The 230,686-nt window shown below is 55.1% G+C and carries 205 protein-coding genes, 5 tRNA genes and 1 rRNA gene (2 of these 211 running past the window's edge); 80 read left to right on the top strand and 131 right to left on the bottom strand.

What is annotated here, in order from left to right:
• On the top strand, window positions 1-177 hold the end of the coding sequence (locus tag PSR63_RS14585; protein ID WP_274334181.1) for a PVC-type heme-binding CxxCH protein. The gene continues 2,427 nt to the left of window position 1, outside the view; the window shows 177 of its 2,604 coding nt (coding positions 2,428-2,604); its start codon lies off the left edge, out of view; it ends in the stop codon at window positions 175-177.
• Between the two features lie 106 nt (window positions 178-283).
• A complete protein-coding gene (locus PSR63_RS14580; protein WP_274334180.1) occupies window positions 284-2,053 on the top strand; it encodes a c-type cytochrome in 1,770 nt (589 codons plus the stop codon).
• 261 nt (window positions 2,054-2,314) lie between these two features.
• On the opposite strand, the gene PSR63_RS14575 is transcribed toward PSR63_RS14580, so the two are convergent.
• The 3 genes from PSR63_RS14575 to PSR63_RS14565 all read right to left on the bottom strand — a co-directional run bounded on the left by PSR63_RS14575 (window position 2,315) and on the right by PSR63_RS14565 (window position 5,603).
• The gene (locus tag PSR63_RS14575; RefSeq protein ID WP_274334179.1) at window positions 2,315-3,040 is read right to left on the bottom strand and encodes a hypothetical protein; all 726 of its coding nucleotides are present in this window, start codon (window positions 3,038-3,040) and stop codon (window positions 2,315-2,317) included.
• Between the two features lie 276 nt (window positions 3,041-3,316).
• Window positions 3,317-4,975, bottom strand: coding sequence for a serine/threonine-protein kinase (locus tag PSR63_RS14570; RefSeq protein WP_274334178.1), 1,659 nt, complete (start codon window positions 4,973-4,975; stop codon window positions 3,317-3,319).
• 55 nt (window positions 4,976-5,030) lie between these two features.
• Window positions 5,031-5,603 (bottom strand): sigma-70 family RNA polymerase sigma factor, encoded by a 573-nt coding sequence (locus PSR63_RS14565; protein WP_274334177.1) that lies wholly within the window; start codon window positions 5,601-5,603, stop codon window positions 5,031-5,033.
• Between the two features lie 140 nt (window positions 5,604-5,743).
• Between PSR63_RS14565 and PSR63_RS14560 the strand changes: the two genes are divergently transcribed.
• From PSR63_RS14560 to PSR63_RS14540, 5 genes are all read left to right on the top strand, one after another.
• Window positions 5,744-7,315 (top strand): hypothetical protein, encoded by a 1,572-nt coding sequence (locus PSR63_RS14560; protein ID WP_274334176.1) that lies wholly within the window; start codon window positions 5,744-5,746, stop codon window positions 7,313-7,315.
• A complete protein-coding gene (locus PSR63_RS14555; protein WP_274334175.1) occupies window positions 7,312-8,193 on the top strand; it encodes an HAD family hydrolase in 882 nt (293 codons plus the stop codon). The genes PSR63_RS14560 and PSR63_RS14555 overlap by 4 nt, the downstream gene beginning before the upstream one ends.
• A gap of 6 nt (window positions 8,194-8,199) precedes the next feature.
• Entirely contained in the window at window positions 8,200-9,480 is a 1,281-nt protein-coding gene (locus PSR63_RS14550) for a glycosyltransferase family 4 protein (protein ID WP_274334174.1), read from the top strand.
• 50 nt (window positions 9,481-9,530) lie between these two features.
• On the top strand, window positions 9,531-11,261 hold the full coding sequence (locus PSR63_RS14545; RefSeq protein WP_274334173.1) for an alpha-amylase family glycosyl hydrolase: 1,731 nt from the start codon (window positions 9,531-9,533) through the stop codon (window positions 11,259-11,261).
• Between the two features lie 66 nt (window positions 11,262-11,327).
• Window positions 11,328-12,548: a glycosyl transferase gene (locus PSR63_RS14540; protein WP_274334172.1), complete on the top strand. Its 1,221-nt coding sequence runs from the start codon at window positions 11,328-11,330 to the stop codon at window positions 12,546-12,548.
• Window positions 12,549-12,579: 31 nt separating this feature from the next.
• On the opposite strand, the gene PSR63_RS14535 is transcribed toward PSR63_RS14540, so the two are convergent.
• The gene (locus PSR63_RS14535) at window positions 12,580-13,053 is read right to left on the bottom strand and encodes a hypothetical protein (RefSeq protein WP_274334171.1); all 474 of its coding nucleotides are present in this window, start codon (window positions 13,051-13,053) and stop codon (window positions 12,580-12,582) included.
• A gap of 171 nt (window positions 13,054-13,224) precedes the next feature.
• On the bottom strand, window positions 13,225-13,854 hold the full coding sequence (locus PSR63_RS14530) for a 3-keto-disaccharide hydrolase (RefSeq protein WP_274334170.1): 630 nt from the start codon (window positions 13,852-13,854) through the stop codon (window positions 13,225-13,227).
• 286 nt (window positions 13,855-14,140) lie between these two features.
• Between PSR63_RS14530 and PSR63_RS14525 the strand changes: the two genes are divergently transcribed.
• A complete protein-coding gene (locus tag PSR63_RS14525; RefSeq protein WP_274334169.1) occupies window positions 14,141-14,929 on the top strand; it encodes a hypothetical protein in 789 nt (262 codons plus the stop codon).
• Here PSR63_RS14525 and PSR63_RS14520 read toward each other — a convergent pair.
• Window positions 14,926-15,867, bottom strand: coding sequence for a ZIP family metal transporter (locus tag PSR63_RS14520; protein WP_274334168.1), 942 nt, complete (start codon window positions 15,865-15,867; stop codon window positions 14,926-14,928). The two genes, PSR63_RS14525 and PSR63_RS14520, sit on opposite strands and share 4 nt — an antisense overlap.
• A gap of 186 nt (window positions 15,868-16,053) precedes the next feature.
• Here PSR63_RS14520 and PSR63_RS14515 point away from each other — a divergent pair, with 186 nt between their 5' ends.
• The 5 genes from PSR63_RS14515 to PSR63_RS14495 all read left to right on the top strand — a co-directional run bounded on the left by PSR63_RS14515 (window position 16,054) and on the right by PSR63_RS14495 (window position 24,245).
• Window positions 16,054-18,255, top strand: a complete 2,202-nt coding sequence (locus PSR63_RS14515) for a heavy metal translocating P-type ATPase (protein WP_274334167.1) — start codon at window positions 16,054-16,056, stop codon at window positions 18,253-18,255.
• Between the two features lie 104 nt (window positions 18,256-18,359).
• Window positions 18,360-19,544 carry a phosphoglycerate kinase gene (locus tag PSR63_RS14510; protein ID WP_274334166.1) on the top strand — a complete coding sequence of 395 codons (1,185 nt, stop codon included), beginning with the start codon at window positions 18,360-18,362 and terminating at the stop codon, window positions 19,542-19,544.
• Between the two features lie 189 nt (window positions 19,545-19,733).
• Window positions 19,734-20,147, top strand: a complete 414-nt coding sequence (locus PSR63_RS14505; RefSeq protein WP_274334165.1) for a fluoride efflux transporter FluC — start codon at window positions 19,734-19,736, stop codon at window positions 20,145-20,147.
• Between the two features lie 262 nt (window positions 20,148-20,409).
• Window positions 20,410-22,476, top strand: a complete 2,067-nt coding sequence (locus PSR63_RS14500) for a DUF1559 family PulG-like putative transporter (protein WP_274334164.1) — start codon at window positions 20,410-20,412, stop codon at window positions 22,474-22,476.
• 143 nt (window positions 22,477-22,619) lie between these two features.
• Window positions 22,620-24,245: a phytoene desaturase family protein gene (locus tag PSR63_RS14495; RefSeq protein WP_274334163.1), complete on the top strand. Its 1,626-nt coding sequence runs from the start codon at window positions 22,620-22,622 to the stop codon at window positions 24,243-24,245.
• On the opposite strand, the gene PSR63_RS14490 is transcribed toward PSR63_RS14495, so the two are convergent.
• The 9 genes from PSR63_RS14490 to PSR63_RS14450 all read right to left on the bottom strand — a co-directional run bounded on the left by PSR63_RS14490 (window position 24,242) and on the right by PSR63_RS14450 (window position 35,024).
• On the bottom strand, window positions 24,242-24,895 hold the full coding sequence (locus PSR63_RS14490; RefSeq protein ID WP_274334162.1) for a hypothetical protein: 654 nt from the start codon (window positions 24,893-24,895) through the stop codon (window positions 24,242-24,244). The two genes, PSR63_RS14495 and PSR63_RS14490, sit on opposite strands and share 4 nt — an antisense overlap.
• A 58-nt stretch (window positions 24,896-24,953) precedes the next feature.
• Window positions 24,954-25,688 (bottom strand): class I SAM-dependent methyltransferase, encoded by a 735-nt coding sequence (locus PSR63_RS14485; RefSeq protein ID WP_274334161.1) that lies wholly within the window; start codon window positions 25,686-25,688, stop codon window positions 24,954-24,956.
• Window positions 25,689-25,715: 27 nt separating this feature from the next.
• Window positions 25,716-26,915, bottom strand: a complete 1,200-nt coding sequence (locus PSR63_RS14480) for a DUF3419 family protein (protein ID WP_274334160.1) — start codon at window positions 26,913-26,915, stop codon at window positions 25,716-25,718.
• A 255-nt stretch (window positions 26,916-27,170) separates the two neighbouring features.
• Entirely contained in the window at window positions 27,171-28,073 is a 903-nt protein-coding gene (locus tag PSR63_RS14475; RefSeq protein WP_274334159.1) for an HvfC/BufC N-terminal domain-containing protein, read from the bottom strand.
• Between the two features lie 4 nt (window positions 28,074-28,077).
• On the bottom strand, window positions 28,078-28,989 hold the full coding sequence (bufB, locus tag PSR63_RS14470) for an MNIO family bufferin maturase (RefSeq protein ID WP_274334158.1): 912 nt from the start codon (window positions 28,987-28,989) through the stop codon (window positions 28,078-28,080).
• A 33-nt stretch (window positions 28,990-29,022) separates the two neighbouring features.
• Window positions 29,023-29,475, bottom strand: coding sequence for a twin-arginine translocation signal domain-containing protein (locus PSR63_RS14465; RefSeq protein ID WP_274334157.1), 453 nt, complete (start codon window positions 29,473-29,475; stop codon window positions 29,023-29,025).
• Between the two features lie 99 nt (window positions 29,476-29,574).
• Entirely contained in the window at window positions 29,575-30,822 is a 1,248-nt protein-coding gene (locus tag PSR63_RS14460; RefSeq protein WP_274334156.1) for an aminotransferase class V-fold PLP-dependent enzyme, read from the bottom strand.
• 114 nt (window positions 30,823-30,936) lie between these two features.
• Window positions 30,937-31,905 carry a hypothetical protein gene (locus PSR63_RS14455; protein WP_274334155.1) on the bottom strand — a complete coding sequence of 323 codons (969 nt, stop codon included), beginning with the start codon at window positions 31,903-31,905 and terminating at the stop codon, window positions 30,937-30,939.
• A 59-nt stretch (window positions 31,906-31,964) separates the two neighbouring features.
• Window positions 31,965-35,024: a YCF48-related protein gene (locus tag PSR63_RS14450; RefSeq protein ID WP_274334154.1), complete on the bottom strand. Its 3,060-nt coding sequence runs from the start codon at window positions 35,022-35,024 to the stop codon at window positions 31,965-31,967.
• A gap of 177 nt (window positions 35,025-35,201) precedes the next feature.
• On the opposite strand from PSR63_RS14450, the gene PSR63_RS14445 reads away from it, so the two are divergent.
• From PSR63_RS14445 to PSR63_RS14435, 3 genes are all read left to right on the top strand, one after another.
• Window positions 35,202-35,978, top strand: coding sequence for a hypothetical protein (locus tag PSR63_RS14445; protein ID WP_274334153.1), 777 nt, complete (start codon window positions 35,202-35,204; stop codon window positions 35,976-35,978).
• A gap of 71 nt (window positions 35,979-36,049) precedes the next feature.
• Window positions 36,050-37,213, top strand: a complete 1,164-nt coding sequence (bioF, locus tag PSR63_RS14440) for an 8-amino-7-oxononanoate synthase (protein ID WP_274334152.1) — start codon at window positions 36,050-36,052, stop codon at window positions 37,211-37,213.
• A 51-nt stretch (window positions 37,214-37,264) separates the two neighbouring features.
• Window positions 37,265-37,783, top strand: coding sequence for an FxsA family protein (locus tag PSR63_RS14435; RefSeq protein WP_274334151.1), 519 nt, complete (start codon window positions 37,265-37,267; stop codon window positions 37,781-37,783).
• Between the two features lie 73 nt (window positions 37,784-37,856).
• On the opposite strand, the gene PSR63_RS14430 is transcribed toward PSR63_RS14435, so the two are convergent.
• A complete protein-coding gene (locus tag PSR63_RS14430) occupies window positions 37,857-39,371 on the bottom strand; it encodes an FHIPEP family type III secretion protein (protein ID WP_274334150.1) in 1,515 nt (504 codons plus the stop codon).
• 505 nt (window positions 39,372-39,876) lie between these two features.
• Between PSR63_RS14430 and PSR63_RS14425 the strand changes: the two genes are divergently transcribed.
• The gene (locus PSR63_RS14425; protein ID WP_274334149.1) at window positions 39,877-41,220 is read left to right on the top strand and encodes a PhoH family protein; all 1,344 of its coding nucleotides are present in this window, start codon (window positions 39,877-39,879) and stop codon (window positions 41,218-41,220) included.
• A gap of 154 nt (window positions 41,221-41,374) precedes the next feature.
• On the top strand, window positions 41,375-42,475 hold the full coding sequence (locus PSR63_RS14420; RefSeq protein ID WP_274334148.1) for an alpha/beta hydrolase family protein: 1,101 nt from the start codon (window positions 41,375-41,377) through the stop codon (window positions 42,473-42,475).
• Window position 42,476: 1 nt separating this feature from the next.
• Here the strand turns inward: PSR63_RS14420 and PSR63_RS14415 are convergent, their stop codons facing one another.
• Window positions 42,477-43,775: a rhamnogalacturonan acetylesterase gene (locus PSR63_RS14415; RefSeq protein WP_274334147.1), complete on the bottom strand. Its 1,299-nt coding sequence runs from the start codon at window positions 43,773-43,775 to the stop codon at window positions 42,477-42,479.
• Between the two features lie 425 nt (window positions 43,776-44,200).
• Here PSR63_RS14415 and PSR63_RS14410 point away from each other — a divergent pair, with 425 nt between their 5' ends.
• From PSR63_RS14410 to PSR63_RS14395, 4 genes are all read left to right on the top strand, one after another.
• Window positions 44,201-45,064 (top strand): hypothetical protein, encoded by an 864-nt coding sequence (locus PSR63_RS14410; protein WP_274334146.1) that lies wholly within the window; start codon window positions 44,201-44,203, stop codon window positions 45,062-45,064.
• Between the two features lie 213 nt (window positions 45,065-45,277).
• Complete coding sequence (locus tag PSR63_RS14405) at window positions 45,278-45,913, top strand: adenylate kinase family protein (protein ID WP_274334145.1); 636 nt, start codon at window positions 45,278-45,280, stop codon at window positions 45,911-45,913.
• A gap of 206 nt (window positions 45,914-46,119) precedes the next feature.
• A complete protein-coding gene (gene ilvE / locus PSR63_RS14400; RefSeq protein WP_274334144.1) occupies window positions 46,120-46,977 on the top strand; it encodes a branched-chain-amino-acid transaminase in 858 nt (285 codons plus the stop codon).
• Between the two features lie 79 nt (window positions 46,978-47,056).
• A complete protein-coding gene (locus PSR63_RS14395; protein ID WP_274334143.1) occupies window positions 47,057-47,749 on the top strand; it encodes a 3-keto-disaccharide hydrolase in 693 nt (230 codons plus the stop codon).
• Window positions 47,750-47,802: 53 nt separating this feature from the next.
• Here the strand turns inward: PSR63_RS14395 and PSR63_RS14390 are convergent, their stop codons facing one another.
• Complete coding sequence (locus tag PSR63_RS14390; RefSeq protein ID WP_274334142.1) at window positions 47,803-48,711, bottom strand: hypothetical protein; 909 nt, start codon at window positions 48,709-48,711, stop codon at window positions 47,803-47,805.
• Window positions 48,712-48,913: 202 nt separating this feature from the next.
• Between PSR63_RS14390 and PSR63_RS14385 the strand changes: the two genes are divergently transcribed.
• A complete protein-coding gene (locus tag PSR63_RS14385) occupies window positions 48,914-49,369 on the top strand; it encodes an EVE domain-containing protein (RefSeq protein WP_274334141.1) in 456 nt (151 codons plus the stop codon).
• Window positions 49,370-49,380: 11 nt separating this feature from the next.
• Here the strand turns inward: PSR63_RS14385 and PSR63_RS14380 are convergent, their stop codons facing one another.
• The gene (locus PSR63_RS14380) at window positions 49,381-50,376 is read right to left on the bottom strand and encodes a 2-hydroxyacid dehydrogenase (protein ID WP_274334140.1); all 996 of its coding nucleotides are present in this window, start codon (window positions 50,374-50,376) and stop codon (window positions 49,381-49,383) included.
• 87 nt (window positions 50,377-50,463) lie between these two features.
• On the opposite strand from PSR63_RS14380, the gene PSR63_RS14375 reads away from it, so the two are divergent.
• The 8 genes from PSR63_RS14375 to PSR63_RS14340 all read left to right on the top strand — a co-directional run bounded on the left by PSR63_RS14375 (window position 50,464) and on the right by PSR63_RS14340 (window position 58,613).
• Window positions 50,464-51,081 carry an HAD family hydrolase gene (locus tag PSR63_RS14375; RefSeq protein ID WP_274334139.1) on the top strand — a complete coding sequence of 206 codons (618 nt, stop codon included), beginning with the start codon at window positions 50,464-50,466 and terminating at the stop codon, window positions 51,079-51,081.
• Window positions 51,082-51,177: 96 nt separating this feature from the next.
• On the top strand, window positions 51,178-52,230 hold the full coding sequence (locus PSR63_RS14370) for a TIGR03009 domain-containing protein (RefSeq protein WP_274334138.1): 1,053 nt from the start codon (window positions 51,178-51,180) through the stop codon (window positions 52,228-52,230).
• A 172-nt stretch (window positions 52,231-52,402) separates the two neighbouring features.
• Window positions 52,403-54,598 (top strand): NfeD family protein, encoded by a 2,196-nt coding sequence (locus PSR63_RS14365; protein ID WP_274334137.1) that lies wholly within the window; start codon window positions 52,403-52,405, stop codon window positions 54,596-54,598.
• A 32-nt stretch (window positions 54,599-54,630) separates the two neighbouring features.
• Window positions 54,631-55,212: an NfeD family protein gene (locus PSR63_RS14360; RefSeq protein WP_274334136.1), complete on the top strand. Its 582-nt coding sequence runs from the start codon at window positions 54,631-54,633 to the stop codon at window positions 55,210-55,212.
• 70 nt (window positions 55,213-55,282) lie between these two features.
• The gene (gene floA, locus PSR63_RS14355) at window positions 55,283-56,344 is read left to right on the top strand and encodes a flotillin-like protein FloA (RefSeq protein ID WP_274334135.1); all 1,062 of its coding nucleotides are present in this window, start codon (window positions 55,283-55,285) and stop codon (window positions 56,342-56,344) included.
• Window positions 56,345-56,368: 24 nt separating this feature from the next.
• Window positions 56,369-56,944 (top strand): hypothetical protein, encoded by a 576-nt coding sequence (locus PSR63_RS14350; protein ID WP_274334134.1) that lies wholly within the window; start codon window positions 56,369-56,371, stop codon window positions 56,942-56,944.
• A 173-nt stretch (window positions 56,945-57,117) separates the two neighbouring features.
• Window positions 57,118-58,035 (top strand): NAD(P)-dependent oxidoreductase, encoded by a 918-nt coding sequence (locus PSR63_RS14345; RefSeq protein WP_274334133.1) that lies wholly within the window; start codon window positions 57,118-57,120, stop codon window positions 58,033-58,035.
• Between the two features lie 149 nt (window positions 58,036-58,184).
• Window positions 58,185-58,613, top strand: a complete 429-nt coding sequence (locus PSR63_RS14340) for a response regulator transcription factor (protein ID WP_274334132.1) — start codon at window positions 58,185-58,187, stop codon at window positions 58,611-58,613.
• A 5-nt stretch (window positions 58,614-58,618) separates the two neighbouring features.
• Here the strand turns inward: PSR63_RS14340 and PSR63_RS14335 are convergent, their stop codons facing one another.
• Both PSR63_RS14335 and PSR63_RS14330 read right to left on the bottom strand, forming a co-directional pair.
• Complete coding sequence (locus tag PSR63_RS14335) at window positions 58,619-59,905, bottom strand: PQQ-binding-like beta-propeller repeat protein (protein ID WP_274334131.1); 1,287 nt, start codon at window positions 59,903-59,905, stop codon at window positions 58,619-58,621.
• Between the two features lie 66 nt (window positions 59,906-59,971).
• Entirely contained in the window at window positions 59,972-60,625 is a 654-nt protein-coding gene (locus PSR63_RS14330; protein ID WP_274334130.1) for a CerR family C-terminal domain-containing protein, read from the bottom strand.
• A 125-nt stretch (window positions 60,626-60,750) separates the two neighbouring features.
• On the opposite strand from PSR63_RS14330, the gene PSR63_RS14325 reads away from it, so the two are divergent.
• The 4 genes from PSR63_RS14325 (at window position 60,751) to PSR63_RS14310 (ending at window position 67,575) form a co-directional block, all read left to right on the top strand.
• On the top strand, window positions 60,751-62,103 hold the full coding sequence (locus tag PSR63_RS14325) for an efflux RND transporter periplasmic adaptor subunit (protein WP_274334129.1): 1,353 nt from the start codon (window positions 60,751-60,753) through the stop codon (window positions 62,101-62,103).
• A gap of 2 nt (window positions 62,104-62,105) precedes the next feature.
• A complete protein-coding gene (locus tag PSR63_RS14320; RefSeq protein WP_274334128.1) occupies window positions 62,106-65,387 on the top strand; it encodes an efflux RND transporter permease subunit in 3,282 nt (1,093 codons plus the stop codon).
• A 362-nt stretch (window positions 65,388-65,749) separates the two neighbouring features.
• Window positions 65,750-66,526, top strand: a complete 777-nt coding sequence (locus tag PSR63_RS14315; RefSeq protein ID WP_274334127.1) for an SDR family NAD(P)-dependent oxidoreductase — start codon at window positions 65,750-65,752, stop codon at window positions 66,524-66,526.
• A gap of 74 nt (window positions 66,527-66,600) precedes the next feature.
• The gene (locus PSR63_RS14310) at window positions 66,601-67,575 is read left to right on the top strand and encodes an alpha/beta hydrolase family esterase (RefSeq protein ID WP_274334126.1); all 975 of its coding nucleotides are present in this window, start codon (window positions 66,601-66,603) and stop codon (window positions 67,573-67,575) included.
• On the opposite strand, the gene PSR63_RS14305 is transcribed toward PSR63_RS14310, so the two are convergent.
• The gene (locus PSR63_RS14305) at window positions 67,576-70,932 is read right to left on the bottom strand and encodes a PVC-type heme-binding CxxCH protein (protein ID WP_274334125.1); all 3,357 of its coding nucleotides are present in this window, start codon (window positions 70,930-70,932) and stop codon (window positions 67,576-67,578) included.
• A gap of 227 nt (window positions 70,933-71,159) precedes the next feature.
• On the opposite strand from PSR63_RS14305, the gene PSR63_RS14300 reads away from it, so the two are divergent.
• Together PSR63_RS14300 and PSR63_RS14295 are read left to right on the top strand one after the other, a co-directional pair.
• Entirely contained in the window at window positions 71,160-71,738 is a 579-nt protein-coding gene (locus tag PSR63_RS14300) for a hypothetical protein (protein ID WP_274334124.1), read from the top strand.
• Window positions 71,739-71,759: 21 nt separating this feature from the next.
• Complete coding sequence (locus PSR63_RS14295) at window positions 71,760-72,344, top strand: 5-formyltetrahydrofolate cyclo-ligase (protein WP_274334123.1); 585 nt, start codon at window positions 71,760-71,762, stop codon at window positions 72,342-72,344.
• Here PSR63_RS14295 and PSR63_RS14290 read toward each other — a convergent pair.
• Entirely contained in the window at window positions 72,341-73,252 is a 912-nt protein-coding gene (locus PSR63_RS14290; RefSeq protein ID WP_274334122.1) for a cysteine peptidase family C39 domain-containing protein, read from the bottom strand. The two genes, PSR63_RS14295 and PSR63_RS14290, sit on opposite strands and share 4 nt — an antisense overlap.
• Window positions 73,253-73,615: 363 nt before the next feature.
• On the bottom strand, window positions 73,616-74,041 hold the full coding sequence (aroH, locus tag PSR63_RS14285; RefSeq protein ID WP_443111096.1) for a chorismate mutase: 426 nt from the start codon (window positions 74,039-74,041) through the stop codon (window positions 73,616-73,618).
• Between the two features lie 512 nt (window positions 74,042-74,553).
• On the opposite strand from aroH, the gene PSR63_RS14280 reads away from it, so the two are divergent.
• From PSR63_RS14280 to PSR63_RS14265, 4 genes are all read left to right on the top strand, one after another.
• Window positions 74,554-76,061: ribosomal RNA gene (locus PSR63_RS14280) — 16S ribosomal RNA — on the top strand.
• 409 nt (window positions 76,062-76,470) lie between these two features.
• A complete protein-coding gene (locus tag PSR63_RS14275; RefSeq protein ID WP_274334120.1) occupies window positions 76,471-77,745 on the top strand; it encodes a hypothetical protein in 1,275 nt (424 codons plus the stop codon).
• 70 nt (window positions 77,746-77,815) lie between these two features.
• The gene (locus tag PSR63_RS14270) at window positions 77,816-78,685 is read left to right on the top strand and encodes a PhnD/SsuA/transferrin family substrate-binding protein (RefSeq protein ID WP_274334119.1); all 870 of its coding nucleotides are present in this window, start codon (window positions 77,816-77,818) and stop codon (window positions 78,683-78,685) included.
• Window positions 78,686-78,750: 65 nt separating this feature from the next.
• Complete coding sequence (locus tag PSR63_RS14265; RefSeq protein WP_338000675.1) at window positions 78,751-79,854, top strand: outer membrane protein assembly factor BamB family protein; 1,104 nt, start codon at window positions 78,751-78,753, stop codon at window positions 79,852-79,854.
• 24 nt (window positions 79,855-79,878) lie between these two features.
• On the opposite strand, the gene PSR63_RS14260 is transcribed toward PSR63_RS14265, so the two are convergent.
• The 5 genes from PSR63_RS14260 to PSR63_RS14240 all read right to left on the bottom strand — a co-directional run bounded on the left by PSR63_RS14260 (window position 79,879) and on the right by PSR63_RS14240 (window position 87,468).
• Complete coding sequence (locus PSR63_RS14260) at window positions 79,879-80,001, bottom strand: hypothetical protein (protein ID WP_274334118.1); 123 nt, start codon at window positions 79,999-80,001, stop codon at window positions 79,879-79,881.
• A gap of 9 nt (window positions 80,002-80,010) precedes the next feature.
• Window positions 80,011-81,534, bottom strand: a complete 1,524-nt coding sequence (locus PSR63_RS14255) for a sulfatase family protein (RefSeq protein WP_274334117.1) — start codon at window positions 81,532-81,534, stop codon at window positions 80,011-80,013.
• Window positions 81,535-81,622: 88 nt separating this feature from the next.
• Window positions 81,623-82,669, bottom strand: a complete 1,047-nt coding sequence (locus PSR63_RS14250) for an HD-GYP domain-containing protein (protein ID WP_274334116.1) — start codon at window positions 82,667-82,669, stop codon at window positions 81,623-81,625.
• 2 nt (window positions 82,670-82,671) lie between these two features.
• The gene (amt, locus tag PSR63_RS14245; RefSeq protein ID WP_274334115.1) at window positions 82,672-86,448 is read right to left on the bottom strand and encodes an ammonium transporter; all 3,777 of its coding nucleotides are present in this window, start codon (window positions 86,446-86,448) and stop codon (window positions 82,672-82,674) included.
• 291 nt (window positions 86,449-86,739) lie between these two features.
• Complete coding sequence (locus tag PSR63_RS14240; RefSeq protein WP_274334114.1) at window positions 86,740-87,468, bottom strand: YqjF family protein; 729 nt, start codon at window positions 87,466-87,468, stop codon at window positions 86,740-86,742.
• A gap of 128 nt (window positions 87,469-87,596) precedes the next feature.
• Here PSR63_RS14240 and PSR63_RS14235 point away from each other — a divergent pair, with 128 nt between their 5' ends.
• Together PSR63_RS14235 and PSR63_RS14230 are read left to right on the top strand one after the other, a co-directional pair.
• Entirely contained in the window at window positions 87,597-87,875 is a 279-nt protein-coding gene (locus tag PSR63_RS14235) for a hypothetical protein (RefSeq protein ID WP_274334113.1), read from the top strand.
• 76 nt (window positions 87,876-87,951) lie between these two features.
• Window positions 87,952-89,574 carry a HEAT repeat domain-containing protein gene (locus tag PSR63_RS14230; protein WP_274334112.1) on the top strand — a complete coding sequence of 541 codons (1,623 nt, stop codon included), beginning with the start codon at window positions 87,952-87,954 and terminating at the stop codon, window positions 89,572-89,574.
• Window positions 89,575-89,638: 64 nt separating this feature from the next.
• On the opposite strand, the gene PSR63_RS14225 is transcribed toward PSR63_RS14230, so the two are convergent.
• The 49 genes from PSR63_RS14225 to PSR63_RS13985 all read right to left on the bottom strand — a co-directional run bounded on the left by PSR63_RS14225 (window position 89,639) and on the right by PSR63_RS13985 (window position 128,778).
• Window positions 89,639-90,337 carry a putative metallopeptidase gene (locus tag PSR63_RS14225; RefSeq protein WP_274334111.1) on the bottom strand — a complete coding sequence of 233 codons (699 nt, stop codon included), beginning with the start codon at window positions 90,335-90,337 and terminating at the stop codon, window positions 89,639-89,641.
• 87 nt (window positions 90,338-90,424) lie between these two features.
• Window positions 90,425-91,153 carry a bL17 family ribosomal protein gene (locus PSR63_RS14220; protein ID WP_274334110.1) on the bottom strand — a complete coding sequence of 243 codons (729 nt, stop codon included), beginning with the start codon at window positions 91,151-91,153 and terminating at the stop codon, window positions 90,425-90,427.
• 63 nt (window positions 91,154-91,216) lie between these two features.
• Window positions 91,217-92,212, bottom strand: a complete 996-nt coding sequence (locus tag PSR63_RS14215; RefSeq protein ID WP_274334109.1) for a DNA-directed RNA polymerase subunit alpha — start codon at window positions 92,210-92,212, stop codon at window positions 91,217-91,219.
• A 76-nt stretch (window positions 92,213-92,288) separates the two neighbouring features.
• Window positions 92,289-92,669 carry a 30S ribosomal protein S11 gene (gene rpsK / locus PSR63_RS14210; protein ID WP_144976803.1) on the bottom strand — a complete coding sequence of 127 codons (381 nt, stop codon included), beginning with the start codon at window positions 92,667-92,669 and terminating at the stop codon, window positions 92,289-92,291.
• Window positions 92,670-92,793: 124 nt separating this feature from the next.
• A complete protein-coding gene (gene rpsM, locus PSR63_RS14205) occupies window positions 92,794-93,177 on the bottom strand; it encodes a 30S ribosomal protein S13 (protein ID WP_105351891.1) in 384 nt (127 codons plus the stop codon).
• A 140-nt stretch (window positions 93,178-93,317) separates the two neighbouring features.
• A complete protein-coding gene (rpmJ, locus tag PSR63_RS14200; RefSeq protein WP_105330843.1) occupies window positions 93,318-93,431 on the bottom strand; it encodes a 50S ribosomal protein L36 in 114 nt (37 codons plus the stop codon).
• Between the two features lie 171 nt (window positions 93,432-93,602).
• Entirely contained in the window at window positions 93,603-94,340 is a 738-nt protein-coding gene (locus PSR63_RS14195; protein WP_274334108.1) for an NAD(P)-dependent oxidoreductase, read from the bottom strand.
• Between the two features lie 9 nt (window positions 94,341-94,349).
• Window positions 94,350-95,120, bottom strand: a complete 771-nt coding sequence (gene map, locus PSR63_RS14190) for a type I methionyl aminopeptidase (protein WP_274334107.1) — start codon at window positions 95,118-95,120, stop codon at window positions 94,350-94,352.
• Entirely contained in the window at window positions 95,117-95,701 is a 585-nt protein-coding gene (locus PSR63_RS14185; RefSeq protein WP_274334106.1) for an adenylate kinase, read from the bottom strand. The genes map and PSR63_RS14185 overlap by 4 nt, the downstream gene beginning before the upstream one ends.
• 129 nt (window positions 95,702-95,830) lie before the next feature.
• Window positions 95,831-97,216 carry a preprotein translocase subunit SecY gene (secY, locus tag PSR63_RS14180; protein ID WP_274334105.1) on the bottom strand — a complete coding sequence of 462 codons (1,386 nt, stop codon included), beginning with the start codon at window positions 97,214-97,216 and terminating at the stop codon, window positions 95,831-95,833.
• Window positions 97,217-97,463: 247 nt separating this feature from the next.
• Window positions 97,464-97,961, bottom strand: coding sequence for a 50S ribosomal protein L15 (gene rplO / locus PSR63_RS14175; protein ID WP_274334104.1), 498 nt, complete (start codon window positions 97,959-97,961; stop codon window positions 97,464-97,466).
• Entirely contained in the window at window positions 97,961-98,443 is a 483-nt protein-coding gene (gene rpsE, locus PSR63_RS14170) for a 30S ribosomal protein S5 (protein ID WP_274334103.1), read from the bottom strand. Before rpsE ends, rplO begins: the two co-directional genes overlap by 1 nt.
• A gap of 77 nt (window positions 98,444-98,520) precedes the next feature.
• The gene (gene rplR, locus PSR63_RS14165; protein ID WP_274334102.1) at window positions 98,521-98,886 is read right to left on the bottom strand and encodes a 50S ribosomal protein L18; all 366 of its coding nucleotides are present in this window, start codon (window positions 98,884-98,886) and stop codon (window positions 98,521-98,523) included.
• Window positions 98,887-98,960: 74 nt separating this feature from the next.
• Window positions 98,961-99,506 (bottom strand): 50S ribosomal protein L6, encoded by a 546-nt coding sequence (rplF, locus tag PSR63_RS14160; RefSeq protein ID WP_274334101.1) that lies wholly within the window; start codon window positions 99,504-99,506, stop codon window positions 98,961-98,963.
• A 77-nt stretch (window positions 99,507-99,583) separates the two neighbouring features.
• Entirely contained in the window at window positions 99,584-99,979 is a 396-nt protein-coding gene (rpsH, locus tag PSR63_RS14155; protein ID WP_144976812.1) for a 30S ribosomal protein S8, read from the bottom strand.
• A 16-nt stretch (window positions 99,980-99,995) separates the two neighbouring features.
• The gene (locus PSR63_RS14150; RefSeq protein ID WP_105351913.1) at window positions 99,996-100,181 is read right to left on the bottom strand and encodes a type Z 30S ribosomal protein S14; all 186 of its coding nucleotides are present in this window, start codon (window positions 100,179-100,181) and stop codon (window positions 99,996-99,998) included.
• 72 nt (window positions 100,182-100,253) lie between these two features.
• Complete coding sequence (gene rplE, locus PSR63_RS14145) at window positions 100,254-100,823, bottom strand: 50S ribosomal protein L5 (protein ID WP_274334100.1); 570 nt, start codon at window positions 100,821-100,823, stop codon at window positions 100,254-100,256.
• Window positions 100,824-100,884: 61 nt separating this feature from the next.
• On the bottom strand, window positions 100,885-101,220 hold the full coding sequence (gene rplX / locus PSR63_RS14140) for a 50S ribosomal protein L24 (RefSeq protein ID WP_274334099.1): 336 nt from the start codon (window positions 101,218-101,220) through the stop codon (window positions 100,885-100,887).
• Window positions 101,220-101,588 carry a 50S ribosomal protein L14 gene (gene rplN / locus PSR63_RS14135; protein WP_274334098.1) on the bottom strand — a complete coding sequence of 123 codons (369 nt, stop codon included), beginning with the start codon at window positions 101,586-101,588 and terminating at the stop codon, window positions 101,220-101,222. Before rplN ends, rplX begins: the two co-directional genes overlap by 1 nt.
• A gap of 60 nt (window positions 101,589-101,648) precedes the next feature.
• Window positions 101,649-101,963, bottom strand: a complete 315-nt coding sequence (gene rpsQ, locus PSR63_RS14130; protein WP_144976816.1) for a 30S ribosomal protein S17 — start codon at window positions 101,961-101,963, stop codon at window positions 101,649-101,651.
• A gap of 30 nt (window positions 101,964-101,993) precedes the next feature.
• The gene (rpmC, locus tag PSR63_RS14125) at window positions 101,994-102,197 is read right to left on the bottom strand and encodes a 50S ribosomal protein L29 (RefSeq protein WP_274334097.1); all 204 of its coding nucleotides are present in this window, start codon (window positions 102,195-102,197) and stop codon (window positions 101,994-101,996) included.
• Between the two features lie 74 nt (window positions 102,198-102,271).
• Window positions 102,272-102,685, bottom strand: coding sequence for a 50S ribosomal protein L16 (gene rplP / locus PSR63_RS14120; protein WP_274334096.1), 414 nt, complete (start codon window positions 102,683-102,685; stop codon window positions 102,272-102,274).
• Window positions 102,645-103,367, bottom strand: coding sequence for a 30S ribosomal protein S3 (gene rpsC / locus PSR63_RS14115; RefSeq protein ID WP_105351923.1), 723 nt, complete (start codon window positions 103,365-103,367; stop codon window positions 102,645-102,647). The genes rplP and rpsC overlap by 41 nt, the downstream gene beginning before the upstream one ends.
• Before the next feature lie 42 nt (window positions 103,368-103,409).
• Window positions 103,410-103,760: a 50S ribosomal protein L22 gene (rplV, locus tag PSR63_RS14110; RefSeq protein ID WP_274334095.1), complete on the bottom strand. Its 351-nt coding sequence runs from the start codon at window positions 103,758-103,760 to the stop codon at window positions 103,410-103,412.
• Window positions 103,761-103,846: 86 nt separating this feature from the next.
• Entirely contained in the window at window positions 103,847-104,119 is a 273-nt protein-coding gene (gene rpsS, locus PSR63_RS14105) for a 30S ribosomal protein S19 (RefSeq protein WP_105351927.1), read from the bottom strand.
• A 60-nt stretch (window positions 104,120-104,179) separates the two neighbouring features.
• Entirely contained in the window at window positions 104,180-105,040 is an 861-nt protein-coding gene (rplB, locus tag PSR63_RS14100) for a 50S ribosomal protein L2 (protein ID WP_274334094.1), read from the bottom strand.
• A 55-nt stretch (window positions 105,041-105,095) separates the two neighbouring features.
• On the bottom strand, window positions 105,096-105,422 hold the full coding sequence (rplW, locus tag PSR63_RS14095; protein ID WP_274334093.1) for a 50S ribosomal protein L23: 327 nt from the start codon (window positions 105,420-105,422) through the stop codon (window positions 105,096-105,098).
• Between the two features lie 65 nt (window positions 105,423-105,487).
• Entirely contained in the window at window positions 105,488-106,120 is a 633-nt protein-coding gene (gene rplD / locus PSR63_RS14090; protein WP_274334092.1) for a 50S ribosomal protein L4, read from the bottom strand.
• A gap of 49 nt (window positions 106,121-106,169) precedes the next feature.
• Window positions 106,170-106,826, bottom strand: coding sequence for a 50S ribosomal protein L3 (gene rplC, locus PSR63_RS14085; protein WP_338000674.1), 657 nt, complete (start codon window positions 106,824-106,826; stop codon window positions 106,170-106,172).
• 146 nt (window positions 106,827-106,972) lie between these two features.
• Entirely contained in the window at window positions 106,973-107,290 is a 318-nt protein-coding gene (rpsJ, locus tag PSR63_RS14080; RefSeq protein ID WP_105351940.1) for a 30S ribosomal protein S10, read from the bottom strand.
• A 442-nt stretch (window positions 107,291-107,732) separates the two neighbouring features.
• Window positions 107,733-109,811 (bottom strand): elongation factor G, encoded by a 2,079-nt coding sequence (gene fusA / locus PSR63_RS14075; RefSeq protein WP_274334090.1) that lies wholly within the window; start codon window positions 109,809-109,811, stop codon window positions 107,733-107,735.
• A gap of 179 nt (window positions 109,812-109,990) precedes the next feature.
• Window positions 109,991-110,461: a 30S ribosomal protein S7 gene (gene rpsG / locus PSR63_RS14070; protein WP_274334089.1), complete on the bottom strand. Its 471-nt coding sequence runs from the start codon at window positions 110,459-110,461 to the stop codon at window positions 109,991-109,993.
• A gap of 89 nt (window positions 110,462-110,550) precedes the next feature.
• Window positions 110,551-110,919 (bottom strand): 30S ribosomal protein S12, encoded by a 369-nt coding sequence (gene rpsL / locus PSR63_RS14065; RefSeq protein WP_144976831.1) that lies wholly within the window; start codon window positions 110,917-110,919, stop codon window positions 110,551-110,553.
• A gap of 290 nt (window positions 110,920-111,209) precedes the next feature.
• Window positions 111,210-115,658, bottom strand: a complete 4,449-nt coding sequence (rpoC, locus tag PSR63_RS14060; protein WP_274334088.1) for a DNA-directed RNA polymerase subunit beta' — start codon at window positions 115,656-115,658, stop codon at window positions 111,210-111,212.
• Window positions 115,659-115,796: 138 nt separating this feature from the next.
• The gene (rpoB, locus tag PSR63_RS14055; protein ID WP_274334087.1) at window positions 115,797-119,546 is read right to left on the bottom strand and encodes a DNA-directed RNA polymerase subunit beta; all 3,750 of its coding nucleotides are present in this window, start codon (window positions 119,544-119,546) and stop codon (window positions 115,797-115,799) included.
• A 358-nt stretch (window positions 119,547-119,904) separates the two neighbouring features.
• Window positions 119,905-120,318 (bottom strand): 50S ribosomal protein L7/L12, encoded by a 414-nt coding sequence (rplL, locus tag PSR63_RS14050; RefSeq protein ID WP_274334086.1) that lies wholly within the window; start codon window positions 120,316-120,318, stop codon window positions 119,905-119,907.
• A gap of 130 nt (window positions 120,319-120,448) precedes the next feature.
• The gene (gene rplJ, locus PSR63_RS14045; protein ID WP_274334085.1) at window positions 120,449-120,973 is read right to left on the bottom strand and encodes a 50S ribosomal protein L10; all 525 of its coding nucleotides are present in this window, start codon (window positions 120,971-120,973) and stop codon (window positions 120,449-120,451) included.
• A 58-nt stretch (window positions 120,974-121,031) separates the two neighbouring features.
• On the bottom strand, window positions 121,032-121,709 hold the full coding sequence (gene rplA, locus PSR63_RS14040; RefSeq protein WP_274334084.1) for a 50S ribosomal protein L1: 678 nt from the start codon (window positions 121,707-121,709) through the stop codon (window positions 121,032-121,034).
• A gap of 49 nt (window positions 121,710-121,758) precedes the next feature.
• Window positions 121,759-122,184, bottom strand: coding sequence for a 50S ribosomal protein L11 (rplK, locus tag PSR63_RS14035; protein WP_274334083.1), 426 nt, complete (start codon window positions 122,182-122,184; stop codon window positions 121,759-121,761).
• 161 nt (window positions 122,185-122,345) lie between these two features.
• On the bottom strand, window positions 122,346-123,194 hold the full coding sequence (gene nusG, locus PSR63_RS14030) for a transcription termination/antitermination protein NusG (RefSeq protein ID WP_274334082.1): 849 nt from the start codon (window positions 123,192-123,194) through the stop codon (window positions 122,346-122,348).
• Window positions 123,195-123,273: 79 nt separating this feature from the next.
• Entirely contained in the window at window positions 123,274-123,741 is a 468-nt protein-coding gene (gene secE / locus PSR63_RS14025) for a preprotein translocase subunit SecE (RefSeq protein ID WP_274334081.1), read from the bottom strand.
• Window positions 123,742-123,851: 110 nt separating this feature from the next.
• Window positions 123,852-123,924, bottom strand: a tRNA-Trp gene (locus PSR63_RS14020).
• A 58-nt stretch (window positions 123,925-123,982) separates the two neighbouring features.
• On the bottom strand, window positions 123,983-125,179 hold the full coding sequence (gene tuf, locus PSR63_RS14015; RefSeq protein ID WP_274334080.1) for an elongation factor Tu: 1,197 nt from the start codon (window positions 125,177-125,179) through the stop codon (window positions 123,983-123,985).
• Window positions 125,180-125,256: 77 nt separating this feature from the next.
• Window positions 125,257-125,328, bottom strand: a tRNA-Thr gene (locus tag PSR63_RS14010).
• 166 nt (window positions 125,329-125,494) lie between these two features.
• Window positions 125,495-125,565: transfer RNA gene (locus tag PSR63_RS14005), tRNA-Gly, on the bottom strand.
• Window positions 125,566-125,619: 54 nt separating this feature from the next.
• Window positions 125,620-125,701: transfer RNA gene (locus tag PSR63_RS14000), tRNA-Tyr, on the bottom strand.
• Between the two features lie 100 nt (window positions 125,702-125,801).
• Window positions 125,802-125,874: transfer RNA gene (locus PSR63_RS13995), tRNA-Thr, on the bottom strand.
• A gap of 309 nt (window positions 125,875-126,183) precedes the next feature.
• Window positions 126,184-126,879 carry a hypothetical protein gene (locus PSR63_RS13990; protein WP_274334079.1) on the bottom strand — a complete coding sequence of 232 codons (696 nt, stop codon included), beginning with the start codon at window positions 126,877-126,879 and terminating at the stop codon, window positions 126,184-126,186.
• 225 nt (window positions 126,880-127,104) lie between these two features.
• Window positions 127,105-128,778 (bottom strand): sigma-70 family RNA polymerase sigma factor, encoded by a 1,674-nt coding sequence (locus tag PSR63_RS13985; protein ID WP_274334078.1) that lies wholly within the window; start codon window positions 128,776-128,778, stop codon window positions 127,105-127,107.
• Window positions 128,779-129,372: 594 nt separating this feature from the next.
• On the opposite strand from PSR63_RS13985, the gene PSR63_RS13980 reads away from it, so the two are divergent.
• A complete protein-coding gene (locus tag PSR63_RS13980) occupies window positions 129,373-130,824 on the top strand; it encodes a hypothetical protein (RefSeq protein ID WP_274334077.1) in 1,452 nt (483 codons plus the stop codon).
• Between the two features lie 97 nt (window positions 130,825-130,921).
• Window positions 130,922-131,683: a DUF3891 family protein gene (locus PSR63_RS13975; protein WP_274334076.1), complete on the top strand. Its 762-nt coding sequence runs from the start codon at window positions 130,922-130,924 to the stop codon at window positions 131,681-131,683.
• Between the two features lie 74 nt (window positions 131,684-131,757).
• On the opposite strand, the gene PSR63_RS13970 is transcribed toward PSR63_RS13975, so the two are convergent.
• The 11 genes from PSR63_RS13970 to PSR63_RS13920 all read right to left on the bottom strand — a co-directional run bounded on the left by PSR63_RS13970 (window position 131,758) and on the right by PSR63_RS13920 (window position 140,902).
• Entirely contained in the window at window positions 131,758-131,964 is a 207-nt protein-coding gene (locus PSR63_RS13970) for a small basic protein (RefSeq protein ID WP_274334075.1), read from the bottom strand.
• A 157-nt stretch (window positions 131,965-132,121) separates the two neighbouring features.
• Window positions 132,122-133,000 (bottom strand): serine/threonine-protein kinase, encoded by an 879-nt coding sequence (locus PSR63_RS13965; RefSeq protein ID WP_274334074.1) that lies wholly within the window; start codon window positions 132,998-133,000, stop codon window positions 132,122-132,124.
• Between the two features lie 236 nt (window positions 133,001-133,236).
• The gene (gene accD / locus PSR63_RS13960; protein ID WP_274334196.1) at window positions 133,237-134,091 is read right to left on the bottom strand and encodes an acetyl-CoA carboxylase, carboxyltransferase subunit beta; all 855 of its coding nucleotides are present in this window, start codon (window positions 134,089-134,091) and stop codon (window positions 133,237-133,239) included.
• A gap of 73 nt (window positions 134,092-134,164) precedes the next feature.
• Complete coding sequence (locus PSR63_RS13955; RefSeq protein WP_274334073.1) at window positions 134,165-134,752, bottom strand: histidine phosphatase family protein; 588 nt, start codon at window positions 134,750-134,752, stop codon at window positions 134,165-134,167.
• Window positions 134,753-134,769: 17 nt separating this feature from the next.
• Window positions 134,770-135,465 carry a ribulose-phosphate 3-epimerase gene (rpe, locus tag PSR63_RS13950; RefSeq protein WP_274334072.1) on the bottom strand — a complete coding sequence of 232 codons (696 nt, stop codon included), beginning with the start codon at window positions 135,463-135,465 and terminating at the stop codon, window positions 134,770-134,772.
• 269 nt (window positions 135,466-135,734) lie between these two features.
• Entirely contained in the window at window positions 135,735-135,983 is a 249-nt protein-coding gene (locus PSR63_RS13945; RefSeq protein ID WP_274334071.1) for a hypothetical protein, read from the bottom strand.
• An 11-nt stretch (window positions 135,984-135,994) separates the two neighbouring features.
• Entirely contained in the window at window positions 135,995-136,750 is a 756-nt protein-coding gene (gene scpB / locus PSR63_RS13940) for an SMC-Scp complex subunit ScpB (protein WP_274334070.1), read from the bottom strand.
• Window positions 136,751-137,028: 278 nt separating this feature from the next.
• On the bottom strand, window positions 137,029-137,877 hold the full coding sequence (locus PSR63_RS13935) for a sugar phosphate isomerase/epimerase family protein (protein WP_274334069.1): 849 nt from the start codon (window positions 137,875-137,877) through the stop codon (window positions 137,029-137,031).
• A 42-nt stretch (window positions 137,878-137,919) separates the two neighbouring features.
• Window positions 137,920-138,573, bottom strand: coding sequence for a hypothetical protein (locus tag PSR63_RS13930; RefSeq protein ID WP_274334068.1), 654 nt, complete (start codon window positions 138,571-138,573; stop codon window positions 137,920-137,922).
• An 82-nt stretch (window positions 138,574-138,655) separates the two neighbouring features.
• Complete coding sequence (locus PSR63_RS13925) at window positions 138,656-139,795, bottom strand: Gfo/Idh/MocA family protein (protein ID WP_274334067.1); 1,140 nt, start codon at window positions 139,793-139,795, stop codon at window positions 138,656-138,658.
• Window positions 139,796-139,867: 72 nt separating this feature from the next.
• Window positions 139,868-140,902 (bottom strand): sugar phosphate isomerase/epimerase family protein, encoded by a 1,035-nt coding sequence (locus PSR63_RS13920; RefSeq protein WP_274334066.1) that lies wholly within the window; start codon window positions 140,900-140,902, stop codon window positions 139,868-139,870.
• Between the two features lie 410 nt (window positions 140,903-141,312).
• On the opposite strand from PSR63_RS13920, the gene PSR63_RS13915 reads away from it, so the two are divergent.
• Window positions 141,313-142,467 carry an aldose 1-epimerase family protein gene (locus PSR63_RS13915; RefSeq protein WP_274334065.1) on the top strand — a complete coding sequence of 385 codons (1,155 nt, stop codon included), beginning with the start codon at window positions 141,313-141,315 and terminating at the stop codon, window positions 142,465-142,467.
• Between the two features lie 19 nt (window positions 142,468-142,486).
• On the opposite strand, the gene PSR63_RS13910 is transcribed toward PSR63_RS13915, so the two are convergent.
• The gene (locus tag PSR63_RS13910) at window positions 142,487-143,203 is read right to left on the bottom strand and encodes a class I SAM-dependent methyltransferase (protein ID WP_274334064.1); all 717 of its coding nucleotides are present in this window, start codon (window positions 143,201-143,203) and stop codon (window positions 142,487-142,489) included.
• Between the two features lie 256 nt (window positions 143,204-143,459).
• On the opposite strand from PSR63_RS13910, the gene glgC reads away from it, so the two are divergent.
• Complete coding sequence (gene glgC, locus PSR63_RS13905) at window positions 143,460-144,719, top strand: glucose-1-phosphate adenylyltransferase (protein ID WP_274334063.1); 1,260 nt, start codon at window positions 143,460-143,462, stop codon at window positions 144,717-144,719.
• A 107-nt stretch (window positions 144,720-144,826) separates the two neighbouring features.
• Window positions 144,827-146,251, top strand: a complete 1,425-nt coding sequence (locus PSR63_RS13900) for a hypothetical protein (RefSeq protein ID WP_274334062.1) — start codon at window positions 144,827-144,829, stop codon at window positions 146,249-146,251.
• Here PSR63_RS13900 and PSR63_RS13895 read toward each other — a convergent pair.
• Window positions 146,248-147,327: a site-2 protease family protein gene (locus tag PSR63_RS13895; RefSeq protein ID WP_274334061.1), complete on the bottom strand. Its 1,080-nt coding sequence runs from the start codon at window positions 147,325-147,327 to the stop codon at window positions 146,248-146,250. The genes PSR63_RS13900 and PSR63_RS13895 overlap by 4 nt on opposite strands.
• Before the next feature lie 220 nt (window positions 147,328-147,547).
• On the bottom strand, window positions 147,548-149,209 hold the full coding sequence (locus PSR63_RS13890; RefSeq protein ID WP_274334060.1) for an HDOD domain-containing protein: 1,662 nt from the start codon (window positions 149,207-149,209) through the stop codon (window positions 147,548-147,550).
• Window positions 149,210-149,423: 214 nt separating this feature from the next.
• On the opposite strand from PSR63_RS13890, the gene PSR63_RS13885 reads away from it, so the two are divergent.
• The 3 genes from PSR63_RS13885 to PSR63_RS13875 are packed head-to-tail and all read left to right on the top strand — an operon-like array spanning window position 149,424 to window position 151,100.
• Window positions 149,424-150,428 carry a DUF1559 domain-containing protein gene (locus PSR63_RS13885; RefSeq protein WP_274334059.1) on the top strand — a complete coding sequence of 335 codons (1,005 nt, stop codon included), beginning with the start codon at window positions 149,424-149,426 and terminating at the stop codon, window positions 150,426-150,428.
• A gap of 48 nt (window positions 150,429-150,476) precedes the next feature.
• Window positions 150,477-150,701 (top strand): hypothetical protein, encoded by a 225-nt coding sequence (locus tag PSR63_RS13880; RefSeq protein WP_274334058.1) that lies wholly within the window; start codon window positions 150,477-150,479, stop codon window positions 150,699-150,701.
• Window positions 150,702-151,100 carry a type II toxin-antitoxin system death-on-curing family toxin gene (locus PSR63_RS13875; protein ID WP_274334057.1) on the top strand — a complete coding sequence of 133 codons (399 nt, stop codon included), beginning with the start codon at window positions 150,702-150,704 and terminating at the stop codon, window positions 151,098-151,100. It abuts the gene before it with no gap.
• Here PSR63_RS13875 and PSR63_RS13870 read toward each other — a convergent pair.
• Window positions 151,097-152,332: an LL-diaminopimelate aminotransferase gene (locus PSR63_RS13870; protein WP_274334056.1), complete on the bottom strand. Its 1,236-nt coding sequence runs from the start codon at window positions 152,330-152,332 to the stop codon at window positions 151,097-151,099. The two genes, PSR63_RS13875 and PSR63_RS13870, sit on opposite strands and share 4 nt — an antisense overlap.
• A 194-nt stretch (window positions 152,333-152,526) precedes the next feature.
• Between PSR63_RS13870 and PSR63_RS13865 the strand changes: the two genes are divergently transcribed.
• Window positions 152,527-152,985, top strand: a complete 459-nt coding sequence (locus tag PSR63_RS13865) for a hypothetical protein (RefSeq protein ID WP_274334055.1) — start codon at window positions 152,527-152,529, stop codon at window positions 152,983-152,985.
• A gap of 14 nt (window positions 152,986-152,999) precedes the next feature.
• Here the strand turns inward: PSR63_RS13865 and PSR63_RS13860 are convergent, their stop codons facing one another.
• Together PSR63_RS13860 and PSR63_RS13855 are read right to left on the bottom strand one after the other, a co-directional pair.
• A complete protein-coding gene (locus PSR63_RS13860) occupies window positions 153,000-154,094 on the bottom strand; it encodes a glycosyltransferase (protein WP_274334054.1) in 1,095 nt (364 codons plus the stop codon).
• A 32-nt stretch (window positions 154,095-154,126) separates the two neighbouring features.
• Complete coding sequence (locus tag PSR63_RS13855; RefSeq protein WP_274334053.1) at window positions 154,127-154,888, bottom strand: alpha/beta hydrolase-fold protein; 762 nt, start codon at window positions 154,886-154,888, stop codon at window positions 154,127-154,129.
• 250 nt (window positions 154,889-155,138) lie between these two features.
• On the opposite strand from PSR63_RS13855, the gene PSR63_RS13850 reads away from it, so the two are divergent.
• Complete coding sequence (locus tag PSR63_RS13850) at window positions 155,139-155,411, top strand: hypothetical protein (protein WP_274334052.1); 273 nt, start codon at window positions 155,139-155,141, stop codon at window positions 155,409-155,411.
• Window positions 155,412-155,420: 9 nt separating this feature from the next.
• On the opposite strand, the gene PSR63_RS13845 is transcribed toward PSR63_RS13850, so the two are convergent.
• On the bottom strand, window positions 155,421-156,338 hold the full coding sequence (locus PSR63_RS13845; RefSeq protein ID WP_274334051.1) for a metallophosphoesterase: 918 nt from the start codon (window positions 156,336-156,338) through the stop codon (window positions 155,421-155,423).
• 165 nt (window positions 156,339-156,503) lie between these two features.
• On the opposite strand from PSR63_RS13845, the gene hpt reads away from it, so the two are divergent.
• From hpt to PSR63_RS13830, 3 genes are all read left to right on the top strand, one after another.
• On the top strand, window positions 156,504-157,043 hold the full coding sequence (gene hpt, locus PSR63_RS13840; RefSeq protein ID WP_338000672.1) for a hypoxanthine phosphoribosyltransferase: 540 nt from the start codon (window positions 156,504-156,506) through the stop codon (window positions 157,041-157,043).
• Window positions 157,040-158,221, top strand: a complete 1,182-nt coding sequence (locus tag PSR63_RS13835) for a glycosyltransferase family 4 protein (RefSeq protein WP_274334049.1) — start codon at window positions 157,040-157,042, stop codon at window positions 158,219-158,221. The genes hpt and PSR63_RS13835 overlap by 4 nt, the downstream gene beginning before the upstream one ends.
• Window positions 158,222-158,283: 62 nt before the next feature.
• Window positions 158,284-158,919, top strand: a complete 636-nt coding sequence (locus PSR63_RS13830; protein WP_274334048.1) for an exopolysaccharide biosynthesis protein — start codon at window positions 158,284-158,286, stop codon at window positions 158,917-158,919.
• A 22-nt stretch (window positions 158,920-158,941) separates the two neighbouring features.
• On the opposite strand, the gene PSR63_RS13825 is transcribed toward PSR63_RS13830, so the two are convergent.
• The 8 genes from PSR63_RS13825 to PSR63_RS13790 form a co-directional block, all read right to left on the bottom strand.
• Window positions 158,942-159,895, bottom strand: coding sequence for an SGNH/GDSL hydrolase family protein (locus tag PSR63_RS13825; RefSeq protein ID WP_274334047.1), 954 nt, complete (start codon window positions 159,893-159,895; stop codon window positions 158,942-158,944).
• 7 nt (window positions 159,896-159,902) lie between these two features.
• Window positions 159,903-160,247 carry a YciI family protein gene (locus PSR63_RS13820; RefSeq protein ID WP_274334046.1) on the bottom strand — a complete coding sequence of 115 codons (345 nt, stop codon included), beginning with the start codon at window positions 160,245-160,247 and terminating at the stop codon, window positions 159,903-159,905.
• 408 nt (window positions 160,248-160,655) lie between these two features.
• On the bottom strand, window positions 160,656-161,204 hold the full coding sequence (locus tag PSR63_RS13815; RefSeq protein WP_274334045.1) for a rhodanese-like domain-containing protein: 549 nt from the start codon (window positions 161,202-161,204) through the stop codon (window positions 160,656-160,658).
• A gap of 208 nt (window positions 161,205-161,412) precedes the next feature.
• Entirely contained in the window at window positions 161,413-161,745 is a 333-nt protein-coding gene (locus tag PSR63_RS13810) for a hypothetical protein (RefSeq protein WP_274334044.1), read from the bottom strand.
• Window positions 161,746-161,877: 132 nt separating this feature from the next.
• Entirely contained in the window at window positions 161,878-162,837 is a 960-nt protein-coding gene (locus tag PSR63_RS13805) for a DUF1559 domain-containing protein (protein WP_274334043.1), read from the bottom strand.
• Between the two features lie 690 nt (window positions 162,838-163,527).
• Complete coding sequence (locus tag PSR63_RS13800) at window positions 163,528-163,917, bottom strand: hypothetical protein (RefSeq protein ID WP_274334042.1); 390 nt, start codon at window positions 163,915-163,917, stop codon at window positions 163,528-163,530.
• Window positions 163,918-163,954: 37 nt separating this feature from the next.
• Window positions 163,955-164,947, bottom strand: coding sequence for a DUF1559 domain-containing protein (locus PSR63_RS13795; protein WP_274334041.1), 993 nt, complete (start codon window positions 164,945-164,947; stop codon window positions 163,955-163,957).
• Between the two features lie 425 nt (window positions 164,948-165,372).
• A complete protein-coding gene (locus PSR63_RS13790; RefSeq protein ID WP_274334040.1) occupies window positions 165,373-165,804 on the bottom strand; it encodes a hypothetical protein in 432 nt (143 codons plus the stop codon).
• Window positions 165,805-165,951: 147 nt separating this feature from the next.
• Here PSR63_RS13790 and PSR63_RS13785 point away from each other — a divergent pair, with 147 nt between their 5' ends.
• From PSR63_RS13785 to PSR63_RS13775, 3 genes are all read left to right on the top strand, one after another.
• On the top strand, window positions 165,952-167,400 hold the full coding sequence (locus PSR63_RS13785; protein ID WP_274334039.1) for a sulfatase family protein: 1,449 nt from the start codon (window positions 165,952-165,954) through the stop codon (window positions 167,398-167,400).
• 23 nt (window positions 167,401-167,423) lie between these two features.
• Window positions 167,424-168,155, top strand: coding sequence for a metallopeptidase (locus tag PSR63_RS13780; RefSeq protein ID WP_274334038.1), 732 nt, complete (start codon window positions 167,424-167,426; stop codon window positions 168,153-168,155).
• A 191-nt stretch (window positions 168,156-168,346) separates the two neighbouring features.
• Window positions 168,347-169,720, top strand: a complete 1,374-nt coding sequence (locus PSR63_RS13775; protein WP_274334037.1) for a Gfo/Idh/MocA family protein — start codon at window positions 168,347-168,349, stop codon at window positions 169,718-169,720.
• Window positions 169,721-169,809: 89 nt separating this feature from the next.
• Here the strand turns inward: PSR63_RS13775 and PSR63_RS13770 are convergent, their stop codons facing one another.
• The 3 genes from PSR63_RS13770 to PSR63_RS13760 form a co-directional block, all read right to left on the bottom strand.
• Window positions 169,810-171,318, bottom strand: coding sequence for an arylsulfatase (locus tag PSR63_RS13770; RefSeq protein ID WP_274334036.1), 1,509 nt, complete (start codon window positions 171,316-171,318; stop codon window positions 169,810-169,812).
• A gap of 50 nt (window positions 171,319-171,368) precedes the next feature.
• A complete protein-coding gene (locus PSR63_RS13765) occupies window positions 171,369-171,935 on the bottom strand; it encodes a hypothetical protein (protein ID WP_274334035.1) in 567 nt (188 codons plus the stop codon).
• Between the two features lie 199 nt (window positions 171,936-172,134).
• A complete protein-coding gene (locus PSR63_RS13760) occupies window positions 172,135-172,956 on the bottom strand; it encodes a hypothetical protein (RefSeq protein WP_274334034.1) in 822 nt (273 codons plus the stop codon).
• 290 nt (window positions 172,957-173,246) lie between these two features.
• On the opposite strand from PSR63_RS13760, the gene panB reads away from it, so the two are divergent.
• The 5 genes from panB to PSR63_RS13735 all read left to right on the top strand — a co-directional run bounded on the left by panB (window position 173,247) and on the right by PSR63_RS13735 (window position 178,915).
• The gene (panB, locus tag PSR63_RS13755) at window positions 173,247-174,056 is read left to right on the top strand and encodes a 3-methyl-2-oxobutanoate hydroxymethyltransferase (RefSeq protein ID WP_274334033.1); all 810 of its coding nucleotides are present in this window, start codon (window positions 173,247-173,249) and stop codon (window positions 174,054-174,056) included.
• 53 nt (window positions 174,057-174,109) lie between these two features.
• Window positions 174,110-176,149, top strand: coding sequence for a thioredoxin domain-containing protein (locus PSR63_RS13750; RefSeq protein WP_274334032.1), 2,040 nt, complete (start codon window positions 174,110-174,112; stop codon window positions 176,147-176,149).
• A 140-nt stretch (window positions 176,150-176,289) separates the two neighbouring features.
• Entirely contained in the window at window positions 176,290-177,324 is a 1,035-nt protein-coding gene (locus tag PSR63_RS13745; protein ID WP_274334031.1) for a YceI family protein, read from the top strand.
• Window positions 177,325-177,330: 6 nt separating this feature from the next.
• Window positions 177,331-178,242: a hypothetical protein gene (locus PSR63_RS13740; protein WP_274334030.1), complete on the top strand. Its 912-nt coding sequence runs from the start codon at window positions 177,331-177,333 to the stop codon at window positions 178,240-178,242.
• A gap of 211 nt (window positions 178,243-178,453) precedes the next feature.
• Window positions 178,454-178,915, top strand: a complete 462-nt coding sequence (locus tag PSR63_RS13735) for a DUF4112 domain-containing protein (RefSeq protein ID WP_274334029.1) — start codon at window positions 178,454-178,456, stop codon at window positions 178,913-178,915.
• On the opposite strand, the gene PSR63_RS13730 is transcribed toward PSR63_RS13735, so the two are convergent.
• From PSR63_RS13730 to PSR63_RS13715, 4 genes are all read right to left on the bottom strand, one after another.
• Window positions 178,912-180,045: a DUF6268 family outer membrane beta-barrel protein gene (locus PSR63_RS13730; protein WP_274334028.1), complete on the bottom strand. Its 1,134-nt coding sequence runs from the start codon at window positions 180,043-180,045 to the stop codon at window positions 178,912-178,914. The genes PSR63_RS13735 and PSR63_RS13730 overlap by 4 nt on opposite strands.
• A gap of 9 nt (window positions 180,046-180,054) precedes the next feature.
• Complete coding sequence (locus PSR63_RS13725; protein WP_274334027.1) at window positions 180,055-181,248, bottom strand: hypothetical protein; 1,194 nt, start codon at window positions 181,246-181,248, stop codon at window positions 180,055-180,057.
• A 122-nt stretch (window positions 181,249-181,370) separates the two neighbouring features.
• Complete coding sequence (locus PSR63_RS13720; protein WP_274334026.1) at window positions 181,371-184,838, bottom strand: PVC-type heme-binding CxxCH protein; 3,468 nt, start codon at window positions 184,836-184,838, stop codon at window positions 181,371-181,373.
• Window positions 184,839-184,892: 54 nt separating this feature from the next.
• Window positions 184,893-186,050, bottom strand: a complete 1,158-nt coding sequence (locus PSR63_RS13715) for an SGNH/GDSL hydrolase family protein (RefSeq protein WP_274334025.1) — start codon at window positions 186,048-186,050, stop codon at window positions 184,893-184,895.
• A gap of 328 nt (window positions 186,051-186,378) precedes the next feature.
• On the opposite strand from PSR63_RS13715, the gene PSR63_RS13710 reads away from it, so the two are divergent.
• Complete coding sequence (locus PSR63_RS13710; RefSeq protein ID WP_274334024.1) at window positions 186,379-187,443, top strand: hypothetical protein; 1,065 nt, start codon at window positions 186,379-186,381, stop codon at window positions 187,441-187,443.
• On the opposite strand, the gene gmhB is transcribed toward PSR63_RS13710, so the two are convergent.
• Window positions 187,394-188,098, bottom strand: a complete 705-nt coding sequence (gene gmhB, locus PSR63_RS13705) for a D-glycero-beta-D-manno-heptose 1,7-bisphosphate 7-phosphatase (RefSeq protein WP_274334023.1) — start codon at window positions 188,096-188,098, stop codon at window positions 187,394-187,396. The genes PSR63_RS13710 and gmhB overlap by 50 nt on opposite strands.
• A 210-nt stretch (window positions 188,099-188,308) precedes the next feature.
• On the opposite strand from gmhB, the gene ppk1 reads away from it, so the two are divergent.
• Together ppk1 and PSR63_RS13695 are read left to right on the top strand one after the other, a co-directional pair.
• Entirely contained in the window at window positions 188,309-190,480 is a 2,172-nt protein-coding gene (ppk1, locus tag PSR63_RS13700) for a polyphosphate kinase 1 (protein ID WP_274334022.1), read from the top strand.
• Between the two features lie 116 nt (window positions 190,481-190,596).
• Complete coding sequence (locus tag PSR63_RS13695) at window positions 190,597-191,718, top strand: S1C family serine protease (protein WP_274334021.1); 1,122 nt, start codon at window positions 190,597-190,599, stop codon at window positions 191,716-191,718.
• 2 nt (window positions 191,719-191,720) lie between these two features.
• Here PSR63_RS13695 and PSR63_RS13690 read toward each other — a convergent pair whose 3' ends face one another.
• A complete protein-coding gene (locus tag PSR63_RS13690; protein ID WP_274334020.1) occupies window positions 191,721-193,442 on the bottom strand; it encodes an arylsulfatase in 1,722 nt (573 codons plus the stop codon).
• Window positions 193,443-193,580: 138 nt separating this feature from the next.
• Here PSR63_RS13690 and PSR63_RS13685 point away from each other — a divergent pair, with 138 nt between their 5' ends.
• A complete protein-coding gene (locus tag PSR63_RS13685) occupies window positions 193,581-194,732 on the top strand; it encodes a YcxB family protein (protein WP_274334019.1) in 1,152 nt (383 codons plus the stop codon).
• Here the strand turns inward: PSR63_RS13685 and PSR63_RS13680 are convergent.
• From PSR63_RS13680 to PSR63_RS13670, 3 genes are all read right to left on the bottom strand, one after another.
• Window positions 194,729-195,820: a hypothetical protein gene (locus tag PSR63_RS13680; protein ID WP_274334018.1), complete on the bottom strand. Its 1,092-nt coding sequence runs from the start codon at window positions 195,818-195,820 to the stop codon at window positions 194,729-194,731. The two genes, PSR63_RS13685 and PSR63_RS13680, sit on opposite strands and share 4 nt — an antisense overlap.
• 30 nt (window positions 195,821-195,850) lie before the next feature.
• Window positions 195,851-198,082 carry a peroxidase family protein gene (locus tag PSR63_RS13675; RefSeq protein ID WP_274334017.1) on the bottom strand — a complete coding sequence of 744 codons (2,232 nt, stop codon included), beginning with the start codon at window positions 198,080-198,082 and terminating at the stop codon, window positions 195,851-195,853.
• Between the two features lie 235 nt (window positions 198,083-198,317).
• Window positions 198,318-198,779, bottom strand: coding sequence for a hypothetical protein (locus PSR63_RS13670; RefSeq protein WP_274334016.1), 462 nt, complete (start codon window positions 198,777-198,779; stop codon window positions 198,318-198,320).
• Between the two features lie 328 nt (window positions 198,780-199,107).
• Between PSR63_RS13670 and PSR63_RS13665 the strand changes: the two genes are divergently transcribed.
• Entirely contained in the window at window positions 199,108-199,362 is a 255-nt protein-coding gene (locus PSR63_RS13665) for a lipoyl domain-containing protein (RefSeq protein WP_274334015.1), read from the top strand.
• A 24-nt stretch (window positions 199,363-199,386) separates the two neighbouring features.
• Here the strand turns inward: PSR63_RS13665 and PSR63_RS13660 are convergent, their stop codons facing one another.
• The 6 genes from PSR63_RS13660 to PSR63_RS13635 all read right to left on the bottom strand — a co-directional run bounded on the left by PSR63_RS13660 (window position 199,387) and on the right by PSR63_RS13635 (window position 207,627).
• The gene (locus tag PSR63_RS13660; protein ID WP_274334014.1) at window positions 199,387-199,827 is read right to left on the bottom strand and encodes a ribose-5-phosphate isomerase; all 441 of its coding nucleotides are present in this window, start codon (window positions 199,825-199,827) and stop codon (window positions 199,387-199,389) included.
• A 168-nt stretch (window positions 199,828-199,995) separates the two neighbouring features.
• Window positions 199,996-201,363, bottom strand: coding sequence for a hypothetical protein (locus PSR63_RS13655; protein ID WP_274334013.1), 1,368 nt, complete (start codon window positions 201,361-201,363; stop codon window positions 199,996-199,998).
• 59 nt (window positions 201,364-201,422) lie between these two features.
• Complete coding sequence (locus PSR63_RS13650) at window positions 201,423-203,036, bottom strand: hypothetical protein (protein WP_274334012.1); 1,614 nt, start codon at window positions 203,034-203,036, stop codon at window positions 201,423-201,425.
• 25 nt (window positions 203,037-203,061) lie between these two features.
• Complete coding sequence (locus tag PSR63_RS13645) at window positions 203,062-203,802, bottom strand: glycosyltransferase family 2 protein (RefSeq protein ID WP_274334011.1); 741 nt, start codon at window positions 203,800-203,802, stop codon at window positions 203,062-203,064.
• A 293-nt stretch (window positions 203,803-204,095) separates the two neighbouring features.
• Entirely contained in the window at window positions 204,096-204,914 is an 819-nt protein-coding gene (locus PSR63_RS13640) for a Nif3-like dinuclear metal center hexameric protein (RefSeq protein ID WP_274334010.1), read from the bottom strand.
• A 46-nt stretch (window positions 204,915-204,960) separates the two neighbouring features.
• The gene (locus PSR63_RS13635; protein WP_274334009.1) at window positions 204,961-207,627 is read right to left on the bottom strand and encodes a hypothetical protein; all 2,667 of its coding nucleotides are present in this window, start codon (window positions 207,625-207,627) and stop codon (window positions 204,961-204,963) included.
• 204 nt (window positions 207,628-207,831) lie between these two features.
• On the opposite strand from PSR63_RS13635, the gene PSR63_RS13630 reads away from it, so the two are divergent.
• Together PSR63_RS13630 and PSR63_RS13625 are read left to right on the top strand one after the other, a co-directional pair.
• Window positions 207,832-208,617, top strand: coding sequence for a sugar phosphate isomerase/epimerase family protein (locus tag PSR63_RS13630; RefSeq protein ID WP_274334008.1), 786 nt, complete (start codon window positions 207,832-207,834; stop codon window positions 208,615-208,617).
• Between the two features lie 78 nt (window positions 208,618-208,695).
• The gene (locus PSR63_RS13625; RefSeq protein WP_274334007.1) at window positions 208,696-209,214 is read left to right on the top strand and encodes a hypothetical protein; all 519 of its coding nucleotides are present in this window, start codon (window positions 208,696-208,698) and stop codon (window positions 209,212-209,214) included.
• Here the strand turns inward: PSR63_RS13625 and PSR63_RS13620 are convergent.
• Window positions 209,183-209,887: an RsmE family RNA methyltransferase gene (locus PSR63_RS13620; RefSeq protein WP_274334006.1), complete on the bottom strand. Its 705-nt coding sequence runs from the start codon at window positions 209,885-209,887 to the stop codon at window positions 209,183-209,185. The two genes, PSR63_RS13625 and PSR63_RS13620, sit on opposite strands and share 32 nt — an antisense overlap.
• A gap of 143 nt (window positions 209,888-210,030) precedes the next feature.
• On the opposite strand from PSR63_RS13620, the gene PSR63_RS13615 reads away from it, so the two are divergent.
• The 3 genes from PSR63_RS13615 (at window position 210,031) to PSR63_RS13605 (ending at window position 211,795) form a co-directional block, all read left to right on the top strand.
• Window positions 210,031-210,768 carry an ATP-binding protein gene (locus PSR63_RS13615; protein WP_274334005.1) on the top strand — a complete coding sequence of 246 codons (738 nt, stop codon included), beginning with the start codon at window positions 210,031-210,033 and terminating at the stop codon, window positions 210,766-210,768.
• A 166-nt stretch (window positions 210,769-210,934) separates the two neighbouring features.
• Entirely contained in the window at window positions 210,935-211,555 is a 621-nt protein-coding gene (locus PSR63_RS13610; RefSeq protein WP_274334004.1) for a DUF6677 family protein, read from the top strand.
• Between the two features lie 27 nt (window positions 211,556-211,582).
• Window positions 211,583-211,795: a hypothetical protein gene (locus PSR63_RS13605; RefSeq protein ID WP_274334003.1), complete on the top strand. Its 213-nt coding sequence runs from the start codon at window positions 211,583-211,585 to the stop codon at window positions 211,793-211,795.
• On the opposite strand, the gene PSR63_RS13600 is transcribed toward PSR63_RS13605, so the two are convergent.
• Complete coding sequence (locus PSR63_RS13600) at window positions 211,746-213,977, bottom strand: penicillin acylase family protein (RefSeq protein WP_274334002.1); 2,232 nt, start codon at window positions 213,975-213,977, stop codon at window positions 211,746-211,748. The genes PSR63_RS13605 and PSR63_RS13600 overlap by 50 nt on opposite strands.
• Window positions 213,978-214,212: 235 nt before the next feature.
• Here PSR63_RS13600 and PSR63_RS13595 point away from each other — a divergent pair, with 235 nt between their 5' ends.
• The 3 genes from PSR63_RS13595 to PSR63_RS13585 are packed head-to-tail and all read left to right on the top strand — an operon-like array spanning window position 214,213 to window position 217,414.
• The gene (locus PSR63_RS13595; protein WP_274334001.1) at window positions 214,213-215,220 is read left to right on the top strand and encodes a carbohydrate ABC transporter permease; all 1,008 of its coding nucleotides are present in this window, start codon (window positions 214,213-214,215) and stop codon (window positions 215,218-215,220) included.
• The gene (locus PSR63_RS13590; protein ID WP_274334000.1) at window positions 215,220-216,596 is read left to right on the top strand and encodes an extracellular solute-binding protein; all 1,377 of its coding nucleotides are present in this window, start codon (window positions 215,220-215,222) and stop codon (window positions 216,594-216,596) included. Before PSR63_RS13595 ends, PSR63_RS13590 begins: the two co-directional genes overlap by 1 nt.
• Window positions 216,593-217,414: a carbohydrate ABC transporter permease gene (locus PSR63_RS13585; RefSeq protein ID WP_274333999.1), complete on the top strand. Its 822-nt coding sequence runs from the start codon at window positions 216,593-216,595 to the stop codon at window positions 217,412-217,414. The genes PSR63_RS13590 and PSR63_RS13585 overlap by 4 nt, the downstream gene beginning before the upstream one ends.
• Before the next feature lie 395 nt (window positions 217,415-217,809).
• Here the strand turns inward: PSR63_RS13585 and PSR63_RS13580 are convergent, their stop codons facing one another.
• Window positions 217,810-220,095: an efflux RND transporter permease subunit gene (locus PSR63_RS13580; protein ID WP_274333998.1), complete on the bottom strand. Its 2,286-nt coding sequence runs from the start codon at window positions 220,093-220,095 to the stop codon at window positions 217,810-217,812.
• A gap of 107 nt (window positions 220,096-220,202) precedes the next feature.
• On the opposite strand from PSR63_RS13580, the gene PSR63_RS13575 reads away from it, so the two are divergent.
• From PSR63_RS13575 to PSR63_RS13565, 3 genes are all read left to right on the top strand, one after another.
• Window positions 220,203-221,522: a hypothetical protein gene (locus tag PSR63_RS13575; RefSeq protein ID WP_274333997.1), complete on the top strand. Its 1,320-nt coding sequence runs from the start codon at window positions 220,203-220,205 to the stop codon at window positions 221,520-221,522.
• A gap of 226 nt (window positions 221,523-221,748) precedes the next feature.
• The gene (locus PSR63_RS13570) at window positions 221,749-224,754 is read left to right on the top strand and encodes an organic solvent tolerance protein OstA (protein ID WP_274333996.1); all 3,006 of its coding nucleotides are present in this window, start codon (window positions 221,749-221,751) and stop codon (window positions 224,752-224,754) included.
• Between the two features lie 26 nt (window positions 224,755-224,780).
• Window positions 224,781-225,173 (top strand): diacylglycerol kinase, encoded by a 393-nt coding sequence (locus tag PSR63_RS13565; protein ID WP_274333995.1) that lies wholly within the window; start codon window positions 224,781-224,783, stop codon window positions 225,171-225,173.
• A 101-nt stretch (window positions 225,174-225,274) separates the two neighbouring features.
• On the opposite strand, the gene PSR63_RS13560 is transcribed toward PSR63_RS13565, so the two are convergent.
• From PSR63_RS13560 to PSR63_RS13535, 6 genes are all read right to left on the bottom strand, one after another.
• Window positions 225,275-225,397 (bottom strand): hypothetical protein, encoded by a 123-nt coding sequence (locus tag PSR63_RS13560; RefSeq protein ID WP_274333994.1) that lies wholly within the window; start codon window positions 225,395-225,397, stop codon window positions 225,275-225,277.
• A 217-nt stretch (window positions 225,398-225,614) separates the two neighbouring features.
• Window positions 225,615-225,929, bottom strand: coding sequence for a 50S ribosomal protein L21 (gene rplU, locus PSR63_RS13555; protein WP_274333993.1), 315 nt, complete (start codon window positions 225,927-225,929; stop codon window positions 225,615-225,617).
• A 224-nt stretch (window positions 225,930-226,153) separates the two neighbouring features.
• A complete protein-coding gene (locus PSR63_RS13550; RefSeq protein ID WP_274333992.1) occupies window positions 226,154-227,851 on the bottom strand; it encodes an Rne/Rng family ribonuclease in 1,698 nt (565 codons plus the stop codon).
• A 630-nt stretch (window positions 227,852-228,481) separates the two neighbouring features.
• Window positions 228,482-230,218 carry a phosphoenolpyruvate--protein phosphotransferase gene (gene ptsP / locus PSR63_RS13545; RefSeq protein WP_274333991.1) on the bottom strand — a complete coding sequence of 579 codons (1,737 nt, stop codon included), beginning with the start codon at window positions 230,216-230,218 and terminating at the stop codon, window positions 228,482-228,484.
• A gap of 52 nt (window positions 230,219-230,270) precedes the next feature.
• Window positions 230,271-230,567 (bottom strand): HPr family phosphocarrier protein, encoded by a 297-nt coding sequence (locus PSR63_RS13540; protein WP_274333990.1) that lies wholly within the window; start codon window positions 230,565-230,567, stop codon window positions 230,271-230,273.
• A 99-nt stretch (window positions 230,568-230,666) separates the two neighbouring features.
• Window positions 230,667-230,686: the 3' end of a PTS sugar transporter subunit IIA gene (locus PSR63_RS13535; protein WP_274333989.1), read on the bottom strand. Its footprint extends 457 nt past the window's final position; the window shows 20 of its 477 coding nt (coding positions 458-477); the start codon falls outside the window, past its right edge; its stop codon occupies window positions 230,667-230,669.

The following is a 230,686-nucleotide window of genomic DNA, read 5'->3' as shown; positions in this document are numbered from 1 at the left end:
GAAAACCCACGCGTCCGCCTGGAAGCCATCCGAGCGCTCAGCTTCTTCGATGGCACAGACGTGGAACGTGCTCAGGAAATCGCCCTGCAATCGCTCCTTCACGACCAGGACTACTACCTGGAATACACGCTGAAGGAAACGTTGGAAACACTCGAAAAGCGAGCCAAGCAAGGCTAGTTTTTTGAATTACAATGAATGATGACTAAGGAAGAGTCATCCTCGACTTGGGGGATGACTCTTTTTTTAGACAGACCGCCTGCCTAACTTTCGGAACAGACCCACGATGTACCATCGACCTTTTGTCCTCTGTTGTTTGTTGCTTGCGAGTATGCTGCTCGCCGCGCCGCAATCCGCTCATGCTCAAGGCGCGACCGACGCCATGGTTCGCTTGTTGCAAAGTGGCAAGTTGCCGGAGTCCCGTGTCGGAACGGTCGTCGGCATGATTGCCGAACGCGGGAATGCCGAGAACCTGGGGATCCTCTTTCAGGAAGCGACCAAAGCCGACGGCTTCAGCCCCGAACTCAAACTCGAGTCGCTGCAAGCCTTGAAGAAGGCCAGCGAAAGCCGGAACTTGATTCCCGCTGGCGATCTCTCGGCGATCGGCGATCTGATTGCCAGCGACGACCAAGGCATGAAAACCCTGGGCATCCAACTGGCCGGTCTCTGGAAAGTGGAAGCCACCGCCGGCACGCTGGCCGGGCTGGCCCTTGATAACGAACAACCTTTGAAACTGCGTCGCCTGGCGATCGACTCGCTGATTGCAACCGGCAGTGACCAAACGGCCGAAACGGTCGCCAAGCTGACCAGCGACGACCAGCCTCTTTCGATCCGCTACTTGGGCGTCTCGGCCCTGACCAACATCGACATCCAAAAGGCCGCCGCGGCTGCCGCGAAGGTGCTTACCGGGGCCGATACGTCGACCGATCCGGCCGACATGATCGATGCCTTCCTGGCCGATACCAAGGGGCCTGATGCACTTGCCGCGGCCCTGGACGGCAAAGAGCTTGACGGCGACGTGGCGAAGATGTGTCTTCGCCAGATGTACTCGGTCGGTCGTTCGGACGCTTCGCTGGTGAACGTCCTGAGCGCTGCCGCTGGGATTGACAACAATCCCGATCCCCTCACCGAAGAGCAGCTGCAAACGCTTGTCGCCCAGGTTTTGAAAAAGGGGGACCCGGCTCGCGGTGAAGAGATCTTCCGCCGCAAGGAACTCAGCTGTCTGAAGTGCCACGCGATCAGTGGTGCTGGCGGGCAGATCGGTCCGGACCTGAGCCCTGTCGGCGCGACCAGCCCGGTCGACTACGTGATCAACTCGATCCTCTTCCCCGAGATGGCCGTCAAGGAAGCGTACATCATGAAGTCGATCGTCGACTTCGACGGCAAGATGCACCAAGGCATCGTCGCCGACGTAAACGAAGACCGCACGATCCTGAAAGATGCCAACGGCAACGAAATCATCATTCCGGCCGACGACATCGACCTGGAAAAGGAAGGGGGCTCGCTCATGCCCAAAGGCCTGGCCAACTTCCTGACCGAAGACGAGTTCCTCGACCTGGTCGCCTACGTCGCCGAACTGGGCAAGCCTGGCCCTTACGGCATTCGCAGCGAACCGACCGTGCAGCGGTGGCGCGTGCTGAAGCAGGTGCCTGAAGCCCTTCAAGGCGAAGCGAATCCTTCGACCGGCGAGTTCGAATCGCAGATCCTGGGCCTCGATGCCGATGCCTGGCTGCCGGTGTACGGTAAGGTCAATGGCGAACTGCCCCTGGCCGATCTGAGCGAAGTCGAAAGTCCCGTGCTGTTCCTGCAGGCCGAAATCGAAGTCGTCGATGGCGGCGAAATCGGTGTCGAAATGAACCATAAGCAAGGCGTTACCGTCTGGATCATCGACGACGAATTCCCCGGTGCGGAAGCGATTCAAGCCGATGTTCTGCCTGGCCGTCACAAGATCACCTTCCGCTTGGACAGCCGCAAGTTCGAGGGCGACACGTTTCGCGTCGTCGTCACCAAGCCAGCCGGCTCCACGGCCCAGTACACGGTGGTTGGTGGCAGCTAGTCGGCTGACGACGTCTGATTAACATCAGCGCAGGCACACGCCGCGACTGCACGCCCAAGAAGACTTGGGCGTGGCACCCGGACGATTTGAGAAAGCATGCGCGCCCACACTCTCGTCCCCTCTCCACCGTCTGCGGGGGAGAGGGTTAGGGTGAGGGGGCTTCATGCTGGTTAGAAGCGCATGCGCGAGCGGTGTTCACGATCGACTCGGAACATTCATCTGGCGATGCGGGGTGAGGATCGTACAAGAAAGCCCCTCACCCTAGCCCTCTCCCCGCAGGGGCGAGGGGACAAGATGTGGTTCGTCAGGCGGGCCGCGTTCTTGGAGTTGGTTCGCGCCGGGCAACCCGTTCTCGGGTGCCACGCCCAAGTCTGCTTGGGCGTGCGTTTGCTTCGCCCTGCATGCGCGGCTTGGTGTTGAATGTGTGGCGTCTGACTTCGAAGGGGCACCAGGTGGTGGGCAGGGCACCCTTTGTTTCTTGAGCAGCTTCTTCAGCCGATGGATTTCACTCCCTTGCCGATCGAGTACCTTAAGGTGAAACGACACCCAGGCCAGCGCGCGGTCTAGCTCTTTCGCGGACGGCACGCGCAGTCCGTCGATGAGCTGGTCGGTGAAAGACGTCCGCTTCGGTTGCCGCGGGCGGTTCGGCTTCGGTGGTCGGTGTTTCTGCGGAATAGATCGCGGCGGCGGGTCTTCTACCGCCACCAGATGGGTCCGCGTTGTCAGATGAGCACGCGACTCATAAGCGTTGTTTTTCTGTGGCGTTTGCGGTGAAGCGGTCTCCTGAGCAGGCGACGGTTCGACGTGCGAGACCTCCGTTGGAGGATCCACCGCAAGCACCAGTTGCCCCACGACATCTTCTGGAATCTCCACCAACGTACCGCAAGCCGAGCACACGTAGGTTTTGCCTGCGCGCACGACCACCTGCGGCTTGCGCTCGGTCGAGCGCTGGCCGCTTGGTTCAGGTTGTGCGTGGGCTGCAGACATGGTGATACTCGTTGCAGAAGGTGTTCGTGGCTAATTCATAGCAAGGACTTAAATGGTTCTTTCGTGTGCCACAGGCCTCGGGCCAGCGTGAAGTAGGTACCAGGGAGCCAGGCTCAGTTTGGTTTCTAAGACACTGGGCAGAGGCCCGTGGCACATTGAGAGTTTCGTTCGTTTTGGGGAAGAGTCCCCGTGCGATGATTAGGTATACCAGCCAGGGTGTGCCTGAAGATAGTGCGCGCAGAATTTTTTTCGCAGGGCATCCATCCCACGGCGATTCTACTCTTCTTCCATCGTCCGTCGAATGCGCCGGACGACGAAGTACTGGATCATGCCCAGAATGAAAATCGACATCATCATGACGGTGGCGTCGAAGAAATCGACATAACCAACCGGGCGAAGTGTGGCTCCGACAACGACGTGCGTAAAGTAGCCGATCGCGGCCAAGGTCATCGTGTACCCGACCAGCCCTTTCTCGTAGAGCGTCGCGCTGGCCGCGACCAGCAGCAGGTAAATGAGTGCCAACGGACTCGCCGCGCCGTGAACCAGAAACAATAGGCCAGTCAGCAGCACGAAGTTCCAGGTCATCCACGCATAGATGGCCACGTTGCGCGTGCTGGGCTTCTCGTACATCCGCTGAAAGAACCAAGCCGCTACAGAAAAGGCAATCGCGAACAGCACCGACGCCACCCGAAACCACGGCCTCGACGATATAGGATCGTGCAGGATGTCTGCACTGATCACGTGATAGATGTAGAAGAGCAGGACAGCCGCCAGGGTGCTGGCCAGGCCAGGCTTTCGCCGAGCCCAATAGATGATCCGCTCGCCGATGCCTAGCGGCTTGGCCCGGATCGGCTCGTGCTGTAGGTATGACTGAAGGTCGGCGGCTAGTTCTTTCATGCTGCGATACCGAGCCGCCGGTGTCTTATGCATACACTTCAGGCAGATCGTTTCGAGCGACCGGGGTACGCTCCAGTTAAGTTTCCGCGGAGGGATCGGATTCACGGTACAGATCTGGTCGATGGCATCCAGCATATTGCTGGCAGCAAACGGCGGCTTGCCGGTCAGCAGGGCATACAGGATCGCCCCCAGGCCGTAAATGTCGGTCGCGTGGTCGATTTGTTGATTCTTGCCGGCGGCCTGCTCTGGGGCCATGTAGCCCGGCGAACCGAGAATCTGCCCCGAGTAAGTCATGTCGGAATTGCCATCCATTCGCTTCGCCAGACCGAAGTCGGTTACCCGAGGGTGGCCGTCGGCGTCGATCAAGATGTTCGACGGCTTCAAGTCACGATGCACGATCCCCATCGAGTGGGCATGGGCCATGGCCTGGGCGATCTCGAGAACCAGCTCCGCAATTCGCTCCGGCGTGAGTCCTCCTTCGCGAATCACATCGGCCAGGCTGCGTCCTTCGACGTACCCCATCGAGAAGAAGTGTCGACCTTGATGGTGCCCTACTTCGTAAATCGGCACGATCCCGGCGTGCGACAAGTTGGCGGCTGCTTCCGCTTCCGCCCGGAAGCGTTGAATCTCCTGGGCCGATGCAAACTGGCCGGAGAGAATCATCTTCACGGCCACCACGCGTTCGGGCGCCAGCTGTCGTGCCTTGAAGACGACCCCCATGCCGCCGCGGCCGAGTTCATCGATCAGTTCATACCCTGGCACCGATTCGACCTTGTCGGCTTTCCTGGTGGAAGAGACCGTCCTCTCGGGATCGAGATCGACCGTCACCTCCGTCAGATCATCGTCGGCCAGATGCACGTGCAGGGGAGAATTATCGAGCGAAGAGTTGTCGTCGTTGGCCAACATGCGGCGGACTTCATCATGCAGGTCCGCGCGATCGGCGAAGCACTCGGCCAGCCAAGCGTCGCGCTGTTCAGGCGGCAGTTGAACCGCTTTCTCGAAGGCTTCGCAAAGTCGCTGATAATCGTCTGGCGTCATGTTCGATCGACTGATACTTTAGGCCCGTGTGTCCTCAGTGGCAAATCCTATCAGGCTAAGTGGCTGAGGAGTTATCTTCCAGTCTGGCAGTGAGCCATGCTTTGGCCATGCGCCAATCTCCCTTCACCGTCGATACCGAAACATCGAGCGCCGCGGCGGTCTCTTCCACAGTCATCCCGGCGAAGTAGCGCATTTCGATGATCTTGGCGTGCCGCGGATTGAGTTCGGCCAGTTCGGTCAATAGCTCGTCGAGCTCGACCAGGTCGACGTTGTTTTGGGGATCGCCGGCGACGAGTCCTTCTTCCAGCGTGATCCGCTGAGCGCCTTTCCCACGTTTGGCGGCGTTCTTCGTCCGGGCATGATCGACCAGGATCCGCCGCATGATATTCGAAGCGACCGCGCAGAAGTGGGCTTTGCCTTTCCACTCGACTCGGTTTTGATCGACAAGCTTCAGGAATGCTTCATGCACCAGGGCCGTTGCCTGCAGCGTATGATCGGCCCGCTCGTTACGCATGTGCTGATTGGCAATCCCCTTCAGTTCCTGATAAAGGACCGGTAACAGCTTGTCAGCTGCGTCCCGATTGCCTTCGGAAAGGGAAGCCAACAAACTTTCGACGTCATCGCTCATGAAGATAAGATTCCTGAATAGGGAGGGCAGGGGGGTCGACTTGATTCTCCTTGCTTCCACGTCTAGCTTAACAGTCGACAGGGCGGGGGAGAATGCGCTCTTGCGTTTTGTGGGCAAGCAGGAAACTTGAAAGGATCTCGATGAACCTGGTAATCGTGCATCATCACCTGAATCGCGGCGGCGTGACGCAGGTGATCTTAAATCACCTACGTTCACTGCACGAAGCCGGGGCGAAGGAGATTTTCGATCGAATCGTGATCCTTTACGGTGGCCGGGCCACGGGTTGGCCCGATCAACCGGAGCCTGCTTTGGAAGGGATCGAACTGGCCGTGATCCCCAGCATCGACTACGACACGGTCACCGCCGTGGGCGAAGAAGCCCCCTACCGGGCAACGTCCGAGATGCTCGAGCAGTTGGGACTCGCTCCGGAAGAGACGCTGCTACATGTCCACAATCACACGCTGGGCAAGAATGTCGCCTGGCCCAATGCCCTGGCTCGCCTGGCCGAAGCGGGCTTTCGGATGCTGCTTCAGCTGCACGACTTCGCGGAAGACTTTCGCCCCGACAACTATCGCCGCCAGGTCGAATACTATGGCGAACGGGGAACAGGCATGGCCGAAGTTTACTTTCAGGCCCCCCACGTCGACTACGCGGTCCTCAACTCGCGCGACCGGGGGATTCTCGAGAAGGCTGGTTTCGCGAGCGAAAAGCTGGCCTGGCTTCCCAACCCGGTGCAGCCGTTTCCGGCGCTGCCCCATCGAGCCGATGCACGACACACGCTAAAGGAGAAGTTAGGCGTCGGCCCCAGCGAGCCGTATATCTTGTATCCCGTGCGGGGCATTCGTCGGAAGAACGTGGGCGAACTGGTCCTGTGGTCGGCGCTGGCCCTCAAGCCGGCCAGCTTTGCAATCACGCTGGCCCCGGTTAATCCCGTCGAACTGAAGCCGTACCAGGCATGGGAAGCGCTGGCCGCCGAGCTGGGGCTTCCGTGCAAGTTCGATGTCGGTGGCGATGCGGGTCTTTCCTTTCACGAGAACTTGGCCGCGGCCGATGCGATCATCAATACGAGTGTGGCCGAAGGATTTGGGCTCGTGTTTCTCGAAGCGTGGGTCGCCGGCAAGCTGCTGATCGGGCGCGACCTGCCGGAGATCTCGGCCGACTTCAAAGAAGCCGGACTGCGGCTAGATAGCCTGGCGGCGTGTCTCTACATTCCGAAGCGCTGCCCGATCACCGGACGCGAAGTCTTTTCGGAACAAGCGTATCGCGAGCGAATGACCGAGTTATTCACGCAGGTGCAACGCGACTTTGGTCATGACGAATTGGAAGCCGAAGACCTGGAGAAACAACTCGACGAGCGGCTAAGCGACGAGTGGATCGACTTCGCGCTTTTAACGGTTGAGGCCCAGCGAGAAGTCGTGCAAGCCGTTGCCGGAAACCAAGAGCTTGCCGAAGCGATTGTCGAAGAGAACGCCCAGGTGATGCGTCCCCTCACGCAGGACGATGCCAACTTCGATTCCACCATTCAAATCAATTCACAAATTGTCCTGACTCGGTTCGGCTTGAAGGGAACCGGAGAGCGACTTCGCGAACGATACGAGCGGTTGGCCAAACTGCAACCGGGGCCCGTTTCGTCGTTCAACGGAGCCAATCGTATCTTGCGACAATTTGTCGAACTGTCCCGCTTTCATCCTGTTCGCCTGGAAGACGCATGAACTCTTTTTCGGAAATCTTGAAGCACAACAGTCAGCCACTCGAACCCATCCCCACAGATCAGCAGGCAGACCTGAAAGAATTGCCAGGGATCCGCGCGGTATTGTTTGATATCTACGGAACGCTTCTGGTGAGCGGCAGCGGCGATGTCGGCACCGCCATGGAAATGACCAAGGGAGATGCCCTGGAAGCGGCCTGGGTGGCCAGTGGCGTGCAGTGCGAAGTGCCTGCGGATGAGATGATTGCCCAATTTTACGACGTGATTAAGGATGATCACAAAATTGCCACTAAAAGAGGCACTTCTTATCCGGAGGTGGTGATCGAAGAAATTTGGGAAAAAGTTTTTGACGGTCCGATGCGTCGTGGGCAGGTCGAACTGCCGTGTGATTTCGATATGAAATTGTTCGCTCTGGAGTTCGAAACGAGGGTCAATCCGGTGTGGCCGATGCCCGACTTGCGGGAGGTGCTCGCCTGGCTAAACGAGCGAGAATACACGCTCGGCATCATCAGCAATGCCCAGTACTTTACGCCGAAAATAGTGGAAACGTTCCTCGAATCGCCACTTGAGGAAAATGGTTTCCGGCCGGAGAACTGTTTTTTCTCGTACGAGCATCGTGTTGCCAAGCCTGGGACAGAGCTTTATGAGGCCGCTGCGAAAAGTTTAGCCGACCAGGAAATCGACGCGTGTCATATTTTATATGTTGGCAATGACATGCTGAACGATATTCAGCCCGCATCGCAAATTGGCATGAAAACTGCTCTCTTTGCAGGTGACCGTCGTAGTCTCCGACTACGGAAGGACGATGCTCGAATGTTGCCAATACACCCTGACGTGACACTCACTAGACTTTCCGACATTTTGGCTTGCCTTCCGAGATAATCCAGCATGAACGTAACTGATACCGCAGGGCACAACATTGGTTTCGTAGGAACACGTTTCGCCGGGACCGACGGCGTTTCGTTAGAGGCGGCCAAGTGGGCCAAGGTCCTCTGGGACTATAAGCACGTCAGCTACTGGTACGGCGGGAAGATGGATACCGATCCCGACATTACCAGTTTGGTTCCCCATGCCTATTTTGGTCATCCAGACATACAATGGATTAACCGGCGTATCTTCGGGACGACGACTCGTGACCCGGAAGTTACGCGGCGGATATTCGCGCTTGCCGAGTATCTTAAACACACGCTGTACGAATTCACTCGTCGCTTCAACATCGAGGTGATGATCGTGCAAAATGCGCTCTGCATTCCGATGAACGTTCCTCTGGGCGTGGCCATCACCATGTTCATCGCCGAAACGGGATTCCCCACGATCGCCCACCATCACGACTTCTACTGGGAACGCGATCGCTTCTCGGTCAACGGCATCAACGACATCCTCAGCATGGCCTTCCCGCCAACGCTGCCGTCGATTCAGCACGTTACGATCAACTTGCCAGGTCAGGCCGACCTGTCGCACCGTAAGGGGCAATCGTCGATCCTGGTTCCGAACGTTCTCGATTTCGAGGACCCACCGATCAACGACGACTACCCGCTGAGCTTCAAGGAAGACATTGGCCTTACGGACGATGATATCGTCATCTTGCAGCCAACTCGCGTGGTGCCGCGTAAGGGGATTGAGCATGCGATTTCCCTGGTCAATTCGCTCAACAACCCTAAGTACAAGCTGGTGATCACGCACGAGTCTGGCGACGAAGGGGATGAGTATATGCATGCCCTGCGCGAGATGGCCGAACGACAAAACGTCGACCTTCGTTTTGTTGCCGATCGCGTGGGGGAAGAGCGAGGCACCGACCGCGAAGGTCGCAAGATTTACACCCTCGGCGATTGCTACGCAGCTGCCGACTTTATCAGTTACCCAAGCCTGTACGAAGGGTTTGGAAATGCATTGATCGAAGCGTTCTACTTCAAGAAGCCAGTCCTGGTGAATCGCTACTCGATCTTCGTCACCGACATTGAACCCAAAGGCTTCAAGGTCGTGACGATGGATGGGTATCTGACCAAGGACGTCGTCACTCAGGTCCGTAACCTGATGGAAGACGAAGCTTATCGTCAAGAAGTGGTCGAGCACAACTTTGAGCTCGGCAAACGCTTTTTCAGCTATTCCGTACTCAAGCGAAAACTGCGAGCCCTGGTGACCAATTTCACGGGTATGGATGATTTATAAGACGTGTCGCGCTCGCAGCCCGAGGCGCGACAGTCGGATAGGGAGGTTCAATGATCGGCACGACACAACAACACGATACGCTCCAGCAGCACCTCACCCGCATGTATGGCGAATCTGTTGCCACCGATGTTCTGCCGCGTTTGGTTGCCTTGCTCGAGTCGTATACCTCTAAGATCCCTGAACCTAAACGAACCGGCTGGGACGAAACTGACGTCGTCCTGATCACTTATGCCGACCAGGTTTATGGCCCCGAGAAGTCGCCCCTGGGCATCTTGAAGGACTTTCTGGTTCACCACGGCTACCAGAACCTGCTCAACACGGTTCACCTGCTTCCCTTCTTCCCGTATACCTCCGACGACGGTTTCTCGGTGGTCGACTACTACCAGGTCGATCCCAACTCCGGAACGTGGGACGACCTGCATTCGCTGGCCGAAGAGTTCAACCTGGCCTTCGACATGGTCGCCAATCACTGCTCGCAGAAGAGTGAGTGGTTCCAGAAGTACCTGCAAGGCGAGAAGCCTTACGACGAGTACTTCATCGACGTCGACCCGAGTACCGACCTGAGTCAGGTCGTCCGGCCGCGCGCGTTGCCGCTGCTTTCTCCTTATGAATCCTCGACTGGCGAAAAGCATGTCTGGACTACCTTCAGCGCCGATCAGGTCGACCTGAACTACGGCAGCCCGGAAGTCCTGTTGGCGATGACCGACGTGCTGCTGTTTTACGTGCAGAATGGGGCCCGCGTCATCCGCTTGGATGCAATCGCATTTCTGTGGAAGACGATCGGCACGAGTTGCTTGCACCTGGACGAGACCCACGAGGCTGTCAAGCTGTGGCGTACGGTTACCGAGATTGTCGCCCCGCACGTGCTACTGCTGACCGAAACCAACGTACCGCACGCCGAGAACATCAGCTACTTCGGCCTGGCGGACGAAGCTCACATGGTCTACCAGTTCAGCCTGCCACCGCTGCTGTTCGATGCGTACCTCAACGAAGATGCCACGACACTCAACCAGTGGATGGACACGCTGTACGACATCCCGGCGGGCACCACCTACTTCAACTTCACCGCATCGCATGATGGGATTGGCGTGCGGCCTCTGGAAGGGCTCGTTTCGCAGGAACGTCTCGACAAGCTGGTGCATGCCACGCGTGAACGAGGCGGGCTGGTCGGCATGCGGACCATGGCCGATGGTTCGCAGAAGCCCTACGAATTGAACATCACCTATGTCGATGCCCTCGGCGAGCCGGAAGGCTTCGGCCCCGAGCATCACGCCGTGCGGTTCCTTGCGACGCAGGCCATCATGTTGGCCATGAAGGGAATCCCCGGCATCTACTTCCATAGCCTGGTTGGTACGCAGAACCACGTTTCCGGCGTGGAAGAAAGTGGGATTCCACGGCGGATCAATCGTCGCAAGTTCGAGCGACTGGAACTAGAAAACCAGATCAGCTCACACGAAACGCTGCAGAATCGCATCTTCCATGGCTATCAGAATCTGATTGCCAAACGGATTGAACAGTCGGCCTTTCATCCCGATGGACCGAGCGAAGTGTTCCACACCGGCCATCCCGCCATCTTCGGATTCAAACGGACTTCGCCTGATCACGATCAGACGATTCTCGTTCTGGCGAATCTCACCGATAAACTCCAGGGGCTTCCCCTGAGCGACCCCAAATTACAGCCGCTAACATTCGACTTGATCAGCGACGAGTACGTGGTCGAGTCGCACGGCATCACACTCGATCCGTATCAAATCGTTTGGCTCACCGAGCCGGAAGACTAGCGATCTTGCATCGAGTTCACCGCGATCCCTCTCCCCAGCAATCGCCCCCGGCAAGGAGACACAGACTTGTCCGACTTTATCCAACAAGGCCCTATCTCGACACTGCATGACTTCGGAACGCTCGGTTCCGAACAGCTGGAACGTACGCTCGAAGACGCCACCACCGAATACCCGATGGGGCTTATCCTGCCAGTTACTGCCAGCGATATGCGGGCACCTGCGTTCTCTGCCATCATGGATGAACTCGAAGGGACGAAGTTCCTCAAGACGGTCGTCGTGGTGCTCAACCGGGCACCGGATGTCGAGGATTATCGCGAATGTCGCGCGCTTACTTCCAAGCTCGGCAACATGTGCCGCGTGCTTTGGAACGATGGTCCACGAGGCCAGGCCGCGTTTCAGCAACTGACCGACGCCGGGTTCAACGTCTCAGTCCCAGGCAAGGGCAGGGCCGTCTGGACGGCGTTTGGCTATCTTCTGGCCGATCCCGACATCAAAGCGATGGCCCTGCATGACTGCGATATCGTCAACTACCACCGCGACATGCTGATGCGGCTCTGCTTGCCGATGGCTCACCCAGGCTTCGACTTCGACTTTTGCAAAGCCTACTATGCCCGCGTCACCGACCGCATGCACGGCCGCGTGGTGCGTTTGTTGGTAACGCCGCTGTTGCGTTCGCTGATTCGCGTGCTGGGCAACGATGACTTCCTGGTCTTCTTGAATAGCTTCCGCTATCCACTTTCGGGCGAATTCGCCGTGACCTCGACCCTGGTTCGTGCCAATCGCATCCCGAGCGACTGGGGTCTGGAAGTGGGAACGCTGGCGGAAGTCTTCCGGAATACGGCCCCTAAGCGAATTTGCCAGATCGACCTGGGGCATCCCTACGAACACAAGCACCAGCCGATCTCTCTGGAAGATGCCAATCGCGGTTTGATGAAGATGACCGCGGACATCCTGCACAGCATTTACCGAACGCTCTCGAGCCGCGGGATTGTGTTTAGCATGGGGATGTTCAATACGCTGGAATCGGCCTACCTGCGAGATGCCCAGGACGCCATTCGTCAGTACCATGCCGATGCCGTGATCAACGGTCTGAACTTTGATCGTCACACCGAAGAGCATAGCGTTGAAGGCTTTGCCCGCATGATCACGCAGTGCGGACAAGAGTTCTTCGAGAACCCCGTGATGGCCCACGAGATGCCGACCTGGACGCGTGTGCGAAGCGCGATCCCCGACTTCCCCCACACGCTACGGCGTTCGGTCGAAGCGGACTCGGCGGAATATACTTAATTGCCATCTCAGAATTTCGCCAGGCAGGCAACTACTTGTCGGTAACTTCTCTCAAAATGGCAACACCGTCTTTATCGACGCCAATGAATTCCATTCGGGGAATGTCTTTCGCATCGTAATGCTTCGGGCGGTACTGAAACGCAGGGTTCTGCCGCTTCTTCTCGATGATTGCCGAGAGTTCCTGCTGAAGCTTGGTGGCGGTTGCCAGATCCATCTGCGCCGTCAATGCGGTGAAGTTATGCTCCGGGTCGTAGAGCCTGAGCATGATGCGGGTATCGGGGAGTTCGTTCCCACCGGCATCAATGCCCCGCCAGCTGGTTTCTACGCTCCACTGATAGCGAGACGGAACAGGCACGACTCCGGAATCTTTTATGTCGAGTGCCCCCGTATAGAGATAGTACGAGTTGGAGAGTGAATCGACCGCTGGGGGCGCGGCGTAAGTGAACGTCAACAATCCAAACGCGATCACCGGTACCAACAGCAGCAACTTACGAGCGGACTTCATGGCCAAACCTCCTGGGCGAAAAGATACGACCCGATTCTAGCGAGACGGCTTGGCATTGTCTTCGTGAATCGGAGATTACCTTAGGTGGCATGTCTTGCTTTCGTCTTCAAGAAACAAAAACGACCGCGATGTTGATCGCGGCCGTTCTCGTTTTGTCTTCACTAGTGAAAACTAGTCGTCCAGACGACGAACCTGGATGTCCTTGAACCAGACGGTGCTGCCTGGGTCGTGGGCTTGCAGGGCGAAGGTGCCCTTGTCCAGGACTCGGGTGAAGTCCTTGCCTGGCTTGGCGTCTGCTGGTTCGGTGTAGTCGGCAGCAACTTCACCATTGATCTTGGTGATGATGTGCTTGCCATCGACCTTGATGTAGTAGTCGAACCATTCGCCGTCTTTCGCTGGCGAGTTGTTCATGACGTCTTTGACCGAGTAGATACCGCCGGTCTTCTTAGGGTCGCGATGGGTGTTGTTCACCTGGGCTTCGAAGCCGTACTTTGGCCAGCCAGTGTCTTGGAACTTGGTGTGGAAGTAGATCCCACCGTTGCTGTTCTTGTCGGTCTTGACCTTGGCCTTGAATTCAAAGTTCTTGAACGGCTTGTCTTCGCCGACATAGAACAAGTGACTGCGATCACCCTTGGCGACGAACGCGCCATCTTCGATCTTCCACGACTCTGGGTTTTCACTGATCTTCCAACCTTCGAAGGACTTGCCATCCATCAGCGACTTCCACTCGCCTTCAGCGGCGGTAACGACAGCGGACAACATCAAACAAACCAGGGCACCTGCGGCCAAACGCTTCAACATGAGCTTTCCTTTACGAAGTACGATTGTCTTCTTTTTCGGGGATGGAATCGTGTCAGTGGGGGGACCGACGAATCATAGAGAATTGCGCAACGTCGGCGGACACGAAATTTATGCATTTGATTTTGGTTGAAACAAACGAGCGTGGCAAGATTCCACACGTTTCAGACGAAGTTTTTATGGATTCGCGACGAATTTTCGCTATTTTTTGAGATCTATAGCGAAGCGCCATTTGCATAAAGCCCCATGCGTTTTTGCATTTCGATCCAAGCGAGAAAGCAAGCATACGATGAGCACCGCATCACCCCTGCCGATGAGTTGGGAAGTGCCCCAGGTTTTTCACGAGCGACTCGGCGATGGCCCCGGCCGCCAACGTGTCATGGAAGCCGAAGGACACATCCTGATTGTGACCCACCGTCCACCGCGGCATGGCGAGGCCGTCCGCAGCGGGCGATACTTCTGGCGCAACCCCAGCGGCGTCCTACAAAGCAGTGACCTGGGCCAAGGGCCTTCGTCGATGCTCAAGCACCTGGAAGAGTACAACGTGGCGATTGGCAAGCTTGAAAAAGCGGAATCCGATGCCCAGTCGAGCGAAGAGTACTTTCGCGTCATCAGCGAACTGGGGCCACTACTGCGAGCAACCCGAAACCTGCACAGTACACTGCAAGCGGCTCGCGAGCTTTCTGGCAACGATCGGACGATGATCAACTTCCGCGATCGAAGTTACGAATTAGAACGTTCGGCGGACCTGCTTTATAACGAGTCGAAGAATGAACTCGACTTTCTGATTGCTCAGCGTACCGAACAGCAAGCGGCCAGCAGCCATCGCATGGCGGTCTCGGCACATCGGTTGAACATCCTCGCGGCGATGTTCTTTCCTATGGTCACGCTGGCCACCATCTTTGGATCGTCACTGCAGCATGGCTGGGAAACGGCCAGCGCACCGATTCCATTTTTCACGATGCTGATCGTCGGCTTCGTCTTGGGACTTCTGCTCAACTGGTTCATCAACGTACCGGTCGAGCCCAAACCTAGAAAGCGACACGGAGCCGATGCCCGGATTCCCCGCTCGCCCTAAGAATCGGGCTCGGCAACTTCCACCGCTTGCTCTTGCGGCGGCTTGCTATGGTCGTGCAGTCCGCCTGGTTCGGCAAAACCAATCAGGTAGGCGGCACCGACCCCTAGCAGCATGACCAGCGAAAGCTTGACCTTGTCGTGCGAGTGGAACTGTACTTCCGGCAGAATGTCAGCCAGCGAGATACACAGAAAGACGCCAGCCGAAAAGCAAAGGGCCAGGCCGACCATGAACTGCTTGTCCGCATCGAACCCGTTGTAACCGGCGAAGAACAACGCGACGCCCAAAGGGCACATCAGGGCGTAACCAAGGTTAACCACGTTGATGGTGCTCACCGGCCATTTACTTTGCCGCATGATGAAGGTGATCGATAGTGCATCGAGCGGCTTGTGCAAGAAGATCCCCAGGAAGACGCCCAGGCCCAAGAGTCCCATGAAAGCGGAATCGTGATGGGCGGCTGCCGAAACGCCTGCCGCTAACGCGATACCATCCAATAGCGTGTGCAGCGACAAGCCCATGAAGACCCCCAGCCAACGCATCTTGGAATCGGGGGCATCGTGCGAGTGGTTATGCGTGTGCGTATGCCCTGGTTGCTCGTGCTCGTGGTCGCAATGCAGGTGGCCGCCGTGCTTGTGGTCGCCGGCCGCGGTGCCTGGGTATTCATTTTCGATGGGGGCATGCTCATGAAAATGAAACAGCCGCATCAGGAAGAAGGTGGTAATCAGCCCCACCAACAGAGCGCCCATTGCCCAATCCATCGAATTGCACTCGGCAATGCCGTGCGGAAGCATGTGCAAAATTCCCACCCCCAGCATGAGCCCGCCAACGGCGCTCATCATCATCTGCATACGGGTATGCGTCAGACGAATAACTACTGGCAGCCACCCTCCCAGCAGGGAAGCAGCGATGATCAGTAGGCAATAAATCGCCAGCAGCAGCATGGATTTAGGTTCCACAACAAAGAGGGTTGTCCCCGGCATGCATACACACGTTCGGGGGAAACGATTCAGCTTAGACGCCAACTGCTTAGATGCCAAGTGGTTACAAGGGCTTTGACCGCTGGCTTTTCGACGCTACCATTCGGATACATCCGTTTTCCTAAATCCCTATCCCTGAAGTAGATCCGGATGACACACCACCCCCAGGAAGACACAACTGACGGCAGCATTTCGGTCAGCCTTCAGGTTGCCGAACTCGATTGCGCGGAAGAAGTTCGGATCCTCAAGGATGGCCTGGCAGAAAAACCGGGCATCGAGAAACTCGACTTCGACGTCATGCGGGGACGGATGGATGTCCATTACGACGCCCAGCAGTGGAACGTCAAACGCTTGCTGGAGGCCGTCAGTTCGCTGGGCATGACCGCTCAGGAAGTGGTCGAGACACCCAATACGGCTTCTCCGGAAGGGCCTGTCCGCCAGAACATCAATCGCGAACGAGCGTTGGTCCGCAGCGGTGCGTTTCTGTTGGTCGCGGTCGTGATCCAGATCTGGGACTCCGGCGGAATCGCCGCACTCTTTGGTCACGGTGATGGCGCCCATACCATTTCGGTGTTGGCGATCCTGCTTTATCTGATTTCGACCGGACTGGGAATCCGCTGGATCTTTCCCAAAGCGGTCAAATCGGTCCTGCGGTTCTCGGCCGACATGAACCTATTGATGACGGTCGCCGTGATCGGGGCGATCATCCTGGGGGACTTTTTCGAAGCGGCAATGGTCACCTTTTTATTCACGCTGTCGGAAGTTCTCGAACAGCGTAGCGTGACCAAGGCTCGTCGTTCGATCCAATCGCTGATGTCGCTGGCCCCCGATTTGGCACGTGTCAAAACGAAAGAGGGGATCGAAGAAGTCGCGACCGACGAGATTGATGACGGCCAGATTTGTCTCGTTCGACCAGGGGAACGCATTCCCTTGGACGGCACCATCGTGCAAGGCGTGTCCGCGATCGACCAGGCCCCGATTACCGGCGAGTCGGTTCCGGTCGAAAAGGAACCTGGCGATCCCATTTACGCTGGTACGATCAACGGAAGCGGTAGCATCGAGTTCCGTGTCGAAGGCACTTCTGGTTCAACGCTGCTCAACCGAATCGTACGGCTAATCGATCAGGCCTATCAGCGACGTGCCCCTAGCGAACAGTGGGTCGACCAGTTTGCTCGCTATTACACGCCGACCATGATGCTGCTGGCAGTTGCCGTGATGGTGATTCCCCCGACATTCATCGGATGGTCCGTCGAGTCCGCGACTAACTGGTTCTACAACGGACTCGTCCTTCTGGTCATTGCTTGCCCTTGTGCGCTGGTGATTTCGACGCCGGTCAGTATTGTCTCCGCGCTAACGGCGGCGGCACGCAATGGAGTGCTGGTCAAAGGGGGCCTTTCGCTCGAGACGTTGGCCAATGTCAAAGCGGTGGTGCTCGACAAGACTGGCACCCTGACCACCGGCATGCCGACCGTCACAAAGGTGGAGTGCTTGGGAGACATGACGGAAGATCAAGCACTGGCTTTGGCTGTCGGTTTGCAGAACCATAGCACGCACCCAATCGCCAAAGCCATTCTGAACTATGCGGATCAACACGATGTGACCCCAGCCGATGTCGTCAGTGTCGAAGAAATCCCCGGGCGCGGCATTTCCGGGCAAGTCGACGGTCAGCAAATTTGGCTGGGGAGTACGCGCCTGGCAGATGAGCAAGGCACCCTAGTCGCCGGCATCGAAGACGGGGCGGCCAATACAGGAGCCAACGTCATCGTCCTGGGTCAAGCCAATCAGATCCTGGCGACGTTCCAGCTACAAGATCAGTTACGCGATACGGCTGCCCATGCGGTCGAGTCGCTGCATCGGCTTGGCGTCGCCCAGGTCGAGCTGATTTCCGGTGATCGCACCAACGTTGTCCAAGACGTGGCGGAAAAAGTCGGGGTCGATGCCTGGAAGGCAGAGCAACTGCCGGAGGACAAGATCGACGCCGTCACGCGTCTGCGTCACGAGTACAAGCTGGTCGCCATGGTCGGCGATGGTATCAACGATGGCCCCGCCTTGGCGGCAGCCGACGTGGGAATCGCCATGGGAGCGATGGGTAGCGATACGGCAATTGAAACGGCCGATGTCGCGCTGATGTCTGACGAGATCGAAAAGCTCCCCTGGTTGATCGGTCATGGCCGCAAAACGCTGAGTCTGATCCGGCAAAATATCTTCGCAGCCCTGGCGATCAAGGTGATCTTCATCATTCTGACGATGATCGGGTACTCCAATTTATGGCTGGCCATTCTGGCCGACACAGGCGTTTCGCTGGCCGTGATTGCCAATAGCCTGCGATTACTGCGGACGAAAACGTCGTAAACGCCTGTCCCCGGGGCGGCACCTTTTGCGAGGCCCTTTCAGGCGTTACATTGGCGGTTTCAACGCACAAACTTAGAGATCCTCACTCGGAGCTTGAATCGCAAATGGCAAAGCTATCGATCGCCGACGTAGACGTTAGTGGCAAGAAAGTCTTGATGCGGGTCGACTTTAATGTCCCGCTCGACGGTGGCAAGATCACGGACGATCGTCGCATCGAAATGGCCCTTCCTTCGATCAAATCGGTCGTCGATCGTGGCGGCCAGCTGATCCTGATGAGCCACCTTGGCCGTCCCACACCTGGCGAAGACAACTCGGCCTACAGCCTGAAGCCAGCTGCGGTTCGTTTGGGTGAACTGCTGAGCAAAGACGTTGCATTCGCTTCCGACACGGTCGGTGAAGATGCCGCTGCCAAGGTCGCCGCACTGACCGATGGCGGTGTCGTGGTGCTGGAAAACCTTCGCTTTGAAAAGGGCGAAAAGAAGGGTGACGCCGAGTTCGCTGGCAAGCTGGCCGCATTCGCCGACATCTACTGCAACGACGCATTTGGTACCTGTCACCGTACCGACGCTTCAATGCTCGCCGTTCCCGAAGCCATGGGCGACAAGCCAAAGGTTGTCGGTTTCCTGGTCGAAAAGGAAATCACCTACCTTTCCGATGCCATCGGCAACCCCAAGCGTCCTTTCGTCGCCATCCTGGGTGGTGCCAAAGTTTCCGACAAGATCATGGTCATCAAGAACCTGCTGGGCATCTGCGACAAGGTGCTGATCGGCGGGGCCATGGCCTACACGTTCTCGCTCGCTGAAGGCGGCAAGGTCGGCAAGAGCCTGGTCGAAAAGGATAAGGTTGAGTTGGCCAAGGAACTGATCGCCGCTGGTGGCGATAAGTTGGTTCTGCCCGTCGACACGCACTGCGGCGACGACTTCAGTGGTGACTGCAATAAGATGGTCGTTAAGTCGGGCGAAATTCCGGACGACTACGAAGGTCTCGATGTCGGTCCAGAAACCGCCAAGCTATACGCTGAACTGGTGAAGGATGCTCAAACAGTTGTTTGGAACGGCCCGATGGGCGTGTTCGAGATGCCTCCATTCGATGCCGGTACCAAGGCCGTTGCCGATGCAATTGCCGAATCGGACGCCATCAGCATCATCGGTGGTGGTGATAGTGCCGCAGCGATTGGCCAGTTTGGTCTGGACGACAAGGTGACCCACGTTTCGACCGGTGGCGGTGCCAGCCTGTCGATGCTGGAAGGTCAAGCTTTCAAGGCCGTCGACGCCCTCGACGACAAATAACGTCGAACAAATTGCATCGATCGAATATCTTAAAGCGGTCCTGGCTTCCAGGGCCGCTTTTTTCATCGCTAGGAGTTCTTCATGAATGCCTTCACTCCGAGGCCACCCTTGATGCTGATCACTCTGGCCCGCAGCCAGGCTGTCGCCTAAGCTGAAGTCCAATCGCCGAAAGCTGTTGGGAAGAAACTCATGACCAAAGTAATCCTCATTCTGACTATCGCCGGGTTCGGAGCACTGGGTGCACTGGGCCGCGTCTACGTAGGCTCGTTCATCCAAGGGTTTTCTCCTGAGTTCGATGCGGTGAGATTTCCGATCGGCACGCTCACGGTGAACGTGCTCGGGTGCCTGGTGTTTGGCTTTCTGGGGTACCTGGGGCATCACCACGAAGTGCTCCCGGCGTTTTGGCGCACGGTACTTCTCTCGGGCTTCCTGGGTTCTTTCACTACGTTCTCGACGTTTGGCTTTGAGACCGTACTGCTTTACCAAGATGCACCGTACGGCAAGATTTACCTGGCAGCCGCCAATGTTCTTCTAAACGTCACCTTAGGGGTTGGTGCCATCTTGCTGGGGCTTCAACTGGGACGATTTTGGACCGGAAACTAAGGGTCAGCGCGACCATTTGCGAGGGGTTTGTTGCGACCAGATTAAGAATGCGCTAATTGCATTTGAGCCACAATTGGCAACACGGGAAGTCGTCTACAATGCACGCCTGATGCATTTGTCCCGTCCGACAGTATATGCCGGACGGTTCTAGAAACCCGTTGATGGGTAGACGGACCCATCAACCTGACTCCCACGGTTCGCGATGACTTTTGGCTCTATGATTTGGGCAAATTCGAGGCGTCTGGTCTCGTTCGTTTTCGTAGTGTTTCTGTGCTTTACCGTATCCGGCTGCGGCGGTTGCGGGGGTGATTCGCCATCGAGCAAGCTCGCCAGATTCAATCTGTCTCGGGGAGGTGACGACGAAGAAGAGAAGAAACCGGCAACTCCGGCGAAGAAGCCAGCTCCTGCCGAGAAAAAGCCGACGGCCAAGCCAACTGCGACCGAGAAACCTGCTGAGACTAAACCGGCATCGGCAAAACCGGCTCCGGAAAGCAAACCAGTCGAAAAGCCTGCCACAAAGCCAACCCCAAAGCCATCGGCTGAGCCCGCTGCTCCGATGACGCCAGAGGCTACTCCTGCCGTGGCTACAATCACTCCTACGGAGTCTACCGGAGATCAAATCGCTGGTGCGCGCGATCGCTTCGCGATCCTGGAAGGCTTTAAGCTTCAACCGGTTCATGGTGATCGTGCACAGACGAAAGCTCGTTCGCGGGCCGTGCTACACCTGCTCGGCCAGGCTTTGGCCCAGAAGATTGCCGACGACCAAACGATTCCCGCTGCGTCCCCAGCCGACGCGAAAGGACGTCAACTCTTAAGTTGGCGAGTGCACTTGCTTCCCTATCTCGGATACACCGACCTCTACAATAAGTTCAACCTTGAAGAGCCATGGGACAGTCCGCACAACATTAAGCTCGCGGCAGAAAAGCCATACGCATTTATGACGCCTGACACGCCGGACGACCGTACGAATTTTGTATTTGTGACCGGACCTACGTGTGCCGCAAATGGGCGTCGAGCGACTCCGGTTAGTTCGCTCATTCCGCGCGGTCTCCACAATTCGGTTGTTCTGGTAGAAGTCGCCGATCCGGCCAGTCGCGTCGTTTGGACCAAACCCGAAGATTTGCCGTTTGATCCTGCGGACCCTGCCAAGGGAATTACCGGCTGGCCCGATAGTCGATTCTTCGCGGTCACGGGGGATGGCGTCGTTCATGAGTTTCCCGTGATCAGTGAAGACCACCTCAATCGCCTTTTTGTGGTCAGCAACCCGATCAGCTTGAGTGAAGTCGCTTCGATTGCCCCCCAACCTCAGAACCAAGACGCTCTCGCAAATGGTTCTCAGCCGTCCACTTCGATGACGTCCGCCGAGCCCCTTGCGGATCCCCTGTCACGAAACGATTTAGACCCGTCGAAGCTGCCGCTTCCATCACGAGCGGAAATTGACAACGCGACGGTCGAACTGCGACGCCTGTTCCAAAACGAAGCACGCAATGCCGATCAAGACAAGAAGAAAGAAGAGATCGCCGAAAAGCTTCTGCAACACGCAGAGTACCTGCAGGACGATCCCGCCAAGCAGTGCGCGGCACTGCAGATTTCCTATCGCTTTGCCATCCTGGCCAAGAACCCAGTTTTGCTGAAAGACGCGTTTGACAAGCTGCAAGAGCGGTTCCAAGTCGACAGCTTCAGCTCGGACTTGTACACCGTACGCTTCGGAGCCGAACATCTAGTAAAGATTCCAGCCCACGAGCTTCCCGAGTTCCGCGAACTTGCCAAATCGATCCTGGAACGTGCGCGAGACGAAGACAACTACGAAGCGATGGAAGAACTGATACAGATAGGTACCCGTTACGCGGCCAGTCAGAACGACCAGAAACGCATCGCTGAGTTGGAAGCCTTTAATGCGGGACTCAAAGCGGCACGCAAAGATTACGATGCCATTCAAGCACGCTTCCTGTCGCTTCATGTTCCTTCGCTTGACGAAGAAGGAAACCTGATGGTCGGCAAGTATTGGTGCGTTCATCGCAACAACTGGGAAAAGGGCTTCGAGTTTCTGCTGCACAGCAATGACGATCGCTTTGAGTACCTCGCAGAGCTTGAACGCACATCGACGATCGATCCTCGCATTCAATTCCGGATCGCCGAAGGCTGGTGGGACATCGGTATCTCCAGCCCCCCAGGTGCGGAGCGTAATAAGTTCCTGGGACGTGCGGCCCAGTGGTACAAGAAGGCAGACGACAACATGAAAGACTCGATCGAAAAGGTCACGTCTCAGCAGCGTCTGCAAGAGTTCACACGGCTGACCGGTGTTAAGGACATTCCATCCCTGAAATAGGGTTGGGATCACTCTCTCGCTTATCGCGGTTGTACCGATCGATTCGATTCCCAGCGCCAAGGTAAACTTTCCTGCCTGCTTCTGGCGAAGTCTAGATTGATATCCCTCAGTCGCAGACTTCCCTCAGCAAGGATTGGTTTCGTATGGCATCTGGTGGCGGGCACTATGATTGCGTCGTAATCGGCGCTGGACACAACGGCTTAATTACCGCTGCGTATCTGGCCAAATCCGGTAAGAGAGTCGCCGTACTCGAACGTCGGCACGTGCTCGGGGGCTGCTCGACTAGTGAAGAACTTTGGCCCGGCTTCAAGGTCTCGACCGCCTCGTACGTCGTCAGCCTGCTGCTGCCGGAGATCATTCGTGACCTGAAGCTGAAACAAAACGGCCTGAAGATCCTGCCGCGTGACCCGGCTTCGTTCACCCCTACCGACGACGGTCGCTATTTGCTGCTGGGGCACGACGTCGCCAGTAACACGAAGGAAATCGCCAAGTTCAGCCAGCAAGACGCCCAGCAGTATCCGAAGTACAACGAGCTGCTGGAACGTATTGCCGCGGTCGTCGAACCGATCCTGATGAAGACGGCACCTGATCCGCTACCGATGCCCAAAGATTGGCGCAGCATTCCGCTTACCAAGCGACTTCGCGATACATCGCGACTGTGGAGCTTCTATCAAACGTTCGGCAAACTCGGCGGAGAAATCCCGGAAGCAATCGAGCTTCTCTCAGGCGCTGCCCGACCGATTCTGGAACGGTGGTTTGAAAGCGAACCGCTTCGAGCAACCCTGGCAACCGACGCCATCATCGGCGCGTTCGCATCGATCTCGGCACCCGGGACCGCTTACGTGCTGCTGCATCACGTGATGGGAGAAGCTGGCGGCAAACGGGGCGTGTGGGGGTTCGTCGAAGGAGGCATGGGCGGCATCGCCGCGTCGTTGGCCAAGACGTGCGAAGAGATGGGCGTGACGATCGTCCGCGAGGCACCGGTCGCGAAGATCCACACCAGCGACAGCAAGATCCAAGGGGTTGAGCTCGAAGATGGCACGACCTACGAATCCAAGGTGGTGGCTTCGAGCGTGGACGCGAACCTGACGTTCCGCAAGTTCCTTTCGCCGGATCAACTGCCGGCCGACTTCCTGCGGGCCATCTCGAATATCGACTATGCTTCCGCCTCCGCCAAGATCAACCTGGCACTAGCCGAGCCGCCGCAGTTTACGGCTTATCCAGAATCGGGTCTCAGTCCCATTCATCGCGGGACGATGCACATCTCGCCGACGATGGACTACATCGAACGCGCCTACGACGACGCCAAGTATGGTCGTGCGAGTGAAGAACCGATTCTGGAAATGACGATGCCCACATCGGTCGATAAAACCATTGCCCCGGAAGGGAAGCACATTCTGTCGATCTTCGTCCAGTACGCTCCTTATAACCTGCGCGACGCCAACTGGGACGACATCAAAGAATCGTTTGCCGATCGCTGCATCGCCAAAATTGGACAGTACGCCCCAAACGTGCCCGGCGCGGTCATGCATCGCCAAGTCCTTTCGCCACTGGATCTCGAACGCGTCTACGGGCTGACCGGCGGGAACATCATGCAAGGGGCAATGAACTTCAACCAGCTCTTCGCTATGCGGCCGATTCCAGGCTGGGCCGATCATCGCACGCCGGTGAAGGGGCTTTACCTTTGCGGAGCTGCCAGCCATCCCGGTGGTGGCGTGATGGGAGCATGCGGCAAGAACGCCGCCGTTGAGATCCTGCGTGACTACTAACGAACCAGCTCGAGCGTCGTCCAGATGCTGGGATCTTCGTCGATGGGAAACTGCGTGTTGACGCTCTGCGTCTGCCATCCCAGTTCGCGATCCATAACGGCGTAAAAGAAACCGAGCTTGTCGTATTCGCTCGGATCATACCCGGTCAGGCTAGTCGCCGGCACGCAGCACTCCAGCAGGTAGCCATCTTTGGTCAACGTTCCGCGGACCCGCAAATCACCAGGGCGGACCGGATTCGCATTCTCTCGTGCCCGATTGATTAGCAGCTGATCGCCAACCGGGTCGCGGTAGCTTGGGCCGGCACCGATGGGCAGGAAGGCAAACCGATGGCAGAACCGCGTCGCGCGGTGCACGTTGTGCGTTGCCCGAGTATCAATCCAGAGTTGAAAGCCATCACTCTCGTCAACGCGACTCTCGCGGCACCATACCGGCTGACGTTTCCCAGAGACCAGCACTGAGAAAGAAACGCCTCGCTCGTTCCACCCACCACGGACATCGGCAAACTGCTTCCGGCTGTCGAGTTCTCCGAACCCGCGCAGCTTGTAGTCGTCGGAGTAGGCCAGCGGCTTTTGCTGCCAGATCTTCTCGCGATAGTTCAGCGGGACCGAATACTGAAACAGGAAGGATGGTGAGAGAACCGATTTCGCCACGGGCTTACCTATTTCGCTAGTGGAAGTTCCATTGGGCTAACAAAGGCCACATGCGGACCTACGACTCGCGTTTCGTACCAGTGAAGATGTAGTACGGCGTCTTGAACCACAACAAGTAAGGAACCTTGGCGCGATTCTCTTCTAGTTTGGTGGTTTCAAAGTGTCGCTGCAAATAGGGGACGTGATCCCGCGAAGGAAAGACGTTATCTGACGCGAACCAGACCGGCCAGAAACTTCGCGTGAACCACGAATGTCGCTTGAGAGCCTCATCCGGGAACTTGCGCGAAACGTAGAAATCGACTACACCGATCGTTCCGCCTGGCTTCAAGATCCGCAGCGCGTTGTCGATTGCCGCGAACCAATCCGGAATCATCGTCAGCGAGTAGGAAAACGTCACGACGTCGGCGTACCCTTCGTCAGGCGTCCAGGTCGTGGCGTCCGCTTCGACCGTCTTCACATTGTTCCAACCGCGTTCCTGGATGCGGTCATCACAGACTTTCAAGAGAGACGATGCCAGATCGACCACATAGCCCTGCTTCAGCTGGCCAATGCGATCGGAAATGAACTCGAGATTCGAGCCAGTTCCACCTCCCATGTCGACCCACACGGCATCTTGTGGCGGATCGATCGAGCGGTACATCTCTTCCCGCCCTTTGAGCAGGCGTTTGCGAAAGTCGTCGTACGCGCCTGCCTGACCGCTGTAAAAGCTGTCCAGTCGCTCGGCGTGGTTGTCACCCTTCACCGGCTTCACGGCAAGGTGATACAAGACTTTCAGGTCCGAAGCCAGACTCATCCGATGCTCCTCAAAGATTGGCGTGACTTAGGCAGCGATGTCCGCGATTCGGAACGCCCCGTAGGTATGCACGCGATCCTTGACGTGAAGCTCGTCGGCCAGTGGCTGGTTGTAGGTCAACAGTTCGCCAACCTGCTTCTTTTGACCGTTATGAGTGATCTCGACTTCGTCGATGAAGTCCGTGTTCAAGCCGCCGGTGCGCCAGATGATGCGGGCATCTTCTTCCCCTTCCATCCGGTTGGCGATGGCCTGCCATTCGTTTTCCAAGGCAAAGTAGAGCTTGTCGGTCAGCCAGTCTTGATGATCCAACAGCACCAGGCGATGAATTGGATGCCCGTCGTGCTTCTCGAGGAAGTGCTGTACCGAGTCGGTATGCGTGCTGACCTTATGTACCAATCCGTCCTTCAACTTCTGGAAGTTTTCAGGCTTGAGGTACTCGGGGCAACACTGTTCGGTGTACTGGCCGGTGACGTAGACGCGCCAGAAGTAGTTGTCCTGGATTGGCAACTCGGCGAAGACGGCTCGCATGTTGTCCTGCACGAAGTCGACGATGCCGTTGGAGTATTGCTTCTCCAAGTGCTCGCGCTGGGCTCGTGGCACACCGACCAGGCTCCAGGTCGTGTCGCGGCTCATGGCAAACTTGAGCGGCCCGGTCCACAACTTTCGGTCGATGACCTCAAAGATCTCTTTCTGCTCGTCCAGGTTCTTCGCATCGAGCAAGTCGAGAACCAGCGGTCGCATCCGCAAGACGTTCTCGACGTACATGTTCACCACCTTGGCGAACGCACCGGACGTACCGCGAAAATAGAAGCTGCGTTTCTTGCGAGGGCGGAAGTACTTGATCTTCCGATCCCAATAGCTGCGAGACCATTCCGGCAGCGAGCCACGCAGCTGCGACTTGTACGTATCCTTGAAGTCGAGCAGCTGCCCTTTGCCGAACATGGAGAAGAAGTCTTCATACTCCAGGTTCTGGATGGCCGCCTTCTTGAGATCCAACAGGGCGTTTTGCCGTGGATTCATGTCGACGGCATAAACGTGGTTTGCGCCGGCCAGAACGTAGTCTAGCGCGTTGCAACCTGCCGACGTGATGACCATCACATTGTGGTGAGGTTGAATCTCCAGGGCGACCCGGTCCAAACGGGGGTCTTCCCAGCACGTGTTGTACACTAAGTTGTTACGGTGAACGAAGTTAAAAACACGACCTCGAACCCAGCTAACCAATGCCATTGCGGCCCTCAAAGAACTAGATCAGGCAAGGATGGGGGAAACCGGATGGGTAACCCTGCCAATTCACGGAGCTCTAGAATCAGAACCCCAAAGTAACTCATTGATTGTAGGGGCTCTTGGGCCGATCACAAGCCACAGTGCACCCCATTCCCCCTCCATTTCCTCGCTTCTTACATAAGATTTACCCATTCTCGGGATCCGGGAGGGGAACGTTTATGCGTTGGTGAAGATCACTGGCAAAGGGCAATGAATCGCCTATCCATCTCTTCGCTCCGAAGGGACTTCAATTGCCAGAAAGAACTGCTCGCTGGTGAATTTCTGGAAAGCAGCCGCTAGCAATTCCGTAATATCTTCTGACGGAACGACTTCGACGACCGCTCCTGCGATCGCCTGGGAAACACTCTGCCCCTCGGCAAGCCGCACCAGCAGATGATACTGCCAGCGCGAAAGTGGCACCCTCCGTACGACGTAGTCCCTCCGCGTTAAAGCCAACCAACTGGGTGAAGCTTCTGGCATATCAGCTTGGGGATCTTGCTTGATCGCGGTGATGAAGTCACTCACCGGGAAAGCAAACGAGTGCAGCCGCAGACAGGGCACCATCTGGAACGTAGCCTCGGCAAACTGATCGGGCGAGATGCCTTCCAACTCCGACGGCGAGAGCACGTCCGTCTGCTCGACACCAGGCCCGTCGAAGATCGCATCAATGGTGCGTTCCGCAACGGCCAACTCGACCAGGAAGTCCTCGAATCCCAGCTGATCGGTTCCGCGGGTCGGGCTCGTCTCTTCCAGGAAATCGGGAAACTGATCTCCCAGCCGATTCAGCGTGTAAGATCGTGACGGATGCTGTTGCAAGTAGGCAATCGCGAACTGATCGAATAGTTCATCCCCAACCGTCTTGGCAAACAGGGGATAGATCGACTTCAAACATTCGACCAACCTGGCATAGTAAGCGTGGGCGTACACTTCCAGTCGCTCGGTGCTGGTGCGTCGCTGACTGGGCGTGACGACCGACTCGATCTGGGACGCGTCTACCGGGATCTGCTGCTGGGCCTCCGGCGAATGGATTCCTTCCACCACGCCGTCCACATGAGTGATCACCGACTGCATCCACTTTTGAAGCACCGGCAAGTCGTGCAAATTCTGTTTACTGTCGGTCATCGATCTAGCTCACTTCGTGCTCGATACGATGCGCCGGGTGCGGAACAGCCGTGTGGCCGTTGCCGACAGGTTCATCGACGGTAATCGTTTCCCCTTGGATAAACCGCTTCGCCTTGAGAACCTCGGCATGCAGCGTCGGAAAGTCGGGAATGTTGGCATCCCATTCCAACAACGTCGATACGCCTCCAGTTCGCTCGTGAGTCAGGCGATACAGCTTCCACACGGGATCGATCACGTGGCCGTCGTGTGTGTCGATGCAGTAGTCACCCATGTTGGTATGCCCCGCCAGGTGAAACTGAACGATGCTCTCCGACGGAAGATTCTCGATGTACTCGACCGGATCAAAGTCGTGATTCACGGCCGAAACATAAACGTTATTCACATCGAGCAGCAGCCCGCAGCCAGTCTCTTCGGTCAAAGCCGTTAAGAATTCCCACTCGCTCATCGTTGACGCGGCGAAGGTGACATAGCTGCTGGGATCTTCCAGGATCAGCGGACGCTCAAGGAACTCTTGCACCTGGCGTACCCGCTGGGCAACGTGCTTGAGCGACTCTTCGTTGTACGGAATTGGTAACAGATCGTGCGTATTCTGCCCGGACACGCCGGTCCAACAGACATGATCCGAGATCCATCGGGCACCAATCGCCTGCGATAGCGACTTCAGTTTGGCAAGATAATCGAAGTCGAGCGGATCGGTGCTGCCGATCGAGAGCGATACGCCGTGCATCACCACCGGATAACGTTCGGCGATTTGATCAAGGACATACCGAGGGCGTCCCTGCGAGTCGATGTAATTCTCCGAGATGATCTCGAACCAGTCGACCTTCGGCCAGTGCTCAAGTATGTAAGAGAAATGAGGGGCGCGCAGTCCGACCCCCAGTCCCAGGTTTTCGTGGCCAAGCCGTGGCTGAGGCATAATCGCTACTCAGAGTCTTGGGCGAGCGGTGTCTTAGGCAGCCGGTTCCGGAGCAGGCTTCAGTTCGAGGCCCTTTTCTTTCATCTGCTCTTCGAACAGCTCGCGGGCCTTGGTCCACATGCCGCCGCTCATCGGGACATGGCAGCCACCTTGCCCTTTGCAATCATTGGCCCCCGGCGTCTTACCGCAGCCGCCTTGGCCTTTGCACTCGTTGTGGCCACCACATACGTGATGTTCGACGGTCGCACACGCTCCGGCACCAGCACATTCGTTGGTGCCCTTGGCGCCTTGGCCTTTGCATTCGTTCAATCCGCGACAAGCATGCTTGGCGACGGTGGAAGTGCCTTCGCCTTCGGGCGAAGCATCGCCGTTACCGGTAGCATCGGGCTTCGCACCACAACCGATCGTGCCGGCCGCCATCATCCCACTCAGGGCAGCAGCGGAAAGCTTGTGAAAGTCGCGTCGGGTGTAATCTTTTTGAGACATTTGCCTGAATTCCTGTCCGAAAAGAAGCGAGATGTTGAACGTGCCTAACGACCAGTCTAGCGAATTTAGGATGCCGCGTCTGGTAATCTTCGATCCGGTTTAACCGAAAAACTCGACCGTCGTCCGTACAGCATCCGCCAGCTTTTCGACCTCTTCCCGCGTGTTGTACAGATAGAAACTGGCTCGCACGCTCGCGCTGATTCCCAGCTTCTTATGCAGCGGCAGGGTGCAATGATGCCCCTCGCGAACGGCAATCCCGCGTCCATCCAGAAACGTCGCGATGTCACTCGCGGCCAGGCCATCGATGACAAAGCTGACAATGCCGGCCTTCTTACTGACATCCGGGCCTAAGATCTTCAGGCCCGGCACATCGGCCAATAGCTCGTGAGCGTATGCGGCCAGCGATTGTTCGTGTTGCAGGATACGAGCCAAACAAACTTGTTCCAGGTATTCGATCGCCGGTTTCATGGCAATCGCATCGGCGATTGGGGGCGTACCGGCTTCAAACTTGGCTGGCAACATCGCAGGCGTGAAGCGATCAATCTCGACCACATCGATCATGCTGCCGCCACCCAAAAACGGTGGCATCTCTTCCAATAGCGACTGTTTGCCGTAAAGTACCCCCACGCCAGATGGCCCTAACATTTTGTGACCGCTGAAAGCCACGAAATCGGCATCCCAGCCAACGACATCGATCGCTTCGTGCGGCACCGACTGGGCCGCGTCGACCAATACCTTGGCCCCCACCGCATGGGCTGCCTCGGTAATCTCGCGCACCGGGTTGATCGTCCCCAGCACATTGGAAACGGCCGCAAAGGCGACAATCTTGGTTCGCTCAGAGAGACGGGCGGGAAGTGCATTGAGATCCAACTGCCCATCCACGGTGACCGGAATCGCACGAATCGTGGCCCCGGTTCGCTCCGCAAGTTGATGCCACGGCACGAGATTGGAGTGATGTTCCATCTCGGTCAGCAGAATCTCGTCGCCAGCGGTGACGTTGGCGTCCCCCCAGCTGCGCGCCACCAGGTTGATGCCCATGGTGGTTCCGCTGGTGAAGATCACCTCATTCTCGGAAGACGCACCGATGAACCGCTGAACGGCACGCCGGGCCTCTTCAAATAGATCGGTCGACTCGCCACTAAGTCGATGGGCACCACGATGCACATTGGCGTAATGCTTTTCGTAGACGTTACTTAGGCAATCGATCACCGACTTCGGGCGCTGGCTACTCGCACCATTGTCGAGGTAAACAAGGGGATTCTGTTCTTCGTCAACCTGGTGGAGAATGGGGAAATCGGCCCGGATGCGTTCGACATCCAATTGCGATTCCACGTCGAAAGTAGCCATAAACTTGTGATTCTGTTGGGGGGAAAACGACGAATTCGCTCGCCGCCTATTTTTCACATACTTTGGTTATTTTATTCCCCTGGCCCCAGATCGACAACGAGCGGTTCGCGACCATTATTTGAGTCGCCAGAATGTTTCCCACGGAATATTCAGTTCCTTACGGCTTGCTTCGGTCTCGTCGGCAAAGCGAGCCGCGTCGACCGGATACCCGGCGGTCTCGGCGATTCCTGGAATCTGTTTCGCCCAGTAGGCATTGATGGCCCGCATCGCGACCTCGCGGTGGAACTTGGCGTAGATCGACGCCAGCGCGGTGGGGAGAAAGCCTTCCCCTTTCGAGCGAAACTCGATCGACACTTCCAACGGGCCGAACTCGCCGAAATAACGGCTGACACTGCGCGACTCCTCTTGAATCTGCCACCACGTTTCGGGGAAGAAGTGCTGCAAGAGCCCGGCGTAGTAGTCTCGCCCGCCATGCTTGTCACACACGATGCGTACGGCCTGGGGAGTCGGGGACTCGATCTCTTCGAGCAGCCGCCGCACCAAACCGAGCGATGCGTGCGAGAGCACGGTGCTCTTGTTACCGATTCTAGCGAGACGCTCGTTGTACGATTTCTCCGTCAGAAAGACGCTTCGCACCTGGCTCAGCGACACGCCACATGCCTGACAGGCACTGGCGAACTGCGTCGTTCGCTCGGCGACCGTGTCGCTCGCGGCGTGCAGCGGGCACACATGCTGCCACCCCAAATACCATGGGGCCAGGTCCTGTGGTGCGGCGTCCCCCAGGTCGGGCTCACAGCATCCATCCCAGATCGGATGGACATGGGCCAGATGATCGCCGGTTGCGAGCACGGCTTCTTCCAGCAGCGAGAGATCGTCTCGCTTACCGTACACGACCTTTGAATCCGCAATCGCCAAATGCTTACGACTTGGCTTACGCGCGATGGCTTCTTTCAACAGGTCGTACAGTTCGATACCGTCGAGATCGTCGTGGCGGTCGTCGAGGTGCCATACGGTTCCACCGATGACCAACGGTCCCAGGTTGGGGCCGTATCCAGCTTCATCGATTCCGATCAGATATGCCACGCTTAATGCCGTTTGCGAGAGAACTCTACTGGTTTCATCTCGCACCGTTCTAAGCAGATTTATTGAAATTGCAAGAGACCGAACTCACTCGGTCCCATTTCATAGAGGGCACTGGAAGGCCACGCCTCGGTTCCTTCGCTGACCATCACGCGTTGGACGGCCATTCCCCAGGTATCGCCCGGCTGAAGCATCTGGCCTGACAGTTCCTTGAAAGGAATGGCCGCTTCGATGGTCCAAGTCGTTGCATCCTGATCCGCGGCGACATACCAGTTGGGGTTCCATGCCAGGTTGCCCACCAGCGAATCGGCGGTCCTACCGCGATAGTCGACCGACAAGCAATACGAGGTCGCGTAGTCGCGATCGAGATCGAGATAGATATGAACGCGATCACTTGTCTGAAGATCGGCATCGCGTTCGCGTGCGCGTTGCCCTGGGGCTTCGTAGCGGAAGTTCTTCGACTTCATGCACCGAATTGCCAGGTAGAGATAGTCCTCGTCAAAGCCCACGATCATTGCGGCTGGGGGCGCGCCCGATTCCGGTGACAAGGTACCTGCCTGGAAGTCGACCGGCTTGCCCGTTTGCCAGATCCGGTCATTCAATCGGCCATCGAGTACTGGCTTCGACTCTTCATAGTTGGCCGCCACGACCGGGGCATCGACGCGGCTGTTGCCTCGCCCGAGGACAAGTTCCCATTGGGCGCGACGGCACCAGGGGTTTTCCTGTCCCAAGTTCAATAAACGTCGGATGTACGATTCGCCTTGACGCGAGTGTCCTTGCTCGGAATGCAAACGCTCCAACAGGAACGCTAAGGATGGGTCAGCCAATACTTGAGGCATCGTCTGGTTCAACTGGGCAATCAACTTGGCAGCACGCTCAGGCGACTTGGTTGGACGCCGGTAGTTGTTGGGATCATCGAACGATACCGTTGCGACCCCACTCTGCTCGTCCGTCTCTTCTTCTGGCGTTTCCGTGGGTGCGGTGGGAGTGGCGAATTCCACCGAGCTGCGATTCAGAAACTGCATCTCGCTACTTGCGTAGTACGCCAATAGCCAAGCGGCGGAACGCTCGGCCAGGACGTGCGATGGATAGGTGCTGACAATCTGGTGATGCATGTCAGCCGCTAGAGACAGGTTACCGCTTTCATTGGCCTTCTCGGCCAGGTGCGAAAGGACTTCGACGCTACGTGCCGGCGGCAAGTCTTCCGATAGCTTGAGCATCTGCCCCAAGAGCAACGCGCCGCGCTGCTCATCTTGGACGGCGTGATTGATCATCTCGAACATGTTGCGGCGTTTCTGTGCTGCTCGCTGTAGCTGAGCCAGATCGACCAGCGACATTTGCTGCGGTGGTCGCCGTGCTCCTTTGCCAGCTGGCACGGAAAGGCCGGTGAAGATATCGCTCAAGCGACCTTCGATCAGCCCCGACGAACGCAAGACTTTCATTTCTAATGTCGAAGGCGTTTCGATCAATTGGCCTGTAGCGATCCCCCGCGAGACGCCAGCGTGCTCGGACAGAGACATCGCCAGCTGCGGAGAGATCTGCGTCGCGTTCAACGTGATCGAGCCGTTCTGGCCTTCCGGTACGACGCTACACACCCTGGCAACTGTCCACGGAGCGAGTCCCAGTTCGGACTGGTGCTGCGGGAAACTATCGGCATCGCCCGCTTTCTCGACGGCGCGAAGCACCAACTGGTTCACCATGTAGGCCAGCGGATCTTTGCCGGTTGGATCGGCGTAGTCGGTCAAAACGACGGTGGGCTTCCATTGTCGAATGCGTTGGACCAGGTAGCTTTCGGCAGCAGCAAGACCCTGACCGTCGTTGGCGGCGTCCCAGGTCTTGGCCATTTGATCACCGGTCAGCTTGAGCTTGGCGTCGTAGGCTGGGAACTGCCAGGCCGTGTGCCCGACATTTGCTCCGCTATGCAGCAGGGCATCGTCCAGTGGTAGCCGAGGCTTACCGGTTTGCGGCATCGGTCGGTTGATCACTTCCATGCCGGTGAGATATCCCTGGGAACCAGCGTGGTAACTCACCAGTTCGTATGGAATGATCGAGGCATCATGAAAGATTCCCAGCAGTGCCAGGCGTTGGCCACCTTGTCGCTGTACCTTCCACGTCTGCCCACTATCTTGCGTATGCAAAATCGTTCCCAGCGAGCCAACAGCCCAGCCAGTCGTTTCACTGCGAAAGAAGATGGCTCGAATAGTCGCTGTGGTGGGTAACTTTTGTGTTTGGAATGATTGCCCGCCGTCGGCCGAGTGCAGCACGAAACTACCAGGGTCGCCGGCAATCCAGACGTGCTTGCCCAGACGTTCGACCGCGTAGAAGTCGACCTGTCGATCGGTTTGCTGGAGTTGTCCCGGCGCGATGACTTCCCAGGAAGTCCCGGCGTTGGTCGAATTGAGGATGAGGCCACCTTCACCGACAGCCGTCGCGTCCTTGGCACCGGCCACGACGATATCCTGCATGTCCCTGAGTGGGTCGACGAGAATCGTCGGCTTGCGAATTCCGCCGCGATCGGCCAGTGAAAGATTACCCTTCACACCGGCCAATAACAGTTCGCCACCGGTTAGTACTGCAAACTTTTGAAAGCGTGTGTTCTGGGTGCCTGGCAAGCTTCGCCAACTGCGACCGCCATCGGTCGTTTCAAACAGTCCGGTTGGAAACATGTGCGAACCATGCCCCACGGCCCAGCCGTGCCGGGTATCTTCAAAGCGTACACCGGTCAGTTTCGGCAGCGACTGCTCCGGCATCGTCTTCCAGGTCATCCCGCCATCGCTGGTCGCCAGAACAACACCACGCGTTTGAGTGCTGTAGGGTTGCTGATGACCACCAACCGCCCAGCCGTGCTGAGCGTCGGTGAAATAGACGCTCGCGAGATGCGCATCGGTGCCCGAGGGAATCTGTCGCCACTCGCGTCCGCCGTCATCGGTTTGCCAGATGGCACCATGATCGCCCACCGCGATGCCATGCCGGTCATCCACGAAGGTCACGTCGTTCAGCTGCGCATCCAAATACCAGGTGCCTGGCACCTCGGCCTGGACCGACGACGCTAGCATCGTCAGAGAGGTCCACAGCAGCGCGCACGTGAGAAATCGACCGGCGTTTGGAATGAGTCCGTTCATTCGTGAAACCACGATGGGTGAGAGAGGGGGAATCGTACGAGAATCGGGACGGAATCTTAGAAGAATTCGCACAACCGTGCCAATCCGGTTCGTCCGACTTTAGAGAAATCGTGCGAACCAAATCGAGAAAATTGCGATAAACACTCTTAGTGTCCACACCTTCTTGGGGAGAAGCTCATGCCGCTGCGAATCTGGAGAACGTTGCCGCTGCTCGTTATGGGCATCTGCTTGCTCGTTCCGTCGATGCTAGCAGCAGCCCCCAAGGCCGACTTCGAGAAGATTCTCTCCCCCATTTTGGAAGACGCCGTCCGGCGGTCGCTTCCGTCCTCGTTCAAAGACGAATCGGACTGGGGACGCACACACGACTTCACCAAGCGGCTGAAAGTCCGCGGCAAGTGGAATAGCTTGAAGCTGGAACGCGTGAAGGAAGCCAAGAACCACGGAGACTGGGTTCGTTACCTGGGGCACATCGAAGACCCGAATCAGCATGTCCGGATTTGGATCGAGGATCTCAACGTCGGCCCCATGCGTTCGACGTGCCAGATCCATGCCCGGGTCGAGTTCCAAGGCGAGGCCGAATTCCAACAATGGGTCCGCGGAGTGCGCCTGCTCGGTGTGAGCGTAGTCGCCGAGGCGACGGTCAAGATTCGTCTGGATGTCCAGCTTGAAAGTAAATGGGACATGTCCACGTTGGTTTCCACGGCCGAACTGACGCCCAAAGTGACCGGCGGCCAGATCGAACTCGAGCGATTCTATGTTCATCGTATCGGCAAGGCCCATGGCGAAGTAGCCGAGCAAATCGGCGAACAGCTCGAAGGCACGCTCGCCAAGAAACTCTCAAGCAAAGAGGAAAAGCTCGTTCGTGAAGCGAACAAGGCAATCGCCAAAGAGCTGGAAAACGGCACGGTCAAGCTCGACCTGGTCGACTATCTCAAAAAGCAGCTGCTGAAGTAGGGTCAAGCCCGTTTGAGCGATCGGCGTGCTTGCGAAATAATAAGAGTAGACCTCTATTTCGCGAGTAACCCATGTTTGATTCTCTGGCTTGGATTCCCGAACAACTTGATCTGCTCCATGCGATGGAGCGCCGGCGCGCGATCCACGTGCGCTCCACCCAGCAGGGAGCCACCGTCTCGTGGAAAGAGAACCACCTGATCAACTTCGGCAGCAATGATTATCTTGATCTGGCCGCTGACCCTCGTCTTCAAGATGCGGCACAAAAGGCCATCGTCGCCGAAGGGTGGGGCAGTGGTGCCAGTCCGCTGATCACCGGCCGGGGCAGCGAGCACGCCCGGCTTGAAGCAGAGCTGGCTCGCTTTGAAGACACCCAGGCCGCGTTGACGTTTTCCAGCGGCTTTGCCGCCAACGCCGGCACAATCGACGCGCTGACCGATCGGGGCGATGTGATCCTCAGCGACGAGAAGAACCACGCCAGCATCATCGACGGCACGCGGCTTTCTAAAGCGACCGTTCGCGTTTATCCTCACCGTGACGTCGACTACCTGGAAAACCTACTGAAGCAGTGCGGCTCGTTTCGGCGGCGCTTGATCGTGACCGATACGCTCTTCAGCATGGACGGCACGATTGCTCCTCTGACCGAACTGGTCGATCTAGCCGAACAGTACGAAGCAATGCTGATGGTCGACGAAGCCCACGCGACCGGCGTGTTCGGTCAGCATGGTCACGGCCTGTGCGAACACTTCGGCGTGGAAGATCGGGTGCCAGTGCGAGTCGGGACGTTCAGCAAGGCGCTGGGTGGACATGGCGGCTTTGTCGTTGGCAGCCAGATGCTGATCGATTACCTGGTGAATCGCTCGCGGCCTTATGTCTTTTCGACAGCCGCCCCGGCGGCCAATTCGGCGGCCATGGTTGCCGCGCTGCAGATCGTGCAGCACGAGCCTGAGCGTCGACAAAAATTGATGGCCAGTGCCGAGTTTCTGCGAAACGAACTGCGAGGGCAAGGCTGGAGCCTGGGAGACTGTCACAGCCAGATCATTCCGGTGATCGTCGGAACAGAAGCCTTGGTGATGGAGCTTTCTGCCAAGTTGTTTGAACGCGGCATGCTGGTCCCCGGCATTCGGCCTCCTTCGGTGCCTGACGGAGAGTGTCTCTTGCGAATCAGCCTTTCCTCGGGGCACACGCAGCAGCACCTGGACACGTTGGTGGAGGCCCTCGGGCAACTTCGTTTCTAAGCTTCCGCGATTGGCGACGAATAACTGCGTGTTATCATTCCCGTAGGCGATTTGCTCCTTTCAACACGGATTAGAACCATTCAAGTTTTTGCTATACTACTCGCTCTCTTCGTCACCGTTCCCTTGCTGGAACTCACCTTGCTGCTGTGGCTGGCCCAGTACGAAGGGTGGTTGGTGACGCTGGGCATCGTGCTGTTCACTGGCATCCTGGGAACGCTTCTGGCACGCAGCCAAGGTTTTTCGACCTGGCAGAAGATTCAATCGCAGCTAGCGACCGGACAGATGCCCGGCAGCGCGATGGCTGACGCCGCGATGATCTTCGCGGCCGGTGCTCTCTTGATGACGCCAGGACTGCTGACCGACGGGCTGGGTTTCGCTTTGCTCATTCCGCCCTGCCGCGAATGGATGAAGAAACGCTTCCTGAACTGGGCCAAGTCGAAGTTCCACATCCAGGCCACGACCACCGTGGATGGCGAAACGCACACCTACACTAGCTCGCCGGGCAGATCGGAAATCGTCGACTCGTACGTCGTACCTGACCCGAAGGAACGTAAGGCACTGGAAGACTAGCGGGCGTCAAGAAACGAAAGATGGCCACCGCCGAAGCCGGCGGTAGCCATCTCTTGAAGTTTACTTCGCTGCGTTAACGTGGCCGACGCGGGGGCAATTCTTCCGCCATGTGCTCGGACATCTTGCTCTTGCTCGGACGATAGGTGGTGTCCTTCGCGACCGCCGGGTGCTGTGGGCGTTTGACGGCCGTTTCCAAGGCTCCGACCTCTTCCGGCGAAATGATCACCTGCCAGTAGATGTCGGTCCCCCGCGGAATCTCCGCCAGGCTCAGGACAGTAACCTGCGGGAAGTGAGGCGAAAGGATTTGCCACAAGCGATTCCGCAGATCGGACGAAACGATAACCGCGACCGGTCGCTGTTGTTCGTCGAGCCGATTGAACGCTTCACGCAATACGTCGACAAGACGTTCCATCCAGCCGCGTACGTGCCGACCAGCGTCTTCGTCGCTCATCTGCAGTAGGGGAGCTTCCAACTCTCGGTCGAGACCGATCGCATGGACTTTCCCATCCGAATCGATATAGCGCTGGACTAACTGTCGTCCGAGTCGGACGCGGACCATCGCGACCAGCGATTCAATGTCTTGATTGCGGTGTCCGTGCAGGGCCAGAATCTCGACGATTCGCGAGAAGTTCTTGATCGACTCCCCTTCTTCTAATAATCGCCGTAAAACTGCGTGCAACATGGACACTGTCATCGGGCTCGAGCGAATCTCGTCGAACTCGCCCGGCGAGCGATCCCGCAGCCGTTCGAGCATTTCACGAACGTCGCCCAGCGTCAGAATCTCGTGGGCATGTCGCCGCAAGGTTTCCTGCAGATGCGTAATCACCAGCATCGAAGGATCGATAACCAGATAGCCAAGTTGCTCGGCCTCTTGCTGCTGATCGGACTTGATCCAGATACCTGGTCCACCAAACGTAGGATCGATCCCGCGGACGCCTTGCAACGTTCCGCTGGAGGTTCCCATGTCGAGGGCCAGATACTGTCCAGGGCCCAGTCGGCCGCGAGCGACCTCGTATTGATCGATGAGGATTCGGTATTCCTGATCCCCTAAATCAAGCGAATCACGCAGGCGCAATCTCGGAATCACCATCCCCAACGAATCGGCCAAATGACAGCGAATCGCAGAGGTCCGCTGCATGATGTCCGTTGACTCGGGATGCACGAGTTTGACCAGTTTTTGCCCCAATTCCAGGGTTAAACGATCCACTTCGAGGAACGCTTCCCAAGGTTCCTGCGTGCTCCCTTGGGCTGTGGTGGTGTCATTCTCGACCATCGGTTCAGACGACTCTGCACTGAATTCCGGCAGCACCGGAACATCTAGCAATTCGTCATCCGCACAGCGGATCGCGACAATGTGATGAAAGTGGACCAGGGCTTCCGAGCCGTCCGTTTGGGGTCCATCATCACCAAAGTCCGTCACCGAACTAGACCAAGGGGCATCCTCAGACTCTTGCGAAGTCGAGGCATTAATTAGACGGACGCAGTCTTCGTAAACTGCGACCAATTCTCCACGTAAGCGAACGTGGCCAAATGTCGATACATAAACTTCCCTGCCGATGTAACGAGCCAGAATCGACGCATAATCCATTGAGAACCTTTCGTCTCAAAAGGTGCACGACTTGGATCTCGCAACCATCCGCGAAACCGCTTCCATGTATTGCTCGATTGTAGGCATTGCCCCCAATAGGCGGCAACTCAAAGACCGGAGTTTTTCGATCTTTGCGCTGTCCACCTGGGTAGACTTTCCGGAGAGGCAAAATTCTGGCGAAGGTTCCGCAAAGTTTCTCGTAAGTAGACGTTACGTCACTGGTGCAAAAGGTCTAAGTGCTAAAACGAGACGAACCTGAGAAACAGGGATATGTCCGATACGGTATAATCAATTAACGCACGGAAGATACTCAGAGGGGCCATTTCCTGCAGTTCGCCTATTTTCCTGAAAATGTTACGACATGGAAAAAGCGGGCTTTTCCCAGGATGGCACCTCGGTCACAATCCAGCTAAGCAATGGATTGTGACCACAAGGGACGCACAGTTGCCCTTCGACTCGGCATTTCACTCTCGCGTGCCCATGGTCCCGTGCAAACGGAGAACGCATGATTAGTCAGTCGGTGCAGACGCAGTTGAAGCTTTTCGTTCTCGACACCAACGTTATCTTGCACGATGCAAGATCGTTCCAAAATTTTGAGGAGCACGATGTGGCCTTGCCCATCACCGTCCTCGAGGAGTTGGATCGCTTCAAAAAAGGCAACGAGGACATCAATTTCCAGGCCCGCGAGTTTCTTCGCCAGATCGACCAAATGACCGGCGATCTACTCTCTGAAGAAGGGGCCACATTAGGCGAAGAACAAGGCCGCCTCCGAGTCATCATCACCAACGAATTAGACGCTCGCCTCCATCAGGTTTTTCTCCACGACTCGCCTGATAATCGTATTCTGAACACGGCCCTCCATCTGCAACGTTACGTCAACGATCGGCGTGTGATCCTGATCACCAAGGACGTGAATCTGCGGATGAAAGCTAAGAGCCTTGGCCTTCAGGCACAAGACTATATCAACGACAAGATCGAGAGTTTCGACAGCCTCTACTCGGGTCGCCGAACCCTCGAGAACATCACGACCGAACAAATCGATCGTTTCTACCAGGACTCTGGCAACGTTCACCTGGAAGATTTTCCCGAAGTGAGCGATCCGATCGCTAACGAAAACTTCGTCCTGCGAAACGGATCGAAGTCGGTTCTGGCGACCTTCAACCACGAAGAACAAGTCCTGCGGCGAATCGAGAAGTACAGCCCGTACGGCATCAAGCCGCGCAACGCTGAGCAGGTGTTCGCCATCAAGGCATTGATGGATGACAACATCAAGCTGGTCACCCTGGCCGGCAAGGCCGGTACCGGTAAGACACTGCTCGCGCTTTCGTCGGCCTTGGCTTGCTCATCGGCGTATCGCCAGATCTTGTTGGCTCGGCCGGTCGTTCCTCTTTCCAACCGAGACCTGGGTTATTTGCCTGGCGATATTTCGGCGAAGATGGATCCGTACATGCAGCCGCTGTTCGACAACCTCTCAGTGATCCGGCATCAGTTCAACGATACCGACAAAGAAGCCCAGCGTATCAACCGTATGCTGGAGCAGGAAAAGCTGGTCATTACGCCGCTGGCCTACATTCGCGGACGTAGCTTGCAGCGGATGTACATGATTGTCGACGAAGCCCAGAACCTGACCCCACACGAGGTGAAGACCATCATCACCCGGGCAGGCGAGGGGACCAAGATCGTCTTCACCGGCGACATCAACCAGATCGACCATCCATACCTGGATAGTTTGTCCAACGGTTTGTCGTACATGATCAACCGCATGAAAGGGCAAGACCTGTACGCTCACATCTCGCTTGAGAAAGGCGAACGTTCGGAACTGGCAGACATCGCCAGCGAACTGCTGTAGTGCGGTCTACGAATCACGAAGTTCACTCGAATGCCCACGTCTAGCGCGTGGGCATTTTTTTGTTGGTGCAATTGAATAACACTTTCAATCACCAGCGAAGTCTGGCAAGTTAGTATCGAACGATCCCTCCCTGTTCCCGCCAGAGATCCTACCTATGAACGCGTTTCGCATCGCCACGCTCCTCTGTGCAATTGCGCTTTCTTCCTCAATCGCTACAGCCCAGGAATTTCCTAAAGACAACAACGTTTCCCACAGCTTCGAGCTTCTCGGCCACCAGGTAATTCCCGCCCAGCTATATAACGCGACGACTCCCGAGCAGCATGAAGCGTGGAGGAAGAAGATGCACGCCACCGTGGTTGACCTCTTAGGCGAGATGCCGGAAGCCGTTCCGCTGGAAGTAAAATGGACCGAAGAGGAGAAGTTCGAGAAGTTCACGCGGCATAAGATTTACGTGCATACCGAGCGGAACTATTGGGCACCGGTCTATTACTTCGTCCCGCACGAGCTTCAGGGAAAAACGCCGGCGATTGTCTGCCTGCATGGACATAGTGGTATCGATCCGTACATCCGCCTGAACGAAACGCCGGCTCAAAAGAAGAAGACTGACGACAGTGCCCTCGACTATGCGGTTTACATGGCCGAGCACGGCTACATCACGGCGGCGATCGTCGTACGCGGTTGGAATGAAACGGTGGGGCGACAAGACCCAGGCGTGAAGTCTCCGCCGCGAAGTTGCTACGAAACCTCGATGAATGCCTTTCTGATGGGCATGACGCCACAAGGCATTCGCTGCTGGGATGCGATGCGAGTGATCGACTTCCTGCAGACGCAAGACGAAGTCGATGCCGAGCGAATCGGAGCGTGTGGCCTGTCTGGCGGTGGCACGTTGACCATGTACCTGCCGATTCTGGACGAGCGAGTGAAACTGGTCATGATCGCGGGAGCCTTCTCTGAATACCGCCAGTCCATCTATGCCATTCATCACTGCATCTGCAACACCCTGCCAGGAATCATGCGAGAAGGAGAGATGGCGGATGTGGTCGGGCTATACGCGCCGCGACCGGTCTTGCTGATCAATGGTATCGACGATCCCATCTTCCCGATCGACGGTGCGCGGAAGGAATACGCACGTCTTAAGAAGGTTTACGAGGTCCTCGGGCAGCCGGAAAACGTCGACACCGATTTCTTCGAGGGAGGTCATGTGTGGTCGAACAACAAAACACTGACGTTTCTCAAGCAGCACTTTGGCCGGTAGGCTAACTGCCGTCCGGCTTCGTTAGATCAACGCTTGGACTCGCCGGCACATCGAAGGCCTCCGGCGACATCGGCTTGCTCGGGTCGAACGGCGTGGCATCTGCTCGCAGATGCTTGGCCAACTCAGGGACATTCTCGCGAATTCCTTCCGCCACGCAGTTGGCCAGCAGATAGCTGCCAAACGCGTTGTGATGGCTTCCGTCTTGAAAAGCCGCGTCGAGCTGGTCCCCGAGAGCTTTATAAAGCGTGACACTCATCATGTTCAGATCGATCAATGGAACGTCCTTCTCTTGGGCAATCGCCCGGACGGTATCGGGGTAATCTTTCAGGGTGGGGCGCTCGACGCCGGCCTTGCGTGCCATCGAAGTTATGAGCACCGGATGGGCCCCCTTGGCCCGAACATCGTCGATCAACTGCTGGAAGTTTGCTTTGTACTTGGCCAAGGCATCCGGATCTTTGTCCTTCATGTCGTTGTGCCCGAACTGCACCAGGACGTAGTCCCCTTCCTTAAGCGAGGTGAGGACCTTTTTGACGCGTCGCGCTCCGAGAGAACTTTTAATCGACTCGCCAGATTCGGCGTGGTTGGCCACTGCCACCCCTGGCCCCAAGAACCGTGTGAGCATCTGCCCCCAGCTGTTCCACGGCTCTTGGGGCTGGTCGGCGACTGTTGAATCCCCCAGAACAAAGACCGTCACCGCTTCCGTGTTCGGGGTTATTTCAATGGCACACACCGCAGGACGCTTGCCACTGAACTCGAGCGTCAGCTTGTCGTCCCAGTGCAGTACGCCATGCTCGCGCGACTTCAGACGGACGTGGTCGTCGCCGAGGATCATGGGTGTACGCGTATTCACCGTGAACGTTGCCTGCACGAAGTCACCCGGCTTGGTTTCCACTTTCGGGAGCATCAGCCTCCGCGACTCTGCTTTCACGTAGGTCGATGTCGCTTCCTCGGGATCACCAAGCGTAAGCGTCACCTGGTAGTTACCTTCCGGTAGCTTCATCGAGAAAAAGAAAGGTTGGTCGCTCGTTACCAAATCGCCACGAAGAAGATCGCTCGTCGAACGCTTAAGTCCGCGAGGCTTTGAATCGAGGTCGAAGCCAAAGTCATGTTCTTCATCCAGGCGCTGTGACGCAGGTACCTGCACGTATCCTGGCGCTGCCGGCCCTTTACCAAGATCAAACCGCCAACCCTGCGTAGTATCCATTGGCTCGGCCTGAGTGACCGATCCGACGGCCATCAGGCATCCCAAGACAACGAAAGCAGAAAGAGAATTGGCAGTGCGAACGGTTGCTGTGCTCATGGGCCGGATACTCGCTTGGCGAACGGGGATGTGCCTTCAGAGTGTTAGGTTAGTCTATCTCCCGCGTGAATTCCTCTTTCACATGTCGCAAAACAAGTATCATAAAAACTGTCATTATTCCATGCCCCAGTTCAATGCCCCATTTTCTGAACGATTCTCAGTAATCCAGTTCATAAAGCACGGCACAAATATGACGCAAAACAAGCATTGCGAACTAGAAACAGGTATCGTTATTTGCCGCCAGGCAGGTCCTCGTTTGAGCAGCGGAGACAACCTCACAACGAATTTCCCCGATTCCCAAAAAATCTGGGCAACCAAACACTGATTCGTTCGTTAATGATCGATAGCTCCTGATATGATGGGTAATAGAGAAGAGCAAACTTCACCCTTTTCTCCACAATTGAAACTCCCGAGGAACTCTAGCGATGGCTCCTACGATTCCTACGGTCCCGAACAAAGATGGGGAGGTCAACAAGTACAACTTGTTGAACATCCCGGTGAATACGCCTCGGCTGTATTACGTCAACGGAATTCGCAACAGTGCCAAAGACCATGCCTTGACGGCGTCGCTTCTGTCGATTGTTTGCGAACACCCGGTCTACGGTGTTTACAACTTGTCCAACGGAGCAATCTTGGACATGGGGCAATGCGTACTCGATTACACGCAAAATGCCACGGCTCGAATGTTTGGCAACCGGAAACTCGTCCCAGGGAAGACGCTTCGAAACGACGAAGTCCAAAAGATTGTCGAAGAAACGATCAAAGGTGCGTTTGTCTGGAATCAGGCTACGGTCACCTTGTTTCGCGAAGTCGCGAATAACTATGGGCGCAATACGCTGATCGTCGCCCACAGCCAAGGGAACCTGATCACCTCGAACGCGTTGTTCTTTATCGAACGTGTCTTTGGTTCGGCAGCGCTGAAATACGTACGGGTTTACTCCTTGGCTTCTCCATCGCCAGCATGGCCGTTGGGACTTCGCCATACCAACGGTGGCGGTGGACGTCAGGAGAACGCGTTCATGAATGACCTGGTCTCCTTGCTTCGGCCCCACAACCTGGCCGCCAAGGTAGGCATAACTCGCTTTCAAAATGAAGGCGATTTCCGTACACATGCCGGTGGCGGCGCGGTCGGCCTTGTTCCGCACGCCGTAAACGAAAACATCGCCCTGAACTTCCTTCGATCGATCCGGTCTGACCTGGGCAAATCGAAAGACTTCGCTCCCGACTTCCTCGAAAAGTCGGCTAAAAAGGCGGAAGATGCGATGAAGATGATTGGCGTGAACAAGTAGCGCAAGCCTGGGTGCAATCCACGGATTGGTGCCCAGGAATCTTGTCTGAGCTATGCCTATTTGACGATGCGTTCTTCGCGACTGGCCACGCTTCGCACGTCTGCCCCATATTTCCCGCGTTTGCCAATTCCGCTGAGACTCTGAAAGCACTACAATCTACGGCTTGCTATAAAAAATTCCCCACGACTTGATTGATTTCGCAAGGACGTCGCCATGCACAAATATGTGTTCATGGGCGTACAGGGTTCCGGCAAAGGAACTCAGGCCAAACTATTAGAACAGCACCTCGACCTGACTCACATTGGTGTCGGGGATATCTTGCGATGGAACATCAAGAACCACACCAAGTTAGCGGCAAAGATTAAGCGTATTCTCAACGCCGGCAAGTTGGTCGATGACGAAATCGTCGAGGAGATCGTCCAGCGTCGTCTGCAGGAACACGACTGGAACTTTGGCTTCATCCTGGACGGCTTTCCCCGCAACGCCAATCAGGCCGCGTTTTTCCTGGAAAGCTACGACATCGATGCCGTCGTCCACATCGTGGTTCCGGACGATGTGATCAAGAAGCGGGTCCTCGCGCGGCGACTGTGCGAAGACTGCGGCGTCGACTTCAACGTGATCGATCACCGTCCGAAGATCGAAGGTCGCTGCGATATCTGTGGCGGAAAGCTGATCCGCCGGGCAGACGATACCGAAGAAGTTCTGGCCAATCGCCTGGCCGAATACCACGAGAAGACCAAGCCGGTGCTGGAAATCTTCCGCCGCAAGGAATTGGTCGTCGAGGTCGACGGAACCCAGGCCGTAGATATCGTTCAGGCCGAGATCCGCAAGTCGATCAACATCATCTAGCCACCCCCCCCCTATTGGGCCACGGCAGCTCTTTCTATCAAAACTCTGGCAGGTCCTGAACCTCGCCCTAATTCGACTGTCTGCTGGAAGTATGAAGTTTAATACTCCCGGCTGGGAGACCCTCAGGGGGCTCTAGGGCAACATCATAGGATTAGGGTATAATGCGAGTTTCCACCCCACACCCCGAATCTCCCAGTAAGATACCCATGTCCGCGAAAGTCTATATCAACGGGAAGTTTTTCGCCCCCAACGAAGCCATGGTCAGTGTTTTTGATCATGGCCTGTTGTACGGGGACGGGGTATTTGAAGGTCTGCGGATCTACAACGGCAAGATCTTTCGCCTAGAACAGCATATCGATCGGCTTTACGACTCGGCGAAGGCCATCTGTCTGAAAATCCCGATGACGACGGCTGAAATCACCGAGGCCTGCCTGGAAACGGTCAAGCAAAGCGAATTCACCGATGGGTACATTCGATTGGTCGTCACGCGTGGTGCCGGTACGCTGGGGCTCGGTCCTGAACGAACCGAAAACCCCCAGGTGATCATCATCGTCGACAAGATCAAGCTCTACCCCCAAGAGTTCTACGACAACGGATTGGCCATCATCACGGCCGCGACCATCCGCAACCATCCAGCAGCCCTCTCGCCGCGGATCAAGTCGCTGAACTACTTAAACAACATCATGGCCAAGATCGAAGCCAGCAACGCAGGTTGCCTGGAAGCCTTGATGCTGAATCACAAGGGTGAAGTTTCCGAGTGCACAGCGGATAACATCTTCATCGTCCGTGACGGCAACCTACTGACGCCACCGACCGACGCCGGCATTCTGGAAGGCGTCACCCGCGATGTCGTCCTGGAATTGGCCCAAGCAGCCGGTATTCCGACCTTCGAGAAGACGCTCACCCGTCACGACATCTACGTTGCTGACGAGTGCTTCATGACCGGTACGGCCGCGGAAGTGATTGGTGTGGTGAAGGTCGACGACCGTGAAATCGGCGACGGCAAGCCTGGCCCGATTACCAGAAAGTTGAAAGCGCTTTTCGTGGAACATACCATGAGCTAATGCATTTGGGATCTTCGTGAGGTTTTGCGAGTCGTCCCAAGTGACGCCTACTCCTACTCACTTCAAGAAGGTCCCACCCATGCATCGACTTAGCTTGTGTCTTTCCCTGATCCTTACCGCTGCCTCCACGGCACTGCTGTGCGCCGAGGAAGCCAACCACCTAACTCCCGATGAGAAAGCTCAAGGCTTCGAGCTACTCTTCAACGGAGCAGACCTCGAAGGCTGGAAGCAGAACGGCAATTGGAAGGCCACCGACGGCGTTATCGAACGAACGGGCCGCGGCGGCGATATCATCTACGACGTGAAGCCCATCCCAGACGACTTCGAACTTCGCTTCGAGTGGAAAGTCGCTCCAGGCAGCAATAGCGGGGTTTACTATCGACCTGGTCAGTACGAGTACCAGATTCTCGACAACCAGAAGCATCGTGACGGCAAGACGCCTGACACGTCCGCCGCATCTCTCTACTACTGCATCGCGCCTTCGCATGATGCCACCAAAGAGCCGGGCCAGTGGAACACCGGGCGAATCGTCTGCCAGGGTACCGTCATCCAGCATTGGCTCAACGGCGAGAAAGTCGTCGACATCGACTACACCAATCCCGAGCTTGCCCAACAGGTGGAAAAGCTGAGAAAGCGTGGCGCCAAGCTTGCTGATCGTGGAGCGAAGCTAAAGCTTCAAGATCACGGCGACCCAGTCTGGTACCGTAGCATTCGTCTGCGTGAGCTGGACGGCAAGGAAGAACTCGACAAGTCGCCGCTCAAAGAAAAGTAACAGGCGAAGCAGCCGCGGATGCGCGTGGTTGCTATTGCTTCGATTGAAAACCCCTAGGCCGCTTCCCCCTCGCGGATTTCCTGAGCGGCCTCGTCCTCAGGCTTCGGCTGGATCTGCGTTTCCAGATCGGTGATCTCCTCTTCGAGGTCTTCGATCTCGCGTTCCTTCTCCTGGATCATCTTCTTCAGCGTTTCGATCTTCGCCTCGGGCGTCATACGCGCCAGGCGACTGATCACGTCCATCGCCAAGAGTCCTCGCCACACACGCAGCGCCAGGCCACGCATCCGGTAGACACGCGTCGCTCGAGTTACCTGCTGCAGACGCACAAGTTGGGTAACGCGGAAGGCCCGGAGAAAGGCGATCAGCGGCAGACAGATAATGAGCAAGTCGACCCAATGGGTCTTCAAGTAAAGCATCTTCTTGTCGACGATCGAGAACATCACGATGAATTCCATCGTGAATGCCAGCCAAGTGATGCTGTAGCCTGTCTCGACCACGATTTGCAATTCACGCGAACGCTCGAGCTGCGCGGTCCATACGAAATCCATTGCCAGCAGCGGAAGGATCATGACAGCCACGATAATCATCGGCACGCTCAGGTCTCGTTCGACCTCTTCGTGCAGGTCTTCATCGATGTGTCGCCATCCCAAAATGGGCAGCCACATCCGAGAGCCATCCTCCATGTCTCGCCGGGCCAATCGCAGTGGTGGCAGGACACATGCGTAGAGCGTTTTCCATTTGCGAGGACTATCGATCGCAAAGTGCCAGAGTGATTCCGCCCAAAAAATCGGGTACATGGCCAGCGTCAGCCAGAAGAAGGCCATCAGCCGCGGGACATAGAAATGCTCTTCCCGCGTCATGAACTCCTGGACGGTGAGCGCAAAGAACGAAAGGATCGCCACCGTCGCCACAAACATGGGGATGGCTAAGACTTCGTCGCTTTTTTGCGTCCTGCTTTTCAACGGGGATAGCTCTTAAGGGGACCACGAAGGGAGTGGGAGCGACGTTTTCCCGAATTGTCGAGCGTGAGTCAACCTCGGCTTGCGCCCCATGACAAACAATGGTCGAGTCGTTTATTCTATCGGTTCCGGATAAAACATGAAAACTGCCGGCATTCGCGGCCCAATCTCCAAGTGATAGCACCAAACGATGAATTACTGGTTAATGAAAACGGAGCCAGAATCGTACTCGATCGATGATCTGGCCAAGGAAAAGAAGAAGACCACCTTCTGGTCCGGTGTACGCAATTACCAGGCCCGGAATTTCATGCGAGACGACATGAAGAAGGGGGACCTGGTGCTCTTCTACCACTCCAATGCCAACCCACCGGCGATTGTCGGCGTGGCGGAAGTGGTGAAGGAAAGCTATCCCGACTTCACCTCTTGGGACGAAAACGACCACCACTACGACCCAAAGAGCACCCCAGAGAAGCCGCGGTGGTTCATGGTCGATATCAAGCTTAAAAAGAAGTTCCCCGAACCGCTGGGGCGTAATGAACTTACCGGCGTGAAGGCACTTTCCGACATGGAGCTCATGCGCAAAGGCTCGCGCCTTTCGGTTCAGCCGGTGAAGAAGAAAGAGTTCGATGCGATACTGAAGCTGGCCAGCGTGATCCTCTGAATGCCGCGTAACTAGCTCACCTTCACCTGATTGGCCAGGTTTTCGCCGGCGGAGAACTGCTTCAAATTTTCGACCGTCACATTGGCGATCGCCTCCAAAGCGTTTTGCGTGAAGAAGCCCTGGTGACCGGTCACAAGGACATTGGGAAACGTCACCAGCCGGGCAAAAACGTCGTCTTGAATAACCGACTCCGACATGTCCTCGAAGAACAGGTCGGCTTCTTCTTCGTAGACGTCGATACCCAGCGAGCCAATCTGACCAGACTTCAGACCACCGATCGCGGCTTTGGTATCGATCAGGCCGCCGCGACTGGTGTTGATGATCATGGCCCCTGGTTTCAGCTTGGCAATCGCCTGGTCGTCGATCAAATGCTTGGTCGCCGGCAGCAGCGGACAGTGCAGCGAGATAATATCGCTTTGGGCAAGCACCTCTTCCAGGGCTTCATACTTCACACCGAGCTTCTGACATTCCTCTGCCGGATGGACATCGTAAGCGAGCAGTTCACACCCGAATCCGTGCATGATCCGGGCGAAAATCTGGCCAATCTTGCCGGTACCAATCACGCCGACCGTTTTGCCATGTAGATCAAAGCCCAGCAGACCGCCCAGCGAGAAATCCCCTTCACGAACTCGGTTGTACGCCTTGTGGTATTTACGGTTGAGCGTCAGGATTAAACCAGCGGCATGTTCAGCGACAGCGTAAGGGCTGTATGCCGGGACTCGAGCAACTTGGATCCCCAGCTGCTGAGCCACGGGCAGGTCAATGTTGTTGTAGCCGGCACAGCGCATCGCGATTAGTTTGGTTTTCCCGTCGGCCAACTTTTGCAGCACACCTGCGGAGATCTCGTCGTTGACGAAACAGCAGATCGCCTCGAAAGGGGAGGCCAAGGGTGCCGTGGTCTCCGTCAGACGAGGCTCAATAAAACTCCACTCGATATCGGTCCCATGGGCCGCTGCCTGGAGAAACTGACGGTCGTACGATTTCGTTCCAAAGACAGCAACTTCCACAGAGTTTCCTTTCAAGTCTTATGGCCTTGTCCCTAGCGGGCGAGGGAACATGATTCTTTACATACACTCGCAGTACAGCAACTCACCATGACGGCACTTTCCCATCTCAAAGGCATCATCTTCGATATGGACGGGACCCTGGTCGATTCGGGTCTCGACTTTTCCGCAATGAAGGCCGATATGGGGCTGCAGCCTGGCATTCCTATCTTAGAGCAGTTGGACGAACTGTCCCAAGACGAGCGAGCAGCGAAAGAAGTGATTCTTCATCGCCATGAGATGGAGGGTGCAAACCGGGCCTCGATAATCGATGGAGCCGATCGCTTGCTGAAAGCTTTAGCTCGAGAGGGTCGACCGATGGCGATCGTAACACGCAACAGTACGGCGACCACTCGGCACACATTAAAGTTTCTAAATATTGGACACTACTTCGACATCGTCATCTGCCGGGAAGATGGCCCCCACAAACCTGACCCGTGGGCGATCCTCGAGATTTGTCGCCGCTGGAAGTTCACCGTCGACGAGGTCGTGATGGTGGGAGACTACGATCTCGACATTCAATCGGCCATTAACGCCGGCTGTCCGAGCGTTCTCTTTACCGAAGGAAAAGACCCCGCGAGCGTAGACGGCAGCGAGCTTGCCACGCACGTTGCGACCCATTTCGACGAGCTTTATCACCTGCTAGCTCCGCGGGAAGATTCGATCTAGGTCGCATGCAGGCAATGTGATACGATCCAGGCTCGTTTCCCCATCGGCTGGGGCATCCCAGTCGTGTTTGGTCCCCCTCAAAAGCGGAAATCCTCGATGAAGAATGGAATCTTCCTCGCGGCGTGCATGGCCATGGTTGGCCTCGTCAGCAGCAACAGCTTTGCCCAGGTTCAATCTGGCACCGGCCAACCTCTGGGACTGGCCCAGAATGGGCAGCAGGTCAATCCGCAGCAACAGAATCTTCAGCCAGGCATGGTTGGCGGTCAGGCCCAAGCCGGCCAAGGCCAGATGATTCCGGCTCCGTTCCAGGTCACTCCGCAGGAACAGAAGTACATCGACGACATCCTGCAGTTCTGGGAATTCCGCAGTAAGAAGGTCAATCACTACGAAGCTAACTTTGAACGTTGGGAGTATGATTCGGTCTTCGGCCCTGCCAATACACACAAGACCTACAGCAAAGGCACCATCAAGTACGAGCAGCCTGACAAAGGCTTGTTCAAAGTCGAATCGATCCAGCATTTCACGCCGGCCAAAGAAGCTGGCAAGCCGGCGACCTACGAGTTCCGTCCCAGCGAAGTCCTGGAACACTGGGTTTGTGATGGTGCTTCGATCTTCGAGTTTGATGTCGCTGCCAAGCAGCTGAAAATCTGGCCGCTACCGCCAGAACAACAAGGTCAGGCGATCACCAATGGCCCTCTGCCATTTTTGTTTGGTGCCAAAAAGGAAGAGATCAAAGAACGCTTTCATCTACGTGTCTCCCCTTACCAAACAAACAACCCCAACGAATACTGGCTGGAAGCATGGCCAAAGCGTCCTCAAGATGCCGCCGAGTACCGCTACATCGATATCCTGATCGATCGGGAAGAATTCCTGCCGTTTGCCATCTCGGTGTTTGACCGGAACTACAATCCGAATGCCACGCCACCGAACATGCCGAACTACTCGCGAACGGTCTACCAGTTTTCGGATCGTAAGACGTACGAAGAAGGAGGCCTGACGGCCAGCCTGCAGGCGATGTTCAAACGCTCGTTCTACCAGCCGCAACTGCCCAGCGGTTGGCAGCGAGTCGTTCAGCAGACGCCTGGGGCTCAGCAACAGCCGCAAGGACCCGCCAACGCGGTTCGTCCCAATCAGGCGATTCCTCGCTAAAGTGTATTCCGCCTAAATCGCCTTAATTCGCACAAAATCCACCTTCTCGATTACTTCATGAATCGGAAAGGTGGATTTTCTTTTGCCCTGTTTCGTCACGCGCTATAATTCAGTTATCTAAGAATAGGAACGCTAGTTCTAGCGCTCATTTCCTGCGTAGATAGGTCCCCGGATGTTGAAAGCTCGCGGCACCTGGATCTGGTGGGCAGAAGCTTTTCTGCTCCTGGCTCTAGTCATAGTGTCCCCCTCGGCAGTGCTGTCCCAACAGGACGAACTTGCCGCTGAGAAGAAGGACCAGGCCAATCAAGGGGCGGCCCCGAAGCTAAAGGGTGTCCGCCTGAAGATTCCGTTGCCGATCAGCGGCACCGTGGATACCGATGTTAAGAAGAGCCTTCAGAAGCTCGTCTCTCGGCTCACGGACAAGGATGAGCGCCCGGTCGTGATTCTCGAACTGGAAGCCGACCCGGATGGTCAGTCGCGCGGCAGCGAATTTGAACGCAGCCTGGCGATCGCGCGCTTTCTGACTTCCAAAGAGGCGACCCGGCTCAAGACGGTTGCTTATCTGAAGGGGCCGATCGAGGGGCATGCCGTTCTCGTTCCGTTGGCATGCGAACAGATCGTAATGCATCCGGATGCGGAACTCGGCAACGCCGGAATCGACGAAGCCGCGATTTCCAACACGATGCGACATGCCTACGAAGAGATCGCCGGGTTCCGCAATGTCCTGCCCTCGCAACTGGCGTTGGGGATGCTCGACCCAAGCTTGGAACTCTACCGCGTGAACGATCGTCGCTTCGTCAGTGGTGAAGAGTACACCCAGCTGAAAGATGATGGTCAGGTCGCAACTTCCGAGAAACTCGTTCCTCGGGGTAAGATGGCACTCTTCACTGCCAATCAGCTGCGGCAAGACCTGCAACTGATTAGCCACGTCAGTGAAAACTATCGTCAACTGGCAGACCTGCTAGAAATCCCTGAAAACCAGATCACGCAAGACCTGGGACTCAACCGAGACTGGAAAGCGGCTCGCTTCGTCATGGATGGCGAGATCTCCAATCGGATGGTTCAGCGAACCTCTCTTTCCATGCAGGATTCTGTCACGCGCGGCGTGAACTTCGTCCTGATCGAGCTCAAGTCGCGCGGAGGCGATCCGGTCGCTTGCGAGAACATGGTCAACTTCCTTCTCGGTTTGCCGGATACCGTGCATACGGTCGTTTTGATCACCGAAGAGGCCTCCTCCAATGCTTCGCTGATTGCGATGGCCTGCGACGAGATTGCAATTGCCCCGAATTCCAGACTCGGTGGAGAGGGGACCTATCGCTATACCGAGCAAGGCCGAGCTGATCTGGAGAATTACCTGTCCAAGATCTCGGTCGAAGCCAGTCGCTCGTGGTCGGTCTGGGGCGCGATGAATGATCCCGACCTGAAGGTCTTCCGCTACCAACGTCCCGGCACCACGCTCACCAAATACCTTAGCGAGCGCGAAGCGGCGGAACTTCCCGATGCCGATCAGTGGAAGCAAGGCCCTGAGATCACCCAGCCCGACGTACCGCTGCAATTGACCGGTACTCAGGCACTCGATTGGGGCGTCGCCGACGCAGATGCAAGCAGCGTTTCCGATGTTACCCGGCGATACGGCCTGCCTGATGAGTTAGAGATCCCCAAGCAGAATTGGGCTCACCAGTTTATTGAAATCCTGGCCAGACCAGGCTTGGCCATGTTCTGCTTGTTCATCGGCGTGATCGCGTTGATCAGCGAGTTTAAAGCGCCTGGTGTGGGCATTCCTGGGTTTGTGGCGGTGATGTGCTTTGGGCTCTTCTTCTGGAGTCGATTCCTCAACGGGACAGCCGGCTGGCTGGAAGCCATGCTGATTATCGGTGGCCTCTTCTTCATCTTGCTGGAACTTCTCGTACTGCCAGGCTTCGGGATATTTGGCTTGGGAGGAGGCGCGATGTTCATTGCCGGGATCGTCCTGGCCATGCAGACATTCATCTGGCCGACGACCGACTACGAACTGGACCAGGTACCATACTCGTTGGGTACGATCCTGGTTTTATTTGCTGGAATGATAGCCGCGGCTTTCTTTGCGAAGCACGTTCTACCGAAGACGCCGTTCTTGAATCAGACGATGCTCGATGCTCCGGATGACGAGGCAATGGAAGAAATTCGCCGCCGCGAAACGATCGTCGACCTGAGTCACCTGGTCGGCAACACAGGCCTGGCTCTCACACCGCTGCGTCCCAGTGGCAAAGCGAAAATCGGACACGAAATCGTGAGTGTCACATCCGATGGTGATATGATTGAGCAAGGGGAAAAGGTTGTCGTTGTTCAAGTACGCGGCAACTATGCCATCGTTCGCTCGGAATCGTAATCCTTCATCCGAGTTCCTTCGAGGGATTGTTTATGTCACCAATAACCATCGCCCTGATCCTGCTCCTCTCAGGACTGGCGTTCATCGTTCTCGAGATGTTCCTTCCCTCAGGAGGTGTCTTGGGATTTATCGCGGCCGTGCTGCTGGTGTCATCGGTCGTTTATGCCTACCTAAAGTGTGACATCGCCGTAGGGACGGCGTTCCTCGCGGCTGCCGTCGTCACGGTTCCCGTGATGATTGGAATAGCGATTCGCGTTTGGCCCCATACTCCGATGGGTCGCATGATATTGCTCGATTCGGCCACGGAAGAGTACGTCGATTCGCGCGAAAGCTCTGGCCATACCGAACTGGTCGGCCGCCAAGGGATCGCGCGCAGCAATCTCCTGCCGAGCGGCGTCGCTGAAATCGATGGCAATCGCTGGGATGTGATCATCGTGGGTCCAGCAGCGGATCGCGGAGATTTAATCGAAGTCGTGGAAGTGGAAGGGAATCGAATCCTGGTCGCTCGGGTCGACGAAACCGAAGATGCTCCGGAACCAGCCCCTGAGCCCAAAACTACCGAATCGCTGACAACTCGCAACGACGAAATATTCGAAGACGACCCCTTTGCTTGACTTTCGCGGTCAGAATGGCATAACTGGTGGCTGAATCAACACCTACGCCCTCGCGGTAGAAATACACCTCATGCAAAACTTTGTTGAAATCGCTCTGCTTGCCGACTGGTGGACGAATCTGATGATCATTGGCATGCTGGCTGTCACGCTGGTGATGCTGATCATTATCGGGATCTTTGCGTTTTACTTCCGCCTCTGGATTCAATCGATCTGGACCGGGGCCGGAATCACGATCTTCGACCTGCTGGGCATGTCGTTTCGAAACGTGAACGCCAAGATGATCGTCCGGGGCAAAATCATGGCCGTCCAGGCCGGCCTTGGTGATTCGTCCGGGATCACGACCAAAGCACTCGAAGCTCACTACCTGGCCGGCGGCAATGTGCCCCAGGTCATCAAAGCGATGATCGCGGCCAACAAAGCGAAGACCATACAGTTGACCTTCCGCGAAGCGACCGCCATCGACCTGGCAGGACGCGATGTCCTGGAAGCCGTGCAGACGAGCGTCTATCCGAAAGTGATCGACTGCCCGCCGCGCAATGCCAAACGAACGTCGCTCGATGCGATGGCCAAGAACGGTATCCAGCTGAAAGTGAAAGCACGTGTGACCGTGCGGGCCAACCTGCAGCGTCTGATTGGTGGTGCCACCGAAGAAACGATCATCGGTCGCGTGGGTGAAGGTATCGTCAGTGCGATCGGTTCAGCCGAAACGCATTCCGACGTGCTGGAAAACCCAGACCTGATCTCCAAAGCGGTGTTATCGCGTCGCCTGGACGCCAACACGGCATTCGAAATTGTCTCGATCGATATCGCCGACATCGACGTGGGCGAGAACATCGGTGCCCGCCTGCAAGCCGATCAAGCGGAAGCCGACACTCAGGTTGCTCGGGCACGTGCGGAAGGCCGCCGAGCGATGGCTGTGGCAGAAGAACGAGAAAACCTGGCCGAGATCGAGAATGCTCGCTCGGCTGTTGTGGATGCCGAATCGGAAGTCCCCAAAGCCATTTCGGAAGCCTTTCGTAGTGGCCGCCTGAGCATCATGGATTACTACTCGCTGCGAAATGTGCAGGCCGATACCGATATGCGTAAATCGATCGCCCATTCCAGTGGTACCGGCACGACCTCCAATAAATAAGCCCCACCAACTGGGACAACATTTGTGGGATTTTGGAATTTACTAGCCGACGTCGACGCCATTGAACTGCTGATCCGTATCGGCGTGGTGGTGATCTTTATGGTCGGCCCCTATTTGCTTCAATTGTTAGGAGGGAAAGCCGTGCAAGACGATCGCGGACAACGTCGCAGGCGAGAACCTCAATCCGACCTGGAACGTGAGATTCAAGAGTTCCTGGAGCAGAGTCGCGGCGGCGGGAGCACTTCCTCATCGCGAGTTCCAGCTCAGTCGGCTGATGAGTACCACGAGGAAGAGTTCGTTGCAGCCGAGTCGGCGCATGAGTCGCTCAGGGATCATCACCTTGAATCGACAATCGACACGACGCATCCAGAACCCGAGCGGCATGTTGAAAAGCAGCCGTACGCTACCGACCTGCCCGTCGAGCCGGCAGTAGAAGAAAACCACTACGAGTCAGAGACCTTCAGCTACGATACAGAAGCGACTACTTCTTCATCCGATGCTGGAGCAGCCATCGCGGCCATGTTCCGCGATCCTACCCAGGTTCGTAACGCGTTCATTCTCGGCGAGATCATGAATCGCCCACAGGTACCGCGTCGGTAACGCACGGCAACGTGAATTTCGTCGTGCACTTTCACGGGTGGACAGAGATCTTCTTCGCATCGATCTGGGTCTAAAGTGACTCGACATGCTGTGTTACAATCCTCGGTGCACAGCATCGCTTCGACTCGAAAGCAAGCCCACTCGAATAGCCCCTTCTAGGTAAGGCCTCTACCATGCCAAGCATTGAGATTGTTCCGGGAAAAACCAAGGTCGGCTGGATCGGCACCGGCGTTATGGGCGCCAGCATGTGCGGCCATCTGATCGACAAGGGCTTCTCGGCAACCGTCTACAATCGCACCCAAGAGAAAGCCAGTGGATTGCTCGACAAGGGTGCGCAGTGGGCCGATACCCCCAAGGCAGTTGCCGAGGCCAGTGACGTGGTTTTCACGATCGTTGGTTTTCCGGCAGATGTTCGCAGTGTCATTCTCGGTGACGAGGGCATTTTGGCAGGCAGTAAGCCAGGCAACATCATCGTCGACATGACGACCAGCGAGCCGACCCTGGCCATCGAGATAGCCGAGACCGCCCAAGCCCAAAGCGTTTACAGTGTCGATGCGCCGGTCTCTGGTGGTGACATCGGTGCGAAAGAAGCTCGGCTCTCGATCATGATCGGCGGGGAAGAGGAAGTCGTTACCGCGCTCAATCCTTGCTGGGAAGCAATGGGCAAAACGATTGTTCGCCAAGGTGGTCCCGGGGCGGGGCAACACACCAAGATGGTCAATCAAACATTGATCGCCACTGGCATGATTGGCGTCTGCGAAGCACTGCTTTATGGCTATAAGGCGGGGCTCGATTTAGACACAGTCCTCAAGAGCGTGGGATCGGGTGCGGCCGGCAGTTGGTCTCTTACCAACCTGGGGCCACGTATCATCGACAACAACTTTGACCCAGGCTTCTTTGTCGAGCACTTCATCAAGGACATGGGCATCGCACTTTCTGAAGCCCGCAAGATGGGAATCGCTCTTCCGGGTCTTTCTCTGGGCGAACAACTCTACCAGGCTGTAAAAGCCCAAGGCCACGGTCGACTCGGTACGCACGCCCTGGAACTGGCGTTGTGCCAATTGAATGACATCGATTGGAAGAATCGTTAACCGTTCGACTTTAACGGTTATCCGGCTGGCCCCTGCAAAAAACGTTGCCTTTTCGCAACTGTTGCGTTTTGACAACATCGGCCCATAGGCAAAGCTTGAGTGCACGATGGACTGTAAGCACCGGCGAAACGCAAACAGGGGCCAAGATAATGATTGCGGATGCCATTCCTCAAATGGAGGAACTCACCGATTTCCAATTCCGCGGTGAAGTTCTCATTTGCGACGATGAGCCTGATATTTGTGAGGCGTTAGCTCACTTCGTTAAGAAGCGAGGCTTTGACCCGATCGTTACCCACAAAGGGAACGAATGCGTTCGGCTTGCCTTCAAAGAACGTCCCATGGCCATTCTTTTGGACGTGAATCTCCCGGACTCAAGCGGGCTGGATGTTTGCTCGCAATTAACCGACGCCGCGCAGACGAGCCAGATCCCGATCATCATCCTCAGCGCCAACGGCAGCGAAGATACGGTTCGTCAAATTCGTCGCAGTGGAGCACGCTTCTACGTGCGTAAGCCGTACGATCCGAACACGGTTGTCGCGATTCTGGAACAAGCCGTCAACGATGCTCAGGCCTGGTAACGCGTCTAGTCTTCGAGACTAATGCAAACCAGTTCGTTGTCGTTACGAGCAATCACGCACTGCTCGGCAAACGCGGGATGCGACCAGCACACTCCATCGCGACGCGAAAGCTGATCACGTGTCGGGCTAATGATCTTCGTCCGATCGATTTCGCGAAACCCTTCGGGAGACAACTGGCCAATAATCAGTTCGCCTCGCTCGTTGAACATGAAATAACGATCGCCATGTTTTACAAAATGGATCGTGCTCCAGCGGGCCTTGGGGACGGCCGTTTGATCTTCCCAAACACGATCGCCGTTGGCAGCATCAAGACATCGGAACTGCCCGTAGCTATCGACGCCGTAGATGTAGTCCCCCTCGAAAACCGGCGTGCTGATAATCGAATGCAGCCCGTCGGTGTCGTTTTCTGAACGACCAACGCGATGCCACAACACTTCATAACCAAACTCGTCCGGCTTGATTCTGAGCATCAACGCGCCGTCATAAAACGAAGTAAGAAACACGCGGTCGTCATGCACCACCGGTGTCGCAACGCCGATCGGCATATTTTTTGGTGCCCAGGGATATCGCCAGCGAACATCACCATCCTTAGGATCTAACGCCGCAACACTGTCGCCGGTCCAAACCAGTACCGTGGGACGTCCCGCCTGCTCGATCATAATGGGGGAAGAGTAGCACGCACGATCATTCAAGGCCCGCCACTCTTCTTCGCCGGTCTCTTTATCCAGGGCGATCACACAGGCCCCTTCGGCACCACCAATCTGCAGAATCAACAGGTCTCGCCACAACAGAGGTGCCGCCGCGATTCCCCAGTTGGGCATCCGAATCTTGTAGTCCTTTTGAAGATCACGCGACCAGATCTTGTCGCCTGTGATGGCATCCAGACAATGCAGATGTCCCATCGCACCTAATGTGTAAACGTTCGAGTCATCGACCAAAGGACATGCCCGAGGGCCAGCCGTATAGCCGATGTTGGAATAGGCACACGGATATTCAAAGCTCCACAGTTTTCGCCCGTTGGCCAGGTCGACGCAGTGGACACGTTCTTTCTGCTCCGGTTCGATAACACGGTCGGTTACGTAGACATAGCCGTCGGCAACCACGGGGCCGCTGTAGCCAGCTCCGATCGGCACCGTCCACTCGCGACGTAGACCTTCCTCGGGAAACTCACGAATGATATCTCGTTCCCGCCATATGCCGTCACGGTTAGGACCACGCCACTGCGGCCAGTCATCGGCCATTGCGGTCATGCAGATAGAGAACAGTATCCCAAGACAGGCAAGTCGTCGCATGCTTTCACTCCCAGGCAAACACGAGAAGGGCAACTGCCAGCAGCGTGAAGGATCGACCAGGGAAAATCAAGCGGAATCTGTTTGTTTTCTTTGCTGAATCGCCGCGGTCACTATCTGGTAAATGTGATCGGCTACACGATCCGCAGTTAGTGCCTGAAGCTCGTCTTGAGAGATGAGCATATTGATAATCGGTCCCGCCATTTTGTAGTGCATACATTGCCCCACCACACTGAAGGCGAACATATGGCGATCCCCTTCCGGCGTTCCCTCCGGCAGAAGCTCCTTCAAAATGTCATTCAATCGTTCGAAGTGAGGACGGATGAATTCCTGCACAATGTCCTGGGTTGCCTCCGATGGATCGGCCATTTCGCGAAAGATCAGCAAATGCTTATGATCGATTCGATCCTGGGCAGACATGGCCATGGTAACCATCTGGCGAATGAAGCCCTGCAATCGGACCTCGGGAGCTATCTCGGGGCTGTCCCCCGGAGGAATAAAGCCACTCGGAGCCATCGATCGATGTCGAGCCCGGTGCGCTTCCTTCACCGCTTCGATATACAGCCCCTTCTTATCCTCGAAGTAGTACTTCACCGCGTTGACGTTCACGTCTGCGCGACCACAGATACGGCGAACCGTACCATGGTCGTAACCATGCAGGGCAAACTCCTGAATGGCTGCTTCCAGCAGGCGATCTTTGGCGTCCGGCGGTGACGAACTCATGAATTTTCGTGTCTTGCGATTGTTTTTTTAGGAATGCGGCGATACTATCGAGTTAAACACGTGTTTAATACTAACGTAGCTAATCAAATTAGCAAATCACTCGTCCTCGCATCTGAGAACGCTCCATGTCGAAGTTTTCCGGCATTTTAAAGCTAGTCCTGAAATCCCTCATCTCCCTCTGTTTGGTGGGAGGCGGGGTTGCTGCCGTTATCTTCTTGGGACAAGCGAAGACCGAGTCGGATCAGCCGCCCCCTGAGGACATTCGACTTGTCGAAATCCAAACCGTCCAGCCGCATGACTCGGGAATCACCTTCCAGGTCGATGGCGTTGTCGTTCCCTATCGCGAGATTCAGTTAGCCGCGGAAGTCGCCGGCCGCGTCATCGAAAAATCGGACAAGCTTCGCATCGGCCGTACGGTCACCGCCAGCGAACCGATCGTCTTGATCGATCGTCGCGACTATGACCTGGAATTGGAACGCCTGCAAGAGGACCTGGAACAGGCCGAAGACAACATCGCCGAAATGGATGTTCAAATTGCCGCGGCTGAGGGACAGATCGAGCTGGCTTCCGAGAACCTGGTAATTCAGACCCGCTCGACGGACCGTATTCGAAGCCTCGTTAGTCGCAACGCCACGACCGAGTCGAGCCTGGACGATGCCCTGCGAGCCGAGCTCACCGCTAAGACAACGCTGCAAACACAACGCGACCAACTAGCGCTGCTCAAAGCAACCAAAACCCGTCTGGAAAATGTGCGTGATCGCACGAAATCGGAAATCTCAGCTGCCCAACTGCAACTCAGCCGTACGACCATCAGTTCGCCGATCGACGGAGTGGTTGTTGAAGACAACGTGGAGCAAGATAGTTACCTCCAAAAAGGAACGGTAATCTGCTCGATCCGTGATACTTCGAAACTGGAAATCAAGTGCAGCCTGCAAGCCCATCAGATGAAGTGGCTCTGGGAATCGTCGACCGGTTCCACCGAGACAAAGAAACGCGGAGCCTACGAACTGCCGGAAACACCAGTGACGGTAAGGTATCGGATTGGCAATGAGGTGTACGTCTGGGACGGAAAACTGACCCGCTACGACGGCGGCCAGATCGACCAGCAAACACGGATGATTCCATGTCGCGTTCAAGTCGACGATCCACTTCATGTTCAGCGCGTCACCGACGATGGAGAGGTCGACACGTTGGTCGAAGTTCCGACGCTCATGGTGGGCATGTACGTTCAGGTCGATGTCCACGTCAATCCGCGAAGCCCATTGGTCTCGGTCCCGGTGCCGGCCGTTTACCCTGGCAATCGGCTGTGGGTTGTCAAAGATGGGGAACTACAACGCCGAGAAATCTCGGTGGCGGTCAGCAACGATGAAGACGCTCTGGTGTATGCGGGCGAAGGGAAAATTCAACCTGGCGAACAGGTTGTTGTCTCGCCCCTGTCGGCCCCCTTCGACGGTGCGAAAGTCGAGGTGGTTGAATAACCATGAAAAGTATTGTTCGCTGGGCGATCTCCAACACGCCCGCCATGAATATCCTGATGGTCGCCGCGGTCTTGGTCGGCTTTGTCTCGCTTTCGCGGATGCATCGCGAGACGTTCCCCGACTTCGATCTCGACATGATCCTCGTCCAGGTCCCCTACCCGGGAGCTGCCCCGCAGGAAGTTGAAGAAGGGATTTGCCAAAAGATTGAAGAAGCCGTTCGCTCGCTCGACGGCATCAAGAAGGTTACTTCCGTTGCCGCTGAAGGGGCCGGAAGTGTTGTTATCGAGTTGCATTCGTCCGTTCTGAACCCGGATCGCGTGCTGGACGAAGTTCGCTCGGAAATCGATCGCATCCCCAGCTTTCCCGAAGAAGCCGAAGACGCCGAAGTGCGCCGGGTTACTACGCGTCGTCCGGCCATTCGTGTCGGGGTGATCGGCCCCGAGTTTGATTCCGAAGAAGCCCAGCTGCAATTGCGTGCGGTCGCTGAGAAAGTTCGTGACGAACTGCTTCAGCTGGACGGCGTCTCTCAGGTCGACTTCATCAACAATCGAGATTACCAGATTGATGTCGAAATCGACGAATCGACGCTCCGATCGCACGGGCTAACGCTCAACAACGTGGCCGAGATCATTCGCCGGGAAAACCGTGAATTACCTGCGGGCACAATTCGCGGTGAGTCGCAGGAAGTCTTGCTGCGGGGCAACAATCGCCGCACCACCGGGGACGACATTGCGAAGCTTCCTTTGATTACCCAATTGGATGGCGCTGTTCTTACGATTTCCGATTTGGGGACCGTACGTGACGAACTGGCCGACACCACGTCTCGAGCCTACATCCAAGGCAAGCCAGCGATGGCGATGACCATTTCGCGGGCCTCAGATGAAGACCTGCTGAAAATGGTCGACGCGGTCAAGAACTATGTGGCCGAGAAACAGCTGCCCAGCGGCTACGAAATGCTGACCTGGAGCGACCAGTCGGTCGAAGTCCGCGGACGCTTGAACCTGCTGATCGAAAACGCGATCTACGGGTTGATCATCGTCTTCGTGCTTTTGATCTTGTTCCTGGATCTCGAACTGGCCATCTGGGTTTCGATGGGCATTCCGTTCTCCCTATTCGCGGCGGGGATTTACCTGTTTGCCGCCGGGGAAACGATGAACATGATTTCCATGTTCGGTTTTCTGATGGCCTTGGGCATCGTGGTGGACGATGCGATTGTCGTGGGAGAAAACATCTACGCACACAGGCTCATGGGCAAGTCCTTCATGGACTCGGCCGTCGATGGCACGTCGGAAGTGATGAGTTCCGTTTCTTCGTCGACCGCGACGACCGTCATGGCCTTCATGCCGCTGCTGTTCGTCAGTGGCGTGATGGGCAAATTCATGGCGGTGATGCCAATGGCGATTATCGCCATTTTGATCGCATCGCTCTTCGAGTGTCTCACGATCCTGCCGTGCCACTTGGCCCACAAGAACGACGGCTTCATGAAGTTCCTGGGCTGGGCGCTGTTTATCTTTGCCTGGCTATTGCCGATCGTTCATTGGGCCAGCGATACCACCACAAAGATTCTGGAATGGTTCATTCGGAACGTCTATCAACCCTGTTTGTACTGGGCCCTGCACAATCGAATCATCGTGTGCGGAGGTGGTGTGGCGGCGATCCTGGTGACGTTTGCCATCGTCCGCTCCGGGCTGACCCCGATCGAGTTCTTTCCGAAACTCGACGGCAACACGGTCCAAGCCCAGGTGACCTTCCCTGATGGAACACCGGAACGCGTCACACAGCAATGGACCAAACGCATTGAAGATGCCTTCTGGGTGGTCAACGAACGACTTTCGCCGGAAGGCGAGAGCCTGGGGCAAGTTTCTTTCCGCACCGTGGGATCGCAAGTCTCCAATGGTGGTCCTCCGGGAGCGAATGCGAACGAGGCCAGCGGCAGTCATGTCGGGAGCGTCGAGATTGAGCTGCAAGATACCGAGCAGCGTGAAATCAGCAGCATGGACATCGTTGCCGCCTGGCGAGAAGAACTTGGCGCTGTCCCTGGTGCCGAGTCCCTAACGATTGCCTCGCAAGCGATGGGGCCAGGTGCGACCCCAATCGAGTTTCGCCTGCTGGCCGATAGCGATCACATGGATCAGCTCGAGGAAGCGATTGAGAAGACCAAAGCCCACATGGAGACCTACTCGGGGCTGATTGATATCGCCGACGACTCCATCCCAGGCAAATGGGAATATCGCTTCCGCATCAAGCCAGACGCCCAGGCTTTAGGCGTGCGAACCGCCGATCTGGCCGAGACCGTTCGGGCGGCATTCTACGGCCAGGAAGTGATGCGAGTGCAACGGGGTCGCCACGAAGTCAAAATCATGGTGCGCTACCCGCAAGAGGATCGCCATCGCCTGGCATCGTTCAACGATATCCGCATTCGCATGAACGACGGGATCGAGCGCCCGATCACGGAACTCGCCGAAGTCGACATCGTTCGTGGCTACTCTGAGATTAATCGCGTCAAGCAAAAGCGTTCCATCAAGATTACCGCCGACATTGATCCCGAGCATGGCAACGAAGTCGAAATTGTTGCCGGTATCAAAGCCGATTTTATCCCCAAGCTCTTGAAAGAATACCCTGGCATCCACGTCTCCTGGGAAGGACAGAACGAACAACGCAGTGAGTCGATGGGCAGCCTTTTCAATGGATTCATTGTGGCTCTGGTGGCCATGTTCATGCTGCTTGCGTTTGAATTCAAATCGTACTTCCAGCCGCTTCTGATCCTGGCCATTATTCCTTTCGGAGCGATCGGAGCTGTCGCTGGTCATGCGATCATGGGCATTCCGCTCACCTTTTTCAGCATGTTCGGCCTGGTCGCGCTTACCGGGATTGTCGTCAATGACTCCATCGTGCTGGTTGACTTCATCAATCAACGGGTACACGCCGGCATGCCGCTCAAGGAAGCACTCCTGGAAGCTGGTACACGGCGATTTCGCCCTGTCCTGCTGACCACCATTACGACCGTGGGTGGCCTCTCGCCACTTTTGACAGAGACCTCGCTTCAAGCTCAACTTCTGATTCCGATGGCAACGAGCATTGCCTTCGGTGAAATCTTCGCAACGGTCCTGGTGCTGTTTTTGGTTCCCGTGGGTTACTCGATCAAGGTAAGCTTCATCGAGTTCTTCGCCCCTGGAACAATCCTGAGTGAGGAACGCGACTACCACGAGCCTGACGCCCAACCAGCTCATGCATTTACTTCGCCTGGCAAGCTCGAAGAATCTTCTGTTGGAACGTCGCATTAATGGCTGTTTGAATCAGTCGGTGCGACAACAAAGTACGCTTTGGCTGTAAAGCCAAACTGCTTGAGAATGCTTCGTTTTCTGAGCTGGTTACCTGTAACTCGGCTTCGAGCCCATGCATCAAAAATAGTCAAGTGTCAATCCTGCGTTAGAAATCGCGTGGTACTAGCTGTCCAGGATTGCACCTTCTTTACTCGACTGAGTCATCAACGGGCCTTTTACGATCCCGCACGAGTTTGGCCTGCTCGTGCCGTGTCGCCGTAGAATTAAGGCAGGCTCCCGCTGAATTCACGCAACCGACTCGACGAAGGCTCGTCTCGGTGTCGCCTTCGATTTCTCATACTACTTGCTAGAAAGACGATCTCATGGATCTTCAACTGAAGAACAAGAACGCCCTGGTTTCTGGCTCGACCAAAGGGATTGGCTACGCAATTGCCGAGGTTCTAGCCAAGGAAGGGGCGAACGTCATCGTCAATGGACGCAGCGACGAGTCTACCGAGGCCGCGGCCCAAGCGATCGGGCACAACACGCGGGGCATCGCCGCCGATGTCTCCACATCTGAAGGCTGCAACCAACTGCTCGAAAAGGCAGGACAAATCGACATCCTGGTCAACAACGCGGGAATCTTTGAACCAAAAGAGTTCACAGATATCCCCGACGAGGACTGGGAACGTTTCTACCAGGTGAACGTCATGTCCGGAGTGCGTCTCACCCGTGCCGTCTTGCCAGGAATGCTCGAACGCAACTGGGGCCGCATCTTGTTTGTCTCCAGCGAAAGTGGCGTCCAGATTCCTGCCGAGATGATTCATTATGGTATGACCAAAGCCGCGAACATCTCCCTGGTTAACGGTATCGCCCGACTGACCAAAGGGACGCACGTGACCGTGAATGCGATTTTACCAGGCCCAACCGCGTCGGAAGGCGTGTCCCGATTTGTTGAAGAACTGGCCGAAGAAGCCAAGCAATCGAAGGAAGAATTCGAGAAAGACTTCTTCAACCATGGCCGGCCAACTTCGCTCATCCAGCGATTTGCGGAGGTCGAAGAGGTTGCTAACACCACCGCGTATTACTGCTCTCCCTTATCCAGTGCCACCAACGGCGCAGCCATCCGAGTCGATGGCGGTGTCATCCTGGGAACGTAAATCTTCCGAAACCGACAGGCAATCTCGCAGGTAATACCAGGTAACCAATCACCCGTTACCCTTGCGAGGTTGCCATGTTCCATCGTCGTCGCTGGCTTGTGATCCTTCTTGTGACTGGAGTTGCCGGCTGGCTGCTTTGGGGTGGCAACGACTTTCAAGCAGCTGAAATCCCATTCCCACCCATAGCTGGTGAGTTTGAGATCGAAACCGAGTCCGATGGCTATACTCGGACTGCGTTGGTTCATATCCCCAAAAACTACAACGCGAAGACACCTCCTCCCTTAGTCATCGCCATGCATGGAGCAGGGGGCGGTGCCGAGTCGATCTTGCACCACGACAACTGGGCCAAACTGGCCGATGAAAAAGGGTTTGTCGTTGTCGCTCCCAACGGACTGCCGGCCAGGCCGCGTCTGCCCAGCAACTTCCTAGCGAATCCACCGCTATGGAACTCAGGACAACTCCGCGAAGGCTCACCGCGGTCCAAGATCGACGACGTCGCCTACATTCGCCTGCTGCTGGATGACCTTGCCAAGAAGGTCCCTTTCGACAAAAAACGCGTCTTCGCCACCGGGCATAGTAACGGTGGCGGGATGACCTTCCGCCTTGGGGCCGAGATGGCCGATCGGCTCGTGGCGATTGGTACCGTGGCAGGCATGGTCGCGGTTGAAGACCCTAAACCAACCAAACCGCTGCCGACACTTTTTATCTTCGGAATGGCTGATCCTGTGCTGCCGATCGAAGGAGGAGAATCCTCGCTTCCTTGGGGCACGCGAACGACTCCCCCCGTTGCCGATCTTATGAAGAATTGGGCCCAGGCGATCAACTGCGAGACAGAACCGACAATCGTTTCGGATGACGACGAAATCAAGAAAGTTCGTTATCGGTCGAAAAAGAATGGTCCCGAGCTGACCATTCTTTACCTACACGGCCACGGTCATCAATGGCCAGGTGCAACCCGAAACTTGCCACCTCGCTTGATTGGCCCGATCACCAGCAAGCTCGACGCAACCGCCGAGCTTTGGAAGTTCTTCGAGAACAGCACGAAGTAATTATTCGTGGCCGGCCGCCGAGCCATCCTTCTTCAGGCTCGCCAGGAATTGGACCAGGTCGCGCAGTTCCGACTTCGACAGATGCTTGTAGATATCCTCAGGCATCGGGCTCTTGGCACTCTTGCGCCCCTCGATATCGTCCTGCGGAATCGTAATTAGCTTGCCATCGGCATCGACCAGATTGACGGCTTCATCCGTTTCTTCCTTGAGAACACCGGAGTAGGTCTGACCGTCGATGGTAAGGACCAGAATCGATTCAAAGCCTTCGGCAATCTTGGCATTCGGCTGAACGACTGCCTCGAGCAGATATTCACGAGTCTTCGTTTGCCCCAGGGCATCCAGTTCTGGACCAACGCGACCGCCTGTCCCCATGGCACGGTGACAGCGAACGCACGAGGTTTCCGTCTTCTCGAAGAAAATCTTGCGTCCTCGCTCGAAGTCGCCACCAGCAAGTGCGACTCGATATTCGGCCAACGGGTCAGCTGGATCCAGGGACAAACGATACTTCTCAAGCAATGACGAGACTTCTGCCGAATCCTTGAATGCGGTTGCCGCTTCGATCGCATCCAGACGCGTATCCTCTGGCAACTTTCCGGAAAGCAGGCTTTCCATCGCCGAAGCAACAATCTCGCCACCACCCATTGGCTTCAAACTAGCCAGAGCTGCCAAAGCCTTCTGACGTTCGATCGTCGAATCGGCAGCAATACCATCGGCAAGAGTCTTAGCTGCGGCATCGGGGGTCAGCTTCGCGACCTGATCGCGTGCAACAGCTCGGACCAGTGGCTTGTCTGAATTCAATGCCTCGAGGACGATTGGCAGCGCTTTGTCGGCATCAACACTTACCAAAGCGGCAATCGCGTCGGCCCTTGTTTCGGCCGATTGCTTATCATCGGTTGCCAAGCCAATCAACACAGGAGCAACCTCTTTGATGCCGAACGAAGCAGCCAGCTTGGCAGCTTTGTTACGAACAGCTTCGTCGGTGGTTAACAACTTCGGCAACGCGGACGCCAAAGCTTCCTTGGCAACCGCTCGATCCCGTTCTTCCAGTGGGCGGTAGAAGTTGATCACGCGATCCAACTGCCCTGGCTTCTCCCAGGCTTCCAGCATGGCCAGCGATTCCAACCGCATCGCCTCAGGCATATCACTTCGCGCTGCGAAACGAGCCAGTGCCTCGGCGTTCTCTTTATCTCCCAAGCGGAAGTTGGCATTGAGCACGCGACGCAACAGCGCGTCATTCTTCCAGCCTGCATCAATCAATCGAGCTGCCTGAGGCAGAGCATTTTCCATCGGCAGATCGTGGATAGCACGAACCGCTTCCAGAACCACCAGCTCATTGCCATCGGTTAAGTAACGAACCAACGTCGGGCTTTCGAGCCGACGCAAAGCAACCACGGCCGCAATGCGTACGCTGGCGGAAGGATGATTTGCCAAGTCGGCCAAAGACTGAAGACTTCGCATACCGGCCATGGCCATAATGCCGCCGTGTCGCAAGACAGGATCCTGATCGGCATTCTTAGCCAGAATCGCAGCCACGCGATCGATCACCTGGTTCGGATCTCCATGAGGCCCGGCATTGCCCAGACCGATCATGGCGAAGTACTGAACGCGTGGGTTCTCGTCTTCCAGCAATACAGGAAGCCCATAGATCACGCGAAGCTCTCCCAGCACGCGACCTACTTGTGCCCGGACTTCTGGGTCTTTGTCTTTCACGAGTTGCGTCGAAAGCAGCTCGACGGTCTTCACGCGATCCGCGATCTTGGCTTCTCCTTCGGCAATCTGTCCGATGCCCCAAATTGCATGCAGCCGGGCCAGCTGGGACTGATCGCTGTCGGCGGCCACTGCCTTGAGGATATCGAGCTTGTCGCCAGCAGCCAGGGCAAATTGTGCTTTCATGCGAACGCGCCGATCGGCATGGCTGAGTAGCGTCTTCAACTCGTCGTCCGACTTCGCCGTGAAATCGCTCGGAAGCAATGCTTTCACTTCCGCGATTAGCTCCGCGTCTTCAGGATTATCCTTGGTCAAGCGATAGATGCGACCCTTATTCAAACCAGTCCAACCATCGACCCAGTCACTAACATACATCGCACCGTCTGGGCCAAAATCAACGTCGGTAACCAGGCACTTCCAGAGGAATTGCTCAGAGTCGACCAAGTCGTAGCCTGCTCCCTTGGCTTCCATGCGGAAGGTCCGAATGCCACTGTTTGCGGGGCCGCCCCGAAAGTCGCAGAGAAAGAATGTTCCATCGTATTGCTTTCCAAAGCCGGTGCCTGGGTAGTAGACCAGACCGCTGGGACCATCCGAAATGTTAACAATCGGTGGAACGATGTAAGCGGCCTGACCTTCGTGGTGCGGATGCCACAGCTTCTCTCGGTTCCAAGGTCCACGGTCACTCAGGTATTGGTAAGCCATATTCCAGCCGGTGTGACCATCTTTCACCAGGTAATGCCACCGGGCCTGGTCACCACTGTCCGAGTTGTTATCGCAAGTAAAGAGATTGCCGAAATCGTCGAATGCAAGCTCCTGAGGGTTACGAAGCCCTGTGCAGAAGACCTCCAAGTTCGATCCATCCGGATTGCAGCGGAACACGGCTCCGGAGCCTGGATCTTTCAGTCGAGTTCCATTGACTTCGATGTTGTAGCCGCGGTCACCGATGCTGAAGTAGATCTTGCCATCGGGGCCAAGGGTCAAACCGTGCAAGTCGTGACCTCGAAATGCGAATCGAACTCCGTACCCTTCGCTGAGGGACTTCTTTTCATCGGCAACACCATCCCCATCGACATCTTTCAACTTCCACACGTGAGGAATGTTGGTGTAGTAAACACTACCGTTGAGTGCCAACACGCCAGCTCCGGTTCCTTCAACGATGTCGTTGTAGCCGGAAGAAAAGACTGTGTCTTCGTCGGCCTTCCCATCACCATCGGTATCGACCAACATGCGAATTCGATCGTCATGCTGAGTATATTTTTGAGCCGCTTCCGGATGATGCTTCAGAATGTATGCTCGACGGTCGGCAACGGACTGAGCCGAGAGATCGTCGATCAACCAATAATTATGACCGCGGTTGTCCTCGACCCCTTGGCCTTGGCGGTAGGTTTCCGCGACATAGACGCGTCCGAAATCGTCCAGGCAAAATGCCACCGGGTTCGCGGTCATCGGTTCGGCCGCGAAGAGGCTCATCTTGAAACCCTCAGGCACCTTGAATCCGGAGATCGCATTCTCGCCCTCGTCAGATGCGGGAGCAAGTTGAGGAACTTCTGGCTCAGGCACTTCAGCATGTAGCGGCGAGCCACCCATACAAGTCAGAGCCAAGAGCACCCAAGAACGAGACAGAACCTTCACGCTTTTCAAATTCAACATACTTCTCACGATAGAAATGGTGTCCCCTGAGAACACTTGTCGATGGGCAGGGAGTTTTCCCGCTTTTTTTCAGGAGGCTGACTATGAATAGGAGAATATTTGGCTATTCGCGGTAAACTTTTTAGAGTAGTCCGTTTTGCACGGCTCCACAAGATTGCAGATATGCGCGAATCTATATACTTTTTCACGTAAGCCCAACCAATACCCTCTCGACTCAGGCCCCACCAATGAGTGTCATATGCAGCAACTGCGGTGAAGAGCTCATGGGAGCAGTCAACCGCTGCTGGAAATGCGGCACGCCATTCATTCGTAGCGAAACGGTTCGGACTTCGACACTCGACGGGTCTGGTTCGACCCAAACGATTCAACTTCAAGTTCCGCCCATCCGCCGGGCTCCTGTTCTGGCGCTCTACCTCACGCCTGAAAAAGCCGAAGAAGATGAACCCATTGAAGCGATCATCGAAGAAGAGAGTGATGAGGTGGAAGCAATCCCAATTCACTCACAGGCGTTAGTTCCGAAGATCAAGAGTTATTTAGATTCGCTTCCGCTGGACTACCCAAGCCTTGGCGGTTCCGCTCTCGCTTTCCTGGCAAACGTTGTTTGCTACTATTCGATTTTCGGTGTGCTACTGGCAGCGGTCGCCGTTATCTCGAATGTATACCTGTTATCCCATCGACGCTCCAAAGCTCGCTGGGTAGGGTTTGGCCTTTCCATATTGTCCTTGCTTTCGGCGCTCACCCGCACGGTTGCAAGTCTCTACCTTTGGTTCACCGGCATGCGTCTGACGATGGCTCTGTTCGGTTAGTTGGAATTATCCACGGCAGACATGGATCCATTAGAAAAGAACGCTATTCGCCGTCAGGCAATCGCTCGACGCCAGGCACTCGATGACGGCGGCCAGCGAAGTAACGCGATTCACCGCCGACTTCTTACGGAGTTTCCCATTCGTAAGGACTCCAACTGGCTGGTCTATGTAAGCGTCCGCAACGAAGTGAGAACGGCAGGTATCTTGGAGGAACTGCTGCTTGAGAAGGGCCACGTCGTAGTCCCCTATTGCCTGACCAATAATGAGCTCGGCCTCTTCCGACTCACCGACCTGCAGCAACTTGAGCAAGGTGCATTCGGCATCAAGGAACCCATCCCATCACTTCGCGACGAGCATAATGTCTCCCCCGAAAACTTAGATACCGTTGTGATGCCTGGCGTCGCATTCGACCGCCGTGGCAACCGAATCGGGTACGGCAAAGGCTATTTTGATCGCCTCCTTGAGAAACTCAGCGGCGAGTGCCAAAAGATTGGCTTGGCATTCGATTGCCAGATCTTTCCAAAACTTCCCAGCGAAGCCCACGATATTCCAGTCGACCACTTAGTCACTGAGACACAGTCGATTCGCTGCTCGACAGAAGCTTAACGAGCCACCAAAGCGTGGACGTTCTCTAGTCCGCTTAGCGTGTTTTTGAATCCCGGACCTTCGTAGCTGCGTTCAAGCCGCGCACTATGGCCGTCCCACACCTTCAGCAACTCTTCCTCGCTCCAGAACTCGATGCCAATGTCAGGGTTGGGATCGGCAATGACATAGTAGCCTCGAATCTGTCCGAGACAGACAACCGAGTGGATCTCTCCAACCTTCCATCCTTCGGGCAAACCGGCGGCATTACCACTGCCGAACCACGCTCGTTTTCCGACACGCAAGACAACGGGTCGTCGTGAGGCGGCAAGCTGATCAGCCGTGAGGTAGTCCATGCGTACTTGGTAGGACGTATCTTTCGTTTTGAGCTTCAGCCCTCGGTAAAAGCCCTTCCACGAAGTTCCCTGCCGAGTCAAACACAACTCGGCCATTTCTTCTTCCGTGGCCACGATATCGTAGTAGTTCAGCAGGGTCGCGGCGCAAGCAGCGGTACAGGTTTGGTCTGTCGTCTGGTAACAAATACCTTGCGAATCCCAATTCATCCGGCACTCAGGTGCCTGCCCCATCACGGGATAAGCCAAGGACCAGACACCAGCTCCCAGGAGGCCAGTCATTGGAATAACACGTCGCCACCCTTGCTCACGCAAGCGGTTCGAAGCGATCGCGGCCAGCACGAGTGCAGCCAAGGGATAGATGTTGCTAAGGATGATTAAGTTTGAGAACGGCAGTAGCTCAGTGAGAAACAGGCTTTCCCAGACAAAAGCCGTATAGAGGCCGACGATGGCAATCACGATGATCGCAAATTGGTTCAGAGCGAACACCGACCATTCCTTGGTCCACGCTCGTGTAGCGAAGAATCCACCTAGGCTGACGATGCCTACGATGAAGTAGCCCGCGATTACATCCTGCATACGAGCCTCCTTTATTAATGGCTAAACGCCACACCCTGGAGTTGAATATGGATGTCCGGCAGAGGGGCATTTGCCGTGTCAATCGATCACAGATGAGGTATTAACAATAGTATCGTTAACTTCTGATGAAGACCATAGACAAATGACTCGGTTCTCCGCGATAATACAGGGTTTTTCGAAGCCTTTTCCGGCAAGTCAGGCACAAAAAATGCCCACACAGTGGGCAGCTGCCCCACTCGACACAGGGGCATCTCATCAACAAATAAGAAGCAAGTAGAGTGCCAACACTCCGCAAGTGCTAGCCGAACGCCAGTAGAACAAAGAGATTAACCTGTTACCATAACACAGGTTATAAATCAGACCTTACTTCATTCCCGCCATCTGCTGCTCGATCCACTGCTCAAGTTCTTTCCAATCAATCTCAGGAACCTGGCACAAATCTGGGCGGAGCCTGACAGCATCGCGCACATAGACATGGTGGATTTCGTTCTGGGCTTTATCCGTGTTCCAGTGCAGGAGAATTCGCAAGCACCGCGGCAATGAGCCTGGGACACTGATTTCATGCGTGCAGATCAGGGGAACATCCATCCAGCCGATTTGACGTGCGGCGAGCGCCGGAAACTCCGCGTCGAGATCGCTGGTCACCGTAAATATGGCGCTGGCCACATCCTTTGGGTCGATTCCATTCTGGCGAATCATGAGGGCCAATAGCTGCCGAGTCGCTTCGAGGATCTCGTCTCGATCGTTATGCGTAACGGTAGTCGCACCGCGAACTCCACGACAAATCATGACATTCATGCCCTTCTTCTATGGCAACCAAAATAAGGCTTCAGCAATACACACGCTTCACCACTCGTAAAATACAAGATCCAAGCCAACGTTTACAGGGTCGCTGAGTCCAACCGAAGCGAAAAGGGAAACGTTCCCCCGGAATTCGCATCGTCGTAATGTGTTTTACGGCAGGACCTTACAACTTGATTTCATCTTTTCCAAACAAAAACCCGGTGAGCCCCTTTGACGCCAGACCAAGAAGCGATAGGATATACCGTCTCACCTGAAGCGACTGACGCCGACAGGGAGAAGCGAAAGCTTTTGATCTTTGACAATTTGGTAGTGACCTCTGTTTGAGAACAATAGTGGTTGTGCTTCTTTGAGATTGCTTGCAGTCTTGGAGAGGCGATCACAATTTGAACTCAAGCTAGTTCAATTTTTTTGAAATCTAGTAGCTAGTTCAAACATTTTCGATTGCTAACTTGCTAACACACTGATTCGGCTTCGGTCGTCTTGGTTAAGCAAATATTTAATTGAAGGGTTTGATCCTGGCTCAGAATGAACGTTGGCGGCATGGATTAGGCATGCAAGTCGAGCGAGAACCAAGAAAGCTTGCTTTCGAGGGGACAGCGGCGAAAGGGAGAGTAACAGGTAGATACCTACCTCCAGGCTGGGAATAGCGTCGGGAAACTGGCGGTAATGCCCAATAACATCTACGGATCAAAGCTCCGGCGCCTGGAGATGGGTCTGCTCACTATTAGCTAGTTGGTAAGGTAATGGCTTACCAAGGCGACGATGGTTAGCGGGCGTGAGAGCGTGGCCCGTCTCACTGGGACTGAGACACTGCCCAGACACCTACGGGTGGCTGCAGTCGAGAATCTTCGGCAATGGACGCAAGTCTGACCGAGCGATGCCGCGTGCGGGATGAAGGCCTTCGGGTTGTAAACCGCTGTCAGAGGGAAGGAAATTTTGACCAAACCTCAGAGGAAGGTCGGGCTAAGTTCGTGCCAGCAGCCGCGGTAAGACGAACCGACCGAACGTTATTCGGAATTACTGGGCTTAAAGGGTGCGTAGGCGGCCATGCAAGTCAGATGTGAAATCCCACGGCTCAACCGTGGAACTGCGTTTGAAACTGCATGGCTTGAGGGAGATAGGGGTGAGCGGAACTGATGGTGGAGCGGTGAAATGCGTTGATATCATCAGGAACACCGGTGGCGAAGGCGGCTCACTGGGTCTCTTCTGACGCTGAGGCACGAAAGCTAGGGGAGCGAACGGGATTAGATACCCCGGTAGTCCTAGCTGTAAACGATGAGCACTGGATCGAGGGACCTCCCACAGTTTCTCGGTCGTAGCGAAAGTGTTAAGTGCTCCGCCTGGGGAGTATGGTCGCAAGGCTGAAACTCAAAAGAATTGACGGGGGCTCACACAAGCGGTGGAGGATGTGGCTTAATTCGAGGCTACGCGAAGAACCTTATCCTAGTCTTGACATGCTTAAGAATCTCCCTGAAAGGGGAGAGTGCTCTTCGGAGAGCTTTTGCACAGGTGCTGCATGGCTGTCGTCAGCTCGTGTCGTGAGATGTCGGGTTAAGTCCCTTAACGAGCGAAACCCTTATCTCTAGTTGCCAGCGAGTAATGTCGGGGACTCTAGAGAGACCGCCGGTGTTAAACCGGAGGAAGGTGGGGATGACGTCAAGTCCTCATGGCCTTTATGACTAGGGCTGCACACGTCCTACAATGCAACATACAAAGGGAAGCAAAATCGCGAGATCTAGCAAATCCCAAAAAGTGTTGCTCAGTTCGGATTGCAGGCTGCAACTCGCCTGCATGAAGCCGGAATCGCTAGTAATCGCGGGTCAGCATACCGCGGTGAATATGTTCCTGAGCCTTGTACACACCGCCCGTCAAGCCACGAAAGTGGGGTGCACGCGAAGTCGCTAAGCTAACCTTCGGGAGGCAGGCGCCGAACGTGAACTCCGCGATTGGGACTAAGTCGTAACAAGGTAGCCGTAGGGGAACCTGCGGCTGGATCACCTCCTTTCTAAGGAAAACTTTTGGTTCAAGTGGTTTTCACGAACCCAATACGAACCTCAAGTGGGACGACCACTATCCCTCAAGCAAGTCACTACCTTATTTATATTGAAGAACCTCTTCGAGCTAACGCTCGAAGAGGTTTTTTCATGCGCTGATGGGAATGTTGACGGGCTACTCGAACTCTGTAACGCGATCAAATCATCTGTGTCCTGATACCGTTCTTCCTTAGCTTCTAAATTTCTGGGGATTTCCCCTAGTTTGTCCTATATCAGCCCCGGACAAGCAATGTAGTAATTCGCGCAAAACGCTTGTCTCGGCTGCTTATTTCGTTGTGCGAAATATTGAATAACGGAATAATGGTGATTCTATTTCTAAAGATCTGGTCCACTTCTTATCTTTTGCAGGGAGAGCTTGAAATGTCGCGTTTTGTTGCTGCCGTGGGAATTACTTTGCTACTGCTTTCAGGAAACCTGGTTGCCGCGGCGGAGTCACCGGCCCCCCCTGCCATCGAAGAACCGATTGACATTGATGAGAAGTCAACGCACGAACAAGTCAACTTGATTGAAGTCCCCAAAACATCCAAGCTCAACGCATTCTGTCTCGATACCAAAGGTCAGATTCTCGCGGCCTGTGGAAGCGGCCCCGGCGAGATCCGCGTGATGGACGCAAACGGCGAACTTATTACTTCGTGGGCTGTTTCCATCAAACCTGAGGCGATCAACACGGCTCCTGACAGCACCATTCTCGTTGCCGGTCACGGAAAACTACTCCGCTTTTCGTCGGAAGGCAAGCTGCTGAAGGAAGCGGATTCCCCGCATGCCATTGCGGTTCAGGAAAACGAAGTAGCCTTGCGAAAAGAGGCTGAAACTCAGGTTAATCGGCCTATCGCCAGCCTGGGAACGATCATCGAGTCGTACAAACGGATGATCGCGCAGCTAGAAGAGAAGCAGAAGACAGAAGAGCTCAACGAACAGGAAATTCGTCTCCTGCAAATCCTGCCAGAAAACGTCGAGAAACTCGAAGAACGGAAGAAGCAGGAAGACGAAGCAGCTGAGTCGAAAGAGAAGCCTGACAACACGGCGAAAATTGAGCAAGCACTCAAGTCTATTAAGGTTCGCAAACTTCGCATCGCATCGATCAGCACCGACGGCAAGCACGTTTACATTGCCACTCCTGCCACTTTGGGCTATCGGTTTGAAGTCTGGCAAACGTCCCTGGACTTTACCGGCGGCGAAAAAGTCGTCACCGAGTTGCGCGGCTGCTGCAGCCAAATGGATGTCCAGGCGTGCGAGTCCGGCATCTATGTGGCTGAGAATGCCCGACATCGTGTGGCCTGTTTCCAGCCCAATGGCGAGTTGGTCACGGAATGGGGCAAACGTGATCGCTCCGGCAGAGATGGTTTCACCAGTTGCTGCAATCCGATGAATGTTGGCTTCAACCGAGACGGCGATATTTATACGGCCGAATCGAATACGGGTCGCATCACTCGTTTCTCGCCAAAAGGTGAGTTCAAAGAATATGTCGGCGACGTCAAGTTGGTACCGGGCTGCAAGAACGTTTCCATTGCCGTTTCGCCTGACAACGATACCGTCTACATGCTGGACATCACGCGAAACCACATTGTGGTTATGAAGCGTAAGGCCGAATCCCCGACAGAACCTTCCACGGAGGTTACATCGGCAGAGACCTAGTGCGATTTCTCTCGTAGCATTTTCGTTGTCCCTTCGATTCCCTCTTCTCGATATTCGCGAGAGTTTGCTCATGCGATTCCAACTACGTATCGTCGTGTTGGCCGTTCTGGTCACTTGTTCCGTCTTGGCTCTACGCTCCGAAGCTGCCGAAACCAAGGCTTTGACCATGGTCGTCATGGACCCATTGGCGGCCCCCTTGTCTTGTCCTTGCGTCGAAGGTTACGCCCAGCGCAAGTACGAGCACCTCGAGGCCTTTCTTGAGGCAAAACTGGATCGGTCGATCAATCTATTGTTTGTCGAGTCGTTGGAATCGCTCAAGCAGGAAGACCTCGCCGGAGGCACTATCGATTTGATCATCGGCAAAGACTCGGTTGTTCGATTCGATGCGAAAACGCGTGATCTCAGGGTCACGCCGTTGGGCCGTCTGACGGACAAGGATGGATCGACCACGCAGTTCGGCATGATCGTCGTTGGCCGGGATGATCCAGCTCAGAAGCCGGCCGACCTTCAAGGGTATCAAATCTATTTCGGAGCAAGCGAAGCCGAGGAAAAGCACCAGGCAGCAATCGAATTGTTGAACGATGCCGGCGTGAAGCTACCTAACACGCTTCAGATTTCACAGGCATGCAGTGACGGGGCATGTAAGATTCTGGAGTTGAAAGACGACGCCAAAGGAGCAGCCGTCATCTCAAGCTACGCAGCACCACTTTTGGAAGGTTGCGGCACCATCAAGAAAGGAGACCTTCGCGTCATCGGCAAGACGAAGATGGTTCCTTTCATTACGGCGTTTGCTACCCACCACGTGGGTCCAAACGAAAAGAAAGAACTCAAGCAGGCACTCATGGACGTGCTTACTGAACCTGAGCTTTGCGCCCAACTAGAAACGCTCATCGGATTCGTTCCCTTAGACACTAAAGATAGCTCCGTAAAAAAAAAGTAACTAGCCACAACTCACCTGCTTGGAATGGCTGGCGTGGCCCCAATCGCGATGGCCGCTATCCCAAGCTGCCCGATTCCCTGACGGCGGAACCAAATGCGATTTGGAAGGCTTCGCTTTCCAGCAACGGCTTAGGAGGCATCGCTGCAAATGATCGCTACGTGATTCTGGGCTATCGAGATTTCGACGACTTCCAGGACGTTTTTCAGTGTTTGGATGCCCGGACTGGCAACCCGGTGTGGAATCTCGAATATCTGGCGGTCGATACGCTTGACTACGGTTTGTCGACACGTGCCACGCCGAGCATTGTCGACGACAAAGTTATTCTCCTGGGTGCTATGGGAGACCTGCACTGTGTTCAGCTTGCCACCGGCAAGATCATTTGGAAACACAATCTGAAGTCCGAGTTCAAGTTTGATGGCGAACTGCCCTGGGGCTACTGCGGTTCCCCGTTAATCACAGAAGACAAGGTCATAGTTCAGGCTGGCGGCACCGACGCTTCCCTGGTCGCCTTTGATTTGTCCGATGGTACGTTGGTATGGAAATCCCCGGGCCTTGCGCCTTCGTACGGTTCACTCATCATCGGTTCGTTCGGCGGGCGAAAACAGATTGTTGGACACGACGCAACAACCCTGGGCGGCTGGGATGTCGCTACCGGCAAACGGCTCTGGAGGCTGGAGCCGGTGATTGAAGGAGACTTCAACGTACCGACTCCCGTTCAAATCGGTGACAAACTTCTGATCACTACCGAGAACAACGGCACGCGGCTCTACCAATTCCAGGAAGACGGCACGATCGATCCCCAGCCGGTCATGGAAAACAGGAAGCTCCGCCCCGACATGAGTTCGCCAGTGGTCGTCGGGAACCGCGTCTTCTGTGTCAATCGCTTTCTTTTCTGCCTGGATCTCTCAGAAGACTTGCGGGAACTTGCACGGGTACGTGACGAGGCTCTGGGAGACTACGGAGCGATCATCGCGAGTGACAATCGCTTGCTGGTCGTCGGTGACGGACAAATACTGCTCGTCGACGCGACATCCAACGATTGTCCGGTTCTTTCCCGCCTCGCGTTTTCGGAAGAAAAGATCGATGCCTTCTCTCACCCAGCATTGGTGGGTGACCGGCTTTTCCTTCGCAGCGGAGCGGAACTGACCTGTCTGCAATTGTCTCCGTAGGCGAAGCAGTACGAAGCTGACGAATTACTCGCCTTCCAAATTGAACTGAACCGGAGTTCGCACCTGCGGAATCGCAAAGCGCGTGGTCTTCGCCAGGACGTCCCAATCGAGATTCAGTTCGACTCGTTGATACGATTCGTCATGCATCCTTCCACGTTATCTAACCTGGAACGTGATCTTACGGTCGTTTTCCACCTTTTCACCTGGCGTGCAGCGTCCCTGTTCGACCTGCGTTTCAAGCAATTCCAGAAGCTGCTTGACCTTTTCGGGATGGCTTTCGACCAGGTTCTCTTGTTCGCCGGGGTCAGAGCTCAAGTTGAACAACTGCATCGCAGGCAAGCCTTGCTTGATCGCCGAAGGCTCTCTTGGATCACTCCACCCACCACTCCCATGCGACAAGCACAGTTTCCAGTCGCCTTGTCGAACAGCAAAGTGCCCCGAGATGGAATGGCTGATAAGCGTATCGCGACCCGACGTTTCTTCGCCTTCAAAGACCGACACCAAGCTGTAACCATCTTCGCCCCCGGTCGGCTTGCGAGGCTGATTAGTAATCGTTTCCAGCGTTGAATAGATATCGGTCAGGCACGCCAACGCGTTGGTCTTGCGTCCCTTTTCGATATGTCCTGGCCATCGAACGATGAAGGGAACACGATGCCCTCCTTCGTAGATGTCTGCTTTGTGTCCACGATAGACCGCACTCGGATCATGGCCTTTTTCCAAGAGCAACGGAAAGTTTGCCTGTGGCGAGCAGCCGTTGTCACTGGTAAAGAAGACCAACGTGTTTTCGTCGAGCTTGTTGTCCTTCAACGCAGCGAACAATTGCCCCATGTGATGATCGACCTGCATGACGAAGTCACCGTATGGATTCAAGCCACTGGCCCCCTTAAACGGCGGAACAGGCACAATCGGCGTGTGGGGAGCTGGCAGCGGCAGGTACAGAAAGAACGGCTGGTCCGCGTGTTCTGGCTTGGCTCGCTCGTTGACGTAGGCAATCGACTTATCAAACAGGTGCGGCAAGACTTCTTCAATGACAAAGTCGGGACCAATTGGACCTTTACGATACCAGCCGTAACGATCCTCTTTAGAAGTCACCCCTTCCTCACGCTCCGGAACTGCCGTAACTCGTCCGGTATCGACCCATACGTACGGAGGCATATCGAGCGAGCCGCAATGGCCGTAGTACTGATCGAAGCCGTTGATATCAGGCCCATTGGTCACTGGCTTGGTGAAGTCAATCTTGCCGTTTTCTTTATGCCAGTCCCAGCCGAGATGCCACTTGCCGAACATGGCCGTGTGGTAGCCGGCCCCTTTCATTAAATGCCCAAGCGTGGGGCGATCGGCTGGAATGAGATGTTCGCTCGTTCCACTCAAGACACCACGAGCGAGTCGCGAACGCCAGTTGTATCGTCCCGTCAGAAGACCATAGCGAGTCGGGGTACAAACCGAACTGGGAGTATGCGCATCGAGAAAGGTGAGGCCCTCGGCCGCCATCTGTTCAAGATTCGGAGTCTTGATCTTGCATTCCGGATTGGTCGCAGAAACATCGCCAATTCCCAGGTCGTCTGCCATCACGACAATTACGTTCGGCAGTTGGGGATTATCTTGCTCGGCGGCAAGTCCAAGCGTTGCAGAAAGCGCGAAAAGGCTTAGCGAGACGACAGAGAGTTTTAGAAAATTCATGTTTCAAGCGAGAGTCAGAAGGGCAGGGCAGAGGGGAAAGACCAGAGCCTTCTATCTTAACCTCGCCCGATTCTGAATGCATCCCTCGTCAGCTGGTCGCCGTCAACTCTTCCGACGATTCAACTGGATCGGAATACTGCTCAACAAAGCGTACGAAATCTTCCTTGCAGGCTTCAAATGCCCGCACAACTTCGGGGTCGAAATGCTTTCCGCTCCCTTCGCGAATAATGCCTTCCGCGTAATCGGTGCTGAAAGCATCCTTGTAGATGCGTCTGGTTGTCAAAGCATCGTATACGTCGGCCACCGCGACAATCCGAGCAGCTAGTGGGATTTCCAAACCACTCAAGCCATAGGGATATCCACTTCCATCCCATTTCTCGTGATGAGCCACTGCAATGTCCCTGGCCATCTGCAAGAACTTGGCTTTGGGGAACTGCTTGAGGGCTGCGTCGAGTGTTTCCGCTCCAAGGATGGTGTGCTTCTTCATGACCTCGAACTCATCCTTGGTCAACTTACCAGGCTTGAGCAGGACCCCGTCCGGAATGCCAACCTTGCCGATATCGTGCAGCGGGCTCGTCTGATAGATCAATCGAACAAATTCGCCGTCGATAACGTGCGCGAACTCAGGCAGGGCCGACATCTCTCGCGCTAGTCGCCGCGAGTACTGCCGCACGCGTTCCAGGTGTTGGCCCGTTTCCGTGTCTCGCGATTCCGCCAAACGTGCGAGCGAAAAAATAACCAGGTCGCGTGTTTCCAGCCCGATTAAGCGAACGCCCGCATTGATCCGTGCCAAAAGCTCTGGCGGATTGAAGGGCTTGACCATGAAGTCGTCCGCCCCCGATGCCATGCCTTCGACGATCTCGTCATTTCGGCCACGACTGGTCAACAAGATGCTGTAAATATAGTGTTCCGTAAAACGTCCCCGGATCTCACGAACGAGTTCCAGGCCGTTCATCATTGGCATTTCCCAGTCGGTCACGACGATCTGGATTTCATTCTCCTCCAGTCGCTTGACCGCTTCGACGCCGTTGATTGCCGTGAATACCAGGAAGCCTTCCCGCGTCAGATAGCTCTCGATCATATCGAGCGCTATGTCGTCGTCATCGACCACCAAAATGCTGATGCGTGTATCCATGCCTATCGATCTCCGGGCTCACGATTGTCGTTCTTCAACAGGTGCGCAATAAATGCTTCACACGTGTCGAACTTTTGACTGAGGTCTTGCATTAAGAGCTCATATCCTTCGGTCTGCTGCTCTCGGGCAGCCAGCTCGATCGTTCCTGCAACCTTGGAAACGGGCTGAGCAGCGACATTCGCTGCCATTCCCTTCAAGGAGTGGGCGACCTGAACAACCTGGTCGATGTTTCCATCGCGAACATGTTGCTCAAGCAGTGCGATCTCCGACTTTGCTTTGACCGTAAACTTCTGCAGGACTCGTTGAATCAAGCTCTCGTCGTCACCGCAACGATCACGCAATTCAGCGATCGAGATCTGCTCTTCCTGCCCTGCATCAGGCTCATCTCTTGTCACCTGCCGATCAGCTTCGACCGACGATTGTTCCATGACCACAGTCGATCGTTGATCAAGCTGTTTCAGAATGGTTTGAATCAGTTGCTGGCGATTAACTGGCTTCATGACATAGTCATCCATGCCGGCTGCCAGGCAACGTTCTTGATCTCCCTTGATGGCCTGCGCGGTGAGTGCCACGATCGGCAGATCTTGTAATTTAGTGTGCGTCGTCGATGCCATCTGGCGAATCTTGCGAGTCGCCTCGAAGCCGTCCATCTCTGGCATTTCGCAGTCCATCAGTATCAGATTGACATCCGTCCCGCTAACTTTGTCGACTGCTTCTCTTCCATTTTCAGCCAGGACAACCTGGAACCCTTCGGCCTGAAGGATCTCATGGGCCACCAACCGATTGATCTCGTTGTCATCGACAACCAAGATCTTTGCATCCTGATGACGCCGGTCATTGAGCGGCTTTTCCTCGGCTTCTAGTCGAGCTTGCATTTCGCTCGAGCGCCGTCCGCCGGACAAAGAAACCAGCGTGTCAAGCAGACGCGACTGTCGAATTGGCTTCGTCAGGCACGTCATTTCCAAACGCTTGAGTGCCTCGTTGGAGATGTCGCGATCGTACGATGTAAGCATTAACAACTTGGTGTCGCGATATTCTTCGTGCTGATGGATTCGATCGGCCAACGTCAGGCCATCCATCTCAGGCATGATGTGATCGAGAATCGCCAACTGGAATGGTGCGTTGCGTTCCGCCGCTTCTTTCATCAAATCAAGCGCTCGCATCCCGCAGCTGGCCGTTGTCGCTTCGACACCCCACGATTGCAACTGCTCTTTGAGCACCTGCAGATTCATGTGATTATCATCGACGGCCAAAACACGCAGCCCATGAACGTTTGGAATCACGTCGCAGGTTGATCGTTCGGTGTATTGCAGCGGGATCCTGAACCAGAACGTCGAACCTTTTCCAGCCTCGCTGTCGACACCGATCTCACCACCCATCAGTTCGACGAGCTGTTTGCAGATCGCCAGCCCAAGCCCGGTTCCACCGTAGTTACGCGTGGTCGAGGCATCGACTTGCGAGAAAGCTTTGAACAACCGATCGATACGGCTCTGAGGAATACCAATCCCCGTATCTTCCACCGCGAACTGAACGAATACCTGGTTCTGTAGGTTCGGATCGCTTTGTTTTTCAGCCAGGGTGACATGCAAGCTCACGCCACCATGCTCGGTGAACTTGACGGCATTGGAGAACAAGTTGATCAACACCTGGCGAATTCGCTCTGGATCTCCGATCACGGCCTGCGGAACGTCAGGGCTAAGACAACAGTTGAGTTCCAGCCCGCGTGTTCGTCCCTGGGGCGAGAACATCTCAGGCACTGATTCCACGAGTTCATGGACGACGAACTCGGTGGATTCAAACTCGATGCCGCCAGCTTCGATCTTTGAGAGATCGAGAATGTCGTTAATCAGGTGCAGCAGGGTCCCGGCCGAACTCTTGGCCAGGTCGACAAAACGCTGCTGATTATTCTCTAGTCTGGTCGCGGCTAACAGATCGAGAAAGCCGATAATACCATTGAGCGGCGTGCGAATTTCGTGACTCATGCTGGCCAGGAAGTCACTCTTGGCGCGATTGGCTGCGTCGGCTGCGTTGCGTTCGGCTTCGAAGTAGCGTGCTTTGCGCCGCTCGGTGATGTCCTCGACGGTGCCTTCGTAGTACGAGACATTTCCCTCGAGATCACGTCGAACGGATGCATTTTCCGAGATCCACATCGTCTCGCCATTGGCTCGACGGATTTCGGATTCAAAACCAAACACAACTCCCTGCTCGTCGAGAGTCTCGATGAACTCGGCGCGTCGATTTTCGTCGACATAAACCTGGTCGGAGATGTCTGTGATACGCTCCGTCAGATCAATCAGATTCTCGTATCCTAACATCCTTGCGAGTGCAGGATTGACGGTCATGAACTTGCCATCGGGAGTCGTCTGGTAGATCCCTTCAACAGCATTCTCGAAGATTCCGCGGAACCGTGCCTCGGCCTCGGTACGCTGCTTCATCTCTTTATTGACACATTCGAGCACACGGTTGTATTCCGCGGCAATCTGCCCGACTTCGGTATGCGGTTCGATTTCGACTTTCTGCGAGAAGTCCCCTTGCTCGCGATGTCGAGACATATTCGTCAGCAAGTCGATCAGTTCCGTACTTGCACCGTGCTCTGAGATATTCAAACCAGCGACTTCGTCCTCCGCCGATGTCCGGAACGGCATCACCCGGTTGATCAAGTAAATCAACGTGAAGCCACCGCCAAACGAAAGCACGGCACACGCAGTAACGCCTTTAAGCTGGATCCAGAACTGTGACCAAGCGGTCATCCCCTCACCGAAGTGGCTGGGATCGGCCAGGAATGCGAGGGCCAAGGTTCCAAATGCACCGGCACACGCATGAGCAGGGAACGCACCGATCACGTCGTCGATCTTCAACTTCGGAAGAAGTTCCGTAACCAGGCAACAGATCACACCGGCACCGCACCCAATCGCAACGGCAGCCCAAGGGGCCACAATGTGACAGGAAGCCGTAATGCCGACCAAGCCGGCAACAGCACCATTCATGGTATGGCCCACGTCAGGACGGCGATGAATGAGCCACGAACACGCTAAACAGGCCAATCCGCCAAAGGCCCCAGCGAGGTTTGTGTTCACGATGATCAGCGGCACCGAGTCGTTCATCGCCAAGGTGCTACCGCCGTTGAAGCCGAACCAGCCAAACCACAGCATCAACACGCCGAAGGTTGCCAGTGTCAAGTTGTGGCCATGAATACCTGGGCGTTCCCCGTCAAAACGTCCGATACGTGGTCCAATCACTAGGATCGCAGCCAATGCCACCCAGCCGCCCACCGAGTGGACGACCGTCGAGCCAGCGAAGTCGATGAAACCTTCCTGAGCCAACCAGCCAGTTGCAGCTCCATCGGCAGCTCCACCCCAAGCCCAATGGCCGAATAGTGGATAGATCACACCCGACACCAATAAAGCAATGACGAAGTAGCCGCGAAAGCGAATGCGTTCGGCAACCGCACCTGAGATGATAGTCGTTGCCGTACCACAAAAGACCATTTGAAAGATGAAAAACGCCATCAGCCATGGCGAGGAATCTTCACCCGGACAAAACATGGTTGTCCCGAACCATCCGTAATAACTGGCACCGAACATAATCGCGAAGCCAAACACCCAAAACACGGCGGCCGAAACGCAAAAGTCGACCAGGTTCTTAAGCGCTACGTTAAAGCTGTTTTTGGCGCGGACCAGACCACTCTCAAGAAGACAGAAACCGCCCTGCATAAGCATGACCAGGGCAGCACAGATAAGCATCCATGCAATATCGAGTTGAGGTAGGGCGGACGACATGATTCTGTATTTCCGTGAAGGTAGCGCACGAATTCTCTATGGCATCTCGTTCCGCCTCGAATCGAGATTAAACCAGGACTACCGTCGACCACCCCTAAAGTGGCGACCCTTAGTAATCAAAAAACCTTAGGTCGCAAATAAATTTTCATGAAGAGATTTCGCCAGATTGGCAGGTCAATTTTTGACCACATTCTTAGCCACGATCATGAGTCGGTCGTTTTGTAATGATGGCAACGAAGATACGGCCGCCAGATGTCCCTCACGAAGCGGGAAGGTGACCACTAGCTGCTCTCAGGGCGCGCCCGGCATGGCCTGAAGACCGAAGATTTCAACATCTACGCCTGGTGAGAAGTGCGCAAAAGCAGGTGGACCAGGAGGGATCTCAAGACCTGCGGCATTCAAGAGGGAGTCCTCGATCTCTAAGAGCTCGACCTCGTGTGCAGGGTAGGGGACATGATGTACCTGCCCAGAATAGAGTGTTCCGCGATGTTCAAGAAACAAGAGGTAACGCTCGAGGAAGAAGTGCTCGAGCGACCCAGGCTGCGAAGGTTCCAGCGCTGCACCAATCCGGTAGCTCACCTTATGCCGCGCGCTGCCGCCTGGGCGGGACGTTTCATACGCGATTTGATCTTCCGTGCGAACCAGGTTCATCGCCGCATGATAATACGGCAGCCCCCAAAACGTTCGAGCACCCCAAACGGCTAAACGACTGGCCGCATCGAGCGAAAGGAAATAGACGCCTGGCTGACTACCGTGATAGACATACGTCCGGACGTTTGTCTCCAGGAAGTCCATGGCAGCCCACTCAGGCCACCAAGCGTTGCGTACTCCTTCCATCGCAAAGGGAACGACGCCAACATAAGCAACGCCGTCGTAGTGATCGATCTCCAGGCTCTCAGGCACCAGAGGCCGCAGTGCTTCCATCGGGACCGGCCAATGCAGAAACAACAAGGATCGCCATCGCTGATAACCACGAACGGAGTCACTGGGTCGAAATGTCGGAGCAATACGATCAATCACGGTTCTAGATTCCCTACAAATCCGCTATCAGCTCAATCACCGTTTTTTGCCATCGGGCGTAACAACGATTATCTTGGCGAACAGAGTCTCGCTCAATCGAATAAAACGTGTCGTCGAGGAGTTTCGTAGTGACCCTGGTAGTCGTCTTAATCGTGCTTAATGTACCTGTCTATCTCTTTCTGGCCTGGGTCGTCTTCGATACGGCAGGGGACGCGGCGGATACTTTCTGGGACACAATCGTCACACTGCTGAAAATGATCTTCATCCCGCCCTGGCTTCGCATGATGATGGGTATGGAGGAGTCGGAGGCACTGGGAGTCTTCCCGATCGCCGCGTTCTTCATTGGTTGTGCAGCCATCACCTTTGGCGAGTGGTGGCTACTCGATAAGTATGTGATGGGAACCTAGTGAGACAACCCCGCGAACCTAGTCGACTCTCAAAGCGTCAACAATGTGAAACACTATCCCCCGATCGTCCACATTCATGCGCCAACTACCAGATGAAATCGCTCAACTTGTACGCCAGTTAAACGACTGCCGCGAAAGCAAGAGTTGGTTTGCATCCGGTAAGCACAATGCGACGATCTGCGCAATTCTAAAGCAGCTAACTCACGAGGCCGGCCCGGAAGTTCTGCCATATGTGATGCGTTGTTTACTCGTCTCCGACGAAGACGTCTGCCAAGCGACGCGGCGGTCGATCTTTATCCTGGCAGGCAAATCCAGGAGCCGTGACCTAAGTTCCTTGAATAGCATTTTCCTGGAAGACTACTATTGGCATCCGCAGGACAAGTGGCATCAACTCGAACCGACAGTCGTCCGGAAACTCGCCGGTCCTGCCGACAAGCTAGAGTATCCACACGTCCTGGGCATGCTGAGCCTGCATCGAAGCGGATATGTCCGCCAGGAAGCAACCCGTCTGTTAAGCGAGTACCATGGCGGAGAAGAACTGCGCTACTTGAACGCCCGCCTCAACGACTGGGTTGATGTCGTTGCTGAAACCGCGGCCCAGGCCGTCTCGACACGTATCGTCGTGAATAACTACGAGTGGCTGCTTAAATCACTCCCGTCCTTTCTGCAACTGATCAAGCAAAACCGTCGTGATCACTCCGAGTTTGTAACTCGTGTCGTCGCTACACTGCTTGATGGCACGAATGAGAGTGATATCGGGGCAGCATCGCGTCTGAGACTGTTGATGAAGCCAGCCTTCGTTCACGCAGGAATGAAGCTATCGCCTGATCGCAGGTCCAAGCTGGTCCGGCTTGGCATTTCGGCAACCTCACCAACCGTGCGTCTGAGTTGTTGCCGGATCCTTGCCGAACAGTTTCAAGGAGACGAACTGCGTGACGAACTCGTAAAAGTTCTTCACGACCCGTTCATGCCCGTCCGCCGCGAAGCGTATCGAATTCACACGACACACTTTCCCGAAACATCTGCCGAGCAGTGGCATGCCGGGCTCTTCGACAAGGCTCGTTCGATTCGCGAAGAAGCTCGCTATTGGCTAACCAAGCAAGGCATCGCGAACATTGCCGAGCGTTACCGCCGCCGTCTGCGCGAGAATCCAACGCAACGAGAAGCGATCCAGGGACTGGCGGAAACAGGAGAGGTGGCTGACATCGACACGTTCCGTGCTTGGACCCAAAGTTCTTATCCCAGCCATCGCGCCGCAGGGATCGAGGGACTCCGACGCGTACTTGAAGCGGAATCGCTTCCAGAGGTGCTCCCACTGTTGAATGACCCAAGCCCGCGTGTTGTAAAGGCCGCCGCATTCGCCTTGGCCAAACATGGAGAAACGCTTTCCGATTCGGAAATTCTTTCTTTGGCGATCCACGCCAAGAGCGAATACGCATGTGGTGCTGCGATGAAACAAATCGCCAGCCTGGGCAAATGGCGCGGCTTGCTACTCTTGCTTCAAAGAGCCGATCGGACAGAAGGGCGAATGTATCAACGAGCCATTGAAGCTATTTCGGGCTTGCTTACTTCCAATACGTGCTTCGTCAGCCCAACACCGGAAATTCGTATGGCGCTTTACCAAGTACTCGATCAAGCAACGCAACTTCCACAGGCGTTGAGAAACCAAGTTCGATCCGAGCTCGATCGATTCTCGTGAACCAACTGGGTGTTGCTTCGCGTTCGCCCCGTTCTCTAGAGACGGGAAACAATTGCGACACCGACTACCCGGCGACTGGAATCAGTTTTGGTCGGGGAATCTTCACGCCATAGATTCCACTGCTTTTTTGATACAGCGTGGTGAAGTCGTTTTCTAAGAAGGCGTACAAATCAGGCGACGGCTTCTTCATCAGATACTTGTTCGACAAAACGGCCATGTGCTCGTCGTATTCTTTTTGACTCGACGAATGGGCATAACAGCGGCCTGGGTGACGTCGAATGTCGCCATCAAAGTCGGGACTAACGTGCCACAATTCGTGGAAGATGGTGATCATCTTCTCGGAGAAGTCCATGTTCTGAAATCGCGGCAGATAGAAGCTGAGAATGTAGAGCATTTCTCGGCCGTGCTCATCCAAGAGCGACTGGCAGCAGTATTTCCGCCCACGACGGATGGTGAATCGCGATCCCTGGTCAAAACGCATGGGGGTCAGCGAAGCGAAAATACCATGTGTCGAGTCGACGCGTGCTTGAACGATGGCGACGGCCACACGGGTCATATCGATGTGTGCCAGCTCTGGCATGCGATCGATCATGTCATTCACGAGCAGTCGCATGGCAAACGTGAAATCAAAACCACGTCGGCCAGAAGACTCGTGCAGCTGCACACGCCGCATCGCTCTTTGCGGCACGCGGGCTTGCTTCGCCCTCGAGCTTTTGGCGGGCGACTGCTTCTTTCTTTGTTTAGGCCGTGAGGAGCGTTTCACGTCATGTCCGTCCACGAAAAAACCGCTATACCCGAGCGAGTATAGCGGTTTTGATATTTTCGAGCGATGCGAATCGCGAAGAGGCGTCTAGCCTTCCTTCTTTTCTTCGGCGTCACCAGCTTCCTCCGCAGGAGCTTCAGCTTGAGGCTCTTCGGCTTCTGGTGCGGCAGCTTCTTCAGCGGCTGCCGTTTCTTCGTCGCTGTCGAATGCAGGACGTTCGGCTTCGGTCTTCACACGATCGCGATCGTTGCCGACGAATTCCAGGATAGCCTGGATACCAGCATCACCCAGACGCGGCTTAGCCAACTTCAAGATGCGGGTGTAACCACCATCGCGATCTTCGAAGCGAGGAGCGACTTCGTCGAACAGGATTTCGACAGCACGCTGATTACCGAGCAGAGCGACCACGCGACGACGAGCAGCAAGAGCTGGCGCCATGGCGGCGTTCCACTTTTGCCACTGTTCGCTTTCACGCCATTCTTTGTATTCAGGCGTGTTAGGCTTGGCCTTGGTGCCGAACTTTTCGGCTTCACGAAGGTGCGGCAAAGCCTTCTTGGCGACCGTGATGCACTTTTCGACGTAAGGACGCAGTTCCTTCGCCTTCTGCACGGTCGTGACAATGCGACCCTTAACCTTTGGCGTATTGTGCCCGGTTCCTGGAGCGTCGGCTGCCAGGTAGTCGCTGTAGAGGTAGTAGCTTTCGTTGACGTCGTCAGGACGTTCGGTCAACAGCAGGCTGCTGGCCATGTTGCGGAACAGAGCCTTGCGGTGGCTCGCCGAGCGTCCGAGTCGTCGACCTTTTCGTAGGTGTCGCATGGTACTTCTTGAGTGTTGTCAGTGCCGTGTAAGGCAGGGATATTTTGGAATGGGATGTCCGATTTAGTGCATCGGGCTTGCAGCTGGCGGCACTCGCATGCCGAGGTGCAAATTATATTCCTTCAGCTTCTCGCGAACTTCGGTAAGGGTAGTTTCGCCGAAGTTGCGGACTTCCATCAGTTGATCTTCGGTGCGGCGAACCAGGTCGCGAACCGTATGAATGTTTTCCGATTCGAGGCAGTTCGAAGCACGAACGGAAAGGTGCATTTCAGCGAGGCTCATGTTGAGCTTGGCTTCCATGACCGGATCCAACCCGCTTGGGGTCGATCGGCTAGGCATGTTGATCGTCGCACCCAATTCGTTGTACTGAACAAACGGGTTGAGGTGCTTTCGCAAGATCTTGGCAGCTTCGACCAGTGCCATTTCTGGATGAGCCGAACCGTCGGTCCAGATTTCCAGAATCAAGCGATCGTAGTTGGTCTTCTGACCAACACGAGTTTCTTCAACCGTATAACGAACGCGGGTCACAGGACTGAAGACCGCGTCGACCGGGATAATGCCGATCTCGTGTTCATTCGAGCTGTGCTCGGTCGAAGGAACATAGCTGCGACCCGACTCAACGACCATTTCCATCATGAATGGAATTTCGCCGGTGACGGTGCACAGGTGCAGGTCTTTGTTGATGATCTCGACGTCCGCGTCGCACTGAATGTCGCCGGCAGTGATCTCACAAGGACCCTGCTTTTCGATCGTGATGACCTTGGTCATCTCCGAATGCTTCTTGACGACAACCGACTTCACATTCAGGACGATGTCGGTCATGTCTTCGACAACGCCAGGAATGCTGGTGAATTCGTGTTGGGCACCACGGACCTTGATTTGCGTGACGGCCGCACCCTCGAGGCTCGAGAGCAGGATGCGTCGCATGCTGTTGCCGATGGTGGCACCGAAACCGCGTTCAAACGGTTCGGCAATGAACTTGCCGTAATTGGAGGTGAGGGTTTCGGCTTCGCAAGTGACCGCACTCGGCAATTCCAACCCACGCCATCGAATATGCATAGTTCGCTCCGTTTTGTGCTGCTATGTGTGTCTTGAGACCGCCTAAAAACGTTGCCAGGAAAGAATCGTCGTGATACTAGACGCGACGCTTCTTCGGGGGGCGGCAACCGTTGTGCGGGATAGGAGTGCAATCTTCGATCGACTTGACGGTCAGGCCGGCGGCGGCCAGGGCGGTGATGGCGCTTTCGCGGCCACTGCCTGGTCCGTTGACCTTCACGTCTACTTCCTTCAGACCAAACTTCAACGCCTTTTCGGCGGCTTGTTGAGCTGCGCACTGACCCGCGAACGGCGTGCTCTTACGGCTTCCCTTGAAGCCACAAGTTCCGGCGCTGGCCCAGCACAACGTGTCACCCTTGCTGTCGGTGATGGTCACCTGGGTGTTGTTGAAGGTTGCCTTGATATGGACAGTCCCTTGCTGGACGTTACGTCGTGTTTTTCGCTTTGCGACCTTGGCCACTTAACTATCTCCCACCACAACGGGCGTAGCGTTTCAAGCTGAATGATGATGTGTTATGCAATTTGAGAAGCGCGAAACAGGAACATCGCCGCGTCGCACTTCACAGAGATCGACAAGGATCTGATTAACGAAGATCCTTCACGCCCTTCTTACCGGCGACAGTCTTCTTCGGACCCTTACGGGTACGAGCGTTGGTTCGGGTACGTTGGCCGCGAACCGGCAAACCGCGACGATGACGCAAACCGCGGTAGCAGACGATGCGGTTGAGACGTTGAATGTTCTGCGAAAGCTGACGGCGAAGAGGACCTTCAACCGTGTATTCGCTTTCCAGCAGACCAGCCAAACGGCTCAATTCATCTTCGTGAATTTCCGAAGCCGGGCGATCTTGATCGATGCCCACCTTCACGCATAGTTCACGAGCAACCGCTGGACCAACACCGTACAGGTACGTCAAGCTGATCCAGGTCTTCTTATCGTTGGGAATGTCCACACCGAGCAAACGTGGCATGGTGATCTCCTAAGGCTGCCCAACAGGGCAAATGATTCCGAAAATGTTTTGTGCTATGGATTTGCGAAGTGGTGCGATGTTTCGTTTTGCCCTTCCGGGCCACCCTCAGATTAGGGGAAACACCGTGGCAAGACGGAAAACTAGCCCTGTCGTTGCTTGTGACGGGCGTTTTCACAAATGACATAGACCCGGCCTCGACGGCGGACCACTTTGCATTTGTCGCAAATTCGCTTAACGCTGGCTCTTACCTTCATGACTCTCTACTTCCAAACCTTGGGCGTTGGGGAAGCGGGACAGTATACCCGACTTCCTTTTCCACTGACAAGGGGCGCGACTATGAAAACTTCGGTTTTCGAAGGGCGAAATGACACATTCCTATTGACCGTTGAAACATACCAATCCTTTCAGCACTTGCGGCGAAAGGTCTAGCCCGACGAATTGGCTTCGCAGTTATAAATCACCGGCATTCGCCCAGCCCATTTAGCCCATACTGCCTCGTCCGTGATCAATTCGGCCATGAAATGGGCCACGTTGATGCGACTGGTCGTTCCCGCGTTGAATATGGGGTCACGCGTTGGCGAGGGATACATCTCGTAGGGCGTGACTTCTGGCAGATCGACAAGGCTATCCGGCCGGACGACGACCCATGGTATCGACGAATTATTTTTTCCAATTTTTTGCCGGAGCACGTCCGATGCCTGTTCGTTGTCGGCATGAGGCGGCACAGCCCAGCGTAACAAACCCACAACAAATCGATTGCCAAACGAGGCAGGCTCGGCCAGATCGCGATTTTGGTTGCCAGCCGTATTCATGAGGACATATTTGACGCCAGTTTCGGCCTTGGCCTGCTCGATTGCCCGGCAAAGTCGCCGCGTAGCGTCCGTGACAAGCCTTCTGGGATGGCCAAAGACGCCTTTGAACGTCAGATTGTGCCCCAAACACGAGGCGACACCGCTACAGCCAGAAACATGCTGCAGGAGCTCTTCGTCGGTCAGCTCGAACAGACTGGCTTCGACGATCTCAACTCGAGCATGATCTCTAACGGATTCAGGCAAACGATCTCGTGAACGGACAATGACTCGAACTTGATGGCCTCGGCTGAGAAGCTGCTCGACCAGCAGCTTGCCGGTCGCTCCGGTCGCCCCTACTACGAGAACCATCATCCGGCCGCCTTAGTCCTGGCCCGTCAAAATGCGGACGCCTGACGACGTCAGGGCGAGTGTGTGCTCGAAGTGAGCCGTTAGGCTGCGATCTTTCGTCGAGAGTGTCCACCCGTCACCGTGCAGGTACAGATCCTCTCTTCCAACAGCCACCATGGGCTCGACCGCCAAGACCAAGCCTGGCCGAAGGTCGAAATCGCCTTTCTGCCGAAATTCGCGAGAATCGTAGTTAGGCACCTGGGGCTCTTCGTGCATCGTGGTGCCGATCCCGTGGCCAACCAGTGTCGTAATCACCGAAAACCCTGCCGATTCGACCTCGTTTTGCATTTCCTTGGCGACTTGGCTCCACCGTTTTTTCACCGGCAGCAACTCGATGGCAATCTGCAGAGCTCGCTCTGTCACTTCCATCAGCTTCTTGGCTTCATCGCTGATCTCGCCAACGGCATAGGTCCAAGCCGAATCACCACACCAGCCACCGATTTTGGCTCCAGTATCGACACTGACAATGTCACCTTCTTTGAGGATCCGCTCGCCAGGGATGCCGTGGACCACTTCATCGTTAACCGAGATGCACGTGGCAGCAGGGAAGGGGATCTTGCCGGGAACACCTTTAAACAGGGCAACGGCACCTGCCTCAGCGAAAAGATCGTCGACAGCCTTGTCGAGCACCGCCGTGGTGATCCCTGGTTTGACCAGCTCGGCCACTTTTTGATGGGCCTGCCGAACGAGCTGTCCGGCGACATGCATTTTCTCGATCTCGCGTTTGGAGCGGAGCGTGATCATGCGTTCTTCTTTCGGTCCACTTCTTCCAGAACGACTTTGATGCGGTCGAAGACTTCCTCAATCGAACCAATCCCATCGATTCGATAGAGAATCTTCTGCTCTTCGTAATAGGCGATCAGTGGCGAGGTCATATCGTCGTAGACCTTCATCCGGTTGCGGATCGTCTCTTCGTTGTCGTCGCCGCGGTCTTCCTTCTTAGCGCGAGCCAGCAGGCGGCTCAAGAGTTCTTCCTGGTCCACCGTCAGGTTCAACACCGCATCGACGGCTTCGTCGTCGACAGCCAGTCCAAGATCAAGCGACGCGGCCTGCGGCAAAGTACGCGGGAAGCCATCGAGCAGGTATCCATTGTGACAATCGGGTTGCGCGAGACGCTGACGCACCAACTGGACCACGATTTCGTCAGCGGCGAGGCGTCCACCTTCCATCTGAGCAGCAACCTTCAAGCCGAGCTCGGTCTTATTACGGATCGCTTCCCGTAGCATTTCCCCCGTTGAGATGTGAGGGATGCGCAGAAATTCAACCAGCTTATGGGACTGGGTCCCTTTGCCGACACCAGGAGGTCCGAGAAAGATAATCCGCATGGACTAACCGCAGCCTAGCTTGGGCATCGATGACGTGGGACCATCACCGACACCGAAGTCACAAAATCGAAGCCGCCTTCCGCATGGGGTATGGGGGAAGGCGGGACGTGCCATCCTGGCGAGAAAGGGTTAGCCCTCGATGAGCCCCTTGTAGTTACGCATCACCAAGTGACTGTCGATCTTTTGCACCAGATCGAATGCCACACTAACGGCGATGAGCAAACCGGTTCCACCGTAGAAACTTGCCACCTGAGGCGAGACACCCAGTTCCGCGGAAACGAGCGTCGGAATGATGGCGACCAAGGCGAGGAAGCCCGCACCAACATAGGTGATGCGAACCATGACTTTTTCCAAGTATTCCTCAGTTCGACGACCTGGGCGATAGCCGGGGATGAACGAACCGAAGTTCTTCAGATTCTCCGAGACGTCCTTCGGATTGAAGGTAATTGCCGTCCAGAAGTAGCAGAAGAAGTAGATCAAAGCGATATAGCAAGCGATGTACAGGAAGCTCTGTCCCCGAGCGAAAATGTCGGCCAGGTTCGCAAGCGTTGCCGATTCGGTCCATCCGGCCAAGGCCTGGAAGATGAACTGCGGGAACAACAGCAAACTGCTGGCGAAAATGATCGGCATCACACCGGCTTGGTTAATACGCAGTGGAAGGAACTGGCGAGTACCACCATAAACGCGGCGACCACGAACGTGCTTGGCACTTTGCATCGGGATCTTGCGTTGCCCCTGCATGATGAACACCACCCCGGTAATCACCGCCACAAACAGGATCGCTAACACCACGATGGTTTCGATACCAAACTCCCCTCGTGTGAAGTTTGTCAGCTCTGGCTTGGTGTTATACAGCAGGTCTAGCAGTGCGCCAGGCATTGCCGCGAGGATACCAGCCATAATCAAGAGGCTGATACCGTTACCAATGCCGAACTCGTCAATCTGTTCGCCGAGCCACATCAGGAAGACGGTACCGCAGGTCATGATCGCCACAGCGACGATCGCCCAGCCCCAATACAGGCTCTTATCTATATTTCCGGGTTCGGATGAGGTCCAGAAGGCCTGGTTGACGATGCTATCACCCCCTTCCCCCACCGCCGTCATCGACGCCAGGTAGAAGTAACTCTGGATGACACACAACGCCACGGTGGCATACCGGGTGTATTCGTTGATTTTCTTGCGTCCCGTTTCCCCTTCCTTCTGCAACTCTTCCAGGGGCTTCCAAACGGTACCCAGCAGCTGGAAGATAATCGACGCCGAGATGTACGGCATGATGCCAAGCCCAAAGATCGTGATCTGGCTCAACGCACTGGCACTGAAAACGGAGACCTGTTGCAACAGACCGGCAACGCCTTCGTTTCCTTGAGAGGCGAACATCTCTTGCAGCTTGACCTGGTCGATCATCGGCAGAGGAATTTGCGAGCCGACACGAAAGACGGCCAACAAGCCGATCGTCAAAAGAATCTTCGTCCGTAGTTCGGGGATGGTGAAGAGGACGCGTACTTTTTCCAACATGACAATCTAACCCGATTTGGCTAGTTCTAATGGATGCCTGAAATCAGGCATAGCAATGAACAATGGTTTGCAGGGATGTGCGGATGAGTGAATTTACACCAAACCGCGTGTCTCAGACTAGACCACCCGAATGAGTCCTATCCGTAAATTCGAGCGTATTTCCGCATTCTTGCGGATCGCCAATCAGTGCTTGCGCAAAAAACATGCCCACGTAACAACGTGGGCATGTCCATGTCTTGTCTCTTAATTAGGACTTTGCCCCTTTGGCAGCGTCCTTTTTCTCGGCCACTGTCGTGATGCGAACGACCGTGTTGCAGGTACCGCCTGCCTTTTCGATCTTTTCCTTGGCCGAGGCGCTGAAGCGGTGAGCTTCGACGGTCAGCTTCTTGGAAAGTTCGCCATCGCCGAGAATCTTGACTTCGTCAAAGCGACGCTTGCAAAGACCTTTTTCGCGAAGCGATTCAATGTTGACGGTATCGCCATCGTTGAACAACTCGTTCAGGTCCTTAATGTTGACTGCAGTGACCGTCAGTGCCCAGCGGTTATTGAAACCACGCTTAGGGACGTGACGCACGATCGGGGTCTGACCACCCTGGAAGGTCGCACGATTCGACCAGCCAGCACGGCTGCGAGCACCCTTGTGACCACGCTGCGAAGTCTTGCCCCAACCGCTACCGGTACCACGACCGATGCGTTGGCGACGCTTGTTCTTGTGAACGCCTTGGTTGATATCGTGCAAACTCATTAGACAGCAACTCCTCGCAGGCGTTGAATTTCTTCCTTGGTTCGCAGCTGTTCCAATGCGTTCAGGGTGGCTTTCACCAGAACGACAGGGTTAGTCGAACCGAAGCTCTTGGTCAAAACGTCGTGGATGCCTGCGGCTTCGCATACGGCACGAACCGAAGCACCAGCGATAATACCGGTACCAGGGTGAGCTGGAAGCATGACCACGCGGCCAGCACCGAAAGTACCAATCACCTTGTGTGGGATGGAACCTTCAACGATCGGCACGTCGAGCATCTTACGTTCAGCTTGCTTGACGGCCTTCTGGACGCTCGGTGGAACTTCGTTAGCTTTGCCATAGCCCCAACCGACCTTGCTCTTGCCGTCACCAATGACGACCATTGCCGCGAAGCTGAAACGACGACCACCCTTGACCACGGCGGCACAACGCTTGATCTTCACGACCTTTTCGACGAATCCGCCTTTGCCAGAATCTTTCGCCACGGTATTGGCTCTCCCGTTTGGATACTGCTGACCTAAGGATCAGCTTTTCCCAACGCTTTGAATGACTTAGTTATCTTCTAGAAGTCCAATCCACCTTCGCGGGCGGCCGTTGCCAATGCGGCGACACGACCGTTGTAACGAAAGTGACCACGATCGAAGCAAACCTGCTTCAGCCCGGCAGCCAATGCCTTTTCGGCGATCGCCTTACCGATCTTCGCGGCGGCTTCACAGTTGCCAGCGGTACCATCCGCACGCAGATCTTTGTCACGCGAAGAAGCCGACACAATGGTGCGACCTGATTCGTCATCGATGATCTGACAGTAGATGTTGTTATTGCTACGGAAAATGGTCAGTCGGGGACGTTCGGCGTTGCCGCGAACCCTTCGACGGACGTGATTACTCCGACGCTTCCGCTGCTTGGCAATGAATTTCTGCTTGTTCACGACTCAACTAGCCTCGTGGGTGCCGCGGTGACAGCCGCGACACGATGACTTCAATTAACGTGGTTGATTACCGATTACTTACCAGCGGCCTTACCAGGCTTCAGCTTAACGCGTTCGCCTTGGTAGCGAACACCCTTGCCCTTGTAAGGTTCAGGCTTACGGCTGGCACGCACTTCGGCAGCAAACTGACCGACGCGTTGCTTGTCGATACCCTTGACCAGAATGTGGGTTTGGTCCGGGCAGGTCACGGTGAGATCCTTGGGGATCTTCTTGTGGATTTCGTTGGCGAAACCGACACGAAGTTGCAGGACGTCGCCGGCGATTGCCGCCAGGTAACCCACGCCCACGACTTCCAGTCGCTTCTCGTAACCCTTTTCCACACCTTCGACCATGTTGGCGATCAGAGCGCGGGTAAGCCCGTGCATGGCTTTGCCGGTACGCGTATCTTCTTTACGCGTGACCAGAACTTCCTTGTCACCTTCGCCCAATTCGACGGTGATGACAGGGTCTGCCGTGTACGACAACTTGCCCAGCGGGCCTTCGACATTAACGGTTTGGCCGTCGATCGACACCTTGACCTTATCGGGCAAGGCAACAGGTTTTCTACCTAGTCGGGACATTTTCTTAACCTAGCTTAGGCAATGGGTCTCTACAAAGGAGACTGTCCTGGTGGATGGGGTGTACTGCGTATCTGGGCTTACCAGACTTCGCACAAAACTTCGCCGCCGATCTTCTTTTGGCGAGCTTCACGATCGCTGATCACACCGCTGGAGGTGCTGATCACGGTGATGCCCATGCCGTTGAGAATCGGACGCAACTCGGTCGACTTGGAATAAATTCGACGACCTGGCTTACTGACGCGCTTGATGTGCTGAATTACGCGTTCCCCGCTGGGGCCGTACTTCAGTTCCAAGCGAATCTGCTTCACCGGATGGTCCTCGGTTTCTACCCAGTCCCAGATGTAGCCTTCACGCTTTAGCACGTCGGCCAAACCGCGTTTGACCTTGGACGTGGGCATTTCAACGTGTGGGTGCTCGACGCGAACCGCATTGCGAATGCGGGTCAACATGTCGGCGATAGGGTCGGTCATCATAATACTTCGGGTCCCCTTACCAACTCGCCTTGCGTAAACCTGGAATCAGCCCTCGATCCGCCAAGTTGCGAATACAGATTCGGCAGACACCAAACTTTCGATACACGGCACGCGGACGGCCGCACATGGTGCAGCGACGTTCACGCCGAGACGAAAACTTCGGCTCGCGATTGGCCTTGGCGATTTTTGACTTGCTTGCCACGAGGATTTCCTACCTGGAAAACGAATCGACTGGGTAACAAACTTCTATACGGTCCGGTCTAAGTACTACGACTTAGGCGGTCTTCTTCTTTGGGTCTTCTCGCTGGAACGGCATGCCCAACAGAGCAAGCAGTTCGCGAGCTTCGTCATCGGTTGCCCCGGTGGTGACGAAGGTGATGTCCATACCTTGCTGACGGGTGTACTTATCCGGGTTCAATTCCGGGAACACCATCTGCTCGGTGAGGCCCATCGTGTAATTGCCGTTACCGTCAAAGCTCTTGGGATTCACACCACGGAAGTCGCGAACCTGTGGAAGGGCCAGCGAGACCAGGCGGTCCAAGAATTCGTACATGCGTTGACGACGGAGGGTGACCTTCACGCCGATCGGCATGCCTTCACGCAGCTTAAAAGCAGCGACGCTCTTACGAGCACGGCAAATCATCGGGCGTTGGCCGGTGAATTCGGTCATAGCTTCTGCAGCTTCGTCGACATGCTTCTTTTCGGTGACGGCCGTACCGACACCCATGTTGACGACGATCTTCCGCAGACGCGGCAGGTTCATCGGGTTCTTACGACCCAACTTTTCTGCCAGTGCAGGAAGCACTTCGTTTTCGTATTGTTCTTGAAGTCGTGGTTTGCTCATGGCTTATCTCGAACGATTACCGGCTCACGCCTTTTGATTTGGGACTGCCGCTGGGCAGTGATTACTTGGCCGGACTCAGCTGGCCGATTTCGGCACTGCACGACTTGCAGTAGCGAACCTTGCTGCCGTCCTCTTTGATCTTGGCACCCGTCTTGGAGCGTTGCTTGCACTCAGGGCAAACCAGCATCACGTTGGAAATATCAACCGGCATTTCCTTCGACAGCTTGCCACCCTTCGGGTTGCGCTGACTTGGCTTGACGTGCTTGTAAACCTTGGCGGCACCTTCAACGAGGATCTTGCCCTTCTCGGGGAAAACCTTCAGGACCTTGCCACGAAGTTCGCTGGCCGCATCGCCACCGGTGATGATTTCGACGGTGTCGTCAACTTTGATATGCATTAGACCACCTCACTGGCCAAACTGACGATCTTCATGAACTTGCGATCTCGCAGCTCACGAGCGACCGCACCGAAAATACGCGTGCCACGCGGATTATTGTCTTTGTCAATCAGCACGACCGCGTTGCGATCGAACCGAATGTAGCTTCCGTCAGGACGACGAGTCGGCTTCTTGCAGCGAACGATCACAGCTCGCACAACGGCCTTCTTCTTCACGTCCGCACCGGGCACAACTTCTTTCACCGAGCAGATAATCACGTCGCCGAGGCCAGCGGTTCGCTTACGCGTACCACCGAGAACCTTGATGCACATGACTTCCTTCGCTCCGGTGTTGTCGGCGACGGCCAGTCTTGTTTCTTGTTGAATCATCGCTTTTTAAATCCAACCCTATGCCGCAGCTGAAAGCCAGCTTTGGCGGTGTACGGGAGCTTAGCTATCTTCTTGTTCTTGCAGGTGAGCAGCTTGTTCACGGGCAGCCTTCAGCGCGGCCACGTCAACTTCGGTGCTCTTCTCCACGATCCGAACCAGTTCCCAACGCTTCGTTTTGCTGCGTGGGCGGCTCTCGATGATCTCGACACGATCGCCCAGACCCGACTCGTTGTTTTCGTCGTGCACATGGCAAACCATGCGACGCGAGTAGTACTTGCCGTACAGCGGATGACGGATACGACGGGCGATTTCAACGCGTCGCGTCTTGTCTTGCTTGTCGCCCGTCACTCGACCGACCAATACTTTCTTGGGCATTGCCGAATCTCTCTTTAAACTTCGCTTGAATTAGGTACTGGCCGCGGCGGCTGATCGCTCGGCTTGAATCGTTTTAATCCGAGCCACCAACTTGCGATTCTTCGCCAGTTCGCTGGGGGCGTCCAAACGTTCGGTCTGGGACTGAACTCGCAAACGGAACAAGGTATCCATGGCGTTCTTCAAGTTCGCCTGGAGCTGTTCGTCGCTCAGTTCTCGCAATTCACTTGCTTTCATTGCCTTATCGCCTAATCACGTTTCGCTTGCGGTTTACTCGCCGCCGACCATCGTGGGCCAGGTCCCCCGTGGGACTAAGCCTCGGTTGTTTCCAAATCCGGGCGACGACGCACGAAGCGACATCGAACCGGCATCTTGTGAGCCAAACGAGCGAAACAAATCTTCGCTTGCTGCTCGGTGACACCCTTGAGCTCGTACATAACCGTACCGGGCTTCACGGTGGCGACCCAACGATCAGGCTCACCTTTACCCTTACCCATACGAGTCTCCAACGGACGTGCCGTTACCGACTTGTGGGGGAAGATCCGGATGTACAACTTACCGATACCACGGACGTACTGCTGGGCAGCGATACGACCCGCTTCGATCGTTTGAGCGGTAATGTGACCCGCTTGTGTGGATTGAAGTCCGTAATCACCAAGGACGACGGTATTGCCACGAGTGGCATTACCTTTTATACGTCTTCTTTGGCTTTTTCGGTGCTTCACTCGTCGAGGCATCATAGCCATCGGAGTCGTCCCCTTCGTAAAAACCGTTATTGATCCAGACCTGGACCCCGATGTGTCCCTGCGGCGTACGAGCTTCAGTGAAGCCGTAATCGATCTTGGCCCGCAGGGTGCTCAACGGAATCGATCCTTCAATTTGCTTTTCGCGGCGAGCCATTTCCGCACCGCCAAGACGACCGGCCATCTGGATTTTGATGCCTCGGGCACCAGCCTCCATAGTGCTTTCGATCGCACGCTTCATGGTGCGACGGAAGCTGGCACGCTTGGCCAACTGGTCGGCGATATCCTCGGCAACCAACTGGGCTCGCAGTTCCGGACGACCGACTTCTTCAATCTTGAGATTGATACGACGGCCAACCAGGTTTTGCAGTTCTTCCTGCAGCTTTTCGACTTCCTGACCCTTCTGACCGATGATCAGACCTGGTCGGGCGACGAACAACGTCACGCGAACTTCGTCGCGCGTCCGTTCGATTTCGACTTTGTCGATGCCTGCATTACGATACTTCTGGCGAATGCGTTGATCAGGATGCTTCAGGATGAAGTCCCGGATCTTTTTGTCTTCCAGGAGTAGGCCTGGAAAATCACGCTTCGACGCAAACCATTTGCTCTTCCAGCCGACCATGACGCCGGTACGAAACGCAACTGGATTAACTTTTTGTCCCATGCTTGTCTCTCGACTCGAAGACGGGGCAGCCAATCGGATGCCTTAGCCTTGGAGTTCCTCCAGGGTGACGTGAATGTGACAGGTCCGCTTCAAAATCGGGAACGCGCTTCCACGAGCTCGGGGGCGGAATCGCTTAATGATCGGGCCACCATCGACGCGAGCTTCGCGGACGAACAAGGCTTGCTGATTAGCAGCTCGGCCTTCGTTCTGTTCGGAATCTTGCGAGTTGCCGATGGCACTCTTAATGACTTCTTCCAGCAAGCGAGCACCACGCTGCGGTTGGTATCGCAGAATGTCGAGTGCTTCGTCGGCCAGCTTGCCACGCACCAAATCGGCTAGCGGGCGCACCTTGCGTGGGCTGATGCGTGCCAGTCGGTGGGTCGCTTTGAACATGGTTGATCAACTCCTCGAACCACGGGCGTTGGGCAGGGCCCTTCTTAGCCGTGGGCAGCCAAGCTGCGTTTGCCAATCGGTATGCGTTATTTCTTCTTCTTATCAGCGCCGTGACCACGGAAGGTTCGCGTCGGTGCGAATTCGCCGAGCTTGTGCCCGATCATGTCTTCAGTGACATAAACCTTCAGGTGGGCCTTGCCGTTGTGGACCATGAACGTGTGACCGATAAACTCAGGAATGATCGTGCAAGATCGTGCCCAGGTCTTGATCGGGTCCTTGGTGCCAGCTTCTTCTTGCTTGGCGACCTTTTCGTAAACGTTCGGGTCGACGTACGGCCCTTTTTTTAGGGATCGGCTCATCTTTGAAAACCTTTAGGATCGCGGCTTGGCGGCCTAACTTTCCGAGTGCTGTGGGTGCTCTTACTTCAACAACTTCAGGACACCGTAACGACGCGAACGACGGCGACGAACGATCGAGCGGTTGGAAGCCTTCTTGCGGTGACGCGTTGCTCCACCCTTGGTTGGCTTACCTTGTGGCGTCACCGGGTGACGACCGCCCTTGGTACGACCTTCACCACCACCGTGCGGGTGATCGATCGGGTTCATCGCGGTACCACGAACGTGAGGACGGCGACCCAACCAACGCTTACGACCAGCCTTACCGAGCGAAACCTTTTCGTGATCGGGGTTGCTCACACGACCGATGGTCGCACGGCAACGGCTCGAAACACGACGAATTTCACCACTGGGCAGCGACAGCTGAGCCCAATCGGCTTCACAGGCCATCAACGTGGCCGAGCTACCAGCCGATCGGCACATTGCACCACCACGACCTGGCGTCATCTCGACATTATGAACGGTAGTCCCGGCAGGGATGTTCTTCAGCGGCAGGCAGTTACCAACGGTTGGCGATGCTTCGCTACCGCTTTGAACCTTGTCGCCAGCCTTCAACCCATCGGGAGCAAGGATGTATCGCTTTTCGCCGTCCACGTAGTTCAACAGAGCGATACGAGCACTGCGGTTCGGATCGTACTGCACCGAAGCAACCACTGCCGGCACGCCATCTTTGGCACGACGGAAGTCGATCACACGGTAACGGCGTTTGTGACCACCGCCACGGTGACGGGTCGTGATCTTACCTTGGTTGTTACGACCGCCGGTTTTTGTGATCTTCCGGAGAAGGTTCTTCTCTGGCTTTGCACCCTTGGTCAACTCCTTGAAGTCGCTGACCGAGGCGTTACGACGCCCAGCGGAAGTCGGCTTGTATTTTCGGATACCCATGGTTCGTCTCGTAGTTTATTACGGGTCGCTGTCTTAAGCGGAGGACCAGTCGCGATTAATAGAAGTCGATCTTTTGATCATCAGCCAACGTGACGATGGCCTTCTTCCAGTTACGGGTCATTCCGTTGCGAAAACGATAACGGCGGGCCTTACCCTTCCGTGTCTGCGTCTTCACGCTGGCGACTTTGACGTCGAACAACTCTTCAACCGCACGACGGACATCCAACTTGGTGGCAGCCGGGGCGATCTCGAATGTGTATTGATTCAAGTCTTCCGAAACCTGAACACCCTTTTCGGTAACCAGCGGACGCAAAATCACCTGGTGCGAATCAAGCGTGCGGGTCGGGGTGTCTTCGCTCGGTTTGTAGTAAGGCCGTGCCATGTTGGCACCTCTGTCACTATGTCAGGTTGAATTGATTTACTGCTAAAGCCAATCGATCGCGGCGACTAATCGCTCTTATCGCTGCTACGCAACGAGTCGAGGGCAGCCTTAGTGATGACCAACTTCCGCGGACGCAAGACCGAGTAAGCATTCAGTTCAGCAACTGGGCTGACTGAGACACCTTCGATGTTACGTGCACTGCGGTAGAAGACCGGATCGTGCTTTTCCAACGCGATCGCGACCTTTTGACCGTAAATGCCCAGAGCCTTCAAAGCACCTGCGACACTCTTAGTCTTGATTTCGTCTTGAGCCAGGTCATCAACGACAACCACCTGCTCGCCTTGGATCTTGCTGGCGATCGCCATACGGGTCGCAAGCTTCAAGGCCTTCTTGTTCAGTCGGTACGAGTAATCGCGAGGGCGGATCGCGAAGACGTGACCACCACCACGGCGAACACCGCTACGCTTGGAACCGGCACGTGCGTTACCGGTACCCTTCTGGCGATACATCTTCTTCGTCGAGCCAGCCACTTCGGCACGAGTCTTGGTGCGGTGTGTACCCTGACGAAGATTCGCCTGGTACATCACAACGGCGTCGTGCATCAACTGCTTGTTGATCGACGGAGCGATTTCAGCCGGATCAAGTTCGTACTTGCCGACTTCCTTTCCGCTCTTGTCAAAAATGGGCAAACTGACCATGGGACTATTCTTTCACGCGTTGACGCGACTTAATGCTTCAAGGACGCCGTTAGCGGACCATATTTGTTTCACGAACGATCACGTATCCGCCATTGGGCCCAGGCACGGCACCATTGAGCAGAACCACGCCGTTTTCTTCGTCGACCTTGACCACCTTCAAGTTACGAGTGGTGACCTTGGCGTTACCGTACTGGCCGCTCATCTTCAGGCCCTTGAACGTACGGCTTGGATAAGCACTGCACCCAGTACCACCCGTGTGACGGTGAACCTTCTTCACACCGTGGGTAGCACGCTGACCAGCGAAGTTATGTCGCTTCATCACACCGGCATAACCACGACCGCGGCTAGTTGCGATGACATCGACACGGGCTGCTTCAGCGAGAACGCCGATGCTGATCTCTTGACCAACTTCAGCACCTTCGATCGAACCACGAAGTTCACGGACGAAACGCTTGGGCTCGCAACCGGCCTTCGCAGAAGCTTCACCACCAGCGGCGGCCAACTTCTTCGATCGCTTGCTCGAGAGAGGAGCAACGTGACCACGTTCACTACGAATCGCTAAACGGCGAGGCTTGTCGTCGTAACCGAGCTGAATTGCCTCGTAGCCATCGCGTTCCAGGGTTCGCACCTGAAGCACGTGACAGGGACCTGCTTGTACAACCGTAACCGGGATAACTTCGCCAGATTCTGTATAAACCTGGGTCATCCCGACCTTACGGCCGAGTATGCCTTTTGCCATGATTCGTCGCCTTGTAGTCCGTTGCTCGCTTCGATGGATTAGCCTAGTCGGCCAATTACCACCCGAAGCTTCCAGCCATCCAGAGACTCTTTAAAACGAGCTAAGTGGGTAAACTATCGAGTTGTTGCCTTGATCTTGATATCGACACCAGCTGGCAGGTTCAGCTTGTTGAGCGATTCAATCGTCTTGGCGGTAGCCTGAACGATATCGATCAGACGCTTGTGCGTCCGAACCTCAAATTGCTGGCGAGCCTTCTTGTCGATATGCGGGCCCGACAGAACGGTGTAACGTTCGATACGGGTCGGCAACGGAATGGGACCGTGCACTTCCGAATGGGTCCGCTTCGCCGTGTCGACGATGTCGAGAGCACTCTGATCCAAGATCGAGTGATCGTAAGCTTCCATCCGAATGCGAATAATTTCTTTCGCCACGTGCGTGATCCCTATGAACTGCTTCCCGGAAACCCGGGGATGTAATTTTCTTTTCGCTCCCTAGTCGCTCTTTGAGCTAACTGGGAAACAGATGATATTAAAAATCCAAACCGCTTTCGTCAATGGGCTCCGGTTTGGTTTTCGAACCTTTTTCGAATGCTCGTCTCGAATGGCGAAAAAACCCCGGTTTTCAGGCGGAAAACAGCATTTTTCGCGGGTCGCCGCGGAGGGCGAAAAGTGGAACAACCTGTCGAATCTTCGGTTCGCATCGCTTTGTTTTGCAGGCCAGTGGCAAAGAATCGCCATAAATGATCAGGCGATTCGCCAAGCCTGGGCCGACTTCAGGCAATTCGAATCCGAATGAGGACCACAAGCGGGGAGCCTTGGCGATCAAAACGCTGCGAACAATAATGCCCCGAGCAGCCCACCCAAACCCCGCAGACTACATAAACTGCTTGATCAGTTCTGGTGGGGCGGCTGCGTATTTCAGCGGCTCCATGCTGCTGGAAGCTCGCCCCTGACTCAGGCTTCGCATCGCGCTGGAATAACCGAATAGCTCGGCCAGCGGGGCATGGGCCTCGATGATTGCATCGCCTGAGCGGTTCTCGGTCTTAGCGATCTCGCCGCGACGCTTCATGATGTCACCGACAAAATCCCCCATGTAGTCCTCAGGAGTCGTGATCGTCAGCTTCATGATTGGCTCGAGCAAGGTCGGCACTGCAGCCTCCAGCCCCTTTTCAAACGCGTCGCCAGCGGCAATCGCAAAGGCGGTGTCGGTCGATCCCACTTCTGCCGCTTCCGCGTCGAGCACCGTAATCTTGATATCCGCCAGTGGAAATCCGCCAATGATACCGCCACCGACGGCCCGGCTGTGCAGCTCTTCGACGGCAGCCTCGACCAGGTGATACGGAACACGCTCTGGCGGAACCTTGGTAATTACCATTACCGGCTGCTGCTGATTCGGGGCGTGCTCGACCTGGATCGTCACTTTCGCGAACAACTGTTGCCCCTGAATAATCCGATGGCACTCGCCGGTCACCTTGGCTGTTTTGCCGATCGTTTCGCGATAACTCACGCGCGGCTTATGGACCTTCACGTTCAGCTTGAAATCGCGTAGCAAGCGATGGCGAATCACTTCGAGATGAAGCTCGCCCATCCCGCTAATGATCGTCTGCCCGGTATCTTTGTTTTCGTCCGCGGCGAACGTTGGATCCTGACGACGCATCATCGCCAACGTTTCAGAGAGCTTGTCACGATCGGCCGACGACTCAGGCTCAATCGCCATGCCGATCACGGTCTCTGGAAACTTGATCGACTCGAGCAGAATCGGGCTTCGCGTATCGCATAGGGTATCGCCAGTGACCGAGTGACGCAGACCAATAATGCCAACGATATCCCCAGTACCAACGTGATCGACCTGCTCCTTCTTGGAGGCCTGGATGTGCCACAACTGGGCGCAGTTCTCTTTCACATCGCGACCCGGGTTCAACAGACGCGAGTTCGGCTTCAGTTCGCCGGAATAGACGCGAACCCAGGTCATATCGCCGTGCTTGGCAGGCAACACCTTGAAGACGAGCCCACAGAACGGCTCCTTCGGATCAGGCTCACGCTTCTCGGCCTGATTCTTCTTCGCCGGATTCGTTCCGACCACAGCGGGAACATCCTTAGGACTCGGCAGATAGAAAGTCACCGCGTCGAGAATCGGCTGCACTCCGATACCGTCCAACGCCGAACCGCACATCACCGGCTGTAACTCGCGGGCGAGCGTCCCTTGCCGCAGCACTTGGCGAATCAGCTCTGGCGGAATCGGCTCTTCCGAGAGACTCAGCTCCATCAGTTCGTTGCTGAGGTCGTACAGTTTCTCGAGCAAGTTGTCGCGCCACTGCTGGGCCTTTTCGACGTACTCTTCGGGGATGTCGAGCACATCAACCGTCCGGTCCTCATCGCCCTCACCAAAATGAAGCATCTTCATTTCGATAAGATCGATCACACCTTGAAATGCATCCGCAACATGCGGCGGACCGGCACCGACCGGGATTTGAATCGGAACCGGATTCGCTTTAAGCCGTTTTTCGATCTCCTGCAGCACCGAGTAGAAGTCGGCCCCTTCGCGGTCCATCTTGTTGATGAACGCGACACGCGGCACCTTATATCGGTCGGCCTGACGCCAGACAGTTTCACTCTGGGCCTCGACACCTTCGCGAGCACTGAAAACAACCACGCCGCCGTCGAGCACGCGCAGACAGCGTTCGACCTCGGCCGTAAAGTCTACGTGCCCCGGCGTATCGATGAGGTTGATCGTGTAGTTTTTCCAGGGAAACGTTACACACGCCGAGTAAATCGTGATACCGCGCTCCGCTTCCTCGGGATCAAAGTCGGTCTGCGTCGTCCCCTTATCGACCTCGCCGACCTTATGCGACGTACCGCTGTAATAGAGCATCCGCTCAGTCACCGTCGTCTTACCGGCGTCGATGTGGGCAATCACCCCAATATTGCGGATGTCTTCAAGTTTACGTTCCATGACTCTGATGCCAGCCGCTTTCGACTGGACCTTTCTTGCTTCTCGGTGAACGGCAAAGGGAAGTATCTATTCTGCCGATTTCTTATTCCGTCGACTATGCCTGGAAACCGGACAGGTGCTTCGGTCAGCGCATAAAAAAAGCCGCACTTTTGAAGAAGCACGGCTTTTGCTTTGTATTCTTACCAGGCGAAGTGAGCGAATGCCTTATTCGCGTCAGCCATACGGTGAACGTTTTCACGTTTCGTGTAGGCGGAACCTTCGCGGTTGTACGCAGCGAACAGCTCGTCAGCCAGCTTCAAGTGGGCCGGACGACCCTTCTTTTCGCGAACCGCGGACAACAGCCAACGAATAGCCAGCGATTGCTGACGAGTGCGGTTAACCTGCATTGGAACCTGGTAAGCGGCACCACCGACTCGCTTCGAGCGAACTTCGATGTGCGGCTTGACGTTCTCGACAGCCTGGGTGAAGACGTCAATCGGTTCTTCGCCTGGAACACGCTTCTTGAGTTCATCCATGGCACCGTAGAAAACTTCCTGAGCGGTCGTCTTCTTGCCATCCAACATCAGGCAATTGATGAACTTGCTGGCCAAGATCGACTTGTAACGTGGATCTGGCTTCAACGTTTCTCGGCTGGCGGTAATCTTACCCATCGTTGGTAACTAACTATTCGCTATGGCTTGGTTTGTGGGATGACTCTTAATTGCGTGACGCCTGGGACAGCAGCCCAAACACGTCCCGACTAGCTCCGCTTAGCACCGTAACGGCTGCGGGATTGCTTACGACCGTTAACGCCCAACGCATCGAGGGCACCACGGACGACTTGGTAACGCACACCCGGAAGGTCGCGGACACGACCGCCACGCACGAGCACGATCGAGTGTTCCTGCAAGCTGTGACCTTCGCCTGGGATGTAAACGGTGACTTCCTTCTGGTTCGACAGACGCACACGAGCGATCTTCCGAAGAGCCGAGTTCGGCTTCTTAGGGGTCATCGTGCGGACCTGCAAACACACACCACGCTTCTGCGGGCACTTCTCCAAAACGGGGGACTTGGAGAACTTACGCTTCTTTTTTCGCGGCTTACGAACGAGCTGATTGATGGTGGGCATAGGTCGCCGTTGCTTTTTCCATAGGGCCGCGATTCAGGGGGCGGCCGAATTTCTGTTTGCTTACTGTCGCTTCCCACGGATTATGGGAAGCCCTTTAAATTATCCGATTGCCGACGACTGTCAACCCGTAATGAAGATCTGACGGGAAAACGTGATTCAACAATCGCTGGTTCCCCTCGTTTTCCCTGAAGGGAAGAAGGACAGGAACGGCACATGGCCACGCGGACGTGGCCATGGCACTTTAACTTGCACTACGCTTCGGGCCTTCTAACTTGCCCAAACGCTTTGATTTACAGTTCGTCCCGATTCGGGTCAAAGCCTTCACCACCATCTTGTGGCGGCATCGGAGGCAGTTGCGGTGGCTGCTCGCCGTAGGTCGGGCCTTCGGTAGCAGGAATCGGTCCGCCACCACCCAGCAGGCTTTCCAAACCAGGAGCCGGAGCCATCTCGGAGATCGCGGCAGGTCCCTGACCTGGCTGCGGTTGCTCGCCGCCATCTTGCAGAAGCGGGAAGCTCTCTTCCAGCGTGCGTTCGCGAGTTCGCGATGCCAGTTCGGCCAACGCTTCTGGATTGATGCGGACTTCCGAATCCTGGAAGGTGCGGAAACCGGTACCGGCCGGAATCAAGTGACCCAAGATCACGTTCTCCTTCAGGCCGATCAGTTCGTCGACCTTGCCTGCCAGGGCGGCCTCGGTGAGAACCTTGGTCGTTTCCTGGAAGGACGCCGCCGAGATAAAGCTGGAACTCTGAACGGCAGCCTTGGTGATCCCCAAGAGCTGGGTCGATGCACTCGCCGCGGCAGGCTTGGTTCCCTTGGCGGGATTGCCACCGAGCGATTCGATCTGACCGTTTTCCTGTTCTAACGCTTCCTTCGGCACGATCATCCCTTCGGTGAACTGCTGCGAGTCACCGGTACCGCTGATCTTCAGGCAGCGAGAAAGCTGATCGTTGGCTCGACGGAAGTCGAACTTGTCCATCACCAAGCCAGGCAGCAAACTGGTGTCGCCAGCCGAGTCGACCATCACCTTACGCAGCATGCGTGCGACGATGATTTCGATGTGCTTGTCGTTGATTTCCACACGCTGGCTGCGATAGACGCCTTGGATTTCGTGCAGCAGGTACTGCTGAACGGCTTCCTCGCCGGAAATTCGCAGGATGTCGTGAGGAACGAGCGGTCCGTCGATCAGCGACTGACCCGCTTTGACATAGTCACCGGTGTGGACCAGGAATCGCTTACCGTGAGGAACCAAATGCTCGCGTTCGATGCCTGACTCGCTGCGGACGATGATCGTACGCTTGCCACGCTTCTTCTCGGAAAGGATTTCGACGACACCGTCGATTTCTGCCATCACCGCTGGATCCTTAGGCTTTCGAGCCTCGAAGATCTCGGTAACACGCGGCAGACCACCAGTAATGTCCTTAACACCGCCCGATTCACGAGGCGTACTGGCAACCGTGGTACCGGCCGAAACCTTGGCACCTTCTTCGGCATCGATGATCGCCTTTTCCGGCAGGTAGTAAACGTCGAGCGGCTTACCGTCTTCGTCTTCAATCACCAGCTGCGGATGGAAGTCGCCCTTGTGCTCGGTAATCATGCGACGAGTCGTCCCGGTGGAGTCGTGCTCGATGATCATCGTTTCGCCTTCGACGACGTCCTCGTAACGGACGCGACCGCCGACTTCGGCAACGATCGGAATCGAGTAAGGATTCCACGAGCAAAGAACCTGACCGGTCTTCACTTCGCTGTTTTCCTTGACTTCCAGGGTAGCACCGGTCGGTACGTCGTAGCTTTCGATTTCACGACCCTTGGCATCGACGATCGTGATTTCACCGTTACGGGTGAGCACGATGTCCTTGCCTTCGTCGTTTGTCGCCGTACGCATACGGGTAAACTTGACGAAACCACCACGCTTGGTTTTCTTTTCGTGCTCTTCGGTATCGGTAACGGCCACACCACCGATGTGGAAGGTACGCATCGTAAGCTGCGTGCCAGGTTCACCAATCGACTGAGCAGCGATGATACCGACGGCCATGCCTTCTTCGACCTGATCGCCGGTCGACATGTCCATGCCGTAGCAAGCCTTGCAGCAACCCAGACCATTGTCGCAGGTCATTGGACTACGAACCTGAATACGTTCCAGGCCCATTTTCTCGATCTTGCGAGCCGTATCAGGCGTGATCATCTCGTTTTCGCGAACGATCACCTCGTCGGTGATCGGGTTCACGATGCTCTGGCGGCTGACACGGCCTTTGATCGCGTCTGCCAGCGAGACTTCCACCTTTTCACCGCGGTAAATAACACCCTTGGTAATACCTTGGGTCGTACCGCAGTCTTCGGCCGTGATCACTACGTTTTGGGCGACGTCGGCCAGCTTACGTGTCAGGTAACCCGAGTCAGCCGTCTTCAACGCCGTATCGGCCAGACCCTTACGGGCACCGTGCGTCGAGGAGAAGTACTCGAGCACCGTCAGACCTTCACGGAAGTTCGACTTAATCGGCGTTTCGATAATTTCGCCCGACGGCTTAGCCATCAGACCACGCATACCAGCCAGCTGACGAATCTGTTCGGTACCACCACGAGCACCCGAGTCGGCCATCAAGTACACCGGGTTGATGTAACCATGACCGCCACGATCGTCGTTCTTCATCTCGGTCATCATCTCGGCAGTAATCTGCTCACGAGCATGAGTCCAAGCGTCGAGAACCTGGTTCACACGTTCCTTGTCGGTGATCACGCCGCGTTCGTACAGCTTCTTAAACTTGATCACCTTCTTTTCGGCTTCACCGATGATCTTGTGCTTCGAATCCGGAGTCACAAGGTCGTCGGTCGCGAAGGACAGACCACTACGGGTCGATTCGCGGAAACCAAGTTGGTTCATATCGTCCAGCAGGTTGATCGTTGCACGACGACCCAGACGCTGGTAGCAGTCGGAGATCACCTTGGACAGTTCACTACTACCCAGCGAGTGGTTGTAGTAGTCCATTCCCGCTGGCAGCATCTCGTTGAACAAGACGCGACCGAAGGTTGTTTCGATGATTCGGCTGCTGCTCTCTTCGTCGTCCTCGCCCTTGAGCTTGCGACCTTCGGGGAGACGAACCTTGATGAGGGCATGCAGGTCGATGATGCCCTGGGCGAACGCATAGTCTGCTTCGTCCATCGAGGAGAAGGTCATGCCTTCACCAGGACGATTTGGCAGGCTGATGGTGATAAAGTTACAACCCATCACCACGTCCTGCGACGGGCTCATAATCGGCTTGCCGTTGGACGGAGCGAAAATGTTATTGGTTGCCAACATCAGCGTATGGGCTTCGACCTGAGCTTCAATCGAAAGCGGCAGGTGAACGGCCATCTGGTCGCCGTCGAAGTCAGCGTTGAAGCCTTTACAGACCAGCGGGTGAAGGTGAATCGCGTTACCTTCCACCAGGGTCGGCTCGAATGCCTGGATACCCATACGGTGAAGCGTCGGGGCACGATTCAACAGAACCGGGTGATTCTGGATCACCGATTCCAAGATGTCCCAGACTTCTTCATCCTTTCGCTCGAGCATCTTCTTTGCGCTCTTGATGGTATCGGCGTGACCCAACACCTTGAGCTTGCGGATGATGAACGGCTGGTACAGTTCCAGAGCGATCTTCTTAGGCAAACCGCATTGATGCAGCTTCATCCGAGGACCAACCACGATCACGGAACGTGCCGAGTAGTCGACGCGTTTACCGAGCAGGTTTTCACGGAAACGTCCCTGCTTACCCTTGATCATGTCGGTCAAGGACTTGAGCGGACGGTTGCTGCTACCGAGAACCGGACGCTTGCAGCGGTTGTTGTCGAACAATGCGTCGACCGACTGCTGAAGCATACGCTTTTCGTTGCGGATAATGACTTCCGGAGCGTTCAGGTCGACCAACTTCCGCAGACGGTTGTTGCGGTTGATGATACGACGGTAGAGGTCGTTCAAGTCGGACGTGGCAAAGTTGCCGGAATCCAACAGAACCAGCGGACGCAGATCCGGAGGAATGACCGGAATCACATCCATGATCATCCATTCCGGCTTGTTATCGCTGTCACGGATCGACTCAACGATCTTCAAGCGGTTGATGTAATCCTTACGCTTCTGCTTCGAGCCGGTTTCGGCCAGATCTTTACGCAGATCGATCGACAGTTGGACCAGGTCCAAACCTTGCAGCAGCTTACGAACCGCTTCGGCACCCATGTCGGCTTCAAACGAGCCAGCACCGAATTGCTCGACTGCACCGCGGTATTCTTCTTCGGTCAGTGTCTGGAATTTTTCGAGATCGGTGGAGCCTGGATCGATCACGACGTAGTCCTGGAAGTAGATCACCTTTTCCAGGCTCGAGGTCTTCATTGCCAGCAGGTTACCCAGGCGGCTAGGCATAGCCTTGAAGAACCAGATGTGCACGATCGGGGCGGCCAGTTCGATATGCCCCATGCGCTTACGGCGAACGCGGCTGTGCGTGATTTTCACACCACAGCGATCGCAGATCATGCCTTTATACTTCATGCCGCGGTACTTACCGCAGGCACATTCCCAGTCCTTTTCCGGGCCGAAGATACGTTCGCAGAAAAGGCCGTCCTTTTCTGGTCGGTAGGTTCGGTAGTTGATCGTCTCTGGCTTTTTGACTTCACCGAACGACCAGCTGCGAATGTCATGAGGCCGTGCAAGGCTGATCTTGACCGCGGTGTAATCGTTGATTCGGTCGTAAGAGCTTTCGAGAATACTCATGGCCCGTGCTCCTTATTTATTTCCACTTGGATGGTCGAGTTGGTGAAGGTGCCGTTGGCTGCCAGGTGAGGCGCCAACGGCGGGGTCGCCAATCGCGGACTGACCGTCATCAGTCCGCCGCAGCGGAGGCCGCTTGATTTACAAGCGGCGTTTTTCCAGCTGCATATTCAACCCGAGCCCTCGGATTTCGTTGGTCAACACGTCAAAGCTGGCGGGCGTACCGGCTTCCAGCGTGTTTTCACCTTTGACCATCGATTCGTAGATCTTCGTTCGTCCTTCGACGTCGTCACTCTTCACAGTGAGCAATTCCTGAAGGATGTAGGCGGCACCGTAGGCTTCCAGAGCCCACACTTCCATTTCCCCGAAACGCTGACCGCCGAAACGAGCTTTACCACCCAGCGGCTGCTGAGTAATAAGCGAGTAAGGCCCAGTGCTTCGAGCGTGCACCTTGTCATCCACCAAGTGATGTAGCTTCAGCATGTAGATGTAACCGACCGTGGTTTCCTGGTTGAGAGCTTCGCCGGTACGTCCATCGTGAAGGCGTGCCTTCCCGTGACGCGGCAAACCTGCTTCTTCCAGGCAGTCGTTAATGATCTCTTCGCTCGCCCCGTCGAACACTGGAGTGATCGCCTGGAAGCCGAGCTTGGCACCTGCCCAACCCAGGTGGGTTTCCAGAATCTGACCCACGTTCATACGGCTAGGAACGCCAAGCGGGTTCAGCATGATCTGGATAGGGGTGCCGTCCGGCAAAAACGGCATGTCTTCGACCGGCAGAATCTTAGCGATCACACCCTTGTTACCGTGGCGACCGGCCATCTTGTCACCCACCGAGATAACTCGCTTGGTGGCAATGTAAACCTTCACCATCTGCAGAACACCACTGCGAAGTTCATCACCTCGCTTCATGCTGTTCAACTTGCGATCGCGTTGATCGATCGCCAGCTCGATGGCAGGCCACTTGGCGGCGTACAGCTGACGGATCTGGGAAATGCGATCGTCGCTCTTGAGGTTTTCCAGAATCTTGTACAGACGGAACTGCTGTGCCTGTTCCGCGATGTACTTTGCATCCTGGTCGCGAGTCAGCGGAGTACCGTCTTCGTCGGTCACCGTCTTACCGAGGATCTTTTCGATTTCGCCAACAAACTCGGCGAAGAGTTCGGAAATGGCGCTATTGCCTTCGGTTTCGGCGTCCTTCAAGGTCTTCTCGAAGGCCTTTCGTTCGTCGTCCGAGAGGCTCATGCGGCGAGCAAACTTCTCAGCCTGAACGACGATCCCTTCGATGCCGGAAGGAACTTCCAACGAATCGTTCTTCACGTCTTCACCGGCACGACCAAAGATGGCGTGCAGCAGCTTTTCTTCCGGTGTCAGCTCGGTCTTGCTCTTCGGCGAAACCTTACCGACCAGAATGTCGCCAGGCTTCACATAAGTACCAACCTGAACGATTCCGCTCTCGTCGAGATTGCGGAGCATCTTCTCGGAGACATTCGGAATGTCTCGCGTGAAGTCTTCGCGACCCAACTTTGTTTCGCGAATTTCGACGTCGAACTCTTCAATATGAATCGAAGTGTAAACGTCTTGCTTCACCAGCTCTTCGCTGATGATGATCGCGTCTTCGTAGTTGTAACCGTCGAACGACATGAAGCCGACCAGCACGTTACGGCCCAGGGCCAGCTGACCACCGTGGGTCGCGGCACCATCGGCCAGCACGTCACCAGCGGTAATCTTCTGTCCCATCTTCACGACAGGATGTTGATTCAAGCAGGTACGCTCGTTGAGACCAACGAACTTACGCAACTCGTAAACGTCTTCGGCATGCTCGGCAGCGCCACTACGCTCGACAACCACCTTCAGGGCGTCGACGTAGGTCACCACACCATCGTACTTGGCGCGGATGATCATGCTGGAGTTCATAGCCACGTCGCGTTCGACACCGGTGCCGACGATCGGCGGTTCGGCGATCAACAGTGGCACAGCTTGCCGCTGCATGTTAGATCCCATCAAAGCACGGTTAGCATCGTCATGCTCGAGGAACGGAATCAATGCCGCGGAGACGCCGACCATCTGGCAAGGAGCCACGTCGATGTAGTCCACTTCGGTCGGGGCGACCATTTCGAAGTCGCTGCGGTAACGGGCGATGATCAAATCACCCAGCAGGTTATCGTCATCGTCGGTCGGCGTATCGGCCGGAGCCACCAGGGCGTCCGACTCTTCGTCGGCACGTAGCCAGACAAAACCCTTGGCGATCTTACCGTTGGTGATCTTACGGTACGGCGTGATCAAAAAGCCGTACTCGTCCACTGACGAATAAAGAGCCAGGCTGGAGATCAGACCGATGTTCGTACCTTCCGGCGTTTCAATCGGGCAGATACGACCATAGTGAGAGATGTGAACGTCGCGAACTTCGAAACCGGCACGCTTTCGGTTCAAACCGCCTGGGCCGAGGGCCGACAGGCGACGTTCGTGCGTGAGCATCGAGAGCGGGTTGGTCTGGTCGACCACTTGCGACAATTCGCCACGACCAAAGAAGTATTCGATGGCAGCCGAAATGCTCTTTGGATTGACCAGGTTCCGCGGAGTCATGTCTTCCGCGTCCTTCAGGCTCATGCGTTCTTGAACCGTACGACGCAGCTTGAGGAAGCCCTTTCGCATTTCGTCGCAAGCCAGCTCATCGATGGTACGCAGACGACGGTTACCGAGGTGGTCGATATCGTCGATGCGGGCCCGCTTATCGCCGGACGAAAGATTCAGGATGTAGCGAATTGCTGCGATCAAGTCTTCGGGGCGAAGGGTTTGTTGACCTTCGTCGATATCGAGACCAAGCTTTCGGTTCATACGGAAACGACCAACGCGACCAAGGCGATAGCGGTTTTCGTCGTAGAACTTTTCGGCGAAAAGGGTCTTGGCCTTTTCCAATTGTGGCGGGTTACCAGGACGCAGTCGCTGGTAGATACGCAACAAGGCTTCTTCATGACTCGAGGTGTTGTCCTCGCCCAACGCGTTGAAAATCAACTGCGTCTTGGGAGGTTCCATCACCTCGACCTTGTCGATGCCGGACGAGCAGATCAATTCAGCGATGTTGCGGCTGATCTTCTGACCTGCTTCGAGGATGATTTCACCAGCCCGGTCGTTTCCGCTGGGATAGATGATATCGTCGACGGCAATCTTGTTTTCGATCTTCGAGACGCTACGGCCATCTTTGACGGCTTCGACGCTCGATTCGTAGAACGCGCGGATTACATCGGCGTCGCTGCTGAATTCAGGCGACATCGCACGCAGCAGCGTGGTAGCCGCGAACTTACCGCTCTGGTCGATGCGGACCGTCAGCGAGTCCTTCTTCGAGACGTTGACTTCGATCCAGCTTCCACGCTCCGGAATCACGCGGCAGCTAGGGAGCTTCTTGTCGGAGGTCGTATCTTGCTCCAACACGAAGTCGACACCAGGGCTGCGGTGCAGCTGGCTCACCACGACGCGTTCGGCACCGTTGATGATGAACTCACCACCACCCAGCATGACGGGCAGATCGCCCAGGTACACTTCTTCCTCGATTGGCTCCTCTTTGTTCAAGCGAAGCCAGATTCGGAAGGGGCGACCATAGGTCAACCGCAGCTGCTTACATTCCTCTGGCGTGTAGCGCGGCTTGCCCAATTCGTAACGGACGTAATCGAGCTGATTCTGTCCGTCGTAGCTTTGGATCGGAAAGATCTCGCGCAGGACACTTTCGATGCCCAACTCTTGATCTCGCTCTTCTGCTTCGACATCCGCCTGCAGAAAGTTTTGATAGCTCAGGGTCTGAATCTTCGTCAGATCCGGGGGAGCCATGTAAATCGATTGACTTCCAAACCGACGAACTTCAGTAGGTTCCAGCCGTCGTTGCGACGAGGTAGCCATAGGCGACGCGACTCCTTGGGCGGCAAATCAAAAAACAACATACTTTCGTAGCAAATCCAATACGGACGTTATGCAGGGTTCTAGCCAACAGTCCGAAATAGAGTGCGTGAAAGCATGAGTGATACGGGCGGACAGTAGAGGTTCAGATTCAAGCGGACTGGCGAAAGCGCGCAGCTGGCGCCACGCAAGCTAGCACGCCTGCCTGTGCAGGCGCGCGCTCTTACCTGATTCCCATCCATGCTGTCAAAAGAAAAAGAAGATCCGGAAGACTTCAAAATCACACCTCGCGACGTTGCCTCTTTAGTATAGGGGAGGCAACGTCTGAGTGAAAACAGGAAATCAGCCAATAACCGCAGTCTTACTTGATTTCGACAACGGCACCAGCGGCTTCCAGTTCTTCCTTCGCCTTCTCGGCGTCTTCCTTGGAAACGCCTTCTTTGATCTTGGCGTCCTTGGTTTCGACCATGTCCTTGGCTTCCTTCAAGCCCAGACCAGTGATCGCACGGACGACCTTGATGACGCCGATCTTCTGAGCACCGAAGTCGGTCATGATGACGTCGAATTCGGTCTTTTCGGCAGCAGCTTCTTCACCGCCACCACCGCCACCTGCGGCCACCATGACACCACCGCCAGCGGCGGCTTCGATGCCGTGAGCGTCTTTCAGGTAATCGCCCAGCTCAACGGCTTGCTTCAGGGTCAGGCCAGCGATTTGATCGCCCAAACCCTTGATTTCTTCGGACACTTCGACGGTTGCAGTTGCTTCTTCGGACATTTCGGATCTTATCCTTTCAACACTTATTTGCAGGGGAACGGGCCCGCCTGCGCCAGGGAATACGGATGTTTTGGTTTATGGAAACGTTCTTTCGGCAAATGCCGCCAGGACGTTTGCCGAGAGAAGGCTATTAGCCTTCTTGCTTTTCGCCAACTTGCTTGACCTGCGAGGCCAACTTGGCACCTGGCCCCTTGATTTGGGCTGCCAGGGTACGGCCAGGTCCCAGGATCTGACCCACCAGAAGCGAGAGCTGTTCAGCTCGGTTGGGCCATTTACTGATTGCCTTGACCGAATCGGGGTTCAGGGATTCGCCATCCATGACACCGCCTTTAGCGGTGAATCCCGGAAACGTATCGTCTTCGTTCAGCTTGACAACTTCCTTGGCCAAGTCGACGAAATCTTCGCCACCCCAAACCAGGGCAGTGCTGCCTTCCATGCTATCAAAGGCAGGTGCGAGCGAGGTACCTTCACATGCCTTGGCTGCCAACGTTCGGCGGACAACCATCAGGCTCAGGCCCTTTTCACGGAGTTGCTTGCGGACCAGATGGGTCTTTTCCGCATTCATCCCCACAACGTCGACCACCAGAAGGTCGTTCACGCCATCCAATTTCTTGGACAGGTCGGTGATCACCAGTTTCTTTAAATACTTACTCATGGCTCAGGGCTTTGTACGTATGGGTTATCGCGTAACGCTTGAACTTGCGAGGAACAATTTAGAGGGCAACTAGAACGCCAGGGCTCATCGTTGCACTCAAATTGACGCTACGAACATAAGTGCCCTTCGCCGCTTGGGGCTTGAGGCCATTGATATGATCGATAAAGGCCTGGATGTTGTCCTGCAGCTTGTCGGCTTCGAAACCGAGTCGACCAACCACTGCGTGAACAATTCCAGTTGGATCATTACGGAATTCGACCTTTCCGGCCTTATATTCCTTAACCACCTTGGCAACGTCGGGGGTCACGGTACCGGCACGCGGCGATGGCATCAAACCACGCGGACCGAGGACACGACCCAAAGGACCGACCAGGCCCATCATGTCTGGGCTGGCGATACAGACATCGAAGTCGAGCCAACCATCTTTGATCTTCTTAGCCAGGTCTTCCGCACCCACTTCATCAGCACCAGCTTCCTGGGCAGCGGTTGCGTTGTCGCCCTTGGCGAAAACGATAACTCGTTGAACCTTGCCGATACCGTGAGGCAGAACCAGAGCACCACGAACCAACTGGTCCGCTTGCTTCGGATCGATACCCAATCGCATCGCAATTTCAACAGTTTGATCGAACTTGGTCGTATCGAACGACTTCAGCAGAACGATCGCATCTTTCAGGTTCAGCGCTTCCGCTGGCACCTTTTCTGCCAGGGCTCGATATCGTTTGGATTGTTTAGCCATCGTCAATCGCCAGTATGTAGGGAGATGTTGTTCGCGTTAGGGGCAGGGACTATTCCGTGACTTCCAGGCCCATGCTCCGAGCCGTTCCTTCGATCATTCGGCGAGCATGTTCCAAGTCGCGGGCGTTGAGGTCCGCCATCTTCTGATTGCAAATGTCGTCGATCTGGTCCTTGCTGACCTTGCCGACCTTCTTGGTGTTCGGAGTGCCGCTACCCTTGGCTAGGCCTGCAGCCTTCTTCAACAAAGCAGCCGCTGGTGGGCTCTTGCAGATGAATTCAAAGGTACGGTCGTTGTAGACGGTCACGACGACGGGGATCGGCATGCCGTTGAATTCTCGGGTCTTGTCGTTGAACTGCTGAACGAACTGACCGAGGTTCACACCGAAACGTCCCAACGAGGTACCAACCGGAGGAGCCGGTGTGGCTTGACCACCAGGGACTTGAAACTTCGCTTGACCTACTTGTTCCCGTGCCATTTTGCTGTTTCCCGTGCCGCGGTGTGCCGTGATGGGGCTTCCGCAACCGTATGCTTGTAAACCGTGTGCTTATTAAACTAAGGCCCCGAGGCTCGTTCTCTCTGTCCGCCGGCAAAGGGGGAATAAGAAGAATCGACCACCGGTCCAACGCCTGAAATGGACTAAACTGGCTCCATTTGCCAGTGTTCCATCTCCACCGGTGTTGTGCGGCCGAAAATATTAATCATGACCGTCACGCGGCCATTGGTGTTGTCGATCACCTCGACATCCCCCTCGAAGTTCTCGAAGGTGCCTTCGGTGATGCGAACATGGTCGCCAATCTTGAAGCGAATGTTCGTCTTGACTTCTTCTTGCTCACCCTCTTCAGGCTTGCGCGTCTTCTTGACGATGCGATCCACTTCGTGCGGCAACATGGGCACTGGCTTGCCAGCGGCGCCCGTGAAGTCACCAATGCCGCCGGTCTCACGAACCAGGAACCATGTTTCGTCGTTGATTGCCATGTGCACGACGATGTAGCCTGGGTAGAGCTTCTGCTTGGTGACTTTTTTCTTGCCGTTCTTGTATTCCACCAGGTCCTCGGTGGGAACAAGAATCTCGCCGAAGTAATCCTCAAGACCGGCCATTTTGACCCGGCGAACCAGGTTGTTGGAAATCGACTTTTCGCGATTACTCTGAACCTTGAGGATGTACCACTCCTTATTCGCTGCATCCGTGGCAGCGTCTTCTTCATCTTCAATGATCTCTTCGATGGGGCCACGCTTCTTGCCGGCAGCTGCAGGAGCAGGCGCTGGCGCTGGCTCGGCTGGTTCTTCGGCCGCCGCTTCTTCCACGACTTCCTGACCAGCATCAGCGCCTTCGGCAGCACCAACGTCTTCCGACTCGGTCGACGCAGGCTCTTCCGAGGCAGCTTCAGGTGTCGCTGCTTCTTCCGAGGGAGCTGCTGCATCCGCAGGAATATCCGTCTCGGGATCTTTCTGAGGATCGAACGAATTGTCAGGAGAACTTGCCACGAAACTAACCTTAACCGGCTATCGAAACCGGACCATCTAAGCAAAGTGCAATCTGGAATCCAGGGCCGCTTGCTGCCGCCTAAGTGGCGGGCGTCTGCGGATCAGGCGGGATCAGTCCAATCGTCTTGAACAAGGTGATCCACAACAAGTCAAACGCAAACAACAACAAGGCCAGGATGAAGATCAACGCGATCACCACGATGACACTTCGCCACAACTCGGCCTTGGAAGGCCAAGTCACCTTATTCATTTCTGCCTCGACCGCGATCAAAAAGTCCGCGAACGTAGGCCAGTTAATCAGTCGGTAAGCGACCCAAAAACCAACAACAACCAGGGCAACCGGAAGCACGTAATGCAACTTGTACTGGGCCATGGATGCGTAAGCTTCCAACTGTTGATACAGCTGGTAAGCAGCGATCGCAATCAACACCCAAATCGAAATCAGCGTTGCCTGGCGGGCAACCCTACCCTGTGTCGGCTTATAACCTTTCCACTGCACCATCTCATTGAGAAGGGAAGCGGAACCGACGGTCTTCTCCTTGGCCATGGTCACTCTCAGTCTTTGGCGTTCTTGCCGCGGCGGCGACGCTGGGGTGTTTCCAGGATGTCTCTACCGGTGCGACGCGCTCAACAAGTTCGGTAACACCAACGAATTAGCAGGGGCGGAGGGACTCGAACTCTCAACATCTGGATTTGGAATCCAGCGCTCTGCCAATTGAGCTACGCCCCTGTAGCATCGCCGAACCAAAGCCAATGCCTGGTTCGGCGAGCTGAATTCTAAACAAGTCTTACTCGGTGATCTTGGTAACAACGCCGGAACCGACGGTCTTACCACCTTCGCGGATAGCGAAGCGAACACCTTCAAACATAGCGATCGGCTTGTGCAGTTCGACTTCGATCTTCACGTTGTCGCCTGGCATGCACATTTCGGCACCTTGCAGGTTTGCAGTACCGGTGACGTCGGTCGTACGGAAGTAGAACTGTGGGCGGTAACCGCTGAAGAATGGCGTGTGACGACCACCTTCTTCCTTGCTCAAGCAGTAGATTTCTGCCTCGAACTTGGTGTGCGGGTTAACCGAACCTGGTTTAGCGAGAACCTGACCACGCGAGATGTCTTCACGCTTGACACCACGCAGAAGGCAACCGACGTTATCGCCAGCGTGACCTTCTTGCAGGATCTTGTTGAACATTTCGACACCGGTGACGGTGGTCTTGGTCGGCTTCTCGGTCAGACCGAGGATTTCGACTTCTTCACCAACCTTCACAACACCGCGTTCGATACGACCGGTAGCAACCGTACCACGACCTTCAATGGAGAAGACGTCTTCGATTGCCATCAGGAACGGCTTGTCGGTTTCGCGTTCTGGTTCTGGAATGTAGCTATCCAGTGCTTCAACCAATTCGGTGATGCAAGCGGAAGCTTCCGGATCGTCTGGCTTGTTATAGGCAGCCAGCGAGTTACCACGAACAACCGGGCAGTCGTCGCCTGGGAAGTCGTTCTTGTTCAGCAGTTCACGAACTTCCAGTTCAACCAGATCCAACAACTCTTCGTCGTCGACCAGGTCACACTTGTTCAAGTAAACCACGATGCAAGGTACACCAACCTGGCGAGCGAGGAGAACGTGTTCCTTCGTCTGCGGCATTGGACCGTCAGCAGCGGAAACCACCAGGATCGCACCGTCCATTTGGGCAGCACCGGTGATCATGTTCTTCACAAAGTCGGCGTGGCCGGGGCAGTCGATGTGAGCATAGTGACGAGTCGGCGATTCGTACTCGACGTGAGCCACAGCGATGGTAACCGTCTTCGTTTCGTCACGAACGGTACCGCCCTTGGCGATTTCCGAGTAGGCCTTCATCTTGGCCAGACCCTTAGCAGCCTGAACTGCCAGGATAGCGCCAGTGGTGGTCGTTTTACCGTGGTCGATGTGACCGATGGTGCCAACATTGACGTGAGGTTTAGATCGTTCAAATACGTCCTTGGCCATTTTCTTTGTCTTTCTTACCCCAGCTAAACCGTGAAATTTGGGATTTGTCTAAATACGAAAATCAAGGTGCCGTGAAGAGCTGCTGATGGGACTTGAACCCATGACCTCTTCCTTACCAAGGAAGTGCTCTACCACTGAGCTACAGCAGCCGAAAAATGGGAAGCTTGTTTGGGGCTTTGCTTCCGCCACCTTTACCCGGCTACTCGCTTCCGAGCCGCCCAAACGGACAACCCGATTCTCGACAACGAAGCCTTATCGACCTGCGGGGCCGCATCGGCAAGCTCACAACATGCCCGGTAAAGAGGCGTGCTGCGAAGCGGGTGAAGGGAATCGAACCCTCGTCTTCAGCTTGGAAGGCTGTTGCTCTACCATTGAGCTACACCCGCAACCTACCCAGGCCTTGCTGTCTTTTCTTCCAATAAAGCCCAGGAACTATTCAGTGGGGGGTACAGGATTCGAACCTGTGAAGGCAATGCCAACAGATTTACAGTCTGTCCCCTTTGACCGCTCGGGAAACCCCCCAACATATCCGCTTTTCCAGGCGTCCGAAACTGGTGGGTTCGGCAACCCGATGAAAACGGCAATGATCCGTCCAAATTCAGCCACAAAAGTGGGCTTTTTAAGCTAGCGGAGGGACTTGAACCCACAACCTGCTGATTACAAATCAGCTGCTCTGCCAATTGAGCTACGCTAGCCCACTACCTGGGCTTTATGGAAAACCAATAACTATAACGAGTCCGAATTTCCTCGCAAGCCAGGATGAGCACGGGAACGGCAAATTTCGTCCAAAATCCGTGCCGCCTTACAGACACCGCATCCTGAGAGGAGTTCACGAGACTATTTGCGCTCACTAACCCCCCGTTACAGTCCAATCCAGTTTGCCTAATGGGACGGGCTCGATGCGGCATTTTTCGAGGTGAAGTCGCGCGTCCGCAAACAGAACGTGCCCAGCCTCAGCTGGGCACGGAAATCGTCTAGATGCCGCGTTTTAGAGCATGCCAGGGTCAGACTTCCCGCTGCCCCGAAAACGCCGACTCGTTCCACACTTCGATGTAGTAATCCTGGATCATATTGCCACTTTGAACGCGCATTACCAGGAATGGGTCAACCACAACACTTTTCTCTTCCAACACATCAACGTAGAAGCTTACGCCTGGGTGCTTCTTCTTGATGTCCAAGGCCGTTTGCAGCGCGTATTCCGGGACGGGCTCCGGATACGACGCCAGTTCAAGCATTCGCCACTCACGCCGGACGAGAGGGGAGCTGAAATATGTAAACAAGATTCCCACCACGACACCGCCAACGATGGTCAGAGCACAATAGTAGGAGACCATGGTATTCATCAATAATGCCGAAAAGAAAAGCCCACCCATCGCCCCCAAAATTACCGTAAAAGTCAGCCCCAGGACCGACTCGACGACCGTTGGCCAGAACATAGACGGCTTGATCTCGCAGGCTTGCTTGTATTTACGCACGCTCTCAGGCGTAAAAGGGCGGATGTCGTACTCGGCCATGGTCTGCTCGAGTGTCGTCTGCCGGCGAGCTTCTCGCTTCTTCTTGGCAAGTAGCGTGTAGCCCAATAGCTCGCTGGCCTCCTGGGCAAGCTCATCCGAAAGCGGATCGTCGTCCCCCAGACGCTCCCATTGGCTAACCGGTGTGTCCCATGTAATTGTTTGACGCTCAAGGACAGATACGTTCATGATTCGACTCCTACTTCTCAGAAAAGACACTCTCGAAATCGATAAGTTCGAGTGCAAAAGCGATGCACTCGTCGAAAAGCAGGCCCACAAACGAAGCCTATCAGATCACCCCAAAAATGACGATAAATTGGTACATCACACGGACCTCAAGCCAATAAAAAAAGCCAGAGACCGAAGTCTCTGGCTTTTCGCATGATGGGCAGGACTCTCGCGAGCCCCAGGGGTTTAGTTGGTTTCTGGCAGATCGAAGTTGTAGTCCCGGGCAGCCGTTTTCAGCTTGTTGAGGGCCCGAGCTTCAATCTGGCGAATTCGTTCCTTGGTCACACCCAACTCTTCACCAACCTCTTTCAAGGTCTGTGGCTCGCGGCTGTGATCCAAGCCGAATCGGCGGATGATGATCTTCTGCTCACGTTCGTCCAAGCGATGCAGGATCTTGTCGATCTGCTTTTCACGAGTCTGTTGAGCCATTTCCTGCTCGTACTGATCGCTTCGCTCGTCAACACGCGTGGTGAAGTACTCGTCCAAGCTCGTTCGGTAACGGTCGCGATGACGGAATTCGACCGGAATTGTCCGGGCAAAGTTCTTCATGATCGCCCAGCTACAGTACGTGCTGAACTTATTACCACGCGAGTAATCGAACTTCTCGGCAGCACGAATCAGCGACATATTGCCGTCCGAAACCAGCTCGAAGAAGTCTTCGGTAGCACCAACGTGGCGTTTGGCGATCGAGACCACCAGTCGCAAGTTCGACTGAACGATCAAGTTCTTCACGTCGCTGGCCTGATCGTACAGCTGTTCGATGGCGTCCATGTCGCTCGACTTTGGACGCTGTTCGTCCAGGGTTTCGCGAATCTTCAACGCCTTGTGCTTCAGGAAGTTGAACTTCCGGAACAGGTGATATTCCTGCTCACGCGTCAGCAGCGGCATTTCGTACAGCGAAGCCAGGTAGGTCGGCAGACCGGATGGAACCCGAACCTTACGGGCGGGCTTTTCATGAGGTGGCATATCACCCAGGATTTCTTCTTCCAACTCCGGCTTCTCGAAGTCGTCGTTGTAGATGCAATCCAGCGGCAATTCCATGATGTGACGGAAACGAATTTCGTTGATCACACGATAGATCGATGCCCGGGTACGGCCGTGCTTTTCCGCGAGTCGATCGACCGACACACCATGGCGGTATTCGCCGTAGATGATCTGCTTGGCCGATTCGGTCAAAGGGCCGGTTCCTCGGGGAAAAACGGCTTCTTTCGGCTGTTCGTCATCGTGATGCTTCAGCGTGTAACGAATCGTTTCGACGCTACGTCCCATCTTCGCGGCAACGCGTTTGGCAACCTCGGAAGGCGTACCGCCAGCGTTGGCCAGGCGACGAGCTCGATCAATGATTTCCAGCTTTTCCGCATCGGTGAGCTGACTGAAATGACGACCTCGTTCGATCCGATCAGGATTGTCCTTCACGAAGCGTTCGACGCTGCTTCGAAGGAAGCCCACTCGCTTACGCCCCTCGAAGAGGAACTTACGGCTCACGAGCCCCTGCTTTCGCCAACGCGAAATGGTCTTGGTCGAAACGTTGAAGCGATCGCTCAGTTGCTCGACCGTCAGCACTTCTTCCGGAACAGTATCGACGGAGACGTCAGCGGCATCCGAAAGGTCTTCCACCATCAGACGCAAATCTTCAGCGGCGGACTTACCTGGAAGGAGTGAACCAACGCTCGGTTGTTCCGGGCGGAAATCGGTCAGACGGTAGTAGATGTAGTCGACCGGATATTGCTTGTTAGGATCGATCTCGGTGATCAGCTTTTCCGCACGATTAGCCTGATCTAGCTTTCGATCCCGGGGAGCATATTTAATTTGTTGATCGCGCAACTGTCGGAGCGCGACATTCTTATATCCCTTGTTCATGTTGTCCCTCACTCAGTGATCAACAACACCTGTCTGGTTTTCCCTGCGAGTTCCGATCGCCCAGACGATGCCTAACTTGGAGAGAGCTCCCCTTCCCGGGGAACTATCACTCAAGCAACGGGACAGCTACTCATCGGTCGATGAGCGCCTCTTTCTGTCAGATGCTTGAAAAGTCTAGTGGAACGCAAAGTAAACGGATGAACGATCAACTATTAGCTTGCGAACCAACTTTCTCTATGACCTTATACGAGGAAATGACTCATTTGGTTGCTCATTTGTTCATGCTTTTCTCAAAAACCCCCGTTTCAGGGGTCATGACTAGCGACTGCCATTTGTCGTAAGTCAATGCATGAAAACCTGTTGCGAATATCATGCCAAATCCAGCGAGACATCTCGCTTTCGTAGGCACACATGCCGCAAATGTCAAATCCTGACGCTTTGTCCACTTCTTGGAAGCAGGAAAAACAAAGGCCTCTCGTGAGATAGACACCGCAGCGGCAACTTTCTTTCAACCTGTTCCGCCGAATTTGACGATTCTCCCGTATATAGCGATTTCGCTTTTTCCCGAGAGACCTCAAATTCCAGGCCGAACACATGTATTTCGATGCTTACCGGGCAATATTCGTTACACGAAATTACGGAAACCCGAGCACCTTTAAGCACATCCTACTGGCCGGTTCGATCCTCGCACTGTGGGCCACTTCACCTATTTTGGCAGAAGACACCTGGAAGCTGACAGAAAAGCTCGACGGGAAGACTCGACGCGTTAGCACCGAGCTGAAAGTCCAGGGAACCATGCGTGTGAACCCGGACGGTAAGAAGGTACGCCACTATCCGATGACTCTCGAAGGCAAGTACGTCGCCATCGAACGAGTCCTGGGCCCAACCTCAGCAGTACGCTACTACGAAACAGCTGAGACGAACTCGACGGCCAATGAAAAGCCCCTGGACGACAAGCTACCGACCGTTAAGCGTTTGATTTCCGTCGATACCAGCGAAGATCAACCCATTCTGTTCAGCCCGCAGTACACCCTGACGCGGGAAGAACTGGAATTGATCAGCGTTCCTGGCAACCCGGCCGTCTTATCGAAACTATTTCCTGCCCAGCCGGTTGCCATCACCCAAACCTGGTCGCCAGACGACCAAGCACTCGCTCAAGTCTTGGGCATCGATGCCATCAATAACCACGAAGTGGTGGCGACCCTCACCGATGTGGACAAGTCTGGAGTGGCTAAAATCTCGCTCGAAGGTAAGGTTTCCGGAGCCATCCAAGGCGTCGCAACCGAAATTGAGCTGAAGGGACGTTTGAACCTGGACACCAGGAATCAGGCCATCACCTGGTTTGCGGCTTCTATCAAAGAAGACCGCAGTATTGGCCATGCACTTCCCGGCTTCGATGTCACCGCGATTGTCCGCACCCAGATTGAAGCAGCCAAGCCCACCGAAGAGCTTAGTGACACCAATCTCGCGAAGCTGAATCTGCAGGCCAACGACGGCAGCAAGATGCTGGCCTTCGAGGGTAAAGAGGGCGGATTTCGCCTGATGCACGATCGCCGCTGGCATGCCATGGCCGAAACACCCAAGCAAACCGTCTTCCGCATGGTTGCTGATGGTGAACTGATTGCCCAGGCCAACGTGAATCGCCTGACCAACATGAAAGCGGGCGAACAGATGACGCTCGAAGGCTTTGAAGCGGAAGTCAAGAAAGCCCTGAAGGAACGCCTGGGCCAAGTTGTCGATGCCTCGCAGGCAATCAATTCGCAAGGTCTTCGTGAGCTTCGTGTGACCGCCGTCGGTACGGCCAACAAGATGCCAATCACCTGGATCTATTACTTGATCTCGGACGACAACGGGCGACGCTACTCGACCGTGTTCACCTTCGAGACCAGCTTGGCCGAGAAGTTCGGGCAGACGGACCGCTCGTTCATGAGCGGATTCGATCTGATGGAAGGCCCCAAGCCGACCGTGGCCGAGAGCCCAAAAGAAGAAGGCGCCGAGGAACCCGAACTGATCTCAGCGAAGGTCGAATCGGCCGAAAAACGCTAATCGCGACGATCGGCGCGTACAATTACTCAGAGCGCTGTCACGACTCGTCGTTTGAACAGTGCTCTGCTGGTCTATTTGCCCGCTGAAAGGCCCCGCTGTGATTGTTCGCCCCTACAAATTACCCGACGGTGAACCCAAGTTGTTCCTGATACAACAGTCGGTGCACGCCGCCCTTTCAGGCGATCTTGCTTCGCACTGGGGCAACAAGCCGTTCGCCCCTTTGGTTCACCCAGAGGTGGTCTGGCCAGCGATCTTTCATCACGACGATGGCTGGATCCCGGTCGACAAGTCTCCGCCGATCGATCGCAAGACCAAGCGTCCGGTTTCGTTTCTCGACTCCCCGGCACCTGACTCGCATGCCATCTGGACGAAGTCGATCGAGTGGGCCGCACGGATCAGCCCGTTTGCTCAGTACCTGATTGCCGAACACTTCATGACGCTCCGCGAGCATAGCGAGTCGGCCGAAAGCGAAGCAGGTCAGACCTTCATCCACAAATACGAAGAACTATGCGAGACGTGGCGCGACAACTGGGAAAAACGTCATCCCCAGTGCTCCGACGAAGAAGAAAAGCTGGCCGTCGCGCAGTTGCGATTCTTTGACTGGTTCAGCCTGTGGCTGTGCCTGGACGAACGCAGCGAGATTCACACCTTCGAGAAAACCCCTGACGAAATCCCGCTGACGGTCGAGCCGCAGCCCAATGGCAACATCCTGACGTCTCCTTGGCCATGGACCGTCGACCATGTGCATGTGGCCGTGGGGGGCTATTTGGTGCCCGATCGCGACTACGCTGATACCGACGATGTCCTGCGCGAAATGAACGATTGGTGTCAGCTTGAGTGGCGGTTCGCCCCCAAGTAGCAGCGGCAACCAAACAAAAAGCCCTGACGAAATCGCCAGGGCTTTTGCTTGTATCGTTGAATCGCGAAAGACGACTACTTCTTCGCGTCTTCTTCCTTGACCTTCTTCTTCTTCTTCATCGAGATCTTCACGACCTTGGTCTTGGGCAGACCGATAGGCGAAGTGCTCTCGTCATTGAAGGTACCTTGCTGCTTCATTTGAGCAATACGTTCGCTACGCTTCAGTACACTGCGGGTCGAAATACCACCCCGCTTAACCTTAAGGCTCTTATCGATGGTCACGGTAACTCTCCTGATTTATGCGTTATCAGGCGGAATACGGGCAATCCGCCGGGTATTCTATCGCCTAGGCGACAATTTTAGATCGAGGGGAAACGCATCATGATACCAGAGGCCGAATGGGCGTCAAGGCGTAACTCACCCACCAAATGGGCCGCCTCTAAGCGTCTAACCGCTTGATTCTCTGCAACGCGTTAAGCAGGTCACGGGCAGTCTCGGGGCGGTTGCGGGGATCACGGTCGATGCACGACATGATCAGCTCCCCCAATTCCCGATTGAGCTTCGGACGATGGTCAAAGATGTTGCCAGGTGGGACGGTATCGTGGCTCAAAGCATCTCGCCCGGTCCCTTCCACGCTGGCCCATGGCAATTCGTAAACCAAAAGGCGGAAACCTGTTACGCCCAGAGAAAAGATATCCACGCGTTGGTCGGTAGGTCGGCGACGAACGATCTCAGGGGCCATGTAGTTTGGTGTCCCCGTACGATTGCCAGGAGCCATGAACTCCGGCAGGGCGGGCAGCGTGAGCCCAAAGTCGATGAGCTTGCACGAGCGGCAATCTGGGGCCGCAATGAAGTTTCGAGGGCAAATGTCGCGGTGGATGTACCCGGCCTCGTGGACGCAGGCCAGGGCGTCCGCCATTTGACGCAGCAAGACCAGCTGCTTCCCTTCCAGCATCGGATCTCGGTCGACAATCAGCGAATTGAGCCCTTTGCCTTCTAAGTACTCCATCAGCACGTATTGCTGGCCAGTGGTCACCAAGCCGTGCTCCAGCGTCCGCACAATGCACGGATGCGTGAGCGACATGGCGATTTCGCCTTCCTTGGGACGCTTCAGCCCCTGAAAGCGAGAATCGAAGAATTGCTGCTTTTCCAGGTCGAGAATCTTGAGCCCGAGCGTTCGGCCGGTCGAATGCTCGCGGACCTTGTAGAATTCGCTCATCGTCCCCGAGACGGCTTCTTTCAAGATTGAAAATCGCGAGGCGATATCAAGCCTGGGTTGGCCGGCGAAGAATGACGTGAACTTCTTGAGCAGACTCATCGGGAAAAGCGACTCGCGCGATCAGGGTACAAACTTGAAACGATACTTCAAATCTAGGCCCCTGAACGGATTTCGTCCGACAAAATTGGCGCATCAGTCGCCAAAATCGACGTCGCTTGGATGGGTTTAGTCTGTCTGTTCCGGTGCCTCTATCCCCCACTTTAAGCTGGCCTGCAAAGCGACACAAGACACACCATCCGTGAGAGTGTCGCCGGTGGGATTAGGGCGGACTGAGACTATTTGCCGCAGTAGTCGATCGCGCGGGCGATTTCGAGCTTCAGCTTGTTTCGCGGGACAATCCGGTCCACAAAGCCGTGTTCCAGCAGGAATTCGCTGGTCTGGAAGCCTTCTGGCAGATCGATGCGAATGGTTGCCTTGATCGTTCGTGGACCGGCGAAGCCCACCAAGGCCTTCGGTTCGGCGAAGATCAGGTCACCCAAGGATGCGAAGCTGGCAGCCACGCCACCCATGGTCGGATTGGTCAAAACGGAAATGAACAGCCCTCCGGCCTCGTGGAACTTGGCCAGCGCCGCGGTTGTCTTGGCCATCTGCATGAGGGACAAGATCCCTTCGTGCATACGGGCACCACCGCCGGAACCACTGATGATGATCAGCGGCAAGTCCTGAGCGGTCGCACGCTCGATCAGTCGCGTCAGCTTTTCGCCGACGACGCTTCCCATGCTACCCATGATGAACGCACTGTCGGTCACACCGATGGCGACACGTCGAGCACGGATCATGCCGCAGCCGGTCAGAGCCGCTTCTCGCAGGCCAGTTCGCTTCTGCTCGGCCACCAGGCGGTCGGCGTACGACTTTTTGTCCTTGAATTCCAGCGGATCGAGTGAATGGAGGTTGGTGTCCCATTCCTCGAAAGTTCCGGTATCGAGAACCTGCTCGATTCGCTGCTGAGCCGTAATGGTCCAGTGATAGTCACACTCGGGACAGACGCCCAACTGCTGTTCGGCTTGCTTACGGAAGATGGCGGCCTGACAGCCGGGACATCGTTGCCATAGGCCTTCCGGTACGCCGCGTTTCTTAGGTTTGCCGGATTCTTCGGTTTGAGATGCGATATCCGAGGAAACGGATGCCATGTTGGATGCCTCGACGAGGGGAGTAGTCGGAGAGGTGGTTTCGTCAGTTTCAGCCACTTGCTTCTTGCCAGGCTTAGACTTTCGAGACGACTGCGTTTTTTTCATACTGGATCAATTCCCACCATCCACATCGACGTTCGGCCTGCCACAAATCACCGAAGTCGGTTTGCAGGATCTCGCTGCGAATGATGGATGCCAGAGGTTCTGGGGCGACTACAATCACATTGCCGTCACCTTTTTGATGCTTTTTCCATATCTTGTCTAGGGCGTTCTGCACACGCAAGCGCACCTCGCCTAAAGTCTCCCCTTGGGGGGGACAGACCGCCTCTGGGTTTTCCTGCCACAATCGGTAGACGGTCGGCTGGTTTTGCTTGACCTCGGTGATCAGTTTTCCCTGCCAAAGTCCGGCGTTCAAGTTCGCCAGGCAGTCCATTTGCTTGATTCGCTTACCCAGGGCATGGGCGAACGTCTCAGCGGTCTGCTGACATGACTGGCAAGGGCCACAGTAGATGGCCTGAATCTCCAGGGCCTGAAGCTGTTGAACCATTTCCGACGCCTGGCGTGTTCCTTCTTCGGTCAGCGGAACGGCAAGACGGCTACGGATGCGACCCTGAAAGTCGTATTCGGTCTGCCCAGGTCGGACGAGCACTATTCGTAACATGGCTAAGCTGTTCTCAATTAGGTCGAAACTTGGGCAGATCGATAGAGTTGGTCAATCGCTGCGCCGTAATCCGATTGATTGAAAATCGCTGATCCTATTACCAAGAGGTCAGCCCCGGCTTCGGTACATGCCTGAACCGTTTCCAGGTTCACGCCTCCGTCGACTTCCAACAGAAGTTCGGGAGGACCGACTTTTCGCAAAGCTTCGAGCTTCTCCAACGCCACAGGATTGAACGTTTGACCGCCAAAACCTGCATTAACACTCATGATTAGTATCAAGTCGGCTGTGTCCACGAAAGGGAGAACTCGCTCGACAGGGATATCGGGGTTAATGGTCACCCCGGCTCCACAGCCCATATCCTTGATCTCTTGTAGGACACTGGCCGTGTCGATTCCAGTCGCTTCCTCGTGAACGGTAATGATATCCGCGCCCGCCTCATAGAACTGTCGGATATAACGCTCCGGATTCTCGATCATCAAATGGACGTCGAGCGGAAGTTGTGTCAACTTACGAAATGCTGCCACAATGGGCATTCCGTAAGTAATGTTGGGGACGAAATTTCCGTCCATCACGTCCAAATGAAGTGCTTGCACGCCAGCAGCTTCCAGTCGCTCTACCTCACCGCGCATATCGCTAAAGTCACACGATAGCACTGATGGCAGAATAAGCGGAGACTGTTGGCGAAGTCGCGCGAGATGCGAACGACGGGACATGCCAAACCTTGCGTCGGGGGGATGAATCACTTCCGAGAAAAACCACTTGGGCTTTCGCCTGACGATACTCACTAAGTATCGCGGAAGCGAGTTTAGGGGCAACTTGTGCCCCTCAAAATCGATGGGACGCATTGTACCAAGCGGATCTTGGCTCGTCAGCTGCCAAAAGCCGCAGTCGCCATAAGCCACCTATATTCAACGACTTACAGCGACCTTATTTTCGATAGACACCTTCTCGAAACGAGCAATCTCTACGAATTTCATGGTGCCTACTTCTGCTCATCGACTTCGTGATGAATCTGTAGCACACGACGTTTTAGCGCTAACGGTTCGTCATTCACATGCGGCTGCAATGCACGGCAAATCCAAAGTAGGCCCATGCCTCGGGAGAACAGCAACCGAATCGCGTCGCCTAGGTCCTGTGTTTGGGCGATCGCTTCTCGTCCGACAACGACGAGTTTCTCTTGGGAATGCACAACATCAATCTGAGGCTCATCGCCTTCGGGTTCGCCCGACACGGCCTCTCCAATCAATCATCAAGCGATTGGGGCTGAGGCAGATCATCGAGCGAGGTCAGCCCGAACAACTGCAGAAAGCGTTCAGTCGTCGTGTAGCGTTTCAGCCGCTTATCTTCCGGGTCAGGCTGCACACGCAACAGCCGGCGACGCACCAACTGGGTGAGAATTGGCCCGCTCGGCTTGTTCCGCATGTCATCAACTTCTTCCCGCGTGGCACCCTGGTTGTAGGCAACCAACGAGAGGACATCGATCGCCGGCTGCGAGAGCTTGGCCTCACGTACCTTGCCGTAGAACTTCTCGCGCAAGGGGCGAAACTCGTCACGGAGGGCCATGCGATAAGTTCCGCCAACCGCCGTGATTTCGTAGGGGCAACCTTCAGATTCATACTTGCGATTAAGCTGCGAAACCAAATCGTCGATTTCGTCTGCTTGAACCCCACGCATCACCGAAGCGGCCTTTTCAGCCGTCAATTTGTCGTTCGACGCGTGCCCGACGAATAAGATCGCTTCTAGAATGGTTGTGGGAGACAGTTCGCAGGGATCATCCGCTTCTGCTTCATCCGCCAGTCGCGAAATGGCTTCAGCGGTCGATTCGTCGTCTGGCGCTTCCTCGTCAGACTCCGGTGGAGTCTCTTCCTGAAATGGCACAGGACGATTGCCCAGGGCCTCGGCGTACGTTTCCGACAAACGATCCAACGAAAGCCCACCGTCGTCGGCGTCGTCGGCGAACATCGCAGAGAGATCGAACTGTTCCTCGTCGTCCGTCATAACCGAACTATATCGATCGTTCCCGCTTTAACCAAGATGAAAGCCGAGGAAGAGCTAGCCACAGAGGTCACAGAGAGCACCGAGGAAAGGGGAACAAACTGGACCAACTCACAACGGCAACCTGTTGTTGCTCCTCTCATCCGTGGAATCTGTGTAATCCGTGGCTCTTCTTAATTCTTCCCCCTCGGTGCTCTCTGTGGCCTCTGTGGCTAAATCTCTTCAAAAAAAGAAGGCCACGCGAACGTGGCCTTCTGCTTCAGATCAATTAAACCGGCGGACTACCAGCGTTTGGCAACTTCCTGCTTCATGAACGCCAGGCCGTCTTTGGCCAGTTGCAGTTCGGTGTCGAACATCTTGCGCCAGATCTTGGTAGCGGCGGCGATTTCCGGCAGGGCCAGGCCAAAGGCTTCCACGACCATCCAGCCGTCGTAGCCGACTTCCTTCAACGTGTCGAAATTCACATCGAAATCGATGTGCCCGCTGCCTGGAGTGGCACGGTTGTTTTCTGAGATGTGGACGTGATGCAGTACGTCCGAACAATCGCGAATGGCCTGAGCGATATCCGATTCTTCGATGTTCGAGTGAAAGGTGTCGTACATCATCTTGCAGTTAGGATGATTGACTTCCCGGACGAAACGAGCCGAGTCCTTATGGATGTTCAGCAGGTACGTTTCAAAACGGTTGAGCGCTTCTACACCCAACATCACGTCAACATTGCCGGCATGCTCGGCAACCTGTCGCATGGAATCGACGCCCCACTTCCATTCGTCTTCGGTTGGGCCGGCACCACTGAAGATACCGATCGCCGAGTGATAGGGGCCGACAAGCGTTTCGGCGCCCAAGGCGGCACAGCAGTCAAGCGTCTTCTTGTTGAGTTCGACACCTTTCGCACGCACCGATGCATCGGGGCTGATCGGGTTGTCCTCTTCGTTGCGGACCGTGACGGCGGTGCACTTCAGATCCATGGCTTTGATCTTTTCGCCGTACTTCGTCCACTTGTCGACGTCGAGATTGAAAAGTGGAATCTCCACCCCGTCATATCCCATGGCCTTCAACTCTTCGATCACCGGCAGCAGGCTGTCATCGGGATCGCCGGACCAAAGCAACAAATTCATGCCAAATTTCATCGACGGGGTCTCCTGGTCTTTATGAAAAATCTTGAGGGGCAATTAAGTGGAATGTGCGGTCAGCAAGGCCGCGGACGAGGCCCGCACGTCTCGGCGAAGCTCCGGCAGGAGCGCACCAAATGCGTCGGGCAAAGCTGGTAGTTTGACGCGCTGCATCACCTGATTCAACCGGTAAAGCAGTTTTTCGTCGCTGGGGTAATCCTCGAGAAAACGCACCTCGACGAATCGCCCAATGAACCAATCTAAACGATCCGCCGGCCGCTCGGCGATGCGTTCCACCGTTTGCTGCACGAGGCCTCCATCGACCTCATTGAGTGCGGCATAGTAAGCATTTAGCTCATCGGGATCATTTTCAATTAATACCGAATCCAACAACAATTCGACGAGAATATGACCGAGAAAACTAGGCCGAAGGCCGCTGTCTTTGCCGAGGAAATCACGGATTCGCTTCGTAAAATCCCACTGCAGTCGGTTAAATTCTTCGGTCCGATGAAACCAATCGTCGTCGGCATGATGCTGAACCACGCCAGCGGCAATCTGTGCTTCGATTGGATCACTGGAATCGCAAAGGGGAAGGGCCTTCTTCGAGCGGGCTCGGCACTTGCGATCAACCACGTTCAACCAATCCGGCACCGCTGTTCCGGCAAGGAAGTACGGCTGATCGAGAAACAGTCTTCCGTGGGCTAAGTAGTTCATGCGAGTATCTTTGCCACGAAACGAAAAAGGGAAAGGGCGTTCGATGGCCCTTTCCCTGATTTCGATCGTGGATGCCTATCGACTAGACGTCCTTCCAGACCTTTTCGGCGGCACTGGAAAGAACAGCGTCGCAGACCTTCTGAGTTTCCAGGGCACTGCGGAAGGTTGGCTCGCATGCCGTGCCTTCTTCGATGCTCTTGAGGAAGTCCGCCACGTGATGGACAAAGCTGTGTTCGTAGCCGATGTTCAGGCCCGGCACCCACCAGTGATCCATGTAAGGATGCTCACCGTCGGTGACATGGATCGAACGCCAACCGCGGACTTCGCCTTCGTCGGAATGATCGAAGTATTCCATGCGGTGCAGGTCATGCAGGTCCCAGCGGATCGAGGCATGTTCGCCGTTGATCTCGAAGGTATACAGGGCCTTGTGACCGCGAGCATAACGGGTCGACTCGAACAACCCGAGCGAACCGTTCTCGAAGTGACAGAAGAACGAGCAAGCATCGTCGATCTTCACAGGCTCTTTCTTACCGGTTCCGCTGTGCAGACGTTCCTTGACGAACGTTTCGGTCACGGCGTTCACGTCTTTGATGCTACCGTTGAGCCAGATCGCCGTGTCGATGCAGTGAGCCAAAAGGTCGCCCGTCACGCCGGAACCAGCCGAAGCGGCATCCAATCGCCACAGACCAGCACCACCCTGAGGAACATCGGCGTTAATTGTCCAGTCCTGCAGGAAGTTAGCACGGTAGTGGAAGATACGACCCAGCTTGCCGCTGTCGATGATCTTCTTGGCCAGCGTCACCGCGGGAATACGACGATAGTTGTAGAAGATGGTGTTCGGTACGCCGGCGTCTTCGACGGCCTTAACCATCTCTTCGCCTTCAGCGGTGCTCATACCAATTGGCTTTTCACACAGAACCATCTTGCCGGCCTTGGCGGCAGCGATCGAAATCGGACCGTGCGTGTCATTAGGCGTACAGATGTCGATGGCGTCGATATCATCGCGAGCGATCAGTTTGTTCCAATCAGTCTCGTACGACTCGTAGCCCCACTGCTCGGCGAAGGCCTTGGTCTTGTCTTCGCTACGACCGCAAACGGCCTTCAGCACAGGTTGGTATTCGAGTTCTGGAAAGAAATCAGGTACCCGCTTGTAACCGTTCGAATGAGTACGGCCCATGAAGCCATAACCGACCAGGCCAATACGCAGGGGTTTCTTTGCCATGTTGTCTATCTCCCAGAGGATGAACGCGAAGGAATTCGCGCGGGGTGTTAGTGAAATGAGTCGCAGGCGGGCCTAGTTCCAGCCACACTGGTCGCGAACTTTGATCATGACATCGAGGATCGTGTTCCAGGTTTCCTGCTTCTCGAGCATTTCATTCGGGAACATGCAACCGTCCCAGCAGATATGCTTGATACCGCGATCCTGGGCACCTTCGAGCCAGTACTGGCTGCACTTGACGATATCCAGCTTGCCGTTGGGATCGTCGGCAGGGCAGTGACGGCCGGTCTTGTCGTGCGAGCCGGTTCCGTGCACGCTGCCGTCGTTCTGAGCGACGTGGAAGTCGATCGTCCACTTTCGCAGGGCATTGGTCATTTCGGTGTAGGCAGCCCAGAACTCTTCTTCGGTGTAGCCTTCCTTTAGCAACGCATGCTCTGGTGCGTTGTAGCCCAGCAGGTAGAGATAGGTATGGGCCAAGTCAGCCTGGAAGCCAACGGTTTCCGGCATGCCAACCGCTTCTAAGAGATTCAACATGTCCTTCCACGAGTGCATGCCGCCCCAGCAGATTTCCCCTTCGGCCGCCAGGCGTTCGCCATTGTCGGCGGCAACCTTGCCGGCTTCCTTGAAGGTTTCGGCAATCATTTTGGTGTTGGCTTCCGGATCCTTGGACCAATCTTCAACGCCGCTGGCCGAGTCGATACGAATGCAACCGTACTGACGAACGCCATGCTCGTTGAAGATCTTCGCGATCCGGCACGCCTTCTTCACGGCGAGCACGAAGTTGGAACGTTCTTCATCCGTACCCATCGCCGGACCACCGACGGTGCCGGGCCAGATCGGAGCAACCAACGAGCCGATCGTCAGGTTGTGCGAAGCAACCAGGTCAGCAATTCGCTTCAATTCGTCGTCCGAAGCATCCGGGTCGGTGTGGGGGTGAAAAAGGAAGTAGTCGATCCCGTCGAACTTGATGCCATCCACTTCGGCAGCAGCGGTCAGTTCCAGCATGCGTTCCAGGCTGATCGGCGGATGATCAGTTCCTTCTTCCTTACCAACCAAACCAGGCCACATGGCGTTATGAAGTTTCGGGGACGCGTTGGGATGCGTACTCATGAGAGAGTGCTCCGATAGAGATTATGTTTCTGTGAGGATGAGAATGAGATGTGATGGCAGGCAACGGATTGGCTTCAAGTTTTCCGCGTTGCGTCCAGAATCTTGGCGATGGTATTCCCTGGAACAATACTTTCGATCATCTCGGCTCGTTACTCCGGTCTGGTAGCATGATGCAGTGGGAACACATGCCGTAGGGGCACAAGACGATTTGATTAGCGCAGACCCTGAAGGGCCCTCAGCGGTCAAGGGAAAGCGCTTGTTTTAACAAGTTTTATCCTGGTGACAAGTAAATGAAGGCCCTTTTCAAGCCTTCTGTGCTGGAATTTCACGCGTAGCACGCGTATGGTAACGGCAATTTGTCCGTTCGTGCCAAAAACCTGTCTAGAAATGACAAATCAAGAGAGAGCAACATGAGCAATCGCTGGGTCCTAAGTGAGTACGATGTCACGTCCCCTTATCAGCAGCCCGCTCCCTTCCTGAAAGCGGCCAAGCAGCACGGTCTGAGTGTGACCCACACGCGGCTTTTCGGTGGAAGGCGCGACGGGGTCGAGCTTCTAACTGTCCAAAACGGCGAGTTCTCTTTCACCACCATTCCGACCCGTGGCATGGGCATTCACCAGGCCAAGTATGGCAACACACGTATTGGCTGGGATTCTCCCGTAGAAGGCCCAGTTCATCCCCAGTTCGTTCCCCTTTCCGAACCCAGCGGACTCGGCTGGCTCGATGGAATGGACGAACTGATCGTCCGTTGTGGCTTGGAAAGCAACGGGGCCCCCGAGTTCGACGCGGATACAGGCCGGCTGAAGTATGGCCTGCACGGTCGAATCGCAAACCAACCGACCGAAGACGTGGTCGTCGAGGTCACTCCCGATGGCGAGATGTGCATCAGCGGCGAAATCCGCGAGACGCGGTTCCTTTGCTACAACGTCGCGATGAAGACCGAGATCCGTACCAAGCCGGGCGAAAACGGTTTCCGCATCCGCGACCAAATCATCAATCGTGCTGCCCAGGAAAGCACAGCCCAGATGCTGTACCACATCAACATGGGAGCCCCCATCCTGGGCGAAGGCGCTTCGGTCGTTTGTCCCGTGACCGAATTGTGCCCTCGTGACGAACGGGCCGTAGAGGACGTCGATACGTGGTCAACTTATAAGGGACCAACCGCCGGCTACGCCGAACAGGTCTACTTCATGCAGCTTGCCGCGGATGCCAATGGCGATACCTGTGCACTGCTTAAGAATGCATCCGGCGACCAAGGGGTTTCTGTGCACTTCAACATCAAGCAGCTTCCCTGCTTCGTCATTTGGAAAAACACGGCCGCTGAAGCGGATGGCTATGTAACAGGGCTTGAGCCGGCGACTAACTTCCCGAACCCGCGTTCGTTCGAAGAAAAGAACGACCGCGTACTCAAGATCGCGCCAGGTGCGACATACGAGATCGAGTTGGCACTGCAATTCCACCCAAATGACGCGAGCGTGGAAGCTATCGAGAAGAAGATTGCGGGCCTAACGGAAGGAAAAGAGGCAACAGTCCACACCACGCCCCAGTCAGCCTGGTGCAGTTAGCCCTTAGGCATCTTCCCAACTACTTCACCGCACAGTAGGCACCGAAACACGCGTTGAGGTGTAAGACCTCGACTTGGCGAAAGCCTACTGATCGGCATACATCGACTTGAAAGAGGACGCTCCGCGGGGTGTCCTCTTTTTCTATGTAGTCGAAGACGGCTTGGCGGTAGTCATCATCTCGGAAGTCGGTGAGGTACTCGCCGTAGCGATTTCGTTGAACTTCCTCTGCCGCTGGTAAATCTGAAGTCACCAGATCGCTCACCAGGAAGATTCCGCCGGGACGCATTGCCTGGTGGATTTTCCGGAAGACGTTGTTCCAGTCGGCATCGTCGCGAAGATGATGCAGCACGGCAGCAGCCATGACAACATCGTAGGTTTCGTCGGGAAGTTCGACTTCGCGAATATCCCTTTGAAGCGTTATCACCTCTTCGGCCGTGCTTTGCGAGAGCCGCTGCTTCGCTCGATCAAGCATCGGCTGGCTCAAATCAATCAGCGTACAACTCAAGCCGGAGATTCGCTCGAGCAGCTTCAAAGTGTAGTTTCCGGCGCCGCAACCGATATCGAGCACATGCTTCGCGCCGGGCAGGTGAGCCGTGGCAACACGCGTGATGAGATCCAGCACCAACGGGGCATCCATTGTGGCTGATTGCCCTGTTTCCAAGTTCGAGAAGCGATCGACATCCTTGTCAAAACGTTCCCTGATTTCCTCGACGGTTGATTTCTCTGCGGAATTCATCGGTGTCCTTTAATATTCCAGACTTCGCCTACCTATTGTCGAAGACAGTCTGCAATCCACATCGGTTCGCTGGCGAATTAACCGTTATGGTCCGCACGACAAGTTTCCGCTTTGCGCAATCCGCTAGCGAGTTGACCTCATTTTTTAGTTTTGAGGTTTGGGTAAAGCCGATAGAATGCGACAGACACCTCGGAGGCCCGCCCCAAGCTTCCCAAGCCTCTTCCCACACCCCAATCATAGCTGAGGTACGCAACGGATGGAGAACGTACTCACCGTGATCCTTGCCGGCGGCAAGGGTTCCCGCTTGGAACCATTGACCCGCGATCGCGCCAAGCCCGCAGTCCCGTTTGGCGGCGTCTATCGCATTATCGATTTCGCTCTTTCGAACTGCTTGAACAGTGGCTTTCGACAGATTCAATTGCTGACGCAGTACAAAGCCCAAAGCCTGGACCGCCATATCAATGTCGGATGGCAGCGCTACTTTTGTCGCGAACTGGGCGAGTGTATCGACGTCGTTCCTCCGCAACAGCGGATTGACGAACAGTGGTACCAAGGCACCGCGGATGCCGTTTACCAGAACATCTACGCGATCGAAAAGCATCGTCCGAAGTATGTTGTGATCCTCGCTGGCGATCACATCTACAAGATGAACTACGCATCGATGCTCGAATTTCATATCGAGAACGGAGCCGACCTGACGATCGGAGCTCTTAAGACAACCGTCGAGGAAGCTCGTTCGTTTGGCGTGATGCAGATCGATCGCGAGCAGAAGATTCTCGGTTTCGACGAGAAGCCAGAGAACCCGAAGACGATCCCCGGCGACGACCAGCACTGCCTGGCCTCGATGGGTATCTACGTCTTTAACGCTGCGTTTTTGTTCGAACAGCTTTGCAAAGACGCCACCATTCGCACTAGCGCCCATGACTTCGGTCGGAACATCATTCCATCGATCATCGATACGCATCGCGTCTACGCGTTTCCTTTCCGGGACGAGAACCGGAAGCACGATGCCTACTGGCGGGATGTCGGAACGCTGGACGCCTACTACGAAGCGAACATGGACCTCGTTTCGGTCGATCCACAACTCAACATCTACGACGAAGCCTGGCCACTGCGGACCTATCAGCCGAACGTGCCACCACCGAAGTTTGTCTTTGGTGGGGAGTCCGATCCGAATCGTCGCGGATATGCTCTCGATAGCGTCGTCTGCGGAGGATCGATCATCTCAGGCGGCGAGGTCGAACGCAGCATTATCGGCCCGCGCGTCCGTGTGAACAGCTTTTCATCGGTGCACGATTCGATTTTATTCGAGGGAGTTTCGGTCGGGCGTCACAGTCAAATCCGCCGAGCGATCATCGATAAAGGCGTTTCGATTCCAGCGGATACCCAAATCGGCTTCGACCTGGATCTCGACCGTAGCCGTGGCTTCACCGTCACGCAGTCGGGCCTGGTCGTGATTGCCAAGGAAGACCTCATCGAACCGCAAATGAACTCTGGCAAGCCCCAAGTTGCCTAGAGAATGGCGGTATCGAGCCTGAAATTGCCATGGTTCGAATTTCGCAGAACTCTTAAACTGACGCGAAGTTCGGCCCAATAACGTAATTTCCAGCTCGAAACGCTTCCATGATTCGCGTCAAGAGTCGCCAGAAAACCGAGTATGGCGACTTTCAAACCCCGATGGTCCTCGCTGAAGCCGTCTGTCGCCGACTCCGCGTCGATGGTATTGAGCCCAGTTGCGTCTTGGAACCGACGTGCGGGCAAGGAACGTTTCTCGAAGCAGCGGCCAACGTCTTTTCCGATTGCAAGCAATTGGTCGGTCGTGAATGGAACCGAGCGTATGTCGCCGATGCGCGTCGTCGGCTTGCCAACACGGGCTGCAAGGTTGACCTTGCTCAGGCCGATTTTTTTCAGCAAGACTGGCCATCGCTCCTAAGCCGACAACCGGGTCACCTGCTCATCCTGGGAAATCCACCTTGGGTCACTAATTCGGCGCTTGGTACGTTAGGTAGCGCCAATCTCCCTGCGAAATCGAACTTCCAGAACGAACGTGGCATCTCGGCCAAGACCGGGAAAGCCAACTTCGACATCTCACATTGGATGATCCTACATCTGCTGGAGGCGATGCCGCAGCAAGACTGCACGCTGGCCATGCTTTGCAAAACAACGGTTGCCCGCAAGGTTTTGGAACAGGCCTGGAAAGTCGGACTGCCGATTGCCAACTGCTCGATTCGCAAGATCGACTCGCGTGAACACTTCGACGCTTCGGTCGATGCTTGCCTGTTGGTTTGTCACATGCAAGCCGCGAAGCCGAACACGTCATGCGAGGTCTACGATCAACTCGACGCAGATCAAGCCGTGACTGTGCTGGGTGTGCACTCCGGCAATCTTGTTGCCGACCAAAGGGCACTGGCACGGCAGAAGCACCTGCTGGCTTCTCAAGTGACGACGCGTTGGAGAAGTGGCGTGAAACACGACTGCCGTGCGGTCATGCAACTAGAGCGGCAGGGATGGGGCTTCGTGAATGGACTGGGCGAGGCAGTCGAACTGGAACCTGATTACCTTTACCCGTTGATGCCTGCTGGTGCCGTCTATCGCGGTGATGTGAAACACACGGACAAATTTTTGATCGTGCCTCAGAAGCGTACCGGGGAAGACACAGCCCCCATCGAATCGACTGCACCCAGAACATGGGCTTACCTGCAAAAGCATGCCCATCGACTGGCGGATCGCAAGAGCTCGATCTACCGAGGACGCCCTCCGTTTTCGATCTTTGGCATTGGCGAGTATTCGTTCGCCAAGTGGAAGGTGGCGATTTCCGCCCTGCACAAGCAGCTTTCGTTTCGCGTCATCCGTCCGCAAGATGGCCGACCGGTGATGTTGGACGATACGACCTACTTCCTCTCTTTTCGCACGAAGAAAGAAGCGATCGCGGCAGCAGCTCGGCTGAACAGCCCGGAAGTGCAAGAGTTCTATCGGGCCTGGATCTTCTGGGATGCGAAACGCCCGATTACGTCGGAGATTCTTCAGCGGCTCAAAGCGGCCAACTAAGCAGCCACGATTGCCATCGGTGGAAAGCAGAGCAGGGGAATGCTCAGCGACACGGTTCCCAGCGCGTAACGAAACCATCCGATTGGGACACTATCGTCGCTGGTAGGCGGATGTTCGGGACGCATTAAGATGACCAGCAGCAGCATCAGGCTCCACTGGTAAGCGCCAAGCCAAATAATGAAGGCCACCGCCACCACGAGGAAGATTCGAGCAATCCAGTGGGCACTCTTTCCAAACATGGTGTATGTCACGTGCCCGCCGTCGAGTTGGCTGACCGGTATCATATTTAGCCCCGTCACTAGCAGCCCCACCCAACCGGCCATGAAAAAGGGATTGAGCTGGCTTTGATTGATGTACATCCCTTCTTCATACCCAGGGACGTTAAACCACTGCATCATCCACGCCATCGCGATGGGCAGATCGAGCTTGAACGATCCAGTTCCCGGCGCAGATAAGTCCATCTGAGAGACGCCGTACCATAGCACTGGAAATGCCACGACCAAGCCAGCCAAAGGACCAGCTAAACCGATATCGAATAGCTGTTTGCGATTGGCACGCATGCCGTCCATGCCGATCACCGCGCCGAACGTTCCGATCGGAGAAATCGGCACGGGAATGAAGTAAGGCAAACTGGCCGGCACTCGGTAACGCAGGGCCATGATGAAGTGCCCCATCTCGTGGGCAAACAAGATCCCCAACATCGCTGCCATGTAAAGCAGCCCACTCTTCCAGTCGGCCAGATAGTGGATAAGGTCGCGCCGCATTTCGACGGCGGGGCTTGAAAGGAATGAATCGTAGGCATGGGGAATCCCCATCGTCACCGGATTCGACCAGGCAAACAAATTGATGATCGCTTCCAGCGGCTGCCAGTTGGTCATCCCGGCCAGGAAGGTCGAAGCACACGTGGCAATGAACAATATGACCGGCAATCGAACACGACGCTTACGAACAGGCGGATCGGCGTGCAGGCGGGCCTGAGACGAAAACTCGACCGAATCTTTTTCCCACGATTTCGAAGCCCCCTCTTCCAAGGAAGACTCGTGAGATGTCGTTTGCTCGTCCACGCGGGATTCCATCGATTCATTCATAGAGACCAGGGTAACAGAATTCCGCAGGCAGCGGATAGCGGACCAGCTAACCAGTTGGATCAGCCAGACCGACTCTAAAGCCTATAGAGCAAGCTGGAAATGGTAAAGGTTAGCCCTGGCTTTCCCTTTTCCATGCCTAGGTTTCCGCCCAACGAGTCCGTGCAATTGGCGGCTGACCAACCAGCAGAATTACAAAAACTGCAAGCGGTTACAGGACTTCGATGCTCTTGATGGCGTTACCGCCCCCCTTCGAGGCTGCCAACAGGCACCGCCGGGCTGCCTGGAAGATCTCTTGCGGAGGAAGACTCTTCGGCGGCACGCATGCAGATGCCACACCACCGCTGAGCGTCAGTTCGACTCCATGATGGCACTCGCGACGCTGCGACCAGGAAGTCACCAAGTCGAGTAATTGACGCGTCAACGTGACCGTTTGATGGCGATCGTGATCTTCCAATAGAACGGCCACGCTCATTTCGCCACACGGCAGCACGCGTCCCAGGCCATCGCTCAGACGGTCCACAATGGCCGCGACCAACTGTCGCCAGACATCGACTTCTTCGACACCAGCCACCATCAGAAAGTCTTCAAATTGATTGATCTTCAACAGCGATAATGAAAACTCACAGCGCTGCGAACGGCATCGCTGCATCGAGGTAGCAATTTCGGTCAGCATGCTCGCATCGGCCATGATCGGATCGACCGGTAATTCTTCGGCAGGTGCTTCCGAGTTGCCCTGCTTTGCAGAACGAACAGGAACCCCGCCGTTTTCAGCGAGAGACTTTGTCGTGTCGATCAATCGCTGGACTTCCGGAGATTGAATCATCTGGTCATGGGGTGCCCGATCTCCCAAGGCCAGCGGCGCCGCAACCGACTCAGCCAATTGAGATAGCTGAACATATGCCTGGGCAACCACTTCACAGTAGTCCGTTCCATCTGGCAACGAAACGGATAAAACGCCGGCCAGTTGATAGAGCTTTTCCTGAATGTCTACCACCAGGTGTTCGACCGTATCCTCATCATGTCTGGTCGTTGATTTCAATTGATCGAGGAACTTCGGCATCAAGTTAAGTCGATGATGCGCAAGCACCTCGGCCAGATTATGCGCCAGGCGAAGTGTTACCGATTGCCCGCTAAGCCGGCCGAATTCAATTCCCGAGGAAGGGCTTCCTTCCCGAATCACTTCGACCAGGGCCTCTGGCAGGTTCCAGCTTTGCAGTAACCGGCACCCGAGAATATTGTGATCGAAACCGAGCGTTTCCCACTCCATCTCCGAGAGGTCGGCTTCTTCCTGCAGAACCTTGTTGGCGAAGTTGGCATACGCATCGCCCAAGTCCTGCAGCATGACCAAGGCGCCGATCTCGGACAGGAGCCCGGCGATGAACGCTTCGTCGCCGAAGTTCTTACCCTGTAGATTCGCGATCTCGCGGGCAGCAACTGCCTTGGTCAAAGCAAACTGCCAGTACTGAGCCAAGACTTCGGCTTCAATTCCCTGCAGCATGGCCTTCGGTAGACTGAAGCCGAGTACGAGTAGCTTAAGCGGTTTGATACCAAGCAAAGCAAGTGCCTGGTTCAGATCCGATACCTGACCCGATAGCCCAAACAGTGGGCTGTTGACGACTTTCAGGATCTTGAGGGTCATCGCCGGATCGCGTTGGATGCATTCCTTGATTTGCACAACCGTGGCATGCTCGTCAGCGGTAAGCTTGAGTACTTCCATCGCGACGGTCGGAAGTGAATACAGCTGCTGAGCCCGAGAAACCATCTGAGCTACCAGCCCCACTTCGCCCGAACCATGTTCATCGTGACCAAGTGTCTTGGGTACGCTGGTCGTTATGGAAGAACCGCCTGTCACGTCAGTTGCCTTTTGCATAGCCAAACCAAGAATCCATTGGGTGCCCTATTTCGTTTAAAAATATAGGTCACTTAGGGCAATGAGTCGGCGGAATTGTCAGCTGCGAAATGGTTTGCGTCGATCGGGATAGTTTCTCCCGTCGTTTGCTTAAAACCACTCCTCCGGGTAACCTGAAACGTTGTCACCTCCCCCTAAATTCACTACGACTGTTACAACCGCCCCCCCCTACCTCATGCCATCGCAAGCCAACATTTCGGGACGCTACCTCCAACGAGGGTTCACGCTGGTCGAACTTCTGGTGGTGATTGCGATTATCGGAATTCTGATCGGTTTGCTGCTCCCGGCAGTCCAGCGAGCTCGTGAGGCGGCCAGACGAACTCAATGCGTCAACCAGCTCAAGCAGATCGGCTTGGCCTGGCATAACCACACCGATACCTACAACGCATTTCCGACCGGCGGCTATGCCCAGCATGTCTTTGCCACGTTTAATGGTGGCAAACCTGGAGCTCTCGACAAACAGGCTGCCGGCTGGGCCTTTCAGATCCTGCCGTTCATGGAGCACGATACCGTCCACAACGGGATGCCAGGCGGAACCGACTTGGACTCCTCGAAGTTTGCCATGGGCGTTCCGATCCCGGAGTATTTCTGCCCAAGTCGCCGCTCACCCTCTTCCGAACCTGCCAAGTTGATCCACATGTGTATCAGCTCAAGCGGGCAGAATTCGAATTCCTTCGACCAAGTCCCACGGGCCCAGATCGACTACGCCGGCGGTAACCAGGAAGGGACCGGCGTATTGGCCAGGAACTTTACCGGTACCTGCGGCGATACATCCAGCGGCAGCGTCGGACCACGTAAGAACCTATACGACTTCTCTTCCGTGACCGACGGAACCAGCAACACGTTGATGGTGGCCGAGAAATGCGTCAACCTAAACACGCTCGGCCAAGGCTCGCAGGAAGGGGATATCTACGGGTACACGTCCGGCTGGGACGGCCCTCCGTCAAGCAACCCAGGCATCACGCATGAGACCGTTCGTCGCACCGACCTGGAACCTTGGTCCGATATCACCGCAACCAATCCTCTCAATGGCGCCAACCGCTTTGGCAGCTCGCACGATGGTGGCCTGAATGCCTTGCTGGTCGATGGCAGTGTGCGATTCATCCCCTACACGATCGAGCTCGATCTTTTTCGGAAACTTGGGGACAAGGGGGACGGGGAAGTGGTAAGCTTGCCGTAAGACACGTCGAATGTCCTCGCACAATTTCAAACCTCTTGGAAATGCCTGATGATCGTTCACATCAAAAAAATGGGCGACCAATACATCTTGGAACTTGATCCGTCGATCATTGAGAAAATGCAGATTGACGAGACGACGCCATTGATTATCAAGGCCGACACCGAGGGGTTATTCTGTGCACCGGTTGATGATGTTTCCGAGGCAGAGTTTCAAGCCTCGCTCGAAAAGGTAAACCAGAACTATGCCAAAGCTTTGCAGAAACTAGCAGAGTAGATGGCCGGTAACATTCGATTTCTCAAGTTGTCTCGAGTCCTCGCGATTCATCATTCATCGACTAAGCACTATGGCGGTGATCCTGGCATCCGCGACATCGGACTGCTGCAGTCAGCGATCGCAATGCCACAGTCCATGTTTGCCGGACACTATCTCCACGCGACGCTGCACGAGATGGCATCGGCGTATCTCTTCCATATTTGTGCCAATCACCCATTTGTCGATGGCAACAAACGCACCTCGGCAATGACCGCGATTATCTTTTTAGATCTCAACGGGATCGAGGTCACCGCCTCACAATCGGATTTGGTAGACCTCGTCTTAGGGGTCGCCGAAGGAAGAACTCAGAAACCCGAGATTACTGAATTCTTCCAAGCCAATACCAAGCCAAGAGCTTAGTCAAACTTCAACGAGATCTGCTTCAGACGCTTTTCGGTTTCTTCCATCAGTGCGTCTTCGGCTGCTTCATCAGCTGCGACGTAAGTAACCGAGAACCGCAGGAAGGAACCGGCGTCGTCCCATGGCACGGTACAGATCGACTTCTCGGTGATGAGGTACTGCGAGGCCTCTTCGGCGTTGGCAAAGCTCGGGCCGCCTTCGACGCCGGATGGGCTCTTGGTGTACAGGAAGTACGTTCCGCCTGGGACTTTGCACTGAAAACCACACCGGTTGAGCATTTCGACCAGCTTCTTCAGACGTCGCTCGTACTTGGCCTTGGTTTGCTTGGGGATCTCTTCATCGGCCAAGGCTGCCGCGGCGGCTTTTTGAATGGCGATGAACTGACCGCTGTCGCAGTTGTCCTTCACATCGCTGAAGGCCTGAACCAGCAGAGGGTTGCCGCAAACCCAACCGATTCGCCAGCCGATCATGTCGAAGCCCTTGGACAACGAATGGACTTCGACGCCCACGTCCTTCGCACCCGGCACGCTGAGGAAGCTGAGTGGCTCCCCTTCAAAGGTCAGCACGGTGTGGGCCGCGTCTTGCACGACCACCAGGTTGTTCTCTTTGGCAAACTTAACGACCTTCTCGTAGAACTCTTTGGTCGCCACCTTCCCGGTGGGGCTGTTGGGATAGTTGATCACCAGCAGCTTGGCCTTCTCTTTGACATCCGCTGGAATGCTGTCGAGATCAGGGAAGAAGTCGTTTTCGGCCAACAGCGGAAGCTTGTAGACGGTACCGCCGTAGTAGGCTGCATGCGTACCTGCGACCGGATAACCAGGAACGGTCATCAGGCAGATGTCGCCAGGATTGATGAAACAGGCCGGCAGCATGGCCAGAGCCGTCTTGGAACCAATGCAGTGGTTCACTTCGGTCGCAGCATCCAGCTCGACACCGAACATCCGCTTCATGTAATCGGCCGCTGCCTGCTTGAACTCGGCAACACCGTTGTCCGCGTAACCGCGATTCTCTGGCTTATTGATCTCTTCGGCCATGACCTTGCGGACCGATTCCGGGGCCATTTCGTCGTTTTCGCCGATCCCGAAGTCGATCAGCTCGCGATCGGGGTAGTCGGCAAGTGCCTTGCGTTTGGCCCGCTTAATCTTCTCGAACTTATAGATCGCGGTTCCCTTACCGTAATTTTCGCCACCGATACGTTCAGCAAACAGCTTCTGGAAATAGGGATCGCTCATGGTCTTCGTTCTGAGATTTCTTAGGGTCAAACAGATGGCCGGAATTCAAACCTACTAGCCTACCGCCGCTCAAAAGAGACAACAACCAGGGCAGGGGAGTTCGGCATCAACACGTTCACACCTGCCAAAATCTCGACGCATTGCTCCTGAAACCCTATCTTGAGGGGATGCCTGTAAAAGAAGTTGAGGTAAGCATGTCTCGCGTCCCCCTTATCGCTCTAAGCGTACTGCTGTTCATTGGTTGCAACGATTCCGCTTCGACTGAGTTACCTGACCCCCGCGCAGTCGCGGTTGGGGAGAGCCTCACCGCATTCCACGCGATGAATTCTCGTATTCGCGATGAGGTAATTTACGTTCGGCCTGGTGAATTTGTCGATGCAGTCCCTCAAACCCTTGGCGGTAAACCTGTCGAAATCATCGAGAGCGAGGAACTCCTACAGAGAATCGGTTCGCGAAAGACAGCCCCCCGCTACACGACTTACTCAATTGGAAACAACCTACGGGAATTCGATTTTTACGTTGCTGTTTCCGTGACTGGCATCGGCAACTTCTCACAATTTGAGACGATTCCATTGGGTGGAGGGAGAATCTATTGCTACACGATCGAAAATGGTGTCCCCAAGGTTCAAGACGTCATCATCGAGGAACACTAGCGGCCAGTCCCTCGTCAGAGAGACTGATAGAGCGCCGCGTGCCGGTCGATCATCTGCTGGACGCTGAACTGTTCGGCGATCGTCTTTCGCGCTGCTTCAGAGAAGCGATTCCTAATCGCTTCGTCTTCCAGCAGGAAGTTGGCAAAGCGAGAATACTCGGTCCGCTGCCCCAGCCCGACGAGGTACCCGTTCTCGTCGTGGGTGATTAGATCGCGGTTGCCAGGAATATCGCTGACAGCCGCCGGCAGACCAATCGCCATCGCCTCCATCAAGGCATTCGATTGGCCTTCATAACCACTGGCCAGCATGAACAGCGTGGCATGTCGCATCACATCCGCCACGTCGTCACGTGGGCCGGCAATGCGCACCTTATCGTCGATGGTGACCTGCTGGCTGTAACGCACCAGCCGTTCACGCTGAGGGCCGTCGCCAACGATCACCAGATACGCATCATCCCGGATACGTTTTAAGATCTCGGTCGCCCAGATGAGATCTTTCATTCGCTTCTGCGGCCACAGACGCCCCACGCTGAGCATCATCTTGGCGTTCGACGGCAAACGCAATTGATTCCAAAGGTCTTCCTTGCTGATCTGAGGAGCCCCGTCGATCAGATCGATTCCATTGGGGATGACGACAAACTTGTTCTTGTCGCGTCCTTTCTTCACGTAGAAGTCGACAATGCCCGAGCTATTGACCACGATCTTGTCCGTAACGCGATCGAGATAGCGATCAATGAAATGTTCGTGCGTTATCTTCCAGGGATCGACGCAGCGCTCTCCACACAAAATATGACGCACGCCGGCGGCTTGGGCTGCCTTGCGGCCGTAACTATTTGCCGCAAAGAGCCAGGTGTGAACGATATCAGGCTTTTCGTCCTGTATGTGCTTCTTGAGTCGCCAGTACGCAGCAGGATCGATCTTCAGTTGCTTGCCAATCACTGTTACCGGAATGCCGGCAGCGGTCAGCTCCTCGCTGTAGGGCCCGCTGCGTGTCAGGCAACAGACCGAAACTTCGAACTGATCGCGTGGCAATCCCTTAGCCAACATCGTCAGTTGTTTCTCGGCTCCCGAACGATCAAGCGTCGGGATGATGAGCATCAGTTTCTGCATCTTCCAGCGAATTCTTCACAGGTGCACATGATCTAAACAATCCGGCGGCGTTCTTTTTCCAGCGAATCCCACAGGAATTGAACCACCTTAGGGGCCATCAGGCTGTAGTAGTTAAAACCGTGCCCCCCGCCTTTGGTCTCCAGGTCGCATGTGTGCGGCACACCCAAAGACTGCAGCTTCATTCGTAATCGATCCGAGCTTTCCCACCAAGAGGTGTCCTCTGGGCAGCAGCAAAAGAATTGATTTCGAGGCCAATTCAGCGGGTGAATGTGCAAAGTCGTCGTGTCCTGCCGAGCCTGCTCGGCACTATCGTACATTTGCCACAGGTTATCTTCCGGGTCGTCACGCATCCGATTCTGGTAATCAATCGCAGGGCTCACGGCCGCGACAATTGGAAAGACATCGGGAAATTTATAGGCAAACCGCAGCGATCCTTGCCCTCCCATGCTCGTCCCAAACAGGGCCACCTTCGGTGTCTTCGCCTTGTATTGCTCTTCAATATAGGGCAGTACGCTTTCCAGCAAATAAGCCTGGGACGACCGCTGGGGATCGAATTCCTCACAGATTCGATCGGTCCACCAGCTTCGCTGCGTTACCGGGGCAACCACCGGCAATCCGAATTTCTCGATCTGCTCGACAAACGCCGGGCTATGATACAGCTTCCCTAGGTGTACCCCGTGCAGATAGATCCCAACATAGCCATGCTCGTTCCGCTGCTGCGGCTCGAACAGTTCGCACAGATGGCCATCGAGATCGATCTCGCGCCAGTTGCCGTAGGTCGGTTTATCGGTCATGAAGGTTCCCGACTGGTGAACGTCGTCCGCGGTGATGTGTCTCTTTCGTGTCTCTTGGCACGACCATAGAAACAACATGATATCATGGGGTCGAGAATCTCCCATTCAGGTCCACCAAAATGACAGCCCCAATCTCGATCTTTGCTGGGAATTGATACGGGGACTTGTTATCATACTCCGCGAGGTTGAGGCCTCATCGGATTGCTTCTCGGATTATGGCGACCACTTTCAGCAGTAAGGAAACGCGGACATGAAACCACATCGTGGTGTGCTTATCTTGGTCCTGGGAATTCTCGGTATCATGGCCTGTTGTTTCTGCGCCCCGGTGGCCTGGTACATGGGATCTCAAGACTTGGCCGAGATTGATGCTGGCCGCATGGATCCTGAAGGGCGTCAGATGACACAAATCGGCATGATTCTTGGAATCATCGGCATCGTCTTGGGAGTCATAGCGATTATCATCCCAATCTTCTTCATCCTGCTGACTGGCGGCTTCGCAGTCGCAGGTGCCGCAGTCAACTAACGGCTGAAGTTACTTCAAATAGACGAACTTTTCGTCGAGAAGTTCCTGTTCTCCATCCCAGCGATAAGCACACAGGAAGCCTCCCTTGGCGACGCTATAGTCCACGCAGGCCACGTTCCTTGCCAACCGCTTGGGCGTGGCCTCTTTTAGCCAATAGTGACCAAGAAACACCGGTTTTTCGGACTCGCCATAGGGTCGAGATTTACTGCGAATGTCGTCGCTAAGCGGAATATCGCAGGCCAATTTCTCGGTCATCGCGTAGCTGCCAAACGTGTGACCATCGGCATCGAGAAACCAACGCGTCCGCGTTTTCGTGCGCTCGTGCCCATCCTTGTCCTGAAAGCTGTACCCCTCAGGCAGCTGCATCTCTTTTCCCTTGAGGATCGCCTCGACCGACGCAAACAGTGGCTCGCCAGGCAAACAGGCCGAGGCCAGCATCTTGTCGGTGAAACCGCCAAATTGCTGTAGATGGTTCTCGATCTGGCCAATTGCCGCATCGTCCCAACACGCATGTACAGCCCTCAAGCCATCCAGCTCAAGCCACATTGGCAGCGTTCGAAACCAAGCCAGGGCATCGCTCAATTGGGACTCGCTCAATTGCAGTAGCGTCTGCCCGTGCTGCTTTTCGTTTTTGGCCGTATGAGGTCGGACATATTCTCCTGGCTGATCGGGATGAGGCGTATGAAACGCCATGGCATTGAGCTCGTGATTCCCCATAACCGTGAGGGCCGCGTCAGTCTCAACCATGCCGCGAACGATCTCCAGCGTCTCACGAATCTTCGGACCACGATCGACGAAGTCTCCCAGAAAGACCACACGCCGCTCTGGATGCGAATACACCCCATCACGCTGCGAATAGCCCAACTCCTCGAGTAGTGCCGTCAACTCGTCGGCGTGGCCGTGGATGTCTCCGATGATGTCAAACATGAAACCTTCTTTACTGGGATAACTGGGAAAGCGGGAGACGATGAGGGGAAATCTCTTGATTCGAGAACGGATCAGGTCTGTAGCCGCAACGGACTCTACAGAACGGAGAGCTAACAGCTTACAATAGCGTTTTGTCGATTCACATTCCGCCATCCGCACGTGGGGATGATTTCTTTGCATACCTTGATTGAAACGCGAGAACTTGCCACAAGAGTCACCGACCTGGCGGCGGAATTGACAGAAAACTACGGGGATCGGCCTCTGACCGTCCTGGGCGTGATGACAGGAAGCCTGGTGCTGATGGCCGACCTGATTCGTCAGCTGGAGATGCCTTTGAAGGTGGGCGTCATGCAGGCACGCAGCTACCGGGGTACAGCTACTTCGGCGGGTGAACTGGCCCTGAATCTAGATATGATGCCACAAATTGCCGGGCAAGATGTCCTGGTCGTCGACGACATCTTCGATACGGGCCATACGCTGAAAAACGTGCTGGAAAGCATCGAGGAACATGGTCCGACCTCGGTTCGATCGCTGGTGCTGCTTTCCAAGTCCGAGCGTCACGAAGTGGCAATCCGGCCTGACTTTGTCGGCTTTCATATTCCCAACGAGTTCGTCGTGGGGTACGGTTTGGATTATCAAGACCTCTATCGCAATCTGCCGTTTGTTGCGGCGTTGGAAGACCACGAGATCGCTTCGCACGCATGACTTCTCTTCGCCTGGCACTTGTCACTCGCCGATTCTGGCCCCTGGTCGGAGGGGCGGAAATGGTTATGGCCAATCTGGCCGAGGAACTCACGCGCCAAGGGCATCAAGTCCAACTCGTAACCGCGCAGTGGCATCCCGACTGGCCCAAGCAGATATCGCATCGCGGCATTCCGGTCGTTCGCCTGCCCAATCCCTCGGTCCGTGGCTGGGGTACTGTACGGTACATGATGTCGCTGGGACGCTGGCTTCGATCACATCAATCGGAGCTCGATGCCGTCTACATATCGATGCTGAAGCATAGCGCCGTCGTAGCGACATCTCGTCTGCAACGAAGCAAAGTACCTGTCATTTTGCGGGCCGAAGGAGCCGGCGAGACGGGGGATTGTGCCTTCCACGAAACGGCCAACTTCGGCCATCGTATCCGCCGAACCTGCCAACAGGCCGATGGCTTTGTAGCACCCAGCCAGCAGATCTTCGACGAGATGGTTTCGTCCGAGTTTGAGCGCGAGAAGATCCGCTTCATTCCTAACGGCGTGAAAGTTGGCCCCATGCGTTCCGCCGAGCAGCGTCGCGCGGCTCGTGCGGCACTGGCCGCCGCCAATCCGATTCTTACCTTGGCCGAGTCCGCTCCACTGGTGGTGTTTACCGGCAGACTTCATCCCGGCAAAGGTCTTACCAAGGTAGTGCGTGCCTGGCCGTACGTCCTACAGCGTTTTCCGATGGCTCGCCTCTGGCTCATCGGGGAAGGACCTCAGGAAGGAGAACTGGCTTCCCTCGTCGGTGCAATGGGACTTCAAAGCCGCATCATCTTGCCAGGGGCCTTTGACACGGTCGAGGATGTTCTGGCCGCCGCCGATGCGTTCGTTCTTCCCTCGCTTCACGAAGGAATGTCGATTGCACTTCTCGAAGCAATGGCCGCGTCACTTCCATGCGTCGTCAGTGATATTCCCGGCAATCGCATCCTAATTGATCACAACGACACAGGCGTCGTTTTTCCTGTCGATGACGTCAGCGCTCTTGCCGATTCACTGACCCGCGTGATCGAAAGCCAACAGCTGGCAGCAAGCCTTGGCGATGCAGCCCGCACGCGTGTGATTCAGCATTTCAGCCTCGAGCGCAGTGCTGCCGATCATGTCGATTTCTTCCGCTCGCTGATAGAGCAAAAGCGACTTCTGTAAGTGGCATGCATTTTGCACCCCTGGTGATAGAAGACTTACATTCACTTCACCAGATCGAAAAAATGACAACTGCTCAAATCTCTGACGCTCCAACGACTTCCGAAGAAAACACTAGCGATTCTTCTCCGGACGGTCTCGTCGATATCTTGCAACAGATGAAGGAAAACACCGACGGAGACGAGGTCACGTTGGAAGACACGCTCGACTCGCTCAATAGCCGAAGTTTTGGCCCCCTTTTGCTCGTGCCTGCCATCATGGCTGTTTCGCCGATCGGTGCCATTCCAGGCATGTCGATCGTGACAGGCTGCGTATTGATGTTGATTGCTGTGCAAATGATTTTCTCAAGCGGAAGACCATGGTTGCCGCAACGCCTACTCGACTTCTCCTTCTCGCGAGATACCTTGACCAAAGGGATCGACAAAACGCTTCCTTGGGCAAAATGGCTCGCAGGGTTCACAGACAGTCGCTTGCAGACGATTACTCACTCTCCCTTCCACTATGTAATCGCGGCCATCATCGCCTTTCTGGCGTTACTCTTTATTCCCCTGGCCTTTTTGCCCTTTGCTGTGGCCATCCCAGGCACAGCGATCGCGTTGTTCGCATCGGGCATGACCGTCAGAGATGGCGTGCTCGTGATCCTCGGCTTCGTGGTTTCCTGCGCCGCCATCGGAGTCGCGATTTACGCTTGGCCGTTCTAATGAATCCATGCCCGAAGGCTGACTACTCAGCGACCGATTTGTCGCTTACGCGAAGCGATGAGTGGTCGACGATTTCATTGAGAAATACGCGGCGAATTGCATCGTAGCCGCGATCGTTGGGGTCCTCGATATTCTCATAGAACCAGTAGTACGGATCCTCCGCAACGTAAGTGGATCGCCAGAACTGCGTCGCATGAGAGCCGTGCCCTAGAAAAGTTTCGTGCAGAGGAACATGGAACACGTTCGGCCGCGCGTCGATGCACTCGCGAATCACTTCGTTGTACTTCTCGTGGATCGCCAGCGCATCGGGCCAATGCGGAAGATAGACACTGGGCGCATCACCAACGCCGTCTGTGGGATCATAGATGTCAGCGAGATAAATCTCGCAACCGCCTGGGAACGCCGCGGTGACCTTATCGAGCATGTCGTTTAATCGACTACGAAACGAAGCGATCCATGGCTCGGCCTCTGCCATTGTGGCGCCGTACATCGCGCACTCTTTGGGTGGTCGACGTCCATAGCTATGAATCAGGTCATTGCCGCCAGAGGTCATGACCACCAAGCCAAACACGTCGGGATCGTGCAACGACAATCGATCTTCGATGACACGTAAATGGTCTTTCGATGTCGAGCCAGAAATGGCCAGGTTTTCTGTCGTAAGCTCAGGCAACACACTTGAAAGTGACTTGCCCTGCATATCGACAAATTCATCGGAAGGATTCTCGATCATTCGCTGAAAGAAGGTGTGATCTGGGGAGTCGGCACCGAGACCGGCCGTGACACTATCCCCTAATCCCACCAGTTTTACCGGACGATCACTCCAACTCTTGCGGAATGATTCGTCGGCTACTTCAGGTCCTGCTGGACCGCTGCCGATCGGACGCAACATGAAATATCGAACGTAGAAACCCGCACAAGCAATCGCCAAAATACCGATGAAGCAGACAATAGTGAGTCGCGTCTTGCGGATTCTCATAGTGCACTTACTGGGGAAGAGTATCCAGAGGACGGACTTCGACACTTCCGACCGAGGCAGGAGGAATACGGGCAGCGACCGCCAAGGCCTCTTCTTCCGTCGCAACATCCAGTATGTAGTAGCCGCCTAATTGCTCGGTCGTTTCGGCGAAAGGGCCCGTTGTGACCAGCGATTTGCCTTCACGGACGCGAACCGTTTTCGACGTTGAAACGGACATAAGCGGGGAAGCAGCAAGGAGCTTGCCTTCCTTTTCTAACTGGTCGCAAATGGCCATGCTCTTACGCATGCAATCCTCGCGGGTCTCAGGCGTCCAACACGTTTCTGCGCTGTAAACCAGCAACATGTACTTCATGGTTTCCTCTTGGCTCCATGCTGTATTTCGATGGGACCAGAACTCGTAGACCTTCGCCGCCCCATCGAAGCGAAGGAGATTTTAATTCGCAGTGTCATTTGTAAGCAAGCAAACGGTTAACTAACTGACACTTCATCTTCATGGACTAGTCGAAGGGAGTCGTCCTGATTCGACATCGCCACAAGAACTTTTGTCTGCGAATTGCTGAGGGGAGTTTGGCCAGGGATCTCCATTTCATGAACTCCCCATGTGCCGCACAAGAGTTATCGCGGCAAGACCGCTGAACGCTACATCGCCCCAAGCGAAGAGTTTTGAAGAGGTTGGCAATCGCACGAAGGCTACCAGCCATGTTCCATATATGCTGGCAGCCGTGATTGCCGACAAGCAGGTTCTGTCCCCTACTGCTGCCTACTTAGCCTTTTCGGCCGATGTGCCACCGAAGGGGATCTTCGTATTGTGACGATCCAACAGCGGCTTAAGCTCGTAAATGTTTCGATAGCCGTAGCTGTAAAGCGTGTTGTATGTATTCAGGTTAAGCGATGCGACGGGAGCCTTGGGGGCAAATGCCATGGGCTCGTTCTTGAAGTTGTTGTTGCAGTAAATCACTACCTGGGTGTCTTTCTCGGGAATCAGCTTCGCCAAATCTTCCGCAGTCATGTCCGGCAGCGAGATATGCACCGCACCTTTGACATGTAGCAGGTCGTACATCCGCTTGCTGCGAGCATCAAGCACGACTGTCTCAGGATCGTCCATCATGCGCAGGAATTCATCTTCCGAGATACGCCGCTTCTCGCGAACCTTGGCGACCTCTTGGACCTGCTTCAAGAAGCCCTGGTAGTCGATTTGCGGGTTCTCGCTAGTTAACTGAGTAACATCTTCTTCCGCTGTCAGAATCGTTCCGACCACAAACATCCCCATAGCTGCCGCGATGGTGGTCGCCAGGATGATCTTTCGCATTTTCTCGTCTCCTTCGTGTTTAGCCGTTAGCGCATACCAAACCCGTAAGTGATGACGATTTCAATCGCGTTCGAGATCTAAGCTCGGGACAGTGTTTTTCGGCAATTTTCCCGAAGGCCTTATCCCAGAAGCAGATACATTCCAAAGAAAAAGGCGGACCGATGACGGTCCGCCTTTCTTAGTCTTGAAAGTAGAGGAGTTGGGGAGTCTAAACGCCTGGCCCCGAAACCGACATTTCAGGGTGTACATCGCGGAATTTGTCCGCGGCGCCCTGCGTAATTTTAGTCTCAGCCAATTCAAGCGTTTTCAAGTTCGGCTTGTTGTCGAACATCGAAAACACCTTGTTGGTTAGCTCGCTGTTGTAATTCAAGTACAACGCCTTGAGTTCAGGCAGCGCGGCAAATTGCTCGAGATCTGAGTCTTGCAGATTTGCGCTCTCACACCAAACCACAACGATATGGCCGTCTTCAGTTTCGACCATTCCGCCTTTTCCTTCAACAAATGTCTTGACGGGCTCTTCGGCAGGATCGAGGGCAGCCATCGAATTACAGCCAAAAACCATCAAGACGACCAGAACAGCCAGGCACAACATTACTTGGGCCTGGCTCCATTTTGAAAACAACGAACGCATAACGATTGATCCTGTTGAGGCAGAGTTACTTGGTGATTTCGACTAAGGGATGGTGACAGGCTCACCATCGGTACGAGAGGCCAACAATTCCAGAACGGTGTCAGGAGTGTTGTCCGAATCGAATTGCACCGTGTCAGGAATAAACTGAACACTGCCATCGCAGAACAAGAACTGGACACCACCGGGATGCAGGCTGCTGAACGAGGAATGCTCATAAGCATCGTTTCGTGCGTAGTTAATCGTCCGAACCGTACCACCCAGGACCGAGTAAAGCGTTTTGGTCGAAACAGGACTTCCGCCGACGACTAGTCGCCCTTCGACACCATAGACGTTTCCGGCATGGTAGTTCGCTTTGCCGGTACCATTGCGACGATTCATGTTCCAGCTGCGCTCACCAATTGCGAACGTGTTGGAAGTACCGTCGGTGACATCGGCGAAATTGCAATCGCTGTTCTCCCAGAAGATACCGTCGGCTCCGTAATTGCTGCCAGGAATGCCGTCGTTCCGTGCGGCCAAGTCACTGGAGTTGGATCCGATGTAGTTGGATAGGGCCGTTGCTTCTCCAGCAAGTTTGCGCTGGTCATTCAAGTCTGGTCCAGTGTCCGATGGGCAGCGGAAGACATCCAGAGGCGTCTTCAGCACAGCCAAGTCATTCGCATTGCCAACCGCATTGGCGAGCGTCTGATTCTTGGGATCAAGCGCATCGTAGATGGTTTCCTGTTCGATGAACGGCATTAGAAATGCGCCCCATCCCCAGGTTGGATCACCGTCGGTAAAGCCCGAGCGAAACTCATACCCCATCGGAAACTGCCCGAAGGTATCGTGGTGATTGTGAAGCCCCAGACCAAGCTGTTTCAAATTGTTGGTACATTGCATCCGCCGCGCAGCTTCTCGTGCTTGCTGCACTGCCGGCAATAGAAGTGCGATTAACACACCGATGATTGCGATCACTACTAGAAGTTCGACCAAGGTAAACCCCGATCGCCCGAAGCGCATTTTCATAACGATCTCCAGAAATAGATAAGGAAAAGGGTATGGAAGCAATCGTCCCCACACGACGAAGACCACCATGAATCAAATAGACTGACGCCCCCTACTCACTGCGATCGCGGTAGAAACAGCGTTTAGCTTCGAGAGCAAAATGTCAGTACGAATAGGATGAGGAAAAAGGATCTTGAGAAAAGAGATTCCAACTAACCGCGATTAACTTACAAAACACTGGCCTTTCGGAATATTTCCAAACGTACCAGATTTTTATAACGCCCTAAATGCAGCTTTCCGCAGATTTACCATTTTTTTTTGTTGCGAAGAATTACGCATACGACAGAGAAATTTCACATTACCCAAAGCGCTAGATCGTGGGTTTTGAAATCTACCTAAGACTCTATCATCAAAGCAATTGCGTAAAAAGCGTCAGGTCAGGGGTGCACTATCAACCGCAAACGCATTAATTGCGCGAGCTAATGGTTAGATCAGTAATGCTTCGTGTCGACCGAAAAGTGGAAACGTCGCAGACAGCGACTGAGAATCTTAACAAGCAGGCTGTGACATGATTTTTTTGGCCCATCTGCCCGAAAAAATATCTGAGATGGCGTGTGGCTAACTTCATGCAATCGATAGGCGTTCAATAGAAAAGGACGGACCGCTTACGGCCCGTCCTTTCTTGATTTCTACCACATTGTCCTCGGTTGGTTATTTACCAACCGTGAAATCTTCCGTCGCCTCGTCCTTAGGCAAATCGACTTCGATCACATGGTTGATAAAAAGAGCGCTCCCCAGCGGGTCGTGCTCGGTGACATTTTTCGCATCGTATCCATCGATCCGGACGATATGCGATCCACCAACGGTTCCTTTGCCCGGAGGCGTCTCATACTTGCCATCTTTAATTTCGGCCGTCACCATCGGACCGGAATTGTCCTTCTTCCCATCAGGCTCGAAGTAAATCTTGCCCGCTGGCAATGGTGCCCCCTTGTAAGTGATCGTTCCCGAAAGGGGAAATCGCTGGGGACCTTCCGTCGTTGGACCGTTGCAGCCAAGGGTTACGGTAGCGGTGAAGATCGCCAGTATTATCCACATGCGCATGATGTTCTTGCTCCTATAGTGGTTGCCTGAGAGGTGATTAGAGTTCTCCGAGTCCACCGATGGGATAACCATCGCTACGCTTGCTCAAATTACGATGTGTTGTGATGTCGACGTTTTCGCTAATGAAATGCACCGAAGCATCCCCCATAGCCATGTGACATCCGCCTGGGTGCCAACTTCCAACCGTACCTGGCATCTCGTCCCACATGTGAACGTTGTTGTTCAGTGGGTTATCACCCGTGTTGGGCTGAAAGGTACAAGCAACAATGTTCAAAAGCAGCGAGTCATCATTGTTGATCCGCGCCGCCGAGGCCCAGGTTGCCGTTTCACAGCAGAAGTTTGGTTGAAATAGATACTTGCTTTCACCGATGAGATAAACATTCGATGAACCATCGGTGGCACTATGAAAGCCTGTCTTCGAATTCAAATACAACATGCCATTGTTGTAATTTAAACGCGAGTTATTCATGCGGCAGTTATAAGCCGAGCCGTTGTTATTACCCGGGAACGTGTCGCCACCCATGACCCCCATGTAGTTGTTGGTCAAGCTTCCACCCGATGCCAGTGGATCCGAGGGGCAATGAAATGCGTCGACCGATGTAGTCTGGGGCGCAAAGTTGACGTTGTTCGTACCACAGTTGGGATTGGTCGCGGTAAAGTCGTCGTTAAAGCCCCAGTACAGCGGCTGTCGGAAGTCGAACTGTTCGTAGAGATTTCCTTGCTCGATAAATGGCAGAATGAGAACCGTCCACGAAGCCATTCCATCCTGACACTGGTTTCCATCCGGCGTACAGTCCGAGGTCGAACCGCTGCGACTCATGTTTCCCGATGGGAACACGTTGAACGTGTCGTGGTAGTTGTGCAGGGCTAGGCCCAGCTGCTTCATCTTGTTGCGGCAGCTCGTTCGTCGTGCGGCTTCGCGGGCCTGTTGCACGGCGGGCAAGAGCAGGGCAATCAGTACCCCGATAATGGCGATCACCACCAACAACTCCACGAGTGTAAACCCAACTCGTTTGGCTCGATGTCTCATAGCAAGGCTCCAACATGAAAGAAAAATAAAAATAGAATCCTCACGCATATTTACTAAGCGTGAACCGACAAGCTAATTCAGCCGTACCGAACAACTCAACGTGGTAGAATGCGCGCTGGGCGATTTGTATGAAAAACACAATGCCGGCAAGACAAAATGCAAACTCGTGCCGAAACACACCTCAATAGAACTTCGTGATTTCCCAAGTAATTCTTACAGACTTCCAATTTCTCGAGTTGGACTTCCCCTGACCGGCATGAAGCGTCGTATTGCCTTTATCTTGACCGGCATACGCAGTGAGAAGGCAGAAGAGAATTACTCGTGCCGGACGATGTCCTTACCTGGATTATTACGACAACACGCGCGAGAGCTGTCGCAGGATGTTGGATAGCGACCGAGCCCGTGGCTACAGAGAACAATGAGAACTAGCCGATCTGCTGTGTGAAGTGCAGGGCTCCCTCTGTTTGAATTCGCTTCCAGGTATACCGTCGCGAGTGAGGAAACAGTTGGCGGTAGCAGGCACGAGACTCTACCGTGGCGAAGTGCTTGTACTCAACAAAGGGAGCAATCTTCTTGATGACCCTTCTTCGTTGCCGACGATCCGACGTCAGTCGGATCGATCGCCAGCCGCTGCAGATTTGAAATCGAATCGCATACACGCACAGCGAGTAGTTCTCGCGATGCTCCGGAAGCGAGTTGACCTGCAGGAAGAAGCTATCGGAGATCCGGCACTCGGCCCATTTAACTAACTCCGCACCATAGTCCTCAGCCGACTTTCCCGTAAGCCGGTGTTGGAAGAAGTCTGGCTCCCCCCACCCCAACTCTTCGGCTAATTGCTGGACGTACAGTCGATTCATCCGGTCGCCGCTCGCAGTAAAGGGGAAAAACCGACGCTTAAATCGCTAGAAGATAGCAAAATTTGACCTGAATCGTTGCGTTATTGATAATCAGGCTACCTCCTTCCTCAAGACTCCTTTCTCACCGCACCTGCGCGAGACCCCAACATGCGATTGCTCGTCGGACTGCTCCTGGCTTGTCTTCTCGTTTCCCATGCCGAACATGCTTTCGGCGAAAAGGTAAAGCAGCCACCTAACGTTGTGATCATCTTCATCGACGACCTTGGTTTCGGTGATGTTGAGTTCAATGGCGCCAAAGGCCCGCGGACACCTAATCTGAATCAGATGGCCGCCGAAGGCATGAAATTTACCGACTTCTATGTCGGCTGTGCGGTCTGTTCCGGATCGCGAACGGCGCTACTGACGGGCACACACTACCAGAGGCTAAGCATGAGCCCAGTCCTCTTCCCGAACAGCAAGCAAGGGCTGCACCCTGAAGAACAAACGATCGCGGACATGCTCAAGGAAGCCGGCTACCGAACGGCCTGCGTCGGCAAGTGGCACCTGGGGCATCTTCCTCCTTGTCTTCCAACTTATCAAGGATTCGACAGTTACTACGGTATCCCCTACAGCAACGATATGTGGATCGACCCGGCCAATAAACTGGCCGATGACATCGACCTTCGCGAAGGGGTCACCCTGCAGGAAGTGCAAAACGGCGTCACCAAAAGGAATGTCGTTCCGCTCATGCGCGACGAGGAAATCATCGAGTACCCGTGTGATCAAAATACCGTCACCAAACGCTACACCGAGGAAGCGATTCGTTTCATCAAATCCGAAAGCGACAAACCTTTCTTCCTGTATCTACCTCATACGATGGTTCACCTGCCATTGCACGTGAGCAAAGATTTTCAAGGACGAACCGACAAGTTGATTTGGGATGCCATTGAGGAGGTCGACTGGTCAGTCGGCGAGATTCTTAAGACGCTTCGCGATGAACAAATCGCTGAAAACACCCTGGTCATCTTTACGAGCGACAATGGCGCTGCTGTCGGTTCGTCGCTTCCACTGCGAGCCAAGAAGGCGAGCGTCTATGACGGCGGCATCCGGGAACCCACGTTAATGTGGTGGCCAGGAACGATCCCTGCCGGAACCGCATGCGATGAGATCACCGCTTCGATCGATCTCTTGCCGACACTGGCCAAACTATGCGACGGCAAGCTTTCCGGACGCAGGATCGACGGCGTCGATATCCGCTCGGTCATGTTCACGAAAAACGCCGAGGGGCCTCGAGAATCATTTGTTCTCATGCACAACGAAGGGACCGTCCGGCACGGCAAATGGAAGTATTATCCCTGGAAGGAGAAGAAGCAGGGACGTGACGCTCCGAAAGGACGCGCTCCCTCGGATGAGCCTGTGCAGCTTTACGATATCGTCGCTGACATTGGCGAGACAACCAATCTCGCCGCTCAGCATCCGGAACTTTGTGAGCAATTGCAGAAGATGTTCGAGGACCATGTCGCTGACATCAAAGCGACGCGACGTCCCACGGCACCGCTAATTCGTCCTCAAGATGCCAGCCCACCCAATAATCCCAACCGAAAAAAGTCCAAGTAATCGTTTGCGACCAAGGTAAACCCATGAACAAGTACGTAATCCCGTCGCTGTTACTGGCGCTGGTAGTGATTCCCTGTTCCCGTGCGATGTCGAAGGATACTTCGGCACTTCCCGCCAAGCATACGACGCGAGACGTCGAAGGATGGACCGTCCGAGTCGATGACCGCCTTCTCGAAGGTGAGCACAAGGCCAAGGGAGAGCGAGCCCTGAAACTTCTCGCCGCACGCCTTGTGGCGATTGATGTCGTCATGTCCGAGGAATCTCTGGAGAAGTTGCGTAAGATCGTGATCCAACTCGATCTTGACTACGGCAAACTAAAAGCCATGCAATATCATCCAGACAAAGGCTGGCTGAAGCGAAACGGCTACGACGAGGAACTGGCCAAGTGCGTTCATATTCCCAGCGTCGATTCGTTTCTTTCACCGTCCGAAAACCACCGGATGCCGTGGGTGGTGCTGCATGAACTGGCCCATGCCTACCATGATCAGTATCTCGGCTTTGACAATGCACGCATTCAAGCGGTATGGGAAAAGTTCAAAGACAACGAGAGCTATCAGTCAGTCCTTACTAGCCCAGGCCATCTCCGCGAACATTACGCGTTGACCAATCCGAAGGAGTTCTTCGCCGAGATGACCGAATCCTATTTCGGATCGAACGACTTCTATCCGTTTGTCACCGGCGAACTCAAGAAGGATGAACCGGAAGTCTTTGCCTTGATGAAGGAGATGTGGGGAGGCTTACCGGGTCGAAAATAGCATTCGGTGGCATTTTTCGCCCAAAACGTGCGATTTCGGCGAGGTTACGATAGTCGCAGCTAGAATAATTTCACAGTAAAATAGAGTATGAGTGTACTCTACGAACGGGAAAGCCTACCTCTCCATTACTTCCGTTCATCGACCTCACATTTCCAAACATCCGCCCCTAATCACCCCAAGGAATATCAGCCATGTCTAAATTTCCGCAAAGCACTCGTCGTCAATTCCTGAAGGGAGTTGCCGCCGCAGGTGCCGCTACGGTCATCATCCCGTCGGCCAACCGTGCGTTTGGTTTTCAAAACGCCAATGATCGTCCAACATTCGCCTCGATCGGTCTTCGCAACCAAGGTTGGGGTATCACCAACAAGACAACTCCCTACGCCGACTTTGCCGCATTGGCTGATGTCGATGCCAACGTCTTGGCCGAAAATGTTTCCAAGCTGGAAAAGAAGCAAGGTAAGAAGCCTGATGCGTACGTCGACTATCGCAAGATCCTCGATCGCAATGACATCGATGCGGTGATGATCGCGACGCCAGATCACTGGCACACCAAGATCGCCGTTGAAGCAATGTACGCCGGCAAAGATGTCTACTGCGAAAAGCCACTGACGCTGACCATTGCCGAAGGTAAGCTGATCGAAAAGGTCGTCAAGGAAACTGGCCGCGTCTTCCAGGTCGGTACCATGCAGCGCAGCGAATCGGGACAGCGTTTCCTGCAAGCCGTTGCCTTGGTCAACGAAGGCCGTATTGGCAAGGTTCAAAAGGTAACCTGCGGGATCAACGGTATGACCGGGTCTCCTGAGATTCCCGTCGCCGACGTTCCTGGTGGACTCGACTGGGATATGTGGCTCGGCCCAGCAGAAAAGGTCGACTACCGTGCCCTGCCGGAAATGCGAAAAGGCTACGGCGGCGGTGTTCCGCTTTATAGCAATTGTCATTATTCGTTCCGCAACTGGCATGAATACTCCGGTGGTAAGCTGACCGACTGGGGTGCTCACCACGTCGACATTGCGTGCTGGGCCCTGGGTGCCACCGACACCGGTCCGAGCAAGGTGAAACCGCTCGAGTACGAACTGGCCTGTGAGTACAAAGATGGCAACCCGGTTGTCCACGATCGTTACAATGTCGCGACCAAGTTCAAGATTCAGGCCGACATGCCCAACGATGTCGAGATGATCATTACCAGCGAAGGTGACAACGGGATCCTCTTTGAAGGAACCGAAGGTCGCTTCTTCGTCAATCGTGGCAAGATCGTCGGCAAGCCAATCGAAGATCTCAAGGAGAAGCCACTTCCCGAGGGCTCGATTGAAAAAGTGTACGGCGGACCAGTTCCGGCCAACCACAGCGTCAACTTCATCGAGTGCATGGAGTCTCGCAAGCAGCCGATCTCCGACGTCTGGTCTCATAACCGCATGCTCGAGATCTGCCACCTCTCGAACATCGCCATGCGATTGGGTCGCGAGCTCAATTGGGATCCGGAAAAGCGAGAGGTCATCGGCGACGAACAGGCCAACACGTTCCTTTCGCGAGAAAGCCGCAAAGGTTACGAGATCCAGATGGGCTAAACGTCCTGCGGAAAAACAAGAATGAAGAAAGCCGCCGGAAGTTTCCGGCGGCTTTTTTTATGTCGCATATCGATAGCGGATGCGGCGAATCACTTCCCTTTGTCCTTCCACCACGCTTGCCACTTGGCATCGAGTTCCTGGACCTTATCGGGCTGGTCTTTGGCAAGGTCGTTGAGCTCGGTCGGGTCTTCGCTCAAATGGTAGAGTTCCCAGTCTCCCTTCCCGTACTTCACCAATTTCCATTCTTGGTCACGGATGGCCTGGGCTTTACCGAACTGCCAATAAATGGGCCACGGGCGCTCGTTGGTGGAACCACCGAGCGTTTCGACTAGTGACTGTCCTGGCAGCTCGTCAGTGATCTTCTCGCCAGCCAGTTCAAGCATGGTCGGCATGAAGTCGATCAGGTGACCCGGTTGGTCGGTGATCGTGCCAGGCTTAATCTTGGCGGGCCACCAGGCGATCATGGGCGTACGTGTGCCCCCTTCGTAGTCGGTCGTCTTGTACTTTCGATACGGCGTGTTGGATGCATTGGCCCAGTTGCGTCCCTGGGTCAGGTAGCTGGTCACTTCCCACGGCATCGATCCTTTCACGGTCGAACGATCGGCCGAGTCTTCACACGCTCCGTTATCGGAAAGAAAGAAGATCACCGTGTTGTCCACTTTTCCAATCGCTTCCAGCTTCTGCAGAATGCGGCCAATGTTGCGGTCCATGCGGTCGATCATCGCGGCATAGGTCGCCATGCGCAGATCCCACCAGTCGCGATCCTGCTCGTCAATTTCACTCCATGCTGGTAGGTCAGGATCACGCGGCGAGAGTGTCACGTTCGCCGGCAGTACTCCCAGTTTCTGCTGTTGGGCAAAACGCTGCTGCCGCAGTTTGTCCCAGCCGATCTCGCCATACTTGCCACGATACTTGGCAATGTCTTCCTCGCTGGCATGCAGCGGATAATGAGGTGCCGTGTAGGCGACGTAGAGCAAAAACGGCTGCTCTTCGTCCTTGTAGGTTTCCAGATACTCCACCGCATGATCGGTGAACGCATCGGTGGTGTAGAAGTCCTTTGAATCCGGCGTGAACGGCTTGAACTCTTCGCCATCGATCGCCCAGCGGCGAACGCGTTTCTTGGCCGGTTCAGGCTCGCCTGATCGCGCGTGGCCTGGGTTCCAGAAGTTGCAGCAACCGTCAGTCAGACCGTAGTACCGATCAAACCCTCGCTGAAAAGGTGTTTGGCCTGCGTGCCACTTGCCCACCATTAGAGTACGGTAACCAGCTTCTCGCATCCGCTCGCCAAACGTCGGAGCCTTGTAGACGACGCTTGCAGAAGCTCCCACATGATGCCACCAACGCCCAGTTAAAAGTGAGGCCCGCGTGTGTTCGCACTTCGCGTTATTGTAGAACGTACGAAACCGCATTCCACTGGTCGCCAACTTGTCCAGATTGGGAGTCTCGACTTCACCGCCGTAGCAGCCAATGTCTGAGAATCCCATGTCATCACACATGATTAAGACGATATTTGGTCGCTTTGCTTCGGCTGCTTCAGCTTCGGCAACATGAACGCAATACAAGCACGCGATCGTGCATAGAATCAGAGAAAAACGCATGGCAGGGCACCTTTACCGGCGGGAGTTTTTGGGGATGAGGAGCGAGCAAACTAGGAGCTCGTGCGATTGGGCTGGATGACTTCTTTCTCAAGATAGTCCGCTACGGCGACGACTGCCACCGGAAAGTGATTGTCACAGTAGACCTCTTTCTCGACGTTCTCCGTTACTACGGTGATGGCAATCTGCGTACCATCCGGCACGTCTCCGCGATACTCGCTGGCCAACGCCATGAATCCTGACTCATTCAGCTTGCCGCAGACCTCTTCTAACTCAGCTGGCGACAACTCGAACGTCAACTTCTTCTGGCGGGTCGACTCCGATGCTTGATCCCAGTAGTTGTACTCTCCGGTGCCATCCGCATTGATTCGAAGAATATTGAAGCCTTGCAATCCGTCACCGAACGCGTACTCAATCAAGAACTCAGGACTTGGCTGAACAACAACGTCCTGCGTATCTGCTTCTCCCCGATCGATCACCTTTGCTCGATGGGAAGTCAACGTGTGATCGCCGATACTTACTTGCTCGTCGCCATCAAAGGGTCGGAGGATGCCGTACACGAGGAGGCCGCCGAGCACCACGAACAAAATGAAAGCGGCTCGTAAAAATCGCGCGTTCATCACAGATCTGCCGAAGAGTTGAAAAGATTAGAAGATCAGATCCTCGCGACAAGATAAGCGATTGGGCTGGCAATCGCAACGATTTCGATGGCAATCTCAATGGGACCAGCAATCACTCAAAGGCAATAAAAAAAGGGAAGGTCACATGGACCTCCCCTCCCGGTTCACCGTCGAGACACTGTTGAGTGTTCGGCGGTTACTACATATCAAAAATACTCTTGGCCTCAGCTGGGTTGGCTGGGGCGTCTTTTTCTCGGGTGCGGCGGTTGCGGCGGGCATCGCGAGGATCTTCCGGAGCGGCAAAGGGCTCGGCGGCTTCTACTTCCACGTCTCCCCGCAAGACGCCAACGCCTTGGTTGTAATAGTAGACCGTTCCCTTGACCGTATCGCCTATGCGAATCAACCGTGGGTCAGGCAGCTCTACGCTGATCTTAGCGTCTTCAGCCACTTCAACAGTCACCTTGGCTTTGCCAGCAGTCACGCTCCATTTACCATCACGTGCTACACCAGACAGGCGACCAACGACCGTGTACTTGGCGACTTCTTCACCAGTGCTTTCGGTCGCCTCTTCCGAGCCGGCTGACGAAAAATCTGGCAGGGCAGCTTGCTCAGTCACACCCAGTTCTAGCTGAGGTGTGGGAGTGAAGACACTCACTTGGCTTACCGCGGATTGGCCGACGCCTTTCTTATCGAGCGTGGCCTCGAAGTGGACGAACATACCAGGGCGAACCCAACCTTTTTCCGCTTCGCCGCGCACGATGATTTCTTCAGGCTTCGAATCGACGCGAATGGTCCATTCCTGGTTCCCCTTCTCAGGCTTCAGCTTGATCAGCGGTGCCTGAGCAGCGGTGAGCGTGCCGGTCAAGTTTGTACGTTCCTGCTTCTGACCAGGCCGTCCATTGAAGTTCGGCATTCCCTGTTGAGGCTGATTGGGGTTTTGAGCATGAGCAGGAAGCGAGAGAACTAACACGGCCAGTGAAAAGGAAGCGGCCGCTAGGAAGCGAGCAATTTGGCGATGCATGGGAGTCCTGAAATTGTTGCGGTGGGAAGCGCATGGAAGGCTGCTGTGTCTCTAAGGATAACGGTTGGCCGAGGAAAATTCCAATTTTTTCCTGTAAGACCTTTCGCAAGGGTGATCGAAGTCAGCCGTCCAGTGGCAAGTGGCACTTGCAAGAAGAGTCTGGCATCAGAGGGGTCTTATCCGTCTTTGCGTTGCCCAACAGTGTTAGTCACTGGTTGCCGCTAAGGTAACTAACAGAGAAAATAAGTACTGACTGGCTCGACACTTGCACCCAGGAAAGGCTTAGGCCCATGTCCACACCCCCACGCGGCAAATCCCGATTGACCGTTCCCCAATTTGTTAGCCGCAAGGCCGAGGGCAAAAAGCTTACTGTACTAACGGCATATGACTATCCCATGGCCAGCTTGGTCGATCAGGCCGGGGTCGACGCCATCTTGGTCGGGGATACCTTGTCGATGGTGGTGCAGGGACACGACTCGACGATTCCCGTCACGCTGGACGAGATGATTTACCACGCCGAGATGGTTACCCGCGCAGTCAACAATGCACTGGTCATCGTCGATATGCCGTTTCCCTCAAACCTTTTGGGTGTCTACGAAGCCATTCGCAACGCTGGCCGTATTCTCAAAGAAACGGGTGCCCAGGCCGTCAAACTGGAAGGAGGCGCGGATCAGGCCGAGGTGATTTCGGGACTGGTCAACGCCGGTATCCCGGTTATGGCGCATATTGGCCTGCGACCGCAACTGGTACATCAAATGGGCGGCTATCGTGTGCAGCGAGATCGGGAACGATTGATCCACGATGCCAAGTCCGCTGCGGATGCCGGGGCATTCAGTATTGTGCTGGAATGCATTCCTCAAGATGACGCCGCAGAAATTTCCAAGATGTTGGACATTCCGACGATCGGCATCGGAGCCGGCAAGTCTTGCGACGGGCAAGTTCTCGTTCTTAATGACATGATCGGATTGACCGAAGGGCACGTACCGAAGTTCGTCAAACAGTACGCCAATATTCGCCAGTCCGTTACCGATGCCGTTCGCCAATTCTGCGAAGACGTCCAGTCTGGCGAATTCCCTGACCAGGCACATTCGTTTCGCTAAATCAATCGCTCCTCGCACAGTGCGGCGGTTCGTCGCGCGAAGGAACCCGGATCATGCCGAACCGTCTCGCTCACGAAACGAGTCCCTATCTCCTGCAGCACGCCAATAACCCTGTCCACTGGCATCCCTGGGGGCAGGAAGCGCTGGAGAAGTCGAAACAGGAAGAGAAACCCATTTTCCTATCGATTGGCTATTCAGCGTGTCATTGGTGCCATGTGATGGAGCACGAGAGCTTCGAGTCGCAGGAGATTGCCGACTACCTGAACGAGCACTTCGTGAGCATCAAGGTCGACCGCGAAGAACGCCCTGATCTCGACCAAATCTACATGAATGCCGTGCAACTCCTTACGGGGCACGGCGGCTGGCCAATGTCGGTTTTCCTGACGCCTGAATTGATGCCATTTTTCGGCGGGACGTATTGGCCCCCAACGGCCGGCCGGGGCATGCCTGGCTTCGATCAAGTTCTTCGCGCGGTGGTCGATGCCTGGGAGAACCGCCGGGAGGTAGCACTGCAGCAGTCACGTCTTCTCACCGAGCGTCTGCAAAGGATTGGCCTTGGTTCGGCAGAATCCACCGAGATTCCCCCAGGCCGAGTCAGCATGGCCGTTCGGCAAATGGAACAGTCGTTCGACCCCAAGCATGGTGGTTTTGGTTCGGCTCCGAAGTTCCCCCATACGATGAACATCGATCTGCTGATGCGGCATTTCGCCGAGACTAGGAACGAACAGCTGCTGCCGATGGTTACCACGACGCTCGACAAAATGGCGATGGGGGGCATCTACGATCATCTCGGTGGGGGCTTCGCTCGCTACAGCGTCGACGAGTACTGGCTCGTTCCTCACTTCGAGAAGATGCTGTATGACAACGCCCTGCTGATTGCCAACTACGTCGATGCGTATCGTCTGACGAAGAACGAAAATTATGCTCGCGTCGTGAAGGAGTCGTGCGACTACATCTTGCGGGACATGACCGACGAGCAAGGCGGCTTTCACAGCACCGAAGATGCCGACAGTGAAGGGGAGGAAGGCAAGTTCTACGTCTGGTCCCCAGAAGAAGTCGACAAGTTGCTGGGCGATCCTGTCGTGGCTCAGCGTTTTCGCCAAGTGTACGACATCACCGAGTCAGGCAACTTCGAAGGACACAGTATCCCACGGCTGAAGAAGTCGATTGCCCAGTACGCCCAAGACCTTGGCACGACCGAAGATGAGCTTCGTAACGAAATGCGGCAGGCCCGGGAAGTGCTGTTCAACGCACGCTGCAAGCGAATACGCCCCGGCAAGGATGACAAGATCCTCGCCAGCTGGAATGGCCTGATGATTGAGGCGTTTGCGAAAGCAGGGGCAACGTTCCAAAACGAAGTGTACATTGACGCCGCGAAGAAGGCCGCAACGTTTGTGCTTGAGCAGATGACTGACAAAGCCGGTCGGTTGCTGCATACCTATCGACACGGCCACGCCAAGCTGCCTGGCTATCTTGATGATTACTCGTATCTAGCCTCGGCCATGTTCGCTTTGTACGAAGCTACATTCGATACAAAATGGTTGGAGCACTCGCAGCAACTGATCGACACCGCGATCGAGCATTTCTATGACAAGGAGTCAGGTGGGTTCTTCTATACCGCCGACGACCATGAGCAGTTGATTGCCCGCAACAAGGACTTCTATGACCACAGCGTACCCAGCGGCAATGGAGTTGCGGCATTGGTCCTGGCAAAACTTGGAAAGCTGCTGAGTAATGAAAAGTACCTGCAGTTGGCAAAGGAAACGATGTCGGCGGCAGCCGATGTCTTGCAGAAGCATCCAATCGCCGCAGGCCAGCTATTGATCGCCTACGACTACCTACAGCAGCCCGGTTCGGAGGTCGTGATTGCCGCTGCGGACCGTGCCTCTTGTGACGAACTTCTCCGAGCGATTCACCATCGGTATCAGCCCAACACGCTGTTCGTGCTGGCGATTGAAGGAGAAGACCTGGGTGCCAAGTTACAGCCGATGGTATCAGGCAAATCTCCGCTGGATGGCCAGCCGACCGTCTATGTTTGCGAGAACTTCCAGTGCAACGCTCCGGTAAGTGCCTCCGAATACTTAGCAACATGAACGAAAAATGGAAACCGTCCCGGACGTATGGTTTAATGACAAGTGACAAAAGCCTGGCTTTGTCTGCACACCCTAGATGATCTCGTTCTTAGCGTCCGCCCAAGGCCCCAACACACACCCAAGACATCAAGGAGAATACGATGATGCGATTTCTAGGTTTCGTTTTGGTCGCAGCGATTGCTTGTACCGGCTGCAAGCCACCGACTGGCGGTAGTGGCACAGGCGGTACGCCCGGCACGAATGAAACGGCTGCCCCGGCTGTTACTAACGAAACAATTCCGCCACCGGTCGTGAAAGAGGAGCCCGCCGAAGAAGTTGCTCCTGCCCCAGAAGAAAAGCCGGAGATGAAAACCGAAGAGCCGGCACCTCCGATGGAAACGCCTAAGGAGGAACCAGCGCCTCCAATGGAGACGCCCAAGGAAGAGCCAGCCCCGGCGCCGGAAGCTCCTAAAGAAGAAATGAAGACGGAAGAAGTCAATCCTGAAGCCGCCGCTCAACCAACCCCAGCCGATGAAGTTGAAGGGCTGACGGACAAGCCAGCGGAAGAAGCAGCACCGAAGGAGAAGCCCGCAGAAGAGACGGCGACTGAAGAGCCCGCCGCTGAAGAAAAGCCTGCTGAGAAACCGGCTCCTGAAGAAGGTGCCGAGATGAAGAAGCCTGCCGAGGAAACCGCGACCGTCGCCGTGGAAGCAAGCGGCCCCGTAGAAGTGAAGCTGACGCCTGACAACACATTGATTCAGTTCGTGGGCACACACAAAGGTGACAAACCTGATCCACGCACCGGAAAGTTCGGTAAGTTCAACGGCGTGGCCCAGGCCGCCGATGGCAAGCTGACTGAGGTTACTGTTGTCATCGATACCGCATCGCTGGAGACGGAAATTGAGAAACTAACGAATCATCTGAAGAGCCCCGACTTCTTCGACGTTCGTGAAAGCCCGGAAGCGAAGTTCGTTTCCAAGTCGATCGAGACCGGCGAAGACGGTACCGCCAAGGTCACTGGCGACTTGACCTTGCTGGGCGAAACCAAGTCGATCAGCTTCCCTGCCAAGGTGAAGGTCGGCAAAGACATTGCTATGGACGCCGAGTTTGTCATCAACCGTGTGGACTTTGGCATGGACTACGGAACGGACAACGTTCACGAAGACGTGACCATGACCATCAAGGTTGGCAAATAAGCGAACATGCCATTCTCTTGGAATGACTTACTTTGGGGCCTCGCCGCACCGCTACTCATAGCGGCCGGGCTCCGCTTGGTGTTCTTCTGGATCTCCCGACCATTCAGCTCTGGGGACAAGAACGATGTCGACTCTCAAGAGACGACATCCGAGGCGAATCCTCGCGTCACGCCCCTTGAGACCTCGCTGCCGTTGGTGGCAGGGGCCGCAGTCGGATACTTCATGCTGAATCTGGGCCCTTGGATCCCGGATGCCCACTACGAGTGGCTGCCCATCGGAATTGCCATCGCCACGTTTGCGGCAGCCACAGTCGGCGTGTTGGGGAACTCGGCTCTGATTCGCCTTGCTGTGCTTCCCGTTATCTATGCGGCGGTTGCTGCCGGAGTTGGCTATCTACTGATGCCAACTTGGGAAGACCTTTCCCCTCCGTACGTCCCCTATCTCTTATGCTGGTGCGTCGGCGTTGCGGTCGTCTCGATCGCAACCGATCTCTCTTCTGAGAGCAGTCGCTGGCCATTCGCCGTGGTTTGGCTGGGCACCTGTCTCGCGGCCACAGCGATCGTCGCGATTTCGGAAAGCTTGAGATTCGCCCAGGTAGCCGGTCTGACTTTTGGCGCGTCATTAGGGTTAGTTGTCGTGGGACTGTTTCTTGGACGTTCCCTTCTTGGTGGTATCGGCCTGACCTTAACTACCTATCTCGCTGGCATTTTGCTGATCGCCCAGGTGAATTCATGGAGCGATGTACCGCTGGTTAGCTATTGGCTTCCTATGGCCGGACCGCTGCTGGCAGCTGTTCTTGGAGCCCTTCTCTCTGAAAGAATCCCTGCCGCAATGCGAGCGACGCTGGTCATCTTGATAGCCGCAATTCCATCCGCCGTTGCGGTCATTCTCGGGATTGTCGCAACTTTGCCAGAGTGAATGCCGACCTGCCAAGTCGGTGAAATTCACATCACTACGAGAATCTGGATCATATCGATAGATGCCCCAAAGGGTTTATTCAAAACGGGTTAGGCGAAACGATCCCGAGCCATTTCTGATTCGCTGCCAATTGACTCGCGACTGGTATAGCGATTGCGAAAAGGTAAAGCAGCACGTTTGCGTGCGGTACCTTTAACCCCGGTAACGAACCATGAATATTCGATATTTGAGTCCGAATTCGTCCCGCTTGATGCCTCGTCGACCTGGCACCCCCAGTGCCGTTCGGAAGGCGGGCAAGCATGTCCAGCACTCCATTTCGAGAGAAGATCGAGAGAAGTTGATCAAGCGACTTCAAACGATTGCGCATCTGTTTGATGATGCCGTCGCGTTGCCCGGCACCAACATTAAACTCGGTTGGGATGCAGTGCTCGGCCTAATACCGATCGTCGGTGATGCGTCGACAACGGCGGTCTCGGCTTACTTCCTTTGGGAAGCCTATCGATTAGGAGCAAGCCGCTGGACGTTAATCAAGATGGTGTGGAATGTCCTGATCGACTTTATCATCGGTTTCGTTCCGCTGGTCGGCGACCTGTTCGACGTCACGTTCCGAGCGAACCGCCGCAATATGAAGCTGCTCGAGAAAGAATTGAGCAAGCAGTCAGACCGTCGTTAATACCACCAACCGCTTCGCAACATGATCGTATCGCTCATGTTGAGTTCGACTGGATCATCCTTGTATTCGAACTTACGGCCGAATACATAACCAAGCTCTAAAAACGACTTACCGCCCCCATCCGTTTTGCGTTCCATCCCAATGATCAGGCGGTAGTCGCTTAGGGTGAGTGAGTCGTTTTCGCCGAGGGGATGTTCTACGCTCCAAGTTCCTCCGCCAAACTCGCCAGAGACATACCACCAATCCTCATAGCCGTCGCCGTACGAGAATAATTGCAAGTAGCGAGGACGTGGGAAGGTCAGTTCCAGGCGATGGTCATCGTCAGGTGTCCAAACCAAACCGACCACCGGCAAGATGGAATAGTCATCACGATTGAGATAGGCCACACCAAAGAGAAACTGAATCGATTCGGTCCATTGGTAGGACATGATCGCCATGCCGCTAACGCGAAATGCGTTGCTATCAGTTCGCTGAAAGTCGCTGTAAACGCCAGGCGTGACCGACAGTACGGTTCCCCATTTCGGCGACAACTGCGACATCCAACGCGTTGTGAGATAAGCCTGATAAAGGGTTGCCGGCGCCTCGACCGAATCGGGACCGACCAGAAAGTACATGCCGTAACCAGGCGTCAACAACAGAGGCGATTCGCGGGTTGGGGCTGGAAATCCGACGGTCGCGCTACCACTAACTTCGGTCATACCGATATTGTCACCGCTGCCAGCTATCCAGGTACTTTGAATCGTCAACGATTGCAGAAAGCCATCTTTCGCTGGACTCAATTTCGGACGCGACGAGAAGACTTCCTCTTCTGTCAGGTAGAGAGCATCTTGTTTCTCGATATCATCCGAAAGCGTACTAAGCTCTGGGGGATTCTCGGAAACGAGAGTAGCCGGCACAGGCGGATTGCCCGGCGAACCATTTTTCGGGTATTTCGGTAGTTGATATCCGCCTGGAAAGACTTCCGTTGGTGGAATGCGCTGAATCGGGTGATACGTTGATTCACGCGGTAGCGTGCTAAGATCACGCTGCGCCCAAGGCTGCATCTGCGCGTGGGCATGCCCCGTCCATTCGCTTCCGAAGAGGCATCCAAGAACGAGAAGACATGCAGCGTAAGTCGATGGGTGTTTCAATGCCTCGCCTTAGAAATTAAACCCAACACGTAACATCAAGGTGTCGTCCACTTTCAGGTTGGGAATCGTAGGAGCCCGATACAGAATGTTTCGGTCCCATACATATCCGATTTCCGCGTAGGCTCGCAGACGATTGGGGTGCGTCGCTTCCAAACCAACGAAGACGCGGTAGTCATTGATATCGATCTGGTCGCTCACTTTATCCATAGCCACAAAATCGTAGCGTTGGATGGTCCAACTGCCGTAGCCGAATTCACCACCGACGTACCACCACACCTTACGATCGCCGACAGTCGTCCAGTACTTGGAAAGCCGCGGGTAAGGGAAGGTAATATCAAAGCGAGTCAGGCTGTCAGGTTCCCATAACAGACCAACGACCGGCAACAGCTTCTTGTCCATTCGATCAATGTAAACCGCACCGGCCTTCAAGGTCATCGTGGGTGTCAAACGAATGTTGCCCACACCTAACCCCTGAAACCGCAAACTGTCGGAGTTGATTGTCTCGAAGTCAGTGTAGACGCCCACGCGAAAACCGAGTTCGGCATACAAGCGGGGCGTAAGTTCTGGATTCCAAGCCAAGTCGAGGTAAGCACTATAGGCCTTCGACGGCAGGTCCTGAACCATGGTGGACGGGCCATCCCACAGATGCAGCACGAACCCAGGAGTCACCAGCAATGGGTGATCGCTAAACAGGAAGTTCGGGAACAACGCCGTGACTGAGGTCTCGAAGTCTTGCGTCTGCAATGCGTCAGGTTCGTCGCTCAACTTGGGCAAAAACGTGTACTGAAACGCCAGGTTCTCCATGAAGCGTTCGTACGGAATCTGGTACTGCTGCTGGGGAGCAAATGGCTGAGCCGGCTGATACAAAGGCTGCGGCTGCTGTGGATAGAACGAGTTCGGACCGGTCGAAAAGTTTGCAGGCGGCGACGATGGCGCCGGCGGAAAACTGCTCGGCGGCGGGTAGCTGGAAGTCGGCGGTGCGGCATAACTTGGCGCGCTGTAGCCCGGCTGACTATACGACCCGTACTGCGGTGTCGTGGAATACGGATCCCAGCCCTGAATAGAAGCACCTGCGGATCCCGTGACGGGTGCCGGCGCAACGGTTCCCTGGGCTGCGGCCTCTTGCCCAGAAGCAAACACGCCAAGTGCTAGCAACAGGTAACCCGCAATGCTGGAAAACGGCAGATGAGAATTTTTTTTCACGATTACGCTCAAGTCCCCAGTCAGCCTGTGACGATACTAATTAGCTGGACCGAAGCGTGTAACTACCAAAGGGGCAAGTTGCAGGTCAAGGCAAGATTGCCCCCAATTCTCATCATTCGCGTCTATTTCTTCGACGCAGTGGCCAAGCGGCCTGTCGACTCCTCTTCCAGAAGACGCACCTTCACCGTCTCTTTACGTTCACCCAAGTTGATAGCAAGCGTGATCTGGTGCACACCGGGTTGCCAATCCGCTTCCAGTTCTTTAGCCGTCGGGATAGGCTTGCCGTCGAGCCACACCGATAGTCCTTCCGGTCCCTCGAAAGCAAACCGGAACTTACCACCGCTAGCGACTTCGATGTCCGTTTGCAGATAAGCGAACTGCGGCTGGTTACGATGTGGGTGATACACGGGAAGCTCCGCCACAGGCACTCCGCCGTCGACCTGGCTGAAGATGGGCTTCCATACGAACGATGGATGCCCGGCGGCAACCGTATTGTTGCTCGAGCGATTGATCGCTCGATTCGACTCGTTGTTGTACGTCAGCGTCTTCCAGTTACGCAAATACTTCTGACTGCCGATCGAGAACTCTTCTGCTTTACCCAGCTTCGACATAAACGTGGCCAGGTCGACAATCTCTTTCGTTGTCAAAGCATCGATCGAACCATCCGGCATGAGCGAACGTCCCTCGGCACGATCGTCGATTGTCTCTTGAGGGATTTCGATCTCGCGTCCCTCGGCGTCACGCAGGACGAGCAAGTCTTTGTTTTCGCGAACGGGAATCCCCGTCAGCACTTTTCCTTCGTCGGTCAAAATGATCAATGAATGGAAGTTTTCCTTCACCTTCGCACTCGGACGTAGAAGCGACTCGACAATATAGTCAGGCTGAGCACTCGCACCGAGGCTGATCAAGTTCGGTCCGACATTTCCACCAGCTTCGCCAATGGCGTGGCATTTGAAGCAGTTGAGAGCTTCCTTTCGGAAGATCGCTTCCCCAGCATATGGATCCCCTGACTGCATGACCATTTTCGTAATCTCGGCCAGTTCTTCGTCGGACCACTGACGGACCCCTTCAGTCAGACCACCAGATGCTTGAATCGCGGCAACAAGTTCCGGCGCTGCCTGGCTGCTACCTCGTACTGAGCGGAGCGCCAGTTGTGCCTGGTCTCGTGGAAGCTTCTTTTCCTTAAGTGCTTCGGCGAGGCGAACTTGTCCTTGCTTTCGACTGACAAACGGAACAAGTAGCGCGTCGGCCGGAATGGCATTTCCTTCCTTCGCCAGGAGCACGGCGGTTTGATTTGCAGCATTGGGGAGTGCGAACGTCGCCAGGCTTTCCAGGGCTGCCAAACGAACGGCCTGATCGGCAGAGTCCGAATGAATCAAGTCGACCAACAACTTGGCGGTTGGCTGCCCTGGCATTTTCGCCAGCGCCCGAACCGCAGCGACACGTGCCGCTGGCGGCAGTTCTTTCTCACCTGAAGCATAGGAACGCACTAGGTCCTGAGAGGCAACGTTCCAGGCAATCGCTGTATCGAAAGCCAATGCAGCAACTTCTGGCGAGTCTGACGCGTACAGCTTTTCAATCGCTGCGAGGTCGCCTTCCGGCTTCGTCTTGCGGACTTGCATCGCGACGAGGAAGGACTTCAGGATCGGCACGATCTGCGAGTTATCGCCGGCCCGGCTTCCCTCTGGCAGGATCGAAGAAAGCAAGTTACCTAAGAGCTGGGATCCGCCTCGCTGAGCGGCCAATTCGACCAGCCGGCCAGATGTTTCCGCATCTGCTTCTGGCAGCAAGATAATCGCGGCCTCGGCGACTTCCGGATTTGGAATCGCCTCGAAGGCAAACGCCCAGCTTTCAGGATGCGCTTTCGCATCCTGAAGGATCTTCGAGTTCTTATCATTCTTGGCGACCGCTTGCTGCAGATCAGGAATCCAGACTGGAGCGAGATCTTCGACCAGCTGCCAAACGGCGAAGTCCAAGAATCGATCCATCGGCTGACGTGTTGCTTCCAGCCCGACGATCATCGCCTGGGAACTGGGGACCGTAGCCAACGCTCGCACACCTTCCAAACGCACCCGTGGATGCTCGTCACGAACGGCTGCCGTAAACAAGCCAAGGGGATCGGAAACCTCATCGTGCCACTGCGAGGCAACTCGAACAGCGGCCGCACGAATGTTGTGATTGGATGAACTTAAGAGTTCCAACAGGAGTGGCTCGTTGATCTCGTCCAACGCTTGATAAGCCCACAGTCCTTCCAGACGCTGGTGCTCGGTGGATGGATCGTACTTGGCCAGTTTCTGCATCCAGGCAGCAAGCTGCTTGAGAACGTCGGTTCGCGGTCGTTGTTTCAGCTGAAGCTTGGCGTGCGTGCGAATCCACTTCTCTGGGGACTTCAAAGCGGCCAGAAGCTCTTCAATGGAAGCCTCGTGCAGGTTCTGCGGCTTGACCAGAGGGCTTCCCTTCTTGGTCACACGCCAGATACGCCCGTGCACATGGTCGCGGCGTGGGTCACGGAAGTCGACTTCGCCATGTTGAATGATCGGGTTGTACCAGTCGGCGATGTAGATCGCTCCGTCGGGTCCCATCTTAACGTCGACAGGACGAAACGCTCCGTGTGCCGCCTTAATGACATCCTCGGCTTGGCGGCTGGCATAGCCGGAACCGTCTTCTTCCAGCACAAATCGGCACACCCGATGAGCGCGGAAGTCATTGGTAATCGCACTGGTCTGCCAGTCTTCCGGCAAATGCGATCCGCCGACCAACTCCAATCCGCAATGCTTGGGGCTACCGGGATTCAAACCTTGCAGGAGTCGTCGCGAATCTTTAGCCGTGACAAACACGGCACCAGGAAAGGTGTAGTTGATACCTTCACCATAGGCACCATCGGTTGCGAAATGCGCACCATAGTTGTTGAAGTGGTGTCCCCAGGTGTTCACAAAACCGCGGCAGAAGACATCCAGTTCCATCGTTTCGGGTCGGAACTGCCAGATGCCGCCGGCGTTCAGTCGCCGCACACCGTGTGGCGTTTCGATGTGACTATGAATGTAAATCGACTGGTTGAAGTACATCATCCCGTCGTAGCCCCAGCGAAGCGTGTGCAGGATGTGGTGCGTATCTTCCGTTCCAAAGCCGGACAACACAACGCGTTTCTGATCCGCCTTGCCGTCGCCGTCGGTATCTTTCATGTGCAACAGTTCGGTGCTGTTGGCCACGTAAACGCCACCATCGCCTGGCAGCACGCCGGTGGGAATCAACATCCCATCTGCAAAGACAGTCGACTTGTCGGCGGCACCGTCGCCGTCGGTATCTTCCAGCATCAGGATCTTGTCATCCGCGACCTGGCCAGGCTCGATCTGGGGATAGACGGAACTCGATGCAACCCACAAGCGGCCTTGGGCGTCGAAGTTGATTTGAATCGGGCTGGCGATCATCGGTTCGGAAGCGAACAGATTCACTTCGAATCCTTCGGCCACCGTGAACGAACGCTGTTCTGCGGCCGGATCGGTATCGGGGATGACCTTTAGATCACGCTGAGCAAACAAGGCTGCCGGAGCGATCAACAGCAGCAGCAAGGCAAGGGCAGGGCGGTTCATAGGAACGGATATCTCAATAGGTAGGATAGATGGATACAGAATAAGGCGAGGAGGTTAGTCGGCCGTCTTTTCAAACGTCACATCGAACGCGTCCGGCTGTTTCAACTCGAAGATCTTCTTGTCCTGCTCTTCGATCAGTGGATCGAATTGAGGAATCTCAACCGCGTTATTTCCCTGTTCATGCTTACGGAACAGGTAGAGGTACGTTTCGTTCTGCGGTCGAAAACGATCGAAGAAAAGCTGGTTCTTGCGGAGTATCGCCTGACGAAGCTGTTCGGTTTTGGCATACAGAGCCGTAGCAGGAATATCGACCCCGCGTCCCCACTGTTCTGTGGTGGCAGAAACTTCAGGTGCGTCCCCAGGCCCTTTCAGCACGCTCTTGCCTGGCTGGAAGAATTGGATCGCACACTGGATAGATTGAGGGGCTTCTTTACCAGGGGCCGATGCATACGGCAGTGGAACAAGCACTTTATCCTGAGGTTTCAAGGGATTGGCCGCAACGGCCTTGAGCGGCAATTCACTGGTCCAAGGGGCCAAGCTCGCCACCATCTTGGGAGCAAGATACCAGTACCCGAATTCCGTCAGATGCATGCCATTGTCGGTCAGATGCTCTGGCTCGTCTTTACCCGACGGTTGATACTTAGCGAATGATGCGTTCATGCCCATCGTGCTGTGACCACGATCGTAAGCTAATTCCTCGATCGCTTTCCCGTACAACTCCACATTCGCGTTGTACGCTTCGGGATTGGGAAGAGGAGGTCCCAGGTTTTCCATTGGCAATGGCTTGATCATTACGATCCGCTGGGTCCGCTTCTCCAGTTCGTCCAGCAATTTCGCATAGTTTGCTTTGAACTCTTCCAAGCCTTCCTTACCACGAAATGCTTCGTTGGTTCCGTAGCCAACATAGATGACGGTTGGGTCGACTAGGTCCAGCGACTTGGTCAGGTGGGACCAGGCTTCTTGCTGATTACCAAAGCGTGCCCGAGAAATGGCCGTGACCGTATCACCACTCCAGCCAAGGTTTCGCACGCTGAAATTGGTTTCCGGCAGGGCCAGATTCAGGGCCAACTCGAAATATCCGTACTGCTGTTCTCGTTCGATGAAAGTGCCGCCCACAAGGGCAATGCGATCACCGTCACGAATGTCAGCCTTAATTTCGCTCTTGCCGCCGCCAAACTGAGCGAAGCAATCAGCACAAATCAGTACCGACATAACAATCCCTACGTAGCAGGGAATAAGCCGAGAAGTCCAAGGGCTACCAGTCACAGGCAATGCTCCAGATTCGAGCGGATGAAGGGTGGTTTGAGGAAGGTTAGGTAGGTCCTACTAGTTTAGCTCGCAGAAATTAAAACTTCCACCTAGGCGCAATCGGCCTTTGTTTTGCAGAAAACTTGGGGTGCAATTGGCTAGATTCCACCCAATTTCGTACATTCCTGTTAAAATAGCCGATTGCCTCTGGCTGCCTTGGGGGAGCCCTTGTCCAATTCCCCTCCCGCGCTTTGGGTCAGCCAGTCGAAATCGTCACGTTTCGGAGCCCCACATGCTGTTGAGTTCCTGCCCTCGTTGTCATGACTCCATTCGCATTCCCGCCATGGCGAAGGAGATGTCGGTTATTCGCTGCCCACGTTGCAGTGAAGAGTTCCCCCTGAGCGAAATCCTTTCGAGCTTGCCGCCGGAAGCCGAAATCGTTTCCGGGCCTGGCTCCGAAGTCACTATCGCGGTCCCGACGGGTCTTGCCGATACGACCGAATACAACCTGACCGGTGAGCCCAGCGAACCGAAGACCGATTTTCAGATTAAGGATTCGGGTCCGCTTTCCAGCAGCCCGCCCATGGCGAAGATCGACTCGTCGCGTCCCTCTCGCAAACCCAAGAAAGCGGAACCCAACGTTTTCCTTGAATTCGCCAAGATCATCGTTGGTGGTGTCGCCGGTTTGGCGATCGCCGTGATGATGATCATGTGGTTCGGTCACCAGGATGTCTTCAAGATCGTTCCGCACCTTCCGCCTCAAGCGTACTTCCTCGTCCCCGAGGAATTGAGAACGCCTGAGATGCGGACGTTGGCATCAGAAGGCGGCACGCCAGATGAAACCAACCCTGAAGTTGAAGTCCCCGTTGAATCGATTCCAACCGAAGAGATCATCGAAGAAGGACCTGTTGAGGAAACAACGAATACCGATAACCAGGTATCGAGCAACAAGCCCGTTGATGCTTCGGAAGAAAGCCCTTTAGCAGCGGCCTTTCAGCAACAGGTGAATGCTGCGAAACAAACGGCTTCCCAGAAGAAGCCGAAACCCAAACCAGCAGGACGCAAGGTCAATGGGGAAATGCCGGTGAGCGAACCGATCATCGCGGAAGAGCCGATGGACAAGCCATCGCAGCCAGCCACCGAGCCCGAAGTAGCCGAAACGTCAACGGAAGAAACCAAAGCGGATCCAACGGAACCAACACCGATCGCTCCGATGCTGGTCGAAATGATCACCGAAGCATCGGAAGAACTCGGGCCAATCGGTGCCGAGATTCCTCCCCCCAAGCAGCATGGCGAGGCTGAGACTGCTAGTGAGGGTAATGTCGACCTAGCTCCGGTCGATGATGGCGATAAGTAGACGCGAACTTGGGTGGCTTCACGCTTTGTGGTTGCGATTGCCCAAGTGCCGTCAAGATTTGCTCAACGGCGGCGGATAAGTCATCCACAATGTTCGTGACCAGGGCCGCTCCGGTCGCTTCCGATTCGCGAATCAGTTCTTCTTCCGTCTTCTTACCGTACCCAGTTCGTACCAGGATACCGCGAGCGCCCGCGTTGACGGCGGCTCGCAGGTCGGATCGCTTGTCTCCCACCACGTAGGCTTGGCTGAGGTAGACGTTTTCCTGAGCCGCTGCTGCACTCAGCATCCCAATACGAGGCTTGCGGCACTCGCAATCGACCGCGTATTTTTTCACGATCGCATCAGGATGATGCGGGCAGTAGTAGTACGCATTGACGGAAGCCCCATGGTCGGCCAGCAGCTTATCCATGTAGTTGTGCACGTCTTGGACATCGTCCTCAGTGTAGTACCCCCGAGCGATACCTGACTGGTTGGTGACAACAATCACCGGAATACCCACCTGATTAAGGCGTGCAATCGCCTCGGCGGCTCCGGGGATAATTCGCAGCTGATGAGGCGAACCGAGGTATTTCACCTCTTCATTAATCGTGCCATCGCGGTCCAGGAAGACGGCCGGTCGGCCAGGTCCAGTCCAGATTTTCGTGTCTATCGCCATGCCAGCAGTTCCATACTAGAACTCAAAGAGACCTAATCGAGGGGTCGTTGTAGTATTTTCGTCGACCAATCCCAAGACCAATCTTCACCGTTAATTCAAGCCGAAACCTACGCCTGGGTCCCCAGTTGGGGTACATATCAGATAGAATGCTATATTTCAGCTAAGATTTGACACAAGCAAAGCTTTCCGCAGAAAAGGCTCTAAGGACTGATGACGCAGGAAATTACGGCACGCTTGATTGACCAGAACCTGAAGACTTCCTCGTCGGAAACGGATCTGACGGACACTTCATGGCGAGATGCTTATTCCGACCGTGATCTCGGATGGCTTCAATTCAATAGCCGCGTCCTGCACGAGGCGCTCGACGACCGCAACCCGGGCCTCGAGCGAATCAAGTTTCTGGCCATTTTCACGTCGAACCTGGACGAGTTCTTCATGAAGCGGATTGGCCTTTTGCGTACCCGCAGTCAGGCCGAACGGCTCAAGAACAAAGTCATTGGCCCGGTGCCGGTTCAACAGCGTCTGCAGGAGATGCGTCAGGTCATCATTCCCATGCTGAAGAAGCGAGCCAAGTGTTTCCGCAAGGAACTCAAGCCGCTGCTCGCCGAGCACAACATCCATCTCTTGGATTGGGACCAACTCACCGATTCGCAGCGCGAGAAAGCACACCTCTTTTTCAATCGCAATGTTTACCCGGCACTCACTCCGTTGGCACTCGATCCTGGGCACCCATTCCCCTATATGTCGAACCTATCGACATCGCTAGGTTTCGTCCTGCGAGTACCAGACTCGGAAGAGAACTTGTTTGCCCGGGTCAAGGTTCCCAACATCCTGCCGCAATGGATTCAACTCGACTCCGATATGGATGACGCGCGGTCGTACATTCGCCTGGCCGATCTCATTCATTACAACGCCGAGAAATTATTCCCCGGCATGACAATCATCGACTCGACGCTGTTCCGGATTACGCGAAACTCTGAGGTCGAAATCGAAGACGATGACGAGTCGGAAAGCATCCGTACGATCGTTGCTGAAGAACTGCGTCAACGAAAATTTGAGCCTGTCGTTCGCCTCGAACTTTCCGAAGACCCGAACCCATGGGTGCGCTCGCTATTGATGCACCAGTTCGATCTCTCTGAAGATGACGTCTACGAGGTGCCTGGCGAGTTGGATTATGCCGGCATGTGGCCTTTGGCGTCGCTCGACATTAAAGAGCTTCGCGACGAACCCTGGAACCCGATCGTTCCAGCAGACCTTGCTGGTGAAGAAGCCGACATTTTCTCGGTCATCAAGTCAGGCGACTTCCTGGTGCATCATCCTTACGAAAGCTTTGATGCCAGTGTCGAGCAGTTTATTCGTGCGGCAGCGAACGACCCAAAAGTGATCGCGATCAAGATGACGGTATACCGTGTCGGTGACGATACGCCGTTTGTCCGCAGCTTGATCCGTGCCGCCGAGACTGGCAAGCAAGTTGCCTGTTTGATCGAACTCAAGGCTCGTTTCGACGAAGAACGCAACCTGCACTGGGCCAAGGAACTCGAGAAGATCGGGGCCCATGTCGTGTATGGTGTGCTTGGCCTGAAGACTCACACGAAAATTGCGCTGGTCGTTCGGCAAGAATCGGACGGCATCCGCTGCTATGCCCACATCGGTACTGGTAACTACCACGTAAAAACGGCCCGGCTCTATACCGACCTGGGACTATTCACTTGCGACCCGATGTTGACGACCGACGTGGTGAATTTATTCCATGCCCTGACAGGGCGTTCTCGGGAACCCAGTTTTCAAAAGCTGCTGGTCGCGCCAACCAACATGCGTGAACAGTTTTTGGAAAAGACACGCCGCGAGATTGAAAACAAAAAAGCAGGCAAGCCAGCCATGATCATCTTCAAGGTCAACCAGTTGGAAGACCCTGAGATGTGCCAGGGCATCATCGCCGCGTCCCAGGCAGGCGTTCAAGTCGAATGCATCGTGCGTGGGTTCTCTTGCCTCCGAGCCGGGGTACCAGGACTCACGGAAAACGTAACCGTGCGTAGTATCATCGGACGATTTCTCGAGCACTCGCGTATCTTCTACTTCGCCAATGGATCGGACGATCCACTCGATGGCGAGTACTACATCGGTTCGGCCGACTGGATGCAGCGGAACCTAAGCAACCGAGTCGAAGCGTGCACACCGCTTGAATTACGTGCCCACAAGGAACGGCTGTGGGAGATCCTGGATGTGTTGATGAAGGACCGTCGCCAGGCATGGGTTATGAATCCCGAGGGCGATTACGAGCAGTTGGTGCCGTCCGACGACGACAGCGACATCTCGAGGCTTGGCTCGCATCGTACGATGATGCTTCTCACTCAACAGCGCCTCAAAGAACGTATTAAATAGTTCTTATCTCCGCTGCTGAACCAATTTTCACCTTGGTCGTACATCGACATGTGTGAATGATTTCGAAAGTTTGTTTTTCCCCAGGAGAGTCACCCTTCGCAACAGGAGTACGATCGATGACTGCACTTCGTGGTTTTCTCCCCATTCTATTCGTCGCTGTTTGCCTGTTTTCTACTTCGATTAGTGCCCAAGAACGCGTTGCTACCGCCCCCCAAGACTTCACCCCTCAGTGGAGTGCCAAGCAACTGGAGCTAACGCCTGATGAGCAGCGAAACATCTATGTTTACGAGCAAGGCAACCGTGCCGTCGTCCATATCACGACGCGAAGTGTCCAGATCGACAACTTTTTTCTGATGGAGCGCCCTGCGGAAGGCTCCGGAAGCGGAAGTGTGCTCGACAAGCAAGGGCTCATCCTGACCAACTATCACGTGATCGAAGGAGCTCGCGAGATTCGCGTCACACTTTTTGATGGCGAAAGCTACGCCGCGGCACTCGTCGGCCAGGACCCAGTAAACGACATCGCTGTATTAAAAATCGATGCCCCGGAAGAAGTACTTCATCCAGTTCAGTTCGGTGATTCTTCGCGTCTAAGAGTCGGCCAGAAGGTTTATGCGATCGGTAATCCGTTCGGACTGGAACGAACGATGACCATTGGTATTATCTCGAGCCTTAACCGCGTGTTGCCATCGCGTAGCGGCCGCACGATGAAGTCGATCATTCAGATCGATGCGGCTCTGAATCGCGGAAACTCAGGCGGCCCATTATTTGATAGCAGTGGTCATCTGATCGGCATGAACACAGCGATCGCATCAAGCACTGGCGAAAATACAGGCGTCGGTTTCGCAATTCCGGTAGCAGCAATTCAGCGCGTGGTACCTCAGTTGGTAAAGAACGGCCGCGTTATTCGTCCTGACATTGGGATCACCCGCGTTTATCAAACGGACCAAGGACTGACGGTGGCTACGGTTGCCCCTGGTGGTCCCGCCGATCAGGCCGGAATTCGTGGCTTTCGACTCGTCCGTGAACAGGTCCAGCGCGGTCCGTTCGTCTACGAGCAAACCCGCCTCGATCGCAGCGAAGCCGACACGATCGTGGGGATCGAAGGTCAGCAAGTTCAGTCAGCCGATGACCTGCTCTCATCCATCGAGAATAAGAAGCCTGGGGAACAGGTTGTCCTGAGTGTCATGCGACAAGGAGAGAAGGTCTCGGTGCCGGTTGAACTTGGCCTGGGTGATTAGGCTTAGTCACCCAGCCGGAATGGTGTGGCGACAACATCCCCGGTTGTTGAATTGTCCTTGATGAACTCGCGCGGCTTACCATCGGCTTGAAGCCAAACGTCCAAGAGGCCGGTCCCTGGTGTCAATTGCACAAGTGTGATCGGCTCCTTGGGGTTTTCGATTTCGTAGGCGTTCACATCCCCTAACCACCGCACCATTAGTTTCTCGCCTGGTTTGGCTTCCTGATTCAAACGCAGTTGAAGGAAAAGGTTTTCTCGCACTTCCACCTTCCAGCCTAGATGACTTTGGCCTTCGTAGTGTCCATCTTGGTAACGGCAAAGCAGCGTCGAGTCGGTCGCTTTTGATCCCAACATAATCGCGGGCGTCGCGAAATCGCGGGAAGCCTTCACGTCGGCAAACCAGGAATCGTAGGCGTTAGTTAATACCTCTACCCTTTCAGGCATTTGCGGCGCCAAGTCATTTTGTTCACCGGGGTCCTTGCTCAAATCAAACAGCTGTATCCCGGTTCGCTGCTTTTCAGGCACATCAGCAAGTTTCTCCTTACCAAAGCTGCCGACATTCATGACCAGCTTGTAGCGTTCACCCACAACCGCCGCATTGTGATAAGGTTCTGGTTCCAGTCCACGATGCACTTGAAAGAAAAGGTTCCGTGGCTCCACTTCCTGTTTGCTGCCACTCAGCTGAGGCCAGAAACTGACGCCGTCAATCTTATTCGGCAAATCAGCCTGGATTCCGGTCGCTTCGATCAATGTCGGCAACCAATCGATGTGAGCGTGACGCGTACTCACCTTGTTGCCACCCTCCAACTTCGCAGGCCACTGCACGAAACAGGGGACGTGAATTCCCCCTTCCAGCACCATCGATTTGCGCCCATTCAGGCCACCGTTGAACCGTTTCTGCTGCGGGCCATTGTCGGTCAGGAAGATGACGATGGTGTTTTCTCGCAGGTTTAACGCATCAAGTGTCTTAATCAGTCGCGCGAAGTTGTCGTCGATGTTTTCAACCATGGCGTAGACCTTGGCAGTTACTTCGTCCTGATCTTGATCAGCGTAGCGTTTCCAGGCTTCTTCCTCCACAATCAGTGGGGTGTGCGGTGCATTGGTTGCGATGTACGCGAAGAAGGGGACATCTCGGCTATCCTGAATGAATTCGATCGCGGCGGCGAAGAACACGTCGGTACAGTACCCCTGGGCCTGAACCGGATGGCCGTTCTTCCACAGCAGGGGGTTGAAATAGTCGTTGGGTTGATCGGGAGCTTGTGTGATTCCGCCTGACTTGTGGACCAGGCTTTCCTGAAAGCCCTGGTCTTGCGGTCGCAGAGGATAGTTATCGCCTAAGTGCCATTTACCAAAGATTCCGGTAACATATCCGGCATCCTGAAACACTTCGGCCAACGTCTTCTCCTCGGTGGTCATTCTGGCTGCTCCGCGTGAGGTATGAATGACACCGGTCCGGTAGAAGTAACGGCCCGTCATCAACGCGGCTCGCGTGGGCGCACAGACAGGGCTGCAATAAAACTGGGTTAGCTGCGTCCCTTCCCGTGCAAATTGATCCAGGTGCGGCGTTCGCAGTACCTGGTTACCATGGATACCGACATCGCCGTAACCTTGATCGTCGGTCATGATCAAAACGACGTTCGGACGATCCGCGCCCCAAGCAGAACCGCCAATAGTTACGACGAGCAGACAGGCCGATATAATCAGGCGAAAAGTCGATGCAGACATATTGAACGAAATATATTGAGAGGAACGAAAGTCGAGCAAACGTCTCCTTATTGTCACCAAGTAGGGAACGGATTTCCATGAAATTCAATCGACTATCGGCCTGATGATGCGACTTCAAACTGCTTTTACATGATGTCCATGGAAGTTACTTACGAAAACAAGCCGGAAGACATCGCCGCCATTCTCTATGGCTTACCCTGGAATGATCGATTTCAGGACTACTGGCGTACCCTCAAGGTCCTGTTGGCTGTATGGCCACTGGCGGTACTCTTTGCCATCTTAAGCGAGTGGTTCTTTCTGGCTTGCCTGTTGGGTATCGTCGGCTTGTGTGCCCTGCTACTAACGATCCTGTATTGGCGTGCCTGGGCCAGCATCGGCAAGAATGCCAAGGTCATTCCTGGCCCACAAACCGTGCGTCTACTGGACGATTACCTGGAAGCGACAACCGAACGCGGTGCCGCACGGCGACGCTGGAACACGGTGCCCAGTGTGCGAAATCTGCCAGACTATATCGCGATCTACGTCCAGAAGTTGCGTGCGTATGTCGTTCCCAAGCGATACTTTTCCTCGCCTGACGAAGCAGATGCATTCGTCGCCCGAGCGGAGTCGCTAAGAACGAGAGCCCTCGAGAACCCATCTCCACTGCTGGCCTGGGAGGCCTTTCGTCAAGGCAACGATCTCGATCAATTCCAGTTGATTGAGCATCTGAAATGGGATGCTTGTCCCGAGCTTTACGCGCGACTGACCGCCATGGGAATTGATACCGATGGGAAGAACACCGTGCCCACGGCCTGGGGGCTGATTAAGCAACTGATTTTGCCAATCATTTTGGCCATGCTGCTGATCGTGCTGCGATATCAAATGGAAATCAATACGGACTTCTTCTACTATTTGGCGCTCACGATGACGTCAATTCTACTGCTGGTCTTCGGACTTCAATGGCACAGCCGCCTTCAATTTCTAAAGGAGCTATCGGTCCAGCAGGAAGGCAGTCGACCAGATGAAGCCTGGTTCTTCGATGAGGGCGTCGCCACCGTTACCGAGGAAGGAATCGGCTTTAGTCGTTGGAGCGTTCTAGATCAGGTAGCCGACGACCGGGAAGCCATCGTAATCTATGACACGATGCCCTTTATCTACCTGGCCATTCCCAAGACAGCACTGCCAGACCCAGAAAAACAATCAGCGCTATTCGAGCGGTTGAAGCAATGTGTCGATATTGCACATGATCGACATGAAGAAATTGTCTTGGCAGAAGTCACAGACAATCCGTTTCAATCCCCAAGTACTTAAGCAGGAAATGAAAGACGCGAAACTTCTTTTCGTTGTTGCTCGATGTCCGGCGTTTCTGGCGAAAGCAACTGTTCGACCAATTGCTGTGCGTCGTCGGCCAGATGGATGATTCGCGATTCCCACATCGGATTGATTAACGTGTTTTGGCTGAACAGTTCATCGCCGAAACTGCCCATCACCGCGTTCGCAATATCTCGATTCAAGTCTGCATTGGCAGGCTCATTCACCAATTGGCTGCCAAAGGCCTCCAGCGCAGTTTCCAGTAACATCGTCCAAGAGGCGTTCTTGTTCGTCGATCCACGTTCGCTACGGATGTCATTGCCGAACTCGCGGACACGAGCCTGATCGTAGCCGAAGCTGTTCACGTCGGTATCGGCGGCAATGTACCCCAACAACATATCGGTCCAGCGCTCCGAACGCCGTCGCAGTCGATTCAACGGCACCATCATGGTTGCCTCTAGGCCTCGTCCATGCAGAAGAAGGTTTAACGCCCGATTCCTGGCTTCCATATGCCCTAGAAAGACACTTCGCGCCACAGGCTCTGCGATGCTCTCTCGCTGAATTCGATCGTGCGCGACGCACACCGAAATCCAGACCCGTGTCAGAATATCGCTAACCAGAATCTCCTCGATTACCGGACGTGCCGCATTCCAGAAACGGGGAAAGTCCATCGCCGAGCCAGACTCGAGAAGCTGCGTGTGGGTCTTCAGGCGAATCCCCCAACGATCAAGACGACACTTGGAGGAAATCCAGAAGTGCTCTAGTGCCGTTGGACTGTGGGTCACGTTTCCTCGTAGATAGGCGGGAGCATGGACGGCGAGGTAGGCAGCAAGTTGGACGTGTTCGCGGGCGTGCATAGAGGAGACGTTCTCGAGGAGGCAGTAGCTGGTCTGTTTCCACAGGCCCGCCAGTGTGCGAGCCTGATCCGAATTCTCGGACGAAACGAGAATTTGCAAAGGGGATGCCATTCGAGACGCAACCGCACACACAAACCACCACAAACCACTGTCTAGACAATACTTACGGCAACAGCGAAACTCATCCGCAATGAGTGCCCGATGCAAAAAGATGTTGCGATACGGAAACATGTTTCCGTATCGCAACAGAGATTCACGCTGTTACGCGAAGTCGGCAACGATACGATCAACTGCACGGCGGAAGTCGTCTTCTCTTCGACGCGCGTCTTCTTCGCGTCGACGATCATCATCACCGCGTCGAGGCTCCTCGCCACGTCGTGGTTGGGCAGGCCGGTCGAGAACTTCGAGAAGTTCTCGATTGGTTGTTGGCACTTCCTCGCTCAGCGTATCGACGCGAACATCGATCCCTGCTTCGACTTCTACTGAGTCACTGGGATCACTGGAAAAGATCACGATGCGTTCGATGCCACTATAGGCGATCAACTGGTTGTTCCACTCAATGGTATCCTCACCGATCACGATCGAATCGACACCATCACCAGTGACCAGGACCAGAACATCGCCTCGGCCCTCTTGCCCTTGTACAACGAAACCACCATCCATCGTGGAATCAAGCTGACTCAAGTCGAGCACGAACACGTCGCGCTGAAGATCCTCGCCAACCACCTGGACCTGACCGACGTCGGTCGTCACATTCGTTTCAGCCGTGGTCCCGTTACGATCGGTCTCCTGAATGGTGACTTCGTCTCCTGTGCCTGTCACCCAGGTCACTTCTGATCGATTCTCGGAAGCATCATGAATCCAAACCGAGGCGTCGAAAAAGACATTTTCCTGCAAGGAAGTGATGTCTGTGTTTCGAGTAATGATCTCGCTGAGCGAAGTCTGTTCGATCGCTTCCAATTGGCGTCCCGTGAACACGTTTTGATACCAGAAGCGGTCTCCATCGCGTAGACGCGTGAACTGATCGACCAGGATCGTGCGGAAGAGTTCCCCCATGCTTGCGCCGGGAACATGATCTTCTGCCAATCCACCAACCCACAAGTCGATATCGTCCACCGAGTCATACGTTGCTTGAAGTGCCGCGACAACGTCTGGGTTCGAGGAAATCTCGTCAAACGAGGTGACCGGATCTAAGCCATAGGCCACACGAGTCGTGTTGTAGTCTGCCAGGCCATGATCACGCCCTCGTTGAATGTTGAGCGAAGCCAGATCGAACCCGCCTGCTCCAGGAGGACCAAACAGGAAGTTACGGACGTCATCGACCAGCATGCTATCGATCTCCTGAGCTTGCTGCGAGGCAAGTCCCAAGAGCAACGAATCAATTCCGTTGTCGGTGATCTCCCGAGGATTAAAGAACATTTCACGGAGTGAAAGCGAGCCTTCCTCAGCAACTGTTCCATCGTTGTTAAGTCGAAGCACTTCGCCAGACAGCATACTGTGCCCGAACCGGTACGCTGCGGTAGCAAACTCATTGGCGATGCTCGGATCAACCGTCGGGTCGTAACCTTGATAGGGTGCAATTGCGTCGGGACCAAGCAGAGCCGGCAGGAACTCGTTGTAAGTAATCGCCTGGATCTCGGCGATAACGATCGCGCGGGCCTGTTGATAAATCTCTTCGTCCGTAAGATCTGGATTCGCAGCGGCAATTTCGTCAGCCAGCCGATTGTGCTCGCGAACAAAAAGGGTGTGCATCGCGGTCAAACCGACTTGTTCATTGGCCCGGACATCTCCAGCAACGAAGAAGATAGAACCTTCCGAATCTTCATAGACATCTCCTTCGTATGGCAGCAAGTTTCCTTCACTTGTCTTCAGGCGTCCTCCTTCAAATGTTCGCAGTGCTGCCGCTAGTGAATCGTCGGATCCATAGATCATCGAGCCGTCAATGAAGGCCGTGATCGAGTTGATCTGCTCCCGAGGATTATCAATCGCGGTGCCCGTGGTAGGATCATAGTCGCTACGACTCAGCGAAATGGTTGCCGTGCCGGTACCGGTTGGATCGAAATAAATGTCACCGGTCGGTACCTCGATGGGCAACGATTCGTGGGGATCGGCTTCGCCGGTCAGGTCGATATCGTGATCGAGGAATTGTCCCCATTGCCATACGAAATCGGTCAGGAATCGATCGTTTATCACGGATGTCGACTGAGCGACAACGTTGTTACTGACCTCCCGGGCACTGGGACGATCCTCGCCGGCGGCCTCAGAAATTCCATCGGCATAGTCTGACGCGACGATTCGAATGAACGCTGTATCGGTGCTTCCCAGTGAAGGGTCGATTAGATTGTTCCCGGTTCCATCGATCGTTCTTACTTCGTCCAATACCGAATCGATGACGACCGAAAGATCGCTTGCTAGTAATTGGCGTTGCTCTAATTGCTCGCCGCCGATTCGCTTGTTCCGAGCGATTCGGTTTACTCGTTTAAAGTTTCTCATTGTGCTCTCTCTGTTCGTATTTGCCCCTGCCATGATGAGTCAGGCCATGCAGAAAAGTGGCTGGCAAGTAGACGACAAAGCGAGTAGGAGCTTTTTACGCTTTCCCACTCGCAATGACGTACTAATTAAACAGTAGACAGGAGTTTCAGAAGCGACAAGCAATTTGCGCAGGAAGATTTCAGCGCTTTAGAATCTGCCCAATTCGTCTAGGCGAAGAAGCGTTTCGAGGCCTCGGCTACGTGGCCATGAAGTCTGCTCTGAGCAGTCGCCCGCCTTCGACTTTCCAATAGTAACAATAAAGATCCGGTGCCGGCTCATCGACGCGGAACACCAGTTCCAATCGATTGGGTGTCACCGATTGCAGGAGAGCCGTGTTCAGTAATCGATGTTCGGAGTTGATATGAAAGCGATGCAGCTCTCCGTGATTGTCGTCTTCCAACAGGACCTGGACGCCGGGACTGAATCCGCGATGCATCGGGGTCGTTTCAAAAATATAGACGTAGTAGGTTTCGCCGTTATCGCAGTGCCAGCAGTGCTCGGAATGGAGACGATATCCTGGCTCGCAGAATTCGTTTGTTTGGCGTCTGAGCCACTCTTTCCCGCCGTCGGCAATTTTGCGAAGCGATGACTCATAAATCACCCCAAATGCGATGAGAACTGCACACACGAGTGCAATTGACTTGATACTTTTGGCCATGATGCCCCCTATCAGCCAAATTCTCTTTCCCAGATTTCTGGTGCTTTGTTACCGTATGCTAATTCTGATTTTGCAGCCAAATATTTTGCAAAAATGGCTTTTTCCCCACCTATTTTCGCGAAAGACCGCCGGAATCAGGACAACAGCTAATTAAGTTATTGCCATATTTCCGCGTCGAGGGCGATTGATTCGACCTTGAATCGATACCGCTTCCCCGGTATTAATCTCCAGCCCTCGCCTGAGCTAGGCGTGGCATCAACAGGACGATTGAGAGTGCCCGAAGGTTCTCAAGTTTCTGAACCTGCCAGAATGTAGAAATCGGAAATCAATGCTACGCGAAGACTTACAACCGCTAATTTTGCCGGAACTTGGCCTGACCGATATCCTGGTTCGCACCAGTTTGTGGCTAGTACCGCGCGGTTCGTTCGTACGTGAAGGAGATCGCGTGCTTGAAGTGCTCGCCGGAGAAGTGACCTTCGACGTCGTATCGCCGGCCTCGGGCATTCTTTGTGAACAGCACACCGAAGAGGACGATATCGTCAACGAAGGCCAAGTTTTGGGACACATCCGGGTTGGCGCTTAATTGCCCGAAGTCATTGGCAGATAGCTAGTTCTGCGAAAGCACGTCAATCTTTTCGATGCGACGTTGATGACGCCCACCTTCAAATTCGGTTGCGAGCCAAGCGTCGACGATCTTCAGAACATCCCCTTCGGCTGTCATGCGCTCGCCGATGGAAATCATATTCGCCTTGTTGTGCTGACGCCCTAACTTGGCCGTCTCGACATTCCACGTCAAAGCGCAACGAATGCCGTGGATTCGATTTGCGGCGATAGCTTCTCCATTTCCCGAGCCGCCCAGAACGATCCCACGCTCGCATTCACCCGCTGCAACAGCTTTCGCTGCCGGAATGATAAAGTCGGGGTAGTCACATGACTCGTCCGAATCGGTCCCAAAATCGACGACCTCGTGCCCGAGCGATTTGAGATGCTCGATGATGATGGTCTTGTAGTGATACCCAGCGTGGTCCGAAGCAATGGCGATCTTCATGGAAGCAGCAGACGCAGATCTACGATTCGAGTGGAAAAATTAGGAGGTCCACACAAGGAAGGCGGACCGACCAAAAAACCAAGCGATTTATGATACTCAATCCGTATGCGTTTGCCATGTCCCCGCCAGCTGAGGGATTTCTCACGATCCCTGCCGATCTCACGCCAATCAGCGCATCGGCAAGTCATCGATTGCCGGGAACCAAGGAGGATCGAAGTCAAATAGCTTCGATGCCACATTCGCGGCAACTTGAGTGGACGCCACCAGTCGCCCCTGCTGAAGTAGCTGCGGGATTGGTAAATCTCCCAGTACCAGGCGGACAAGCTGAGCGTGCGTCAGTTCCAGATAGCTGCGGCCCAACTTTCCATCGGTGAGGGAACCTTTTCGCTTGCCCAAGTGAATGCAGTACTTTTCCCCATCGATCAGCAGCCCTAGGTCCAGCGGCAGTTCAAGACCGCGCGACTTGGCTCGTTGATGGAGCGTCGGGGCTAACTCGGCCAATTGCTGGATTGGGTCAGGCATCCGAACAAGGATTTCTTCCCCTGGTGGCGTCCTTTGAGCCGCAGGAATGTCCTTCAACAGGTCATGAACCGGATCTGATGCGGGTGCTTCGAGATGGAATTCAAGATGGTCGGACTCGTACAGGTCGCTGCAAATTCGATTGATCAGCGGAAGCTTCACCCCTTGCTCGTTCGGCTGGGTAACGACCTCCAAGATCTTTTCGTCCTTGACAACCGCGTAGCCAGCAATTCGATCAATGGCATCTTCCAGAGCCAGCTTATTTCCTCCGCGTATCGCGACATAGAGCGCGTCGAATGCTTTGCGTCGCAGTATCCAATCCCACAGGGCTACCGAGCGAGGCGTGCCAATCTGGTTTGCTTGGAATGAATTCTCATACAGCGAAACCAATGCTTCGGCTTCGACCTGACGCATCAAGCGAATCCAAAGGCCAGATTCATTCCGCGATGGCAAGAGCGGTTTATGTTCGTTCAATGCGCCACGTACCGAAGCCAAATAAGGCTCAGTAGCTGCCTTGCTACGGAAGTTACTCGATAACGCTACCCAACCGAATCGAGCCAGTCGCTGTGCCATGGCCGCGCTAGTTCGATGTACCATGAACGCGCCCGGGTAACGATCGAATGTCTTATCAAGACATTGAAAGAACGCATCGACGTTCTTCAGATCTACGTGCTCGGGTGCTAAAACGAATTCGCTTGCGCGAAGGTAGGGCACCAATGAACCTTGCAGCCATACTTGTTGCGACACACAGCGAATGTGGCCAATGATTTGACTACCTAGCCGGAACGTGAGTCGTTCGCGTGCATCGTAATCGGGGCGTTCCTGTTGCGAATGAAACTCGTTTTCGTCGTAAGCGAAAAGGCAATGTTTCATTAATTGCAAGATGGCGAACTGCTCGCCTTCCTGGCTGGTTGTCAGACAAAACTGGGCCGCATCTCTGCGAGAGAGACTCGCATGAGAGGAAGATTCGGGCGGCTGAATCAGGGGCGAATAGGTCGATGATACGACGCGACGCATTCAATCCGACTCCGTTCAATAAAGACAAATCCCTTTGCGAAGTGAACTCTCCCTTTAGATTAAATCTCTTTTTCAGCAAGGTCCAGTAGCAAATTCCGCAAACCATCCTCAGGGAAGAGCAAAAGCGAGTATTCACGCGATGTCAGCAACTGCTTCTGATGAAGTTGACTGACAACCTCGTCGCGCTCAATTCGAAGGCGCGCAACAGGTTCCGCGATTTGATTTCGCAACTTCGAATTCACTTCTTCCAGCTGTCGATGCCACAAACGTTTTTCTGGAAAATTTGGAACATTGGCAATCAAACGCATCTTTTGTTCTAAAAGTGATTGCCAATTGGGGCCATCTCCCATGACTCCATCGATCGCACGCTGGGGATTGAACTCGGCATCACGCAGTCGACCTTCTATTTCCTGAAGATCATCGCTGCTTTTCAGGTGAACATCGATCGGCAAGTTGGCCGTGGCGGTGGCCGTCACGTACTCTGGCGGTTCGAAGCTGAAGAATTGACGATTGATCTCGTCGGTAACCTGATCGTACTTGGCACCACCAATCCCATGGATGAAAAGATCGGACGCGACCAGCCGCAGGATGGTCGTCGTCATTAAGGCCCGCGGACGGATGTAAATGCCTTGCGACGTTAGTTGCTGAAGTCGACTGGGCAGGTCCTGGTCACAGGGCAACTTGATCTGCCAGCCTGCTTGATCCGACAGCGTCATCTGGTCGTCTGAGCCCGAAACCCATAGCCCGCGCCGACTTGCGTTCTCTTTCGTCCAAACCCAGAACGGCACTTCCCCCCAGTTTTCGTCCGCTCCCAGGTCGGGCACTGGGTGAGAGGTACTCCGGATCTTATGAACGTCGCGATATTGCTGCACACTTTGATTGTAGACCCCGCGGTAGCCCCGCGAGTTCATGAGAATGCAGCCCACAACACGGCAAAACCATTCGGTCTGGCACAAAGAACTTAGAGGAACGTCCAGGATATGCAGACCGAACGATGCTTCCAGATCGTTGCGAGCCGCAGAAAAGGCCAAGCCCAACGGCTTGTCTGCCTCAACACCTGCGATGACTTGTGGCCAAAACTGAGTTACTAAGGGATTAGCAACAAACGGTTGAAATGTTTTCTCGACGCGCTCGGCAAATGATCGTAGCGTTTCGATCGACTGAGCATGGGTCATTTCCCAGGCAACTCGCGGTCCAGGTTGGTCGTAGGCAATCCGTGTCGGGCGAGGATCGTCAGGTGTGCCAGTGAGTGCCGAAATCGAAGGAGTCGGTGCGACGTCGTTATCGATGATGACATTGATCGCAATCCCTTGCACGTGTGCAGCGATTCGGTCCGCCAGAAAATTCTTGAACCACACACCGGGATGATAGAGCGCCGGCTGATGCCCAGTCATGATCACCGGGGCATCGGAAGCAGGCACGTCGGAGACATCGCGATAGGAAGACGTATGCTCCCGGGCGATTCTCAGGATATCTTCGCGTGCCTGGAGGCGTATTGTATCGAGCTCGACATCGCCATATCCCAACGGACGATTACCCGCTGCAGCCAACTTCGAGCGATTCTCGGCAATCAGACGCTCCGCAATCAGCGGGCTGGGCTGGACCAGAACTTCACCGTGACTGCGCGGCGCACGAACTCGTTGATACCGGATTCCGGATTGCTCGGCAGTCATACGAAGAGTTTCTTAGGCGAGTAGTTCAGCACGAAGCCATGGTCTGAGCGCCGGTACTGGCCAAACCACTACGGGCAAGGCTGCGATCCAAGACAAAATGGTAGTAGTTCAGACGCGTGCTTCCATCGTCTAACGCACCACCAAACGAACGATTCTCGTCGAGATAGATCAATGGAACAGGCAGTTCGACGATATTCAATCCGGCCTTGGCGGATTCAACCCAAAGCTCAAGTGGCATTGCGTAGCCTGTCTCCGTCACGTTCAGCTTCTTGAGAGCCTCGACGCGATACGCTTTGAATCCGCAGAACGAATCGGTCAGTTGAAAACCGAGCAGTCGGTTCAGTTCCGACGTGACCCGGCGATTAATGAAGAGCCGCTGAGCCGGTGGCTCGCTCTGGCCATCGAACTGCTTGAGATAGCGGCTGCCTGAAACGATATCAACCGAGCGACACGCCTTGATGAACTTAGGAATCAGCTGTGGCTCGTGCTGACCATCACAATCCATCGTCACGACGATGTCGAAATCATGATCGTCGGCATATTGAAACGCGGTAAGCAGGGCAGCGCCGTACCCTGAGTTCTTTTCGTGCGTCACGACGATAATGTCATCACGCTGCTGTAGAAGCTTCAGCGTGTCATCCGTCGAACCATCATTGACTACCAGCACGGGATGCCCGTAGCCGACGACCTGGTCCAAAACCGCATGAATAGTGCTCGCTTCGTTATAGACCGGCAGGGCGATGAGTGACTTCTCGCGATGTTTCATAAAGTTCGCCAATCGTGCGCTAAGTTAATTTACCGAGGGCTTTTGATAACCATTGTGCGAGGAAGTCAACTTAAGTCGACTGCCCCAACGGCCTATCCACCAGAGAAAAGGCGATAGACGAGAGCACTCCAATTGCCCTAACTATTGTTATCCAAAGGCGTTATATCGATAAAACCACCCAACAGAATCAACGCAACCTGGGGGGTAAAACGCATCTGAGGACACAACCGTTGTGGCAACATTAGTTTGGATGCCGAGTATTATCCAGCGTTGCAACGCTCGGAGCAGATTTTTCAGGCGAAATGAATGGGATCCGCTTCTTGCCTGCTGCTCCACACATTAGCCGTTGGAAATGCCTCGGACAAAACCGTCGCCAACTTCTCTACCGCAAACCGCTCGCTCGCATAATGACCCACGAGCACCAACGCGACATTCTGTGCTTTGGCCTCGAGACAGGTATGAAAACTGGTTTCCCCCAGGATCAGACAGCCGACCTTGTTCTCGATTGTCGCGGAAAGAAGTTCGCCGGCCGATCCACAACCAACGGCGACGGATTCAATCTCAGCCGTTCCTCGACCAACCACTTTGACCATCGGAGCACTGGTCACTTGCTTAGCCAACTCGGCGATACGAGCCAGTGGCATACTGCCTTCGGCGAACTTACCCCAACGCCCTGTACCAACCAGGGAAGTTGGCTCTGGGGCGTCCAGCAAGTCGACCGGTACTAAGGGTCGGACACCGGTCAAACCAATGCCGGTTGCCAGTTGATGGTTAATCCCTTCGGCACAGGAATCGAACGCCGTGTGCGGACTATACACGGCGATCTTATTTTGAATCAGCTTCAAGAGCATCTGCCCGACGGTGTTGTCGGTGGTGATCTGCTTGAGAGGTCGGAAAGGCATCGGATGATGCGTAACGATCAGATCAGCGTCCGCTTCGATCGCCTCGTCGACGACCTCAGGCGTAACGGTCAGGCAGGTCACGATGCCTTCGATCGACTGCGTCTGGTCGCCCACGAGCAGACCAACATTGTCCCAAGACTCGGCCAATTGGCTGGGGGCGAATCGTTCTAAGAACTCGCAGACGCTCGTCAGGTTCAAAGTTTCAGCCACGGGAGATTCTCGTCAGGATAGTGAAGGGCACAAATCGCTTGTTCCCTTAATCCTCGACTTCCACGCGGTGATTGAAAACCCGGGTACCGCCGATTTCTCGCAAACGGAGCAGGATCGTGCTTCCCTTCAGGTCATCCGCATCGGGAATTCGGTAGACAATGGACGTACGCCCCAACCCGAAATTCATGACACGTTGACGCATTTGCCGGCGACCGGTGGCATACAGCAAACTATCAAAAGAAATGAGTTGTTCTTGCAGATTGTGGATGGTTGCTTCGATTACCAATTCGCCAGTTTCTTTGTCGAACGACGACGTCGATTCAACCTGCATCATTCCACTGCCAACGAGAATGTCGCGGTAGACGCTGAATGCGTATTCCTTATCGGCACTGACCTGGAAGTCAATGCGTACCGGCTGCAAGCCACTATCGGCATCTGCCCGCAGCAAGACTTTGTAAGGCGATTTCAGCTCACCACCACGAGTCAGCTTGAATCGAAGTGTACCGGGATTCACATTCCAGACATCCGGAGCGACCAAACGTGCGACCCCACTGATCGCTGTTGGGAATGAATTCCGCACAGTCGCATCAATACGCTGGGTTCTTCCAAAGTCACTCTCTAATTCCGAAGGCGAAAACTGAAAGGCCAACCGTAATTTGGCTACGCTGTCGTTCAATCCCACCAGAAACTGTGGAATCGGACCGACAGGAATGATCTGTTTATTACCTTCTTGCTGAGGTGATACCTCTCGGCCCCACAGGTCGATGACTTTGACGTCATCTCCGAGATACAACACTTCGTTCGTCTCGCGCGAATTCCAAACGAGCATGACTGTGCGATTGCCGCGGGCAAATACGTGGTTGCGACTCTTGTTGGGTAATTGAATCGCTCCCAGGTATTCCGTCCCAGAGATCAACCGCGCGGTCGTTCGCCAAGGCAACAGCAACTCGGACGGAGAACCATTTTCGTTCATCAGGCCATATTCGCTATCGAACGGCTTGGGAATGAACGCCGCGTCTGCCCGGTGAATCTTGGCGGACACCATCTTTTCAACCAAGTCTCTCGCCCGTTCCTCTGTGGTGTACTTGGAACGAGGCAAAGGATAAATCGTAGCGAAGCGAGTTGTCGTGCCTTCCGATTTTTCCAGATAGCTTCCCAACTCGTCCTTCGTCATCGGTATCAAGCCAGCCATACTTCCGCTAGGTGGCAAGATTGAGTAAGCCAGAAAGTCATAGGGGAGATCTTTTCCCTGAGGTGTATCGGCCATCCATCGCCAGGGGATCCCCAGTTCAATGTCTTGCCCGCTAGTACGTAGTTCCTGGCGAATCTGCCGAAGTTTTTCCTGCAGATTTGTATAGCCAACAAAGCTCACATCACCATCAGCACCAAGCTGCCAATAGTGTACGGTGAGTGAAAGACGCGTCAGAATCGGTTCGACATAGGGGCGCCACAACAAGGGCTCGGCGAAGACATTTGCTACCAGCATCGTCTCCTGTTCACCAAACAAGTTCCGAATGTCGGCAGGCGGCTTATCAATCACCGCCACCACATTAATGTTGTGTTTGTGCAAACGCTCGGCAAAGCGGGCAATGTTGTTGGCCCGTTCAAAGTCGTCGTCGTTGTACCATACGGGGAACTTCACCCAGTTCACGCCGGCAGTGACCAGAAGGTCAAACATGCGTTGAAAATCGAGCGGCTCTTCTCCGGTCGGCAGCGACCAACCAAACTCACCTCGCTCGGGAACTGTATCTCGAGAAACGACCGCGACCGTCATCACACGGCGGTGCATCAATCCCGAACTACCCATCATCGTGGCGCGGATTTCGTAGTAACCATTCTGCTCGATCGGTGGTTCCCACTGAATGTTGCCAGCGTAGCCAACATCCCAGTTCTCGTCCTGATAGGCCTTCTTGCCGAACAGTTCTGAGATTTTCTCGGCCTTGCGAGCAACCACTCTTCCTTCCAGCTTGCTCTCTTGCCGCGCAAGCGATTGACGCCCAACGTCAACTAGTTCAAAGATGACGGTTGGGTTTTGTTCCAAGATTCCTGAGACCGTGCAGTTCACCTTGATTGGTTGGTCGTCATGGTAGACGCTGCCGCCATCGGCGGTTTCAAGCGTCATCTTCGGCAGACGAGCAAACCACAGATCGTCGAACCTGGCATTTCCAGTAAGGTCTTCATCGACATCGCCTTCCGGCCCAACATGCAGGCCGATCACGGCTAAATCCAGGTTGCTATTTTTAGGGGCGATAGGACCGATTCGGACTTTAACCCATCCACCGGTCTCTTTGAACTTTTCCGAGTAGTACGTTTCGACCGGCTGCTGCTTGTCATTGAAGAAGGTGAGCGAGATGTAGGCTTTATCAAACTCGAGTCCCTCGGTTTTGATTTGCCCTTCCAGCACATAACTGAAGATATCCCGTACTGCGATCGGTGGGCTGTATGCCGTAGCGGCTCCGCCGTCGAGCCGGATATTGAGCGAACGATCTTTGCTGGCCGCATCTTGATCACTGATTTCCACGTCGACATAGCGTGGATAGCCTGGTCCTGACCGGCGCGTCCATTGATCAGGCCACAAATCGTAGTTGAGATCGGTATCTTCTTCGAAATCGCACTGAAACAGCTCGATCGCCTCCGGATGACGCTCTTCAATTGGCGCATCCTTCCAGCCTGCGGCGATAACCATCAGAGGTATTAAAGCGAACGACATCATCGGCGAGTTGCCAGGCAATTGATTTCAGCGAATATTATCCCGCGCAGAAACGAGCGCAGTCCGCTAAACTCTTGCTCATCAAACTGTGACCGCAGGCACACCTTGCGAAAACCACGATTCGCCATCACGATAAAAAGCGATACAACCGTCACGATCGTCACGTTGAATCGTTCCGCTACCCTTCAACTCAGCCAATAACCGTCCATGATTCCACTGAGCGTCCAACTTCGCAGTCTTCGACAACCATTCCGCAAGGCCCTGCAAACGGCCGGTGAATTGAAAGCCGATGCCGTCGAAATCGACCTTCGCAATGAAGTTCGCCCGGAAGAACTCACCAAAACGGGGATCCGACACCTCAAGAAAATACTGGCCGACTACAACCTGAAAGTTGCCTCGGTCAGCTTTCCGACCCGCCGAGGTTACAACGTACTGGACGATCTTGATCGACGCGTTGCCGCTACGAAAGCCGCGATGACTTCCGCCTATGACCTGGGTGCCAAGGTATTGGTCAATCATATTGGGGGCATCGACGAGGAAATCTCCGCCGAGAGCAATACCCGCCTGCTGGAAGTCCTGCACGACCTGGCGCGCCATGCCGATTCTTGCGGCGTAACCTTTGCTGCCAAGACGGGACAGGTCGACGGTCCGGTCATGAAACAATTCCTGGACCAACTTCCCGAGGGTTCGATTGGTGTCGACTTCGATCCCGGAGCACTCATCATCAATGGCTTCTCGGCCGATGAGTCATACCAGGCGCTCGCCAAGTATGTCGCGAATGTTCGTGGTAAGGATGGTGTCAAAGACCTGGCTCGAGGGCGAGGTATCGAAGTCCCGCTTGGACGCGGCACGGTCGACTTTCCGCTATTGATCGCCTCGCTGGAGGAGGCCCGCTACCGTGGCTACCTCTGCGTCGAACGAGAACACCCAGAGAATCCCGTACAGGAAGTCTCCGACGGGCTCGAATATCTACGAAATGTACAGATCCCGTGATCTTGTTTGGCGGACGTTTCGAATCACGCTACGATGAACTACATCGAATTCCCATTCGCCCCGTTTCGGAGAAGTCCCATGTCGCGTAGTGCTTGCCTGTCGCTAGTCGTTGCCCTGCTTCTTAGCTCATCGCTTTTCGCCCAGGAAGAAAAGGCGACGAAGGCTAGTGATGTCCAAGCCAAACGTTATGCCCTGTTCGAGAAACGACTCGACAACGTCGCGTTGATCGGCTCGTTTACGATCTCTGGCAAAGAGGACCAGGCACCCAAGCCAGAACGATACGAGATCCGAAACGTACGCAAGTTGGAAGAAGGCGATATCTGGTTGATCAACGCCCGGATCAAGTATGGCGACAAGGACGTTCAACTTCCGTTGCCACTGGAAGTGAAGTGGGCAGGAATGACCCCCGTTATTTCGCTCGATAAGACAACCATTCCTGGCATGGGCACCTTCAGTGCACACGTTGTGATCGATGAAGACAAGTACGCCGGCACCTGGACACACGGTGAAGTCGGCGGAGCGTTGTTCGGTCGAATTGAAAAGCTGGGCGACGCAGTCGATGCCGCTAAGGACCAGGCAGAGCCGTCACCAGAGTAGCGATCGCCAGCGCTGCCGTCTCGACACGAAGAATACGTGGCCCGAGGCTCACAATCTGGCAACCATGCTCGGCGGCTTCCGCGACTTCTTCATCGGTGAAGCCGCCCTCAGGGCCGATAATCGCCAAGACTTCTTTCGCAGGCACAATGGCATCGTGATGAATTGCTTCACCGCTGGGGTGAAGCAAGTAGGAAGCCGCAGGTCGCGAGGCGAAAACCTCTTCCAGCGATTGCCCCTGCTCGACCACCATCAGGTGGTTTCGTTCACACTGCTTACTCGCTTCGACCACCGCACGTCGGAGCCGCTCGATGGCCTTTTCTACCGGCTGCGCAACACCTCGTTTGGTCAGCAGGGGAACCAAACGAGTCACCCCAAGTTCCACGCACTTTTCGACCAGCCATCGCTGGCGATCCCCTTTCGGTAGCGCTACGGCAAGCGTCAGCCGGCGTGATGCTTCTCGCGAGACCTCGGCTTGGCTGCGGACGGTTCCGACTACCTTCTTCTTGCCTATGGTCGTAAGTTCAATCTGGTATTCCGTTCCCTTGCCGTCGAAACCTACTACCACGTCGCCCAAGTTGGCCCGCATTACCTTGGCCAAATGCTGCGATTCCGCTTCATCGAAGGTAACTTCCGCAGCCTTAGGCGGGTACTCGATAAAAAAACGTTCTGACATTGCGGGTTTGCGTAATGGAGGAGCAGGAATGCATGAAGACAGCGGGCGGATTCTACCGAAACAATCCCAAGGCAGGAATGCCCTGCGCAGTGGTGCTAGCACCGCTGCGGACAGCTAGCAGCCATCCATTGATTGTCGCCTGTATGAGTCTATTTTTCGAGAGCCCTGCTTACCTGGAAGCCGTCGCCCGACTGGAGTATGCCCTTCAGCGTCAGGATCGCGTTGCGGTTTTAACCGGGCCTCTGGGAAGTGGCAAATCAACCCTGCTCGAAAAGTGGAGTTCCAAGCTTCGTCGCGAGGGATCGATCGTTCCTTACTTACAGACGCCTGGGACGTTCGAGCAAGACTTTCTGTGGGAACTCGCTATCCAACTGAAAGCAGATGTTGGCCTGGCTACGACACCAACAGAGTTGTGGTTTCAGATCCGCGAACAACTGACGACCTATGCGTTAGAAGAACGCCGAGTTGTCGTCGTGATCGATCACGTCGAAGAAATGGCACCGGAAACGGCGGATATTCTACTGACGTTAGCCCGACTGCACTGCGGGACAACGACTGGCGGTTCACTAGTTTTATCGGTCGATAGCGCGAAACTTCGCTCATTCGATGTGCGGCTCTTAAAGATGGCCGACCTGAAAATCGAGCTTGAAGCCTGGACCAGCGAAGATGTCGCTCGCTTCACGCAGGTCTATCAAGCCGCTTTCCCCGATGCTCACCTTACGCTCGACGAGGCTGCGATCGAAGCGGTCTCACAGCATTCGGAAGGGCTGCCTCGGGTGATTTCTCAGATTCTCGATCTTTCGCGACTGGCCGTCGAAGCCACGGAGTCCGAAACGGTAACGCCAGAGACGGTAGAAGCAATTCGCGAAGAACTTCTTTGATTCGCATGGGCTGCCAGCAGCAGCTTTACACTCCAAAGTCTTTGCCGGCGTTGATCTTACGCACGCACCCCATCGAAACGTCCCCCACAACTGGCCTGGAATCCAGGACGTATTCGGCTAAGATTGGGAGATTACCTACGCAGAATATTCTTACCGGTTTAACCCTATGTCGAATGATGCCGGGTCTGCTTCCCCAAAGGCCGACCAAGATCCCTTCGCCCCCGTCCCAGTGGATCTGAAGAACCCTACCACCGCCATCTTCCTGGCATGGCTCATCCCCGGTGCGGGACACCTCTACCAGGGTCGTCGCGGCAAAGGAATTTTGTTCCTGGTTTGCATTCTCTCGATCTACTTCCTCGGCCTTTCGATGGGCGGAGGTCGGGTCGTTTATGCCAAGTGGGACAACGAAGAAAAACGGCTTCCCTTGATTTGCCAATTGGGCGTTGGTCTTCCTACCCTTCCGGCGCTGGCCCAGGCGTTACTGGTACGCCAGAAGATGGACCCAGTCGAGATCGCTGGAGCCCGTATCATGGCACCGCCAATCGATGGCGAAATGGCCGAGCTTCATCGCACGTACGGCTACCTGTTTGAGATGGGTACGCTGTACACCATGATCGCTGGTCTATTAAACGTGCTGGTGATTTACGATGCCGGAGCAGGCCCCGTCTGGATGGTGCCTGATTCCGAGAAGAAGAAAAGAGCCCAAGGCGAAGACTCTGGCGATGACGATATGCCCGAGTCCGACGCGAAGAATTCCGAGTCGAAAGAAACCTCCGCGTCCGCTTAGAACACATACCGCAAGAGAGTGTTACCCATGTTGGATCTCATCCTGTTTGCCATGTTCCCTGGCGCTCGGATGCTGCTTTACGCCTTCCCGTTGATCGTGGTGGTAAGCCTCGTTTATGGAGCTACGCGTCACGAGTTGTGGCCAGCAATCTTGAAGCATGCCTGGGATACGGCCGTATGGATTCTTGGCTTTATGGGGGTGGTATTTGTGGTGATTCTTCTGGCAGGCTGGTCTCTTTAGGTTCCCACTTGGGGGCAAGCTTCTTGTATTCGCCGTCCATCCAAAGCGGCACGTCGCTCTTGTAGTACCACGAGAAGCGACTTTCACACGGCCCGCCAGGCAAATTCGTCCAGGCCTCATCAGTACTCATATCCGTGACGAAATGGTAACTCGGCGCAAAAGTTGATTCTCGCGTCGCCGTTTGCAGAACATGCCCTTGGAACACCGTCGCGTGACACCCAGGCATCGGATATTTGGGGCTATCAAACCCTAGCAATCTTCCCACCTGGCTACCTCCGAAGAAGCGATCGGTGAAGTGAAAGTTATTGAACTCGCCCCAGGTCATTTCCCGTTCCAACAATACCTTCTCGCCAGCGGTACGGATCATCTCTCCCTTGTCGCGTGTCTGCCACCAGAGAGAAGTCTCCTTCTTTAATACCGCATCGCATGCCGCGATAATCATGCTCGAAAACCCTGCGCGCGAGACCAGGTACAACGTCCGCCGCGGCCCCATACCGCGCTCATGCCCAAAAATCTCGAGTAGCGTATTTCTATAGAAACGTTGAAACGCGACTGCCTCGGTGCTTTCTGGATCATATCGGAAATCCCAGTCAGCCAGTTTTTCCTTGAGTGCGTCTGGTGCGTACACAAGCAGAAGGGGAAGAATCTCGCGTGCCTGAACACTCAACAGATCGTATTGCAGATTCTGCATTTCTTCAGGCGTGATCTGCATAAGTTCATCTAGCCGCTCGACAATCCGCCGCTTCCGATAGTCAGGCAATGTCTGGCTAACGAACTTCGGTTTGCCAGGCTCATTGATGTCCTCGTTCGCCGTCGCAATATAGCCGCATTCGGGATTGTAGATCCGCGGCAACTTATCGGTCGCGATCATTCCCTGCCAATGATTGCGGGCATCCCATGCCGCAACAGGGCCAAGACCAGAGGCATCATACCGACGGCGTGGGAATCGCCCGTTACCTTGCAAGCCGATGTTGCCATCGACATCGCTTGCTACCCAGCAAAGCGTCGGTTGCGGGCACTCTTTTGCCACATCCAACGCCTCGGCCGCACTCTCGGCATTGAGCATATCCAGCCACGAGGCAATCGCCATGCCGGAGTGGGGAAACAGTCCCGTCCACGCCAATGAAAAGTAATAGCCATCGCCAAACTGTTCGGGATCAACCTCCAGCGCGCCTTGCGGGTTCTCAAATACCCGCATGGTCTCAGGCGGCCGGCCCTTGCAGCCAATGCCCTCTTCGCGAACCTGGAAGTCGATCCAATCCTCTTCGCGGCGATACTGCCAATTTCCTTCTCTCGACTTACGGACCTCTTCAATAAAGAAGTCCGTCGTGTCCCCTTTCATGTAAGTGACACCCCAGCTGACTTTCTTCGTTCGCCCGACGGCAAACAAGGGACACCCCGGTAGCGTCGCCCCAACCGCATATTCGTCGTTCCACTTCAACACGGCTTCGTACCAGATGGCCGGCAATCGGTTGGTTTCCAGGTGCGGATCAGAGCAGAGCAGGGGACTACCACTTTTTGACTTTGTTGGCCCAACCACCCAAGCATTACTGCCCGCCAGACGTGGCAGATCCATCAAAACTTCCAGTGCCTCGTCAGACATTCGTCGTACATGATGCACCTTCCGCACCAAGTCGAAGTCGACGTGTTCTAGCCGCCCCGGGAAAAGCTCCCGCAATGCGGCTTCATCTCCACCGGCCTGAATAAGCTCGATGACGATTCGTTCGTTTTCCAGTTGGCTAACAGCCAACCCGCCAAAACTTAACAGGTTGCCAATGTATAAGACGGAGACAGGTTCCCAGGGAGCCGCTTCAAAGCCGATGGCCCACATGGGCAACGTGTGCCCAACGGCCTTCATCCCATCATTTACCCCAGAGCAGTAATGCTCGACTTGCTTCTGTGTTTCTTCTGGCCAGTAGTCTCGCTCGCGTGGCTGATTTCGGTGCAGACCCACGCGACGAAAAAAACGGTCCGTTTCCAGCAGCTCGTCACGGGCAGCGATGGTTTCGGCAGCCTGTCCCGATGCGATCGCTCGTGCAAAGAGAATCTGCGTCAGCCGGTCGGTCGCGTGCATATACCCCAAGCCGTACAGTGCGTCATCCTGCGATTTGGCATGAATATGGGGCACACCAGCATCGTCGCGTTCGATCGAAATATCTCTGGCTAGACGGGGAAATTCCATTCGTTCTCGATCCGTTTCAACTGACCTGGCCACCGATCACGGGAAGTTCATGAAACCAATGTAGGCCTATTGTCATCGTAGCATGGTTCCGAACCCCGTTTGTCGCCGCGGCCGAAATGTGGCATCGTAGGGGGAACGTCTCTGGGATGATCGGTACAACCCTACACAGATTACCAGTACGCTTACCGGGAATCCAGGAATTCGTTCCCCTCTGAAAAACAGTACGATTTAAGCTTTGCAACATCACGCGGACAGTTCAGACATCGCCGAAACGGCCTCGCGAGAGTCGCGCCGCCGCTGGCGTTCATGGATTACCGCAGCCGGCTTCGCAAGTCCCTGGCTGGTGGGACTCTTAGCGTTATTCATTTATCCGTTTGTTGTTTCGCTATACTGGAGCTTTTGCCAGTACGATTTGATCAATCCACCCCGGTTTGTGGGGATGGAAAATTACCAGCAACTGGCAAACGAAATCGCCACCGGCACTGGGATCGCCCATGCCCTCTGGAATACTGGCTACTACGCGCTGCTCTCGGTACCGCTGTCCATCATTTTGGGGGTAGGCCTGGCGACGCTTCTCTCGTGCGATATCCGCGGACAGTCGATTTTTCGCACGCTGTTTTACCTGCCATCGGTCATTCCGGTAGTCGCTGCCAGTATCTTGTGGATGTGGCTCTTGAATCCAGCCGATGGCCTGGTGAACTCCGTCCTCGGCTCACTCGGACTGTGGCAACCGCAATGGTTCGCTTCGCCAGCAGAGCTTGTTTCGCCCGACTCGCTTACGGAAGCGGCCTGGGCGAACAACTCAGCACCGATCGGCTCGAAAGACGCCCTCGTTTTAATGAGCTTGTGGGGCATGGGCAATTTCATGGTGATTTACCTGGCGGCGATTGGCGACATCCCCAAATCGCTTTACGAAGCGGCCAGGATCGATGGCGCTGGTCCCATCCGAAGATTCGTCAATGTCACTCTCCCTCTGTTAACGCCAATCATCTTCTTCAATCTGGTCATGGGACTGATTCAATCGGTTCAGGCCTTCACGCAGATCTACATCGTGAGCGAAGGACGTGGAGCCCCAGCCGACTCGACCCTTGTCATCAGCTTGCACTTGTTTCTAAGTGCGTTTCAACACTTGAATATGGGGTACGCATCGGCCGTGGCATGGCTGCTGTTTGCCCTGCTGGGCATCGCTACCTGGTTCTTATTCACGACCTCCCGGCGCTGGGTTTATGAGGGAGTACGCTAATGAACGCTTCCTCGTCACTACGCGGAATGCTCGCGATCGCATTGATTGCCGTGCTAGGGATTGGCCTTTTGGCATCACAGCAATGGCTAACCGCGAGTGACGTCCAAGTCCCCAGCGATCGCGAAGAGGTTGTCTTCTGGCACTTCTGGGGCGGGGCCGATCGAGCAATTGTCGAAGATGTTGCCAAGCGGTTTAACGAGTCGCAGAACGAATACTACGTTCGCCCCATTGCCATGCCAGGCAACAACCTCGACCTGAAGTTCTTTCTTAGTGTTACCGGTGGCGATCCGCCTGACCTATTGAATATCGACGATCCCGTGATCGCCGATTGGGGACATCGCGGGGCGATTCTGGCATTGGACGAAGTCGCCACACCAGACGAGGTCGAACGACTTCAAGTGTGGCTTTTTCCCGCTGCACGTCGGCTCGTGACTTATGAGAATCGCTTGTACGGCGTCCCCAACGGTCTTGATATCCGAGCCCTGTACGTCAACAAAACGATGCTCGCTCGCTACGGTCTTTCCTCACCGAAAACAATCGCCGACCTGGACCATATCGCCGAAACGATCGCTCCGCCGGGTCAGTCCAAACCATACCAGCATCACGGGTATCTGCCAGACTCGCGGCGTATTTGGGCCTGGGGTCCTGTGTTTGGCGGTCGGTTTTACGATTCCAGCGATGGCCAAGTCACGCTGACATCGCCCGAGATCGAGTCCGCATTGACCTGGATGGTCAGCTACCGTGATCGCTACGGTCCTTCCGAGATTGCTCGATTCCGTCACGGTGACCAATCCCTTCCTGGCAAAACATTTCCACTATTTGCGGAGCGTTATGCAGTCGTCATGGATGGCCAATGGCGTGTCCATGACATCCGTGCGTTTCAGAAGTCGCAGGCCGAGAAGCGAGAGGAAGTCACCCAGTTCGATGCAATTCCCCTGCCGGTACCACCTGGCGGCAAACCCAACGCAGGCTGGGTCAACGGCAACAACTTTGTGATCCCACGAGGAGCCAATGCCTCGCGTGGGGCTTGGGAGTTCATCAAGTTTTGGTGTGGCTTTGATGGGCAAGAGGCCGCAGCGGCGAAGACCTGCGTGGCCGGTGGCTGGATTCCCGTTTCTCAGCACGTGGTCGACGAACCAACCTTTCAGCAATTCCTGGACGAGGAACCGCTGTTTCGCACATTCATCGAACTGGCAGGCAGCGAGAACCAATATCCGGTCCCTGTTATTCCTGGGGCTCCTTACTTCAATAACGAGGTAAAGAACCTAGCCGAGTCGGCAATGTCCAGTCCCAAGGAGCCTGATCTTCCGCAAATGCTGAAAGAAGCCGAAGCCAGAATCCAGTCGCAAATCGATCGCGCGAGGAACGAGCAATGACTTGGCTACAGAAGTCGACGATCTATGCGTTGCTCATCTTCTTCGCGACGATCTACAGCGTACCGCTAGTCGTGATGCTTTCCGGTTCGCTCAAATCGCCGACCGAGATTCAAGCCAATCCGAATCAGCTCATTCCACAATCCTGGCAGTGGGAAAACTATGCCACGGCGGTCAGTTCGATGCCGTTCTGGCAATACCTTTCCAACACGCTAGTACTCTGCCTGGGCTCGGTCGTGGGAACCTTGCTTTCCTGTTCGATGGCTGCCTATGCATTTGCCAAGTTGAAATGGTGGGGCCGCGATAAGCTGTTTGCCGTACTGATTGGCACAATGCTGCTTCCCTGGCACGTGACAATGATTCCCCGATTCCTGCTCCTACGCGAAGTAGGGCTCTACAACACGCTCGGGGCGTTGATTGTGCCGACGTTCCTGGGTGATGCGTTTTCTATTTTTCTGCTGCGGCAATTCTTTCGCACGATTCCGGAAGACATCAGCGAGGCCGCTCGAATCGATGGACTCTCAGAGTGGGGCATCTATTGGCGGATCATCCTGCCCATGTCCGTGCCGGCCCTGGCGACCGTTGGGCTGTTTCAATTCGTTGCCGCTTGGAACGACTTCAGCGGTCCACTCTTGTTCCTGAGCAATAAGGACAAGTTTCCGCTGGCGTATGGTCTCGAGCAGTTCGTCAGTAGCTACGCCGATCAAACGCACCTACTGCTGGCAGCCGCAACACTGTTCACGTTGCCTATTGTGGTGCTGTTCTTCTTCGCCCAGAAAACGTTCCTGAAAGGAATCGCGACGACCGGACTGAAGGACTGACGTCGCGAAAGAAGGCATTTGACTACGAGCAAATCCCACCCGAATAGGGCGCGCAGAAAGAAATGCCGTTGCCTGATTAACCTAGGCAACGGCGGCATGGACGGGGCGGGGAATTGTAGGGGAGTCACGTCCTAAGACGGCTCACCGCAATTACTTCTTGCGGTGACGGATCTTTGCACGCATACGTCGCTTCTTGCGTCCAATCTTCCGTCGACCCTTACCAGTTTTCTTCGTTCCCACGAAACTCTCCGTTACGTATCCGCTATTAAACTAAGTCAAAAATCCCCTGATGGGGAAAGCTATTCAGGTGGAAACCACGCATTCTACCAGAGAGCCCGGCACATTGGCAAGCAAGCCCCGGCGAATCAACCTCAGCTAGTGCGGCGGCCTGTTGGTCAGGCCGATGATTCGGTCCGTCCAATCACCAGAAGCTTGATGAGAAGGGGCAAGATAATCAGATTTCCCACCAGCGCCCCAAGCATCGTCAGCCCCACCAGCACGCCGAAGTAAATCGTGGGCACAAAATCACTTACGCACAGCACACTGAAGCCTGCGATCAGCGCAAACGTGGCAAATATGACCGCTTTGCCGACGCTTTGCTGAACTTCGACCAAGGCGGCACTGGGGGTCAGTCCCGCCGCAATACTGCGTTGGAATCCATAGATGTAATGAATCGAAGCATCGACCCCCAGCCCCATGGAAACGGCGGCGATCATGGCGGCACCCATATTGATTCGGTATCCAAGCAGGCCAAATGCCCCGGTTACCATCAAAATAGGTAGCACGTTAGGAATCAGGGCCAACAGGGCCATCTTCAAGCTGCGAAATGCCAGCGTCATCGTTAAACCGATGCCGGCGATCGCCAGGGCGAATGATTGCCACTGGTCGCGAATCAGGCTATCGATCAGATGCGTCAGCAGCACAAAAAAGCCACTGACGATCGGTTCGCTATCGTGGACCGTTGTTTCGTCGTCCTCTTCGGCTTCGGCCTCTTTCGCATTGGCCTGCTTCTCGGCGTAGAATTCGGCAACGACACGCCGCACAGCCTCAATCGTTTCCTGTTTGGTCTGTGCATCTTGCCGCTCCTTCGAGAGGAGCATGATTCGGAACCAATATTCGTCTGGGTTATCGGGGTCGTTCGAGTAGAGCGAATTGAGCGTCTCTGGCAGTTGAGCTTGAAGCGATTTCATGCCAATACGCATCAAGGTGAACTTGGGCAGCCGAATGAAGCTCTTCTTCTCAGCAGCTTCCATCATCGCCGAGACAACATCGGCCAGGCTCAGCACCTTGGAAAGCTCCGGGACCTCGGTTCTCAGGCGATCTTCCAATGCCTGAACTTCTTGGATGTATTCCCACGTCAGGTGTTCTGGCGCGGGGATGGCGACGTCCCAAACTCCCGCCCCGCCCAGTTCATCCTCCACAAAGGCATAGGCCTGAACGATCGGCGTCGTATCGCGGAAGTTCTTCGTGAAATCGCTTTCCACGCGAAGTCGTGTGGCCCCCCACAACGAAACGGCGAACGCCAGCAGAATCAACACGGTAAGAATCACAGGCCGCTTTACGATCGAGTTGATCGTCCGCGACAAGCCAGAACTCAGCTTGGCATCGCCCCACGGACTTGCCGGATCTACCATCCAAGGACTGCCAGCCAGAACCAGCCCTGGCAGAAAAACCAAAACGGCGGGGAGCACCAACATGGCCCCGACGGCCATCATGATGCCAAAGTCGTGCACTGGGCCGACACTGGTGATCAACAGTGCCGAGAATCCCACCGCATCGGTTGCACATGCCCAGAATACCGGAGCCAACAAGTAGCCCGATGCGGATGCCAAGGCCTCCTTCGGCTCTTGTCCTTCATCACGGTATTGGCGAAAGCGAAGTATGTAATGGACGACCGTTGCGACACCAATGACGGTCACGATCGCCGTCAGCATCGAGCTAACCATACTCAGCTGCAAACCACTTACGGCCAAGGCCGCATGGGTCCATTGCAAAGTGACTTGTACAACCACAATGGCAATGATCATCCAGCGGATGTTGCGAAAGACGAGAAGAATCACCGCCGCCAGCAGAAGGGAGGTTGCCCAGCCCAGGCGATCTCCATCCTCTTCCACGTACTTGAACCCATCGACCACCATGACCGGTTCACCAGTGATCATCCCTTCGGGAAGTTCGTTGAAGATGGCCCGAATCTGGCCAATCAACTCGACACGACTTATGGTCGTTGCACTCTTGGGGATCAACTGAATTGGCAAAGCGACGATGCTGCCTTCTTGATTGTGCGTGTAGCCGGCGAACAGCTCTTTCAGCTGAATGCCAGCCTCCGACTCGGGATCGAGCACGAAGTTTCGCGTCAGATCGCGATCGAGTGAGAGGACCTCTTTGACGCCATCCAGTTCTTCGATTTTGGTTCGTACGGCGCGAACTCGGTCCAGACCACTGCCATCGTCAGCAAAGAGTTGATCGTCCTTGTAGACGCCTAGAATGACCTCGTTGCCGCCGAAGATCCGATTGAATCGTTCGTGCGATTGAATGAGAGGGTCGTCCGCGGCAAACATATTTTCGATCGAACGATCAAACGAGAGGCCTCGTCCTAGATAGACGGCCCCTACCGTCAGCGCAATCCCGATAGCCAAAAGTAGCCAGCGTAAAGCGATCCATCTCTCGAATAGTTTCTTCACCACGATTCCTAGTTGGGGGCCCTCATCGTCATCCGGGTGCCGCGTCTGTTATATTCTACGAAGTCCCCCTGGTCGTACGAGTCGGCTTCTATTGATCGGTCACCACGATGGATTCTACGAGCGATGCCTCTCCCACTTCGCCTCGTCGCGAAAGCGTCTGGTTGGATTGGCAATGGTATGTCGTCTTGGTCGTCGCGCTGCTGATTCGTGGCGGCATCGGCTACCTGCAGTACGAGAACTTCTCAGAGGATCCCGACAGCTATCGACTCCTGGCCGACAATATCCTGCGTATTCATTCCTTTACGCTGGATGACCCTGCTGAACCAACCGCATTTCGCCCGCCACTTTATCCGCTTCTTTTGGCGGTCACCAGCATTTCGCGAAATGTATTGCCGGAAGAAGTTCTACTCCTGCATGTTGTTCTGGGCGTCGTCACGGTAGGCCTGACGTTCTTTTGGTCCATTCAGATGGGCCTGGGTCGCTGGCGCAGCTTGGCCGGGCTGCTGGTGGCGATCGATCCCATCCTGCTGAATCAGTCAACCCTGGTGATGACCGAGACACTGGCAACCTGTCTGGCAATTTTGACGCTGGTTGCCGTTTCGTCCCTGGTCACCAAGAACCTCGCAAGCGACGATGCACGTGGAAGTCGCGACGCGACCATTAGCGCCATAAACATCGCTGGGGCGATCGGACTGGCCATATTCTGCCGGCCTACCTTTTTGGTTTGGGCAGCCGTGTTGCCGATCGCTATTTGGTTTTGTTGCCGCGGCTGGAAGCTGCGAATCTCATCCGTGCTTGCTTACGGCTTGATGCTTCTGTTCCTACTCGCGCCTTGGGTCGTCCGGAATCTACTCGTGTTCGAAGCCCCGGTGCTCGGGACGACCCATGGTGGTCACACCCTGCTCTGGGGAAACAACGATTCCTACTACGAATACCTAAGAAGTGGCAGCACTCCAGTCTGGGACAACACGGAATTCCATCGACGCTTTGCCCGCCGCAACCCAAACCTGGGTACGTCTGCTAGCGAATTGAGTCGCGATCGGGCCGCGTATCGGGAAGCCATCGATACGATGAAGCAGAACCCCGACATGGCTGCCTACAGTGCCTTGGTTCGATTCACCATGTTCTGGCGGCTTCTTCCCAATGCGCTTTCAGACGAAGAAAGCAGCAAGCGTATGCTGGTCCGGTATGCGATTGGAGCGTGGTACCTCGTGCAGTTTGCACTGGTAATCGCAGGTCTTTTCGCTCTCGGCAAAGACCTGCGAAAGCCTGGCTGGATTGCCGCATTGATGTTGCTAGCGAGCTTTACGCTGGTCCATATCTTCTTTTGGAGCAACATGCGAATGCGTTCGCCGCTGGTTCCGATTCTCGCCGTGCTAGCATGTGCAGGAATCGAGTTGTTCTGGAATCGGCTATCCAAGCGGTAATCAGCCCGAAGCTGGCTTGCTCTGGTCTGGGCGCATCCCTATAATCCGCCCCGCTTTAAACTCTCGCGTCGCCAAAGAATAACTCGCATGCGACCTGAGAATTCCTAACAAGTCAGAGTCAATCGGCAAGGAAGCCAGGACCCTGTTTCCCCCTCACAGGACAAGTCCGAAGACGCGCCAGTCTAAACCCTGGTGCGGTTCCGCGTGCTTCACGCGTGCGCTGACGATGTGCGCGGCGTGGGTCTTGCTTGGGATCTTATCGGCAACATCGTTCGCCGAAATTCATCTTCCCCAATCAGACGCGACACGACCGATCTACATTCGCGCCAACGACGCGCGTCACTGGCAAGATGGTGAGCAAGAAGTCTGGATCTTGCGTGGCGATTGCGAGATCGTCCAAGACAAGACGGTGTTGAAAGGAAAAGACGCCGTACTTTGGATCGAGTACGCCCAGCCATTTCGCTTAGTCCCTCACAAGGTCACCGTCTACCTCGAAAACCAGGTCAATGTTACCTACCGCGATGCGGAAGCGGGCCAGGTTCGTCTGGAAGACACATCGTGGCTGGGGCAACTCTACACGACCTCGCGTATTCAATTGCCCGTCGATCCGACCAAAGCTCCTCCTGCGGTAGCTCCGGCCATTTATCACCGTGGCCGTAATGCACAGCCATCGGACGAAGACTTCGCACCGAAAGAACCGATCCAGGCCCCCATTCAGCAAATCCAATTCGAAGCAGGCCAGCCGATGCCGCCGGCCATTTCGATTGCCCAGCCAGAGATTCGAGTTCGCCTCTTACAACGCTATACCAATGGCTATCAGCTGGAAGTCGATACTGATCCGAACACCGGCGAAACGATTGCCAAGTTCGACGCCGGTATGAACCTGATTGTTGAGGGGCTGAGCGAACTCGATACGGTGAGCCTCCTTGCCGATCGTGCGATTGTCTGGTCAAAGAACGGGATTGAAGGATTGACCAGCCCCGAAGGGGTCACTGGTGATGGCGCTTACGAGCTGTACCTGGAAGGCAACGTCGTTTTCCGCCAAGGCGAGCAGGTCGTCTATGCCGAACGCATGTATTACAACGTCGCCGAAGAATATGGCACGATCCTGAACGCCGAACTGTTAACCCCGGTGCCAGAGTACCAGGGCCTGGTCCGCCTGAAGGCTGATGTTCTGCAGCGAGTGAATCGAGATCGCTACCAGGCATTTGGTGCGGCGATCACCACCAGCCGCATGGGCGTGCCACGCTATTGGTTCCAGTCGAACCAGATCGAATACACCGACCAGCAGTCGACTGTCATGAACCCGATTACGGGCGAAGTACAGATCGATCCACTGACGGGTCAGCCGAAGATCGACCACAAACGCCTGGCGACTTCGCGGAATAACACCCTCTACTTTGGTGGCTACCCGGTGTTTTACTGGCCGGTCCTTTCCGCCGACATCAATGATCCGGTCTTCTACTTAAACAAGATCAGCTTCAAGAACGATGACGTCTTTGGATTCCAGGTCCGCAGCGAGTTCGACAACTACGAAATCCTGGGGATCGACCAACCTTGGGAAGGCACCGAGTGGGTCACCGACCTCGACTTCCTATCGGAACGCGGCGTTGGCGTCGGCACACGTTTCAATTTCAACCAGACGTATTTCCCCTACTTCAACAATCCGGCGACTGGCTTCCTGGATGCGTGGGGGATCTACGACACTGGCAAAGATAACTTGGGGGCCGATCGACGCGACCTGACACCTGAGACCGATTTACGTGGTCGTGTGTGGGGGCGTCACCGCCAGATGACCTTCTTCGACTGGCAATTCACCGGCGAACTTGGTTTGATTTCTGACCGTAATTTCCTTGAGTCTTACTACGAAAAGGACTGGGACACCCAGAAAGATTTCGACACGTCGTTCGAGCTTAAGAAGCTTGTGGACAACCAGAGCTTCAATATTTACGGTTCGTCGCGCGTGAACGACTTCTTCATGCAGACCGAGTGGATGCCCAAGCTCGATCACTACATGCTGGGACAACCTCTGCTATTCGATCGCTTGACCTATTTCTCGCACTCGTCGATTGGCTACGCTCGCCTGAGACCTTCGACTGCACCAGAAGACCCAGTCGACGCCGCCACGTACGATCCGCTTGCCTACGAAGTCGATGTAGAAGGATTGGTAGGCACAACGCGACACGAAATCGATCTTCCCATGGAATTGTTTGGCTCGAAGATAACCCCGTATGCCCTAGGGGATGTTACTTACCAGGGACAAGACATTAACGGCGATGATCTGCTGCGGGGATATGCTCAAGGGGGTATTCGCGGCAGCATCATGGCCTGGAGCGTCAATCGAGCCGCTCAAAGCCAGTTGCTGAACATCAATGGCATCGCGCATAAGGTCACGCTCTATGGCGACCTCTACTACGCCGACTCGAGCCAAGACCTCTCGCGTATGGCGATCTACAACAATATCAACGATGACTCGCAAGAGGCTTTCCAGCGTCGCTTCAAGTTCAACACCTACGGCCTTCCTGCCGGCACGCCTGTCCCCAACGCAGTCGATCCTCGCTACTACGCCTTCCGTACGAATCAGCAAGGATGGGTGACCTCGCCTGTGGGTGAAATCGCCGATGATGTCGCGGCGGCCAATCTTCAGCTGCGACAAACCTGGCAGACCAAACGTGGCGGTCCTGGCAACGAGAAGATCATTGACTGGATCAAGTTTGATGTGGGTGGCACCTTGTTCCCTGACGCCGATCGAGACAACTTCGGTGAGACCGTCGGCCTGATGAACTATCAATTCGACTGGCAGATCGGCAATCGTTTCAATGTCTTCTCGAACGGTTTCTGGGACCTGTTTGACGATGGCCTACAGACCATCACGGTCGGTAGCTATATCAACCGCACACAGATCGGAAACCTTTACCTCAGCTATACCAACACAATTCAACCGTTCGAGACCCAGTTGATCGTCGCATCGCTACAGTATCGATTGAGCGAAAAGTGGTTTGGCGGGCTGGGAACGGCCTACGACCTGAAAGAGAACACGAATCTGGGTCAGAATATCTTCCTGACCCGAATCGGCGAATCGAGCATGTTCACATTCAACTTCAACGTCGATACCAGCCGGAACAATGTCGGTATTGGCATTAACTTTGAACCCCGATTCTTTGCGACCGGACAATACAGCAAGATCAACGGCGAGCCTTTGCCACCGCTGGGGGCTTACGGGCTCGAGTAACGCGTTTGCCTGAGGATCAGATCGCGATGAAGAACGAAATGACACCTCGCGGCTGGATCCGCAAGTTCGGCCTGGCATTCTCGGGACTTGCTTGGGCGATACGCAGCGAAGGGAGCTTCGCTGTTCACCTACCTGCGGCTGCTCTCGCGTTCTCTGGTGCTGCACTGCTTCAATTCGATTACGGCCGCTGGTCGGTCTTAATCCTCACGATCGGCTCTGTAATCGTCGCTGAGCTATTCAACACGGCGATTGAGTGCTTGGCCAAGGCGGTCGATGATCAACCGAACGAGCACATCCGAATTGCCTTAGACATCGGTAGTGCGGCCGTCCTGACGAGCAGCCTATTTGCTGTCGGTGTGGGCTTCTTTTTGTTCTGGCAACCGTTTTGGTTTTGGTGGAGTCCACCACTAGCCAACTAGCCAACGATCGTCCGCAGCGGTGCTCAAGAAAAAACAGTACCCTGCAGTAGGGTGAATACTGCAGGGCACTGTCTAAGTAGCAGTCAAGCGATAGATATTTGCTAAGCCGAGTCCATCCCCAAATAGTTGCCTGACTGGTTTTCAACGTCCTGTTGGATATCGCACCATTGCGTGTGGGCTGCTGCGATGCGGTCTGTCATGACCTGTCGAAAAGCTGACTCCATCTTGTTTTCGATTGCTGGCCCTGAGGGGGTTTCCCTCTCGCATGGGCAACAACTTATCGAGATTGCTTACGCTTGGCTAGTCTTTTTTTGAAAATTCTTAACTCTAACTGCATGAAGCCTTTCGAATCGCGCGAACTTACCTAAAGAGCGCATAAGGAAAGCCACAAGCATTCTAATCTTGCGGCTTTCCGAGGTGTGCAGTTTGGCTCTGAGAAGCTTAAGCAACGATCTCGTTGATCTTCACTTTGGTGTAGAGCTGACGATGGCCCGTCTTGCGTTTGCTGTTCTTACGACGACGGAACTTTTGAATGGTCAGCTTTTCGCCCTGGACGACGCCAACGACTTCCGCTTTGACCGAGGCGCCATCAACGGTTGGCTTGCCGATCTTCACGCCGTCTTCGCCAGAGACCAACAGAACGTTGTCGAACGTCAACGCATCGCCGGCGGTAGCCTCGAAGCGGAAATCAATCCGCAGCTCTTGGCCTTGTTCGACTTTAATTTGCTTACCGTCTTCTTGAATGATCGCGTACATCCGATTGAACCCAATCGAGTTTTATATTTCTGAACAGCCCCTAGCGGGGCGAATGACTTCAGGGGAAACCACACAATTTACCGGGCAAACTGCGAACTGTCGAGGGCGCGGAGGCCGTTTTCTTGGAATTGGCCTGGCGACTCGTCGAGCGTGCTAGTACCCGGTGAGATCAGAGCGAGGCACGCGAACGACGCCTCGCCCTTAAACTATTGCAATTACGAGACTTACCGACGCCCGTTGCGGGAAGCATCGTGTGGGTCGGTCATGTAAATCCGGCGGCCTTCCGCGTCTTTACATTCGACCTCGACGTGCTCTGGGAAGACCGACTCGCTGCCAATGATGTGAACGACCACGCGGTTATCGTCTTCGATGACCGCAATCTCGCGGCGTTTCTTATTGTTCAGGTAGGCAGCCACTTCTTCGTTGACGCGGCAGTTGATCTGGCTTGCCTTGGGCTGCTGGGCGGCAGCAATGAGGACACGCGTCACTTCAATCGCCATACTTTCGGACGACTTCACGACGCCACGACCGCTGCAGCAAGGGCAATCGCGGAAGATGCTTCGCTTGAGGCTTGGCCGGACACGCTGACGCGTCATTTCAATCAAGCCAAACGGGCTCGTCCGCAAGATCTTTGTTCGGGCACGGTCGCGTTTCACGGCATCCTTCAGGGCACGTTCAACGTTTGCGCGATGTTTTTCACGTCGCATATCAATGAAGTCATTGACGATCACACCGCCCAAGTCGCGAAGACGAAGTTGGCGAGCGATTTCCTTGGCGGCCAGCAGGTTCAACTGGTAGGCAGCTTCTTCCGAACTGCCATCGTAGCGGAAGTTACCACTGTTCACGTCGATCGCCACGAGTGCTTCGGTCTGATCGATCACAATCGAACCACCGCGCGACAGGGGAACTTCGCGCTGGTGGATTTTCGCGATTTCCTCGTCCAGGTTGTATTTGCGGAAGAGGGCTTCTTTCGTGTCGTGTCGCTGCAAACGATCGACGAACCGCGGCATCACGAGTTGCAGGAACTCTTTGGCGGCCTCGTATTGCTCTTTTCGATCAATGTAGATCGCATCAACATCAGCGGCGAAGATGTCACGAATGGTGCGAATGATCATGTCGCTTTCTTCGTAAATCTCGCAAGGTCCCGTCGACTTGCGGATGCGGCGGACGATCAATCGCCACAGTCGAAGCAGATACGCCATGTCGCGCGACAGGTCTTTCTTGGTTCGATCTTGTCCGGCGGTGCGAACAATGAAGCCCAGACCCTTCGGCGGATCAAGGTCCAAGAGCGTGCCACGCAAGCGACGCCGCACTTGGTCGTCTTCGATCTTGCGAGAAACACCGACGCGACCGAGAGCCGGCATCAGCACCAGGTAGCGTCCTGGAATGCTGATATAGGTCGACAAGGTTGGTCCCTTGTTGCCGATGCCTTCCTTGATAACCTGCACGAGAACTTCGTCGCCTCGCTTGAAGATCTCTTGGATTGGCGGTTTCACGCGAGGTCGGGCACCTGGACGTTGCCGACGACCACGCCGCTGTTGCGTCTTGGTTCCGCCACCGCTGGATGGACTGTCATCATCACTGTCGTCGTTATCGTCGTCGTCACCGAAGTCACTGCCAAACCGCGATGCGGCCAGGTCTTCGGGGCGATCGTACTGAGCAGCCGGATCGTAACCGCCTTGGCGGAAGTATTGTGGCTCGACGTCGCTGATGTGGAGGAAGCCATTCTTGCCGACACCAAAGTCGACAAAGGCTGCTTGGATGCTTGGCTCGAGATTGACGACGACACCCTTGTAGATGTTGCCGACAAAGTTTTCCTGGCTGGTCCGTTCCAGATAGAACTCTTCCAGAATTCCATCTTCCACGATCGCAATCCGGCATTCTTCCGGCTGCGATACGTTGATCAGCATCTCTTTTTTCATGAAAAGCTCGCTTTGGTGCATGGGGTCCATGACCGCGAAAGCTTTTTCTCGAAATGGCTGGTGTCGACTGAGGTTATCTCGACGGTATCTTGCGACGTACGTCGAGCCCGGTCCGGATCTTCTACTGCGGTGGCTTAAGAGCAACCTGGAGTGTTTTCACGCGGCTTGTCGGGTTGTCCAACAGTGTATTCCTTGTTGAGGCAACGATTCAAAAACGGCGATTTGTCGCAAATTGACCTCAGGAAAAGGGATCTCGCACAATCTACATTCCGCATCTTCGCTGGGGAGCTGTTGTTATTTCTCGCCCTGTGGTGGCGATGGTTTGCTCAGGCGGTTAGCGGTGATTTTCGGCGTGTCCTCTTCTCACTGACTTGCAGCATCTTGGCTTGGGTCAATTGACTGTCGCTGGTCGCTTGGAATCGGCTCGTTCCCGCGGCAGGCTTTTTAAAAGTCCCTGCATCGGGTGCGGTTGCCCTGGTTTCGATAAAAGCGTTCTTGCCTTGGACCTGTGTCAAGGGATCCGGCGAATTACGATTCACCGGAAAATTATTCTTCTGTGATTTGTCTATCCGGCCCTGCTTAACAGAGCCTACTTGTTCGGGCCGTCGGATGTTCATCCGCCCGACCGCCTTAGGCATCGTCGGGAAACAATTGCCGTAAGTGCTCTCGTAGCAATCGTTTAATTTCCCACGCGTTGTCCATGTCTCGCACGCGAGTCGCCAACTCTCGACATTTCTGAGCGGAGACGGTGCGGCATATTTGTTTGATTTCCGGAATCGCGCTCGGCGTAACACTCAAACTACGCAAACCCATGCCAATTAGCAACATGGTGTAAACGGGATTCCCCCCCATTTGGCCGCACAGAGTGACTTCGATATTTCCCTTTTTAGCCGAATCGACCGCCATTTGGATGAGTCTCAAAACGGCCGGATCGCAGCTATTGTAAAGGGCCGCCACGTCTGGGTTATTGCGGTCCACCGCTAATGTATACTGGACCAAATCATTGGTTCCAATACTAATGAAATCGATTTCCTGAGCGAATCTGTCCAACATGACGACGCTCGATGGGACCTCAACCATAATGCCGACTTTGAGGTCTCGATTGAAGGCAATCGACTGTTCTTCGAGATCTTCCATCAAGTCGGAAAGCAGCATTTTGGCCTGCCGCAACTCGTGCAGCGTGCTCACCAACGGGAACATCACCGATACGTCGCCCAGCACGCTGGCCCGCAGGATGGCTCTTAGCTGGCGGCGGAATTGATCTGTATTGCGTAGCGATAGCCGAATACTCCGCAGTCCCAAAAATGGATTCTGCTCAGGCGGGTGATCATCGCCAAAGATCTTGTCGGCACCTAAATCCAAAGTGCGAATAACAATCGGGCTACCCTGCATATCGCGAATCACTTTGGAATAAACCTGGTAGTGGTCTTCCTCGGTTGGCTCGCTATCCTGCCCAAGGTAAAGAAACTCGGTACGGTACAACCCGACGCCGCTGGCACCACGCTCGATACATGCGTCGGCCTCGTGCGGAAACTCGATGTTGGCCATCAACGTGATCGTCTCGCCATCGGTCGTCACCGCCGGAAGATCACGTAAACCGCGAAGCTTGATCTTGGTTTGACGCTGCTGTTCGACTTCCTGTTCGTACCGCGCGATCGTCTCCTCGTCAGGCTGGACGATCACTCGTCCTTGATGCCCGTCGATGATCAGTGTCGTATCGGTTTGGATCTCACGAAGATGGGCTCCGACCCCGACCACCGCCGGCAATTCCAAGGCCTCGGCGACGATTGCCGAGTGGCTGCCTGGGCCGCCCACCTCGGTGACAATGCCGCGAATGTTAACCCGGTCGAGGTTGGCCATTTCGCTAGGCGTCAGATCGTGAGCGATCACGATCGAAGGCTGCTTGGCAGCCAGCTTGCGTTTGGCGTCCGCTCCGAACAGTACGTTGAGCAAACGCTGTTCAATATCGCGGAAATCCCCTGCACGCTCACGCAAGAATGGATTCGGAACGCGTTCGAAGAACTGGACATAGCGCGCGAAGGACTGCGAGACAGCGTATTCGGCTGTGTAATGACGATACCGAATCGAGTCGACTAGTGACTCGTTTAACTTCTCGTCACGAACCATTTGCAAGTGGGCCGAGAAGATCGCACCGTACTGGTCTCCCAGTTCTGTAGCAACTTCGTCTTGGCTGGTCTGAATTTGCTCGGCAACCAGATCCATCGCATTGGCCAGACGCTTGAGTTCCGCGTCGACATTGGCCCGTGAGATAAAGCGGCGAGTAACCCTCGGTTGCTGATCGTCGACCACCATGGCCTTGGCGATGGCCACGCCGGGGGAGACGGCAATCCCTTGGAAAACTCGCATTAAGATAGACTCGCTTTAACTAGTGTGAGAACGCCGGAAACGACGCACCGATTCACGATTCGTTCTCTTCATCATCCTCTTCGATGAAGCGTTTCACAACATCTACCAGGGCATCCGCCGCAGTTTCCGCGTCAGGTCCGGTCACGATAATCGTTAGCTCCGTCCCCTGCTCAGCAGCTAAAGTCATCACATCGAGGATGCTCTTACCGCTTACTTTTAGGCCATCACGCGTAATCTCGACCTGAGACTGATACTGCAGCGCGACCTTGACGAACATGTTCGCTGGACGCGCATGAAGCCCTTGCCGATTCGGCACGACTACTTTTCGAATGATGGATTCATCGCCCATCCGAACGTTGCCCCGTGTGATGGGATGTCGCTTTAAATTCGGCCCGATAACCCCGTTTCGAGCCGAATCGACATCTCCGCCAAGGTTTTGATGCGACTCTTAGCTGCCGAACTGGTTGT

It is taken from the genome of Bremerella sp. P1 (assembly GCF_028748185.1).
Lineage (GTDB): Bacteria > Planctomycetota > Planctomycetia > Pirellulales > Pirellulaceae > Bremerella.
Note: the sequence above shows the minus strand (reverse complement) of the source record. Positions and strands in the feature narration are given on the sequence as shown.

What these genes read in the sequence shown, in the direction of transcription:
- PSR63_RS14525 (WP_274334169.1), top strand. Translation starts at nt 14,141, where the DNA reads ATGAGCACCGCATCACCCCTGCCGATGAGTTGGGAAGTGCCCCAGGTT.
- scpB (WP_274334070.1), bottom strand. Translation starts at nt 136,750, where the DNA reads ATGACGGACGACGAGGAACAGTTCGATCTCTCTGCGATGTTCGCCGAC.
- PSR63_RS14425 (WP_274334149.1), top strand. Translation starts at nt 39,877, where the DNA reads ATGATTAGTCAGTCGGTGCAGACGCAGTTGAAGCTTTTCGTTCTCGAC.
- PSR63_RS13560 (WP_274333994.1), bottom strand. Translation starts at nt 225,397, where the DNA reads ATGGAGTCAGCTTTTCGACAGGTCATGACAGACCGCATCGCAGCAGCC.
- PSR63_RS13955 (WP_274334073.1), bottom strand. Translation starts at nt 134,752, where the DNA reads ATGTTACGAATAGTGCTCGTCCGACCTGGGCAGACCGAATACGACTTT.
- accD (WP_274334196.1), bottom strand. Translation starts at nt 134,091, where the DNA reads ATGGCATCCGTTTCCTCGGATATCGCATCTCAAACCGAAGAATCCGGC.
- PSR63_RS14575 (WP_274334179.1), bottom strand. Translation starts at nt 3,040, where the DNA reads ATGTCTGCAGCCCACGCACAACCTGAACCAAGCGGCCAGCGCTCGACC.
- rplD (WP_274334092.1), bottom strand. Translation starts at nt 106,120, where the DNA reads ATGGTCAGTTTGCCCATTTTTGACAAGAGCGGAAAGGAAGTCGGCAAG.
- rpsQ (WP_144976816.1), bottom strand. Translation starts at nt 101,963, where the DNA reads ATGCCCAAGAAAGTATTGGTCGGTCGAGTGACGGGCGACAAGCAAGAC.
- rplO (WP_274334104.1), bottom strand. Translation starts at nt 97,961, where the DNA reads ATGAGTTTGCACGATATCAACCAAGGCGTTCACAAGAACAAGCGTCGC.
- PSR63_RS14520 (WP_274334168.1), bottom strand. Translation starts at nt 15,867, where the DNA reads ATGCTGCTGCTGGCGATTTATTGCCTACTGATCATCGCTGCTTCCCTG.
- PSR63_RS13785 (WP_274334039.1), top strand. Translation starts at nt 165,952, where the DNA reads ATGCGATTGCTCGTCGGACTGCTCCTGGCTTGTCTTCTCGTTTCCCAT.
- PSR63_RS13890 (WP_274334060.1), bottom strand. Translation starts at nt 149,209, where the DNA reads ATGCAAAAGGCAACTGACGTGACAGGCGGTTCTTCCATAACGACCAGC.
- PSR63_RS13815 (WP_274334045.1), bottom strand. Translation starts at nt 161,204, where the DNA reads ATGCGAAAGATCATCCTGGCGACCACCATCGCGGCAGCTATGGGGATG.
- rplU (WP_274333993.1), bottom strand. Translation starts at nt 225,929, where the DNA reads ATGTACGCGATCATTCAAGAAGACGGTAAGCAAATTAAAGTCGAACAA.
- tuf (WP_274334080.1), bottom strand. Translation starts at nt 125,179, where the DNA reads ATGGCCAAGGACGTATTTGAACGATCTAAACCTCACGTCAATGTTGGC.
- PSR63_RS14360 (WP_274334136.1), top strand. Translation starts at nt 54,631, where the DNA reads ATGTCACCAATAACCATCGCCCTGATCCTGCTCCTCTCAGGACTGGCG.
- PSR63_RS14185 (WP_274334106.1), bottom strand. Translation starts at nt 95,701, where the DNA reads ATGCGGATTATCTTTCTCGGACCTCCTGGTGTCGGCAAAGGGACCCAG.
- PSR63_RS13690 (WP_274334020.1), bottom strand. Translation starts at nt 193,442, where the DNA reads ATGTCTGCATCGACTTTTCGCCTGATTATATCGGCCTGTCTGCTCGTC.
- PSR63_RS14370 (WP_274334138.1), top strand. Translation starts at nt 51,178, where the DNA reads ATGAAGAATGGAATCTTCCTCGCGGCGTGCATGGCCATGGTTGGCCTC.
- PSR63_RS13540 (WP_274333990.1), bottom strand. Translation starts at nt 230,567, where the DNA reads ATGGGCGATGAATCCATCATTCGAAAAGTAGTCGTGCCGAATCGGCAA.
- PSR63_RS14480 (WP_274334160.1), bottom strand. Translation starts at nt 26,915, where the DNA reads ATGGCATTGGTTAGCTGGGTTCGAGGTCGTGTTTTTAACTTCGTTCAC.
- PSR63_RS14300 (WP_274334124.1), top strand. Translation starts at nt 71,160, where the DNA reads ATGAGTGTCATATGCAGCAACTGCGGTGAAGAGCTCATGGGAGCAGTC.
- PSR63_RS14485 (WP_274334161.1), bottom strand. Translation starts at nt 25,688, where the DNA reads ATGAGTCTGGCTTCGGACCTGAAAGTCTTGTATCACCTTGCCGTGAAG.
- PSR63_RS13635 (WP_274334009.1), bottom strand. Translation starts at nt 207,627, where the DNA reads ATGATGTCGTTCGCTTTAATACCTCTGATGGTTATCGCCGCAGGCTGG.
- PSR63_RS13800 (WP_274334042.1), bottom strand. Translation starts at nt 163,917, where the DNA reads ATGCGCATGTGGATAATACTGGCGATCTTCACCGCTACCGTAACCCTT.
- PSR63_RS13880 (WP_274334058.1), top strand. Translation starts at nt 150,477, where the DNA reads ATGATCGTTCACATCAAAAAAATGGGCGACCAATACATCTTGGAACTT.
- PSR63_RS13810 (WP_274334044.1), bottom strand. Translation starts at nt 161,745, where the DNA reads ATGGCTGCCCTCGATCCTGCCGAAGAGCCCGTCAAGACATTTGTTGAA.
- PSR63_RS13915 (WP_274334065.1), top strand. Translation starts at nt 141,313, where the DNA reads ATGAGCAATCGCTGGGTCCTAAGTGAGTACGATGTCACGTCCCCTTAT.
- PSR63_RS14305 (WP_274334125.1), bottom strand. Translation starts at nt 70,932, where the DNA reads ATGTTGAATTTGAAAAGCGTGAAGGTTCTGTCTCGTTCTTGGGTGCTC.
- PSR63_RS13655 (WP_274334013.1), bottom strand. Translation starts at nt 201,363, where the DNA reads ATGCGTCGCGTCGTATCATCGACCTATTCGCCCCTGATTCAGCCGCCC.
- PSR63_RS13790 (WP_274334040.1), bottom strand. Translation starts at nt 165,804, where the DNA reads ATGAATCGACTGTACGTCCAGCAATTAGCCGAAGAGTTGGGGTGGGGG.
- rplX (WP_274334099.1), bottom strand. Translation starts at nt 101,220, where the DNA reads ATGCATATCAAAGTTGACGACACCGTCGAAATCATCACCGGTGGCGAT.
- PSR63_RS14545 (WP_274334173.1), top strand. Translation starts at nt 9,531, where the DNA reads ATGATCGGCACGACACAACAACACGATACGCTCCAGCAGCACCTCACC.
- gmhB (WP_274334023.1), bottom strand. Translation starts at nt 188,098, where the DNA reads ATGGCGATAGACACGAAAATCTGGACTGGACCTGGCCGACCGGCCGTC.
- rpsG (WP_274334089.1), bottom strand. Translation starts at nt 110,461, where the DNA reads ATGGGTAAGATTACCGCCAGCCGAGAAACGTTGAAGCCAGATCCACGT.
- PSR63_RS14320 (WP_274334128.1), top strand. Translation starts at nt 62,106, where the DNA reads ATGAAAAGTATTGTTCGCTGGGCGATCTCCAACACGCCCGCCATGAAT.
- rplL (WP_274334086.1), bottom strand. Translation starts at nt 120,318, where the DNA reads ATGTCCGAAGAAGCAACTGCAACCGTCGAAGTGTCCGAAGAAATCAAG.
- PSR63_RS14415 (WP_274334147.1), bottom strand. Translation starts at nt 43,775, where the DNA reads ATGAGCACAGCAACCGTTCGCACTGCCAATTCTCTTTCTGCTTTCGTT.
- PSR63_RS14550 (WP_274334174.1), top strand. Translation starts at nt 8,200, where the DNA reads ATGAACGTAACTGATACCGCAGGGCACAACATTGGTTTCGTAGGAACA.
- PSR63_RS14465 (WP_274334157.1), bottom strand. Translation starts at nt 29,475, where the DNA reads ATGTCTCAAAAAGATTACACCCGACGCGACTTTCACAAGCTTTCCGCT.
- PSR63_RS13615 (WP_274334005.1), top strand. Translation starts at nt 210,031, where the DNA reads ATGAGTCTATTTTTCGAGAGCCCTGCTTACCTGGAAGCCGTCGCCCGA.
- PSR63_RS13590 (WP_274334000.1), top strand. Translation starts at nt 215,220, where the DNA reads ATGAACGCTTCCTCGTCACTACGCGGAATGCTCGCGATCGCATTGATT.
- PSR63_RS13585 (WP_274333999.1), top strand. Translation starts at nt 216,593, where the DNA reads ATGACTTGGCTACAGAAGTCGACGATCTATGCGTTGCTCATCTTCTTC.
- PSR63_RS13620 (WP_274334006.1), bottom strand. Translation starts at nt 209,887, where the DNA reads ATGTCAGAACGTTTTTTTATCGAGTACCCGCCTAAGGCTGCGGAAGTT.
- rplW (WP_274334093.1), bottom strand. Translation starts at nt 105,422, where the DNA reads ATGGCACGGCCTTACTACAAACCGAGCGAAGACACCCCGACCCGCACG.
- PSR63_RS13685 (WP_274334019.1), top strand. Translation starts at nt 193,581, where the DNA reads ATGGAAGTTACTTACGAAAACAAGCCGGAAGACATCGCCGCCATTCTC.
- PSR63_RS14505 (WP_274334165.1), top strand. Translation starts at nt 19,734, where the DNA reads ATGACCAAAGTAATCCTCATTCTGACTATCGCCGGGTTCGGAGCACTG.
- PSR63_RS13900 (WP_274334062.1), top strand. Translation starts at nt 144,827, where the DNA reads ATGATTCGCGTCAAGAGTCGCCAGAAAACCGAGTATGGCGACTTTCAA.
- floA (WP_274334135.1), top strand. Translation starts at nt 55,283, where the DNA reads ATGCAAAACTTTGTTGAAATCGCTCTGCTTGCCGACTGGTGGACGAAT.
- PSR63_RS14220 (WP_274334110.1), bottom strand. Translation starts at nt 91,153, where the DNA reads ATGCGACACCTACGAAAAGGTCGACGACTCGGACGCTCGGCGAGCCAC.
- PSR63_RS13720 (WP_274334026.1), bottom strand. Translation starts at nt 184,838, where the DNA reads ATGAACCGCCCTGCCCTTGCCTTGCTGCTGCTGTTGATCGCTCCGGCA.
- PSR63_RS13795 (WP_274334041.1), bottom strand. Translation starts at nt 164,947, where the DNA reads ATGAGACATCGAGCCAAACGAGTTGGGTTTACACTCGTGGAGTTGTTG.
- PSR63_RS13750 (WP_274334032.1), top strand. Translation starts at nt 174,110, where the DNA reads ATGCCGAACCGTCTCGCTCACGAAACGAGTCCCTATCTCCTGCAGCAC.
- PSR63_RS14555 (WP_274334175.1), top strand. Translation starts at nt 7,312, where the DNA reads ATGAACTCTTTTTCGGAAATCTTGAAGCACAACAGTCAGCCACTCGAA.
- PSR63_RS13845 (WP_274334051.1), bottom strand. Translation starts at nt 156,338, where the DNA reads ATGTTTGACATCATCGGAGACATCCACGGCCACGCCGACGAGTTGACG.
- PSR63_RS13850 (WP_274334052.1), top strand. Translation starts at nt 155,139, where the DNA reads ATGAAACCACATCGTGGTGTGCTTATCTTGGTCCTGGGAATTCTCGGT.
- PSR63_RS14420 (WP_274334148.1), top strand. Translation starts at nt 41,375, where the DNA reads ATGAACGCGTTTCGCATCGCCACGCTCCTCTGTGCAATTGCGCTTTCT.
- rpoC (WP_274334088.1), bottom strand. Translation starts at nt 115,658, where the DNA reads ATGAGTATTCTCGAAAGCTCTTACGACCGAATCAACGATTACACCGCG.
- glgC (WP_274334063.1), top strand. Translation starts at nt 143,460, where the DNA reads ATGGAGAACGTACTCACCGTGATCCTTGCCGGCGGCAAGGGTTCCCGC.
- rpsM (WP_105351891.1), bottom strand. Translation starts at nt 93,177, where the DNA reads ATGCCACGTTTGCTCGGTGTGGACATTCCCAACGATAAGAAGACCTGG.
- PSR63_RS14405 (WP_274334145.1), top strand. Translation starts at nt 45,278, where the DNA reads ATGCACAAATATGTGTTCATGGGCGTACAGGGTTCCGGCAAAGGAACT.
- PSR63_RS13865 (WP_274334055.1), top strand. Translation starts at nt 152,527, where the DNA reads ATGTCTCGCGTCCCCCTTATCGCTCTAAGCGTACTGCTGTTCATTGGT.
- PSR63_RS13825 (WP_274334047.1), bottom strand. Translation starts at nt 159,895, where the DNA reads ATGAGAATCCGCAAGACGCGACTCACTATTGTCTGCTTCATCGGTATT.
- PSR63_RS13990 (WP_274334079.1), bottom strand. Translation starts at nt 126,879, where the DNA reads ATGAACGTATCTGTCCTTGAGCGTCAAACAATTACATGGGACACACCG.
- PSR63_RS13630 (WP_274334008.1), top strand. Translation starts at nt 207,832, where the DNA reads ATGATTCCACTGAGCGTCCAACTTCGCAGTCTTCGACAACCATTCCGC.
- PSR63_RS14450 (WP_274334154.1), bottom strand. Translation starts at nt 35,024, where the DNA reads ATGAACGGACTCATTCCAAACGCCGGTCGATTTCTCACGTGCGCGCTG.
- PSR63_RS14230 (WP_274334112.1), top strand. Translation starts at nt 87,952, where the DNA reads ATGCGCCAACTACCAGATGAAATCGCTCAACTTGTACGCCAGTTAAAC.
- PSR63_RS14345 (WP_274334133.1), top strand. Translation starts at nt 57,118, where the DNA reads ATGCCAAGCATTGAGATTGTTCCGGGAAAAACCAAGGTCGGCTGGATC.
- rpe (WP_274334072.1), bottom strand. Translation starts at nt 135,465, where the DNA reads ATGTCCCGTCGTTCGCATCTCGCGCGACTTCGCCAACAGTCTCCGCTT.
- PSR63_RS14270 (WP_274334119.1), top strand. Translation starts at nt 77,816, where the DNA reads ATGCGATTCCAACTACGTATCGTCGTGTTGGCCGTTCTGGTCACTTGT.
- PSR63_RS14535 (WP_274334171.1), bottom strand. Translation starts at nt 13,053, where the DNA reads ATGAAGTCCGCTCGTAAGTTGCTGCTGTTGGTACCGGTGATCGCGTTT.
- bioF (WP_274334152.1), top strand. Translation starts at nt 36,050, where the DNA reads ATGTTTGATTCTCTGGCTTGGATTCCCGAACAACTTGATCTGCTCCAT.
- PSR63_RS13740 (WP_274334030.1), top strand. Translation starts at nt 177,331, where the DNA reads ATGCCATTCTCTTGGAATGACTTACTTTGGGGCCTCGCCGCACCGCTA.
- PSR63_RS13870 (WP_274334056.1), bottom strand. Translation starts at nt 152,332, where the DNA reads ATGAGCGATCCCTATTTCCAGAAGCTGTTTGCTGAACGTATCGGTGGC.
- PSR63_RS14195 (WP_274334108.1), bottom strand. Translation starts at nt 94,340, where the DNA reads ATGATGGTTCTCGTAGTAGGGGCGACCGGAGCGACCGGCAAGCTGCTG.
- aroH (WP_443111096.1), bottom strand. Translation starts at nt 74,041, where the DNA reads ATGATTTGTCGTGGAGTTCGCGGTGCGACTACCGTTACGCATAACGAT.
- rplE (WP_274334100.1), bottom strand. Translation starts at nt 100,823, where the DNA reads ATGAGCAAACCACGACTTCAAGAACAATACGAAAACGAAGTGCTTCCT.
- rplN (WP_274334098.1), bottom strand. Translation starts at nt 101,588, where the DNA reads ATGATTCAACAAGAAACAAGACTGGCCGTCGCCGACAACACCGGAGCG.
- PSR63_RS13670 (WP_274334016.1), bottom strand. Translation starts at nt 198,779, where the DNA reads ATGGCCAAAAGTATCAAGTCAATTGCACTCGTGTGTGCAGTTCTCATC.
- PSR63_RS14570 (WP_274334178.1), bottom strand. Translation starts at nt 4,975, where the DNA reads ATGACGCCAGACGATTATCAGCGACTTTGCGAAGCCTTCGAGAAAGCG.
- PSR63_RS13885 (WP_274334059.1), top strand. Translation starts at nt 149,424, where the DNA reads ATGCCATCGCAAGCCAACATTTCGGGACGCTACCTCCAACGAGGGTTC.
- PSR63_RS13980 (WP_274334077.1), top strand. Translation starts at nt 129,373, where the DNA reads ATGTATTTCGATGCTTACCGGGCAATATTCGTTACACGAAATTACGGA.
- PSR63_RS14395 (WP_274334143.1), top strand. Translation starts at nt 47,057, where the DNA reads ATGCATCGACTTAGCTTGTGTCTTTCCCTGATCCTTACCGCTGCCTCC.
- ppk1 (WP_274334022.1), top strand. Translation starts at nt 188,309, where the DNA reads ATGACGCAGGAAATTACGGCACGCTTGATTGACCAGAACCTGAAGACT.
- PSR63_RS14335 (WP_274334131.1), bottom strand. Translation starts at nt 59,905, where the DNA reads ATGCGACGACTTGCCTGTCTTGGGATACTGTTCTCTATCTGCATGACC.
- PSR63_RS13835 (WP_274334049.1), top strand. Translation starts at nt 157,040, where the DNA reads ATGACTTCTCTTCGCCTGGCACTTGTCACTCGCCGATTCTGGCCCCTG.
- PSR63_RS14255 (WP_274334117.1), bottom strand. Translation starts at nt 81,534, where the DNA reads ATGAATTTTCTAAAACTCTCTGTCGTCTCGCTAAGCCTTTTCGCGCTT.
- rpmC (WP_274334097.1), bottom strand. Translation starts at nt 102,197, where the DNA reads ATGAAAGCAAGTGAATTGCGAGAACTGAGCGACGAACAGCTCCAGGCG.
- ilvE (WP_274334144.1), top strand. Translation starts at nt 46,120, where the DNA reads ATGTCCGCGAAAGTCTATATCAACGGGAAGTTTTTCGCCCCCAACGAA.
- PSR63_RS14275 (WP_274334120.1), top strand. Translation starts at nt 76,471, where the DNA reads ATGTCGCGTTTTGTTGCTGCCGTGGGAATTACTTTGCTACTGCTTTCA.
- PSR63_RS13780 (WP_274334038.1), top strand. Translation starts at nt 167,424, where the DNA reads ATGAACAAGTACGTAATCCCGTCGCTGTTACTGGCGCTGGTAGTGATT.
- rplJ (WP_274334085.1), bottom strand. Translation starts at nt 120,973, where the DNA reads ATGAGTAAGTATTTAAAGAAACTGGTGATCACCGACCTGTCCAAGAAA.
- map (WP_274334107.1), bottom strand. Translation starts at nt 95,120, where the DNA reads ATGATCACGCTCCGCTCCAAACGCGAGATCGAGAAAATGCATGTCGCC.
- PSR63_RS14410 (WP_274334146.1), top strand. Translation starts at nt 44,201, where the DNA reads ATGGCTCCTACGATTCCTACGGTCCCGAACAAAGATGGGGAGGTCAAC.
- fusA (WP_274334090.1), bottom strand. Translation starts at nt 109,811, where the DNA reads ATGGAACGTAAACTTGAAGACATCCGCAATATTGGGGTGATTGCCCAC.
- PSR63_RS13675 (WP_274334017.1), bottom strand. Translation starts at nt 198,082, where the DNA reads ATGAGAAACTTTAAACGAGTAAACCGAATCGCTCGGAACAAGCGAATC.
- PSR63_RS13570 (WP_274333996.1), top strand. Translation starts at nt 221,749, where the DNA reads ATGTGCGCGGCGTGGGTCTTGCTTGGGATCTTATCGGCAACATCGTTC.
- rpsH (WP_144976812.1), bottom strand. Translation starts at nt 99,979, where the DNA reads ATGATGACCGACCCTATCGCCGACATGTTGACCCGCATTCGCAATGCG.
- PSR63_RS14290 (WP_274334122.1), bottom strand. Translation starts at nt 73,252, where the DNA reads ATGCAGGATGTAATCGCGGGCTACTTCATCGTAGGCATCGTCAGCCTA.
- PSR63_RS14530 (WP_274334170.1), bottom strand. Translation starts at nt 13,854, where the DNA reads ATGTTGAAGCGTTTGGCCGCAGGTGCCCTGGTTTGTTTGATGTTGTCC.
- PSR63_RS14330 (WP_274334130.1), bottom strand. Translation starts at nt 60,625, where the DNA reads ATGAGTTCGTCACCGCCGGACGCCAAAGATCGCCTGCTGGAAGCAGCC.
- PSR63_RS13550 (WP_274333992.1), bottom strand. Translation starts at nt 227,851, where the DNA reads ATGAAAAAAGAGATGCTGATCAACGTATCGCAGCCGGAAGAATGCCGG.
- PSR63_RS13715 (WP_274334025.1), bottom strand. Translation starts at nt 186,050, where the DNA reads ATGTCGGTACTGATTTGTGCTGATTGCTTCGCTCAGTTTGGCGGCGGC.
- rpsS (WP_105351927.1), bottom strand. Translation starts at nt 104,119, where the DNA reads ATGAGCCGATCCCTAAAAAAAGGGCCGTACGTCGACCCGAACGTTTAC.
- PSR63_RS13650 (WP_274334012.1), bottom strand. Translation starts at nt 203,036, where the DNA reads ATGACTGCCGAGCAATCCGGAATCCGGTATCAACGAGTTCGTGCGCCG.
- PSR63_RS13745 (WP_274334031.1), top strand. Translation starts at nt 176,290, where the DNA reads ATGATGCGATTTCTAGGTTTCGTTTTGGTCGCAGCGATTGCTTGTACC.
- PSR63_RS14475 (WP_274334159.1), bottom strand. Translation starts at nt 28,073, where the DNA reads ATGACCGACAGTAAACAGAATTTGCACGACTTGCCGGTGCTTCAAAAG.
- PSR63_RS13910 (WP_274334064.1), bottom strand. Translation starts at nt 143,203, where the DNA reads ATGAATTCCGCAGAGAAATCAACCGTCGAGGAAATCAGGGAACGTTTT.
- PSR63_RS13625 (WP_274334007.1), top strand. Translation starts at nt 208,696, where the DNA reads ATGTCGCGTAGTGCTTGCCTGTCGCTAGTCGTTGCCCTGCTTCTTAGC.
- PSR63_RS13710 (WP_274334024.1), top strand. Translation starts at nt 186,379, where the DNA reads ATGCTGTTGAGTTCCTGCCCTCGTTGTCATGACTCCATTCGCATTCCC.
- PSR63_RS13680 (WP_274334018.1), bottom strand. Translation starts at nt 195,820, where the DNA reads ATGTTTCCGTATCGCAACATCTTTTTGCATCGGGCACTCATTGCGGAT.
- PSR63_RS13805 (WP_274334043.1), bottom strand. Translation starts at nt 162,837, where the DNA reads ATGAAAATGCGCTTCGGGCGATCGGGGTTTACCTTGGTCGAACTTCTA.
- hpt (WP_338000672.1), top strand. Translation starts at nt 156,504, where the DNA reads ATGATTTCTTTGCATACCTTGATTGAAACGCGAGAACTTGCCACAAGA.
- PSR63_RS14375 (WP_274334139.1), top strand. Translation starts at nt 50,464, where the DNA reads ATGACGGCACTTTCCCATCTCAAAGGCATCATCTTCGATATGGACGGG.
- PSR63_RS14215 (WP_274334109.1), bottom strand. Translation starts at nt 92,212, where the DNA reads ATGCATATTCGATGGCGTGGGTTGGAATTGCCGAGTGCGGTCACTTGC.
- secE (WP_274334081.1), bottom strand. Translation starts at nt 123,741, where the DNA reads ATGGCCAAGGAGAAGACCGTCGGTTCCGCTTCCCTTCTCAATGAGATG.
- PSR63_RS13985 (WP_274334078.1), bottom strand. Translation starts at nt 128,778, where the DNA reads ATGAACAAGGGATATAAGAATGTCGCGCTCCGACAGTTGCGCGATCAA.
- PSR63_RS13600 (WP_274334002.1), bottom strand. Translation starts at nt 213,977, where the DNA reads ATGGAATTTCCCCGTCTAGCCAGAGATATTTCGATCGAACGCGACGAT.
- PSR63_RS14295 (WP_274334123.1), top strand. Translation starts at nt 71,760, where the DNA reads ATGGATCCATTAGAAAAGAACGCTATTCGCCGTCAGGCAATCGCTCGA.
- PSR63_RS13770 (WP_274334036.1), bottom strand. Translation starts at nt 171,318, where the DNA reads ATGCGTTTTTCTCTGATTCTATGCACGATCGCGTGCTTGTATTGCGTT.
- rplV (WP_274334095.1), bottom strand. Translation starts at nt 103,760, where the DNA reads ATGTTCAAAGCGACCCACCGACTGGCACGCATCAGCCCACGCAAGGTG.
- PSR63_RS13665 (WP_274334015.1), top strand. Translation starts at nt 199,108, where the DNA reads ATGCTACGCGAAGACTTACAACCGCTAATTTTGCCGGAACTTGGCCTG.
- PSR63_RS14325 (WP_274334129.1), top strand. Translation starts at nt 60,751, where the DNA reads ATGTCGAAGTTTTCCGGCATTTTAAAGCTAGTCCTGAAATCCCTCATC.
- PSR63_RS13920 (WP_274334066.1), bottom strand. Translation starts at nt 140,902, where the DNA reads ATGAGTACGCATCCCAACGCGTCCCCGAAACTTCATAACGCCATGTGG.
- PSR63_RS13820 (WP_274334046.1), bottom strand. Translation starts at nt 160,247, where the DNA reads ATGAAGTACATGTTGCTGGTTTACAGCGCAGAAACGTGTTGGACGCCT.
- amt (WP_274334115.1), bottom strand. Translation starts at nt 86,448, where the DNA reads ATGTCGTCCGCCCTACCTCAACTCGATATTGCATGGATGCTTATCTGT.
- rplK (WP_274334083.1), bottom strand. Translation starts at nt 122,184, where the DNA reads ATGGCACGGGAACAAGTAGGTCAAGCGAAGTTTCAAGTCCCTGGTGGT.
- PSR63_RS14365 (WP_274334137.1), top strand. Translation starts at nt 52,403, where the DNA reads ATGTTGAAAGCTCGCGGCACCTGGATCTGGTGGGCAGAAGCTTTTCTG.
- PSR63_RS14510 (WP_274334166.1), top strand. Translation starts at nt 18,360, where the DNA reads ATGGCAAAGCTATCGATCGCCGACGTAGACGTTAGTGGCAAGAAAGTC.
- PSR63_RS14310 (WP_274334126.1), top strand. Translation starts at nt 66,601, where the DNA reads ATGTTCCATCGTCGTCGCTGGCTTGTGATCCTTCTTGTGACTGGAGTT.
- bufB (WP_274334158.1), bottom strand. Translation starts at nt 28,989, where the DNA reads ATGCCTCAGCCACGGCTTGGCCACGAAAACCTGGGACTGGGGGTCGGA.
- PSR63_RS14260 (WP_274334118.1), bottom strand. Translation starts at nt 80,001, where the DNA reads ATGCATGACGAATCGTATCAACGAGTCGAACTGAATCTCGATTGGGAC.
- PSR63_RS13565 (WP_274333995.1), top strand. Translation starts at nt 224,781, where the DNA reads ATGAAGAACGAAATGACACCTCGCGGCTGGATCCGCAAGTTCGGCCTG.
- PSR63_RS13765 (WP_274334035.1), bottom strand. Translation starts at nt 171,935, where the DNA reads ATGAACGCGCGATTTTTACGAGCCGCTTTCATTTTGTTCGTGGTGCTC.
- PSR63_RS14340 (WP_274334132.1), top strand. Translation starts at nt 58,185, where the DNA reads ATGATTGCGGATGCCATTCCTCAAATGGAGGAACTCACCGATTTCCAA.
- rplB (WP_274334094.1), bottom strand. Translation starts at nt 105,040, where the DNA reads ATGGGTATCCGAAAATACAAGCCGACTTCCGCTGGGCGTCGTAACGCC.
- PSR63_RS14515 (WP_274334167.1), top strand. Translation starts at nt 16,054, where the DNA reads ATGACACACCACCCCCAGGAAGACACAACTGACGGCAGCATTTCGGTC.
- PSR63_RS13660 (WP_274334014.1), bottom strand. Translation starts at nt 199,827, where the DNA reads ATGAAGATCGCCATTGCTTCGGACCACGCTGGGTATCACTACAAGACC.
- PSR63_RS14385 (WP_274334141.1), top strand. Translation starts at nt 48,914, where the DNA reads ATGAAAACGGAGCCAGAATCGTACTCGATCGATGATCTGGCCAAGGAA.
- PSR63_RS14445 (WP_274334153.1), top strand. Translation starts at nt 35,202, where the DNA reads ATGCCGCTGCGAATCTGGAGAACGTTGCCGCTGCTCGTTATGGGCATC.
- rplC (WP_338000674.1), bottom strand. Translation starts at nt 106,826, where the DNA reads ATGACCCAGGTTTATACAGAATCTGGCGAAGTTATCCCGGTTACGGTT.
- PSR63_RS13775 (WP_274334037.1), top strand. Translation starts at nt 168,347, where the DNA reads ATGTCTAAATTTCCGCAAAGCACTCGTCGTCAATTCCTGAAGGGAGTT.
- rpsC (WP_105351923.1), bottom strand. Translation starts at nt 103,367, where the DNA reads ATGGGACAAAAAGTTAATCCAGTTGCGTTTCGTACCGGCGTCATGGTC.
- PSR63_RS14560 (WP_274334176.1), top strand. Translation starts at nt 5,744, where the DNA reads ATGAACCTGGTAATCGTGCATCATCACCTGAATCGCGGCGGCGTGACG.
- PSR63_RS13760 (WP_274334034.1), bottom strand. Translation starts at nt 172,956, where the DNA reads ATGCATCGCCAAATTGCTCGCTTCCTAGCGGCCGCTTCCTTTTCACTG.
- PSR63_RS14250 (WP_274334116.1), bottom strand. Translation starts at nt 82,669, where the DNA reads ATGGATACACGCATCAGCATTTTGGTGGTCGATGACGACGACATAGCG.
- PSR63_RS13860 (WP_274334054.1), bottom strand. Translation starts at nt 154,094, where the DNA reads ATGCAGAAACTGATGCTCATCATCCCGACGCTTGATCGTTCGGGAGCC.
- panB (WP_274334033.1), top strand. Translation starts at nt 173,247, where the DNA reads ATGTCCACACCCCCACGCGGCAAATCCCGATTGACCGTTCCCCAATTT.
- rpsL (WP_144976831.1), bottom strand. Translation starts at nt 110,919, where the DNA reads ATGCCCACCATCAATCAGCTCGTTCGTAAGCCGCGAAAAAAGAAGCGT.
- ptsP (WP_274333991.1), bottom strand. Translation starts at nt 230,218, where the DNA reads ATGCGAGTTTTCCAAGGGATTGCCGTCTCCCCCGGCGTGGCCATCGCC.
- PSR63_RS13925 (WP_274334067.1), bottom strand. Translation starts at nt 139,795, where the DNA reads ATGGCAAAGAAACCCCTGCGTATTGGCCTGGTCGGTTATGGCTTCATG.
- PSR63_RS13575 (WP_274333997.1), top strand. Translation starts at nt 220,203, where the DNA reads ATGGATTCTACGAGCGATGCCTCTCCCACTTCGCCTCGTCGCGAAAGC.
- PSR63_RS13610 (WP_274334004.1), top strand. Translation starts at nt 210,935, where the DNA reads ATGTCGAATGATGCCGGGTCTGCTTCCCCAAAGGCCGACCAAGATCCC.
- PSR63_RS13930 (WP_274334068.1), bottom strand. Translation starts at nt 138,573, where the DNA reads ATGAACTACTTAGCCCACGGAAGACTGTTTCTCGATCAGCCGTACTTC.
- PSR63_RS13605 (WP_274334003.1), top strand. Translation starts at nt 211,583, where the DNA reads ATGTTGGATCTCATCCTGTTTGCCATGTTCCCTGGCGCTCGGATGCTG.
- PSR63_RS14580 (WP_274334180.1), top strand. Translation starts at nt 284, where the DNA reads ATGTACCATCGACCTTTTGTCCTCTGTTGTTTGTTGCTTGCGAGTATG.
- PSR63_RS14460 (WP_274334156.1), bottom strand. Translation starts at nt 30,822, where the DNA reads ATGGCTACTTTCGACGTGGAATCGCAATTGGATGTCGAACGCATCCGG.
- PSR63_RS14495 (WP_274334163.1), top strand. Translation starts at nt 22,620, where the DNA reads ATGGCATCTGGTGGCGGGCACTATGATTGCGTCGTAATCGGCGCTGGA.
- PSR63_RS14315 (WP_274334127.1), top strand. Translation starts at nt 65,750, where the DNA reads ATGGATCTTCAACTGAAGAACAAGAACGCCCTGGTTTCTGGCTCGACC.
- PSR63_RS13875 (WP_274334057.1), top strand. Translation starts at nt 150,702, where the DNA reads ATGGCCGGTAACATTCGATTTCTCAAGTTGTCTCGAGTCCTCGCGATT.
- PSR63_RS14565 (WP_274334177.1), bottom strand. Translation starts at nt 5,603, where the DNA reads ATGAGCGATGACGTCGAAAGTTTGTTGGCTTCCCTTTCCGAAGGCAAT.
- PSR63_RS13965 (WP_274334074.1), bottom strand. Translation starts at nt 133,000, where the DNA reads ATGAGTCTGCTCAAGAAGTTCACGTCATTCTTCGCCGGCCAACCCAGG.
- PSR63_RS13935 (WP_274334069.1), bottom strand. Translation starts at nt 137,877, where the DNA reads ATGAAATTTGGCATGAATTTGTTGCTTTGGTCCGGCGATCCCGATGAC.
- PSR63_RS14430 (WP_274334150.1), bottom strand. Translation starts at nt 39,371, where the DNA reads ATGGATTATGCGTCGATTCTGGCTCGTTACATCGGCAGGGAAGTTTAT.
- PSR63_RS13855 (WP_274334053.1), bottom strand. Translation starts at nt 154,888, where the DNA reads ATGACCGATAAACCGACCTACGGCAACTGGCGCGAGATCGATCTCGAT.
- rplA (WP_274334084.1), bottom strand. Translation starts at nt 121,709, where the DNA reads ATGGCTAAACAATCCAAACGATATCGAGCCCTGGCAGAAAAGGTGCCA.
- rplF (WP_274334101.1), bottom strand. Translation starts at nt 99,506, where the DNA reads ATGTCCCGACTAGGTAGAAAACCTGTTGCCTTGCCCGATAAGGTCAAG.
- PSR63_RS13645 (WP_274334011.1), bottom strand. Translation starts at nt 203,802, where the DNA reads ATGAAACATCGCGAGAAGTCACTCATCGCCCTGCCGGTCTATAACGAA.
- secY (WP_274334105.1), bottom strand. Translation starts at nt 97,216, where the DNA reads ATGTTGGAAAAAGTACGCGTCCTCTTCACCATCCCCGAACTACGGACG.
- PSR63_RS13895 (WP_274334061.1), bottom strand. Translation starts at nt 147,327, where the DNA reads ATGGAATCCCGCGTGGACGAGCAAACGACATCTCACGAGTCTTCCTTG.
- rpmJ (WP_105330843.1), bottom strand. Translation starts at nt 93,431, where the DNA reads ATGAAGGTAAGAGCCAGCGTTAAGCGAATTTGCGACAAATGCAAAGTG.
- PSR63_RS13735 (WP_274334029.1), top strand. Translation starts at nt 178,454, where the DNA reads ATGAATATTCGATATTTGAGTCCGAATTCGTCCCGCTTGATGCCTCGT.
- PSR63_RS13695 (WP_274334021.1), top strand. Translation starts at nt 190,597, where the DNA reads ATGACTGCACTTCGTGGTTTTCTCCCCATTCTATTCGTCGCTGTTTGC.
- PSR63_RS13830 (WP_274334048.1), top strand. Translation starts at nt 158,284, where the DNA reads ATGACAACTGCTCAAATCTCTGACGCTCCAACGACTTCCGAAGAAAAC.
- rpoB (WP_274334087.1), bottom strand. Translation starts at nt 119,546, where the DNA reads ATGGCTACCTCGTCGCAACGACGGCTGGAACCTACTGAAGTTCGTCGG.